Source organism: Streptomyces sp. BBFR102 (genome assembly GCF_051397025.1).
Taxonomy (GTDB): domain Bacteria; phylum Actinomycetota; class Actinomycetes; order Streptomycetales; family Streptomycetaceae; genus Streptomyces.
Genome location: NZ_CP195757.1, coordinates 5,096,136 through 5,322,064, shown reverse-complemented (window position 1 = coordinate 5,322,064; position 225,929 = coordinate 5,096,136). Strand labels below are relative to the sequence as shown.

Sequence of the window (225,929 nt, the reverse complement as noted above, 5' to 3'; positions counted from 1 at the left end):
CCCGGAGGGGGCGCGGGTGGTGCGGTGGTTCCTGGGTACGGCTGCGGGTACGGCCCCGTTCCGGCGCGGCTCGGCCGGGGCGGGGTGCGCCTAGCGGTGGTGCGGCCTTGCGGGTGGTGCCGTGGTGCGTCCGTCCGGGGGGCCGGGCGGGGTGGTGCGCGCCGGACCGGTCAGGCCGGCGAGAACAGGTGGTCGCTGATGAGCCGGGCGCCGCCGATGACTCCGGCGGCGGGCCCCAACTCGCCCAGGACGATGGGCAGGTTGCCGGTCGCCAGCGGCAGCGACTGGCGGTAGACCTGGGTGCGGATGGCGGCGAGCAGGGTGTGGCCGAGGCCGGTCACTCCGCCGCCGATCACCACGAGCCCGGGGTTGAAGAAGGAGACGAGGCCGGCGATGACCTGGCCTGTGTGGCAGCCACCGCGCCGGATCAGTTCGAGGGCGGCGGTGTCGCCGCCGGAGGCGGCCGCGGCCACGTCGGCGGCGCTGAGCCGTCCGGCGGCCTCCAGGCGGGCGGCCAGTTCGGGCGACCGGCCCTCCCGCGCCACCTGTTCGGCGTCGCGGGCCAGCGCGGAGCCACTGAAGTGGGCTTCCAGGCACCCCTGGTTGCCGCAGGCGCAGGGCAGGCCGTCCGGCTCGACCTGGATGTGGCCGATGTCGCCGGCGCTGCCGGTGGTACCCCGGTAGACGGTGGAGCCGACCACGATGCCGCAGCCGATGCCGGTGCCGATCTTGACGCAGAGGAAGTCGCGGGCGGTGCGGGCGACTCCGGCGTGCTGCTCGCCCATGGCCATGAGGTTCACGTCGTTGTCGACCATGACCGGGCAGCCCAGCTCCTGGCTGAGTGCCTCACGGACCGGGAAGCCGTCCCAGCCGGGCATGATCGGCGGGGCGACCGGGATGCCCTCGGGGAAGCGGACCGGGCCCGGCACACCGATGCCGGCTCCGTCGAACCCCTCGGCGAGGCCGGACGCCTTGAGCTTCTCGGCCATGTCGAGGACCTGCTCGAAGACGGCGACCGGCCCCTCACGGACGTCCATCGGCTGGGTGATGTGGCCGAGCACCTCCAGCTCGGCGTTGGTGACGGCCACGTCGACCGAGGTGGCGCCGATGTCGACGCCGAGGAAGCGCAGACGGGGTGCGAGGCGGATGTTGTGCGAGCGGCGTCCGCCGCGCGAGGCGGCGAGGCCGTCGGCGACGACGAGGCCGGTCTCCAGCAACCGCTCGACCTCGACGGCGAGTTTGGAGCGGGAGAGGTCGACCTCCTCGCCGAGTTGGGCGCGGGAGTGGGCGCCACCGTCGCGGAGCAGCCGCAGCAGGCGCGCCTGGTGTGCGTTGGCGGGTCTTGCGGTCATGCGTCTCACGCGCCCCTCCCTCCCCCTGGCCTGACGGTGCGGGGAACCTCTGCGAGGGGTGGCGCCGTGGGCGCCCCTCGCCGAGGTCCGCCGGGCTCACCGCTCGCGCTTTCGAGGGGAACGTAGCAGTGCCCGCCGGGCGTGGGAAGAAGTTGAGCGGGAATTACCCCCGACTTTTTCCATTCTCAGGACAAAGCCGGGGGTCGCTCCTCCCGCCGCACCCGCCCCCGGGCACCCGGCGCTCAGGCCGTCCTCCCAGGTGGCGGACGGCGGTCACGGGCAGCGGACGACCTGGCCGGCGTAGGAGAGGTTGCCGCCGAAGCCGAAGAGCAGGACGGGGTCGCCGGTGCTGATCTCGCCTCGTTCGACGAGCTTGGAGAGGGCGAGCGGGATGGAGGCGGCCGAGGTGTTGCCGGACTCCACGACATCCTTGGCGATGACGGCGTTGACGGCGCCCAGCTTGGCGGCGACCGGTTCGATGATGCGCAGGTTGGCCTGGTGGAGGACGACGGCGGCCAGCTCCTCGGGGGCGGTCCCGGCGCGCTCGCAGACCTTGCGGGCGATCGGCGGCAGCGTGGTGGTCGCCCAGCGGTAGACGCTCTGGCCCTCCTGGGCGAAGCGGGGCGGGGTGCCCTCGATGCGGACGGCGTGGCCGAGGCCGGGGACCGAGCCCCACAGGACGGGGCCGATGCCCGCACCGCCGCGCTCCGCGCGGTCGGCGGTGACCACGGCGGCCCCCGCCCCGTCGCCGACCAGGACGCAGGTGCCCCGGTCGGTCCAGTCGGCGACCTGCGACATCTTGTCGGCGCCGACGACCACGGCGCGCTCGGCCGCACCGGCGCGCACCGCGTGGTCGGCGGTGGCCAGGGCGTGGGTGAATCCGGCGCAGACCACGTTGAGGTCGAGGGTGGCCGGGGAGACCATGCCGAGCCGGGCGGCGAGGCGGGCGGCGGTGTTCGGGGAGCGGTCGATGGCGGTGGAGGTGGCGACCACGACCAGGTCGACGGCGGCCGGGTCGATCCCCGCGGAGGCCAGGGCCTTGGCGGCGGCGTGCGCCGCCAGTTCGTCCACCGGCTCGTCGGGGCCCGCGATCCGCCGGGTGCGGATGCCCACCCGGCTGCGAATCCACGCGTCGCTGGTGTCGACCATCTCCTCCAGTTCCTCGTTGGTGAGTACCCGGGCGGGCTGGTAGTGGCCGACGGCGGCGATGCGGGTGCCGATCATGGAACGGGGTCCCCCTTGTGTCCGGATGGCGAACGGACCCTCCAGTCTGGTCAGCGACTCACGGGTAGCGGGGCAGGTGATGCCACAGGATTCGGGCACGACCCTTGGAGACATCGCTCACCCGCCGCGCCCCGCGTTCCCGCGTCGGGGTCAACCGGTGAACAGCTGTGCGGCCTTGGCCCTCCGCCGTCCAGGCCGCGGCGGAGCGGCACTCCGGCCGAGAGCCAGGCGCAGGCCGTCAGGGTGCGACGCGGGCGAGGGGGCGTCAGCGGGCGGTCATGGGCGGTGGCCTCCTTACGGGGGGGCACCGGCGCGGCGGAGGCCGGGCCGGCGCCTGCCGCCGGCGCCCCGGTCAGACCTGTCGCGGCCCCGGCCCGGTTCGTGGCGGTGTCCCCGGAGGAGAATGGCACTGTGGAGAGCGGGCGCCGCCCCCGCGCCCCGGCCGGGTGCTCGCGCGCTCTCCCCCGCAGGGCCCACCGGGCCGCCGTACGCACAGAACCAGGACCGTTCCATGGGCCGAGTCACCGAACGCCGCCGCGTCCTGCGCATCCGGGACGGTGCCGTCTCCGCGCGGGCGGACACCCTGGTGGCCGAGGAGCCCCTGGAGATCCGGCTGAACGGGAAGCCGCTGGCGGTCACCATGCGCACCCCGGGGGACGACTTCGCGCTCGCCGTCGGCTTCCTGGTCAGCGAGGGGGTGCTCGCCGACGCCTCGGAACTGGCCTCCGTCGTCTACTGCGCGGGCGCCACCGCCGACGGCTCCAACACCTACAACGTGGTGGACGTGCGGCTCACCGAGGGGGTCGCCCTGCCGGACATCTCCCTGGAGCGGAACGTCTACACCTCGTCCTCCTGCGGCCTGTGCGGCAAGGCCAGCCTGGACGCGGTCCGCACCAGGACCCGCCACCCGCTGACCGGCGAGGACCGGGTCCGCCTCTCCCCCGCCCAGCTTTCCGTGCTGCCCGACCGGCTGCGCGCGGCCCAGCAGGTCTTCGACCGCACCGGCGGCCTGCACGGGGCGGCGCTGTTCACCCCGGAAGGGGAACTGGTCGACCTCCGCGAGGACGTGGGGCGGCACAACGCCGTCGACAAGGTGGTGGGGCGCGCCCTCCAGCAGGGGCGGCTGCCGCTGGGCGACTCGGTGCTGCTGGTGTCGGGGCGCGCCTCGTTCGAGCTGGTGCAGAAGGCGGTGATGGCCGGCATCCCGATGCTGGCCGCGGTCTCCGCGCCCTCCTCCCTCGCGGTCGAACTGGCCCGGGAGAGCGGGATGACGCTGGTCGGGTTCCTGCGCGGGGCGTCGATGAACGTGTACGCGGGCGAGGAGCGGATCGCGCTGCCGGCCGACGCCGGCTGACCGGCGGCCCGGACGGTCAGGCCGCGCCGGGGCCCGCCACCACCGCCGGCTCCCCGGCCGCCTCCGGGTCTCGGGCACGGCGCCTGGCGATGACCGCGCAGACCATCAGCTGCATCTGGTGGAAGAGCATCAGCGGTAGCACCGCCAGCGAGGCGTGCGAGGCGAAGAGCACCGTGGCCATCGGCAGGCCCGCCGCGAGGGACTTCTTGGAGCCGGCGAACTGGATGGCGATCCGGTCCCCCCGGCCGAAGCCCATCCGTGCCGCCCCGTACCAGGTCAGCGAGAGCAGCACGGCGAGCAGCACCGCCTCGGCGGCGAGCAGCGCGAGCAGCCGCGGCCAGGTCACCTGCTGCCAGATCCCGGCGACCACGCCCTGGCTGAAGGCGGTGTGGACGACGAGCAGGATCGAGCCCCGGTCGACGTAGCCGACGATCCGCTTGTGCCGGGCGAGGAAGCCGCCGATCCACCGCCGCAGAAACTGCCCGGCGAGGAAGGGCGCGAGGAGCTGGAGGGCGATCTTCAGCACGGAGTCGGCCGAGAACCCGCCGCCGGAGGAGCCCAGTAGCACCGCCGCGAGCAGCGGGGTCAGCACCATCCCGGCGAGCGAGGAGAACGATCCGGCGCAGATGGCGGCCGGCACGTTGCCCTTGGCGATCGAGGTGAAGGCGATCGAGGACTGGATGGTGGAGGGCACCAGGCACAGGAAGAGGAACCCGCTGTACAGCGCCGGGGTGAGCAGCCACGGAACCAGCCCCCTGGCGGCCAGCCCGAACAGGGGGAAGACGACGAAGGTACAGGCCAGCACGGTGACGTGGAGCCGCCAGTGGCGCACTCCGTCCATCGCCTCGCGGGTGGAGAGCTTCGCGCCGTAGAGGAAGAAGAGCAGCCCGACCACGACGGTGGAGGCTCCGGAGGCGGCCTCGGCGGCCACCCCGCGGGTGGGGAGCAGCGTCGCGAGGAGGACCATCCCGAGCAGCGCCAGGATGTACGGGTCGACGGGCGGTCTCAGCCGCCGGCGCGGGCGTGTCACGGTGTTTCCCGGTCGGTACGGGCGCCGTCCGAGGGGTGCGGGCGGCACGAAAGGGCCGGTCACCGGTGGGGGAGCGCGGCGCCGGAGGGGCGCCCCCAGCATGCCCCGCCGGCCTGCGATCGGGAATCCCGTACACCGTTCTGACTGTCATCACGGCCGGCGACAGCCTGCGTGAGCCGGGCTGGGTCTCACGGGCCGGTGTGGGCGGTGAAGGCCCCTTCCCGAAGCCCGTCCCGGGTGACCGTTCTGCACAGATCCGGTGCAGAACGGCCCGACTCCACTCACCGGTGGGTCAGTATGCTGTCCCGCCCTCCCCGTTGTGGCCGCGTCTCCCCGGCTGACCAGTGCGTACGCCGTGGCGGCGGGCGTGTTCCGCCTCTCCCGCCCGGGACACGACTGGGGTAGCGTCACCGCGCTTCCAGGGCTTTCAGGCAGGCTTCCCCCCAGGAGCAGCGCGTGCGCGAGTCCACCTCTCCCCCGTCGGCGTCGGCCCCACCGGTGGGCGGTCTCGCCGATGTCGTCTTCGACCACGCCGACACCGACCCGGACCGGGTCGCCCTGGCCCGCAAGGACGCCGACGGCCGGTGGCGGGACGTGACCTCGGCGCGGTTCCGGGACGAGGTGCTGGCGCTGGCCAAGGGTCTGCTGGCGGACGGCGTACGGTTCGGCGACCGGGTCGCCGTCATGTGCCGTACCCGGTACGAGTGGACGCTCTTCGACTTCGCGCTGTGGACGGTCGGCGCGCAGGTGGTGCCGGTCTATCCGACCTCCTCGGCCGAGCAGGTCGCGTGGATGCTGCACGACGCGCAGGTGTCGGCGGCGATGGTCGAGCACGAGGACCACGCGATGACGATCGGTTCGGTGGTGGACCGGCTGCCCGGGCTGCGCCGGCTGTGGCAGCTGGACGCGGACGCGGTGACGGGCCTGGTCGAGGCGGGCGCGGAGATCACCGACGAGACGGTCCACCGGCACCGGCGGGCGGTCACCCCCGACACCACCGCGACCCTCGTCTACACCTCGGGCACCACCGGCCGGCCCAAGGGCTGCGTCATCACCCACGCCAACCTGATGTTCGAGACGGACACCGCGATCAGCCGCTGGGAGCCGGTCTTCCACTCCCGCCCCGGCGACCAGGCTTCGACGCTGCTGTTCCTGCCGCTGGCGCACGTCTTCGGGCGCATGGTGCAGGTGGCGGCGGTCCGGGGCCGGGTCAAGCTCGGGCACCAGCCGGAGCTGAACGCGGCGACGCTCCTGCCGGACCTGGCCGCCTTCCGGCCGACCTTCGTGCTGGCCGTCCCGTACGTCTTCGAGAAGGTCTTCCACTCGGCGCGGCGCAAGGCCGAGCGGGACGGGCGGCAGGGGCCGTTCGACAAGGCGGTGGACGTCGCCGTGCGGTACGCGGAGGCGTGGGAGGCGCGCGCCTCCGGCACCGGGCACGGTCCGGCGGCAGGGCTGCGGATGCAGCACCAGCTCTACGACAAGCTGGTCTACTCGCGGGTGCGGGAGGCCCTCGGCGGCCGGGTGCGGCACGCAATGTCGGGCGGCTCGGGCATGAACCGGCGGCTCGGCCTCTTCTTCGCCGGCGCCGGCATCACCGTCTACGAGGGGTACGGCCTGACCGAGTCGACCGCCGCCGCCACCGCCAACCCGCCGGAACGGCCCCGGTACGGCACCGTGGGCCTGCCGCTGCCGGGGACCACCGTGCGCATCGCGGACGACGGCGAGGTGTGGCTCCACGGCGAACACGTCTTCCACGGCTACCTCAACGCGCCGCAGGCCACCCGCGCCGTGCTGCGCGAGGGCTGGCTGGCGACCGGGGACATCGGCCGGCTCGACGAGGACGGCTATCTGACGATCACCGGCCGCAAGAAGGAGATCCTGGTGACCTCCGGCGGCAAGAGCGTCACCCCCGGGCCGCTGGAGGAGCGGGTCCGCGACCATCCGCTGGTCGCCCAGTGCGTCGTGGTCGGCAACGACCGGCCGTACGTCGCCGCGCTCATCACCCTGGACGCCGAGGGGGTGGCGCACTGGCTGGCGATGCGCGGCAAGCCGGAGCTGACCCCGGCCGAGCTGGTGCGCGACCCGGATCTGGAGACGGAGGTGCGGCGGGCCGTCATCACCGCCAACACCCTCGTCTCGCAGGCCGAGTCGATCCGCGCCTTCCGCATCCTGGGTCACCGGTTCACCGAGGAGCGCGGCCTGCTCACCCCGTCACTGAAGCTGAAGCGCAAGGCGATCGAGGAGTCCTACGCCGCCGAGCTGGAGGCGCTGTACCGCGCCTGACGCGGTGTCCGCGTGACGGGAGGCGGCCGGGCGGGGGAACTCGCGGGGGCGCGAGGGGGGCGGCCGGTGGGAATGCGAGCGGGCGGGTCATAGTCGACCATGGGAGTCCCCACCGACCACGTTAGGAACGATCGCTCGTGAGCAAGGTTCCCCCGATCATCCTGAACAACGGCGTCGAGATGCCCCAGCTGGGCTTCGGCGTCTGGCAGGTACCGGACGACGAGGCGTTCAGCGCTGTCGGCGCGGCCCTGGACGCGGGCTACCGCTCCATCGACACCGCCGCCGCCTACGGGAACGAAGAGGGCACCGGCAAGGCGATCGCCCGCTCCGGCATCCCCCGTGAGGAACTCTTCGTCACCACCAAGCTGTGGAACAGCGACCACGGCTACGACGCGGCGCTGCGCGCCTTCGACTCCTCGCTGGAGAAGCTGGGCCTGGACCACGTCGACCTGTACCTGATCCACTGGCCGATGCCGGCCAAGGACACCGCCGTCGACACCTTCAAGGCGTTCGAGAAGATCTACTCCGAGGGCCGGGCCCGCGCCATCGGCGTCTCGAACTTCCTCCCGGAGCACCTGGAGCGGCTGATCGACGCGACCTCGGTCATCCCCGCGGTCAACCAGATCGAGCTCCACCCCCACCTCCAGCAGCGGGCCGCCCGGGAGTACCACGACCAGCAGGGCATCACCACCGAGGCGTGGTCCCCGCTCGGCCAGGGCAAGGGCCTGCTGGAGGTGCCCGCGATCGTCGCCGTCGCGCGGAAGCACAACGTCTCCCCCGCCCAGGTGGTGCTGCGCTGGCACGTCCAGCTCGGCAACGTCGCCATCCCGAAGTCCGTCACCCCGTCGCGGATCGTGGAGAACATCGACATCTTCGGCTTCGAGCTGGACACCGAGGACATGGCCGCGATCAGGGCCCTCAACGAGGACCGCCGGCTGGGTCCGGACCCGGCCCGGTTCAACGAGGGCTGACCGCCCGTCCCGGCACGCGTGGGTGCCCCGCACCGCCGAGGTGCGGGGCACCCACGCGTACGGGCCCGTCTCACTCCGCGCGTTCGGCCAGGTGGACGGTCTGGGCGCTGAGCAGGAAGAGGTCGGGCCGGTGGTACAGCCCGGCGCGGTCCTCGGGGTCGAGGAGGCGGTCGGCGGTGGCGCGGTCGGCGGCGTCCAGTTCGACGTGTTCCAGCCTGCGCTGCCACTGGGCGATCAGGTGGGCGCGGGTCTCGTAGGTCGCCGGTGCGGGCAGGTCGAGCAGGAAGCTGCGCGTGGCGACGTGCCGCAGCCCGGCGGCCTCCAGCAGGGCCGGCCAGTCCTCGGTCTCCCTGACGCTCCCGGGCAGCGACTCCCGCATGCCGGCGAACCACTCCTCCTGGACGGCGTCCAGCCGGGACTCGAGCCCGGGCCTGCCGAAGCCCAGTTCGCGCGGGAGGGTGCGCGGCGGCAGGCCGCCCTCCAGCAGGACGAGGTGTCCGCCGGGGACCAGCGCCCGGCCGAAGGCGGCGAGCCCGGCGCGCTGGTCGCCCACGTGGTGCAGCGAGCGCCCGGCCCAGACGAGCGAGGCGGCGGGCAGCGCGTCGAGGCCGCCGGGGAGGTCGGCCCGGTGGGTGTGGAGCCTGCCCCGCAGACCGGTGCGGTGCGCCCGGTCGGCGGCGCGCTCCAGCAGCGCCTCCTCGGCGTCGACCGCGTACACCGCGCGGTCCGGGAAGACCTCCGCGAGGAGGGCGGAGACCACTCCGGGGCCGCTGCCCGCGTCGACGACCGGGCCGGGGACCCGGTCGCTCCGCTCGGCGGCCCAGTCGGCGATCTCCCGGTACAGCGGGAGGCTGACCTCCGCCTCCTGTTCCAGGACCGGCCCCATCACGGACCAGTCGAGTTCCCCGTGCCCGTGATGCCCGTGGCCGTGCCCGCCCTCGTGCCGCTCACTCATGTACGTCGCCTTCCGCTCGCTCGGTGCTGGCGTCCAGCCTGGTACGGGCGGGGCGAGCGGGCCAGTCGTGTTGCCGTTCCGGCAAGTGGAGGCGGGGCGTACGGGTCAGGCGGCGCGGAACGCCATCAGCCGGAAGACCGGCTCGGGGCGCGGAGTGTCCGGGTCGGGGAGGGCGGCGAGGCGCGCGGCGAGGGCACTGCCCCCCTCGCGGAACATGTCGCCCGCGCGGACCCGGCGGGCCAGTTCGGCGGGAGTGCGCCCCTGGCCGTGGCCCTGGAAGAGGGCCTCGCCGCAAGGGGTGAGGCCGTGCTGTTCGGCGAGGGCGGTGACGGTGGCGTGCGCGTCGGCGACCTGGCACAGCCGATAGGGGCCGACCAGGGTGTCGATGTCGCTGCCGACGTCGTGCGCGTCGGCCTTGTCGACGGTGGTGACGAAGACCCCGCCGGGGCGCAGCACGCGGGCCGCCTCGGCCACCACGGGGGCGGCGTCGGACAGCAGGTGGAGCAGCCAGACGGCGGAGACGGAGTCGAAGGCGGCGGGGGCGAAGGGCAGGCGGCGGCAGTCGGCGCGCAGCGCGGCGCCGGGCAGCCGTCCGGCCGCCACGGTGAGCATGCCGGGGGCCAGGTCGATGCCGACCACGCGGCGGCCGGGCTGGGCGATGCGCTCACTGACCAGGCCGGTGCCGCAGGCGAGGTCGAGGTGGTCGCGGGCGGTGGCGGGCAGCAGGGCGTGGACCGCCTCGGCCGCGGCCCTGGCGCGGGGGACGCCGCCGCGGGTGGCGTCGTAGACGGCGGCTTCGCGTGTGTAGTCCAGCACGTCAGTGCGCTCCGTGGGCCGGTGCCAGTTGCTCGATCCGGGCCGCGAGGTCCAGGTCGAGCGCGGTGATCGCGCCGTCGGCGCTGTGGGTCCGTACGGCGAGCCGCACGGTGTCGTACCCGAGGGCCAGGTCGGAGTGGTGGTTCAGCTCGTCCTGGACCTGGGCGATGTGGGTGGTGAGCGCGGCGGCGGCGAAGTGGGAGCCCAGCCGGTAGGTCCGGGTGATCCCGTCGTCCTCCAGGGCCCAGCCGGGGAGTTGGGCGAGCCGGTCCTCGATCTGCTGGTGCGGCAGAGGGTCGGCGGTCATGACCTGCCTCCTTCGGTACGACTGCCGGTGCGACTGCGGTCGGGGTCACCCTGCCACACCGGCGGCGCTCCCCGGCTGATGCGCGCCTGGGGTTCGCCCGGGTGCGCGGGGGATCGCGCCCTGGCGCCCGCCGGGCGGCGGCGCGCCGAGGGCGGGACGGCTCAGCTGGGCTCGAAGGACTGGGCGAGGGGGCCGAGCACCGGCAGCCACTCGGCCACGTCGGTGCGGGCGACCAGGCCCTCGACGCGGAACGGGTCCTTCTCGGTGAGGGCGCGCGCCTCGTCCTTCGAACCGGCGCGGAACAGGAGCAGGGCACCGGCCTGCTCGTCGGCGCCGAACGGGCCGGAGACGAGGTTGACGCCCTGCTCGGAGAGGGTGCCGAGGTAGGCGCGGTGGGCCGGGCGGTGGGTGTCGCGGGCGGCGGCGGAGTCGTCGGCGTAGGTGTAGGTGACGGCGTAGATCGGCACGGTGGTCCTTCTCGGTGCGGTGCGGACAGGCGGTGCGCCGGGCCGCCGGGGCCCGGCCCTCGGATCGTACGGGGGCACGCGGCGCCCGCCGGGCGGGGGCCCGGTGACGTGCGCCGGGCCCGTACCCCGGTCCCCCACCCCGTCGAGGGGTGTCCGTGCCCCGTTGGTCCACCGCCGCCGCACCCGGGCCCCGGACTTCCGGGCCACCACCGCGAACGACAAGGTGACGTGCCTGGTCCTGGGCAGGTGGGCCGAGCTCGGGGTGCGAGTACCGCGACACCGTCGTGCCCTGGGCCCGCAGCCTCTTCCGGCTCAGCCCGGACGTGGGGCTGATGAGCGGGGTGCCCGTGCTCCACCGGACCCGCGCGGTGGTCGGCATGGTCCTGATCGCCCTGGTGCCGTACACCCGCCTGACCCACAGGTTCGCTGCGGCGGTACCGCGCGCCTGACGAGCGGCAGGTGGCGCGGCGGGGGTGGTGCCCGTGTGCGGGAGGGGGCGTCCCTCCCGCACACCGGGGCGCTGCTCAGGCCAGCTTGGCGCTGTGGGTGATCGTGGTGCCCGCCAGGGCCTGGCTGACCGGGCAGTTGGCCTTGGCGTCGGCGGCGGCCGCCTCGAAGTCCTCGGCGGAGATGCCGGGGACCTCGCCCTCGACCTTCAGGTGGATGCCGGTGATGCCGGTACCGGGCTGGAAGGTGACGTCGGCGGAGGTGGTGAGGCGGGTCGGCGGGGTGCCCGCCTTGGCCAGGCCGTTGGAGAGGGCCATGGAGAAGCAACTGGAGTGGGCGGCGGCGATGAGCTCCTCGGGGGAGGTCTTCCCGTTGGCCTCCTCGGCGCGGGACGGCCAGGAGACCTGCTGGTCGCCGATGCCGGAGGAGTCGAACGAGACGGTCCCGCTGCCCTTGAGCAGGTCGCCTTCCCAGACGGTGTGGGCCGAACGCGTGGTGGCCATCGGTGAGTTCCCTTCATCACGGCGGACCGGCGGGATGCCGGCCCCGGGCCCATCCGATCACAACGGGACCGGGCAAGGGGCGCGTACACCCGCGCGTCGCCGCTGCCGTCAGGCGGCGGTGCCCGGTGGCGGCTCGGCCGGGGCACCACCGGGGCGGTGGCCGTGCCCGGGGTCCGGACGGGGGCCGGGCGACGTCGCCTCCAGCCAGCTCCGCAGGACGGCGTGGACCTGTTCGGCGCCGGTCAGGACGGTGCCGTCGGCCGGGGACGGGTCGGCCAGGGCGAGCGGGGAGAGCAGGAAGGGGTGGCTCTGGGCACCGCCGAGGCCGCCGTGGGAGCCGATCTGTTCCTCGAAGGCGTGGACCTCACCGGTCTCCGGGAAGCAGGCTGAGTTGATCATGATGTCGGCGGTGTGCGGGAAGCCGTCGGTACGCCGGACCGCCTCGGCGGCCCCGGGGCCGAAGGGCTCCAGCGGACCGCCGGGCCGGCCGGCCTCGGCCAGCGGGACGTCCTGGCCGCCGCCGAGGACGACCGCGCCGTGCTCCTCGCTGCGCACCAGCAGGAAACCGACACCGGGGTGGGCGGCGAGGGTGGTGAGCAGCGCCGGGTGGCGGCGGTCGATCTCCTCGCGGCTCATCCGGTGCGGCACGTCGGGGAAGGAGACGAGGCCGAGGTTGCCGGAGGCGAGCACGAGGGGTTCGGAGCGGCGCGGCCGGGCCTCGTCCTCGCGGCCCTCCTCGACGGGGCGGTGGAGCGCGGCCCGCACGGCGGCGCGGGCCTCGGCGCCGCTGGGGGTGCGGCGGGCGCGGCGGGGTACGGGCAGACCGCAGCCGGCGCGGACGAGGTCGGCGAGGGTCAGGCCGTACCGGGAGCGGAAGGTCTCGCCGGGGCTCTGGCCGTGGTCGGAGAGGAGGACCAGGCGGTAGGGGCGCGGGGCGTGTTCGGCGACCTTCTCGACCAGGGCCAGGGAGCGGTCGAGGCGGGCGAGGACCTGGTCGGCGTCGCGGCCGGTGGGGCCGGAGTGGTGGGCGACCTCGTCGTAGGCCACCAGGTCGGCGTAGACGGCGGTACGGCCGGCCAGCATGTCGCCGATGACGGCGGCGACGACCACGTCCCGCTCGACGACGGTGGCGAAGGCCCGCACGAAGGGGTAGAGCCCGCCCCGGCCCACGCGCGGGGTGTCCCCGCGCAGCCGGGAGCGGGTCGACTGGGCCATTTCGCGCAGGACGTCGGCGGCGAAGGACATCGCGGTGCGCACGGCGTTGGCGGGGTCGGAGAAGTAGGCGAAGTACCCGGCGCGGGAGCGCTGCCCGCGCTCGCGGCGGGCGGAGACCGACAGGACCAGGGCCACCTGGCCGGCGCCGCCGCTGAAGAGGTTGCCGCGGCTGGCGCCGTCGTCGGTGAGGAGCCCGCCGTCGCCGGTCCGGCGCACCGCGCGCCGCTGGAGCTCGGCGGCGGAGGCGGGCCGGTTGCTGACCATGACCTGGCGCCGGTCCTTCTCGTACCAGCGGAAGGCGGGGATGTCGTACGTGGTGCCGTGCAGGATGCCGAGCTGGCTGGCGCCGGTCTGGCTGGACCAGTCGGTGCGCCAGGGGGTGAGGCGGTGGGTGGCGGGGGCGGTGCCGTGGCCGAGCCAGCGGGCGACCGTGGGCAGCAGACCGCGTGCGACGGCGGAGACGAGGACGTCGTGGCCGACGCCGTCGAGCTGGAGGAAGACGGTGCCGGGGGTGGCGGGCACCGGGAGGGCGCGGCGGCGGCGCCGGTCGGAGAGGCGGTAGAGGCGCCGCCGGTAGGCGTTGTCGTCGCGGACGGCGAGGGCGGTGCCGGTGCCGGAGGCGACCGCCGACATGACGGCGGCGACCAGGACCGCCGTCTCGGGGGCCGCGGCGCCCCGCCCGTCGGGGATGAGCCAGAGGGCGAGGGTCAGCAGCGAGCCGTTGAGGGCGAAGGCGAGCAGGCCCAGGACGAGGGCGGGGACCAGCAGCAGAGCACGGACGACCAGTGGCCAGACCAGTGCGGAGAGCACACCGAACACCCCGGCCCCGACGGCGGCGGTGATGCCGATCCGGGTGGGGCTGTCGCCGTCGGCGGACTGGAGGCGGAAGTCGGGCAGGAGGCCGGCGAGCACCAGCATGGTGACGGTGGAGACGGCCCAGACCGCTCCCATCCGCCACAGCGCCCCCGCGAACCCCCGCCACGGCCTCTCCGCCACGCCTGCCCTCACCTCGTCACCCCGGTGGGTCCCGCCCGTCGGGCCCGGTCCAGCGTTTCACACCGCCTTCGGCCGGTCCGTTCCGGTATGCGCCGGCCTGGTGCCGTCAGCAGCCGTCGTACCCGGCGGTGGGCATGGAGAGGCGGCGGTGGACGCGGGCCTTGGAGCGGGGCCCGTACTGGGGTTCGGCGAGGTCGGCGGTGACGACGCGGGCGCCGCGCCGCTCGCAGAGGGCGGTGAACTCCTCGGCGCAGCTGACGGCCTGGCCGAGGACGCGCAGGCTGGGGGTGAGGAAGAGGTCGACCCGCCCGGCGTCGAAGTCGGCCCAGAGTTCGGGGTGGTCGGGGGCGAGCCCGTGCAGCAGCAGCTCGCGGGTGATGACGTGGTCGTGGGCGGCGGCCCAGCGGGCGCACATGTCCTGCTGGCTGCGGGTGTCGACCAGGAAGGGGTCCCGGTCCAGGTGTTCCAGCGGGGTGAGGCTGGCGATGGCAGCCGCCCGCGGGTGCGGCGGCTGCTCCACGGCGTCCTCCATGGCGTCCTCCCTGACGTCCCCCGCCGGGCTGCGGCCCGGCCGGGCTGGCGTCCGCCGACCCTATCCCGGCCCTTAGGCTCGTGGAGAGCGGTCTTCCGGCCGTCCGCCGTCCGGGTGGCGCGGGACGGCGGGCCGCAGGAAGGGAGTGCGCGGACGGTGGAGATCACCTGGTGGGGTCATGCCACCTGCACGGTGGAGGACTCGGGGGTGCGGCTGCTGACCGACCCGGTCTTCGCGCGGCGGCTGGCCCATCTGCGGCGGCGGCGGGGCGCGCTCCCGCCGGCCCGGGCGGCGGTCGCCGACGCGGTCCTCGTCTCGCACCTGCACGCCGACCACCTCCATCTGCCGTCGCTGGCCCGGCTGGCGGCGGGCACGAGACTGCTGGTACCCAGGGGCGCGGTCCGGGCCGTGCCGGGGCTGCGGCGGCTGGCGCGGCTGGACCTGGTGGAGGTCGGGCCGGGGGACGCCGAGAAGGTCGGTGCCGTGACGGTCCGGGCGGTCCCCGCACTGCACGACGGGCGGCGGCTGCCGGTCGGACCGCGCCGCTCGCCGGCGCTGGGCTTCGTGGTCAGCGGGGAGGCGCGGACGTACTTCGCCGGGGACACCGGGCTCTTCGACACGATGGCCGAGGAGGCCGGACCGGTGGACGTGGCGCTGCTGCCGGTGGGCGGCTGGGGTCCGGGGCTGGGCCACCACCACCTGGACGCGGCCCGGGCCGCCGAGGCGCTGCGCCGGCTCGCCCCGGCCGCCGCCGTGCCGGTGCACTACGGGACGTACTGGCCGGTAGGGATGGACGCGGTGCGGCCGCACGAGTTCCACTCCCCCGGTGCCGAGTTCGTCCGCAAGGCGGCGGTGGCCGCGCCGGGGGTGCGGGTGCACCTGCTGGGCCACGGGGAGAGCGTGCGGCCCGGGACCGGCCGGTGAACGCCTCGCCGCTGCCGGTGCTGGTGGTGCTCGGCGCCGCCGAGGTGCCCGACGCCGCCACGCAGCAGGCCCTCGGCTATCCCTCGCTCTTCCTGCTGATCCTCCTGGGCGCGCTGGTGCCGGTGGTGCCGACGGGGGCCATCGTCAGCGGGGCCGCCGCGGTCGCCTTCCAGCAGGCGGCGCCGCTGACGCTGCTGGTGCTCTTCCTCGTCTCGGCGCTGGCGGCCTTCCTCGGCGACCTGGTCCTGTACCGGCTGGGGCAGCGGGGGGTGCGCTCGCGCGGCGGTTCGCGGTGGCTGGACGCGCTGCGCCAGCGGGCGGCGCCGGACCGGCTGGAGCAGGCCCGCGCCAGGCTGGAGGACCACGGCGTGACGGTGCTGATCCTCTCCCGACTGATCCCGGCGGGGCGCGTCCCGGTGATGCTGGCCTGCCTGCTGGCACGGATGCCGCTGGCCCGGTTCGCCCGCGCGGACGGCCCGGCGTGCCTGGCGTGGACGGCGACGTACCAGCTCATCGGCATCGTCGGCGGGTCGCTCTTCGCCGAGCCGTGGGAGGGCGTGGCGGCGGCGGTGGTGCTGACGGTGCTGATCAGCGCGGCCCCCGGGCTGTGGCGGCGGCTGCGGGGGACGGCGTCGTCCGCCCGCTGAGGCGACGGGGCGTACGGGAGGGGGCCTCGGCTGTCACAGGGTGCGGGAGCCGCCGACCGGCAGGTCCCACAGGTCCTCGCGGGGGCGGCCGGTGCGGGCCCAGGCGGCCCGGACCCTGGTGAGGGGTTCGAGGACGGGTTCGGCGGAGAGCAGGAAGGTCGCCCAGTGCATGGGGGCCATCCGGCGGGCGCCGAGGTCGGCGCAGGCGGTGACCGCCTCCTCCGGGTCGCAGTGGACGTCCCGCAGCCACCAGCGGGGGGCGTAGGCGCCGATCGGCATGAGGGTGAGGTCGATACCGGGGTGGCGGCGGCCGATCTCGGTGAACCAGTGGCCGTAGCCGGTGTCGCCGGCGAAGTGCACCTTCCGGCCCTGGGGGTCGGTGAGCACCCAGCCGCCCCACAGGGTGCGGCAGGAGTCGAGCAGGCCCCGCCGCGACCAGTGGTGGGCGGGGACGAAGTCGAAGGCCACACCGCCGATCTCGCACCCCTGCCACCAGTCCAGCTCGTGGACGCGGGTGAAGCGGCGGCGCCGGAACCAGCGCGCGAGCCCGGCCGGGACCAGGACCGGTGTGGTGCGCGGCAGGCGGCGCAGGGTCGGGGCGTCCAGGTGGTCGTAGTGGTTGTGGCTGATGACGACGGCGTCGACCGGCGGCAGGGAGGCCCAGGGGACGCCGACGGGGGTGACGCGCGGCGGGGTGCCGAGGATGCGGTACGACCAGACGGGGTCGGTGAGCACGGTCAGCCCGCCGATCCGCAGCACCCAGCTGGCGTGCCCGGCCCAGGTCAGGGCCAGGGTGCCGGGCCCCGCCGGGGGCAGCGGCGCCGGTGCGCAGGGCAGCAGCGGTACGTCGCGCCGGGCCTCGGCGCCGGGGCGCAGGGCGCCTGCCTCGCGGGCCAGCCGGGTCACGGCGCGGACCCCCGGGAGCGGCGCCGTGAGGCGGTCGCGGTAGGAGCGGCGGCGGGGGCGGCGCCCGGGGGCGGCGGGCTCGGGCGGGATGGGCACGGCGGGGGCCGGGGCGAGGGCCGCGGGCGCCGGGACGGGGTCGCGCTGCTCGGTCATCGGGGGGCCTCCTCTGCTCCGGCGGGGGATGCGGCGAGGGCGCCGAAGACCTCGGCCACCCGGTCCAGGGCCCGCCGCACGGGGGCCGCCTGGAGGGGGTCCGGTGCACCGGTGAGCAGGTCGGCGCGGACCCGTTCGTCGGCACCGAGGAGCGGGCCGGTGGAGAGCCGGACGCGGAGCTCGGCGAGGTCGTCGCCGAAGCGGTGGCCGCCGGGGGCGGGCATGCCGAGGCGGGCGGTGAGGTCGTTCTCCAGTTCCAGGGCATCGGTGACCCCGCGGGCCGCGAGGGCGGAGGCGAACGGTGCCAGGTCGGCGTAGAGGTGGCGGCCGGCCTGGGGCGGGCGGACGAGGGCGCCGGCGGCGTGCAGCACGGAGTGCAGGGCGCCGGCGAGGCGGCCGTGCAGGGCCACGGCATGGGCCAGGCGGGTGGTCAGTTCGCGGGGTTCGCCGAGCGCGTACGTGGCGGCGGCGGCGACGGGGGTGGAAAGGGCGGCGTCGACGGCGGTGAGGATGTCGAGGCAGCGGGCCCGCAACCGGGCGCCGGCGCCGGTGTCGGGGAAGCGGGCGACGGCGGCGGGCCAGCCCGGCGGGAGCCAGCCGCCGGAGAGGTCGCAGAGGACGGTGACGCCGTCGGGGAGCATCTCGGCCGGCCCGACGACGGTGGTGTCCTCGGGCCGGTAGACGGTGTCCCGCCAGGTCTCGTCGCTGACCACGTGCAGCCCCTCCTCGGCGGCGGCCTCGACGGCGCGGCTCAGCACCTCGGGCACCGCCACCGTGCCGGTCGGGTCGTCGGCGACGGCGAGGACCAGCAGCCGCGGGTCACCGCCCTCGTCCCGGACCCGGCGGACCGTCTCCAGCAGGGCGTACGGGTCGGGGACGCCGCCGCAGGCGGCCGGCGAGGGCACCGAGTAGGTCGGGCGGCCCAGCAGCCGGGCCTGCGGTGCCCACCAGGCCGGGCAGGGCCGCGGCAGCAGCACGTCGCCGCCGACGGCGGCGGTCAGGGCCAGGAGCAGGGCGGGCGCGCCGGGGGCGGCGGCGAGCAGGGCGGGGTCGGCGGCGAGGCCGCGCCGGGCCCAGTAACCCCGGGCGGCGGCCAGGAGGGCGGGGCCGCCGCCGGGGGGCTCGGCGTGCGGGCGGCCGGCGGCGCCGGCGAGGACGACGGCGAGTTCGGGCACGACCGGCAGGCCCGGCTCCGGTACGGGTGGCCCGTACCGGAGGGGGCCATGGCCCTCCAGGGCACTCTCCATCCGCCGTACCTCCGCTCGAACGCATTACCCCTCTCGCACTGTGCCGCGCCCCGGGCCCGCCCACCACCGGGGGCCTCCGATCCGGGGAACGGCGCGGCCGGGCCGGGACGGTTCGGCCCGGGTGCCCCGGGTACGCGTGGGGCCACGGCCGCCCGGGCCCGGCGCCCGCGACGGCCGTACCGCAGAACGGACCCGTACAGAAGGGCACAGCATGCAACGAGGCAGTGACCGGATGAGCGTCCACCGCGACGAGGGGATGAAGCACGAGCTGCGCGATTACCTGAGGTCGGGCCATCCGACCCGGTCCGAGGAGTGGCACGACGCGGAGCCCGGCGACCCGCTGGGGGCGCACCCGGACATCGCGGAGGTCCGCCACGAGCTGGGGCGGCGGCTGGGCCGCACGCCCTTCCCGGCGCGCGCGCCGGAGCTGGCCAGGGTGCTGGACGCCGGGCACTGTCCGGACGAGGTGGTGGCGCTGCTGGCGCCGCTGCCCGCCGAGACCACGTACCGCAACGTGCAGCAGCTGGCGACGGCCGTGGTGGAGGCCCGGGCCGACGCCTGAGGGAGGGGACGCGGACCGTCCCCCGGGCCCTTTTGCTCCTGGGGGCGGTCCGCGCGACCCTGGAAGGACACCCGGATGGCGGCGGGCAGGCCACCCCGGACCGCCGGACGGGCGGGCCGGAGAGACCGGGACGAGGATTCGAAGGGCGGGAACGCCGATGCGTGTCGCATTCCTGGTGGCCCCCGAGGGCGTGGAAGAGAGCGAACTGACCGGGCCGTGGCAGGCCGTGACCGAGGCGGGTGGAGAGGCCGTGCTGGTGTCGACCTGGCCGGGCGAGGTGCTCTCCTACCGCCATCTGGAGAAGGGGGACCGCTTCGTCGTCGACCAGGTGGTGGGCGAGGTGTCGGCGGGCATGTTCGACGCCCTGGTCCTGCCGGGCGGCGTGGCCAACCCCGACCACCTGCGCACCGACGCGGACGCCGTCGGCCTGGTGAAGGACTTCGTCGACCAGGGTCGGCCGATCGCCGCGATCTGCCACGCCCCGTGGATGCTGATCGAGGCCGGAACGGTACGGGGCCGGACCCTGACCTCGTACCCGAGCCTGGCGACGGACATCCGCAACGCCGGGGGCACCTGGGTGGACGAGGCGGTCCGGGTCGACTCCGGCGGACCGACGACCTTGATCACCAGCCGCACCCCGCGCGACCTGCCGGCCTTCAACGAGGCCCTGGTGGGCGTCTTCACGACGGCGGCGGCCGCGTCTCGCTGAATCTCTGCGGCTACGCCTCCCGGCCCAGCCGGGCCAGGAGGCGGGTCTGGGGGTCGGCGCCCGAGGGCGGGGTGAGGGGCGGGGCGAAGACGCCGCTGCCGGAGAGGTCGCCCGCGTAGGGGGCGGTCTCGCGGTCGGCGAAGGAGACCAGTTCGGGCGGGAGGTGCTCGGTGGCGCCGATGCCGCGGGCCAGGTCCCAGGCGTGGATGATCAGGTCGGTGGTCATCTGGCCGCAGTAGTGGTCCGCGCGGCTCGGCCCGTAGGAGAGCCGCACGGTCCGGTCGAGCGCGCCGGGGGCGGCGAACGCCTCGCGGGCGCCGCGCGCGGCGGCCTCCCAGGCGCCGACCGGGTCCTCGCCGAGCAGGTCGCCGTCGAGGGCGTCGCCGACCGACTCCATGGTCTCCCCGGCCAGCAGCGGGGGCGCCCAGAGCTGTTCGGAGACCAGATGGGCGACGAGGTCGCGGACGTTCCAGTCGGTGCAGGGGGTGGGGTGGTCCCACTGGTCGTCGAGGATGTCGTGGACCCTCCGGTCGAAGAGGTCCAGGGCGGCCTCGTGCCGCGCGAGGAGTTCGGAGTGACCGGGGGTACTCGTCTCGGGGTCTGCGCCCGACGGGCCGGAGGAGGACATGGGGTCCATCCTCACCCCGTTGGGGCGCGTTCGCCGGGGGCGGGCGTCCGTTCCGGTGACGGACACGGCCCGGCTCGCGCGCCGGTGCGGGTGATCGGCGCGCACGGGGGTACCCGTGCCGCATGCGTCCTGACCCTGTGAACCCCCTGCCCACCCGGTGGCGCCCCCCGGGTGCCCGCCGTGCGCGCGCCTGGCCCCCGGCTTCGTCGGCCGACCGGCTGGTCGCGCTGGACCGCACCGTCTTCGAGGCGGTCGCGGCGCGCCGCTGGCCCGGTGCCGACCGGGTGCTGCCGAAGCTGAGCCGGAGCGCCGACCACGGCCTGCTCTGGGGCGCGGTCGCGGCGGGGCTCGCGGTGACCGGTTCGCCGCGCGCCCGCCGGGCGGCGGTGCGGGGGCTGGCCTCGCTCGCCCTGGCCTCGGCCACCATCAACACCCTCGGCAAGCGGACGGTGCGGCGGCGGCGCCCGGGGCTGGAGTCGGTGCCGCTGATACGGCAGCTGAAGCGGCAGCCGATCACCTCCTCCTTCCCGTCGGGCCACGCGGCGTCGGCGGCGGCCTTCGCGACGGGGGTGGCGATGGAGTCCCGGGGCCTGGGCGCGGCGGTGGCCCCGCTGGCGGCGGCGGTCGCCGCCTCCCGCGTCCACACCGGTGCGCACTACCCCGGTGACGTGCTGGCCGGGGCGGCACTGGGCGCGGGTGCCGCCTTCGCCGTACGCGGCCTGGCGCCGACCCGGGACCAGCTCCCCTCCCCCGGGCGCCCGCTGGTGGACGTACCGGCGCTGCCCCGGGGCCACGGCCTGGTCATGGTGGTGAACCAGGGCGCCGGCACCCCCGACAAGGCGCGGGTGCTGCGGGAGCTGCTGCCGGAGGCCGAGGTGGTGGAGTGCGAGGGCGAGGGGCTGGTGGCGGAGCTGGAGAAGGCGGCGGAAGGTGCGCTGGCCCTCGGCATCTGCGGCGGCGACGGTTCGGTCAACGCGGCGGCCGGGGTGGCTCTGCGGCACGGGCTGCCGCTGGCGGTGCTGCCGGGCGGCACCCTCAACCACTTCGCGTACGACCTCGGGATGGAGGACCCGAAGGAGCTGTGCCGGGCGGTGGAGGCGGGCGACGCGGTCGCGGTGGACGTGGGCCGCTTCCGTTCCGGCGAGCGGACCGGGCACTTCCTCAACACCTTCAGTCTGGGGGTCTACCCGGAGCTGGTCCGGGAGCGGGAGCGCTGGTCGGGCCGGGTCGGCGGGCGGCTCGCGGACGTGGTGGCGGCGGTGCGGGTGCGGCGCCGGGACCATCCGCTGGAGGCGGTGGTCCAGGGTGAGCGGCGCCCGCTGTGGCTGCTGTTCGCGGGCAACTGCACCTACCGCCGGATGGGGCTGACGGGCGGGCGACGGGTGGATCTGGCCGACGGCCTGCTGGACGTCCGCGCGGTGCACGGCGGGCGCGGGCCGGGGTTCCGGCTCGTGGCCGCGGCGCTGGCGGGCCCGCTGTCCCGCTCGCCGTTCCACGCGGCGGTGCGGGTGCAGCGGCTGCGGATCGGCGGGATCAGCCCGGGAACGCCGCTCGCCTTCGACGGCGAGGTGAGCGACGCGGGTCCGAGCCTGGAGCTGGACAAGCTCCACGAGGGACTGCGGGTGTACCGGCCGCTGTCGCTCTGATCCGGCGACCCCGCGCACGGGAGGCGCCCACGCCCACCGGCTGCCGCAGCACCCCGGCGATCCGGTGGGCGCCCCGCGCGAGATGCGCCGGGTGTGCGCCGGGCGCCTGGTCGCCGTGCGCAACGCGGACTGCGCGGCGACGACCTGGCACCCGGCGCGCCCCGGACTCGACGCGTGGCTGGAGCCGTACCGGTCCGTGGCGCGGGCGAGCGGGTCGCGGGCCGGCGGCTGCGGGCGTGGGCGCGTGAGGCCGGGTTCAACGGCCTCACGGCGGCCGCCTCCGCCTGGTGCTACGCCGACGAGGCGGAGCGGGCCTGGTGGGGCGGACCGGGCGACGGCCTCCGGGTACGCGACGCGGGCGGTCGGCCTCGGGGAGGCGGACCAGGCCGGACTGGAGCGGATCGCGGCGGCCTGGCGTCGGTGGGCGGCGGCCCCCGACAGCTGGTCCGCGGTGCTCCACGGGGAGCTGCTCTGCCGCGCCCGAGCGGAGCGGGCCGCGAGTCCACACCCGGCCGGGGTGACACAGCGTCACCCTCGTGCGGGGCGGGCGCCGCGCCCCATCCGGCCTACCCACCCTGCCGACCGACACCCCTCCTTACGGACATATAGGGCATCCACCCCCATATGCGCCAATTGCCGCCACGCCGGGCGCCGTTGAGCCCGCCTCGTGAGCAGCGTCATAGCGGTCACGGTCCGTGGCAGCCACCACCGGCCGGGGCGCAGCACCCGCCACGCCCGGAAAGATCACGAATCTACGGAGGGTGACCACCTCCGGAACAAAGGATCAAGAAAGCGACTTCCAGGGCGCCGACGCTGCTTGTTCCCGGGAGCCCGGCTCGTCTACGGTCACCGTCATTCCGGATGGACCGCCTAATCCTGCCGCCGTCCGGTATCCCACATCGACCCTTCCACGGCAGGAGCGGGGGACCCAGGTAAGCCGCCGGAACCGGAGCAGCGCACCGCGCACGCCACCGGCCCCCCGGCTAGGGGTGAAGCCGCGCCACACGGCGCGGCCGGGCAGCTCCAGCCCGAACCCGACAGCTCACCTCGCAGGCGCCGGAGAGGAACCTTCATGCCCGCCAAGGGGAAGCACCGCCGTACCAGGACCATGCGCATAGCCCGCACGCTGGCCGTCGCCGGCTCGGGCAGCGCCGCCCTGGCCCTGCCGCTGATGGGCGCCGCCCACGCACAGGCCGCCGAGAAGTCGGCGCCGGAGTCCGTCGCCGTCCAGCAGGCCGTCGCCGCAGCTCAGCAGCAGGCGCCGAAGAACGCCTCCGCCGACACCAAGACCTACGAGGTCGTCGTCGGCGACTACCTGGCCAAGATCGCCGCCGCACAGCACGTCGACGGTGGCTGGGAGCAGCTCTACCAGGACAACCGCAAGGTCGTCGGCTCGAACCCGGACCTCATCCTCCCGGGCATGAAGCTCTCGGTGGACGGCACCGTCGCCGAGGCCCCGAAGTCCGCCCCGGCCAAGCCGCAGAGCGCGCCGAAGCAGGCCGCGCCCAAGGCCGACACCAGCGCCTCCACCGCGAAGAAGACCGAGACGGCGCCGCAGCCGGCCGCCCCGGCGAAGCCGCAGGCCGAGCAGGCCGAGCAGCCCGCCGCCTCCACCGGCTGGGTCCGCCCGGTCGACTCCTCCCCGTCCACCGCCTACCGCGCCTCCGGCGGCAGCTGGTCCTCCGGTTACCACACCGGTGTCGACTTCTCCGCCTCCTCGGGCACCTCCGTCAAGGCCGTCGGCGCGGGCACCGTCGTCTCCGCCGGCTGGAGCGGCTCGTACGGCAACGAGGTCGTCATCAAGCACGCCGACGGCAAGTACTCCCAGTACGCCCACATGTCGTCGCTCTCGGTCTCGTCCGGCCAGACCGTCTCGGCCGGCCAGCAGATCGGCCTCTCCGGATCGACCGGCAACTCCACCGGACCGCACCTCCACTTCGAGGTCCGCACCGGCCCGGGCTACGGCTCGGACATCGACCCGCTGGCCTACCTGCGCGGTCACGGCGTCTCCGTCTGACACCTCCCGGCACCGCCGGGTCCTCTCCTCACCGCCGGCCGGGGGCCGGACCGGGGCACACCGCCCCGGCCCGGCCCCCGGCCGCGCGCGTGCCGCCGGTCGCTACCGCCCGGCCGTCCCGAGGATCAACGACCGGAGCGGGCCGGCCCGTCGGCAGCGCGTGGCCCGCGCCGGGCACGATCTCCACCTCGGCACGGCCCACCAGCGCGCCGACGCGTGCGGCCACCTCCCGCGTGTCGCGCGGGGCGCCGCGCTCCCCGAGCAGGAAGGGCGCGGGGACCGTCAGGCGGCCAGTTCCTCGCAACTGCCTGAACTGGCCCGTCCGCAACGCGGTGAAGGTCTCCCGCCCGTACCGGTCCAGCCCTCGACCGCAAGGGGAGCGCTCCGCTCCCGGCCTTCTGCACCACGCTTCAGGCGAGGGCGGCAGATCTCCGGCTCCTCGGGCGGTGGCGGTTCAGCGGACCGTCCGGAAGAACGCCCGGATGTCATCGAGGAGCAGGTCGGGGGCCTCCATCGCGGGGAAGTGGCCGCCGCGGTCGAACTCCGACCAGTGCGTCACGTTGTGCTCTCGTTCGGCGATACGACGCACTCCGGGGTCCCCGGGGAAGACAGCGACGCCGTGGGGCACCGGGGACGCGGAGACGGCCGAGCCCCAGGACTTCGCGCTCTCCTTGTACAGCCGGGCCGAGGAGGCGGCGGTGCCGGTCAGCCAGTAGATGCTCACGTCGGTGAGCAACTGGTCCCGGTCGACAGCTTCCTCGGGAAGCTCGCGGGCGGGGTCGGTCCACTCCTTGAACTTCTCCGCGATCCACGCCAGCTGTGCGGCCGGCGAGTCGGTCAGGCCGAACGCGACGGTCTGCGGACGGGTGGCCTGGATGATCGCATAGCCGCTGCCGTCCTGGTCCTGGTACTGCCCGAGCCGCTCCAGCTCTACCGGCGACAATCCGTCGGACTCCGCCGGGTCGCCGGTCGGAAAGCCCAGTCCGCCGTTGACGTGCACCCCGGCGACGTTCCCGGGGGCGACACGGCCGAGTTCGGGCGAGATCACGGCACCGCTGTCGCCGCCCTGGGCGCCATAACGTTCGTAGCCCAGGCGCCGCATCAGCTCCGCCCAGGCTCGCGCGACCCGGTGCAGATCCCAGCCCGGCTGGGTGGTCGGCCCGGAGAACCCGAACCCCGGGATGGACGGAGCGACGACGTGGAACGCGTCGGCGGGATCGCCGCCATGGGCCCGCGGGTCGGTGAGCGGGCCCATGATCTTCATGAACTCGGCGATCGAGCCCGGCCAGCCGTGCGTGATGATCAACGGCAGTGCGTCGGGCTCGGGGGACCTCACGTGCAGGAAGTGGACGTGCTGCCCGTCGATCTCGGTGGTGAACTGGTCGAACCGGTTGAGCGCGGCCTCCTGCGCGCGCCAGTCGAAGCCGGAGCGCCAGTACTCGGCGAGTTCCCTCGCGTAGGTGACCGGGACGCCGTAGGACCAGCCGACGCCGGAGAGTTCGTCGGGCCAGCGGGTGCGCGCCAACCGCTCGCACAGGTCATCCAGATCGGCCTGCGGGATGTCGATGCGGAAGGGGCGGATGGAGGGGTCGGTGCTCGCCAGGCTGTTCATGGGAAGAACGCTACGGGCGGGTCAGGACAGATACGGTCCTAGGTGCGAGGGAGACTGCCCGTCATGCGGGAAACCTCGGCGCGCCTTCTGACACTGCTGTCCCTCCTCCAGAGCCACCGCGACTGGTCCGGCACGGAACTCGCCGAACGGCTCGGCGTGACACCACGTACGGTGCGCCGGGACGTTGACCGGCTGCGCACACTGGGCTACCCCGTGCACTCCAGTGCCGGGACAGCCGGCTACCGGCTCGGCGCCGGGACGCGACTACCGCCGCTGCTGCTCGACGACGAGGAAGCGGTGGCGGTCGCCGTGGGCCTGCGTACGGCCGCGGGCGGAACCGTTGCCGGGATCGCCGAGTCCTCCGTACGCGCACTGGCCAAGCTCGAAGGCGTCCTGCCGTCCCGTCTCCGGCACCGTGTGCACGCGCTCCAGTCGGTGACGGTGCCACTGGCGCAGGCCGGGCCGACGGTCGCGCCGGACACCCTGACGGCGATCGCGGCGGCCTGCCGGGACCACGAGACCCTGCGCTTCCACTACCGCGCCCATGACGCCACCGGAACCCGCCGCGAGGCCGAGCCGCACCGCCTGGTGTTCTCCGGGCACCGCTGGTACCTCCTCGCCTACGACACCGCGCGCGCCGACTGGCGCACCTTCCGCGTCGACCGTCTGACCCTGCGTACCCCCAACGGCCCCCGCTTCACGCCCCGTCAGGCCCCCGCTCCCGACCTCGCCGACTACGCCTCCCGCGCCTTGTCCACCGCCCCCTACCGCCACCAGGCACGCGTCACCGTCCACGCCCCGGCAGCCCGGGTACAAGAGCGCATGCCCGCCGCCGCGGCGACCATCGAGCCACGCGACGCGCAGTCCTGCACGGTGACGGCCGGCGCGCACTCCCTGGACGAACTGGCCCTGTGGCTGGGCCTGCTGGCCACGCCGTTCACCGTGCACGAGCCACCCGAACTGGTGGTACACCTACGGGAGATCGCGGCCCGACTCACAGCGGCGACACGCACCTGACGCCGCCCGCGCCGACCGCCTCGTCCCCGCCGACCCCGGACCGCGACATCGCGGCCCCCTGCCTTCGACCTCGTCGTCGCACCGACGATCACCCCCACGTCCGCGCCTTCGCGGGAAATCACCTGCGGGCGTCCCGGGGCGTCCGTCTCTCTGGGCGGCACCGGCTTCGGCCCCACCGTCCTCAAGGCAGGATGCTCTTCACCGTCCTGGCCACGTGCGCCGAGTGCGCGGCCGGACTCCTGCCGCTGCCCATCCGTCAGGGCATGGCGGCTGCCGGGACCATGGGGAGACCGAAGAGCACCAGCCGAAGCCGGACGCCCCCGACATCCCCACTCGGCCCAGGTCCACGACGCGGGTGGACAGACCATCGCCGGACTCGGCGAACTCTTGTACAGCGTCCCTGAGTCGGTACTCCGAGAGGGACCTGACGGTACGGGCGTGGCGTGCCATCATGAGGGCGTCGCGAGGGCTTGGGATCTTCCTCCGCCCGGCGCCGCGCGGCGAGGCCAACCGCGAGCGCGCGGGCCGGAGCGTCAGGAATGGGTGAAGCGTGGAAATCCTGGGGACCACACTGCGGATCTGCGTCGAGGATCTGGAGGCGGCGGTGCCGTTCTACGAGCGGCTGGCGGGCAGCCGGGCGATGCGGCACCAGCAGGGCGGGGTCTCCGTCGCCGCCGTCGGCTGCTTCCTGCTGATGAGCGGGCCCAAGGCCGACCTGGACGTGCTGCGGAAGGTCGCCGCGACCATCGCCGTGGCCGACGTGGAGCAGACCGGCCAGGTCCTCGCCGCCTCCGGCGCGGCGGTGATCGCGGGCCCGGTGGCGACCCCGGCCGGGCGCACCCTGGTCGCGATGCACCCGGACGGTTCGGTCTTCGAGTACGCGGACCGGCTCGGCGCCGCCGCCTGATGGGCGCTCAGTCGCCGGCGGCCCGCTCCTGCCCGGCGGGCCGCATCCGGAAGTCGTAGGCGGCGGGCAGGGGTTCACCGCTGAGACGGGCCCAGGTCTCGCTCAGCACCTCGTCGCCCTCACGCAGGTCTGCCACCTCGAACCCGCCGGTGAACACGGCGAGCGCGGCCTCGCGCTCCCCCTCGGCCAGCAGCAACTGTGCCTCCAGGAGCCGGAAGCGGCCCCGGGCGCGGGTCGCGGGGTGCAGCCGCCCGTACGCCTCGCGGGCCGTCCCCGGCCGGTCCGCCGCGAGCAGCGCCGGGACGGCCTCCCGGACCAGCGCCGCGATCAGCGGGGAAGGTTCGTCGGCAGGGTCCTCACCGGCTGGGGTGCCGCGCCGGGCCAGGGCGTCGGCCAGCGCCCCGGCATACCGTTCGGCGGCACGTACGGGGTGATGCGCCTCGGTGTCGGCGACGGCGAGGGCGCGCAGCACGGGCCAGTGCGCGGCGCCTTCGGCCCCGGGGCCGGTCAGGGCCCGCTCCCAGCTGCGGACGGCCTGGGCGCGGTCGCCCGCGTGCCACTGGGCGACGCCGAGGTGGTACTCGGTGAGCGGGCCGGGCGGGGCCGTCTCCAGCAGGTCCCGCCAGGCCGGGGAGACCAGGGTCGGACCGGGGTCCTGGTCGGCGCCCGGAGCCTTGGCGGGCAGGGCCCCGGTGTCCAGCAGGGCGGCCCACGGGCGCTGCTCGGGGCCGGGCGCGTCGTCGAAGGGGGTGCCGGGCAGGTCGAGCGCGGCCCGGCGGACCTCCAGCGCGCCCCAGGCGGAGCCGGTGGCGAGACGCTCGCCGGGCGGTGCGTCGGCGACGGCCCGCCACGCCTCGCGGGCGGCGGCCAGTTCCCTGCGGGGCAGTGCACGGTCCAGCGCGGCGCCCGCCTCGGTGGTCGCGACGGCCCAGTCCGGGCCATGAGCGGCGCCGGGGTCGACGTGGAGCGGCCCGTACGCCTCCAGCCAGGCGGTCTCGGCGCCGGCCGGCAGCGGGACGTGTTCGAGCTGGGTGCGGGCGAGCCCGGCCTGGATCTCCGAGTAGCCGCCGGTGCCGGGCTCGGTCAGCCACTCCTGCCAGCGGCGTCCGCCGGGGCCCGAGCCCCAGACGAAGAGCTTGCGGCCGGGCAGTTCGCCGGTGGAGGTCTGGACGAGGCCGTGTCCGTCGCCGTCCAGCGCGGCGATCCAGGGGCGGGCGGCCGGGTCGCGGGGTTCGTGGAAGTAGTCGGCCGGGTGGTGGGAGTGGGCCGGGTGGCTGCGGTCGGCGCCCTCGTGGTGCGGGAACGGGACGCGGCGCAGGCGCTGTTCGTAGCCGAAGTGCCAGGCGGTGTCGGCCGGGGTGAGGACGCGGTGCTCCTCGGGGACGGCGGTGTTGGACCACCAGTAGAGCGGGGCCGTGGTGAGGTGCGGGTTGCGGACGCGGACCCCCACGAGGAGGAAGTCGCAGTCCTCGGGGAGCCAGAGGTCCACCTGGAAGGGCAGGTCCCGCAGCCGCTCCCACTCCCACAGGCGGAGCATCTCGCCGCCGTCGGGGGCGGGGACGCGGGCGGCGTGCAGCGGGGCGCAGGAGAGGGTGGTGTGGCCGGTGGCGCCGATGTTCCACTCGATGCCGCCGGAGTACCAGGCGCCGTTGAGCGCGAAGTCGGCGGGCTGGAACACCGGGTTGCGGTAGAGGAGTTCGCGACCGGTCGGCTTGTGGAGCAGGGAGTGGACGCGCCCGCCGAGACCGGGCAGGACGGTGGCGCGCAGCCGGCTGTTCTCCAGGACGAGGGCGGGCAGGCTGGTCGGGACGCGGCGGCGCTCGTAGCCGTCCAGGACCCGGGTGGGGAGCAGTGAGGTCAGCGGGGCGTGGCCGAGTTGGCGTGCCATCTCCGGCCCGAGCCCGGAGACGGTCGCGGGGTCGACGGTGTGCGTCTCGTCGAGCGGGCGCAGCGGGGCCAGTGGGTTGACCGCCCCCAGAGGCGCGGCGGGCAGGGTCAGCAGGTCGTGCCGGATCGTGGTCGCCAAGGCGTAACTCCCCTCACCGGGGCGGACCTTCGCGCCCCTCGCGCCATGGAACCCCCTGACCGGGTGCCGGGGCCAGAGGGCGTCGGCGGCCGGGCTCCGGGTCAGGGGGCCTGTTCGCGCATCTCCTGGGTGAGTGCCCAGCGTTCGTGGTCGCGCCAGGCCCCGTCGATGAAGAGGAAGTCGGGCGAGAAACCCTCCAGGCGGAAGCCGGAGCGCCGGGCGAGGCTGATGGAGGGGGTGTTGCCGGGCTGGACGTTGATCTCCAGCCGGTGCAGGCCGAGGGTGTCCATGGTGTGGCCGACGACCAGCGCGAGGGCCTCGGCCATCAGGCCGCGCCCCTCGCACCCGGCGAAGGCGCCGTAGCCCAGGGCGCCGCAGCGGAAGGCGCCGCCGACGATGTTGTTGACGGCGACGTACCCGGCGAGGGCGCCGGTGGCGCGTTCGTGGACGAGATAGCCGGCCCGGTCGTCGGCACCGACGAGTCGGCCCGCCCAGACGGCGTAGGCACGGGCGTCGGTGGGCGGGAAGAGCCAGGGCCGGTGCAGGTCGCGGCTCTGCCGGGCGCGGGCGGTGAACTCCGCCTCGTCGGCGAGGCGGAGGGGGCGCAGCGTGGTGCGCTCGCCCACGGCCACGGGCTCGGGCGCCGGACGGCGGGGGCCGCTGTCGCCCATGGCCGCTTCCTCGGTGACGGTGTCTTCGTCCATGCGGGGTCGTTCACTCCTGCCGTACGTCTCTCGTGTCCCCGTCAGCATCGCGGAGGCGGCGCGCCCGCGCACCACGAAAGCTCCGTCAGAGGGGAGGCCCAGCCCGGGGACCACCTCGGTGTGCGCAAGGGCGGCCACGTCACGGCCGGGAAGGAGCAGCCTACTCCGCCTGGCTCCACTGCCGGCCAGGACTCAGAGGGCGGCGGCCGAGGCGGGGTCGAGCAGCAACGGTCGGCCGGCGAGCAGGCCGACGGGGGTGACGCCGCCGTACTCCATGCCGGTCCCGCCGGGCGAAACCGCGGAGCGTGAAGGACGCCTTGCGGCTGCCGGGACGCCCGCGGACGGCGCCGTTGACGTCGACCCGGTGCGGGAGAGGACCGGACAGGCGGCGGGGGTGGCGTCGGCGCCTCGCTTGCCGAGGACGATCACGCGGTTGGCGGACACCTCCAGGAGGCCGGCGCCGCAGTGGCCGCCGCAGGCGGTGGTGTCGGCGACGGCGGGGCCGGTGCCGGCGTGGACCAGCCCGGCGGCGCCGGGGCCGGACTCCTGACGGCTCGGCCACGGGGGTGGGCGGTGGCGCGAGGCGGAGCTGCGGCCGCCCGGCCGGTGAACGGCTCCGCCGTCAGGCGAGCGCCGGCACGTCCAGCGTCAACGTGCCCGCGTCGGCGTCCAGTTCGGCCGGAATGCCGAACGGCATGGTCAGCGCCCCCTCGCCGTGCCCGAACCCGAACTCCTCGGCCACCGGCACCCCGAGCGGCCCGAGCCGGTCACGCAGCACGGCCCGCACCTCCTCGTACGGGCCGCACTCCTCCCAGGAGCCGAGGGCGACAGCCCCCACCCCGTCGAGCCAGCGGGCGCGCAGCAGTTGGGTGAGGATGCGGTCGAGGCGGTACGCCTCCTCGCCGATGTCCTCGATCAGCAGCAGCCCGCCCGCGGCCGAGGGGCGGGTGTGCGCCACGCCCAGTTCCGCCGCGAGCAGGCTCACGCAGCCCCCGAGGGTGACGCCCCGGGCCCGGCCGGGGACCAGGACGCGGCCGGTGGCGGAGGTGAGGACACGGACCGACTCGGGGTCGAAGAGGGTGGCCCGCAGGTGCTCCCGGGCCGCCTCGTTCCCGAGGAACCCGGCGGTCGCGGGCATGGGGGCGTGCAGCGTGGCCACGCCGAGGCGGACCGCGAACTGCTCGTGCAGGGCGGTGATGTCGCTGTAGCCGACGAGGGGTTTGGGGCGGGCGGCACGCATCGCCTCCCAGTCCAGCAGGCCGGTCATCCGCTGGCAGCCGTAGCCGCCCCGGGCGCAGAACACGGCGTCGACTCCCGGGTCGCACCAGGCGGCCTGGAGGTCGGCGGCGCGGTCGGCGTCCTCGCCCGCGAGGTAGGGGAAGGCGGGGTGGCGGTCGAGCACGTGCGGGGCGACCACCGGCTCCAGGCCCCAGCCGCGCAACAGGCCGAGGCCGTTCGCCAGCGCCTCCTCGGGCACCGGACCGGCGGGGGCGACCACGGCGACCCGGGCGCCGGGGGCGAGCCGGGCGGGGCGGGTGAGCGGGCTCAGGGAGTACGGCAAGGGGGACGCTCCGGGGATGGTGGCGACAGGGCGGGCCGCCACCCGGCGAGGGGTGGCGGCCCGGGACGGGCGGCCGGCTCGGTGCCGGAGCCGGGCTCAGTGCCGGAAAGCCAGCTCCGGCACCTCGGCGGCGAACCCGAACACCTTCGCGTACAGCGAGAGTTCGGCCTCTATCGCGGTGATCATCGTGTCGGACCGGCGGAAGCCGTGGCCTTCGCCCTCGAAGGCGAGGTAGGCGTGCGGCACGCCGCGTCCGGCCATCCTCTCCAGGAGGCGTTCGCTCTGCTCGGGCGGGCAGATCGGGTCCTCAAGCCCCTGGAGGAGGAGGAAGGGGACGGTGATCCGGTCGGCGCGCTCGGTCGGGGAGCGCTCGGCGTACCGTTCGGGGACCTCCGCGAACGGGCCGATCAGCGTCTCCAGGTACTGGGACTCCATGTCGTGGGTCTCGCCGGTGGCCCAGCCGGTCAGGTCGAGCACCGGGTAGATGACGGTGGCACAGGCGTACACGTCGGTCCCGGCGAGCGAGGCGGCCGCCGTCCAGCCGCCCGCGCTGCCGCCCTGGACGGCGAGCCGGTCGGGGTCCGCGACGCCCTCGGCGGCCAGCGCGGCGGCGACGGCCGCGCAGTCCTCCACGTCGACCAGGCCCCACTGCCCGCGCAGGCGGTTGCGGTAGGCGCGGCCGTAGCCGGTGGAGCCGCCGTAGTTGACCTCCACGACTCCGATGCCGCGCGAGGTGAAGTACGCGGCGTCCAGGGAGAGTGCGACACCGGCCCGCCCGGTGGGCCCGCCGTGCGCACGGACGACGTACGGCGGCAGTTCGCCCTCGGGGCCGTGCCGCTCCGGGTGGCGCGGCGGGATGAGGATGGCGTGGATCTCGCGGCCGCCGGGGCCGGTGAAGACACGCTCCTCGGGGCGCGGGAGGTAGGCCGGGTCGACGACGTCGGTGTGGCGGGCGGCGACGGCCCTGGCCCGGCCGGTGACGGTGTCCAGCTCCACGATCTCGGCGGCGCTGGCAGGCCCGGCGGCGATGCCGGTGACACGGCTGCCGTGCACGTCGAGGGAGAAGGACCAGCTGGTCCACGGTCCGGCGGCGTCGCAGATCTCCCCGGCGTCCGGATCGAGGATGCCCAGGCGGGTGGTGCCCCGGCCGTGCACCACGGCGACGAGGCCGTTCTCCATCGGCGCGAACCATTGCGCCCCGATCTTCCACAGCGGCCCGCCGAACTCCTCCTCGCGCGGACAGAGCGGCTCGGTCTCGCCGGTGGCGGGGTCGACGCGGTGCAGGTTCCACCAGCCGGAGCGGTCGGTGGCGGCGATCAGGGAGCCGTCGGGCGCCCACTCGGCCTGGCAGACCGATTCCTCGGGACCGCCGATGAGGGTCCGCACACCGGTGAACGGCCCCTCGGCCGTCGCCTCGGCGATCTTCAGCTCGGTGCCGTCCCACGGCATGCGCGGGTGGTCCCAGGCGATCCAGACTGCGTGCCGCCCGTCCGGGGAGAGCCTCGGGCCGGTGACGAACCGGTGCCGGTCGGTGTCGAGTTCGCGCACGGCGTCGCGGTCCTCGGCGGCACTGCCGTCGAGTGGCACGGCAGCCGGGACGCGCCGCACGTCGGTGGGGCCCTCGCCGGTGAACTCCTCCAGCACGCACCAGACCTCACCGGTGGCCGCGTGCACCACCGGGTCGGCCCAGCGCAGCCCGCCGCCGACCTGCGAGAGCGGGGTGAGCGGGCGCGGCCCGGCGCCCGGCCGGTCCGGCTCGAAGGCGTAGAGCCGCTGGTCGTCGAAGTGGACGAAGACGATGAGAGGCCCGTCGGGTCCCGGCACGCCGGCCCAGGGGCGGCCGCCGTACTCGATGACGCGGCTGCGGACGTTCCACGGGGCCGGGAGTACGGATTCCTCGGTGCCCTCGGGGCGGCGGCGCACCAGGGTGAGGCGGCCGCCCTCGGCGGGGCGGGGCGCGGTCCACCACAGGTCGTCGCCGACGTGGGCGACGGAATCGGGCCGACCGTCATGGGCGGCGGTGAGGCGGGCGTCGATGGGCGAGGGCCAGGCACCGTACGGCTCAGGCGTGCTCATGGGGTCTTCCAACTCCTCGTTCGGCGGCGGCCCGCCCCGCTCCGTCGCGGGGCGGGCCCGGGATCAGGCGTTGCGCAGGAACCGGTCGAGCACCCGGACACCGAAGTGCAGGGCCTCGACGGGCACGCGCTCGTCCACGCCGTGGAAGAGCGCCTGGTAGTCGAAGCCGGGCGGCAGCTTCAACGGGGAGAAGCCGTAGCCGGTGATGCCGAGCCGGGAGAACTGCTTGGCGTCGGTGCCGCCGGACATGCAGTACGGCACGGCCCGAGCGCCCGGGGCGAACTCCTCGACGGCCTCGCGCATCAGGGCGAAGGTCGGCGAGTCCACGGGGGCCGTCAGCGCCGTCTCGCGGTGGTGGAACCGCCAGTCGACGTCGGGCCCGGTCAGCTCGTCCAGGGTGGCCCGGAACTCGTCCTCGCCGCCGGGCACGAACCGCCCGTCGATCATGGCGGTGGCCTCGCCGGGGATGACGTTGACCTTGTAACCGGCGTTCAGCATCGTCGGGTTGGAGCTGTTGCGGACGGTCGCCTCGACCAGCGAGGCGGCCGAGCCGAGCTTGCCGAGGAGCACGTCGACGTCGAAGCCCTCGGCGCCCGGGTCGGCGTCGATGCCGTAGAGGGCGGCGAGTTCGGTGAGGGCGGCCCGGACCGTCGGGGAGAGGCGGACGGGCCATTCGTGGCCGCCGATGCGGGCGACGGCGGCGGCGAGGCGGCTGACCGCGTTGGCCCGGTTGACCTTCGAGCCGTGCCCGGCACGGCCGCGCGCGGTCAACTCCAGCCAGCCGGTGCCCCGTTCGCCCGCCGCGATGGGGTAGATCTCGCGGCCCGAGCCGTCGTGGAAGGTGAAGGCGCCGGACTCGCTGATGCCCTCGGTACAGCCCTCGAAGAGCGCCGCGTGCCGGTCGGCGAGGAAGTCCGAGCCGTCCTCGGCGCTGGCCTCCTCGTCGGCGGTGAAGGCGATGACGATGTCGCGGCGGGGGCGTACGCCGGTACGGGCCCAGGAGCGGGCCAGCGCGAGGATCATCGCGTCCATGTTCTTCATGTCGACGGCGCCCCGCCCCCAGACGACGCCGTCCTCGACCTCGCCCGAGAAGGGGTGCTTCGTCCACTCCTCGGCCCGCGCCGGGACCACGTCGAGGTGGCCGTGGACGAGGAGGGCGTCGGCGGTGGGGTCGCTGCCGGCGATGCGGGCGACGACGTTGCCCCGGCCGGGGGTGCGCTCCAGGATCACCGGGTCGAGTCCGGCTCCGGCCAGCCGCTCGGCGGCGTACTCGGCGGCCGGGCGTTCGCGGCAGTCGCCGCCGCCCCGGTTGGTGGTGTCGATGCGGATCAGCTCGGAGGTGTAGGTGACCACCTCCTCCAGGGCGGCGGCGTCGACGCCGGTGGCGGTCACGGGGGCGGGCTGCTCAGCCATAGGTCTCCTCCACGGCGTTCTGGGCGACCGTGGTGATGGCCTTGAACGTCCGGATGGCTTCGTACATGGTCTCGCTGGTGTAGCTGGCGCGGAGGTCCCCTGTCAGGGCGACACCCGGGACGACGGTGATCGCCGCCGCCAGGTGGGCGGCGTCGAACTCCAGGTCCACGGTGTGCGGACCGGCCTGCACCGGTTCGTGGCGGACGGCGAGACGGGTGGCGTCACGGGCGGCGGCGCGGATGTCGGCGGCGGTGCGCTCGGGGGTGCGGCAGACGGCCGCGTACCGCGAGACGTGGTCCTTGACCGCGACCCGCTCGGCCTCGGGGGCGTACCCCTTGGAGTCCTCGCACGCCACATCGTCGCCGGTGACCAGGACGACGGGCACCCCGTACTCGGCGACGACGTGCGCGTTGAGCAGGCCCTCGCTGGCTCGGACACCGTCGAGCCAGACGCCGGTGAGGGAGTTGGCGAGGTAGGTGTGGGCGAGGACGCCCGCCATACCGGCCCCCGCGTGGTAGCCGAGGAAGGCGATGCCGTCCACGTCGCCGTGCTGGACGCCCTCCACCATGCTGAGGCTCTTGTGGCGGCCGGTGAGCATCTGGGCGCGCGGGTCGAGGCGTTCCAGGAAGAGGTTGCGCATCGTCCAGTGCGCCTCGTTGATCAGCACCTCGTCGGCGCCCCCGTCGAAGAAACCGAGGACGGCGGCCTGGACGTCGGAGGTGAACATCGACCGGCACCGCTCCCACTGGGCGTGCCCCGGCAGGACGTCGTGCGGCCAGGTCACCCCGGTGGCGCCCTCCATGTCCGCGCTGATCAGGATCTTCACGCCCGCTCCGTTCGGCTACGGGGCGGATCTTGTTCCGCCCGGCGGGGTCACCGTACGCCTTGGGTGAGGTCGGCGGGTAGAGGTTCCGGCCGGGGCGAGGCCGCCCCCGGCCGGTCCCGTTCGGTGGGTCAGTCCTCGTGCCCCAGCAGCAGATCGCGTTCGGTGCGACCGCCGCCCGCCACCTGGAGGACGGTGGCGACCGGCGGGTAGCCGGAGGCGATGACGGTGTACTCGCCGGAGGAGAGGTCGACGAAGCGGAAGGTGCCGTCGGCGGCGGTGGTCTGGGAGTCGACGACGTTGCCCCCGGCGTCGAGCAGGGTGACGCGGGCGTCCTCGACCGGACGCCCGCCGCCGGCCCGCACGGTGCCGCGCAGCACCGCTCCCCCGGCCAGTTCGACGTCCTGCCGGGTCTCGCGGGACGCCTGGACGCTCACCGGCAGGGCGGTCGGGCGGTAGGCGTGGGCGCTGGCGGCGAGCGTGTACTCCCCGGCGACCAGCTCGGAGATGACGTAGCCGCCCTCGCGTCCGCTGCGGGTGGAGGCGACGACCTCGCCGCGTACGTCGGTCAGGGTGACCGTGGCGTCGCGGACCGGCAGACCGTCGGCGGTGAGGACGGCACCGGCGAGGCGCCCGGCGCCGCCGAGGACCACGTCCAGCTCGACCGGGCGTTCGCCGACGGTCACCGTGACGGCCTGCGGCTGGTGTCCGCCGGCCGCCGCGATCAGCACGAAGCTGCCGCTGCCCGGGGTGGCGAGCGCGTACCGGCCGTCGCCGTCGCTGGCGCCGCGCCCGATCTGGCGGCCGGTCACGTCGATCAGGGTGAGGGCGGCGCGCGGCACGGCCGTGCCGTCGGAGTGCTGGACGCTGCCGCAGACGGCGACCCCGGCGGTGTGGCCGGTCCGGGCGGCGGGCAGCTGCGGGACCGGCGGCGCGGTCGGCTCGGGCGCGGGTGGGGCGTGCGGTTCGTCGGCGGGAGCGGGCCGGGACGCGGCGTGGGACACGAGGGGGGTCTCCTTGAGGAAGAAGGCGAGCAGCAGGCCCAGGAGGAGGACCGGCACGAGGTAGAGGAAGATCCGGGGCATGGCGTCGGCGTACGCCTGGATGTACGGGTCGCGCAGGGCGGGCGCCATCGCGTGCACCGCCTGCGGGGTGATCGCCTCGGCGTCGACGGAGCCGGTCGGCGACCCGGCGGGCAGCCGGTCGGCGAGGGCGGCGGTGAGGCGCTGGGCGAAGAGGGTGCCGAAGACTGCGGCGCCGACGCTGCCGCCGATCTGGCGGAAGTAGTTGTTGGCGCTGGTGGCGGTGCCGAGGTCGGCGGGGCGGACGCTGTTCTGCACGGCGAGCACCAGCACCGGCATGATCAGGCCGATGCCGGCGCCGAGCACGGCCATCCACATGCTGTAGTGCAGCCGGGAGGTACCGGTCTCCAGTTGGGAGAGCAGCCACATGCCGAGCGCGGCGAGGACGCCGCCCGCGATCGGGTACGGGCGGTAGCGTCCGGTCCTGCTGATGAGCTGGCCGGAGAGGATCGAGGCGCCGACGACGCCGCCCATCATGGGGAGCATCAGCAGGCCGGACTCGGTGGCGCTGGCGCCGTCGACCATCTGGAGGTAGGTCGGCAGGTAGCTGGCGGCGCCGAACAGGGCGATGCCGACCACGGCGCCGATCAGGCCGGTGATGTTGAAGATCGACTCGCGGAACAGCCGCAGTGGGATGAGGGGTTCGGCCGCGTACCGCTCGGCGACGAGGAACAGCGCCGTCGAGACGACCGCCCCGGCACCGAGCGCGAGGATGGTCCGCGAGCCCCAGGCGTACTCCGTCCCGCCCCAGCTGGTCAGCAGCACCAGGCAGGTGGAGGCGGCGGCCAGCAGCAGGATGCCGGGCACGTCGAGGCGGCCTCGGGTGGCGGGCTTGGGGAGCTTGAGGACGACGGCGACCACGGCGAGGGTGACCAGGCCGAAGGGGATGTTGAAGTAGAAGCACCAGCGCCACGACATGTGGTCGGTGAAGAAGCCGCCGAGCAGCGGCCCGGCGACCGAGGCGAGGCCGAAGGCGGCGCCGATCAGCCCCATGTAGCGGGCCCGCTCCCTCGGCGGCACGATGTCGGCGATGATCGCCTGCACGCCGATCATGAGGCCGCCCGCGCCGAGCCCCTGGAGGGCGCGGTAGGCGATGAGTTCGTCCATCGAGCGCGACCAGCCCGCGAGCCCCGAACCGATGACGAAGACGACGATGGCGAACTGGAAGACGCCCTTGCGGCCGAAGAGGTCGCCGAGCTTTCCGTAGACCGGCATCGAGACGGTGGAGGTGAGCAGGTAGGCGGTGATGGCCCAGGACATCTTGTCGAGGCCGTGCAGCTCGCCGACGATCTTCGGCAGCGCGGTGGCGACGATCATCTGCTCCAGCGCGGCGAGCAGCAGCGCGAGCATCAGCCCGACGAAGACCATCCGGACCTGGCGGGGGTTGAGCCCGGCGTCGCCGGCGGCGGGCTCGGCGGGGTCACCGCCGGGGGGAAACGCTTCGCCGGCCGCCAGGGGCACCGCGGGCGCGTCGTCGGCGGCGTACGCCCCCTCGGGCTCCGGGGCGCCGGGGGGCGCGGGGGGCCCGGCGGGTTCCTCCCCCGAGGCCGTCCTGTGCTCCAGCGTCGTCCCGCCCACGTCACTCTCCCCTCGTCGCGCCGCGCCGACTGCGCCGACGGCTGGCGCCAAGTCTGCGCGCCCGCACGCAAGTCGGGGCAAGAGGGGCGACCCGCCCCCATGGCGGGGCGGGCGGCATCCGGGCCGGTGGGAGCGTTGCGGGCGGCAAGGCGCCGCCCGCGAAAACCACTCGAAACGGTGAGGTGACAGCGCGCCGGAATCGACGCGAAGGGGGCACCGCGCGCGGGTGGCGCCCCCTCTCGGGCTACTTCTCCAGCGCGGCCGCCAGCTTGGCGAGCGTCTGGTCGTGGATGCGGGCCAGCCCCTTGGGCGCGAAGGTCCGCTCGAAGAAGCCGCCGATCCCGCCGGCGCCGTTCCAGACGGTGCGCACCCGCACCCGCGCGCCCTGCCCGGCCGGGGTCACCGTCCAGGTCGTGACCATGGAGGAGTTCCGGTCGGCCTCGACCAGTTCCCCGTCGGAGGGCTCCTTGACGTCGAGCAGGCAGTCCCGCACCCGCTTGCTGGTGGCCTGGAGCTTCCAGTGGACGAGGGTGCCGTCGCCGTCGCCGCCCTCACGCACCTCGTACTCGCTGTACTGCTCGGGAAGGACCGTACGACGGGTACCGCTGTAGTCGGCCAGCGCGTCGAAGACGTCGTCCGGCTTCGCCGCGATCGTCCGCTCCGTCGTGGCCTCGACCTGTGCCATGTCCACTTCCTCCAGCACTCGGGTTACGGGTCGGACAAAGCCAACCACCCCGGCCCCGGCCGCTCAAATCCCCGCCCGGGCCACCCTGCGGCGATCACGGGAACGGGTGTTCCATCATGGCGACGACGTCACCTCCCCCTGGCCCGAAGGCTCGCCGCTACTGGGCGATCTCGGAAGGCGCCGTGACCGTGACGGCTGCCGTCAGTAGCTCGACGGACACGCGCTCGGCGTCGAGCAGCGTGCACGTCTCCAGGGTCCGCAGGTCCTCTCGGAGGGCGCCGGCGGGGATGATCCCCGAGGAAGACGGTCGGCGCGGACATGGCGGAGAGGAGTGAACCCCGCTGCGCCGCCATGGCCTCCGCCCCACCCAGCGCGTGCCGGCGGACCGATTCCTTCAGGACCACGACGAGGCGCCGGGCACACACTCCACCCGCGCGCTTCGACAGGTTCCCCCGGCCACGCCGACCGTCGGACGAATCGCTCACCCGGGGCAGCGGTGTCCGGGACGATGCGCCGGGGGCCGCAGGGTGCGGTGCCCGACTCCGCATCCTGGAGGCCCAGTGAACAGACGTGCCCTGGCGCTGTGCGGCGCCGCCGCCTCGGTCGCCGTCCTCGCGCCGGCCGCGCCGTCGTCGGCGGTGTCCCGAGCCCCGGCCGAGGCGCCGGCCGTGCCGCAGGCGATCCGATGGAGCGACTGCGCGACCACGGCGTATCCGACGCTCCAGTGCGGCACGGTGAAGGTCCCGCTCGACCATGCCAGGCCCGACGGGCGGCGGATCACGCTGGCGCTCAGCCGCGTACCGCACACCGCGAAGTCCCCGCTGGGGCCGCTGCTGGTCAACCCGGGCGGGCCCGGCGGCAGCGGCCTGAGCCTGGCCGGGCACGTGGCGGCGGCGCTGCCGAAGGAGGTGGCGAGCCGGTACGACGTGATCGGCTTCGACCCGCGCGGCGTCGGCCGCAGCGAGCCCGCGCTCGACTGCCGGCCCGGCCACTTCGCGGCCGTACGCCCCGACACCCTGCCACTGACCCCGGCCGTCGAGCGCGCCAACCGCGACCGTGCCGCCGCCTTCGCCACCGCCTGCGGCGAGCGCCACGGCGACCTGCTGCCGCACCTGGACACCCGGAGCGCCGCCCGCGACCTGGACGTGATCCGGGCTGCGCTCGGCGCCCCGCGCATCAGCTACCTCGGTTACTCGTACGGGACCTATCTCGGCGCCGTCTACGCCAAGCTCTTCCCCGAGCGGGTGCGGCGGCTCGCGCTGGACTCGGCGGTCGGCCCGGACGGGGTCTGGTACGAGAGCAACCTCGCCCAGGACCACGCGTTCGAGGGCCGGCACCGGGCCTTCCTCGCCTGGGTCGCCCGGCACGACGCGGTCTACGGTCTGGGCGGCGACCCGGCCGGGGTCGAGCGGGCCTGGTCGCGGATGCGGGCCGCCGTCGCGGCCGAGCCGGCGGGCGGGACGGTGGGCCCGGCCGAGCTGGAGGACACCTTCCTGCCCGGCGGGTACTACGACGGGTACTGGCCCCGGCTGGCCACCGCCTTCGCGGCGTACGCCAAGGACGGGGAGAGCGGGCCGCTGGTCACGGCGTACCGGGCGCTCGCCGAGAGCGACGCCTCCGGCGACAACGGGTACAGCGTGTACACGGCGGTGCAGTGCCGGGACGCGGCCTGGCCCCGCAGGTGGAACCAGTGGCGGGCCGACACCTGGCGGGTGCACGCGAAGGCACCCTTCCTGGCCTGGAACAACGCCTGGTACAACGCGCCGTGCGCGAGCTGGCCCGTCCCGCCGCTCACCCCGCCGGACGTCACCAACACCAAGCTCCCCCCGGCCCTGATCCTCCAGGCGACCGGTGACGCGGCCACTCCGTACGAGGGCGCCGTCTCGCTCCACCGCAAGCTGCGCGGCTCCTCGCTGGTGGTCGAGGAGGGCGGTGGCAACCACGGGGTGACGCTCGGCGGCAACGCCTGCCTCGACCGACATCTGGCGCGCTACCTCGCCGACGGCACCGTGCCGCGCGGCTCGGGCTCCGGCGAGGCGGACGCGACCTGCGCCCCGCTGCCCGAGCCGAAGCCCGAGCCGAAGACGGCCGTGGCGAAGGGCTCGGTCCCGGACACGGCGGGACGTGGCCAGGGCCAGGCGCTGCACAGCCTGCTCCCCGGGCGCGGCTGAACCCCGCTCAGCGCGGCAGCCGGTCGAGCGCGCCCCGGGCGACGATCGCCAGCCCGGGGCGCGCCAGCGCCGCCCGCAGCACGGGACGGGCGCAGGGGTCGCCCAGTTCGCCGAGCCCGTCGGCGCAGGCGAGGGCGACGGCCTGGTAGCGGTCGCCGGGGGCGAGCCGGCGCTCCAGCACCGAGATGAGCGCGGGCACCGCCTCGGGGGCGCGGAGCGCGACCAGCAGGCGCACCGGATGCAGGGCGTAGGCGACGCGGAGTTCGTTGGTGGCTAGGGCGGCGGCGGCCCGGGCCGTCCGCGGGTCGCCCAGCGCCGCGAGGGCGTGGGCCGCCGCCGCGCACCGGGCCGGTTCGCGGTGGTTGAGCAGCAGCACCAGCGTCTCGAAAGCCCGCCCGTCCCCGGCCACACCCAGCCGGAAGGCCGCCAACTCCCTGGCCCACAAGGGCTCCTGGGGCGCGGTGAGGACGGCGTTCAGCTCCTCGCCACCGGCGGCCGCGAGCCATTCCACCCGGGGGTCCTCCCCGGCCTCCTTCGAGACCCGCGCCAGCAGCCTCCGCCACACTTCCTGATCCATTCCCCGACCCTAGGCCCGGACCCACGCCGGTATCAGGGGAATGTCCGAATCCGGTGGCTCCCGGCGGGTGCGGTGGCCGCGCGCGGGCCTCGTCCCGCTGAGGGATCGGAAACACCGCGCGCACCACGATCGTCATGGACCTGCACGGCCTCGGCCTGGCCGCCCGGTACGCCGACCACCTGATCGCGCCGGCGGACGGCAGGCCGCACGCCCAGAGCCCCGGCCGAGGTGCTGACCGGGGTGGGGACCCGGTCTCGGACCGCCCGCCACGCCGCGGCTCTCCACCGACGCCGCCGAGAGGCCCGTACCGGCTCCGGCGGCGGCACGCTGAACCGCGGTGCGGAGCACGGCCCGCCCATCGCGCCGGCGCACGACGGCGGGAGAGTAAGGGGCTGGCGCGCTCATTACCCACTGGTTATGCTCGGCGGAGCGCGGGCCGGACACCCGCGCGTCCGCTCCCCGCGGTGGCCTGGTGACGCAGCCACCGCCCACGGGGACCCGCCGGTCGGTCCGGCAGCAGTACGTACGACGGCGTGGCCCGGGACAGGCCCGCCGCTCCTTCCTCATCCGGGTGCGCCAGGCGCCCCGGCCGTCGTCACCCCTCATCCCAGGAGTCCTCGATGGACCGTCCTTCCCTGTCCCCTTCCGCGCCCTCCCCCGCTCCCGCCTTCGGCACCGTCGCCGTGGTCGGCCTCGGCACCATGGGCACGGGCATCGCCGAGGTGCTGGCCCGCGCCGGGCGCGAGGTCGTCGGCATCGACGTCAGCGAGGCGCAGGCGGCGCTCGCCGTGACCGCGCTGGAGAACTCCACCGCCCGCGCCGTCGCCAAGGGCCGCCTGACCGAGAGCGAGCGGACCGACGCGCTCGCCCGGTTCCGGGTCTTCACCGACCTCCAGGCGGCAGCCGACGCCGACCTGGTCGTCGAGGTCGTCCCGGAGTCGTACGAGATCAAGCAGCGGCTCTTCCGCGACCTGGACGAGGTGGTCCGCCCGGACGCGGTCCTCGCCACCGGCACCAACGCCCTGTCGGTGACCCGGCTCGCCGCCGAGTCGCGGTTCCCCGAGCGGGTGCTGGGGCTGCACTTCTTCAACCCGGCCCCGGCGATGAAGCTGGTCGAGGTGGTCTCCTCGGTACTGACCTCCCCGGAGGCGGTCGGCCGGGTCACCGGACTCGCCCTCGAACTGGGCAAGGAGCCGGTGACCGTCGGCGACCGGCCGGGTTTCGTCGCGGACGGCCTGCTCTTCGGCTACCTCAACCGGGCAGCCGCGATGTACGAGGCCAAGTACGCCACGCGGGAGGACATCGACGCGGCCATGCGGCTCGGCTGCGGCCTGCCGATGGGGCCGCTGGCGCTGCTCGACCTGATCGGCGTGGACACCGCCCGCACCGTACTGGAGGCGATGTACGCCGAGTCCCACGACCGGCTGCACGCCCCCGCGCCGATCCTGCGGCAGCTCAGCGAGGCCGGGCTGACCGGCCGCAAGTCGGGCCGCGGCTTCTACACGTACGAGAGCCCCGGTTCGGCCGCCGTGGTACAGGACGCCCTCACGCCGCTCCCCGGTCGGACGGGCCCGGCGAAGGGGCGGCCGGTCGCTTCGGTCGGCGTGGCCGGGTCGGGGACCATGGCCTCGGGCATCGCGGAGGTCTTCGCCAAGGCGGGGTACGCGGTGGTGATCGCCGCCCGCAGCCAGGAGAAGGCCGAGAGGGCCAGAGCGAGGATCGCCCAGTCGCTGGAGCGCTCGGTCGGCCGGGGCCGGCTGACCGCCGAGGCCGCCGCCGCGACGCTGGGGCTGATCACCCCGGCGGGCTCGCTGGACGCCTTCGCCGAGGTGGACCTCGCCGTGGAGGCGGTCGCCGAGGACCTGGAGGTCAAGCGGCAGCTGTTCGCCGCGCTCGACAAGGTCTGCAAGCCGGGCGCGGTGCTCGCCACCACCACCTCCTCGCTGCCGGTGGTGGCCTGCGCCACGGCCACCAGCCGCCCCGAGGACGTCGTCGGGATGCACTTCTTCAACCCGGCCCCGGCGATGAAGCTGGTCGAGGTGGTCCGCACCGTGCTGACCGCCGACGACGTGCACGCCACCGTCCGCGAGGTCTGCGCCGAGATCCGCAAGCACCCGGTGGACTGCGGCGACCGGGCCGGTTTCATCGTGAACGCGCTGCTCTTCCCGTACCTGAACAACGCGGTGAAGCTGGTGCAGGAGCACTACGCGTCGCTGGACGACATCGACGCCGCGATGAAGCTCGGCGGCGGCTACCCGATGGGCCCGTTCGAACTCCTCGACGTGGTCGGCCTCGACGTCTCGCTCGCCATCGAGCAGGTGCTGCACCGGGAGTTCCGCGACCCGGGCCTGGCCCCCGCCCCGCTCCTCGAACACCTGGTGGCCGCGGGCTGCCTCGGCCGCAAGTCGGGCCGGGGTTTCCGCGAACATGCCCGCCGCTGAGCCGGCTGGCCAGTGGGGCGGGCTGCTCGGGCCGCCCGCCCGGGGCCGGGGCGCGAGGAGCACCCCGGTCCCGGGCGGGGCGCGGGACGACGCGCCGATGGAGTACGTTCAGAGCATGCCCCAGCCCGCTGACTCCGCACGACGGACCGCCCGAACCACCAGTTCCGCCGAGACCCCGGAGAGCTCCGCCGGGAGCCGCGCGGCGGCGCAGCGCCTCAAGATGCGGCGCGAACTGTCGGCGGCGGCGATGGAACTCTTCGCCACCAAGGGGTACGAGGCGACGACGGTCGACGAGATCGCCGCCGCCGCCGGGGTCGCCCGCCGGACCTTCTTCCGCCACTTCCGCTCCAAGGAAGAGGCGATCTTCGCGGACCACGACGACACGCTGACCCGCGTGGAGGCGGTGCTCACCGCGGCTCCCGCGCACGAGCATCCGCTGGACACGGTCTGCCGGGGCATCACGGAAGTCATGAAGATGTACGCGGGCCACCCGGAGATCTCGGTGGCGCGCTACAAGCTGACCCGTGAGGTACCCACGCTCAGGGAGGCGGAGATCGCCTCGGTCTCCCGGTACGAGCGGCTGTTCACCCGGTACCTGCTGGGCCACTTCGACGAGCACGCCCACATGGACGGCAGCGACGACCCGCTGCTCGCCGAGGTGGCCGCGTCGGCGGTGGTGACCGCCCACAACCACGTGCTGCGGCGCTGGCTGCGGGCGGACGGCAAAGGCGACGTGGAGAGCCAGCTCGACCACGCCTTCGGCATCGTCCGGAACACCTTCGGCAACGGTATAGGGGCCGGCCGCAAGGGCACCGGCGAAGCCGGGCAGGCCCCGGCGGCGACCGCCACGCGGCAGGACGAGGTGCTGGTGGCGGTGGCGCGCACGGACGCCCCGCTCGACGAGGTCATGCGGACCATCCGCGAGGCGCTCCGGCAGCCGGGGCGGTGAGCGAGGGCCCCTGCGGGGGCCGCCCGGAGCGAGCCCGGTGGGCCGTGGCACAGGATGCCGCGGCCCACCGGGCTCGTTCGCGTTCCGGCCTGGCGCGGGCTGTCGGCCGCCGGGGTGAATCCCGACGGCCGAAAGGGGCTATGAACGGCGTTTCAGGGCCCACTTGATCGATCATCGCTCATATGTGACCAACAGTTTTCAAACGAGAGAAATTCTTGGCACTCGGTGCCTTGTGCGCTGTCACGCAGTGCCATACGTTGAGGGTGTCCGGGCGGCCGGCGCACACGCATCCCGCGTACGCCGGCTGTCCCCGCGGTTCCCTCACCGTGCGCCCGGACGCCTGCGTCACAGGCACCCGCGCTCACCGGCGCGGCCGCACCACCGCACGACCCGCACCATCCGCCGGACCGACGGCACACCACAGCAGTCCACGCCCCTCGCTCAGGGGTCCCTCACCCCTCAGCCCTCACTACGCCCTTCGCCGGAGGCACCACCGTGAAGGAAATCCTCGCAGCGATCCAGTCGCAGGACGCCACCTCGCAGGACTTCGCCGCACTGGCGCTCCCCGAGTCCTACCGGGGCGTCACCGTGCACAAGGACGAGACGGAGATGTTCGCCGGGCTCGACACCCGCGAGAAGGACCCGCGCAAGTCGCTCCACCTCGACGACGTACCGCTCCCCGAACTCGGCCCGGGTGAGGCCCTGGTGGCGGTGATGGCCTCCTCGGTCAACTACAACTCCGTCTGGACCTCGATCTTCGAGCCGCTCTCCACCTTCGGCTTCCTGGAGCGCTACGGCCGCCTCTCGGAGCTGACCAACCGCCACGACCTGCCGTACCACGTCATCGGCTCCGACCTCGCGGGCGTCGTCCTGCGCACCGGACCCGGCGTCAACGCCTGGAACCCCGGCGACGAGGTCGTCGCGCACTGCCTCTCGGTCGAGCTGGAGTCGAGCGACGGCCACAACGACACGATGCTCGACCCCGAGCAGCGGATCTGGGGCTTCGAGACCAACTTCGGCGGCCTCGCCGAGATCGCCCTGGTCAAGTCGAACCAGCTGATGCCCAAGCCGGACCACCTGAGCTGGGAGGAGGCGGCGGCCCCCGGGCTGGTCAACTCCACCGCCTACCGGCAGCTCGTCTCCCGCAACGGAGCCGGCATGAAGCAGGGCGACAACGTGCTGATCTGGGGCGCCAGCGGCGGCCTCGGCAGCTACGCCACCCAGTTCGCGCTGGCCGGCGGCGCCACCCCGATCTGCGTGGTCTCCTCCCCCCAGAAGGCCGAGATCTGCCGGAAGATGGGCGCCGAAGCGGTCATCGACCGCAACGCCGAAGGCTACAAGTTCTGGAAGGACGAGCAGAACCAGGACCCGCGCGAGTGGAAGCGGTTCGGCAAGCGCATCCGTGAACTCACCGGCGGCGAGGACGTCGACATCGTCTTCGAACACCCCGGCCGCGAGACCTTCGGCGCCTCGGTCTACGTCACCCGCAAGGGCGGCACCATCGTCACCTGCGCCTCCACCTCGGGCTACAACCACGAGTACGACAACCGCTACCTGTGGATGTCGCTAAAGCGGATCATCGGCTCCCACTTCGCCAACTACCGCGAGGCGTGGGAGGCCAACCGCCTCATCGCCAAGGGCAGGATCCACCCGACCCTGTCGAAGGTCTACTCCCTGGAGGAGACCGGGCAGGCCGCCTACGACGTGCACCGCAACCTCCACCAGGGCAAGGTCGGCGTCCTCGCGCTGGCCCCCGAGGAGGGTCTGGGTGTGCGGGACCACGAGATGCGTGCCCGGCACCTCGACGCCATCAACCGCTTCCGGAACATCTGAGGTTCCCCATGACAGAGCGCCAGAAGGACCGGCCGTGGCTCATGCGCACCTACGCGGGCCACTCGACGGCCGAAGCGTCGAACGCGCTGTACCGGTCCAACCTCGCCAAGGGGCAGACCGGCCTGTCGGTCGCGTTCGACCTGCCGACGCAGACCGGCTACGACCCGGACCACGTCCTCGCCCGCGGCGAGGTCGGCCGGGTCGGGGTCCCCGTCTCGCACCTCGGTGACATGCGGCGGCTGTTCCAGGACATCCCCCTGGACCGGATGAACACGTCCATGACCATCAACGCCACGGCCATGTGGCTGCTGGCGCTCTACCAGGTGGTGGCCGAGGAGCAGGGCGCCGACACCACCCGGCTCTCCGGCACCACCCAGAACGACATCGTCAAGGAGTACCTCTCGCGCGGGACGCACGTCTTCCCGCCCGGGCCGAGCCTCAGGCTCACCACGGACATGATCACGTACACCGTGGCGAACATCCCCAGGTGGAACCCGATCAACATCTGCAGCTACCACCTGCAGGAGGCGGGAGCCACCCCGGTCCAGGAGATCGCGTACGCCATGTCCACGGCCATCGCCGTGCTGGACGCCGTGCGCGACTCCGGGCAGGTCCCCGAGGAGGAGTTCGGGTCGGTGGTCGCCCGGATCTCCTTCTTCGTCAACGCCGGGGTGCGGTTCGTCGAGGAGATGTGCAAGATGCGCGCCTTCGGCCGCATCTGGGACCGCATCACCCGCGAGCGGTACGGCGTCGAGAACCCCAGGCAGCGCCGGTTCCGCTACGGCGTGCAGGTCAACTCGCTCGGCCTGACCGAGGCGCAGCCGGAGAACAACGTCCAGCGGATCGTCCTGGAGATGCTGGCCGTCACCCTCTCCAAGGACGCCCGCGCCCGCGCCGTGCAACTGCCCGCCTGGAACGAGGCGCTGGGCCTGCCCAGGCCCTGGGACCAGCAGTGGTCGCTGCGTATCCAGCAGGTGCTGGCCCACGAGTCGGACCTGCTGGAGTACGAGGACATCTTCGCGGGCTCGCACGTCGTCGAGGCCAAGGTCACCGCCCTGGTCGAGGAGTGCTTCGCCGAGATCGGCCGCATCCAGGAGATGGGCGGCGCGATGGCCGCCGTCGAGTCCGGCTACCTCAAGTCGCGGCTCGTCTCCTCGCACGCCGAGCGCCGCGCCCGGATCGAGGCCGGCGAGGAGAGGATCATCGGCGTCAACTGCTACGAGACGACCGAGCCCAGTCCCCTCACCGCCGACCTCGGCGCCGCCATCATGACCGTCGACCCTGCCAACGAGGCCCGCGTCGTCTCCGCCCTGCACGCCTGGCGGGCCGAGCGTGACGAGGCCCGCGCCCAGGGGGCCCTGGAAGGGCTGAAGCGCGCCGCGGCCGGCACCGCCAACCTCATGCCGGCCACCCTGGAGTGCGCCCGCGCCGGGGTGACCACCGGCGAGTGGTCCTGGGCCCTGCGTGACGTGTTCGGCGAGTTCCGCGCCCCCACCGGGGTGTCCGGGGCGCCGGTGGCCGTCGCCGCCGAGGAGGGCTCACCGCTGGCGGCGGTGCGTGCCAAGGCCGACCGCACCGCGGCCGACCTCGGAGTGGGCAAGCTCCGCCTGCTGGTCGGCAAGCCCGGCCTGGACGGCCACTCCAACGGCGCGGAGCAGATCGCGGTCCGCGCCCGCGACGCCGGGTTCGAGGTGGTCTACCAGGGCATCCGCCTCACGCCCGAGCAGATCGTGTCCGCCGCCGTGGCCGAGGACGTGCACTGCGTCGGCCTGTCGATCCTCTCCGGATCGCACGCCGAACTGGTGCCGGACGTCCTGGCCAGGCTCCGGGACTCGGGGGCCGCCGACATCCCGGTCATCGTCGGCGGCATCATTCCGCACAGCGACGCCGAGGACCTGAAGGCGGCCGGTGTGGCCGCCGTCTTCACACCCAAGGACTTCGGCATCACGGAGATCATCGGCCGTATCGTCGACGAGATCCGCCTAGTGAACAAGCTCGACCCTCTGGAGGTCCCCGCATGACGACCGTCAACCGGCTCCGGCCGCGCCGCTCCTGCCTCGCCGTCCCCGGCTCCAACCCGCGCTTCCTGGAGAAGGCCCAGGGGCTCGCCGCCGACCAGGTCTTCCTCGACCTGGAGGACGCCTGCGCTCCGCTGGCCAAGGAGGGCGCCCGGCACACCATCGTCGACGCGCTCAACAACGGCGACTGGACCGGCAAGACCCGCGTCGTGCGCGTCAACGACTGGACCACCCACTGGACCTACCGCGACGTGGTGACGGTCGTGGAGGGCGCGGGCGCCAACCTCGACTGCATCATGCTGCCGAAGGTCCAGGACGCCCAGCAGGTCGTCGCGCTGGACCTGCTGCTCACCCAGATCGAGAAGACGATGGGCCACGAGGTCGGCCGGATCGGCATCGAGGCGCAGATCGAGAACGCCAAGGGCCTGGTCAACGTCGACGAGATCGCGGGCTCCTCGCCGCGCCTGGAGACCATCGTCTTCGGCCCGGCCGACTTCATGGCCTCGATCAACATGAAGACCCTGGTCGTCGGCGAGCAGCCGCCCGGCTACCCGGCCGACGCGTACCACTACATCCTGATGCGCATCCTGATGGCCGCCCGCACCCACGACCTCCAGGCGATCGACGGACCCTTCCTCCAGATCCGCGACGTGGACGCGTTCCGCGAGGTAGCCGGCCGCTCCGCCGCCCTCGGCTTCGACGGCAAGTGGGTGCTGCACCCCGGCCAGGTCGACGCGGCCAACGAGATCTTCTCGCCGTCCCAGGACGACTACGACCACGCCGAGCTGATCCTCGACGCGTACGACTGGTGCACCTCGGAGGAGGGCGGCAAGAAGGGCTCGGCGATGCTCGGCGACGAGATGATCGACGAGGCCAGCCGCAAGATGGCCCTGGTGATCGCGGGCAAGGGGCGCGCCGCCGGCATGACCCGCACCTCCAAGTTCGAAGCGCCGGAGGTCTGAGCCATGCAGTTCGGGCGCACCTTCGAGGAGTTCGAGGTCGGCGCGGTCTACAAGCACTGGCCCGGAAAGACGGTCACCGAGTACGACGACCACCTCTTCTGCCTGCTGACCATGAACCACCACCCGCTCCACATGGACACCAACTACGCCGAGTCCACGACGGACTTCGGCAAGAACGTGGTGGTCGGCAACTACATCTACTCGCTGCTGCTCGGCATGTCGGTGCCGGACGTCTCCGGCAAGGCCATCGCCAACCTGGAGGTCGAGTCGCTGCGCCACGTGGCGCCGACCTTCCACGGCGACACGGTCTACGGCGAGACGACGGTGCTGGACAAGACCCCGTCCCGCTCCAAGAACGACCGCGGCATCGTGTACGTGGAGACCAGGGGCTACAAGCAGGACGCCACCCTGGTCTGCGTCTTCCGCCGCAAGGTGATGGTCCCCACCGAGACGTACATCAAGGAGCGCGGCGGCGAGCAGCCCGGCCGCCCGGAGCCGAAGGCACAGGAGAAGTAGTCATGAGCCGACTCGCCCAGACCCACGGCCTCACCGACGTCCAGCAGGAGATCCTCTCCACCGTCCGCGGCTTCGTGGACAAGGAGATCATCCCGGTCGCCACCGAACTGGAGCACCGCGACGAGTACCCCACGCAGATCGTGGAGGGACTGAAGGAGCTCGGCCTGTTCGGGCTGATGATCCCCGAGGAGTACGGTGGGCTGGGCGAGTCCCTGCTCACGTACGCGCTGTGCGTGGAGGAGATCGCCCGCGGCTGGATGTCGGTCTCCGGCATCATCAACACGCACTTCATCGTCGCGTACATGCTCAAGCAACACGGCACGCGGGAGCAGCGCGAGCACTTCCTGCCCCGGATGGCCACCGGCGAGGTGCGCGGCGCCTTCTCGATGTCGGAGCCGGCGCTCGGCTCGGACGTCTCGGCGATCTCCACCAGGGGCGTCAAGGCGGGCGACGAGTACGCGCTCACCGGCCAGAAGATGTGGCTGACCAACGGCGGTTCCTCGACGCTGGTGGCGGTGCTCTGCCGCACCGACGAGGGGCACCCCGAGGGCACCGCGCCGCACAAATCCATGACGACCTTCCTGGTGGAGAAGGAGCCCGGATTCGGCGAGGTCCGGCCGGGACTGACCATCCCCGGCAAAATCGAGAAAATGGGCTACAAGGGTGTCGACACCACCGAGATGATTTTGGACGGACTGCGCATTCCGGCCAATCGCGTACTCGGCGGCACCACCGGCCGAGGGTTTTACCAAATGATGGACGGTGTCGAGGTCGGACGCGTCAACGTGGCAGCCCGTGGCTGCGGCGTCGCGCAGCGTGCCTTCGAACTGGGTGTCTCCTACGCGCAGCAGCGGCACACCTTCGGCAAGCCGATCGCGCAGCACCAGGCCATCCAGTTCAAGCTCGCGGAGATGGCCACCAAGGTCGAGGCGGCCCATGCGATGATGGTGAACGCGGCCCGCAAAAAGGACTCCGGGGAACGAAACGACCTGGAGGCGGGGATGGCCAAGTACCTGGCGTCGGAGTACTGCAAGGAAGTCGTGGAGGACGCCTTCCGCATCCACGGCGGGTACGGCTTTTCGAAGGAGTACGAGATCGAGCGCCTGTACCGCGAGGCCCCGATGCTGTTGATCGGCGAAGGGACCGCCGAAATCCAGAAAATGATCATCGGCAGGAGGCTCCTGGAGGAGTACCGTTTCCAGGGTTGATTGTCCTCTTTGGGGGATTTCTTCGAGAAGAAGATCACACCTGACCGACGCTCTTCGGCCGTCGACTACGGTTTCTGGCTTGGCCAGTTGTGGTCGCCACCCGATACCATCCCCGGAAAGCCGCCGTCCCCCGTTGCAGCGCGGCATCATCCGCTACGAAGGTCATCCATGCCCCACAGCCAAAACACTGCACCGCGCGGCTCGGTCCGCCTTGCGCGCGGGGCATCGCCGTGGCTCCTGCCGACCGTCGCCACCGCAGCCGTCAGCCTGATCCGCTCGCGCCGTTCCAAGCGCGCGGCGGCCCTGGCGGTGCCCGCCACCGCTCTGGCGGCGGGCATGCTGTGGTTCTTCCGCGACCCGGAGCGCGAGATCGCTCCGGGCCGGGTCATCTCCCCGGCCGACGGCGTGGTGCAGAGCATCATGCCGTGGAAGGACGGGCGCACCCGTGTCGCCATCTTCATGAGCCCGCTGAACGTCCACGTCAACCGCGCGCCGCTGGCCGGCACGGTGACGTCCGTCGAGCACGTGCCCGGCGGCTTCGTTCCGGCGTTCAACAAGGAGAGCGAGAACAACGAGCGCGTCGTCTGGCACTTCGACACCGAGCTCGGCGACATCGAGATGGTGCAGATCGCCGGCGCGGTCGCACGGCGCATCGTGCCCTACGTCCCGCAGGGCACGAAGGTGGAGCAGGGTGAGCGCATCGGGCTGATCCGCTTCGGGTCCCGCGTCGACATCTACCTCCCCGAGGGTGTCGAAGTCGACGTGGAGGTCGGCCAACCCACGACTGCGGGGGTGACTCGCATTGACCGTGTCTGACTCAGATACCCAGGCGGGCTGGGTGCCCGAGGCCGACGAGGACGACGACGGCGGCGAGGAGATGCCGCTGTCGATGCGCCTGTCGATAGCGGACACCCTGACCCTGGGCAACGCCACGTGCGGGTTCATGGCGGTGTACTTCACCACCACCGGCATCCTCATCCCGCACCTGACCGGCAGCGACGAGAGCGGCATGGCGCGGCACTCCGCCGCCACCGCCGTGATCCTGATCCTCTGCGCGGCGGTCTTCGACCTCTTCGACGGGCTGGTGGCGCGCAAGCTCCGCTCCTCGCCGATGGGCGCCGAGCTGGACAACCTCTCCGACCTGATCAGCTTCGGCCTGGCACCGGCGTACTTCGTCCTGGTGTACGGCATGGTGGCGGACGACGCCCACCAGCGGGTGGCCGCGCTCGGCGCGGTCGTGGTGCTGCTGGCGGTGGTGCTGAGACTGGCCCGGTTCTCCTGCGTGACCATGAAGGACGGCATGTTCCAGGGCATGCCGAGCCCCTTCGGAGCGCTCACGGTGGTCTCCATCGTGCTTCTGGAGCTGCCCTTCGTGGCGACGCTGCTGGCGATCGTCGGTACGGCCTGGCTGATGGTGAGCCGCGTCGAGTACCCGAAGCCGCGGGGTCCGCTCGCGGTGGCCATGCTGAGCTGGATCGTGGCCGCCATGGGCCTGCTGGCCGCCTGGGCGTTCGACGCCCCCGGCGGGCAGCTGCTGCTCCAGACCGGCTGCGCGCTCCAGTTGGTGCTGGGCGCGGTCATCCCGCTCTTCGCCACGGCCCGCCGGGTGAACAACTTCCGCGGCAACCGCCGCGAGGCGCGGGCGGCCCAGCTGCCCTGAGCGGTGACGCGCGGGACGCGAGACGTACGAGAGGGGCCCCGGGACCGGGAAACGGTCCGGGGCCCCTCTCGCGTGGCGTCGGCGGCTCAGGCGAGCCAGTCCTCGGCCAGTCGTTCCGCGAGCCGCTCCAGGAGGGTCCCGGCCTCACTGAAGCAGCGGTCGGGGTCGGACTCGAGGTCCGAGAGGGCGTAGGCGCGGCGGATGCCCGCCTTCCGGAGGGTTTCGGCGTCGAGGGTCAGGCGACCGCAGACGGCCACCGTGTCGATGCCCCGGGCGTGGGCCGCGGCGGCGACGCCGGCGGGGGCCTTGCCGTGCAGGGTCTGGCTGTCCAGGGAGCCCTCGCCGGTGACGACGAGGTCGGCGTGGTCCAGCGCGTCGGCGAAGCCGAGGACGTCGAGCATCACCTCGATGCCGGGCCGGAAGCGGGCGCCGAGGCCGACCAGGGCGCCGAAGCCCATCCCCCCGGCTGCTCCGGCACCGGGGGCCTCGGCCGCCTCGGCGGCACGGTCGCCCAGGGCGTCGGTGAGGACGCGGGCGTAGTGTGCGAGGGCGGCGTCCAGGGTGCGTACGTCGTTCTCGTCGGCGCCCTTCTGCGGGCCGTAGACGGCGGCGGCGCCCGTGGGGCCGGTCAGCGGGTTGTCGACGTCGCCGGCGAGAACGAGGTCGACCTCGGCCAGGCGCGGGTCGAGGCCGCCCAGTTCGGCGCGGTCCAGTGCGGCGAGGGCGGCACCGCCGGGGCCGACCGGGGTGCCGTCGGCGGTGAGCAGGCGGGCACCGAGGGCGCTCAGCATGCCGGCGCCGCCGTCGGTGGTGGCGCTGCCGCCGACCCCGAGGACCAGGGTGCGCACGCCCGCGTCGAGGGCGGCGGCGATCAGCTCGCCGGAGCCGTGGGTGGTGGCGGTGAGGGGCGCCGGGACACCACCGGGGAGGTGCTGGAGTCCGGACGCCTCGGCCATCTCGACGACGGCCGTGGTGTCCCGCAGGGCCCAGGTGGCGGTGACCGGCTCGCCGGTGGGGCCGGTCACCTCCCGGGTGTGCCGGGTGAAACCGGCGGCGACGGCGGCGGCGACCGTGCCGTCCCCGCCGTCGGCGACCGGCAGCGCCCGCACCACGGTGCCGGGGCGGGCGCGGCGCAGCCCCGCGGCGACGTGCGCGGCGACCTCGACGGCGGTCAGTGAACCCTTGAACTTGTCCGCGGCGATCAGCACACGTGCGTGTGCCGTACGGCGAGTGTCGGCCACCCGTTGCTTCCCCTTGCTCATCGGGCCTTGCCTCGGCAAGGCGGTCGCGCCGCTCGCCGGGCCACCCTGCGGGAGCGCCCGGCGCCGGCTCAGCGGGCGCGTTCCACGCGGCGCTCGTCCCAGACCGGCTCGCTCGTCTCCCGCAGGCGGCCGTCGGAGCCGAAGACGAGGAAACGGTCGAAGGAGCGGGCGAACCAGCGGTCGTGGGTGACCGCGAGGACCGTCCCGTCGTACGCCTCCAGGCCGTCCTGGAGGGCGTCAGCGCTCTCCAGGTCGAGGTTGTCGGTGGGCTCGTCCAGAAGGAGGGCGGTGGTTCCCGCCAGCTCCAGCAGGAGGATCTGGAAGCGGGCCTGCTGGCCGCCGGAGAGGCGGTCGAAGCGCTGCTCGGCCTGGAGGGTCAGCTCGTAGCGGCGGAGCACCGAGTGGGCGGCGCCCCGGTCGTGGGCGTACTCGGTCCACAGGATGTCGAGCAGGGTGCGCCCGTGCAGCTCGGGGTGGGCGTGGGTCTGCGCGAAGTGGCCGGGGACGACGCGGGCGCCGAGCCGCCACTCGCCGGTGTGGGCGACGTCCTCGCCCGTCAGCAGGCGCAGGAAGTGGGACTTGCCGGAGCCGTTGGAGCCGAGCACGGCGACCCGCTCGCCGTAGTAGACCTCCAGGTCGAACGGCTGCATGAGGCCGGTCAGCTCCAGCCGCTCGCAGGTGAGCGCCCGGACGCCGGTGCGGCCGCCGCGCAGCCGCATCCGGATGTCCTGCTCCCGGGGCGGTTCCGGCGGCGGCCCGGCCTCCTCGAACTTGCGCAGCCTCGTCTGGGCGGCGGCGTACCGGGAGGCCATCTCGTGGGAGACGGCGGCGGCCTGGCGGAGGTTGACCACCAGCTTCTTGAGCTGGGCGTGCTTCTCGTCCCAGCGGCGGCGCAGCTCCTCGAAGCGCGCGAACCGCTGCTTGCGCGCCTCGTGGTACGTGCCGAACCCGGCGCCGTGCACCCAGACGTCGGCCCCGGCGGGACCCGGCTCGACGCTGACGATCTTCTCGGCGGAGCGGGCGAGGAGTTCACGGTCGTGGGAGATGAAGAGCACGGTCTTGCGGGTCTGGCGGATCTGCTCCTCCAGCCAGCGCTTGCCGGGCACGTCGAGGTAGTTGTCCGGCTCGTCGAGGAGCAGGACCTCGTCCTGGCCGCGCAGCAGGTACTCCAGGACCAGGCGCTTCTGCTCACCACCGGAGAGGGTGCGGACCTCGCGCCACTGGGCCCGCTCGTAGGGGACGCCGAGGGCGGCGGTGGTGCACATGTCCCAGAGGGTCTCGGCCTCGTACCCCTGGACCTCCGCCCAGTCGGCGAGGGCCTGGGCGTACGCCATCTGCGCGGCCTCGTCGTCCACGGCCATGACGGCGTGCTCGGCGCGGTCGACGGCGGCGGCGGCCTCGCGCAGCCGGGGCGGGGCGACGGAGACCAGCAGGTCGCGGACGGTTTGCTCGTCGCGGACGCTGCCGACGAACTGGGGCATCACGCCGAGGCCGCCGCTGACGGTGACGGTGCCGCCGTGCGGCTTCAGCTCTCCGGAGACGATCCGCAGCAGGGTGGTCTTGCCTGCGCCGTTCGGCCCGACCAGGGCGTAGGCGGCGCCCTCGGGCACCCGGAACGACACGTCGCCCAGCAGAGTGCGCCCGTCGGGCAGGTCGTACTCCAGATGCGCCACTTCGAGATGTCCCATGCGGGCATCCCATCAGCAGCGACGGCCCGCGGGCAAACGAGATAGGGCGCCCACGGTCCGGAGCCGACGGAGTCCGCGCTCGCCGAACAGGGGCGCGCTCACCTCGTGGCCCCCGCAACCCCCTGCGGGGAACCGCGCGGCGGGAGCTCGCGCGTGCGCTCCAGGGCGTCCGAAAGGCCATCCCGCTCGGGTGTCCGCCTGCGTCCCGGTCCGTCTCTTCTTGACACACCCCTGCCCCAAGTCCATGATTCCATTAATGGAATGACTGATTGATCGACGGTCACCGAAGCGACGACCGAGGGCGGGGAACACTGAGATGAGCACGACGACCGGCACCCCGGGTGCCGGGGAGTGGGCGGTCCAGGCGGAGGGCGTGGGCAAGCGCTACCGGCGCGGCTGGGCCCTCCAGGACTGCACCTTCCGGCTTCCGGCCGGGCGGATCTGCGGACTGGTCGGGCCCAACGGCGCCGGCAAGAGCACCCTGCTCCGGCTGATGACCCGCCAGGTCCGGCCGACCGAGGGCGAGCTGCGGCTCTTCGGGACCCCGGTGGACGACCCGGCGGTGATGCCGAGGTTCGCCTTCCTCGGGCAGGACAAGCCGCTCTTCAAGCGGTTCACGGTGGCGGAGACGCTGCGGATGGGCGGCGAACTTAACCCGGGGTGGGACATGGCGGCGGCCGAGCGCATCGTCCGCTCCGGCGGCGTACCGCTGCACGCCAGGGTGGGCGCCCTCTCCGGCGGACAGCGCACCCGGGTCGGCTTCGCCCTCGCCTTCGGCAAACGCCCCGACCTGCTGCTGCTCGACGAACCGATGGCGGACCTCGATCCGCTGGCCCGCAACGAGATGGGCGCCCTGCTGATGGCGGAGGCCGTGGAGCGCGGCACGACGGTGGTGATGTCCTCGCACGTGCTCACCGAGCTGGAGGACATGTGCGACTTCCTGCTGGTCCTCGCCGGAGGGCGGGTGCGGCTGACCGGCGGCACCGACGCCCTCGTCCCGGCGCACACCCTGGTGACCGGTCTCGCGCCCGAGGGGACACCGCCGCCGGAACTCGCCGCGCACACCGTGGTCGATGTGCGGACCCAGGGGCGTCAGTTCCAGGCGCTGATCCGCGCCTCGGGTCCGCTGCCCGACTCCTGGTCGGTGATGCGGCCCAGCCTGGAAGAAGTCCTGCTGGCCCACCTCCGCTCCCCCGACGCTCCCGCGCTGGACGCGCCGGACGCCCGCACCGAAGGGATCACCACCCCGTGACCGCCACCGTTCCCGCCGCCCCCGCGGCGACCGTCTCCCGGCCCAGACTGCTGCGCGGCCTGCCCTGGCTCGTCGCCCGCCAGCACCGGGCGACCGCGCTCGGCGTGCTGGCCGCGGTCGCCGTCGGCTGCGCGCTCATCCTGCAGCAGCGCTTCGAGCTGGTCGGCATCCTGGACCGGGCCGGCTGGCCCGGGAAGGAACCGTCGCACCCCGTCGTCGGCGGGAGCCTCCACTCGTACATGACGCTCGGCCTCAGTGCCCTCCCGATGGCGCTGGCGGTCTTCGTGGGCGCCCCGCTGATCTCTGGGGACCAGGAGCAGGGCACCGCCCAACTGGTCACCACCCAGTCCGTCACCCGGCGGCGGTGGCTGCTGGCCAAGCTGGCCTGGGGCTACTCCCTGGCGCTGCTGGCCGCTGTCCCGCTCGCACTGCTCCACACCTGGTACTGGGAGCCGCACCGGTCGGTGATGCCGCACCAGTGGGTGGAGGGGGCGGTCTTCGACAACACCGGCCCGATGCTGCCGGCGTTCGCCCTCTTCCTCACCGCCGTCGGCGTCACCGTCGGCCTGCTGGTGCGCCGGGTGTTCGTCGCGATGACCGCCACCTTCGCCTTCGCCCTCGCCTTCGAGATCGGCTGGGACCGGGTACGCACCGGTCTGGCGCCCTCCCGGATGTTCACCCACCCGCTCGACACGGAACTGCCCGGCCGCCTGTCCGAGGCGTACGAGCTGGACCGCTGGGTGGGCAGCGCCGACGGACGGCTGTACGGCTGGGGCTCCTGCGCCGAGCAGACGGAGGCCGCCTCCGAGGCGTGCCTGCGCGAGAAGGGGATCGTCGACAACGTGATCGAGTACCTCGGCTACGACCAGATGCCCGCCATGCAGTGGACCGGCGCGGGCATTCTGCTCACCGGGACGGTCCTGCTGACCGCCTTCGCGGTGTGGAGAGCCGGCAGGCGGCCGCTGTGAGCGGGGCGCGGCAGGACTCCGTGAAGTCGCCGCAGTCGGGCGGGAGGTGAGGGCGATGGTCATGTTCCGGATCGACCGGCGCAGCGGGGTCGCCACCTACCTCCAGATCGTCCACCAGGTCGAGCAGGCCCTGCGGATGGGTGTCCTGCGCGAAGGGGACCAGCTGCCGACGGCGGCCCAGGTGGCGGCGGCCACCAAGGTCAACCCGAACACCACCTTGAAGGCGTACCGCGCCCTGGAGAGTGCGGGCCTGGCCGAGGTGCGGCAGGGCGCCGGCACCTTCGTCACCCGCTCGCTGGTGCGGGCCGACGGCGCCCCGGGCTCGCCGCTGCGCGACGGGCTCGACCGTTGGCTGGGCAAGGCGAGCGCCGCCGGGCTGAGCGGACCCGAGGTCCGGGCCCTCTTCGAGCAGGCGTACGCGGCGGCCTACCCCGAGGAGGGGCGGGGCTGAGCGGGGCTCAGAACAGGGCGGAGGCATCGCGTCCCTGCGCGCGCTCGTGGGCGAGGAGGGCGCGCTTGCGGTCGATGCCGCCGCCGTAGCCGGTCAGGGAACCGCTCGCGCCGATGACGCGGTGGCAGGGGACGATGATGCCGACCGGGTTGCGGCCGTTGGCGAGGCCGACGGCGCGGGAGGCGCCGGGACGGCCGAGGGCCTCGGCCAGCCGGCCGTAGGTCCGGGTCTCGCCGTACGGGACGGTGCGCAGCAGCTCCCACACGGAGCGCTGGAACGGGGTGCCGTCCAGGCGCAGTTCGAGGTCGAAGACGGTACGGGTGCCGGCGAAGTACGCGGCGAGCTGGTCGGCGGCCTCCTGGAACGGGCGGTCCTCGCGCGGGCCGAACTCCTCCTGGGCGGGCCGGTGCCGCTGGCCGGCCATGTAGAGGCCGCTGAGGACGCCGCCGGTGGCGACCAGGGTGAGCGGGCCGCAAGGGCTGTCGACGACGGTGTGGCGGCGGGCGGCCGCCGGGGGCGCGGTGCGGGTCATGGGGGTGCTCCGGTGGGGCTGGGCGCGGTTCAGGCGGGCAGGAAGTTGACGGGGTGGTCGTCGGTGGCCCAGAGGTACTGGACGGCGTACGCCCGCCAGGGGCGCCAGTCGGCGGCGCGTGCGGTGAGGCGGCCGGGGGTGCCGGGCAGGCCGACCCGCTCGGCGGCGCGGCGCACCCCGAGGTCGGTGGCGGGGAAGGCGTCGGGGTCGCCGAGGGCGCGCATCGCGATGATCTCCACCGTCCACGGGCCGAAGCCGGGCAGGGCCCGCAGCCGGGCCCGCGCCTGGTCCCAGTCCCCCTCGGGGCCCAGGCCGACCGAGCCGTCGGCGAGGGAGGCGATCAGCGTGGTCAGGGTGGTGCGGCGGCTGCGGGGCATGGCCAGTTCCGCGGGGTCGAGCCCGGCGAGGTCGGCGGGGCGCGGGAAGAGGCGGGTGAGGCCGCCCGCCGGGTCCTCGACGGGCGTGCCGTGGGCGGCGGCGAGGCGGGCCGCGTGGGTGCGGGCGGCGGCGGTGGAGACCTGCTGGCCGAGGACGGCGCGGACGGCGAACTCGGCGGCGTCGACGGTACGCGGGACGCGCCGGCCGGGCGCCTTGGCGACGAGCGGCGCGAGGACGGGGTCGGCGGCGAGCCGCTCGTCCACGGCGACCGGGTCGGCGTCGAGGTCGAGCAGGCGGCGGCAGCGGCTGATGGCGAGGGTGAGGTCGCGCAGGTCGGTGAGGGCCAGTCGGCAGCCAATGTGGTCGGGGGCCGGGGTGAGGCTGACGATGCCCGGGCCGTGCGGCAGGTCGAGGGTGCGGCGGTAGGCGCCGTCGCGCCACTCCTCGACGCCGGGGACGGCGGTGGCGGCGAGATGCCCGAAGACGTTGTCCGGGGTGAAGGGGGTGCGCAGCGGCAGCCGGAGGGAGACGGCTCCGGCTGCCCGGTCGCCACCCGTGCCGGGATTGCCGCGGGCACGCAGCGCGGACGGGGAGAGCGCGTACACCTCGCGCACGGTGTCGTTGAAGGTGCGGACCGAGGAGAATCCCGCGGCGAAGGCGATGTCGGCCATCGGCAGGCCGGTGGTCTCGACCAGCAGCCGGGCGGTCTGGGCGCGCTGGGCGCGGGCCAGCGCGAGCGGGCCGGCGCCGAGTTCCGCGAGGAGCTGGCGCTCGATCTGGCGGGTGCTGTAGCCGAGGCGGGCGGCGAGTCCGGGGACGCCCTCGCGGTCGACGGTGCCGTCGGCGATGAGCCGCATGGCGCGGGCGACGGCGTCCGCGCGCTGGTTCCACTCCGGTGAGCCCGGGGTGGTGTCCGGGCGGCACCGCTTGCAGGCCCGGAATCCGGCCTGCTGGCAGGCGGCGGCGCTGGGGTGGAACACCATGTTGTGCGGCTTGGGCGGCACGGCGGGGCAGCTGGGGCGGCAGTAGATCCCGGTGGTCAGCACGGCGGTGAAGAACCAGCCGTCGAACCGGGCGTCCCTCGACCGCACGGCCCGCACGCAGCGCTCGGTGTCGGTGTACATGACTCCAGGATCGCTCCTGCCGGGGATGGACGCTGGCGAGAATCCGACATCAGCATGCGGGGCGCGGCGGGGGTGGCGGGAAGCGGGACCGGTCCGGAGCCGAGAAAGAATTCCGCCCTCCGAGAACAGCCCGGGGAAAGGGTTGCGCCCCTGGTGAACCGGTGTTCCGGCGCCTTGCGGGAGGCTCTGCGGAAGCCTCGGCTCCACCACCCGGACGAGCCGCCCCGCATCGGCAGCCAGGCACGATCGTTGAAGCGCTGCCCGCATCGTTTCGTTTTCGCCGAAAGACCACGCATGTCTCACTCTTCCGCCACCGCTCTCCCCAGCGCCCCGCCCGCGGAGTGCCGCCGGACCACGCTCGGTGTCTACCTCCCCTCCGGCCTGCCCGGCGTCCACCGGTACATCGAGGCGCTGGCCCCCGCGCTTCCCGGGCAGGAGGGTTTCTTCGAGATCGGCATCCCGCACACGGATGCGATCTACGACGGCCCGCTCATCCGGGCGATCTACCGCCAGGCCCTCCAGGACGGCGCCACGATGGCCGACGTCCTGCGGACCGTGGAACACGCGGCCCGGCGCGCGCCCGTGGTGGTGATGAGCTACTGGGAGCCGGTGCGGCAGTACGGGCCGGAACGGACGGCGCTGGCGCTCGCCGGGGCGGGTGCGTCCGGCATCATGATCGTGGATCTGCCCGAGGCGGACACCGCGGCCTGGCACGAGACCGCGGCACGGGCGGGGATCACCGCGCCCCGCTTCGCCGCCCCCGGCCTGCCCGACCCCGACCTGAGCCGCCTGGTCCGCCTCGCCTCCGGCTGGCTCTACGCCCCGGCCAGCACCGCCCCCACCGGCTACCGGGGCCCCCTCGACCTGGGCGCCCTGGAGACGTCCGTGCGACGGCTGCGCTCGGTGACCCCGCTCCCCGTGGTGGCGGGCGTCGGCATCTCCACCCCGGCCCTCGCCGCGGCGGTCTCCCCCATGGTCGACGGCATCGTCATCGGCAGCCCGGTCCTGCGCACCCTCGCCGCCGACCCGGGCGAGGCCCCGTTGCTGGTCGCGGAGTTCGCGCGGGCGGTCTGCGCGGAGGAGCAGCCGGCGATGCCGGTGTGACGGGGCGGTGCCCCGACGCGGCCCGGAGCCCCGGTCCGGCGGGAGCGGCACCCGTCCCCCGACGGGGCTCGGTGGAGCGCGGCGCCGACCGGCCGACGGGGCCGCCGCTTCCGGCACGGCCTCTCGCGGAGCGGGCTCCCGCTGCTCCGGCCCGGGGCGGCCTGCCGCCCCGGCTCACCGTCCCGCTCGTCCTACCCGGGACACAGGGAAGCTCCCCGGCCCGGCCTTGGGCGAAGGAGCAGGGGCGGCGGCCGTTCCCGCCCGGCGCCACGCTGCTCCGAAACCCCGCCCGGCCGTCTCCGGCAACCCCGTCCGTGCGGGGGCGCCGTCGCGATCGGGGAGGTCTGCGCCCTCCCGCCGTCCCCCGGCGGCGGCCCGCCCTCCGCTGACCGTCGAGGAGGCCGGGAGCCGGCCCGACTGGCACGGGGACGCGCTGGGAGAGTGAGACGGCGGCCTGGGCGGGGCGGGCAGGCCCTTGAGCCCCGCACTCGGCCGCTGTCCGCGCCGGGCCGGAGTGCCTACCCGAGGTCCGTTCGCCCCGTCGGCGCGGCCACGGACCGGCGTTCGAGGAAGAAGAGCCGTGCCGACTTGTGCTCCATCGCGATCTCCTCGCCGGCGGTGAAGCCGCCGAGGGAGAGCCGCCGGTGGCACCTGGTGTTGCGGGCGTCGGGCTCGCCGACCACGCGCAGATGCGCCGGATCGGCCCAGACGAAGTCGAGGATCGCCGTGAGCAGCGCGCCGCCGAACCCGGGCCGGGGTGCGCCTTCGGCGGGGGCGAAGAGCAGGTGGATGCCGACGTCGCCGGGGCGTACCGGGTAGTAGTCGCCCAGGGGGTCGTGCTGCGGCTGGTAGGTCTGGAGCAGCCCGACGGGGCGGCCGGCGTGTTCCATCAGGTAGGCGTGGTGGGTGTCCAGCCCGTCGAGGAAGGCGTACACCTCGCGTACCCGCTCCACCGTGTGCCCGACCATGCCCCAGAACCGGGCGCGTTCGTCGTCGACCCACGTGTGGACGAGGGCCGCGTCCCGTTCGGGAGCGAGCGGCCGGAAGGAGACGGGGCCCGTACCGGGCACCTCGCAGGTGTACGGCACGGGTCCGGTGGGCTCCGGGCGCGCCGCCTGCGGGGCGCCGGGGGCGGTGGCGGGGACGGCAGGATCACTCATACGTCTGTCTCCTCGGCGGGGCTGGTCGGAAGACGGCCTCCCGGCCGCCAGCTGTCTCATCCTGCACCGGCACGGGCGATCGACGGGTACGGGGTCAACACGCCACGGCCTGCCGTCATTTGGCAGTCCTTGCGAGCGGGGGCGGGCGCGCCGGGGCTCCGGGCGCTCAGCCGGCCCGCGCGGCGAGCGCTTCGCAGGCGCGGACCGTCGAAGAGAACGCACCTGCCTCCTCCTCACGCGTGCCGGCCTCCCGCACGGCTGCCACGGCGATCCGTGCCGCGTCCTCCAGCGGCCACCGGTGCGGGCCGAGCCGCTCGGTGGCTCAGCGGCGGTTGAGGTGGCGCCAGACCGCCCTGGCCGCGTTGTGGCCGGACATGCCGTGGACGCCCGGGCCGGGTGGGGTGGCCGAGGAGCAGAGGAAGACCGCCGGGTGCGGGGTGGTGTGCGGGGAGAGGGTGAGTTTCGGGCGCAGGAGGAGCTGGAGACCGGAGGCGGCGCCGCAGGCGATGTCGCCGCCGACGTAGTTGGCGTTGCGGGCGGCCAGTTCCGGCGGCCCGGCGGCGGCGCGGGCGAGGACGCGGTCGCGGAAGCCCGGGGCGTACTCCTCCAGTCGGCGTTCGACGGCGTCGGTGAGGTCGCCTCGCCAGCCGTTGGGGACGTGGCCGTAGACCCAGAAGACCTGCTTGCCCTCGGGGGCGCGGGTGAGGTCGGCGACGCTCGGCTGGACGGTGATGAGGAACGGCGGGGACGGCGGCCGGTTCTCGCGGGAGACGGCACGCAGGGCCGCGCCGATCTCGCGGGGGTCGGCGCCGAGGTGGACGGTGGTGGCGCGGCGGGCGTCCGGGGAGGTCCAGGGGACGGGGCCGTCCAGGGCGTAGTCGAGCTTGAAGACGCCGGCGCCGTAGCGGTAGCCGTCGTAGTGGCCGCCGAGTCCCGCGATGCGGGCCAGCGCGGTGGGCGAGGTGTCGAAGACGTAGGCGCGGGCCGGCGGGAGGTCGTCGAGGCGCTTGACCTCGTAGTCGGTGTGGAGGCTGCCGCCGTGGTCGGTGAGGAGCCCGGCGAGGGCGTCGGAGATCGCCTGCGAGCCGCCCTGGGCGACCGGCCAGCCCCGGGCGTGCGCGGCCAGGGCGAAGACCAGGCCGACGGCGCTGGTGGCGATCCCGTCGAGCGGCGCCATGACGTGGCCGACCAGTCCGGCGAAGAGGGTACGGGCCCGGTCGTCGCGGAAGCGGCGCAGCAGCAGGGAGGCCGGGGGCAGGCCCGCCAGGCCGAAGCGGGCCAGGGTGAGCGGGTCGCGGGGCAGGGCGGTGGACGGCAGCGCCATGAAGTCGCGGAACAGGCCCTCCCAGCGGAGCAGCAGGGGACTGATCAGCCGCCGGTACGTACCGGCGTCGCGCGCGCCGAAGGAGGCGGCGGACTCGCCGACCGAGCGGGCCAGCACGGCGGCCGGCCCGCCGTCCAGGAAGGGGTGGGCCAGGGGCAGTTCGGCGTGGAGCCAGCGCAGTCCGTACCGCTCCAGGGGCAGCGCGGCGAAGGCCGGGGAGGTGGCGCCGAGGGGATGCGCGGCGGAGCACGGGTCGTGGCGGAAGCCGGGGAGGGTCAGCTCCTCGGTGCGTGCTCCCCCGCCGATGCCGTCCCTCGCCTCGAAGACGGCGACGTCCATGCCACGCCGGGCCAGTTCGACGGCGGCGGTCAGTCCGTTGGGCCCGGAGCCCACGACGACGGCATCGAGCAGCGTGGGCATGCGCGGACTCCTGGGTCGGCCGGGCCGGGTCGTCCAGGATATGCGGGTGCGGCCCGCGCGGGGCCGCCGGTACGGTGCCGGGGGGCCGTGACGCGGTCCCGTCCGCGGCTTCCGCCTCCGGGTGCGGGCCGCCCCCGGCGAGAGGACGCGATGACGGCGACGACGAGCGGGCCGCACGGCGGCGGGGGCCCTGCGGACGGCGGGTACGCCCCCGTGGTGTGGGAGCCGGTCGCCCGGATGGCCCGGGAGTTGACCGCCGTACCGGGTGTCCGGGCGGTGGCGCTCGGCGGGAGCCGGGCCCGTGGCACGCACCGCCCCGGCTCCGACTGGGACCTGGGCGTCTACTACCGGGGCGCGCTCGGCCTCGACCGCCTCACCGCCCTGGCCTCGGCCGCGCAGGGCTCGCCGGTGGAGGTGGCGGGGCCCGGCGGCTGGGGGCCGTGGGTGAACGGCGGGGCCTGGCTGCGGGTGGACGGCGTCCCGGTCGACTGGATCCTGCGCGACCTGGACCGGGTCGAACGGGTGTGGCACGACTGCCGCGGGGGTCGGTACGAGGTGGGGGCGCAGCCCGGACACCCGCTCGGCTTCTGGTCGCCGGGGTACGCCGGCGAGGTGGCGTACGGGCGGGTTCTGGCCGACCCGGCGGGCGAGTTGGGCGCGCTGCGGCACCAGGTGCGCGAGGAACCCGGCTACCCGGAGCCGCTGCGCCGGGCGCTGGCGGGGGCTGCGTGGGAGGCGGAGTTCTCGGTGGCGGCGGCCGCCAAGTCGGCGCCCGGCGGGGACGGGCTGCACGTGGCGCTCTGCCTGGCGCGGGCGTTCGGCGTGCTCGCGCAGTCGCTCCACGCCCATCACCGCCGCTGGCTGCTGAACGAGAAGGGCGCGCTGGCGGCCACTGCGGCGCTGCCGGGAGCGCCGGAGCGGTTCGCGGACCGGGTCACCGCCTGTCTGGCCGGGCTGGACGCCCGGGCGGTCGAGGCGGCAGCCGCGTTGGTCCGCGAGGTGCGGGGCGTAGTGGACGCCTGAGGCGCCGGTCCGTGGCCTCCGCGCCCGGCTCAGCCGCCCAGCAGCTTCACCACCCGCTCGGCCGTGGCCAGGTCGCGGGCGGCCGTGAAGGGCAGGGCGTTGCCTCCCCGGTAGCGGAAGGGCACCCGGTCGCGGGTGAGGTGGGCGCCGCCGGCCTCGGTGACCAGCAGGAGCCCGGCCGCGTGGTCCCAGGCGGCCTCCCAGGAGAAGGCGGTCGCGTCACTGGTGCCGCGGGCCACCGCCAGGTACTCCAGCCCGGCCGAGCCGCAGGGGCGCGGGTCGACGCCCGGCACCCGCAGGCCGAGCAGGGCCTCCTTCTGCGCGGGCGTCGTGAAGTCCGGGTGCGAGGTGGCGACGGACAGCGCGGCGCCGTCGGCGGGCGAACCGGCGGCCAGCCGGGTGCCGTCCAGCCTCGCGCCGTCCCCGCGCACGGCGATGGCCAGCTCGCCGAGGGCGGGGGCGTAGGTCCAGGAGGCGAGGGTCTCGCCTCCGCGCACCAGGGCGACCAGCGTGCAGAAGCCCGGGTCGCCGTGGACGAACTGGCGGGTGCCGTCGACCGGGTCGACGATCCAGACGGGCGTGTCGCCCTCCAGCGCCCCGCACACCCCCGGATCGGCGTGGACGGCCTCCTCGCCCACGACGACGGAGCCGGGGAGGAGGGCGGTGAGGGCGGCGGTGAGCCGGACCTCGGCGAGCCGGTCGGCGGAGGTGACGAGGTCGTGCGGGCCGGACTTCTGGACGACGTCGTCCTCGGCGAGCTGCCGGAAGCGCGGCACGACCTCGGCGGCCGCCGCCTCCCGGACGGCCTCGGTGACGTCGTCGAGGTGGCGGTCGAGGAATCTCCTCAGTTCGGAGAACTGTTCGATCATGTCTCCCATCAGACCATGCCGCACCGGCAACGCCGGACCGGCCGGCGGCGACGGCGAGGTGAACTCCGGGTGCCCCCGGCGGCTCGGCTCAGCGCCCGACCGCGTACCCCTGCATGCCGCGCGGGTTGGCGGCGGCCGAGAGGACGCCGGTGCGCGGGTCGCGGGCGACGGCGCACAGGCGGCCCTCGGACCAGGGGCCGCCGACGGTCACCCGGTGGCCGCGCCGGCGCAGCTCCCCGACCACCTCGGCGTCCGTGCGGGACTCCACGGTGACGGCGCCGGGGTCCATCCCGCGCGGGTAGAAGGAGCCGGGGAAGGAGTCGGTGTGCCAGTTGGGGGCGTCGATGGCGCCCTGGAGGTCGAGTCCGCCACGGACCTCCGGGCGCAGGGCGACCGCGAGGAAGAAGTGGGTCTGCCACTGGTCCTGCTGGTCGCCGCCGGGCGTGCCGAAGGCCAGCACGGGCACACCGTCGCGCAGCGCGATGGACGGCGTCAGCGTGGTGCGCGGGCGCACGCCGGGGGTGAGGGTGTTGGGCAGGCCCTCGTCGAGCCAGGTCATCTGGAGCCGCGTGCCGAGCGGGAAACCGAGTTCGGGGACGACCGGGTTGGACTGGAGCCAGCCGCCGCTCGGCGTGGCCGAGACCATGTTGCCCCAGCGGTCGACGATGTCGAGGTGGCAGGTGTCGCCCCGGGTGGCCCCGTCGCGCGCCACGGTCGGCTCGCCCGCACCGGCGGCGCCGGGCGCGGCGGCGTGGGCCCCCTGCCCGGCGGCGACCGCGCGGGCGTGGGCGGCGAGCGCGGGCGTGCGCCCCTCGGGGCTGCCGGGCCTCAACTCCAGGGAGGCCCGGTCGCCGATCAGCGCGCGCCGCCCCCTGTTGTACTCCTCGGAGAGCAGCGCGCCCACCGGCACCTCGCAGGCGTCGCCGTACCACGCCTCGCGGTCGGCCATGGCGAGCTTGCAGCCCTCGATCAGCAGGTGGACGTAGTCGGCCGAGCCGTGGGCGGGCAGTTCGTCCGGGAGCAGCGCCAACTGCTGGAGCAGCGCGGGCCCCTGGCTCCAGGGGCCCGCCTTGCAGACCGTCCACCCGCGCCAGTCGTACGTCACGGGCGCCTCGTACGAGGCGGACCAGTCGGCCAGGTCCTCGGCGGTGAGGGTGCTGCTGTGGCGGGTGCCGGTGGTGTCCATGGTGGGGCGGGCCGCCTGGCGGACCAGGGCCTCGGCGACGAAGCCGGTGCGCCAGACGGCACGGGCCGCCTCGATCTGCGCGACCCGGTCGGCGCCGCCGGCCTCTTCGGCCTCGGATATGAGGCGGCGCCAGGTGGCGGCGAGAGCGGGGTTGCGGAACAGCGCGCCGGGGGCGGGGGCCTTGCCGCCGGGCAGGTAGACCTCGGCGGAGCTGGTCCACTCGGTGGTGAACAGCTCGCGGACCGTCTCGACGGTGGCGGTGACCCGCTCGACCGGGGCGTGCCCGTCCTCCGCGTAGCCGACGGCGTACTTCAGGACTTCGGCGAGGGTGCGGGTGCCGTAGTCGCGCAGGAGGAGCATCCAGGCGTCGAAGGCGCCGGGGACGGCGGCGGCGAGGGGGCCGGTGCCGGGGACGAGGTCGAGGCCGAGCGAACGGTAGTGGGCGGCGCTCGCCCCGGCGGGCGCGACCCCCTGGCCGCAGAGGACGCGGACCTCGCCGTCGTGGGGCGCGAGAAGCAGGGGGACCTCGCCGGCCGGGCCGTTCAGGTGCGGTTCCACCACGTGCAGGACGAACCCGGCGGCGACGGCCGCGTCGTAGGCGTTGCCGCCGTCCTCCAGTACGGCCATCGCGGACTGCGAGGCCAGCCAGTGCGTGGACGAGACCATGCCGAAGGTGCCTTGGAGGGTGGGACGCGTGGTGAACATGCAGCCTCTCGCCTTGCTGTCGACGCCGTTTCCCCGCAGGCTACCGACCGCCCTGAACGGCTGTTCGCACGTCTCGCCGGGGAACCCGGGCGACCCACTCCTCGGTGGCGGACTCGGTGCGGGCGAGTTCCTCGGCGAGCGCCGTCTCCCGGTCGGTGACGGCGCCTTCGGCCAGACCGTAGCGGTCGCGGAAGGAGCCGATCATGCGGCGCCACGAGTCGGCGTGATCACGGGCAAGGGGCTACTCGCCCTGCCGGGTGCGAGGGGGCACCCGGCAGGGCTCGGCGTTCACGGGACGCGCGCGGTCCATTCCTCGGTCGCGAACTTCGTCCGCACCAGTTCCTGCGCGCGGGCCATCTCGTCCGCCGCGACTTCGCCAGTGGTCAGCCCGTAGCGGTTGCGGAAGGAGGCGATCATGTTCTCGATGACCTGCTCCCGCGCGAGGCCCGTCTGGCGGCGGAGCGGGTCGACACGCTTCTTGGCGCTCTTGGTGCCCTTGTCGGACATCTTCTCCTTGCCGATACGGAGCACCTCCAGCATCTTCTCGGCGTCGATGTCGTAGGACATCGTCACGTGGTGGAGGACGGCTCCAGGGCCGCCATCGGGGCCCACCATGCGCTTCTGGGCCGCACCGGCGATCTTGCCGGCCTCGGTGGCGATGTCGTTCAGGGGCTGGTACCAGGCCCTGATGCCCATGTCGCCGAGCGCCCCGAGCACCCAGTCGTCGAGGTAGGCGTAGCTGTCCGCGAAGGACAGGCCCGAGACCAGGGACTCCGGTACGGACAAGGAGTACGTGATCGTGCTCATGGGCTCTACGAACATGGCCCCGCCACCGGAGATGCGACGCACCACCGTCATCCCGTGCTTCGCGGCCCCTTCGGGGTCCACCTCGTTCCGCAGGGACTGGAAGCTGCCGATCACCACGGCGGGCGAGGCCCACTCCCATACCCGCAGGGTCGGCGCCCGCCGCCCGGCGGCCACCTCGGCGGTGATCACCTCGTCCAGCGCCATGTGCAGGGCCGGCGCCTGCGGCCCCATGCGCACCAGCTGCCAGTCGTAGTCGCTCCACTCGGTCGCGTGGGCCAGAGCGCGCCGGACGGCGATGCCGACGCCCTCCGCTGTCAGCCCGAACATCACGGTCGACTCCGGCATCGCCGCCGTGATCCGGGCGGCCAGCCCTGCGGCGTCCGTCGATGAGGGTGAACCCTCAAGGGCCGTGTTGATCGAGAGGATCGCCTCGTCCGGCTCCAGGAAGAAGTCCCCGGCGACTCGCACGTTGCGCAGGACACCGTCCTCGACATCCAGATCCACGACGACCAGCTTGCCGCCGGGCACCTTGTACTCGCCATGCACGGCTTCGTCTCCTTCCAGTGCGCTGCACGTGTCCTGAGCCTGCTGCTCCGGCATTCGAACAGATACGTACATCTTTCGGATTGACCTTAGCTTGGCGTGTACCCTGCGGCGGCCTGGTGGGCTTTGATCGGTTCGGGGCGTCCGGCTGTTCTGCAGACGTTGCGGTGGGCGGCTCGGCGCTTGCTCTTCGAACCGGGAGGTCGTCCGGATGTACGAAGCCCTCGCCGCACGCGAGCGGGGCTGAGGCGGCGAGGCGGAGTCGGGTGTGAGCGGCGATCACTGGTGCTGCGACCGCACAGGTACGCCGGTTCGTATGCCTTACAGGTTGTTCGCATAGAAGCTGACGAGTCGCTCGACGGCAGCGTCGACGTATTCGGGTTCGTCGTACATCTCGTAGTGGCCGGCGCCGTCGATCACCATGAGGTCGACGGGGTTGGGGGCCAGCTTCCACAGCCGCATGCCGGTGTCGTAGGAGCCGGTGTTGCCGATGCGTCCGGCGAGGATGACCTGGAGTGGTTGGGTCATGAGCTGATCGGCCAGGTGGAACGCGTCGTAGCCCAGCAGGTGGGAGTCGCTGCGCAAGAGGCGCCGGTTCGTGGAGTGTTCGCTACCGCCTCGCTCGGTGCGGTAGTAGGTGATGGCCTGAGTGGTGTCGATGTCGGTCAGGCCCGCCGCCGTGGCGTCCTCGAGGGTGTCGGGCAGCCAGTTCACGCGGGTCGTCTCGCCGGAGCGGGCCTCTTCGGTGCGTGCGTCCGCGAGGGCGTCGAGTGCTGCGGCCGGACCGTCGGGCTGGAAGCTGCGGAATGAGGCGCCGATGTCGACGGGGACGACCGTGCCGACCGCGGTGATGCGGTGGTCCGTGCGGGCGGTGTGCACGGCGTAGCCTCCACCGGCGCAGATGCCGAGGACGCCGATGCGCTGCGGGTCGATGCCGGGGGTCGTGGAGAGCGCGTCGATGGCGTAGGAGATGTCCTCCCCTCGGCGGTAGGGGTCTTCGAGGTCGCGGGGCTCGCCCTCGCTCTGGCCCTGGTGGGCGGGGTCGAGGACGAGCGCCGCGATGCCGCGAGCGGCGAGGCGGGATGCGTAGTTGGCGCCGATCTGCTCCTTCACGCTGCTGCCTGGGGTGGAGAGCACCACGGCGCGCAGCGGCGCGCCGCTGTCGGCGTTGTCGGCGTTGTCGGGCAGGTGGAGGTCCGCGGCGAGGTTGAGGGGACCGCGCGGGATCGTGAGGTGCTGAAGCATGCCTGGCTTCCTCCGTGAGACTGTTGTTCCATAGGAGTCCAGTACAAGACACTATCTTGTACGATCTGAAACTAATACGAAACTGCATCACCTGGATGGAGGGCCGCATGCCGGTCGACGGGGCGCATCTGTGGACGCTGAACCAGCGGCTGCTGGGTGTTGTGATGGATGCCTGCACGGGGGAGCTGGCCGAGCTCGGGTTGGAGACGAAGGAGTTCTTCGTCCTGGCCGAGGTGGAGGCATCGCCGTACCCGGCTGAGATCGCGACGGCGCTGCTGCTGCCCAAGGCGAGCGTGACGGTCTACGTTCGCAACCTCGTCGCCAAGGGCTTCGTCCGCCGCGAGATCGACGAGGCGGACCTGCGGCGTCATCGGCTCGTACTGACCGCTGAGGGCACGCAGGCACGCGATCGAGCACTTGCAGCTCTCGCGGCGGAGTACGACCGCAGGTTGGCGAGGGTCACCCCCCAGGACCGCGTTGAGCTGCAACGCATCCTCAAAGCGATGCTCGCCTCGCCCGCGTCGGGCCGTATGCGCGAGTGATTCCAGGTCGAAGCGGCGGAGGAAACGCTGCGACCAGCGGTCCACTCCGCCGGTGTCGCGTCGGGGACCGAGCTCCGCAGCCGGACCGGTTCACCCCCGGCTGGTTCGCGTGCCGGGCGCCCGGCCTGCGCCCTCACCTGGCCGCTGATTCCTTCCGGCCACAACCACGCCATTGTTTTGAATGTGCCTCATAGCTAGCATGGCCTGCCCGTGCCCAGCGTGTGATCGGCGGGGGAAAACCATGTCCGTGCACATCCCAACAGTCGGCATTAGAAGGGGAATTCACCCTTCCGGTCAAGAGGCGGCGTCCCGAGCCGTCCTGGTCCAGTTCAGCGACCTCTTACTGACCGAGGACAGCACCATGAGGGACTACTACACGCGTTCATACGCCCGCATGCGTGGTTACTACATGCCGCAACACTTCATGGAAATCCCGTACTGGATTCCCATCGTCGCCTCCATGCTCCCCGACCAGCATTTCCGCAAAGAGCTCATGGTCGTCGACGATCTCGACGTCGCGCACCGCCGCCTCGCAAAGGCGGCCGAGGGCGATGTGTTCCTCTTCTCTGCGCTGGACGCCAATGTGGAGCAGCTGCTCCATCTGGCCTCCACCGGCGCGACGATGGTCGTCGGGGGCTACGTCGACCCGGAGGTGTTCGCGGGGCACCCCCATGTGAGCTTCCTCCACGACGTCGCGAACCTGCCCGACTTCCTGCCCGGGGCACGCCCGCGGACCACGCTCGACTACCGGCTCTTCGACGGACTCCAGTGCATCCCCCGGTTCAGCATGAGCAGCGGATGCTCGTTCCGCTGCAACTTCTGCACCGTCCCCACGCAGGTCGTTCCCGCCGACCCCGCGGGCCACGAGGCCGAGATAGCCGCCCTCGCGCCCCTGGACTTCCGGCTCGCCTTCATCGACGACAAGTCGTTCGGCGATCCGGCGGCGAACAACTGGCGGGACCTGGGCGAGGTCCGGGACATTTTCGCCGCCTCCCATCCCGGCTTCGAGGGGTTCATCATCCAGACCCCGCCGTCCCTGGCAGCCAGGCCCGGGTTCCTCGCCGACTGCCGTGACATGGGCGTGCGCTACGTCGAGTTCGGCGTCGAGACCGCGCACGACGGTCTCCTCAAATACCTCCGAAAGCCCTTTCGCACCAAGCACCTCTACAAGGCGAGCGAAACCATCCGCGAGTTGGGGCTCTACATGATCCCCAACTTCATCATGGGTATACCTGGGGACGACTACAGAAGAACAGTTCAATGGGTCAGGGAATTCGTGGACATCATGCCCGCCGTCAACATCAACTGGCTCGCCGCGCACTACGGCAATGAACGTGGGCGTCTCGACCTGCCCGTCGAGACGTTCGGAGACCGGGACCAGAACACTGTCACCAAGAGCTGGCTCGGCCAGGAGGAGATCGCCGCCGGACTGAGCGCGGTCCAGGAGATATACGCGGTCACGGAGGCGTACTGGCGCGACCGCGCGACCTACCCGGCGGAACAGGTGTCCGCACGGTGACGACAGAATCCGCCACGGCCCGGACCACCGCTCTGCAAGTGGAAGTCGGCCGCGCCCTCGGCGATCCCGGCATCCGCGTCGCTCCATGGCGGGAAGGAGTGGACTACTTCGCCGACCTCGCCCGCCATCCCGACGGCAGGATCGCCGGGGTCGTGCGCTCCCCCCGCCACGAGGTCCTGCAGACCGACTACGAGGGCGCCGTCGACTTCGCCGACGTACTCGCCAAGGAGGTGAACGTCCTCGGACTGCTGGGCAAGGCGGGTGTACCGGCTCCTTCCGTCCTTGATTGGCGGCGGCGCGGCACCCCGGACGGCATCTCCTGGATGCTGTGCGAGCACATCGAGCACCAGCCGGCGGAGGAGCTGAACGAGGACCAGCAGCAGGAGCTGGGACGCATCACCCGTGCGATCCACTCCATCCGCCCCGGCGCGACGGTGGGTCGCCCGCCGGGCCCATGGCCGCCCTACGTTCTCGGGCGCCTCACCGACCGGCTGCGTGCCGCCGAGAAGTACTGCCCCGGGCTGTCCACCGACACGGTGCTGTCCCGGTGCGCGGCCGATGTGCCCGCTGACGCGCACCGGACGGACGCCCTGCTCCACCTCGACCTGCGGGCGCCCAACATCTGCGTGCGGCAGGGGAGCATCGCGGCGGTGATCGACGTCGCGAACGCGATCACCGGTGACCCCTGGCTCGAGCTCGCACGGGTCCGCTTCTGCGGGCTCTTCACCGAGGCCTTCCGGTCCGGGTACGGGCTCGACGACGCCGACGTCGAACAGCACCGACGAGTCCTGGACTTCTACGAACTGGACATCGCGGCGCTGCTGACCGTCGTGGCGGTGGAGGAAATCGACGACCGGGAACTGCTGGCGTCGTCCCGAGAACGTCTGGAGCACCTGTGCGCGCAGATCGTTCGCTGAGTCCACCGCTCTGCGGCGCCCAGACGTCCCCGTCCTTCGGCTAAACACCGGCACAGGACCTGGCTCCCGCCAGAACGCTCACCCACGCCACCAGCCCTGCCGCGGGGCACCCGGCGGGGCTGGTGGCGTGGTTGCAAGGGTCCCGTCGAGCAGAGCGAAGTCAGGATCCGTCTCCCGCAACACCTTCAGCAGGCCTGGCGCGCGAGCGGCGAGCAGACCGATGACGGCGCCGACGTAAGCGTGCGCGGCTCCAACGGAGATGCCGAACCCGGCCGGGAGTTGGGCAAGCGTGTCGTGGCGGCGCAGGTACACCAGACCGACCAGGGCACGCTGGTTCGGCGGCAGTTTGCAGCGACGGTCACCCTCGCGGGTGACGATAAGCATGGTGACCCACTCGACCAGCGCGTGTGGCAGATCGAGTGCGGCAGGATAGGGAACCAACGAGGCACCTGCGCTGATGAGTTGAGACGTCGAACACCTCCCTCAACGGCACGGGTGCCTCGTGCGTTGCGGTCCCCTCGTCGTCACCCCATCGGTGGCCACTCTGAAAAGGCTCCTTGATGCCGCGCGCACGCGGCTGGTCGAGTGTCCGGAGGGTGAGCGGGACGCAGTGGCCGAGGCGCTTCAGCGGGAGCTGTTCATCCAGCTGGCGGCGTTCCTGCAGAAGAACCCCGACGCCGCGGCCGAGCTGCAGGCGCTGGTGGATGGCGCGGACTCGGCGGAGGAGGCACGAGGCGACCGGACCAGCGTGCACCACAACACCAACAGCCAGGTGGTCATCTCCGGTGGCGGCATCAGCACCGGCGGCAGCATCGTCTACCGGGCGCCCGGGGGTGAGAAGTGAGCGACGAACCCGCCTATGGCGGTGTTCCGTCCCAGCCCACCTCCCCTCCTCCGGTGCCCGTGCACGTGAACGTGGAGGCAACGACCGCTCTTCAATCATCGTTGCCGCGGGTTCGGTGACGATGACGGGCAAGCAGCTGTTGTCGGCCGCCGACATCTCCGACGCGGAGCTGCAGGTGGTGCGCACTGCCTGGGTCGGCGGCGTCGGCTCACAGGGTGAGCCGCTGACCGCCGCGGCCGAGGCGGCCGCTCTGCTCATCGGCGAGGGCGCCTTGGCGGTGATCGCGGGGGCGCCCGGCTTCGGGAAGCGTACGACGGGGATCAGGGCTCTGCGGGAGGCGGCAAAGGCGGTCGGTACCGTTAGCGACGGCCTGCCTTCGCTTGTGGAGATCAGTCCTGACTGGAGTGATCCCGCTGTTCCGGATGTCTCCGTACTGCCAGATGAGCCGGGGACCGGCTACCTGCTCGATGTCGCGGCGGAGATCGGTTCGTGGAAGGACCCTCGCAAGTTCGCCGTCGGGCTCGTGTCTTATGCGGAGGATCTGCGGCACAACGGCTCGTTCCTCGTGGTGGTCGCCGACAAGTCGGGATGGCCGGAGGACGAGTCCGGGGCGCTGGCTCGGGCGGTCATTCGGGCTGCGGTCGAACCCTCCACCCACCAGGTGGCGATCTCTCATCTGCGGCAGGTGCACCGGCTCCCGGACAGGATTCACTGGGTGACGCCGGGCCCCAGGGACGTCAGCAGTTCCCGGGGCAACCTGGCTGATCTGCTGACCGAGAGCAGCAGTCCGGCGGACACCGACAGGCTCGCCGGCATCCTGGCCAAGGTGGAGGCGTCGCCGAAGGGGCAGGAGGCGGCACGGGCATCGTTCCAGAAATGGCGCCCTCAGGTCGCTGACGTGTTCGACAGGACTCAGCACAAAGCCGATGACCGCGCTCTGCCGATCGCGTCCGTGTCCCTCGGGGGCGAAGAGGCTCTCACCATTCAGGGCGCCGCCCGGGATCTTCTGGGCGAGGAGCCGGAGAAGGACGTACGGACCATCCTGACCGGCCCGGATCTCACCACACGTCTCAAGGGGGTCGGCGCCCAGGTGAACGGGCGCCGTGCCACCCTCGACCACAAGCCTGGATACGCGCGGTCGGTGCTGCTGCACCTGTGGCGGCAGCGCGTGGACATCCACACACCGCTGCTGACGTGGCTCAACGAGCTCACCGCTCCCAAGGGGCCGAGCGCCACCCGGCTTGCCCCGATCAGCGACCTGCTGGTCGACCTGGCCATCGCCGAGAACGACATCCGTGTCATCGACAAGGTCCGCGCCTGGATCGACAACGGCAACAGCGCCGACGAACACCTGGAGTTGATCGCCCGGGTCCTGGCGACCGCCGCTGAGGCGGACGGACTGGGCCCGGCGGTGCGGTCCCGGCTCCTGACCTGGTCGCAGGACCCCCGGTCGCTGTCGCCAGGACCATCGCCCTGGTCTGTCAGACTTCCTTCGCCGACCACTATCCGCGCCAGACCCTGGTACGGCTGCGTCACATCCTGGCCCGCACCGATCGCGACGCGGCCGTCGAGGCGGCCGAGACCGCCCTGTCTGCGCTCGCCTCCCGCAAGTACCAGTTCGCCCGGGTGTGGGCGGCCGTCATTGGGTGGGCCAAGGAGAGCGGGCACCTGGCCGGCCACAGGGCGTTTCTCGCACTGATGGACCCGCGTACCGACCCGTTCGCCCTCCGCGTCGTGCTGACGGCGGCCGTCGATGACCCGGAGATCAAGCAGGCTCTGGTCGACGCCTGGAGCACAGCCCTGGCGAACGCCCAGGTCCATCCCGAGGCGCGTGACGTATTGATCGCCTGGGCGCACGCGCGGGTAGAGGACGAACTGGTCCCCAGGGATCTGATCACGGACCTGCTGCGCCGCGTCGTCGAGCGGCATCTGATGGCCACGCCGATCGCCGCCCTCGTCTTCGGCGAACCCGATGTCCGCTACGACGAAGCCGTGATCGAGCTGCGCAAGGAACTGCGTATGCCGTCGCCCGACGCCTTCGCTGACGGCCACCGCGGGAGCCCTGACACGTGACTCCCACCCGTGGTCACGTCGCCGCGCTCGCAAGGCGCTGCGGCGTGGCCTCCGACGCTTCGACGTACGACTGCCCAGCAAGCACCCGGGCATCGCCTTCACTGCCCGGATCACCGCTACCGTGGTGACCGAACCTCCTGGGCCTTGACCCCGATTCCTGAACACGGTTTATGCGGCTTGTGCCAGCGTAGTTGGTGTGCGGTGGAGGGCGTTCTCGAAGGCGATCGGTGATCGTTGTCCGAGGTGGGAGTGTCGGCGTCGGGTGTTGTAGCGGTGGAGCCATCGGAACGCGTCGAGTCGGGCCTCGCGCTTGGTCGGCCAGCTCTTTCGTCCTTGCAGGGTCTCGCGTTTGAAGGTCGCGTTGAAGGACTCGGCGAGTGCGTTGTCCGCGCTGGAGCCGACCGCGCTCATGCTTCGCCGGACCCCTGCTGACCTGCAGGCTTCGGCGAAAATCCTGCTCGTGTACTGAGCTCCGTGGTCGGTGTGCATGATCGATCCGGCGAGACTGCCGCGGGTTCGGATCGCCGCGGCCAGGGCGTCGGTGACGAGGTCCGCGCGCATGTGGTCGGCGATAGACCAGCCGGCCAGACGGCGTGATGCGAGGTCGACGACGGTCGCCAGGTAGCAGAACTTCCCGCCCTCGACGGGCAGGTAGGTGATGTCGCCGACGTACTTCGTGTTCGGCCTGTCCGCGGTGAAGTCGCGGCCGATCAGGTCCGGGGCCTTGGCGGCGGCCGGGTCAGAGACGGTGGTGCGGTGCCGGCGGCGCAACCGGACCTCTGCGATCCCGGACGCCCGCATGATCCTGGCGACGCGCTTGTGATTGACCGCGACACCGGACTCCTCGCGGAGCTCGGCGGTGATCCTCGGGGCTCCGTAGGTGCCGTCCGATTCCTGGTGCACCGCCCGTATCCGGGCGGCCAGACGGGCGTCGGCCCCCTGCCGGGCGGCCCGGTCCGCAGCCGTCCGGCGCCAGTAGTAGAAGCTCGAGCGGCTCACGCCGAGGATGCTGCAGAGCCGCTTCACGCCGTAACGGCGCTGGAGGTCGGCGACACACTGGAAGCGGTTCACCAGCGCTTCTCCCCGGCGAAATACTTCGCCGCTTTGCGCAGGATCTCCCGTTCCTCCTCCAGCTCACGCACCTTCTTCCGCAGGGCGGCGTTCTCCGCCTCCAGCGGCACCGACGGCAGGGCTGGTTCCTGCGTCCACCGTCCTCGGGGGCGGCTCACCCCGGCTGCCCGAACCCAGTTCCGCAGCGTCTCCGGGTTGATCCCCAGATCAGCGGCGACCGACCTGATCGTCGCTTCCGGCCGCGACTCGTACAGCGCGACCGCGTCCGCCTTGAACTGTGGCGGGTAGTTCTTCATGACCACGAGATGTCCGTTCTCAGATCCGCAGGATCCAGTGTCTCGTGTGTTCAACATCAGGGGGCAAGGCCCATCCTCCACGGCACCGTGCTGCCGATCGACCGCATCGCTGCAGACCGCCCGTACTACTCGGGAAAGAAGAAGCACCACGGGATGAACGTGCAGGTCCTCGCGGATCCAGCCGGCCGACTGATCTGGGCCTCGGACGCGCTACCCGGAGCCATGCACGATCTGACCGCGGCCCGGGCCCAGGGCATTCTCGACGCTCTCGCCGTCGACGACATCAAGTGCTGGGCGGACAAGGCGTATCAGCGCGCAGGTCCTGCTATCCGCGTCCCGTTCCGGGGCAAGAATCCACGTGGTTGGCGTCGGCGTCACAACCGCGATCACGCCAAGATCCGCAGCCTCGGCGAACGCGCCATGGCCACCCTCAAATGCTGGCGGCTCCTGCGGAAGCTCCGCTGCAGCACCACCCGGATCACCGCCATCGTCCGAGCCATCGTCACCCTCGAACTCGCCACCTGATCAAGATGGAAAAGGCTCAGTGGATCATCGCCTCCCATCGTGCGTCGGCGCACAGCACAATGAGCGGCACTATCCGGCTTCTATACGCCTCGGCTCGGCTCGTCTATAAGCGCTGGTGGCCGCCGTCGTAAGCCGGTCGCGAAGGACGGCGCGACGGGGGAACGCGAGTGGGACGGGAGGGGCGCGACGGCGCCCCGGGGCCGGAACCGGCATCGGGGCCAGGACGTCGGACAGGCCCGGAGCGGGGGTCTCCGGGCCTGTCCGTGTGTGTTCGCCTCCTACGCTTCCCGGCGCATGGTGCGCCAGGTGACGAACACACTCGCAAGGACCGCCAGCATGATGGAGCCGACGATCACTGAGGCAACGGTGGACACGTTCAGGTGCAGGCCCACATCGGTGGAGGTCGCCTGGGAGAGTCCTGACGCCATGCCGGCCAGCGGTCCAAGGGTCACCAGAACGCCGAGGGCGGCACCGATCCCGGCGACGAGTGCGGTCTCGGCGACGGTGCACGTCAGCAGCTGGCGTACCGTCCCTCCCGCCGACTTCATCACAGAGAGGTCGCGGCGCCTGCTGTGGGCGGCCATCCCCATGCTGTTGGCCACGGCAATGCCGCTGTAGCCGACAGCGATGGCGATCAGCATGCTGGTGAGACTGTTCGTGAGCTTCGCGTCCGTGTTGTAGTCGTCGATGGCATAGCGCAGCGCGTCGTGGACGGCGGTGCCGGGCAGTGCCTTGGCGGGTTGGGCTTCCTTCGGAACGAAGATGTCGTCGGTGAGGGCGGACGGGTCGTGCTCGCGCACCAGGTCGCGGGCCACCACGAAGTCGCCGCAGGCGGGATCGTCGGGCAGGACCTGCGCGATGCGCAGCTTCACGGTGGTGCCGTCGGCGAACCGCACATCGCGCTCGTCGCCGCCCTTCACTCCCAAGTAGGCGGCCAGGCGTTCGCCGAGCACGGCCTGGCCGGGCTTGGCCCAGCGCTGGTCGCGCGAGCCGAGGGCGTCGATCACGGCCAGGTCGCCGTCCTTGTCGTGGACGAACGCCCGGGTGGGCAGGGCGGCCTTGCCCACCGGGTTGGCGGCGACGACCTCGTCGGTGTTGCCGGCGGTCCCGGCCGCGGTCACGATCTGCTGGCCCTGGAGCTTCACGGCGCTGCCCGCCGGGTAGGCCACGGCCATCGTCTCCACCATGCCGCTGAGCAGGACCGCGAACCCGACGGCCGCGATCACCGGGGCGGCCAGCGAGGCCGCGCGGCGCGCGTTGACGCGCAGCTCCGCGCGAACAAGCAGAGGAGCGGCCGATCCGGAACGCTCGAACGGCGCGGTGAGCATCCGTCCGACCGGGCCGACGAAGACCGGTGCAAGGAGGGCGGCCGCCACGATGAGAACCATGGTCGCGGCGATCGCCATGTTGATGCGGCTCTCGGCACCGACGGTGGCGGTCACGATCGCGAGGAGCGCTCCGAGCCCGAGCACCGTGAGGCTGGCGATCCAGCGCACGCGGCCCATGGTGCCGCCGCCCGTGCGGCTCTCCAGCAGGGCGTCGATCGGGGCCACCTTCGCGGCCAGCCGACTTGCCGACCAGGCGCCCAGGATGCTCACGCCGACACCGATCGCGGCCGCCGTGAGCAGCGGCCACGCCGACACCCGCAGGGAGAGCTCGGGCGGGGTCACGTCGAGGCCCTTGAGGATGTCGCGCAGCACCGGCGCGGCGGCGACCCCGACCAGACAGCCGGTGACAGCGCCGAGCAGGCCCACGACGGCGGCCTCACCGAGGATCATGCGGCGTACCTGGCGGGGGCTGGCACCGATCATCCGCAGCAGGCCGATCTCACGCCGACGCAGCCCGGTGGCGAGAACCAGCATGGAGGCGACGACGAAGATGGTGGTGAACAGACCCAGCGCGGCCATGGCGGTGATGAGCTGGGTGCCGAGGAACCGCTTGTGCTCCACGTAGCCGGGCTGGAGTTCGGAGCGGTCGTCGCCGGTTGCGACGGTGCCCTTGTCACCGACCACTCCTCGCGCCTTCTGCTTCACGACGCCCAGGGATGCCTGGGGGTCGGTGAGGAGCGCGATGGAGCCGACCCCGGGTTGCTGGCGGGCCGCGAACGCGTCGCTGAAGTAGTAGCCGGGCCCGTTGACGGTGCCGACGACGAGGAACTGCTTTCGCCCCTCGGTGATGTTCACCGTGAGGGTGCTGCCCACGGCCGCGCCGACGGAGCGTGCGACGACGATCTCGCCGTCGGCCTTCGGGGCGCGGCCGTCCGCGAGCGCGTACGGCGCGAGCCTGCTGCTCGACCAGCCGTGCCCGGCCTCGCCGGAGCCCTCGTCCTCGACCGGCTTTCCGTCGAGGAACGCCTGCGCGTAGAAGGATCGGTCCACGATCGCATCGGTCACGCCGGGCACGCCGCGCAAGCCGTCGAGCAGCGGCCGGGCCTCGCTCCCACTCCACGGCACCCGGTCCTTGGGGTTGCCGTACTCGTCGACGGCCTGTTCAGGCAGGACGATGACCGAGGCGGCCTCGATCCGGGACTGGACCTTGGGCAGGGAGGAGTCGTAGACGATCAGAGTGGTCGCAATGAGCGCAACGCCGACGGTCACGGCCGCGAAGGCGGCCAGGAAGCTGCTCCAGCGTTCTTTGACATTGGCAATGACGAGCATCACGCCGCCTCCAGCCGCGTCATGTGGGCGGCGATCGAGGCCGCGTTGCGGTTGTGGGACTCCCGGGTGAGGGCGATCCGATCGGCAACGCGGCCGTCCTTCAGGAACACCACCATGTCGGCGACCGCGGCGGCGACCGGATCGTGGGTGACCATGAGGGTGGTCTGGCTCTCCTTGTCGACGAGCATGCGCATCATCCGCAGCACCTCCTGCGAGGTGACGGTGTCGAGGGCCCCGGTGGGTTCGTCCGCGAAGAGCACGTCCGGCCGGGTCACCAGGGCGCGGGCGAGCGCGACGCGCTGCTGCTGACCGCCGGACATCTCGCTCGGGCGGTGACCGGCACGGTCCGACAGACCGACGGCGGCGAGCGCGTCCGACACCTGGCGGCCGTTCACCCGGCGGCCGGCGAACCTCGACGGCAGCTCGACGTTCTGCGCCGCAGTGAGCGACTCGACGAGATTAAAGGCCTGGAACACGAAGCCGATGTGGTCACGGCGAAGCTTGGTGCGTTCCTTCTCATTCTTCTGCCCGATATCGACGCCCGCCACCATCACCCGGCCTTCGGAAGGCCGGTCCAGGCCCGCGGCGCACTGCAACAGCGTGGATTTCCCAGATCCCGAGGGCCCCATGATGGCGGTGAATGTCCCGCGTGGAAAGCCGATGGAAACGCCGTCCATTGCGACGACGGAGCGGTCGCCGGATCCGTAGACCTTGCGGACGGTGTAGAGCTGCACCGCATCGGATGCGGGGGCCTGCCTGGATGTCGTCATAGGTCGATTGCAACGCATCTACCCGGGCTGCCGCATTGGCCTGTGCTCTACTTCCCCAGGTAGTACAGGCACTACTTACGACCTGGGGATGAATAGTCCTGGTGTTGGTGGGGCCGTGACGTGAGAAGGGCCGCACGGGTTGGGTGAGTTGTGACGCTTACCTGAGCCCGTACGGCCTGCTCCCATCCTGCCCTGTCCGGGGTCTCTCGCGCACATCTCGGCGAGTTGCTCGAAGAGTTGTCGCCGCGTTGGAGGGCCCGGCGTGAGTCGGCGCTCGACCGGCAGCGGGGCTACAAACGGCGCCGGGCCGAGGGGGCCGGGCGCAAGCCGAAGCTGGAGTTCGTCGACCGGCTGCTGGTCACCCTCGTCCACCTGCGGCCCGGCCTCTGCCGCACGCCGCTCTGGCCGAGCTGTACCGGGTGGACCGCTGCGGTCTCCGCCGCGATCCGCCAGGTCAGGCCCCTGCTCGCTGCCCGCGGCTTCGCCGTGCCCGACCGCCTCGGCGTCAGGCTGCGGCCTCTGGAAGATGTGCTCGACTACGCCGATTTTGAAGGCGTGGACCTGCGGATCGATGGCACCGAGGTGCAGGTCCGACGCCCACGCGCCGGACGGCCGGGGCGCAAGGCCTTCGTATCCGGCAAGAAGAAGCAGAACACGATCAAGACCACCACCTTCAGTGAGCCTCTTTCATCCTGTGCTGGTGGGTGAAAGAGGCTGGTCAGCAGGGGTGGTGACGAGGCAGGGCCCCTCGTCGTTGGCGTGGTGATTCCACTCATCACACCGGCGACCGAAAGGGGCCCTGTTGGTTCCGTATCCTGCCATGCTCGACGTCCCGCATGAGCTCGTCGAGCATGTGGCCTGGTTGCTGTACGAGCATCGCCAGGCCCGCAACACCCGCTGGCGCAAGCTCGGCTGCTTCAAACAGGCGCTGCTCACGCTGGCGCATCTGCGGAAGAACGAGACGTTCTCGCAGCTCGGAGCCGGTTTCGGGATATCCCAGGCCACCGCCTGGCGGTACGTCGACGAGACCCTGGACGTCCTGGCCTCCTGGGCACCCGGCCTCCACGAAGCCCTCACCGGCCTCGGTGAAGGCGACCACGTCATCGTTGACGGCACCCTCATCCCCACCGACCGGATCGGCGCGGACGAGCCGTACTACTCGCAGAAGCACCGCAAGCACGGCTCGCGGACGAGCCGTACTACTCGCAGAAGCACCGCAAGCACGGCATGAACGTGCAGGTCATCGCCCGCCCCGACGGAACACCCCTGTGGTTCTCCCGCGCGACACCCGGCCAGACCCATGATCTGACCGCGGCCCAGGCCCACGGCATCATCCAGGCATGCCTCACCCGACAGATCCTCGTCCTCGCCGACCGCGCCTACCAGGGCGCCGGCGCCACCTTCCGCACCCCGTACTACCACCACCGCGAACAGCCCGAGCACTACCAGCAGTTCAACCGCGACCACGCCCGACTCAGAGCACCCGGCGAACGCTCCTTCGCCTTGCTGAAGTCCTGGCGACTGCTCCGCCGGGCCAGATGCTCCACCCGCCGCATCGGCACCATCGTCCAGGCCGTCCGCACCCTACTGACCTGCAACTATTCAGGATGAAAGAGGCTCAGTGACCAGCAGGGCCGCACGCTGTTCTCCGGTGTCGTCCGCCCGGGCCGGATGCACGACCAGACCGCCCTGCGTACCGAGGGCATCGCGGACCAGTTCCGCCGGTACCCGGGAGTGAAGGCCGAAGTCGACTCGGGATACCTGGGCCTGGCCAAGGAGTTCCCCGGCCAGGTCAGCGCCCCTCCGAAGAAGCCGGCCGAGGACGCCTGCGACGGGGACAAGCGGGCCTGGCGCGAGATGCGCCGCCGCCAGTCCTCGGCACGGATCTGCGTGGAGCACACCAACGCCGAGTACAAGCAGTGGCGGCCCCTCCAGCGGTACACCGGCCGACGCGAGACCTACGCCGAGACCCACCTCGCGATCGCCTCGCTGGTCTCCGACCGCTCCGCACGGCGCCCGACCCGCCTCAGGACGAACACCGAACTCGTCCTCGCCCGCAACACCGTCTGCTGATCACCCACCAGCCGAACCACCAGGCCAACACGCCCCGCCCCCAAGGTCGTTAATTGAACCGAAGGCTGGGCTACCGTGGTCACATGCGTCCCAGAACGGCCTGGCAGTCGATGACTCAGCACCCGCTGAGATTTCTGACGTCCGGCTGGCCGTGGCGTTCCCTGGCCTATCTGGCCAGCGGCGTCGTGGTCGGCGCGACGGCCGTGGCAGTGTTCGTCACGGGGCTCACCGCTGGGCTGGTGCTGCTGATCGTCGTGATCGGCGTGGCACCGCTCGTCGGTGTCGTGCTGTCCTCCGTCACGATCGCGACGGTGGAGCGGCGGCGGCTGCGCCTGGTGGATCTCGACGCGATGCCGAACCCCCACCGCGATCCGGAGGGGCCCGGCGTCCGGGCCTGGGTGTCGACCAGGCTGACCGAGCAGGTCACCTGGCGGGAACTGCTGTTCACGCTGATCTCCATGGCTGCGCTGTGGTGGATCGACCTGCTGGTCCTGTGCTTCGCCCTGGGCCTTCCGGCCCTCACCTTCGTCACCGCGGACGGCACCACTTGGCCGTGGGCGGTTTTCGGCGGCGTTGTACTGCTGGCCTCCCCGTACACGGTGACGGCATGGGCCGGGGCGCGCGGCGCGCTCGCTCGGACCTTCCTGGCGCCGCGCGACGAGGAGTTGGGCAAGTCGCTCCAGGAGGTGCACGCCTCGCGGGTTCGGCTCATCGACTCCTTCGACGCGGAGCGCGTGCGCATCGAGCGCGATCTCCACGACGGCGCGCAGCAGCGTCTGGTGTCGCTCGGGATGATGCTGGGGCTGATGCGCCTGGACATCCCCGGAGGGTCACCGTTGTTGGCGCAGATCACCGCCGTCGAGGAAGAGCTTTCCGCGGCACACAAGGAGTTGCGCAGTCTGACCCGAGGGCTCAATCCTCCGGTGCTCGCCGATCACGGCCTGGTTTCAGCCGTCCAGGACCACGCGGGCCGTTTCCCCATCCCAGTCACGGTCGACCTCCGGTTACCGGGCAGGCTGCCGCGGCAGCTGGAGTCGAACGTGTACTACCTGATCAACGAGGCCATGACGAACATCGCCAGACACAGCGGAGCCAAGAGCGCCAAGGTGCACGGTCGTTACCACTCCGACTTGTTGGTGTTGGAGATCACGGACGACGGCCGTGGCGGAGCGGACTCGTCCGCGGGCAGCGGCCTGACCGGACTCGCCGATCGGCTCACGGCACTGGAGGGCCGTATGCGGGTGTCCAGCCCGGTCGGCGGCCCGACCCTGCTGCATGTGGAGATCCCGTGTCACTTCGTGTGATCGTCGCCGAAGACGCAGTGCTGTTGCGCGAGGGGTTGGTGAGCCTATTGCAGCGGTTCGGCCATCAGACTCTCGCCGCCGTCGGCGACGCGGAGGCACTGGTCGCGGCGGTCAACCGCGAACGGCCGGATCTGGTGATCACGGACGTACGGATGCCGCCCGGGAACAGGGACGACGGGCTGCGTGCGGCCGTAGCCCTGCGGGGCGCACACGCGAGGCTGCCGGTACTGGTGCTCAGCCAGTACGTGGAACGTTCCTACGCGGTCCGCCTGCTCGACTCGTGCGACGGCGCCGCCGTCGGTTATCTGCTGAAGGAACGCATCGGAGCGGTGGCCGACTTCGCGGCCGCGCTCGACCGTGTCGCCGGCGGCGAGACCGTGGTGGACCCAGAGGTGATCCACCAACTCGTCAGGCTCAGCCCCGATCCGCTCGAGCGTCTCAGCGCGCGCGAAAGGGAAGTGCTCAGCCTGATGGCCGAAGGACGATCCAACCCGAGCATGGCGGCCCACCTGTTCGTGAGCGAAGCCGCCGTGAACAAACACATCGGGAACATCTTCAGCAAGTTGGACCTCCCCGTGGACACCGAGGGGCATCGGCGCGTTCTGGCCGTTCTGACCTTCCTCGGGGCGGAACACGGTTGACACCCGAGGCGCGTTCAACTTTCATCGAACAGGAAATTGAGCCTTTATTCCCGAGGGGGGAATCGGGAACTCAGAATCGATGATTACGAGGCACGCGACTCCTACACTTGATCGATATAGAGCCGCATATTTACAGGCCAACCGGGGGAATCGAATTGAGGAAGCACAGCACGAGATCAGAAATAAACTCGACGGTCCGACGGGATCGAGGACGCCGGGGCCGCGACGACTTCCAAGCCGACTAAATCAGCGGTATTGCTCTTAGAGGTTGTCTCACGTGGTGCTTTGCTGGTGCGGCATGATGTTGAGTCGTGAGGGTTGATCTGTCGCGTCGGCTGGTTCCGGATGAACTGTGGGAGCTGGCAGCTCCGTTGGTGCCGAGATTCGCCTCCCGTCCGCAGGGTGGGGGTACCGCCCCGGTGGATGAGCGGGCGGTGTTCACGGCCGTGGTGTACGTGCTGACGAGCGGGTGCGCGTGGCGGTATCTGCCGGAGTCGTTCGGCGTCTCGCCGGCCACCGCGCACCGTCGGTTCACCGCGTGGACCGAGGCTGGGCTATGGCGCAGGCTGCACCGGGCGGTACTGGACGAGCTTGGCGTCAGGGGCGAGCTGGACTGGACGTCCGCGATCGTCGATGCCGCGTCTGTGCGGGCGAAAAGGGGGGCTCGCTGACCGGGCCGAATCCGGTCGATCGCGGCAAGAAGGGCAGCAAACTGCACGTGCTGTCCGAGGCCCAGGGTCTGCCGCTGGCCGTCGCGGTGTCCGGCGCCAACCTGCACGACAGTCAGGCGTTCAAGCCGTTGATTCTCGGCATTCCCGCCGTCCGCTCCCGGCGCGGACCACGCCGGAGGAAGCCGGTGAAGGTCCGCGCGGACAAGGCGTACTACTCCGCAGAGCACCTCCGCTGGCTCCGCAGCCGGAACCTCATCGCGCGGATCGCCCGTCCCGGTATCGAGTCCGGCGAGCGGCTCGGTCGGCACCGCTGGAAGATCGAGCGGTCGATCTCCTGGCTCTTCGGCTACCGCCGTCTCACCGTCCGGTACGAACGAAAAGGCAGTCACTTCCTTGCCTTCCTCGGTCTCGCCGCAGCCCTGACCTGCTACAAGAAACTCGCGAGGCCCACCACGTGAGACATCCTCTTAGAGGTTGTCTCACGTGGTGCTTTGCTGGTGCGGCATGATGTTGAGTCGTGAGGGTTGATCTGTCGCGTCGGCTGGTTCCGGATGAACTGTGGGAGCTGGCAGCTCCGTTGGTGCCGAGATTCGCCTCCCGTCCGCAGGGTGGGGGTACCGCCCCGGTGGATGAGCGGGCGGTGTTCACGGCCGTGGTGTACGTGCTGACGAGCGGGTGCGCGTGGCGGTATCTGCCGGAGTCGTTCGGCGTCTCGCCGGCCACCGCGCACCGTCGGTTCACCGCGTGGACCGAGGCTGGGCTATGGCGCAGGCTGCACCGGGCGGTACTGGACGAGCTTGGCGTCAGGGGCGAGCTGGACTGGACGTCCGCGATCGTCGATGCCGCGTCTGTGCGGGCGAAAAGGGGGGCTCGCTGACCGGGCCGAATCCGGTCGATCGCGGCAAGAAGGGCAGCAAACTGCACGTGCTGTCCGAGGCCCAGGGTCTGCCGCTGGCCGTCGCGGTGTCCGGCGCCAACCTGCACGACAGTCAGGCGTTCAAGCCGTTGATTCTCGGCATTCCCGCCGTCCGCTCCCGGCGCGGACCACGCCGGAGGAAGCCGGTGAAGGTCCGCGCGGACAAGGCGTACTACTCCGCAGAGCACCTCCGCTGGCTCCGCAGCCGGAACCTCATCGCGCGGATCGCCCGTCCCGGTATCGAGTCCGGCGAGCGGCTCGGTCGGCACCGCTGGAAGATCGAGCGGTCGATCTCCTGGCTCTTCGGCTACCGCCGTCTCACCGTCCGGTACGAACGAAAAGGCAGTCACTTCCTTGCCTTCCTCGGTCTCGCCGCAGCCCTGACCTGCTACAAGAAACTCGCGAGGCCCACCACGTGAGACATCCTCTTATTGTTCCGAAACGGTTTGGGTTCCGGGTCGTTGGTGGAGTGTGAGCGATCTGGTGGGGGACGCGCGGCATCTGTCGCCGTCGGCGCAGGAGGCCCTTCGGCTGCGGGCGGTGGCCGCGTTGGTGGCGGGGCGGGACCGTGAGGATGTGGCGGAGCTCTTCGGGGTGTCACTGAAGGCGGTGGACGGCTGGTGGGCGAAGTGGCTGGCCGGTGGCCGTGAGGCGCTGGTCATGCGGCCGAGGGGCAAGCCGGTCGGGGTGCATCAGGTGCTTGGTGAGGCCGCGCAGGGCGCTGTCCGGCAGGCGGTCCTCGATCACCGGCCCTGTGACGTGGGCCTGAGCGGTCAGCTGTGGACGCGGCGGCTGATCGGTGACCTGATCGCGAAGCTGTACCGGGTGCGGCTGACCGAACCGGGGGTGGGCAAGTACTTGAAGCGGTGGGGGCTGTCCTTCCAGCGCCCGGACAAACGGGCCGTCGAACAGAACCCCGAGGCCGTGCGCCGCTGGCACCAGGAGACCTGGCCGAAGATCCACGCGAAGGCGAAGGCGGAGGGCGGTGAGATCCTCTTCGCCGACCAGGTCGGCATCCGATCCGACCAGGTCACCGGCCGCACCTGGGGCGAGAAAGGGAAGACGCCCGTCGTGCGGCGGAGCGGGAACCGGTTCTCCGTGAATGCGATGTCGGCGATCAGCACCAAGGGCCGGATGCACTTCATGGTCTTCACCGAGTCCTTCACCGCCAAGGTGATGTGCCGCTTCCTGGACCGGCTGGCCGGCCACTTCGACCACAAGGTCCATCTCGTGGTCGACGGGCACTCCGCGCACCGCTCGAAGATGGTCCGGGACTGGCTCGCCGCCCACCCCGAGGCTGTCGAGCTGCACTTCCTGCCCCCGTACTCGCCCGAGCTGAACCCCGACGAGCTGGTCAACGCCGACCTCAAACACAGCCTGCCCAAGCAGCACCGAGCCCGCGACCAGGCCGAACTCGCCGCGGAGACCCGCCGCTGCTTCCGCCGACGCCAGCGCCAGCCGCACATCGTCCGCGGCTACTTCGGCGGCCCGCACGTCCGCTACGTCCTGGACGAGAACCCAATGAGTTTCTGATCAATAGCCTCGAAGTTTCGTGACGGTCCGCCGATGGAGTCGGTGGACCGTCACGAAACTTCGAGGCTAAGCCGGTGATCGTGGGCTTCCAGCACAGTCGATCAGCTTGGCGCCGGGGTTCGGCGGAGTACACCGAACGCACGACCCGGACACCGCCGGGCTCGACGACGAGGAGGACGGCGCGGGCTGACGGCGTCAGGAGCCGGCCAGAGCGGCGATCAGCTTGTGGTCGGCCGCCTCGGTCAGCCGCTTCGAGGCCGTGGCGGTCCGCTCCCTGGGGGACCGCCACGGCCTGATCCACAGGTGGCGAGCACGACGATCGGTACCTCTCGATTGGCCTTCCCCGAGCTGTTGATCGAGGTGAAGCTCGCCACCCGGGTCTGACCGGATTGCACACAGGGCCTCGTTCAGCGCGGAGTGATGCCCGTGTCCGTGGAACGGAGCGCCTCATCGAGGAGGCCCGCACCAGGGCCCGCCAGCCAGCGGTCGAAGCGCAGCAAGAAGGGGAACTCCGCGCGCAACGCGTCGAGGTTCGCGTTCCCCGCCAGCCTGCCGTCGTCGACGAGTGCTGCCAACTTACCGAGGACCTCGTCCTGTGTCGGCAGCGTCGTCGGCAGGCGGCTGTAGCTGATGGGCTGGCCAGCGGCCTGGGTCAGATGCTCGGCCAGAGCTTTGCCGGTGAGAGCGTCACCGGCAATCTCCATGGTGCGGCCGACGTAACGACCGGGTGAGCCGAAGGCCGCGGCTACGATGCGGCCGATGTCGCGTACCGCGATGAACTGCATGGCCTGGTCGGGGCGCATCAGGAAGGACAGGTGTCCCCGGTCGAGGCCGATTTCGGGGGTCACCAGCAACTCCATGAACGTGGCTGGCCGAATGATGGTGCTGGCGATGTCCAGATTCCGGACATGGGCCTCGATACGGCTCTTGGTGTCGAGATGGTCGACGCCCGTTGTCGAGCCCGCGGTGACCGCCGAGCTGTAGACAAGGTGGGCGACGCCGCAGCGCGCGGCGATGTCGGCCACCGCCGTGCCGAAGCGGACCTCGCCCTCGTTGGTCACGCCGGCGCCGGCCTGGCCGGAGTTCGGCTGGACGCTGAAGACACCGTGGGCGTCGGCGAAGGCCGCGCGGAGCGACTCCGGATCCCCAAGGTCACCGCGGACGGTTTCGACGCCGGAGGCGGAGAGGGACCGGGCCCGGTAGCCGGACGGATCGCGCACGACCGCGCGCACCACCCAGCCGTCGGCCCGCAGCGCAGCGGCGACCGATCCTCCCTGCTGCCCCGTGGCGCCCAGGACGACGACGGTTTTGTCGATGCTGGTCATGCCGACCACGCTGCGCTTTCGGCGATCACGGAAGTGTTCCTGATAAACGTTGCTGATCCTTCCTGGGGTCCTGAGGAGTGAGTCGGAGATGTGCTGGTCACAGGCGTGCTCCAGAGTTCGTAAAGGGGTGGTTCGCGCCGTGTCCGCTACGCTAGAACCTGACGCCGACGTCAGGTGCAAGCGAGACGTGGAGTCGAGTCAGGAGGCCGGGATGCGGATCGGAGAGGTCGCCGCGAAGGCGGGCGTCAGCGTCAGGGCGCTGCGCTACTACGAGCAGCAGGACTTGCTGCACTCCACCCGGAATCCGGGTGGCCAGCGCCAGTATCCGGCCGGTGCCGTCGAACGGGTCAGGCTTATCCAACAGCTCTACTCCGTGGGCTTGCCCAGCAGAACCGTCCGCGAGGTGCTGCCGTTCGCCGACTCCGGTGAGACGTCACCGGAACTGCTGGTGCTGCTCGCGGCCGAACGCGACCGCCTCGACCGGCAGATGACGGAGCTGCGGGACGTGCGCAACCGGCTGCACGACTGCATCACCGAGGCGCGCAGCCATGACGGAACAGGAAGTCCATCCTGAGGCAGGGGGCGGTGGCCCGAGCGGGCAGTTGATACGTCGGCGGCACAGGGGCGTGTCCGGGAAGCGACCACTTCCCCACTGGCTCACGGGAATTGGTCTTCAGCGGCTTCGGCGTGGCGGCCAGTGGTATTCGTGAACACTCCCGATCTCCCCCGCGAACCCGAGCGGATCCCCGCCCGGCGTACCGGCCAGTGATGATCGTTCTCGCCAGGTAGGCCGGGTGGCGTCGGCCAGTGCCCGGCGGACGGCCACGGTGACCGCCTCGGCGGTGACGCCGTACATGACGGTGCCCACCGGCAGCACTGCCTCGACGCGGCCGCGAGGCCGGTGGCGTCGGTGTCGGACGGCACGCCCTCCAGCGCTTGCGACCTGCGGCAGCGGCAGCGGCAACGGCAACTCTGCCCTGCTTCGCCCCGGCCCTCAGGACCGTCCCGGCGGTGCCTCGCTGATGTCGTACTCCCAGGCGGTGGTCCCCAGCACCCCCTCCCCCACGTCGAGCCCGCCCGCCGCCACCTCCACCGTCTGCGGCGGCGTGTCCCCGTCCGGGGCGACCCGCAGGTACGCGCCGAGCCCGGCTCCGGTGTGGGCGTCGACGGCCCAGTAGCGCCAGGCGAGGGTGGAGCGGGCGGACATGCCCGGCTCCAGGACCAGGGGGCTGGGACCGGGGTCCTCGGGGCCCATGGAGATGCGGCGGGTGCCTTCGGTCACCTCGGTGTCCATCGGCTCCCGTTCGGTGTCGAGCACCTGGAGTACCGGGTAGCCCTTCAGCTTCAGGGTTTTGGTGCCGCAGTTGAACAGGACGACGTGGCCCACCCGCAGCCCCATCGCGGCGTCGGTGGCGGCCGCACGGGCCCGGAAGCCGGAGTCCGGGCAGCCCTCGGCCGCGCCCGGGTCGTCGGCGGCGGGGGACTGGGGAGCCTCGGGTCCCGGCACGTCCGCCACGGGCGGGGTCGGCGACGGATCGGGGGCGGGTGGCCGGGAGGTACGCGCCGGGTCCGCCTCGCGCTCCAGTTCGGCGGCGAGTCCGCAGCCGGTCAGCGGCAGGCCCAGCGCGAGGACGAGGAGCGGGAGGCGCACCCGGCGCGGAAGTCTCATGCCGGGATCATGCCGTACCGCCGGAGGGGGCCCGGGCGCGAGACCCCGTGCCCCCTCCGGCCCGCCGCCACCGGCGAGTTGGCCGCGCGTCAGCTCAGGGCGGGGATGACGGTCGAGCCGTAGGCGTCGATGACCTCCTCGCGGGCGTCGTGCATGGCGTAGACGGCGAACTGGTCGACGCCCAGGTCCCGCAGGGCCCGCAGCCGCTCGATGTGCGCCTCGGCCGGGCCCAGCAGGCAGAACCGGTCGACGATCTCGTCCGGGACGAAGGCGGTGTCGGGGTTGCCGGAGCGCCCGTGGTGCGCGTAGTCGTACCCCTGCCGCTGCTCGACGTAGGCGGTCAGCGCCTCGGGGACCATGTCCGAGTGGGCGCCGTAGCGGGCGACGAGGTCGGCGACGTGGTTGCCGACCATCCCGCCGAACCAGCGGCACTGTTCGCGGGCGTGGGCCAGGTCCTCACCGACGTAGGCGGGTGCGGCGACGCAGATCTTGACGGCGTCGGGGTCGCGTCCGGCGTCGGCGGCGGCGGTGCGGACGGCCTTGATCATCCACTCGGTGAGGTAGGGGTCGGCCAGTTGCAGGATGAAGCCGTCGCCGCGCTGCCCGGCCAGGGCGAGCGCCTTCGGGCCGTAGGCGGCGATCCAGACGGGCAGCTTGCCGTCCTTGACCCAGGGCAGCCGGACGGGTTCTCCGCCGACGGACGCCTCGCGGCCCTCGGCGAGGTCGCGGATGGCGTCGACGGCTTCGCCGAGCCGGGCCAGGGTGTTGGGCGGGCGCCCGGCGACGCGCATCGCGGAGTCGCCGCGGCCGATCCCGCAGACGGTGCGGTTGCCGTACATGTCGTTGAGGGTGGCGAAGGTGGAGGCGGTCACCTCCCAGGTGCGGGTGGAGGGGTTGGTGACCATCGGGCCGACGGTCAGGCGGCTGGTGTGCTCCAGGATGCGGCTGTGGATGACGAAGGGTTCCTGCCAGAGCACGGCCGAGTCGAAGGTCCAGCCGTAGCGGAAGCCGTTCCGTTCGGCGCGGCGCATCAGCCCGACGACGGTAGACGCGGGGGGATCGGTCTGTAGAACGAGTCCGAAGTCCATGTCCAGCTCTCCTCGGTGACGGTACGGGCGGTGGGCTCGATGGTCCGGGGGGGGCGGGCGGGGCCCGGCCCGTGGCGGGGCGATCCACAGTAGGGCGCGGGGTGCACCGCGCCGGGAGCCCGTGGCGCGCGTCGCCCGGGTCGGCGCGTCCGGGACGGCCGCGCGCCCCACCGCCCCGTCTCCTCGGGGGAATTGCTGATCCATACGAATGAAGGTCCCGTTTCACTCTGCGCGAATGTGAAGAAAGGCGGCAGACTCCCCCTGACGCCCGCCACGTTCGTAGCGGGTGTGGCAGTTCCGAAAGGTTTCTCATGCACTACCTCCTCAAGGCCGCCGCCGTCGGCGCAGTCGTCGCTCCCCTGGTCCTCGCCGGTGCTTCCGTGGCCGCCGCCGTCGACGGGCCGTCGTACGCCAAGCACACAGCGGTGGCCGGCCCCAAGGGTGCGGCCTCCTCCTGCGTCCTCTCCGGCTTCCACGGGAAGCACGGCAAGGACCAGCACGGCCCGAGCTACAAGAACGTCACCAAGTTCGCCGGCCCCAAGGGCGCCTGGGTCAACAAGACCGCCAGCGGCGTCAAGGGCAAGGGCAAGGGCAAGCACGGCAAGGCGTACTACTTCAACGACGTCAAGTTCGCCGGCCCCAAGGGCGCCGGCACCAGCACCACCGCCTCGCACTCCTGATCACGCCCGGACCGTCAGGTCCGGACCTGAACGCGCCACCGTTGCGGCCCCTGGGACACCGTCCCGGGGGCCGCACCGCTGCGTGCCCCCACGCGTGGCTCAGTCCAGGTACTGGCTGGTTCCCCGGGGCACGTACATCCCCTGGCCGGCCCGGCCGGTGTACCGGTTGCCCTCGATCACCGGCACGCCGCGCGAGAGCACGGTGCGCACCCGGCCGGTGATCCTCCTGCCCTCGTAGGGCGAGTAGTCGACGTTCATGTGGTGGGTACCGGCCGACAGGGTCTGCTCGGCGTGCGGGTCGTACAGGACGATGTCCGCGTCGGCGCCCGGGGCGATGGTGCCCTTCTTCGGGTACAGGCCGAACATCCTCGCCGGGGCCGCACAGGCGATCTCGATCCAGCGGCGGCGGCTGATGTGGCCGTCCACCACGGCCTGGTGGAGCAGGTCCATGCGGTTCTCGACGCCCGGCATGCCGTTGGGGATCTTCGAGAAGTCGTCGCGGCCCAGCTCCTTCTGCCCCTCGAAGCAGAACGGGCAGTGGTCGGTGGAGACGACCTGGAGGTCGTCGGTGCGCAGCCCGCGCCAGAGCGCGGCCTGGTGCTCCTTGGGGCGCAACGGGGTGGAGCAGACGTACTTGGCGCCCTCGAAGTCCGGCTCGGCGAGGTTGTCGGTGGAGAGGAAGAGGTACTGCGGACAGGTCTCGCCGAAGACCGGGAGCCCCTGGTCGCGGGCGCGCGCCAGTTCGGCGACGGCCTCCTCGGCGGAGACGTGCACGACGTACACCGGCGCGCCCGCGACCTGGGCCAGCTTGATGACGCGGTGCGTGGCCTCGGCCTCCAGCAACGCCTTGCGGACCTCGCCGTGGTGGCGCGGGTCGCGCTCGCCGCGGGCCAGGGCCTGTTCGACCAGGACGTCGATGGCCAGGCCGTTCTCGGCGTGGGTCATGACCAGGCCGCCGTTGCCGGCCGCCTGCTGCATGGCGCGCAGGATCTGGCCGTCGTCGGAGAGGAAGACGCCCGGGTAGGCGGTGAACAGCTTGAAGGAGGTGACGCCCTCGGCGACGAGGGCGTCCATCTCCTTGAGGGAGGCGGCGTTCACGTCCGACATGATCATGTGGAAGGCGTAGTCGACGGCGCACCGGCCGTCGGCCTTGGTGTGCCAGGCGTCGAGCCCCTCGCGCAAGGAGCCGCCCCTGGGCTGGATGGCGAAGTCGACGATGGTGGTGGTGCCTCCCCAGGCCGCGGCCCGGGTGCCCGTCTCGAAGGTGTCGGACGCCTGGGTGCCGCCGAACGGCATCTCCATGTGGGTGTGGGCGTCGACGCCGCCGGGGATCACGTACGTCCCGGTGGCGTCGATCTCGTGCTCGGCGCTCCAGCCGGCGGCCGCGTCGGTGCCGTGGGCGGCCAGGGCCGCCACCCGGCCGTTCTCGACGAGGACGTCGGCGTGCAGCTCGTCGGCGGCGGTGATGACGAGGCCGCCGCGGATGACCGTACGGTTCATGGGGTTCCCTCCGGTACCGGTGCAGGGGACGGGCCGGCCGGTCGCTCTGCGGCGGCCGGGGCGCGCGGGCGGCGCCGGGCGGGGCGGGTCGGTCGGGCAGGCCCCGCCCGGGGCGTCCGGTGGAGCCGGTCAGGGCGTGGTGAGGCCCTCGTAGGCGTCGGGACGGCGGTCCCGGTAGAAGGCCCACTGGTTGCGGACCTCCTCGATCAGGCCGAAGTCGAGGTCGCGGACGAGGAGTTCCTCGGTCTTGTCGTCGGCCGGGTCGCCGACGAACCGGCCGCGCGGGTCGACGAAGTAGCTGGTGCCGTAGAAGTCGTTGTCGCCGTACTCCTCCTGGCCGACCCGGTTGATGGCGGCGACGAAGTACTCGTTGGCGACGGCGGCGGCGGGCTGCTCCAGCTGCCAGAGGTAGGCCGACAGGCCACGGGAGGTGGCGGAGGGGTTGTAGACGAGCTGGGCGCCGTTGAGGCCCAGCTGGCGCCAGCCCTCGGGGAAGTGTCGGTCGTAGCAGATGTAGACGCCGATCCGGCCCACGGCGGTGTCGAAGACCGGCCAGCCGAGGTTGCCGGGTTTGAAGTAGTACTTCTCCCAGAAGCCCTTGACCTGCGGGATGTGGTGCTTGCGGTACTTTCCGAGGTAGCTGCCGTCGGCGTCGATGACGGCGGCGGTGTTGTAGTAGAACCCCTCCTGCTCGACCTCGAAGACCGGCACCACGATGACCATGCCGGTCTCACGGGCCAGTTCACGCATCCGGGAGACGGTCGGCCCGTCGGGCACGGCCTCGGCCCAGCGGTAGTGCTCGGCCTCCTGGACCTGGCAGAAGTAGGGGGCGTTGAAGACTTCCTGGAACCCGATCACCTTCGCTCCGGCGCGGGCCGCCTCGCGGGCGTACTCCTCATGCTTGGCGATCATGGATTCGGTGTCGCCCGTCCAGGTCGCCTGGACGAGTGCTGCGCGTACGACAGGGGCCATCGGTGCTCCTTCGACCGTTCGTCAGCAAGGGCTTTCTACGCCCGTAGACGGGGCGTGGAAGGACGAACGTAAGCCCCTTGCCGACGCGGGGCAAGACCATCTCCGCCTCCGTCCCGAGTCGGCCGCGCGCGGCACCCGTGCGGGCGCACCGGCCCCGGGCGGGCGGTCAGCGGGCACCCCGGCGACCTGGAAGGCGTGCGCCAGGCCCCGGTGGGTTTCCTCGGAGTCTCCCCGAGCCGCGTCCAGCAGCAGCGGGCGCTGCGCGCGACCTCGCGGCTCCCCGGCGAGCGACCGCAAGGCAGGGCCGGGCCTGGCTGTCGCGGACGTCGCCGGTGAGCGGGGGCGGGGCGCCGGCGGTCCGGGGCGCGGGCCGGGGCGCCGGCGGCGTACCGCGGCGCGCGGCCCGGCGCGTCGAGCCGGTCGGCCAGCTCGTCCAGGGACCGTGCGAAGTCGCCCTACACACCGGGGAATTGTTCCCCTGCCCTCGCTGCCTCGCCCCCGACGGACCCGAGGGCCGGCGCTCTCAGGTCGGGCGGGAAACGGCACGGCCGCTTCAGCCGGGCTGCGCGCGTTCTTCGTACGGCCGCCGCGTCAGAAGGTGACGGCGATCCCGGTGTGCGGGCGCTTGCCGAACCGGCCGATCATCCCGCCGATGTCGAGGATGTGGAACTGGAGGCGGTACTTGCGGCCGAAGCGCTTGCGCAGGCGCTTGAGGCCGTCGGCGTCCTCCACGAGGCTGGCCGTGCCCTCGGCGTGCGGGGCGCCCTCGGCGACCTTGCCGCGCACGTCGCAGACGGTGACGCGGACCCGGGGGTCGCGGCGCAGGCGCTTGATCTTCCAGGAGTCGCTGCGGGTCCAGACGTACAGGGAATCGCCCTCGCGCACCGCCCAGACGGGGGTGGCGACGCCGGTGCCGTCCTTACGGAAGGTGGTGAGGCTGACGTAGGGGGCTTTGCCCAGCTCGTCGAGGGTCGTGTCGGGAGTCATGGGGAGAGGGTAGGGCGCGCGGTGGTGCGGGCGCGCACCCCGGGTCGGCGTACGCGCCGGGTCCCTCTCCGTTTGCGAGCCAGATATCGGGTCAGTGAGCTAGGAGTACGACGTTCCGCTTGTGAGAGGCCCCGATGAACCGCAGTGCTCCCCGCTCCCCGCACCGCCGCCACTCCCGCGCGCCGGCCGCCGCCCTGCTGGCCCTGCTGGCGCTGGCCGTGGCGGGCTGCTCCGGCGGGGACGCGCCGGAGACGGGGACGACCTCCGGTGTCTCGCGGAGCGGGACACCGGCTCCGTCGCCGACCGAGCCGGGCGAGGAGACCGCCACTCCGATGGACGACGGCGCACGGGAGAACCAGGCGCTGCTCGCGGCCACCACCGTCGCGCTGGCCGACGCGGTGAAGGCGGCGCGCGAGGGGGAGCCGGACGGACGGCCGGTCGCGGTGGAGCTGGGGCGGACCGCGCGGGACGCGCCGCACTGGACCGTGACGCTGGCCGAGGAGGACGGCTCGGCCGTCGCCCGGCAGGTCGACGCAGCCTCGGGCGCCGTCTCCGACAGCCCTCGGGACGAGCGGCCCGACGACGAGCTGGAGGAGCGCGAGGAGCGGAAGGCGCTGCTGGAGGAGGCGGAGACCGACGCGGCCGGGGCGGCGAAGGCGGCCACCGACCGGCGGCCGGGCACGGCCGTCAAGGCAGAGCTGGAGGAGTCGGACGGGACGGCGGTGTGGCAGGTGGACGTGGTCGACCAGGAGTCGTTCCGTACGACGGCGGTCGACGTGGACGCGGGTGACGGGCGGGTGCTGCGCGAGGACACCGCCGACTGACGGCCGACCGCGCGGGGCGCGGCCGGCCGCCGGGCGGTCAGGGGCGGTCGGGCCGGACCACCATCGCGGAGCCCCCGCCGCGCCGCTCGGTCTCGGCGGCGGCCAGCCAGCGGCCGTCGGGCAGCCGCTGCACGGCGGTGGCGGCGCCGATCTCGGGGTTCTGCCGGAAGGTGTGGCCGAGCGCTTCCAGCCGGGCCCGCAGCGGGCTGTCCCACAGGCCGGGCTCGATCTCGGTGGCGGCCGCGTTGCGCTGGCTGGCGCGGGGCGCGGCGATGGCGTCGACCAGGGGCAGGCCCCGGTCGACGACGCCGGTGAGGGTCTGGAGGACCGTGGTGATGATGGTGGCCCCGCCGGGCGAACCGAGCGCCAGCACCGGCCTGCCGCCGTCCAGGACGATCGTGGGCGCGATGGAGGAGCGCGGCCGCTTGCCGGGGCCCGGCAGGTTGGGGTCGGGGAGGCCGGGGGTGGTCGGGGTGAAGGAGAAGTCCGTCAGCTCGTTGTTGAGCAGGAAGCCCCGGCCGGGCACGGTGATGCCGCTGCCGCCGGTCTGCTCGATCGTCAGGGTGTAGGCGACGACGTTGCCCCACCGGTCGGCGGTGGTCAGGTGGGTGGTGTTCTCCCCCTCGTACGGGGTGGGGGCGGGGGTGCCGCCGGACGGGCAGCCGGCCGGGTCGTGGGGGTCGCCGGGGGCCAGCGGGCTGGTGAGTGCGGCGTCGTCGCGGATCAGGCAGGCCCGGGAGGCGGCGAAGCGCGAGCTGAGGAGTCCGGCGGTGGGGACGTCGGAGAAGGCGGGGTCGCCGACCCAGCGGTTGCGGTCGGCGAAGGCGATCCGGCTCGCCTCGATGAACCGGTGGAGGTAGCGCTGCGGCGTGGCGCCCTTCAGGTCGGTGCCCTCCAGGATGTTGAGCGCCTCGCCGACGGTGGTGCCGCCGGAGGAGGAGGGGGCGACGGAGGCGACGTCCAGGCCGCGGTACCGGGTGCGGGTCGGGGCGTGCCGCTCGGTGCGGTAGCGGGCGAGGTCCCTCTCGGTGAGGCGGCCGGGACGGACGAGGCGGTCGGCGTCCGGGTCCACCGGCGGCTTGTTGACGGTACGGACGATGTCGCGGGCGAGCGGACCCCGGTAGAGGGCGTCGACGCCCTTGCGGCCCAGTTCCGCGTAGGTGCGGGCCAGGTCGGGGTTGCGGAAGGTGGAGCCGGTCACGGGGAGTTTCCCGCCGGGCAGGAAGAGCTTCGCGCTGGCGGGGAAGTCGGCGAACCTGGCCTGGTTGTCGGCGGTCTGGGCGCGGAAGGTCTCGTCGACGGTGAAGCCCTCGCGGGCGAGGCGCTCGGCCGGTTTCAGCAGCTCGCCCAGCGGCTTGCTGCCCCAGCGGTCGAGCAGGGTGCGCCAGGTGGCGGGGGTGCCGGGCGTGCCGACACCGAGGCCGCTGGTGACGGCCTCACCGAAGGGGACGGGCTTCCCGTCCTCCAGGAAGAGGCCGGGCCCGGCGCTGCGGGGCGCGGTCTCCCGCCCGTCCACGGTCTGCACGGTGCCCGTGCGCGCGTCGTAGAGGACGGCGTACCCGCCGCCGCCGATGCCGGCGGAGTACGGCTCGGTGACGCCCAGCGCGGCGGCGGTGGCGACGGCCGCGTCCACGGCGTTGCCACCCCGGCGCAGCACCTCGATGCCGGCGGCGGAGGCGTCCTGGTCGACGCTGGAGACGGCGCCGCCGTGGCCGGTCGCGACGGGGGACTTGCCGGGTGCCGCCCGCTCGGGTGGCCCCTGGCCGGGTGGGGCGGCGGCACCCACCGAGAGCATCGCGATCGCGAGGGCGCAGAGCGAGAGCCTGCGGGTGGGAGACGGACGCATTTCCCTACCTCCAGTCAGCAGCCGTCCGCGCAGCGTAACTTCACCTGGGGCGCCGGGCCAGGATGCCTCGAACACGGGTGCGTCACCCGAGGCCGGGGCACCACCGTGCGCGCCCACGGCTGAATCGTTCCAGGTTCCGTAGAGATCTCAGATGTTGGGTGTGACCTGGGGTTTCGTGGTGATGAGGTAGTGGTTTGCTTCGTACTCGACGGGCGGGATGTGCCCTATCTCACCGTGGAGTCGACTGTGGTTGTACCAGTCGACCCACGGCGGTGGCGAGCTCGACTGGGAGAGCGTTCGCCACGGTCGCTGAGGCTTGATCAACTCGGTTCTGTAGAGCCCGATCGTCGATTCCATCAGGGCGTTGTCCAGGGCGTCCCCGACCCAGCCGATGCTCGCCGCGATGCCGGCGGCATCCAGATGGTCGGCCAGATCGAACGACGCGTGCTGCGACCCGGCGTCCAAGTGATGCATCAACTCAACGCGAATATACGGGCGTTGGTTGCGGTCGCGGTGCCACAAGGCCTTCTCCAGCGCGTCCAGGACGAGCCGGGTCTCCTTCGTTGTGGCGGCCGACCAGCCGACGATGCGGCGCGAGAAGGTGTCCACGACGAAGGCGACGTAGGCGGCGCCGCTCCAGGTCGCCACGTGGGTGAAGTCTGCGACCCAGCAGCGGTTCGGTGCGTCGGCGACGAAGTCGCGGTCGACCAGGACCGGCGCCCTGGGCGCGGTGGGGCCGGGGATCGTGGTGACCGCCCTCTTACCGCTGACGGCGCCGGTGATGCCGAGTTCGCACATGAGGCGTTCGACGGTGCAGCGGGCCCACCGGATGGCCTTGTCGGTTCAGGTTCCGCCAGATCTTCCTGGCGCCGTAGACACGGTGGTTGGTGTCGTACACCTCCTTGATCTGGGGCTTCCGTTCGGCGTAGCGGACGGTGCGGGCCGCGGGGGCGGCCTGGCGTTTGCGGTGGGCGTAGTAGGTGGAGGGGGCGATCTTGCAGTCGTGGTCGGTGAGGACCCGGCAGATCGGCTCGACGCCGCCAAGCCGCCCTTGTGCTCGTCGATGAACGCTACGAGCGTGTGTGTGGCCGGTCCAGCTCGGCCGCGAAGAAAGACGCTGCCACCTTGAGGATGTCGTTCGCCCTCTTCAGCTCAGCGTTCTCCATCTTCAGCCGCTTCAGCTCCACCGAACTCATCCGTCGTCGCGCCCGGCCGGGCGCCGGCGTCGATCTGGTCCTGCCGCACCCACTTACGCAGCGTCTCGGTCGTGCCGATGCCGAGTTTCGACGCGGCGGCCTTCATCGCGGACCACTCGGTGTCGTACTCCGGCCGCACCTCGGCGACCATGCGGACAGCTGGTTTGCGCAGCTCAAGCGGGTAATGGGCAAGGACGTGCCATGACTCGATCCCCTCAAATGACCGAGTCCCCACCGAACCCGGAACGTTCACAAGTCCTCTTTGGCAGCGGTCCCGACAGTGCGCTGCGTTCGTCATCGGTCAGATCACGACCGACGACCTTGCAGAGGTGCTGCTCCCAGCGGGCGGGGTCAAGGCGGGTGAGTCTCAGGGGGCTCTGGTCGAACAGGCCGCCCGACAGGCCCTCCGACGAGGGGCTGCCGAGGAGCGCTTTCCCATCGGTGGTGTTGGTGGCTGCGAAACGCTGGTCCGCACCGAACTTGTACGTGTCCCTGTATGAGGGGTCGTTCGCTTTGAGGAAGACGACGGTGCTGCCGTAGGCCACGAAGAAGTCGGCGCCCGCGGGGTTCCCGACCGTGGATTCGCCGGGCTCCAGAGGCCCGAGAGGGCCCACTACTCTTCGTGGCGTTTGTCCCGGCTCGGCGGACCACAGTTCCACCACGCGGCCCGTGGTGAGCACCGCCAGATACCGACTGTCCTTGAGGAAGACCGCCATGAGGAGGTCCTCATGGAACTCGGTGCGCAGGTCCTTGCGTTCCCGGCCCGTTCGCAGGTCGATGGCGTACAGGTCCGGCGTCCCGGGTACGAGGATCCCGATTACTCCTGGGGCGCGATGACCCGCCATGAGGTACTCCGGCTCGTCCTGGGAGGCGGGCAGGGCGCCCTTCACGTCGATCGGCGGGCGTAGGCGCCGGCCGTCACGGGTGCCCCAGTACTCGATCCGTGTGCCGGACAGCGTCACGAGCCGGCCGTCGGGCTGAAAGTCGAGAGTCACCGGCTCCCGCCACGACTTGCCCTCCTCCACCGGTGGGCGCGCCACGGTGAACTCGGAGACCTTCCTCAGTGACGGCAGTTGGCGGACCGTCACTCGGTTCTCGTCCGACACGTCCGCCATGAGCGTCTGCGAGCGATTGACGGCGATCAGCTGTTCATCGGCGGGCGGAGTTTTCGATGTGCTGGACACCTCGTACAGGACGCGCTGTTCCCCTTCGGTCTCCACCACCATCAACTTTTCGCCGTCTGCCCCGGTGCGGACCAGCATCGTGCTGCCGTCCCCGAGCAGTGTCGGCGTGCCGTACGCGGTTTCGCCCTCGGCGTCGGTCATCTTCTGCCCGGTGATCCTGGTGTCCTTCCTGACTGGCACCACCGGGTCGCGGGCTGTCCCGAGGAGGGGGAACGACCCGCGTTCGCCGATTTCGACACCGGGGCCGGCGAACTTCTGAGGACGGGCGTTCCCGCTGGTTTCCCTTACCTCCCAGTCGGCGAGCTCGGTGTTCCGGGCGAACCGCTTCCCCGACGGGTCGAGGAGCGTGGCTCCGCACAACGAGCCGTGGTCCCACCGGTGGGTGCGAAGAACGCGTCCGTCCGCCACGCGTATCGCCTTGTACTGCGCGCCGGACGACGCATCGCGGTCACCGCGGCACGAGAGCGCCACGGTTCCGTCGGCCGACACCCAGTTGCCGGCCTCCGTGCTTGAGGGGACGCCGTCGAAGGACTCGGTCAGCCGGCGCATCTTCCCGGTCCGGACGTCGACGGCGATGAGAGATCCACTCGCTGCCGCCAGCACCACCGTGTGATGGTCCGGACTCCGGACCGAACCATGCTGACGTGGCGATGGAATACTTCTTCGGCAACACATGCGGGCGTCCCGTCTCCAGGTCCCATATCCGCACGGGGAGCTCCGGCTGATCGAAGATTCCGGTGGTCCATGTGTCGTCCCCCGATTCGACCAGAAAGCGAGCGTCACGGGAGAAGGACGTCACCTTGAACTGGAGTACGGATGCGTCGATCGCGTCGCCGCCGCTCGGGCCGGAGCCGTCCGGGTCCGGCACCTCAAGCGGGTGCGCCCTCCCCACCATTCGCTTCGCGGTGGATGCGACCTCGTGCCAGACGACTACGCCATCCTCCTTGCGCACATAGGAGATCCGCCGTCCGTCGAAACTCACCCTGGGAGATCCGACGTTGGGGCCAAGTCGTAGACTCTCCTGCCGCACCATGCCCTGGGCCGTCCGCACGAACAGCAGGGCACGCCCGCCATCGGTGGTCACCAGCGTCACTTTGCCGTCCGCACTCATCGCGGCGTCCTCGAACTTGCCCTCGGCTCCCGAGAGGATCCATTCCGCGCTCTGGGCCTCGGAGTACCTCCGCAGTAGGGAGTTGCGGGCCTCCTGCGTTGGCGCGATCCGGTGGGCGGCGAGGGCGGCCAGGGCGGCGTGGACGGGATTGGTGTCGACCAGGTCGTCCGACTGCACCGCCAGCGCCCGAGAGCGTGCCTCGTCGGCACGCTGGGCGCTGACCCGGGACTCCTGGACATTGAAGGTGATCAGTGTCGCGACAAGCGTGAACACGAGGGCGCCGGCCACCCAGCCGGCGCCGGTCCACCAGCGGACCGCTCGTCGTCGGCGGCGGCCTGCCGCCAGGAACTCCCTCTGCTCCCGGGACAGTTCGCGCTCGCGGTCGCCCAGTCTCTTCGTGAGGGAGTCGAGCTGAGAGCCTCCCGGCAGCAGGTCCGTGCGGTGCTGTGCCCGTACCCATCGCTCCTGGTCGTGCTGGACCTCGGCCCGCGCGTTCAGGAAGTCGGCGTTGACGCGTACCACGTCGGCCAGCTCCGGCCACTGCGTGATCAGAGCCTCGTGGACCAGTTCCGCGCTCTCGGGCCTGCCGTCCCCACCGTGCAGGACGAGCAGGCGCTTGTCCTGCGCCGCCATGGCCTGTGCCAGACGCCAGCGCTCCTCACCGGCCTCCTCCCGCGTCAGCGGGCGCCGCAGCGTGACCTCCCCGCCGGGAACCACGCGTACCAGACCCGCCAACAGGCGCCGCGCCTCCTCTTCCGAACCCGCCGGCACGCAGCTTTTCCACACCTCTCCGGCGTGGCGGATCAAAGCACCCTGGACACCTTCGATCTTCTGATACGTCGCGGCACTCAGCCGCCACCCGCGCTCCTCGTTCCACAGCTGCTCCAGAAGGAATCCCAGGAGCGGCAGAACACCCGGGTCGGTACCGGCGTCGTCCAGGATCCGTAGGTCTAGTCCCGGCTCATAGCTCACTCCGGGTGCCTTTTCGAGGGGACGCGTGATCACGGTGTGGAGCTGGTCCCGGTTCATCGGCGTCAGGGGCAGGGTCACGCCGGCCGTCAGCGCGGGCCCCAGGCCCGGATCCCCCAGAGCCGTGTTCATGACATCGGCACGCAAGGTGGCCAAGACACGCAGAACAGTGCGGCGGGTCGGGAACAGGAGACCGAGCGTCTCGGCGAGATCCGGCTCGGCGAGGTTGAGCAGGCCCTCCGCCTGGTCGAGGACGACCAGCAGCCGCTCAGCGGTCCGGCCGGTGGCCCGGTGGAAAGCGTCGGCAAGGCCCAACTCCCGCAGCCAGGTGTCCACTTGGTCCGCCTGCCCCGCCCGCACGGGGCCGGGTCCGGTCGCCGCGCGCTCGAAGAGCTCCGTGGCCAGAGCGGCCCGCGGCACCCCCGCGCGGCTGCAGTCGACGACCAGGACATCCCACCCGGCCCTGCGCAGCCGGGGCACCACCCCAGCCAGTACGAGGGAGGATTTTCCGCTGCCCGAGGGGCCGCACACCGTGACCGACGGATGGTCGCCCTCCAGGGCGGAGACCACCCGGGCGACGTCCCTCTCCCGGCCGAAGAACAGGTCCTCGTCGTTCTCCCCGAACGGCTTCAGGCCGAGAAACGGGTTGGCGGGCAGCAGCGTCTCTCTCAGAGCGGGCACCGCCTGGGCCACCGCTTCTGTGCGCATCACGAACGCCTGCTGGGCTTCCTTCACCGGCTGCGACGCGACGACCATGCCCACGGCCACGCCCAAATCGTCGTCCCAGACCGGGCTTCCGCTGAATCCCGGCCTCACGTGGACGGCTTGGCCGTCCGCACGCGAGAGCTGCACCAAAGAGCTGCCGACGGGGCCGCGGAAGCGCCCTTGCTGCCAGTTCCCGTCCGGAGCGTCGTCGGTGAAGCCGACGGCCCGGGTCTCGTGGTCCCAGACGTCCCCGGCATCGGCCATCGCCAGGGGACGTGCCCCAGGCAGCGAGCCGTCCAGACGGAGCACGGCAACGTCGCCGCCCTGGTCCTCCCGGACCGGCACCCAGTGCTCGACCTTCGCCGACCCCTCAGGACGGTCGGCGGCGAAGGGCAGGTCGAGCACGACCACGGTCCCCGTTGCGACGGCGGACTCCCGCGGCTGGTCCAGGGCGTCGGACACCACATGGGCGCAGGTCAGCACCGTGTCCTCGGCGACGAGGAAACCCGCGCCCACCACCGTGCCGTCGCTGCCTCTGACCCGCACCACCGACGACGCCATCGCAGGTTCGCGTGCGGCCCTCCCGCTCTCAGCCACGACAGCCTCAGTTCGCCGAAGCCGGCACGTCCGCCCCGCTGTTGTGCCAGGTGAGGCTGACCGAGAAGTTCGCGGCAGCGGACGATCCGGCGATGAGGACCTTCGCGTCAGCCGACAGCGACATGCCGAATTCCAGCGTCGCCTCATCCGGCTGTCGCACCATGTCACGGCAGCGCCCGACGAACGCGTCCGCCACCGGCCGGACCGCATCCAGCATCTGGTCCAGGGACTCCTCCGCCCGGGCCACCGCCCGACCACCCCGGCCGACCCGGACGACGGCCTCGTCCGTCTCCTCGACCTGCACCCGCACCATGCCTTCCCCGTCCCCCAGGGGTACTTCGACGATGTGCAAGGGACGACGCTCGTGCAGGGCCATGCGGGCTCCTCGTCTCAGCTCCGGTACACATGAGATGCGCGGCGAGCCTATTCACTGCCTGCCCTGGCGCGAGCCGTGATTGCCGTTTCTGACGAGAAGTCACCGCCTGGGCTTCGCGGGCGGGCGGGGGCGAGGGCAGCAATCCTGACCTGAAGGTGACCGGTGACCGGTGACCTCTGAATACATCAGCACCCCCGGCCGTAGGGTGCTCGTTACGTCCGGGCCAGAGCCCGCTACAGGATCGCCATAGACAGTGGTGACCGCATCGGCCACACGGGCGGCCAGGCCCTCATCGCGCAAGAACGGGAACGCGGCAGGCTCGCACTTCGCAGCGGACCCGACCTCGTCGCGCACGCACCGAGCGGCACCGAAGAGTGGACTTCTTCGACGGCGTCGCTCCAGGGTGAGGACGGCTTCGGCGATCGACGTCACGCGGCTCGGACTGCATCGGGATCTACGGAAGCTCCGCCAGCACTTCAAGCCGGCGACGCCCCTTTCGACCGGGGCTCATGCCGTGGTCAGGGCTCGGTTGACGGTCGTCTCCGCCACCGTGGGTTTCTGCAGCGGCTTTGGTCACCTGCCAAAGCTGCAGTTGCCGTCCTTCATGGCTCCTCCGCTCTGGCTATGCGGGCCCCGCCGATCCGGGGGCCTGCATACGCGCAGGCCGAGCGCCTGTCATGAAGCTGAGTTCAAGGTGGGGCCGTTGGAACATGTCCGAACCGCCGGATGGCCGCCCACCCGGCCTCGCTGCCGCCGGGGGTACGGATCAACACCGAGCCGGAGCCCGGGCCGGACCGGGGCGCGTTCCTGATCGGCGGGGAGCGGTTCCGGATGGAGCCGGGGGTGGGCGAGCACGTGCTGCTGGCACGGCTGACGGGCGGCCAGGGTGGGCGACCGGTCTTCCTGTTCTGCGGGCAGCGGCCGCCCACGCCGCAGGCGGCGACGCGCTCCCTGGCACGGCATCACGAGAAGCCGGCGCGCAGGCACGGTTCGGGAACCTTCGCGCTGCTGCTGAAGGTGGTCAACTCGGCGGCGTACGGCTCGGACGTGGTGGAGGTGGTGGCGGACGTGACGAAGGCGGCGCAGGAGCCGGCGCCGGTACCCGCCGCGCGCGGCTCGCACCGGGCCAAGTGTGCGCGGGGCGGCGACCCGCAATCGTTACCCGTGCGTAACCTACTCGCCGGTTACCATCGGTAAGCCATTCCGCTTACCGTCGGGTCACTTGTCCTGCCCGCAGCGAGGAGTGACCCATGAGACGTCCCCGTCCCGCCCTCACCACCACCGCGGCCTGTGCGCTGACGGCCGCGCTCGCCGTCGGCACGCTCGCCGCGCCCGCCCAGGCCGCACCCGCGGCCCCCGCCCAGGCCCCGACCGGCGCCGCGGCCTCGGGCATCCGCTTCGTCGACATCACCAGCCCCGACGGCACCGTCCTCAAGGCCAACGTGGTGTCTCCCTCGGGGTCCGCCGCCGGCGACCGCCACCCGGTGATCGTCCTGCCCACCAGCTGGGCCGTGCCGCAGGTCGAGTACCTGGCGCAGGCGACCCAGCTCGCCGACTCCGGCTACGTGGTGGTCAGTTACAACTCGCGCGGCTTCTGGCAGTCCGGCGGCGAGATCGAGGTGGCCGGGCCGCCGGACATCGCCGACGCCTCGGCCGTGATCGACTGGGCCCTCGCCAACACCCCCGCCGACCCGGAGCGGGTGGGCATGGCCGGGGTCTCCTACGGCGCCGGGATCAGCCTGCTCGCCGCCGCCCACGACCCGCGGATCAAGACGGTCGCGGCACTCAGCGGCTGGGCCGACCTCATCGACTCCATCTACAGCGGCCGTACCCAGCACCTCCAGGCCGCCCTGCTGCTCGGCGGCTCGGGCCTGCTCACCGGCCGCCCGAGCGCCGAACTCAAGGAGATCCTCAGCGACTTCATCGGCTCCAAGCTCGACAAGGAGCAGAAGATGATCGACTGGGGGAAGAAGCGCTCCCCCGCCACCCACCTCGACGCCCTGAACGCCAACGGCACCGCCGTGATGCTCGGCAACGCCTGGGGCGACAGCCTCTTCCCGCCCAACCAGTACGCCGACTTCTACGAGAAGCTGACCGGCCCCAAGCGGCTGGAGTTCCGCCCCGGCGACCACGCGACCTCGGAGGCGACCGGCCTGCTCGGTCTGCCCAACGACACCTGGACCTCGGCCCGGCGCTGGTTCGACCACCACCTCAAGGGCGAGGAGAACGGTGTCGACCGCGAGCAGCCGGTCCGCATCAAGTCCCGGTCCACCGGCGCCTACGAGAGCTACCCGGACTGGAAGTCCGTCGGCGCCGACAGCCGCAAGATCGACCTCGCCGGCACCCACACGGTCCGCGCCAACGTCGACTCGGGCGCCAACGGCGGGATCATCTTCCTCACCAGCGCCCTCGACCAGCTGGTCCGCACACCCCCGACGGCGTCGATTCCGCTGCTCCCCCGCCGGCACGCCGCCGTCTGGCAGTCGGAGCAGTACACCGACGGGGCGGCGGTGCGCGGCACGCCGGAGGTCCACACCACGGTGACGCCGACGAAGAGCAGCGGCACCTTCGTGGCCTATCTGTACGACGTGGGGCCGCTGGGCGTCGGCAAGCTGGTCACGCACGCCCCGTACACCTTCCACGACCGCGAGCCGGGCCGGCCGTTCGCCGTGGACATGGAGCTGTACTCCACGGCCTACGACGTTCCGGCCGGTCACCGGCTCGCTGTCGTCGTCGACACCGTCGACCCGCTGTACGTCGAGCACAACCCGTCCGGCGCGCAGCTGACCTTCTCCTCGCCTGCGGACGACCCGGGTCACGTGTCGGTCCCGGTGCGCGAGAAGTGATCTCCGGCTGCTGCCGGGCAGGCCGGGACGGCGCGCCCGCCCCTGGCCGGCCCGCTACCGGTTGCCCGGCAGCAGTCCTCCTGGCTCGGCCCGGGTGACGACTGCCGCCTTCGCCTTGGGATCACGGCGCTCCCTGCGGGACACCCACTGGGCGAACCAGGAGAGCAGCATGCACATCCCGATGTAGATCGGCGAGATCACCATCACCACGGGGATGAACGGCAAATCGTAGTCGAGGTTGGAGGCGATGAGTTTCCCGGCGTGGAGGAACTCCTCGTAGGTGATGAGGTAGCCCAGCGAGGTGTCCTTCAGCGCCACCACCAGCTGGCTGATGATGGCGGGCAGCATGGCGCGCAGCGCCTGCGGGGCGAGGACGTGCACCATGACCTGGGTCTTGCGCATGCCCAGCGCGTAGGCGGCCTCGCGCTGGCCCCTGTCCACCGAGTTGACGCCGGAACGGAAGACCTCGGCGAGGACCGAGCCGTTGTAGAGGGTCAGGCCGGTGACCAGGGCCGGCAGTGCCTGCACCTGGAGCGCCACGAAGACGAAGAAGATCATCACCAGGACCGGCATGGCCCGGAAGAACTCCACGATCACCGTCGCCACCCAGCGGACCGGCCGGTGGTCGGAGAGCCGCCCGACGGCGAGCACCCCGCCGAGGACGAGGGAGAGCACCGAGGCGTACGCGAACGCCTTGAGGGTGTTGCCCAGTCCGCGCAGCAGCAGCTCCTGGATGCCGGTGTAGGCGAAGGGGCGCCACTTGGCGGTGGTGAACTGGCCGGTGTCGAAGAGCAGATACAGCACCCAGCCGATGACCGCGGCGATCAACAGGACCGCGAGGACGCTGAAGATCCGGTGCCGCCTGCGGGCTCTGGGGCCGGGGATGTCGTAGAGGGCCGAGGGCTCCTGCTCGTACTGCGCGGTCATCGGGCGACTCCCCAGCGCTTCTCCATGAGGGTGAACAGGGCGCTGATGGTGAGGGTGATGATGAGGTAGCCGAGGGCGATCCAGACGAAGGTCCAGATGACGTTGTAGCCCAGCTCGCTGAGGGTGCGGTAGGTGCCGAGGAGTTCGGTGACGCTGAACGCCCCGGCGATGGCGGAGTTCTTGGCCAGCGCGATCAGCGTCGAGCCGACCGGCGAGATCACCGACCGGAACGCCTGTGGCAGCACCACGGCCGAGAGGGTCTGGCCGAAGGTCATCCCGAGGCTGCGGGCCGCCTCGCCCTGGCCGCGCGGCACGGTGTTGATCCCCGAGCGCAGCGCCTCGCAGATGAAGGCCGACGTGTAGCACCCCAGCGCCAGCACGGCGAAGAGCTGGAAGGGCAGGACGAGGCCGAAGCGCGGCAGGCCGAGCAGGACGGCGAAGAACAGCAGGGTGAGCGGGGTGTTGCGGAGCACCGTGACCCAGGCCGTGCCGAAGAAGCGCAGCGAGGCGACCGGGGCCACTCGGAAGGAGGCCATCAGGAAGCCGAGGGCGAGGGCCAGCAGTGAGGCGTAGACGGTGAGTTCGACGGTGCCGAGGAACCCTTCGCCGTAGACGGAGAAGTTGTCGGTCAGGACGTTCATGGGCGCTCCCCTCCTCAGCCGGCCGGGTAGCGGTCGATGGCGGGCGGCTTGGGCGCGGGGACCCCGGAGAGGCCGAGCGTCGCGTCGTACGCCGCCTTCCAGTAGCCGTTGCGCTCCCCCGCCGCCAGGGCGTCGTCGATGGCCAGGCGCAGCGCGTTGTCCGAGCGCAGCACCCCGATGCCGTACGGCTCCTCGGAGAAGGGCTTGCCGACGACCTTCAGCTCGTCGGGGGCCTTGGCCGCGTAGCCCAGCAGGATGGCGTCGTCGGTGGTGACGGCGTCGACCTGGTAGGTCAGCAGGTTGTCCACGCAGATCGAGTAGGTGTCGTAGGAGACGAGCACGGCCTTCGGGTACTCCTTCTGCATCCGCTGGTACGGCGTGGAGCCGGCCGCGGAGCAGACGCGCTTGCCGTCGAGGTCCTGGGGGCCCTTGATGTCCTCCTCGTCGGTGCGGACCAGCAGGCCCTGCCCGGCGATGTAGTAGGGGCCGGCGAAGCCGACGAGCCGTTTGCGGTTGTCGTTGATGGTGTAGGTGCCCACGTAGTAGTCGATCTGGCCGTTCTGGAGGGCCGTCTCACGGTTGGCGGAGGCGATGGTGGTGAAGCGGACGCGGTTCTCGGGGAAGCCGAGGTAGGCGCCGACCATCTTGGCGATCTCGATGTCGAAGCCGGTGTAGCCGCCGCCGGCCGGGTCCTTCTCTCCGAGGTACGGCTGGTCCTCCTTGGCGCCGACGACGAGGGCGCCCCGGGACTTGGCCCGCCGCCAGGTCGGCGACTCGGGGAGGCGGAAACCGGTGTTGACGCGGTAGTCGGGGAGCTGGTCGGCGCGCGGGCCCTTCACCGGGGGGCTGCCCTCCTTGCCGCAGGCGGTCACCAGCGCGAGGAGGACCAGCACCGCCAGGGCCAGCAGGCGGGTGGCGCGGCCGGGGCGGCGGGGCGGGTCGGTGTGCGTCATGGCGTCGCCCCTCAGTGCTTGAGGATCTTGGAGAGGAAGTCCTTGGCCCGGTCGCTCTCCGGGTTGCTGAAGAAGTCCTCGGGGGTGCGGTCCTCGACGATGCGCCCGCCGTCCATGAAGACGACCCGGTTGGCGGCCGAACGGGCGAACCCCATCTCGTGGGTGACGACCACCATGGTCATCCCCTCCCGGGCGAGCTGCTGCATCACCTCCAGCACCTCGGTGATCATCTCGGGGTCGAGCGCGGAGGTCGGCTCGTCGAAGAGGAGCGCCTTGGGGTCCATCGCCAGCGCCCGGGCGATCGCCACCCGCTGCTGCTGGCCGCCGGAGAGCTGGGCGGGGAGTTTGCCGGCGTGGTCGGCGAGGCCGACGCGTTCCAGGAGTTCGCGCGAGCGCCGGTCGGCCTCGGGCCGTTTGCGGGAGCGGACCTTCATCTGGGCCAGCGAGACGTTCTGGAGCACCGTCTTGTGGGCGAAGAGGTTGAACGCCTGGAAGACCATGCCCACCTCGGCGCGGAGCCCGGCGAGCGCCTTCCCCTCCTCCGGCAGCGGCTGCCCGTCGAGCCGGATGGTGCCGGACTGGATGGTTTCCAGCCGGTTGACGGTGCGGCAGAGGGTGGACTTCCCCGACCCCGAGGGGCCGATGACGACGACGACCTCTCCGCGGCCGACGGTGAGGTTGATGTCCTTCAGGACGTGCAGGTCGCCGTAGTACTTGTTCACGTCGTGCAACTCGATCAACGGATCGACAGCCATGCCCAGCTCTACCCACTTCCAGCGGTGTCGGTCCGCGCAAACTATCCAGCGCCTCTCAGGGCCGGACAGACGACACGCACAGGGCGGGATTAACCGTATTTGCCCATACTCGCACCGCCGGTCGGCGGATACCGGCGGAGCGCGGCCGGGGCGGCCGGGCGGTCAGCCCTCGGAGATCTCGGCGTACATCTGGGAGAGCTCGGGCGCGCCGTGCACCGCCCATTCGATGCCGGCCTCGACGACGTGCAGTTCACGGCCGGAGGGCAGCCGGACCACGACCCGCCCGCCCGGCCAGACGTGCCAGCGCGCGCCGGGCACGGTCCGCACCACGACGGTGCCGAGGTACAGCCCGGCGTCGTTGCCGAGCCAGGGCAGCACCTCGGGGTCGTCGCGCCAGCGCGGGAGCAACTGGTCGAGCGCGGCCAGTGAGGCCGGGGTGTCGTCCAGCTCCAGCCCGGCCATGTGGGCGTGCGAGCGGAGCAGTTCGCACTCTGCGAAGAGTTCGGCGGCGGCCTCGGGGTGGTCCTCGAAGACGGCGGCGGCCGAGCGTCCCTGTCCGCTCTGCCGCTCGCGCCACTTGTCCAGGAAGGGGATGTGCATGGCGCCCAGCGTGGCACCGGCGGACGCCGAGAGGCCACAGGCGCGCGGCCGGGAACCGGACATGGCCTGTTCGGAGCTTGTTCACGTCCCGTCGGCCCAGGCGCCGTTGACGCCTTCTCGGGGACGTTCCTACCGTGGCCCGGACCTTCCGCCCGCCCGGCCCGACGCACCGAACACCTCCGGCACCACGGCACCGGCGCCGCCGACCGGCACCATCGACTCGGCGGCGGGCCGCGACGCGTTCGCGCGTCCGGTCCTCCTGGACGACCGACGACCGAAGAAGGGGGCGCCTGTGCGCCGACACCTGTGGGGGCCCGCCCTCGTCCTGGCCATCAGCACCAGCGCCGCCTCGCTCACCTCGGCGGGCGCGGCCGAGGAGCGGGCGCCGCGGCCGCTGCGCGAGCTGTACGACAACAGGGCGGTCAGCGAGGACGGCCGGCCGGGCGCCGCCGACTTCGACGGGCAGGGCCGCTCGCTGCCGGCCGCCGCGCTGCGCGCCGCAGGGTGGCGGGTCGGCGCCCGTCCCACGGTGGAGGGCACCCGGCTCGACTGGCCGGCCGTGGGACCCGGCAGACCTGACAACGTGCGCGCCCACGGGCAGCGGGTGGCGGTCGGGGGGCGCGGGGACGCGCTCGCCTTCCTGGTCGCCGGGACGGGCGGGGAGGCGACCGGTGTCGGCACCGTGCACTACCGCAACGGCGGCCGGAGCCGCTACCGGCTGACCGCCCCCGACTGGCGCACCGGCCCCCTCGCCACCAAGGCCGTGGCCCTGCCCTACCTCAACAGCCGCGAGGGCCGCGTCGAGGACCGGCCCCGGCTGTACGTGGTGACGGTGCCGCTCGACTCGGGCCGCACCGTGGAGTCGGTGCGGCTGCCGCACGTCCAGGGGCTCGGGCGGTCGCTGCACGTCTTCGACCTGCGGGTCCGTCCGGCGACGCGGGGCTGGACGGGGAGTTGGTCGGCGTCGACGGCCGGGCTGCCTCAGGTCGGCCCGTGGCGCGACCAGACGCTGCGGCTGGTCGTCCACCCCACCAGGACCGGGCCGACGGTGCGGGTACGGCTCTCCAACACCTTCGCGGGGACCCCGGTGCGCCTCGGCGGCGCCACCGTGGCCGTCCGCGCGAAGGGCGCCGAACCCCGGGCCGCGCCGGTGCCGCTGACCTTCGGCGGGCAGCGCGCCACGGCCCTGCCCGCCGGGGCGGAGGCGGTCAGCGACCCGGTCGGCCTCACCGTGGAGGAGGGCGCCGATCTGCTGGTCAGCCTGCATCTGCCGGGTCCGGTGCCGTCCGTCCCGCTGCACGACAAGGCGGTGCAGAAGTCGTACCTGAGCACCCCGGGCGACCACGCCGCCGACGCCGACGGCGCTGCGTACGGCCGGACGATCGGGACCTGGCCGCTGCTGACCGGGGTCGACGTGGGGGGCGGGCCGGGTTCGGTGGTGGTGCTCGGTGACTCGATCACCGAGGGGGTCGGCACCACCACGGGCGCCAACAAGCGGTGGACCGACGCGCTCGCCCGGCGGCTGCGCGCCCAGGACCGCGTGCCGCGGTACGGCGTGCTCAACCAGGGGATCTCCGCCAACCGTGTGCTCAGCGACCGCTACCCGGGCGACGGCGTCTCCAGCGACACGGGCGGCGTGAGCGCCCTGAACCGGCTGGACCGGGACCTTCTCTCGCAGACCTCGGTGCGGACCGTGGTCCTCTTCGAGGGGATAAACGACGTCCGGTGGGGCGCGAGCGCCGAGGAAGTGGTGAACGGGCTGCGCCGACTGGCCGAACGGGCGCGCGCCCGGGGTGTACGGGCCGTGGTAGCGACCCTGGCACCGTGTGAGGGCGAGTCGCGCTGCACCGCCGCCGTCGACGCCGAGCGGACCGAGGTCAACCGGGCGCTCCGCGCCGACCGGGACTCCTTCGACGCCGTCCTCGACTTCGACCGCGTCCTGCGCGACCCCGACCGCCCGGAGCGGATGCTCCCCGCGTACGACAGCGGCGACCACCTGCACCCGGGCGAGGCGGGGCTCCAGGCGCTGGCCGACGCCGTCGACCTGACCGTGCTGGACGGGCGGCCGGGCGGCGGGCGGTGAGCGCCGGGCGGGTCAGACGGTGAGGTCGACGGCGACCGGGGCGTGGTCGGAGGCACCCTTGCCCTTGCGCTCCTCGCGGTCCACGTAGGCGTCGGAGACGGCCGCCCGGAACGGGGCGTTGCCGTAGACGAGGTCGATGCGCATGCCGCGGTTCTTGGGGAAGCCGAGCTGGCGGTAGTCCCAGTAGGTGAACGGCTGGTCGTACTTGAGGGGGCGCGGGACCACGTCGTCCAGCCCCGTGGCGCGCAGGGCGGCGAGGGCCTCGCGCTCCTCGGGGGTGACGTGGGTGGCGCCGACGAAGGCGGTGGGGTCCCAGACGTCAAAGTCGTGGGGGGCGATGTTGTAGTCGCCGAGGACGGCGAAGGGGCGCTTCCCCGCCGCGTCCTCGGCGACGGCGTCCCGCAGGGCCTTGAGCCACTGGAGCTTGTAGGCGAAGTGGGGGTGGCCGATCTCGCGGCCGTTCGGCACGTAGACCGACCAGAGGCGGACCGGGCCGCAGGTCGCGGAGATGGCCCGGGGCTCCTCCACTCCGTCGTACTCGGGGCCGCCGGGCAGGCCGCCGACGACGTCGGCGAGGCCGACGCGGGAGACGATCGCCACGCCGTTCCACCGGCCGGTGGCGCGCACCGCGCTCTCGTAGCCCAGCTCGGCGAGGGCGTCGGCGGGGAAGGCTTCCTCGGTGGTCTTGGTCTCCTGGATGCACAGCACGTCCGTGCCGCTGCTCTCCAGCCAGGCCAGCAGCCTCGGGAGGCGCGCGGTGATCGAATTGACGTTCCAGGTGGCGATGCGCATGCCTGACAACCTAACCGACCCCGCCGACAACGCCCTCAGACCTCGGTGAACGCGCCGGTGGCGAGGTGGTGGTGGTCGGTGCCGGCCAGCGCGCCGATCTGCCGTCCGTAGATCGGCAGGGCGAGGTCGGTGAGGAGGGCGTCGTGGATGTCGTAGGCGCGGGTCGGGCGGACCTCGCGGACGTAGTCGACGACCTCGGAGAGCTTGTTCCAGGGGGCCATGACGGGCAGCAGCAGGGTCTCGACGGGCCGCTCGGGGACGGTCAGCGCGTCGCCGGGGTGGAAGACCTCGCCGTCGACCAGGTAGCCGACGTTGGTGACGCGCGGGAGGTCCGGGTGGATGACGGCGTGCAGCTCGCCGTGGACCTCGACGTCGAACCCGGCGGCGGTGAAGGTGTCGCCGTGGCCGACGGTGTGGACGCGACCGGGGAAGGCCGCCGCCATGGGCTCCGCCACCGAGGCGAGGGTCCACAACTGGGCGGCCGGGTTGGCCTCCAGGGCGGCGCGCAGGTTGCCCTCGTCGAAGTGGTCCGGGTGCTCGTGGGTGACCAGCAGGGCGTCGGCGCCGAGAGCCGCGTCGGGCTCGGTGAAGTTGCCCGGGTCGATGACGAGCGTGCCCGACTCCTTCTCCAGCCTGACGCAGGAATGGCGCTTCTTGATGAACCTCATGGTTCCATCGTGCTCCTCCCTTCCGCGTCCGGCACGTTCCCCCTTGGCCTCGGGGGGCCGGGGCGTACGCGGTCGCCCGGGTGCCGGTGGCCACGGAACCGCCCGCCCCCGGGGCCGACCGGCCGCCGTCGAGAGCCGGAACCGCCTACGCACTCGCGCGCCGCCATCGCTCTCCCGGGCCGCGCGGGGGACGCCGGGCGGCCCCCGACCGCCGCCCCGTCGCTACTCCTGCGGCGTCGTCTCCTCCGCGACCACCGCGCGGGCGACCCGGAACGCCTCCTCGGCGGCCGGGACCCCGCAGTAGACGGCGGCCTGGAGCAGGACCTCGCGGAGCTCCGCCACGCTGAGGCCGTTGCGGAGCGCCGCTCGTACCTGCGCGGGCAGTTCGGCCGTGTGCCCGGAGGCGATCAGCGCGGTCAGCGCGACGCAGGAACGGGTACGGCGGTCCAGCCCGGGCCTGCTCCAGATCTCGCCCCACGCGTAGCGGGTGAGGAAGTCCTGGAACTCGCCCGAGAAGGCGTCGGCCTCGGCCAGTTCACGGTCGACGTGGGCGTCGCCCAGCACCTCGCGGCGCACCTTGACGCCGGACTCGTACGGGTCGGGCCGCACGGCGGCGTCGGGGTCGACCCAGGGGGCGATCTCGGCGACCGGACCCGTGGGCTGGGGCGGCACGACCACCGGCGCCGGAACCGGCGGCAGGATCTGCCCGGTCGCCTCCGGGGCAGGGCTCCAGGGGGCGGAGAAGTGCCGCACCAGCAGGTCGGTGACGGCGGCCGGCTGCTCCACCGGCGCCAGGTGCGAAGCACCGGGCACCACGGCGAGGCGGGCGTCCGGTATGCCGGCGACCAGCGTGCGCGCCTCGGCGGGCCCGGTGACCTGGTCCTCGGAGCCGACCAGGACGAGGGTCGGCACCCCGATCCGGCCCAGTTCCGCGCGGATGTCGAAGGAGGCGAGCGCCTCGCAGGCGGCGATGTAGCAGCCCGGGTCGGTGGTGCGCACCATCTGCACCGCCCACTCGGTGATGGCGGGCTGCGCCCCGGCGAACCCCGGCGTGAACCACCGCTCGGGCGCGGCCCGCGCCACCGGGTCCAGCCCGTGCGAGCGGACCACCACCCCGCGCTGGCGGAACTCGTCGGCGGTCCCGAACCGCGGCGAGGCGGCGATCAGCGCCAGCGAGGCGACCCGCCCGGGGTGCCGCAGTGTCAGCTCGGCGCCGACGGCACCGCCGAGCGCGCACCCGGCGAACGCGAACCGCTGCACCCCGGAGGCGTCCAGCGCGGCCAGCACCCGGTCGGCCAGATCGGCGACCGCCCCGGCCGGGTGGGCGGGAGCCCCACCGTGCCCCGGCAGGTCGAACCGGAACACCCGCCAACTGCGGGCCAGCTCGGGGACTTGCCTGTCCCACATGTGCCAGGTGGTCCCCAGCGAGGGACCCAGGACGAGGACCGGGGCGTCCTCCGGCCCGTCGAAGCGGTATTGCAGGGTGTTCGCCGGTGTCTCACTCACGCGTCAGACCTTCTCACGCCTCGCGGGACCTCACACAGCCGGGGGAAACAGGGCAGCCGCCTCGCCTCCCGCCCGGGCTCTCCCCCAGCCCTCGCGGCGGCAGCGGCTCCGCGACGGGACGGTTCGGCGGACCTTGGAGTGAGATCGGGATGGAAGAGGTCTCGCCGGTCGGGACTCTCCCGGGGTTTCCTCACGGACTCGGCGCTGGGGTGCGCGAACGGGTTCTCTTCGCCCCAGCCGTGTCGAGTCGGGCGGGCAGGGAGAGGTACGGCCCCTCCGTGACGGGCTCCTGGTGGCTCGGCGAATTCTGCACCCGCAGGCAGGCGACTCGACGGACCGCGCACGCCGGCCTTCCCGGCCGAGGACGGGCTACTCCTCGGACGGCCGCCGGCTGTGGACAGGTTCCGCGATCAGGGCTTTGCGCAGCGCCCGGTTGACGCGGGGGTCGCGGTCCGGGGCGTAGGGCGCGATCGGGGCGTAGCCGCGGCTGGAGTAGAGGGCCAGGGCGGCGGTATTGGCGACCCCGGTCTCCAGGATCAGCTCTGTCATGCCGTGCCGGCGGGCGTCGCTCTCCAAGGCCGCGAGGAGCTGGTGTCCCAGGCCGAGCCCCCGGACCGTCGGCGAGACGTACATCCGCTTGATCTCGGCGACGGTCTCCGCCACGGTGCGCCAGCCGCCGCAGGCCACGGCAGCGCCCTCCGCCCGGATGACGAAGAACGCGCCCTTCGGAGGGGTGAACTCGGCGGGTTCGCTCGCCTCGGGGTCGTCGGCCCGGCCGTAGACCGCCTTCTGCTCGCGGTGCAGGGCGCGGGTGAGTGCACGGGCGTCGGGGCTGTCGTAGGAGACCGGGAGGAGCGTTCCCCCTCGGTCTGCGCGCGTCCTGTGGGCCATGCCCTTCATGGTGCGGCAGGGCTGCCGGCCCGTCGAGGCCGCCCCGAAAGTGTGCAGCGGACGGAGCCCTCGGGGCGTGCCTCGCGCGGGAGTTGCTTGGCGAGAGGCACGGCCGCCGTCGTTCACCTCACACCGGCATCCGCTCCAGCGCCCCGCCGAAGTCCGTCCACGGCTCCAGCGTCCCGAAGGACAGCCCCCGGTCGCCGGTGAGGCGCGACGCGCAGAAGGCGTCCGCCACCGCCGCGGGGGCGTGCCGGACCAGGAGGGACGCCTGGAGGATCAGGGCGGTGCGTTCGATGACGCGGCGGGCGCGTAGTTCGGCGTCCTCGGTGAGGGTGGGCTGGTTCTGGAGTTCGCGCCAGGCGGCGTCGAGGCGGCGGTCCGTCCCGGACGCCTGCGCCCACCCCACTTCCGCCACGACTTCGGCGGCACGGACCACGAGGTGCTCGCGAGCGGCTTCGAGCCGGCTGATCTCGGCGGGGGTCTTGCGGTAGGCCACGAAAGGAGTGAACCTCCCTTCAGGCTTTCCCGCCACGGCCGTGGCCGTATCGCGCCGGGCGGCGTTTCGGCCGTCCGGTGACGGCGGCCGGGCCCGGACGGACCGGGGAGCACGGGTTCCGGCTCCGCCGCCGCAGGGCGTCCACGGGCTTCGCAGCACGGCCGAAAGACGTGTGTTCGATATCCCCTTCGCGTCGTTGGGCTTCACGACACCGCCTCAGCCAACGCCCCGGGGGGATCGATGACCTCGTCCGTCACACAGGAACAGCCGTCAGGAGAGCCGTCCGACAGGCCACGGCACGACGAAACGGAGGAAGCCGGTGCCCGGGAGGAGGAATACCTCTACCGCGACGAGTCACGCCTGCGGGCCGGCTCGCTGCTGACCACCCGGACGATGGCGCGCCGCCTGCCGGCGCTCGTACTGCGCTCGGTGCGCATGGCCTGGGGAGTGGACCGCGGCGCGACCGTCGGACTGCTGGTGTGCCAGACCGCGACGGGCGCCCTCGCGGCCCTCGGCCTGCTGGCCGTCACGGGGACGATCACCGCGCTGGTCTCCTCGGGCGCGGTCACCGAGCGGCTGTGGGAGGCGGCTCCGCAGCTCGCCGTCATCGCCGCGGCCACCGGTCTGCGGGCGCTGCTGGGCATCGCCGTCGTCTGGCTGACCGGACGGCTGCGCCCGGTGCTCGCCCGGGCGGCGGAGGTGACGATGGTCGAGGCCGCGCTCGGCGCGGAACTGGCCGCCAACAACAAGCCCGGCTACAACGACGCCTTCGACATCGCCGACCGCGGCGCGCAGGTCACCCCCGACCTGGTGGAGGAGGCCCAGGACGTGCTCGCGGCGGCCGCGACACTCACGGCCGGCGCCGCGGTCCTGGCCGTCCTGCACCCGCTGCTCCTCCCCCTGCTCCTGCTCGCGTGCCTGCCGCAGGCCGCCGCCTACATCCGCTCGGCCCGGGTGATGTACCTGGCGAAGGTGGAGACGTCCGGGCGGCGCCGGATGCTCAGCAAGCTGCGCTGGCACATGGCCTACCAGGAGTCGAGCGAGGAGATGCGGGCCTGCCTGGCCGGCCCGTTCTTGATCGGCCGCTACCGGAAGCTGGCCGCCTCGGTCAACGCCGCCGAGCGCACGGCGGCGAACACGGGGGCCCGGATGGGCCTGGCCGGTGCTCTCGGCGGCGGAGCCGCCTCGGCCGCCGTGTGGGCGGCGCTGCTGTGGCTCCTCTCCTCCGGGCGGATGAGCCTGGCGGCCGGGGGCGGCGCCGTCTTCGCCCTGCAGACGGCCACCGGCTCCGTCCGGGGCATGATCAACGGCGGGGCCCGCCTGGTACGCACCGGCTGGTACGTCCAGGACTGGCAGAACTTCCTCGACAACGCTCACGGCCAGGCCATGGCCGGCTCCCGGGGCACCCGGGTCCTCCCGGCCGCACCGGAGCGGTTCGAGGTCCGCAACGTCACGTACCGCTACGACGGTGCTCCCAAGGACAGCCTCAGCCAGGTCTCCCTCCACGTGCGGCGCGGCGAGATCGTGGCCCTGGTCGGGGAGAACGGCTCGGGCAAGTCCACCCTCTCCCGCCTGCTGTGCGGGCTGCTGCTGCCCACCGACGGCGAGGTGGCCTGGAACCACACCTCCACGACGCGGCTCGATCCTTGGGAGGCGTGGCAGCATGTCGCCCTCGTGCCGCAGAAGTTCACCTATCTTCCACTGACCATGCGCGACAACATCACCTTCGGCCAGGGCGACACCGGCGACGCGGCCCTGCTCGCCGCGTGTGAGGCATCGGGGGCCGCCGAGATGCTGCCGGGCCTGCGCTCGGGCCTGAATACCCTCCTGACCAGCGAGTGGTTCGGTGGGCAGCAGCTCTCGGGCGGCCAGTGGCAGCGGCTGGTCCTCACCCGCGCATTCCACCGGCAGGCGGCGCTGCTGGTGATGGACGAACCCACAGCGGCCCTCGACGCGCGGGCGGAGCACCGGATCTTCTCCGGCCTCCGCGAACTGGCCAAGGACCGCGCGGTCCTGCTGATCACGCACCGTCTCACCAACGTGGCCGTCGCGGACCGGATCGTCGTCCTGGACGAGGGCCGGATCGTGCAGGAGGGCACCTACAGCGAACTCACCCGGTCGCCCGGGCTCTTCCGGACCTTGTGGGAGTTGCAGCGCCGCATGAGCGGCGAGCCGGACTGAGGGCACTCTTCGTCCCGCCTCACTGCCGCGTGGCGGGCCGCTCCCGCGTCTTCGGGGCCGCGACCGCGCCGGCCACGTGGCGGTCAGGGGCGCCCGGGGACGTCAGCGCTCCGGTGCCCGAGGTGGCCGGGGGTGCGTCCGGCAGCCGTGGGGGCCGTGTCCTGCCAGACCAGCAGGCAAGAGCTCGCCGGCCCAGTGGAACCAGCGCCCGGGTTCGCCCTTGACGTGCCTGCGGACCGAATTGAAGCCCGGCTTCTTGTGCGGCCCGAGGTCGCATGCGAGCGCTCCGGCGCTGGGCGCGGCGTGCGGCCGTCGGGGCAAGTGCTGGTCGAGGGCGGCCATCAGGAAGACCGGCCCGCCGTTCAGCCGGGCGCGACACGTCCGCACAACGGTGGAAGGAGCAGCCGTCGGCGTGACGGGACGCGCGGCGGACGGCCCAGCACTTGCGTACGGGCCGGACGAAGGGACCTGTACCAGCGAGGGAATCGAGGGGCGGGCCGGCATCAGCCGTCCCCGTTCCACGACCGCCACAGCGCCGCGTACGCCCCGTCTGCCGCGACGAGTTCGTCGTGGGAGCCCAGCTCCACGATGCGGCCCGCCTCCATGACGGCGACGCGGTCGGCGTCATGGGCGGTCTGGAGGCGGTGGGCGATGGCGATGACGGTGCGGTCGGCGCGGACGGCGGCCATGGCGCGCTCCGCCTGGCGCGCCGTCGTCGGATCGAGCAGGGAGGTCGCCTCGTCCAGGATCAGCGTGTGCGGGTCGGCCAACTGCACCCGGGCGAGGGTGAGCTGCTGGGCCTGAGCCGGTTCGAGGACGATACCGCCCGGACCGAGCCGGGTGTCCAGGCCGTCGGGGAGGTCGGCCACCCAGTCCGCCTCGACGAGGGCCAGCGCCGCCCGCACGGCCGCGTCGTCGGCCTCGGGCGCGGCCATGGTCATGTTGTCGCGGAGGGTGCCCAGGAACACGTGGTGCTCCTGGGTGATGAGGACGACCCGGCTGCCCGACTCGCCCGCGGCGGCGAGGGCTGCGACGGGCACCCCGCCGACCAGGACGCTTCCGCTGTCGGGAGTGTCCACGCCCGCCAGCAGCTTGCCGAGGGTGGACTTGCCGGCACCGGACCGGCCCACCACGGCGAGCCGTTCACCGGGGCGCACCTGGAGCCGTACATCCGTGAGGACCTCCTGGCCGGGGAGGTAGGAGTACCGCACGCCGGTGGCCTCGATGAGGTCGTCGGCGGGGGGCGCCACCTCGGTGTCCCGCTCGGGGACGACCAGACCGACCCCCTTGATCCGGGCGAACGAAGCGCCGCTGCGCTGGAGTTGTTCGACCCAGACGAGGAGCTGGTCGAGCGGGTCGACCAGCTGCCACATGTACAAGCCCCCGGCCACCACCGCACCGAGCGAGACCGTCCCGTCCAGGTACCCGAACCCACCGACCAGCAGGATCAGCGCCAACGGCAGGGTGTGCGCGAACTCGGTGACCGGGAACAGCACCGTCCGCAGCGCGAGGGTCCGCTCGCCCGCGTGGTACGTGGTGTCGACGGCCTGGTCGAGGACGCGGCCACGCCGCTCCCCCAGCCCGTACGCCTCGACCGTGCGGGCGCCGAGAGCTGTGGAGTTGAGGATCTCGGAGACCTCGCCCGCAGCCGCCCCCTCGGCGAGGTAGGCCTCGCGGGAGCGGGCCAGGTACCAGCGGCTCACCGCGATGATCAGCGGCAGCCCCGCCAGGGAGCAGAGCCCGAGGAGCGGGGAGAGCAGGAAGATCGCGCCGAACAGGAACACGGCCTGGACGACCGCGATGAAGATGTCCGGCGCGGCCGAGCGCAGGGTGGCGGCGACGGTCGAGACGTCGAGGGTCGCGCGGGTGACGAGGTCGCCGGTGCCCACCTTCTCCGCCACCCTGCCGGGCAGAGCGAGGGCACGGTCGACCACCTCCTCCCGGAGCCGGGCCAGGGCGCGCTCGCCGAAGCGGTGGGAGACGCCGCGGGCCCAGCGGATCAACAGCAACTGGGCCGCCGCGCAGCCCAGTACGGCGGCGGCCAGGAGGTCGATGTCCGAGGCGGCCAGGCCGCCCGCCTCGACCCGGTCGACGATACGGCCGAGGAGCCAGGGGCCGGCCGCCCCGGCGAGCGCGGCGAGGCAGGTCAGCAGGACCGTGCCCCGGACGGCGCGGGAGTCCTCCTTGATCAGCTGCCGTACGGCGTGGCGGACCGTCGCGGCGTCGGCGACCGGCAGGCGGGGCGCGGGCTCGCGGCGGCTCATCGGGCCTCTCCTTTCAGGGGCCGGGGCCCGGCGGTGGCGGTGTCCGGGTCGGCGCCGCGGAACACCAGGGCGGCGTAGGCGGGGCGGGTGGCAAGGAGTTCGCGATGCGTGCCGGTGGCCTGGATCTTGCCGTCCTCCAGGTGGGCGACCTGGTCGGCCTGGGCGAGGACGAGCGGCGACGTGGTGACGACCAGCGTCGTCCGCTCGCGCCGGTGGGCGGCCAGGCGGGCGGCGACCGTCGCCTCGGTGTGCGCGTCGAGCGCGGAGGTCGGTTCCACCAGGAGGAGGATCTCTGGGTCCGCGAGCAGGGCCCGCGCCAGCCGCAGCCGCTGGCGCTGTCCGCCGGAGACATTGCGTGCCTGGTCGTCGAGGTCGCCGTCGAGCCCGTTGGGCAGGGCGTCGGCGATGTCGGTGGCGGCTGCCGCGTCGAGGGCCCGCCGGACGACGTCGTCCGGGCGGTCGGCGCGGCCGGAGAGGACGGTGCGCAGGGACCCCGCGAACAGGTAGGCGTCGTGGTCGGCGAGGAGGATGTGGCGCCGCAGCGCGGCGCGGTCCCAGCCGTCCAACTCGGAGCCGCCCCAGGTGGCGTCGGACGCGCCGTGGCCGGCGAGCCGTTCGGCGACGGCGCGTGTCTCCTCCGGGCGGGCGCCGACCAGGGCTGTCACCTTTCCGGGGGTGACGGTGAGGCCGGAGCCCGGGTCGTACAGCTCGGCCGGCTCCGTGGGCGGGCCGACGCGGGTGCGGTCCGCGTCAGAGGCCGGGCCCAGGGCGAGGATGTCGGTGACCCGGCGGGCGGAGACGAGGCCGCGCGGGAGGTCGTCGGCACCCTCGATGAAGGCGGCGACGGGGACCAGGAGCGCGGAGACGTAGCCGTAGACCGCCACCAGTTCGCCGACGGTGATGGTGCCGGAGGCCGCCATCCGCGCGCCGATCCAGGTCACGACGGCGAGGAAGACGACGAGGAGACAGGCGGTGAGGGCCTGGACCCAGCTGGTGAGGGCGGCGACGCGGTAGCCGAGCGGGATCAGGGCCTGGGAGCGTGCGCGGTGGCGGGCGGCGAAGACGCGTTTGCCGCCGATGCCGTTGAGCACGCTCAGTCCGGCCGCCATGTCCCCGGCGAGCGCGGTCAGCTGCCCCTGGTCCTCGCGGTAGCGGCCCTCGGCGCCGTGCAGCCTGCCGAGCAGCGGCCCGACCGTCAGGGCGAGGGCAGGGACACCGAGCAGGACGACCAGCGCGAGGAGCGGGGAGATCCTGAGGAGCAGGACGGCGGTGACGGCGTAGGCGGCGGCCGCGCCCACGCCGGGACCGGTGACGGTCAGGGTCTGGGCGATCCGGCCGATGTCGCCGGCCTGGAGGTGGGTGAGTTCTCCGGCGGAGACCTGCCGGGGCAGGGCGGAGCCGAGGCGGGTGACATGCCGGGTGACCACCTGCACCGTGCGGTAGGCCGCGTCCACCCGGACCCGCGTCATGGTGCGGTGCCGCAGGATGCCGAGGACCGCGATGGCGGCGCCCGTGGCCAGCAGGACGCCCGTCCACAACAGCAGCGCCCCGGCGTCCCGGCCGCGCAGACCGTCGTCGATCGCCCGGGACATGAGGTAGGGCGGGGCCAGGAGCAGGCACATCCAGGCCGTGCCCCAGAGGGAGCCCACCAGCACCCGCCGGCGCTGGCTGACCGTCAGCCACCACAGGTATCTGAGCGGGCCGCGGTGGTCCGGCTCGCCCGGATCGGCGTAGGGGACCCTGCGTCGGTGGCCGGACAGGTCGGGGCCGTGGGGCATCTGGGCCGTCCTCGGATGGTGGTGGACAGGTCCTGCGGGCGGGGCCGTGCGACGCGCTCGGCGTGGGGCGGTCAGGCCGCCGCGAGTCGCGCGCACTCCCGCCGGAGTCCGCGGCGTCGCACGGTGACGAGGATCGCGAACAACGACGCGAGCGGGCCGAGGAGCCGTACGACGATCGCGGGCATCGTCGGGCCGGGAGGGCCCTGGACCCACACCGTGGCCATCGCCCGGCCCGGGTCCGCCTGGTAGTGGCTCACCGCGGCCCCGCCACTCCGGCGCAGCCCGTCCGCGGGCATCCCGCCCCGTTCGACGAAGCCCGGTCCCGGCTCGCCGTCGGGGCAGCACCGCACGCGGACGTCGCCCACGTCGCCGTAGCTGGTCGTCGTGACGGAGGTGACCTCGGCCGCGGCGGGCGCGCTGTCGGCCCCGCGGGCCGACCAGCGGCGGTGGAGCCGCCGTTCGCACCCCCGCTCAGTGACCGGTTCCCGCAGGGATTTCGTGGGCCAGGTCCAATCGTCGCGCCACTTCGGCCCGTTGGTCCTCACCATGAGCTCCCGTCCCTCGTGCGCCAGAACCTCACGCCCCCGCCGCGTTCACCCGGCCAGCCTAACGAGCCGGGCCGGCCCTCACACGGCGGGACCACCATCGGCGTCCCGGTCGCGGGGGCGGGCACCCTCACGCAGTCCGGGTCGAAGACCGCCTCGCCCCGGACGGCGCGGTCGGCTCGCCGAGGAGCAGGGACGGAGTCTGCCGCGCCGGCACCATGGCGATCCAGACCCACTGGCGCCGGCCGCCGGACAACTCCTCGACGTGGCCAGCTCGTCGCCCGGGGACCAGGAGGCCGACAACGACTGGTGCGGGTGGCGGCCCCGGGCCGCCACCCGCCGTACCAGGATGTTCTCAGGTGCCGTCAGTCACTGTGGGAGGAAGCCGGGTCCCTGCGGCTCCGTGGGATCGGGCACGCACACGTACGGCCGGGTTCGCCTGGAAGCCGCCACAGCTCCGGCGGGATCGGGCGGGGACGGCCACTGATCTTCCAAAGAGCCGACGGCCCGGTGTGCCGGCCGTCGGAGCCGGGCGTGGAGATCCGGCGGGGCTCTTTCGAGCCGGCGGAGGGCACCTCGGGCCTCATCGCGTGCTCTTCGTGCTCCGGGCCGGCGAGGTCGGCCGGGCGGTCGAGCGGGACCGGCCCGGACCGCGCCGCCGGCGGCCGGGGCCGCTGCCGCGCGTCGCGTGGCAGACGGCCGCCTGCGGCGCGGCCGTGGTGAGGTGGGCGGGCAGCGGGTCCGCCCGGGGCGCGCCCCGGCTCAGGCCCCTCCCCCGGGCAACGCCCCGAACACCGCCACCGGGTCCAGTCCCGGCACCCCCGTGGGCCACCAGTCGTCGCGGCCGGGGTCGGAGATGTAGCCGTACCAGAGGCCGTCGCGGCCCAGGCGGAGCTGGCGGTCGCCGGCGGGGTGGGTGAGGCGGTTGCGTTCGGGGCGCAGGCGCGGGTGGCCTGCGGCGAGCAGGGTCGGGCGGGCCCGGTCGAAGGGGCCGGCGGGCGGGTCCCAGGGCTCTTCGAGGGCGGCGAGGCCCGCTTCGCCGCCGAGTTGCCAGGCGGCGACGGCGCGGTGCAGGCCGGTGACGTCCCGTCCGGCGGCGCGGGCGAGGCGGGCGTACAGGTCGCGGGCGGCCGAGGTAAGGCCGGAACCCGGCCGGGCGGCGGCGATCCGGACCGCGTCGGCCCAGTGGCCGAGCCCGGCGAGCGGGTCGCGGCCGGTGGCGAGCAGGGCGTGGGCGCGGGCGGCGGCCTGGGTGGCGAGCTGGTCGAGGGCGAGCGGGTCGGGGCCGCCGTGGCCCGACGGGTACGAGGGCGGGGCGGCGGGTCCGTCCAGGAGGCGCGGGGGCGGAGGCAGCGGCGGGCGGGGGCCGGCACCGAGCACGTCGCGGGCGCGGACACCGGGCAGCGCGGGCGGGCGGTACGGGTCCTCGGCGTCGGTGTCGGGGGCGCCGCCGGTACCGGGGGCGCAGGCGCGGGTGACGCTCAGCCGGGTCAGGGTGTCGATCAGGTCGTCCTCGCCCCGGCCGCGCAGGAGCAGCAGGACGAACGGGTCGTGGTCGAGGAGGCGGGCGGTGCGGTGGCAGAGCGCGGCCGCGTGCTTGCACGGGCGGACCGGGTCGGGGCAGGTGCAGTCGGGGATGAGGTCGCCGGCCCCGGGCAGCAGCGGCACCGGTCCCTCGGCGAGGGCGGGCGGCAGTTCGCGGTCGAGGAGGGCGGCGAGGTGGGCCGGGTGGTCGGCGATGTGGTCGAGGAGCCGTTCCCAGTCGTCGTCGGTGAGCGGGCGCACCCGCAGCCGGGCCCGGTAGGGACGGGGCCGGCTGCCGTGCACGTAGGCGAGGACCAGGCCCGGGGTGACGGTGACCGCGTCGACGCTGCCGCGCGTTGCCAGGTCGCTGCCGCGGGCCAGCCGCCCGGGGTCGCCGGACCGCGCGGTGAGCGCCGAGACCCAGGCGCGGCCCCACCAGGTGGTGGCAGCGCCGTCCCCGGCCGGCTGGGCGGGGAAGGTGCGGCGCAGGCCGTCGGCGGAGGCGCGGGCCCGGGCGGCGGTGGGACGGTTCACGTGGTCCTGCGCAGGGAGACGAGGTCGGTCAGTTCGCGGTCGGTGAGTTCGGTGAGGGCGCCTTCGCCGGAGCCGAGGACGGCGTCGGCGAGGGCCCGTTTGGCGGTGAGGAGTTCGGCGATGCGGTCCTCCACGGTGCCCTCGGTGATGAGCCGGTGGACCTGGACGGGCCGGGTCTGGCCGATCCGGTAGGCGCGGTCGGTGGCCTGCTCCTCGACGGCCGGGTTCCACCAGCGGTCGTAGTGGAAGACGTGGGAGGCGCGGGTGAGGTTCAGCCCGGTCCCGGCGGCCTTGAGGGAGAGGACGAGGACGGGCGTGCGGCCCTCCTGGAAGCGGTCCACCATCCGCTCGCGTTCGGCGACGGGCGTCGCGCCGTGCAGGAGTTCGGCGGGGACGGCGCGGGCGGCGAGGTGCGCGCCGATGAGCTTGGCCATGCCGACGTACTGGGTGAAGACCAGCGCCGAGCAGTCCTCGGCGAGGAGGGTGTCGAGGAGTTCGTCGAGCAGGGCGAGCTTGCCGGAGCGGCCCTCCAGCCGGGCGGGGCCCTCCTTGAGGAACTGCGCGGGGTGGTTGCAGATCTGTTTGAGGGAGGTGAGGAGTTTGAGGACCAGGCCGCGGCGGGCGATGCCCTCGGAGCGTTCGATGGCGGCCATCGACTCGCGGACGACCGCCTCGTAGAGCGAGGTCTGTTCGCGGGTGAGCGGCACCGGCCGGTCGGTCTCGGTCTTCGGCGGCAGTTCGGGGACGATGCCCGGGTCGGACTTGCGGCGGCGCAGCAGGAAGGGCCGGATGAGGCGGGCCAGCCGCTCGGTCGCCTCGGGGTCCTCGCCGGACTCGACGGGCCGGGCGTGCCGGGCGCGGAAGGCGGTCAGCGGTCCGAGCAGGCCGGGGGTGGTCCAGTCGAGGAGGGCCCAGAGTTCGGAGAGGTTGTTCTCGACGGGGGTGCCGGTCAGGGCGACGCGGGCGGCGGCCGGGAGGGTGCGCAGCGCCTGGGCGGTGGCCGAGTGCGGGTTCTTGACGTGCTGGGCCTCGTCGGCGACGACCAGGCCCCAGCGGACCGAGGCCAGCGACTCGGCGCTGGAGCGCATGGTGCCGTAGGTGGTGAGGACGAAGCCGTCCGGTACGTCGCCGAGGCTGCGGCCCTGCCCGTGGTAGCGGCGGACGGGCACGCCGGGGGCGAAGCGAGTGATCTCGCGCTCCCAGTTGCCGAGCAGCGAGGCGGGGCAGACCACCAGGGTCGGCCCGGTGCCGCTCCGCTTGAGGTGGAGGGCGATCAGGGTGACGGTCTTGCCGAGGCCCATGTCGTCGGCGAGGCAGCCGCCGAGGCCGAGCGAGGTCATCAGTTCCAGCCAGCCCAGGCCGCGCAGCTGGTAGTCGCGGAGGGTGGCGTTCAGCCCGGGCGGCGGCTCGACGCGGCCGGGCGGGGCGGTGAGCCGGTCGCGGAGGGCGGCCAGCGCGCCGACGGGGACGGCCTGGACCGGTTCGCCGTCGACCTCGGCGGTGCCGGTGAGGGCCGCGCCGAGGGCGTCGAGGGGATCGAGGAGGCCGAGGTCGCGCTTCCGGGCCCGGCGGACCACCTCCGGGTCGACCACCACCCACTGGTCGCGCAGCCGCACCACCGGCCGGTGGGCCTCGGCCAGTTCGTCCATCTCCGCCTCGCTGAGCCGCTGACCGCCGAGGGCGACCTGCCAGCGGAACTCCAGCAGCCGGTCGGCGTCGAAGAACGGCGTGCCGTCGGTGGCGGAGCCGGGCGCGCCGCGCACCTCGGCCTCGGCGGTCAGCTCCCGGGCCAGTTCCCTGGGCCAGTGCACGGGGACCCCGGCGGCGCGCAGCCGCTCGGCGGCCACCCCTAGGAGGTCGGAGACCTCCGCGTCGTCCAGGGAGAGCACGTCCGGGACGGGCTGGTCGGCGAGGCGTTCCAGCGGGGCCCAGACGCGGGCGGCACGGCGCAGCGCGAGGGCGGTGTCGATCCGGGCGCGCGGGCCGAAGCCGGGCAGCCGCTCCCCCGACCAGAGGGCGGCGGCGTCGGCGACGCGGGTGGGGTCGGTGAGGCTGTGGACCTGGAGGACGGCGGCCCCGGCGCCCCGCCGGCCCCCGTCCCCGTCGGGGTCGAAGAGGCCGTACGCGCTGAGGTCGAGGCGGAGCGAGAGGCTGACCCCGGCGTCCTGTCCGACGGCGGCCAGTGCGGCCCAGCCGCGGGCCTGGGGCAGCCGCTGGGGCGCGGTGGCGGCGAAGGGCGCGCCGAGGGCGTCGGCGGCGGCCGGGGTGCGCGGCAGGGTGTCGGCGACGGCGTCGAGGAAGCACCGCAGCAGTGCCTCCGGTGCGGCGACCATGAGCGGGGAGCGGCTCTCCAGGGCGACCGGGTGGCCCTCGGGCGGCAGGGCGGCGGCCAGACCCCGGAGCCGGAGCAGGTCGTCGGCGTCCAGCGGGCCCGCGCGCCAGGCGTCCTCGTCGGCCTCGGTGAGGCCGGGCAGCAGCCGGCCCCGGGCCACGAGGTCGAGGGCGAAGCGGGCGGCGGCCTGCCAGCAGGCGGCGGAGTCGCTGGGGGCGGGGTCGGCGAGCAGGGCGGCGAGGCCGTCCTCGACGCCGAGGGCCGCGGCCTCCACCGCAACGCGGCGCACGGTGGCGCCCCGGGCGCGGGCGACGGTGAGGGTGGTGGTGGCGCCGGTGTCGCGGGGCGGGGCGCCCCCGTTCGGGGACCACCAGGCGAGCCGGCCGTGGCGGGGCAGCACCGCGGGCAGGAAGGTGACGGCCGGCCGCTCGTTCCCGCCGCGGCGGCGCACGGCCCCGCTCACCGGTGGCCTCCGGGCCGGCTCACGGCGTGCTGGTGGCGACCAGGTAGACGAGGGCCTCGCCGGTCGGCCTGCGGGTGACGGTGATGTCGTGGGTGGGCAGCGGGTCGTCCTGGGGGTGGGTGAGGCCCGACCAGGGGCCGGAAACGCCGAAGTCCCAGCCGGTGACGGACTGGTTGCGGGCGCTGATGGTGACCTTGCCCTGTTTCAGGTCCTCGGGGGTGGCGCCGTAGGCGGCGAGGAAGGCGGCCAGCTGGTCCTCGGTGGTGCGGAACTGTACGTAGAGGCGGCTGGTCTTCCAGTTGTTGGTCTCGTAGTAGGCGACGTGCCAGGCGTTGGGCGGCAGGGGGACCTGGTAGATGCGGCGCTGCACCTGGGAGGGCCAGCCGCTGGTCAGGCCGGTCGCCGACCACTTGCGTTCCTTGTCGCGGCCGCTGTCGCGGCTCTGCCCGGCGGAGACCAGCAGGTAGCCGGCGGGGACGCCGATGAGCAGCACGATGACGATGGCGGTGATCCACCGCCTGCGCACGGTGCGGCGGCGCTGCTCGCGGGCGGGCGGCGAGGGCGCTTCGTCCGGTCCCGGCTTCGGCTCGGTGGCGCTGGGGAGGCTCATCACGCGCTCTCCTGGCTGGTGACGGCGGCCCGCTCGTCACCGGCGCGGCGTTCCTGGGTGTAGCGCTCGTAGCGCTCGTACCGCTCGACGCGGCGGCGCTTGGCGCGGCGGAAGCGGCGGGCGACCAGGCGGGCGAGGTCGGCGGCACCGACCATGCCCGCCTCGGGACCGAGCTGGGCGCGGGTGATGCGGGCCTCGGGGCGGTAGCCGCGGCCGGTGAGATGGCGGCGGAAGGCGTCGCGGGCCGGGAGGATCAGCAGGTCGTCGGCGGCGCTGACGCCGCCGCCGACCACGAAGCAGGACGGGTCGAGGGCGGCGGCGAGGTTGGCGATGCCCACACCGAGCCACTGCCCGATGTCCCCGAGCAGTTCCACGCACATCGCGTCGCCCTCGCGGGCGAGCTGGGTGATGAGGGGGCCGGTGATGTCGTGGACGTTGCCCTGGACGCGGTCGATGAGGTTGTACGCGACCGGGGAGTCGGCGGCGGCCAGCTCACGGGCCTCGCGGACCAGGGCGTTGCCGGAGCTGTACTGCTCCCAGCAGCCGCGGTTGCCGCACGGGCAGCGGTGGCCGCCGGGGACGACCTGCATGTGGCCGAACTCCCCGGCGACTCCGTACTTGCCGCGCTTGACCTGGCCCTCCTCCAGGATGGCGCCGCCGATGCCGGTACCGAGGGTGATCATGACGAGGTGGTCCTCGCCTCGGCCGGCGCCGAAGCGCCATTCGGCCCAGGCGGCGGCGTTGGCGTCGTTGTCGACCATGACGGGGACGGCGAGGCGTCCGGAGAGGCGGTCGCGCAGCGGTTCGTTGCGCCAGGACAGGTGGGGCGCGAAGAGGACCCGGTTGCGGTCGGCGTCGACCCAGCCGGCCGCGCCGATGCCGACGGCGTGCACGTCGTGCCGGTCGGAGAGGTCCAGGACCAGTTCGACGATGGTGTCCTCGACGACTTTGGGGCTCTTCGACTTGTCGGGCGTCTCGGCCCTCAGCTGTTCGAGGATGGTGCCGTCGGCGTCCACGACGCCCGCCATCACCTTCGTGCCGCCGATGTCGATGCCGACGGTCGGCACCCGGGGTGCGGTCAGGTGGGACCGCCTCTCCCGCGTGCCGACGGTACGCAGGACGGTGGCCCGTGCGGAGCCGCGGTGTGCGAGGTCGCGGTAGGTGCTCATCGCGACGATTCTGCCTTACCGGGCACACCCGGCGCACACGCGCCCGCCCCGGTGCGCGCCCCCGCGCGGGCAGGGCCCGTCGGGGTACGGGTCACCGGGAGCCGGTGCCGGTGTCCCGCGCGGTACGCCCGCCGAGGTGGTCGGGGACGGGGGCGCGCTCCAGCGCCTCGCCCAGTTCGTCCAGGTCGGAGCCGCCCGCCATCTGCCGGGTCAGCTCGTCCAGGTCGATGTCGCCCTTGAGGTGGCTGCCGGCCATGGCGCCCCGCTTGAGCAGGACGAAACGGTCGCCGACGAGGTAGGCGTGGTGCGGGTTGTGCGTGATGAGGACGACACCGAGGCCGGCGTCGCGGGCGGCGGCGACGTACCGGAGGACGACGCCGGACTGCTTGACGCCGAGAGCGGCGGTCGGCTCGTCGAGGACGAGGACCTTGGCGCCGAAGTAGACGGCGCGGGCGATGGCCACGCACTGGCGTTCGCCGCCGGAGAGGGTGCCGATCGGCTGGTCGACGTCGCGCAGGTCGATGCCCATCCGGGCCAGCTCGCCGCGGGCGGTCTCGCGCATGAGACGGACGTCCATGCGGCGGAAGGGCCCCTTGCCGGTGGTCGGCTCGGAGCCGAGGAAGAAGTTCCGCCAGACCGGCATCAGCGGGACCACGGCGAGGTCCTGGTAGACGGTGGCGATGCCCCGGTCCAGGGCCTGGCGCGGCGAGGAGAGACGGGTCTCCTCGCCCGCGACGCGCAGCGTGCCGGTGTCGTGCGGGTGGAGCCCGGCGATGATCTTGATGAGGGTGGACTTGCCCGCGCCGTTGTCGCCGAGGACGCAGGTGATCTCGCCCGCGTGGACCTCCAGCGAGACGTCCTCCAGGGCGCGGACGTTGCCGTAGTACTTACTGACGTCGGCCAACTCGACGAGCGGGCCGGAGCCCGCCGGGGCCTGGGACCGGGCCGCCTCGGGGTGCGCGTTCATGCCGTCTCCTCCGCCCGCTTGCGGACCCAGTGGTTGAGCAGGGTCGCCAGCAGCAGCATCGCCCCGAGGAAGAACTTGAACCAGTCCGGGTTCCACTCGGCGTAGACGATGCCCTTGCTGGTCATACCGAAGATCAGCGCGCCGATGGCGGAGCCGATCGCGGAGCCGTAGCCCCCGGTGATGAGGCAGCCGCCGATGACGGCCGCGATGATGTAGATCAGCTCGTTGCCGACGCCTTCGCCGGACTGCACGACGTCGAAGGAGAAGAGCAGGTGCTGGCCGGAGATCCAGGCGCCGAGGGCCACACCGAGGTACAGGCCGACCTTGGTGGCGCGCACCGGCACGCCGACCGCGCGGGCCGCGTCGGCGTCGCCGCCGACGGCGAAGATCCAGTTGCCGTACCGGGTGCGGAGCAGGACCCAGGTGGCGACGGCCACCAGGGCGATCCACCACAGCACGGTGATCTTGATGTGCACCGAGCCGACGGTGAGCGTCGAGGCGAAGACCGCCCGGGCCGAGTCGAAGCCCTCCATGTCGGCGATCGACTTGGTGGAGACGGTGCCGCTGATGAGTTTGGTCAGGCCGAGGTTCAGGCCGGTCAGCATCAGGAAGGTGCCGAGCGTGATGATGAAGCTGGGCAGCCTGGTGCGGGTCAGCAGGACGCCGTTGAAGAGGCCGATGGCGAGGGTGACCAGCAGGGAGACGCCGACGCCGACCCAGACGTTGGCGGTCATCTGGTAGCTGAACATCGAGGAGACCAGCGCCGAACTGGTCACGGCGACGCCGGTGGAGAGGTCGAACTCGCCGCCGATCATCAGCAGCGCCACCGGCACCGCCATGATCCCGATCGTGGAGGCGGCGTAGAGGACCGTGGTGAGGCTGGAGAGCTGGAGGAAGCTGTCGGCGGCGAAGACGAAGAAGAGGAAGACCGCGACGGCACCGACGACCGCGCCCAGCTCGGGGCGGCCGAGGAGCTTCTTCAGCGGGGAGCGGGTGATCAGCCGCTCGTCGGCGGCCGGCCCGCCCACCGGGCCGGAGGGGGTGGCGGGTGCGGGCGTGCTCATCGGGTGCCCCGCTTGGTGTGGTCGGCGAGGGCGTCCGCGTCCTTCTCGGTGATGATCTGCGGGCCGGTGAGGACCGGCCGGCCACCGCCGAGGACGTCCGCGTTGTAGTGGTAGAGCCAGAGCAGGTCGACCGCCTCGTACCCCTGGAGGTAGGGCTGCTGGTCGACGGAGAAGCCGAGGGTGCCGTCCTTCAGCCCCTGGGCGACCTTGGCGTTGAGGTCGAAGGTGTTGATCTCGGCCTTGCTGGAGGCGCCCTCCTTGGCCTTGACGGCGGCGTCCGCGAAGGGCGCGCCGAGGGTCACCACGGAGTCGAGGTCCTTGTCGGCCTGGAGCCGGGCCTCGATGGACGCCTGGACGTCGGGCATGTTGGTGCCGTCGACGTAGAGGTTGACCAGCTTGCCGTCGAAGCTCTCGCGCACGCCGTCGCAGCGCTGCTCGTGGCCGACGTTGCCCTGCTCGTGCAGGACGCAGAGGGCCTTCTTGCGGCCGCGCTTGTTCAGCTCCTCGCCGACGGCCTCGCCGGCGATCTCCTCGTCCTGGCCGATGTGGGTCAGCGCGCCGAACTCCTTGGACTTCTCGGAGCCGGAGTTGACGGTGACCACCGGGATGCCGGCCTTCACGGCGCGCTGGACGGCGGCCTTCATCGCGCCGGGCTTGGCGAGGGTGACGATCAGGCCGTCGACCTTCTTGTCGATGGCGGCGTCGACCAGCTGCGCCTGCTGCTGCGCCTCGTCGTGGTGCGAGTAGAGGAACTTGACGTTGTCCTTGCGCGCCGCCTGCTGGGCGCCCTTCTGGACGATGTCCCAGAAGGTGTCGCCGTCACCGGAGTGCGTGACCATGGCGAAGGTCCAGCGGGGGGTGTCCACCGCTGCCCTCCCCTGGGCCGCCTCGGCCTTGGCGGCGTCCTCGGCGCGCTTGCCGCCCGTACTGCTGCACCCCGCGAGGGATGCGCCGAGAACCCCCGCCAGCGCGATGCTTACCCAGGTCCGAAACCGTGCCACGAGGCCGTGCCCTTCTCGCTGTGACGCTTCATGCGAAGGGGCGGAGAAGCCGCCCCAACCGCCCAAGTATCCCCGACCGCACCCGTCGGCTCTCTGGCCGGGGGCCCGGGACCGGCGGAGCGGCCCGGCACCGTGGGGCGCGAGGCCCGCGTCTGCGGGGACAGGGGAGGTTGTAGTAGGACCCGCGGGGCGCGTCAATGTGTGCGACGCCACGTCGGCGGTTCGTTGTACGACCGTTCCCGTACGGGGCGTGGCGGCCGCCCGTTCAGCGGCGGGCGAGGAGCTGGAAGTCGAAGGAGTGGCGGGTGCCCGGTAGACGCGGCTGCCCGTTCGACGGCGCGTCCGGTGTGGTCGCGGCAGAGGCGGCGCATGGTCAGCAGCGGGGCGCCGGGTGCCTCGCCGAGCAGCTCGGCCTCCTCGGCGGTGGCGGCGCGGGCGCCGACCGACTGGCGGGCGCTGTGCAGGGTGCCGCCCGCCTCGCGGAGCAGCCCGTACCGCCCGCTGCCGGCCAGCCGGCCGGGTCGAGGTGGAGCAGGCCGGCCGGGAGGTGGTTCTGGGGCTCCGGGGGCGAGCGCCGTCCGCACCCGCAGCGGCGCCGGAGCCCTCAGGAGTGCTACGAGTCGTTGGCGCTGCGGCCGTAGCGGGCGAGCATCGTCGTGACCGCCTCGTCGACCGCGTGGCCGACGTCGGCTGGTGCGGGGCTCCAGTCGGCGAGCAGCATACGGGGCCACAGGACGTAGTTGGCGATCATGCCGAGGAACTGGTTGGTGGCACTCTCCGCGTCAGGTACTACCGCGGTGCCCGCGGCGTGCTGGGCCTCCAGGTAGTGCTGGACGGAGATGAAGTAGGGCAGCTTGCCCAGCTCGAACTGAGCCCGTCCCAGTTCCGGGAAGCGCGGCAGTTCGGCGATGACGATGCGGAAGAGGGCCGCCATCGCGGGCCGGCCGATCAGGTCGGCGTACTGGCGGCCGATCGCGTTCAGCCCGGCGCCCAGGTCACCGGGCTGCGTCGCGGGCGCCGCCGGGTCCGGCCCGCCCTTCCAATACTCGGTGACGATGGCCTCGAAGAGCGCAGCCTTGGTGGGGAACTGCTTGAACAGCGTGGACTTCGAGACGACCGCTTCCTGCGCGATCTTCGCCAGCGAGGTCCCGTCATAGCCCCGTTCCAGGAACAGCTTCGTGGCCGCTGCGGTGATCGCCTCGCGCTTGCGCCGAGCGAGTCGTTGATGGTGCGCGGAGAGTCCTGCGGTCATGGGACCAGTATGACCCATCACGAGGCGAGTCACTTGACTCGCCACTGTGCAGATGTTTACGTGGTCAGGGAGGCGAGTCGCACGACTCGCATTCAGTCGGCGAGTACTCCCCCGTCGGCGTCGTTCCGTCCTTCAGGGAGAAGCACTCATGGAGTCAGGCAAGATCGCATTGGTGACCGGCGGCAATCGCGGGCTTGGCCGGGCGACGGCCCGGGCGCTGGCCCGGCATGGGCGGCGCGTCATCGTGACCTACCGCGGCGACGCGCAGGAGGCCGAGGAGACCGTCAAGAACGTTCAGGAAACCGGCGCCACCGCTGCCGCGCTTCGGCTGGACATCAGCGACGTGGCCTCCTTTCCCGCCTTCGTTTCCCACCTAGCTGCGCAACTGGAGCGCTGGGAGGCGACCCGGCTGGATGTCCTGGTCAACAATGCCGGGATCGGGATGTTCGGACCGTTGGAAGCGGTCACGGTCGACGACTTCGACGCGGTGATGAACACCAACGTGCGCGGCACGTTCTTCCTCATCCAGGCGCTTGCGCCCGTGCTGGCCGACGGGGGGCGGATCATCAACGTCTCCTCCTCCCTCAGCCGCCACACCAGTGCCGGCACCTCGGTGTACTCGGCCTCCAAGGCGGCGGTCGAGGTCCTTAGTCGGACATTGGCCGTGGAGCTGGGGGCGCGCAAGATCCGCGTCAACTCCATCGCGCCGGGGCCGACCGCCACCGACTTCAACGGCGGCGCCATGCGGGACGACGCGCAGATGCGCGAGGGCCTGAGCGCGCAGACCGCACTCGGTCGTGTCGGTGAACCGCAGGAGATCGGCGACGCGATTGCCGCGCTCGCCTCCGAGGACCTGCGATGGGTCACCGCCCAGCGCCTCGAGGTGTCCGGCGGCGCCCTGTTGTAGGGACCCCCGCCGACACCGTGTGCCCCGCCCCTTACCTGGCAGAACCGGGGGATGCATCAGATGCGGTCCGCCCCGCGGGCCCGGTGGGCGGCATAGCGGGCCCGTCACCGCTCTCGACCATCCAGTTCGCGGCGGTCCGCTGCCTGGACACCGTGGCCGGTGGACATGTTGCTGACCATCTGCGTGCACTCACGGCGGCGAGCGAGCTGGTGCAGAAGGGAGCTGTCAGGGCTCGGGGGTGCTGGTGGCGGCTGGTCCAGTGCAAGACGGACCGGATCCGCAGGCGCTCGGCCGGGCCCGTGGCGAGGTAGACGTCGATGTGGCCCTGCGTGCACGCGGCGAGGCTGCCGCCCTGTGCGGACAACCATTCCAGTAGACGGACGACGGAGCGGATCTCCTGCCGAATCCCGCAGGCTTGCCCAGGGCTGGTGTGCGCGGCCTGTCGGTGCAGGCGGCGCAGCGACTGCCAGCGTGCCCACCACTCCACGATCCGCCGCTCCGCCGCGTCGGGAAGACGGCCCAGGCCCTTCGGTAGCCACTGTTCGATCTGGGCGGGGTGTTCGTCGCGGACGGCCAGGACGCCGCGTGCCCAGCTACCGGCTCAAGAACCATCTCAAGGCCACTGAGCGCAAGACCGAGGTCGCCTGATACCTCTGCACATTCAAATGTACGCAGCTCTACACTTCGACCCGTACGCCGACATCTACCTCCTGCTCGCTGGCGCGCTGTTCACCGGAATGGGCTGGACGGGGATCTGGTCCCGGCTGACTGCCTCGCTGTCCGTGCCGCTGCCGGTGCCGACGGGTCCATCGATCACGGCTGCGATGCGACGGGTCGGGCCCAGACCGTTGAAAGCACTGTTCGACCTGGTCAAAGACCCCGCAGCGGTGACCGCGACACAGGCGACACGGTTCACGGGCAGGCTGGTGGTCGCGATCGACGGCACCCAGATCGCATTGCCGGACACGCCCGCGAACCTGTTGGTCTTCCCCAAGACGAGAGCTGGACCGAACGGGCCCGCCGGTCACCGATGCTGCGTCTGGTCACGCTGATGGCCCGCGGGACCCGAACCCGGTTGACGGGACGGGTGGGGCCCTGCACGTTAAGTCCATGAGGATCGCACTCGCCGGAACCGGCCGGATCGGCTCGGCCCACGCCCGGACACTCGCGGCACATCCGATGGTGTCGTCGTTGGTGGTGGCGGACGCGGAACCGCAGCGGGCGGCGGCGCTGGCGGCCCGGACCGGGGCCGAGGCGGTGGCGGGCGTGGACGCGCTGTTCGCGGCGGAGCCGGGCGCGCTGGTGGTGACGGCGGCGACGGCGGCGCACGCCCCGCTGATCGCGCGGGCCGCGCGGGCGGGACTGCCGGTCTTCTGCGAGAAGCCGGTGGCGGTGGACCTGGCGGGAACGCTGGCGGCGCTCGCGGAGGTGGAGGCGGCGGGCACGGTCCTCCAACTCGGTTTCCAGCGGCGCTTCGACGCCGGTTACAGGGCCGCCAGGTGTGCGGTCCGCTCCGGGGAACTGGGCCGCCTGCACACCGTCCGGGCGCTCTCCTCGGACCCCGCTCCCCCGCCGCCCGCCTATGTCCCGCTCTCCGGCGGCCTGTTCCGCGACTGCCTGGTGCACGACTTCGACATGGTCCGCTGGGTGACGGGGCGGGAGGTCACCGAGGTGTACGCAACGGGGTCGGACGCCGGTCCCGCGATGTTCCGGGAGGCGGGCGACGTGGACACCGCGGCGGCCCTGCTCACGCTGGACGACGGCGCCCTGGTGACGGCGACCGCGACGCGCTGCAACGGCGCCGGGTACGACGTGCGCATGGAACTGGCTGGCGAGGCGGGCCAGTTGACGGTGGGCCTGGACGCCCGGGCGCCGCTCACCTCCGCGGAGCCGGACGGTCCGGCGGCGCCGAAGGACCCGTGGCCCGGTTTCCTGGAGCGGTTCGCCCCCGCGTACGCGGCGGAGCTGGACGCCTTCCTCGCGGTGGCCCGGGGCGAGCTGGCCAACCCGTGCGACGGCCGCGAGGCGCTGGCGGCGCTCAGGATCGCCGAGGCGTGCGAGGTGTCGCGGCGGGAGCGGCGGCCGGTGCTGTTGGCGGAGATCCCCGGCGGCTGAGGCGCGGGCCCCCGGCGCGGACGGCGCGCCGGGGGCCCGCAGCCTCACCAGCGCAGCGGCAGGTCCCGTACGCCGCGGATGAGCAGGCCGGGCGCCCAGCCGGAGGGTTCGCCGTCGGCGGCGAGGTCCGGACAGCGCTCCAGCAGGGAGGTGAGGGCGATCCTGCCCTCCAGGCGGGCGAGGGGCGCGCCGAGGCAGAAGTGCAGGCCGTGGCCGAAGGCGAGGTGGCCCTGGGCGCGGCGGCGGATGTCGAAGCGGTCGGGGTCGGGGAAGCGGGCCGGGTCGTGGCCCGCCGAGGCGAGGCTGACCATGACGGGCTCGCCCTTCTCCAGGCGGACGCCGGCGATCTCCACCGGTTCGCGGGTGTGCCGCCAGGTGGCCGTCTCGATGGGGCCCTCGTAGCGCAGGATCTCCTCGACGGCGCCGTCGATCAGGGCGGGGTCGGCGCGCAGGGCGGCGAGTTGCCCGGGGTGGCGGAGCAAGGTGTGGACGCCGCTGGCGATGAGGTTGACGGTGGTCTCGTGGCCGGCGATGAGCAGCAGGTAGGCCATGGCGCGCAGTTCGCTGGAGCTGAGCCGGTCGCCCTCGTCGTCGGCGGCGCGGATGAGGTCGCCGATCAGGTCGCCGCTCGTCCCCGAGCGCCGCTTCTCCTCGATCAGCGCGTCGAGGAAGGTGCCGAGCGCGGCGAGGTTGGCCTCGGGCGGGACGCCCCCGGCGGGGGCGACGACCTCGCCGGACATGCGGCGGAAGGCGGCGCGGTCGGCGACGGGCACGCCGAGGAGTTCGCTGATGACGGTGAGGGGCAGCGGGAAGGCGAAGGACTCGACGAGGTCGGCGCGCCCGAGCGGAACCATGGCGTCCAGGAGCTCGTCGGTGATCCGCCGCACGAGGGGGGCCAGGGCCTGCACGCGGCGGGCGGTGAACTCACGGGCGACCAGCCGCCGCAGCCGGGTGTGCTCGGGCGGATCGGAGACGAGCATGTGGCGCCCGATGAGTTCGCCTTCGGGGATCTGGATGCCGAGGTTGGCCGGGTCCTTGGACAGGCGCTGGTCGGCGAGGGCTTCGCGGGCCTCCTCGTAGCCGACGATCAGCCATGCCTCGGCGGGGCCGTCCACCCTCGCCAGGCGGACCCGGTGGACCGGGCCGCGCGCGCGGAGTTCGGCGTAGACGGGGTACGGGTCGGCGGTGAACCGTTCGCCGTAGGCGGCGAGGTCGATGACGTCGGTCATGGTTCCCCCTTCGGGCCGGCGCCGCGTCAGGTACCTCCCGATGCCGCGTCGGCTCAACCACCCTACGGAGAAAGCGGGTTGGCGGCATTCATCGAGAGGGTCCCGGCGCGTCCCGGATGGCCGGCGTCGCGGGGCCGTCCGGGGCGGGGTCCGCCGGGTGGCCGGCGTCGTGGGTGAGCAGGGCGACCTGCACACGGTTGTCGAGGCCGAGACGGGCCAGGACGCGGGAGACGTGGGCCTTGACGGTGGCGACGCTGAGGTACAGCTCGGCGGCGATCTCGGCGTTGGAGGCACCGCGGCCGATGGCGAGGGCGACCTCGCGTTCGCGCGGGGCGAGGGAGGCGAGGCGTTCGCGGGCGCGGACGCGGCGGCTGTGCGCGCCGTCCTGGGCGACCTGTCCGATGAGCTGCCGGGTGACGGCCGGGGAGAGGACCGGGTCCCCGGCGGCGACGCGGCGGACGGCGGCGACGATCTCGGCGGGCGGGGTGTCCTTGAGGACGAACCCGGCCGCGCCGACGCGCAGGGCCCGCAGGACCTGCTCGTCGGCGTGGAAGGTGGTGAGCAGGACGACCTCGGGGGCGTCGGGCAGGGCGCGGAGCCGTTCGGTGGCGGTCAGGCCGTCGACGTGCGGCATCCGGATGTCCATCAGCACCACGTCCGGCCGGAGCCGTTCGACGAGGGCGGGGACCTCCCGGCCGTCGCCGGCCTCGCCGACGACGCGGACGTCTCCGGCGCCGCCCAGCATGAGGGAGAGGCCGGCCCGCAGCAGCGGGTCGTCGTCGACGAGGAGCACGGTGGTCTCGGTCGTGTCGCTCATGGCCCCCACGGTAACCAGGCGGAGACCCGGAAGCCGCCCCTTGGCCCGGGTCCGTGGGCGAGACGGCCTCCGGCCAGCGCGGCGCGCTCGGTGAGCCCGATGAGGCCCTGCCCGGAGCCGGGGACGGGCGGGACGGGCCCGGCGGGGGCGGCACTGGCCACGTCCACGCCCAGCCCCTTCCCCGGACCGCCGGTGAGGGTGACGACGACGGGCGCGCCGGGGGCGTGTTTACGGGCGTTGGTCAGGCACTCCTGGACGATGCGGTAGACGGTGCGGCCCAGGGCGGGCGGTACGTCGGCGGCGTGGGTGACGCGTCGGTGGAGGGTGAGGGGGGTGCCGCCCTCACGGGCCTCGTCGAGGAGGTCGGCGAGGCCGTCCAGGGTGGGCTGGGGCCGGGCGGCGTCCGTGTCGTCCCCGGTGCGCAGCACGCCGATGATCGTGCGGAGGTCCTGGAGGGCGTCGTGGGCGCTGTCGCGGATCACCCCGGCGGCGCGGGCGATCTCGGCGGTGGGGGCGTCGGGGCGGAACTCCAGCGCCCCGGCGTGCACGCTGAGCAGCGTGAGGCGGTGGGCGAGGACGTCGTGCATCTCGCGGGCGATGGCCTCCCGGGCCAGCCGCTGGGCCTGCTCGGCCCGCAGTGCGGCCTCGGCCTCGGCACGCCGGGCCCGTTCGCGCAGGCTCTCCAGGAGCAGGCGCCGGGAGCGGACGTACATGCCCCAGCCGACGGTGGCGGAGAGCAGCACGGCGGCGAAGACGACGGCGGCGAACTGGTCGAGGCCGGGTTCGGGATAGAGCCAGAAGGTGAGGGGCGCGGTGGCCAGCGAGAAGACGCAGACCCAGGCGACCTGGCGGAAGGGCCGGTGGACGGCGAGGGTGAAGAGGGCGACGAGGGCGGCGCCTGCGGCGGTCTGCGCGGCGACGGCGACCGCGGCGGTGGCGACGGCGAAGCCCAGCGGGTACCGCCGCCGCACCCAGACCGCCGCACAGGCGAGCGCCCCCGCGAGCTGGTCGGCGACGGCCACGCCGACGGGGAGACCGGGACGCTGCTGGAGGACGTCGAGCCCGGTGAGGCCGATCAGCACGGCGACCGCGAAGCAGGCGAAGTCGGCCGCCCAGTCGCGCGGCCCGCGTCGGGCCGGGCGGCCCTTCGCGGGGCGGCCGGTGGGTTCAGTCCTGCTCACGGGGGCCGGGGTGGTGCGGTGGCGGTCGGCGCGGATGCCCATGGCCGGCAAATCTACGTGCCGCGCCGCCGGTACGCGGACGATCGGCACCAACCGTGGACCTGCGTCGGCGCGGTGTCGACCTAAGGAGGGGGTCGGCGCCCGCCGGGCACCTACCGGAGAGGGGTGCGACCTCGCCCCGCGGCCGTTGTGGGTGGGGGGTCCGCGGGGCGAGGATCGCGGCATGAGGAAAACCCTGGAAGTCGCCGGTTTCCTGCTGCTCCTTCAGGGCGTCATGGGACTGGTCACCGAGTTCACCGACCGCTTCGACGTGGGCCTGATCTCCCGCGCCGGCTTCCTGGACGGCTACGAGGTGTACGCGAGCATCGCGGCCCTCGTCCTGGCGCTGTCCCTGTTCGCCCTGGCGGCGAGCCGCCCCAAGTGAGCGGCGACCGCTATGGGTACGCTCCGGGCCGGCGGTGTGTGGGGCACCGCCGGCCCGTGGGCCCGGCCCTCGCGGGGAGGCGGGGGGCCGGAGTCTGACGGGTCAGCAGCCGTGGTCGACCAGGTCGAACGAGGCGTAGTGGTCCGCGGTGTAGTAGTCCTCGTCGGCGGCCGAGCCGGTGACGATGCGGCGGGCGCCGCGGTTGTCGGAGCCGGGGGTCTTGACCGTGTACTCGTGGTAGTAGCCGGTGGACTGCGAGGGCAGCAGGCCCTCGCGGTTCTGGAAGACGGTGCCGTCCTGCGGGTACGGGTAGGGCCCGCCGGCGTCGATGAGGTCGAGGGTGTCGTGGGCCTGCGCGGGCAGGGCGGAGTAGCAGATGTCGCCGACCGCCTGGGCGGTGACGGCGGCCTGGAGGCTGTGGGCGGCGGGGGCCTGCGCCGGGACGGCCTGGGCCGCGGCGGAGCCGCCGAGCAGCAGGGCGGCGGCGAGTGCGGTGGCTGTGGCGAAGCGTGGGGGGATTCGCATGCGCATAAGGATGACGCGCGTAGACCGGGTGCCGTCAAGGCCAACGACCGTTAATTTTCCCGCTGCTGACGAACGGGCCGGATACGCCGCCCGGGTCCGCCGGTGGTGCGCCCCCGGCGCGCGGAACGGCGGCCCCCCTCGGCCGGGGAGGGGCCGCCGTCGGGCCGGTGTGCCGCCGCCCGGTCAGCGCCGTTCCAGGAGCAGGCCGGAGGGTTCGGCGTACACGCCCTCGTGCAGGATGCGGCGGCCTCTCAGCCAGGTGGAGCGGACCACCCCGTGCAGGGCCTTCCCGGCGTAGGCGGTGACGCGGTTGCGGTGCTGGAGGGCGGCGGGGTCGACGGTGAAGGCGGCCTCGGGGTCGAGGACGGCGAAGTCGGCGTCCCTGCCGGGGGCGATGGCACCCTTGGCGGTGAGCCCGGCGAGGCGGGCGGGCGCCTCGGACATCCAGCGGACCACGTCGTCCAGGGTGTGGCCGCGCCGCCGCGCCTCGGTCCAGAGGGCGGGCAGGCCGAGCTGGAGCGAGGAGATGCCGCCCCAGGCGGTGGCGAAGTCGCCGGTCTTGAGGGCGGCGGTGGACGGGGAGTGGTCGGAGACGACGCAGTCGATGGTGCCGTCGGCGAGCCCGGCCCACAGCGCGTCCTGGTTGGCGGCCTCGCGGATGGGTGGGCAGCACTTGAACTCGGTGGCGCCGTCGGGGACTTCCTCGGCGGCGAGGGTGAGGAAGTGCGGGCAGGACTCGACGGTGACCCGGACTCCCCCGCGGCGGGCGGCGGCGAGGGCCGGGAGGGCGGAGGCGGCGGAGAGGTGCAGCACGTGGACGCGGGCACCGAGCCGCGCGGCCTGCCCGACGAGGTTCTCGATCGCGCGGTTCTCGGCCTCGCCCGGCCGGGAGGCGAGGAAGTCGGCGTACCGCGGGCCCGGGCGCTGCGGGGCGCCGTCGAGGGCGTGCGGGTCCTCCGCGTGCACGATGAGCAGCCCGTCGAACCGGGCGATCTCGGCGAGGGCGACGGCGAGCTGGTCCTGGTCGAGCGGCGGGAACTCGTCCACGCCGGACGGCGACAGGAAGCACTTGAAGCCGAAGACGCCCGCGTCGTGCAGCGGACGCAGCTCCCCGGTGTTGCCGGCGAGCGCGCCGCCCCAGAACCCGACGTCCACGTGGACCCGCGGCCGGGCGGTGTCCCGCTTGGCCTTGAGGTGCGCGGGGGTGGTGGTGGGCGGCAGCGAGTTGAGCGGCATGTCGACGAGAGTGGTGACGCCCCCGGCGGCGGCGGCCCGGGTGGCACTCCAGAACCCTTCCCAGTCGGTGCGCCCGGGGTCGTTGACGTGCACGTGGGTGTCGACGAGCCCCGGCAGCAGGGCCGCGTCCCCCAGCTCCTCGACGGGCACCCCGGCGGGCAGCGGCGCGTCGTACGGCAGCACGCCTGCGACCCTCCCGCCGGACACGGCGACCTGGGCGGCCCGTGTCCCGGAGGGGGTGACGACCCGTGTCGAGCGCAGTACCCGTTCCAGTCCCGGCACCCCGGCCCCTTCCCCGCGCGCCTGCCGAACCTGCGCGCACGCTGGGATCTCGACGATCTGTCGAAGGAGTTTTGCCGCCCGACGCTGCCCCGTCAAGAGCCACCCCTACGCTGGACGTTTTCATTCTGCGGAATGACTATTCCGGGCAACAGAAGGCGAACCGGCGTACCGGGCCGACCCGGAGACGGGAGCCCCCCGCCGGGTAGGCTGCTGCCTCGCCCGCCTGCTCCGAAAGGAACGCGACGTGCCGACGTCCCGCACCCCCGACGCCCCCACCGAGAGCGTGGCCGCCCGGCCCACCGGCGGCGTGCAGTCCCTGGAACGCGCCTTCGACCTGCTGGAGCGGATGGCGGACGCGGGCGGCGAGGTCGGCCTGAGCGAACTCTCGGCCAGCAGCGGCCTGCCGCTGCCGACCATCCACCGCCTGATGCGCACCCTGGTCGCCTGCGGCTCCGTACGCCAGCAGCCCAACCGCCGCTACGCGCTCGGCCCCCGCCTGATCCGCCTCGGCGAGTCCGCCTCCCGCCTGCTCGGCACTTGGGCCCGGCCGCACCTGGCCCGCCTGGTCGAGGCGACCGGCGAGACCGCCAACATGGCCCTGCTCGACGGCGACGAGGTGGTCTACGTGGCCCAGGTGCCGTCCAAGCACTCGATGCGGATGTTCACCGAGGTCGGCCGCCGGGTGCTGCCGCACTCCACCGGTGTCGGCAAGGCCCTGCTGGCCGACGCCCCGCCGGAGGAGGTGCGCGCGCTGCTGGGCCGCACCGGCATGCCGGCCGCCACCGCGAGGACACTGACCACGCCGGACGCCTTCCTCGGCGCCCTGGACGAGGTCCGACGGCTCGGCTACGCGCTCGACGACAACGAGCAGGAGGTCGGGGTCCGCTGTCTGGCCGTGCCGGTCCCCCACTCCCCCACGGCGGCCGCCATCTCGATCTCGGGCCCGGCGGGCCGCGTCACCGAGGAGGCCCTCGCCACCATCGTGCCGGTGCTCCAGCAGGTGGCGGCGGAGCTCTCCGCCGAACTGGCCGCCGCCGGCCGGCCCGGCTGACCCGGCTCAGCCGCCGGCCCCGCCGTCGAAGAGCTCCACGGCGGCCCGCAGCCGCGCCAGTTCCGCCGTGAAGGCGCTCACCGAGCCGAGCGAGGCGGCGACCAGGAGCAGGGAGCGGCGCAGCCGCCCCAGGTCCGGGGTGACCTCACGGGCCATCGCCATAAGCGCCGCCAGCTCGTCCTCCGCGACCGCCCGGTCCGGGAAATCCTTCCGATGGGCGGCCAGCCGTCTGCGCAACTGCGCCGTGGCGCCCCGCAGTTCCCCGGTCCTCAGGTCCTGGCGGCCGGCCACCACCTGCCGCTCCCGCTGTTCCACGTCCGTACTGCGCAACACGGCCCCTCCCCTGCGCACACCGCTGTACGCCGTGCCTGTGTGATGGTTCTGCTCCCTGGTGCGGTGGTCGGGCGCACCGGGGCCGTTCAGTAAACGCCAGCGGGGGCCGACGCGCCAGCGGGCGGGGCGAATTCGCCGCTGTTGGTACTGTTGCCGCCCCTTCGGCACCCCGGATTCCCCTCCGCCCCGCCCGCCCGCGCGTTCCCGTGCGGTATGCAGGACGCGTGGAGACGAGAGCGCGGACACCCGGCGGGCCCGGGGAGGAGTCCGGGGGCGAGGTGGCCGGACTGGTGCTGGCGGCCGGGGGCGGTCGGCGGCTGGGCGGCCGACCGAAGGCGCTGCTGGAGTACGGCGGCCGTCCGCTGGTGGAGCACGCGGCGGCGGCACTGCGGGCGGGCGGCGTCGCCTGCGTGCACGTGGTGCTGGGCGCGTCGGCACGGGCGGTACGGGACCGCGCGGAGCTGCCCGGTTGCGTCACGGTGGAGAACCCGGGGTGGGCGAGTGGCATGGGCTCGTCCCTGCGCGCCGGGCTCACCTCACTGGCCGGCTCCGGGGCGGGCGCCGCCCTGGTCTGCCTGGTGGACCAGCCCGGCGTCGGCGCGGCGGCGCTGGCCCGGGTGCGGGCGGCGTACCGGGGCCCCGGCACGCTGGCGGCGGCCGGCTACGCGGGACGGCGCGGCCATCCGGTGCTCCTCGGGTCGGCGCACTGGGCGGGTGTGGCGGCCGGGGCCGAGGGCGATCGGGGCGCGCGGGACTATCTGCGCGCCCACGCGGACGCCCTCACGCTGGTGGAGTGCGGGGACGTCGCCGAGGCGTACGACATCGACACCCCGGACGACCTGTGGCGGCTGGGCGGCGCGTAGCCCGTACCCGTCGCTCGGGGTCAGCCCCGGCCGGCGAGGGCCGCTCGGACCTTGTCCGGGGTGAGGGGCAGGGAGCGGAAGCGGACGCCGGTGGCGTGGTGGGCGGCGTTGCCGACGGCCGCCGCCATGCCGACGATGCCGATCTCCCCGATGCCCTTGCCGCCGACCGGGTTGAGGTGCGGGTCCGCCTCCTCGGTCCAGCCGGCGTCGATGGCGGGCGGCGCCGGCACGTCGGCGCTGACGGGGACGTGGTAGGCGGCGAGGTCGCGCTCGGCGAAGCCGCCGAAGGCCGGGTCCAGGGTGCTGTGCTCGGTGAGAGCCATGCCGATCCCCATCACCATGCCGCCGAGGAACTGGGAGCGGGCGGTGCGCGCGTTGAGGATGCGCCCGGCCGCGAAGTGTCCGTAGGCGCGCAGCACCCGGACCTCTCCGGTGTCGGTGTCGACGCGGACCTCCGCGAAGTGGGCGCCGAACGCGTGCCGGGCGTACGGCGACCCGGCCTCGACCGCCTCGGTGGTGTCGGCCTCCTCGGTGAGCCCCTCCGGCGGCGGTTCCGGGCGTCCGGCCAGGCGCCCGGCCAGCGCGGCGCACGCCTCGTGGACGGCCCAGCCCCAGGAGGCGGTCCCCGAGGAGCCGCCGGCCAGCGGCGCGCGTGGCAGGTCGCTGTCGCCGATCTCGACCCGGACCCGGTCGCCGGGGGCGCCGAGGGCGTCGGCGGCGATCTGGCCGAGCACGGTGCGGGCGCCGGTGCCGATGTCGGTGGCGTTGACCCGCACCAGGTAGTCCCCGCCGGGCAGCGCGGTGGCGGTGGCGCGGCACGGGGAGACCAGGACGGGGTAGGTGGCGGCGGCGACGCCGGTGCCGGTCAGGCAGGGCCCGTCGCGCCGCACGCCGGGGCGCGGGTCGCGGTCCTGCCAGCCGAAGCGGCGGGCCCCCTCGCGCAGGCACTCCACCAGGTGGCGGCTGCTGAACGGGCGGCCGCTGTCGGGCTCGTCGGCGGGCTCGTTGCGTACCCGCAGTTCCACCGGGTCCAGTCCGGTCCGCTCGGCGAGTTCGTCCATCGCCGACTCCAGGGCGTACATGCCGGGCGCCTCGCCGGGGGCGCGCATCCAGGAGGGGCTGGCCACGTCGAGCGGGACGACCTCGTGGACGGTACTGCTGTGCGGCGAGCCGTACATGACGCGGGCGGGGACGGCGGCCTGCTCCACGAACTCCTTGATGCGGGAGGTGTGGGTGAGCGCCGTGTGCTCGACGGAGAGGAGGATGCCGTCCGGGTCGGCGCCGAGCCGCACCCGGTGCAGGGTGGGGGCCCGGTGGCCGACGGTGGCGGGCAGGTCGCGGCGGGGCAGGGCGAGGGTGACGGGGCGCCCGGTGTGGCGGGCGGCGAGCGCGGCGAGGACCACGTGCGGGCGCGGGGTGCCCTTCGAGCCGAAGCCGCCGCCGACGTGCGCGGAGGTGACGGTGATCCGCTCCTCGGGGAGTCCGAAGACCTGGGCGAGGGCGGCGCGGACGGCGGTGCTGCCCTGGCTGGAGTCGTGCACCGTGAGGTGGCCGCCGTCCCAGGAGGCGGTGGCGGCGTGCGGCTCCATCGGGTGGTTGTGCAGCGGCGGCACGTCGTAAGCGGCGTCGACGCGGATGGGCGCGCCGGCGAAGGCACCCGGCGCGTCGCCGCGTTCGCGGACCGCCGGGTGACCGCCGTTGGCCTCCTGGGGCACGTACCGTTCCGGGTGGTCGCGGGTGAGGGTGACCTCGTGCGGCCGGGTGTCGTAGTGGACGCGTACGGCCTGGGCGCCCGCACGGGCCGCCTCCAGGGTCTCGGCCACGACGAGGGCGACGATCCAGCCCCGGTGCGGGACGTCGGCGCCCCGGAGGACGTCGAGCGTCGGGTCGTCGGCAGGGGTGCGCGGCTCGGTGTTCGCGGCGGTGAGGACGGCGAGTACGCCGGGCAGCGCGAGCGCGCCGTCGGCCTCCACCGAGCGGACGCTCCCGGCGGCGACGGTGGCGGGCACCGGCCAGGCGTGGGCACGTCCGGCCGGGGCGAACTCGGCGGCGTACCGCGCGGCACCGGTGACCTTGTCCCGGCCTTCGCGGCGCGGAACGCCCGTACCCAGTTCCGAGGTGGTGTCGGTCATCTCAGCGGACTTCCTTGGGGAGGGCCTACGGCCGGGTGAGGCCGAGCAGGACGGTGCGGGCCAGGTCGCGGGCGAGGCCGACCTTGAAGACGTTGTCGCGCAGCGGTTCGGCGGCGGCCAGCTCCGCGTCCAGCGCGGCGGTCACCCGCTCCTCGGTGAGCGCCCGCCCGGCCAGTTCCGCCTCGGCCCGCCAGGCCCGCCACGGCCGGGGCGCCACCCCGCCGAAGGCGATCCGCACCTGCTCGGCGGCGCCGTCGGCCCGCTGGGTGAGCTGGGCTGCCACGGAGACCAGCGCGAAGGCGTACGAGGCCCGGTCGCGCACCTTGCGGTAGGTGGACCGGGCGCCCTTGGGGGGCGCGGGGAGCCGTACGGCGGTGACCAGTTCGCCGGGCTCCAGCACCGTGTCCCGCTCGGGCAGTTCGCCGGGGAGCCGGTGGAACTCGGTGACCGGGACGAGGCGTTGTCCCGCCGGCCCGGTGGTCTCCACCCCGGCGTCGGCCGCCGCCAGCGCGACCGCCAGGTCGGAGGGGTGGGTGGCGACGCAGGCGGGCGAGTGGCCGAGCACGGCGTGGTCGCGGTGGACACCCGCGCGGGCCGCGCACCCGGTGCCGGGTTCCCGCTTGTTGCAGGGCATGGAGAGGTCCTGGAAGTAGACGCACCGGGTCCGCTGGAGCAGGTTGCCGCCGGTGGTGGCGGCGTTGCGCAGCTGCCCGGAGGCGCCGGCGAGCAGCGCCTCGCTGACGGCGGGGTGGCGGGCGCGGACCACGGGGTGGGCGGCGAGGTCGCTGTTGCGCACCAGCGCCCCGATCCGCAGCGCGCCGTCCGCCTCCTCCCCCACGGTGTCCATGGGCAGCCGGGTGATGTCCACCAGGGTGTCGGGCGTCTCCACCCCGTGCTTCATCAGGTCGACCAGGTTGGTCCCGCCCGCGAGGTAGCGCGAGCCGGCCCGGCCGCCGTGGGCGCGGGCGGCCTCCCCGGCGTCGGCGGCCCGGACGTAGGTGAAGGTCCGCATCAGCTCAGGTCCCGTACGGCATCGACGATGTTCGGATAGGCCCCGCAGCGGCAGAGGTTGCCGCTGAGCCGCTCGCGGATCTCGTCACCGGTGAGCGGTACCGGCTCCCTCGGCGGATGGCCGGGGTCGGTGGCGGCCGAGGGGTGCCCGCACGCCGCCTCCTCCAGCACCCCGACCGCCGAGCAGAGCTGGCCGGGTGTGCAGTACCCGCACTGGAAGGCGTCCCGTTCCAGGAAGGCGCGCTGCACCGGATGCAGCCGGTCGCCCTCCCCCAGCCCTTCCACCGTGGTGACTCGCGCCCCGTCGAGCGCCACCGCGAGCAGCAGGCAGCTGTTGACCCGCCGCCCGTCGACCAGCACGGTGCAGGCACCGCACTGTCCGTGGTCGCACCCCTTCTTGGACCCGGTCAGCCCGAGCGGCTCCCGCAGCACGTCCAGCAGCGCGGCCCGGTTGTCCAGAGTCAGCTCGTACCGCTCCCCGTTGACGTGCAGCGTGACGGACGACGTGTACCCGGCCTCCAGCGATCCCGGCCATCCGGCAGACACAAGGCCGGCCCCTTCCTCGACGACGGCGTGCCCCTCCACCCTCGTCCACCCCGCCCCGCCCCGCCCGCTGGACAGCCCGAACGTGTGGTGCTCAGCCAGAACGGCCCGGCCGTGGACAGCCCGGCCGACGCTTGATGCCGAGGACCCCCAGCAAGTCCACCCACCACCTGCCGTGTCCCTCCATGACAGCCAGACCCATTGAACTTCCACTATGAGGAAACTAGTATCCATTGACCAGCGCCGCCGCCACGAAGGACAGCCCACCGAGAGCCCCGTCTCCCCCTTGGTGCCCAGTGCCGCCGCCCACCCCGGCAGCCCCGCCGAGGGCTCCCCGAGGACCGGTCCCGCCAGGGCCCCCACGCTGAAGGAAGTGACAGTCATGTCCGCACCCGCGTACCCGTCCGCGACACCGGTCACCGTCGACGCCGAGCCCCTCCCCCGCCAGGAGGAAGTCCTCACGGACGAGGCGCTCGCCTTCCTCGGCGAACTCCACCACCGCTTCACCCCCCGCCGGAACGACCTCCTGGCCCGCCGCGCCGTGCGCCGCGCCGAGATCGCCCGCACCTCGACGCTCGACTTCCTCCCCGAGACCGCGCCGGTCCGCGAGGACGACTCCTGGCGCGTCGCCGAGGCCCCGCCGGCGCTGACCGACCGCCGGGTCGAGATCACCGGCCCCACCGACCGCAAGATGACGGTCAACGCCCTCAACTCCGGCGCCCGCGTGTGGCTCGCCGACTTCGAGGACGCCTCCGCGCCCACCTGGGAGAACGTCGTCCAGGGGCAGATCAACCTCATCGACGCCTACGAGCGCCGCATCGACTTCACCGACGAGCGCACCGGCAAGTCGTACGCCCTGAAGCCGCAGGAGGAGCTGGCCACCGTCGTCGTCCGCCCGCGCGGCTGGCACCTGGACGAGCGTCACCTGCGCGCCGCCGACGGCACCCCGCTGCCCGGCGCCCTGGCCGACTTCGGCCTGTACTTCTTCCACAACGCCCGGCGCCTGACCGGCCTGGGCAAGGGCCCGTACTTCTACCTGCCGAAGACCGAGTCGCACCTGGAAGCCCGCCTCTGGAACGAGGTCTTCGCCTTCGCCCAGGAGTACGTGGGCATCCCGCACGGCACGATCCGCGCCACGGTCCTCATCGAGACCATCACCGCCGCGTACGAGATGGAGGAGATCCTCTACGAACTGCGCGACCACGCCTCCGGGCTGAACGCGGGTCGCTGGGACTACCTCTTCTCCATCGTCAAGAACTTCCGTGACGGCGGCCGCACGTTCGTCCTGCCGGACCGCAACGCGGTGACGATGACCGCGCCGTTCATGCGCGCCTACACCGAACTGCTGGTCCGCACCTGCCACAAGCGGGGCGCGCACGCCATCGGCGGCATGGCCGCGTTCATCCCCTCGCGCCGCGACGCCGCGGTGAACAAGGTGGCGTTCGCCAAGGTCAAGGACGACAAGGACCGCGAGGCCCGGGACGGCTTCGACGGCTCCTGGGTCGCCCACCCCGACCTGGTGCCGATCGCCCTGGAGTCCTTCGACGCCGTCCTCGGCGAGAAGCCCCACCAGAAGGACCGGCTCCGCGAGGACGTCTCGGTGGCCGCCGGTGACCTCATCGCCGTCGACTCCCTCGACGCCGTGCCCACCTTCGAGGGCCTGCGCAACGCCGTCCAGGTCGGCATCCGCTACATCGAGGCGTGGCTGCGCGGCCTGGGCGCCGTCGCCATCTTCCACCTGATGGAGGACGCGGCCACCGCCGAGATCTCCCGCTCGCAGATCTGGCAGTGGATCAACGCCGGTGTCGAGGTGGAGCGCGACGGCGCCGCCGTCCTGGTCACCCGTGAGCTGGCCCGCGAGGTGGCGGCCGAGGAACTGGCCGCGATCCGCGCCGAGATCGGCGCGGAGGCGTTCACCGCCGGCCGCTGGCAGCAGGCCCACGACCTGCTGCTGACCGTCTCCCTCGACGAGGACTACGCCGACTTCCTGACGCTGCCCGCCTACGAGCAGTTGACCGGCTGACCTGCCCCGCGTCCGCCCTGTGCCCCGGCGCCGACCGCCGGGGCGCAGCCGTGTCCGCCTCAGCCCAGGTGCCGCGACCAGTCCGGCGCCGCGTCCGGCTTGCCGTGCAGATCCGGTACGTGCTGGAGCCAGGCGGGGCGGCCCGCCCGGGTGGCCGCGGCCCGCTCGGCGTCGGCCTCGGCGAGCTGCCGGGCCGAGGGGAACTCCAGCGGCAGCCACTGCTCGGAGACGGCGGCCCGCTCCGCGAGCTGCCGGGCGTACGCCTCGCGCAGCGCGTCCGGCGAGGAGAAGCCCGGCTCGTCCGCCAGCCAGGCGTCGGGGACGAGCGCGGTGACCTCGCGGAGCAGGTCGAGGGTGACCCGGGGTGCCAGTTCCGCGTCGGCCTCGGCGACCTGCGGGGCGTACCCGCCGAGGGCGTGGTGGCGGAAGTCGTACCGCCTGGCGACCGCCCCGGCGGCGCTGTCCCACCGGTGGTGGAAGACGAGGGCCGCCCCGTGGTCGATCAGCCAGAGCCGCCGGGGCGAACGCGGTGTCCCGGCCGGGGGCCAGATCATCAGGTTGGTGCTGTGCACGGTCCGGTCGACGTTGGCCGTCAGCGCGTCCAGCCACACCACCCGGCCGGCCTCCACCGGGTCCACCTCCAGGTCACCCGGCTGGAAGTCCACCGCCCCCGGCAGCAGGTCCATGCCGAGGTTGAGCCCCGCGCTGGCCCGCACCAGGTCCTGCACCTCCTGATGCGGCTCGTCCCGCGCCACCGCCGGGTCGAAGTCGACCAGCACCAGTTCCGGCACCCGGAACCCGAGCCGCCGCGCCAGCTCCCCCACCACGATCTCGGCCACCAACGCCTTGCGCCCCTGCGCAGCTCCGGTGAACTTGACCACGTACGTTCCCAGGTCGTCGGCCTCCACGACACCGGGGACGGAGCCGCCGGCGGCCAGGGGCTGCACGTAGCGCGTGGCGGTGACTGCTGTCAGCATTCCGCCAGGCTATACGGCCCCGCCACGGGAGATCCACGGTCCCGGGGAAGGGCCCCGCCGGCACGCTCCGCCCGGCTCAGCCCTCGTCGACCGCCATCTCGCCGAGCAGCGACCAGTCGCCCTGGGGCACGTTCGCGTTGACGATCCTGGGTGTCGCGGCGAGGTGGGGCGGCAGGGTCTGCCGGGCCGCCTTGAAGTGCGCCGAGCCCACGTGGGCCGCACCGGCCTCGTCGTCCCGGAAGGCTTCCACCAGAACGTATTCCGTCGGGTCCTCCAGGCTGCGGGACCAGTCGAACCACAGGCAACCGGGCTCGGCGCGTGTCGCGCGGGTGAACTCGTCCACCACCTCCGGCCAGCGGTCGGCGTGTTCGGGGAGGACACGGAACTTCGCGGTGATGAAGATCAAGGGGGCTACTTCCTTCGTCGTTCGTCGTTCGTCGTTCGGGCGCGGGCCCCTCGGCCCGCGGACGCGGCTGCCGTCCAGGACGTCCACGGCGTCCGGGAAGCGGTCGGGAGGGTGCCCGGCGGTGTGCAAGCGTACGCGGCCGGGCTCGGCGGAGGTCGTCAGGGCACACGTGGTGAGGCATGCCCCCCTTCCGCTCGGAGCGCCCGCCTCGAACCGCACAAGACCATCGTCCTCATCGCCCACGACCTCGACGAGGCGATGCGCCTCGGCGACCGCGTCACGGTCGGGCGTGACGGGCCCCTCGTGCAGAACGGCACTGCGGAAGGCGCCCTCGTCCGACCGGAGAACGACTACGTCGCCCAGTTCATCCAGGACCCCAGGCCGTCCGCCCAGCTCCCTTCGGCAGGGCGAGCACCGTCGGGGCGTGATTACATGCCGCGATGGAACAAGAGGTCGTCCCCCCGTCGGCAGAAGCCCCCGGTTGCCGGGTCCGGCAGCGTGCGGGCTCCGAAGTCGACGCCTGTGTGGAGGCGTTGGCCGAGGTCCACGAGCGCGACGGCTACCCGCAGAAGTGGCCCGAGGACCCCGGCGCCTGGCTGACGCCGCCCTCACTCCTCGCCGCCTGGGTGGCCGAGCGGGACGGAGCGGTCGTCGGCCACGTCGCCCTGACCGAGGGCGGGGCACAGGACCGGGCGCCGGAGCACTGGAGCCCTCGCAGCGGTGCGCCCGCCGGAACGGCCGCGGTGGTCAGCCGCCTGTTCGTCTCGCCCGCGGCGCGCGGCCACGGGGTGGGGGCGCTGCTGATGGAGCGTGTCGCGGACGAGGCCCGGCGGCGCGGCCTCCACCCGGTTCTGGACGTCCTGACCTCCGACGCCTCGGCCATCGCCCTCTACGAGAGCCTGGGATGGACCCGGCTGGCCACGGTCGACCAGCGCTGGGGCCCGGACCAGACGGTGACGGTGCACTGCTACGCCGCGCCGGCCGCTCCCGGACCGGCGCGGGCGGACGTCACTCGACGGAGTCGGTGAAGAGGCGGCGGACCGGCCCGGCGGTCCGCCGCGGGCCGTCAACCGTTCCGGCGCCGATCACGGCTTCGGCGAGGAAGCTCTCCCGGTCCGCCGTCACCACGCGGAAGCCCTCGGCCACGTAGCCGTCCGCCGCCCCGGAAATCCGCTGGAGCTCCTCCACGGAGGCAGAACCGGCCGAGGTGCCGACGCGGCGGCCTCGAAGGCGAGCACAGCCGGCAGCCCGGTGTCACCGGCGGCCACGCCCACCGGCGCCCCACTCGGGCGGCGCGGTCAGGAACGGCCGCACCTCCAGCCACGCGTGGATCGGCTGCCGCCCGCCCCGGGGGCGGCGGACAGCTCCCCGGCCAGCTCGACGGTGCGGTCGTCACTTCCGACGTCGATGGCCATCCACCCGGCGATGAGGTCCTTGGTCTCCGCGAAAGGCCCGTCGGCGGGCGCCCCTCACCGCCGTACCGGACCCACGCCCCTTCGGGGGCGAGCGCCTGGGCGTCGACGAATTCGCCCGTCTCCTTCAGCCGTTCGGCGAAGTCGTTCATGTACCGCAGGTGCGCCGCGACCTCCTCCGGCGTCCACCGGTCCATCGGCACGTCGTTGACGGAGACCGGCGCTCCCCGGTAGTGCTTCAGGAGCAGGTACGTGGCCACGGTGTGTCTCTCCTCGGTGTGCGGGGCGGCCCCATTCCGGCCGCCCTCTCGCCGGGGACGGAGCGGGACACGGCGTCTCGGCATCCGCCGGGAAGTCTTCTTCGGGTACGCGGACCGGCGCCGGGGCGCGGCCTACCTGCCGTGGCCCCCCGGTTCGAGGACGTCCCGCCGGCCGGGGCCGTCGGCCTCGTCCCAGCGGACGGTGAGCGGGTGGTGCAGGTCGAAGGCGGGGGACTCGCTGCGGATGCGCGGCAGGGTGACGAAGTTGTGGCGGGGAGGCGGGCAGGAGGTGGCCCACTCCAGCGACCGGCCGAACCCCCAGGGGTCGTCCTCCTGGACGCGCTCGCCGGTCTGGGCGGTCTTCCAGACGTTGTAGAGGAAGGGGAGGGTGGAGGCGCCCAGCAGGAGGGCGCCGATGGTGGAGGTGGTGTTGAGCGCGGTGAAGCCGTCGGCGGCGAGGTAGTCCGGATAGCGGCGGGGCATTCCTTCGGCGCCGAGCCAGTGCTGCACCAGGAAGGTCAGGTGGAATCCGACGAAGAGCGCCCAGAAGTGCATGGTGCCGATGCGTTCGTCGAGCATCTTGCCGGTCATCTTGGGCCACCAGAAGTAGAAGCCGGCGAACATCGCGAAGACGACCGTGCCGAAGACCACGTAATGGAAGTGGGCGACGACGAAGTAGCTGTCGGTGACGTGGAAGTCGAGCGGCGGGGAGGCGAGGACGACACCCGTCAGCCCGCCGAAGAGGAAAGTGACGAGGAATCCGACCGACCAGAGCATGGGTGTCTCGAAGGAGAGCGAGCCGTGCCACATGGTGCCGATCCAGTTGAAGAACTTGACGCCCGTGGGCACCGCGATGAGGAAGCTGAGGAAGGAGAAGAACGGCAGCAGTACGGCGCCGGTGGCGAACATGTGGTGGGCCCAGACGGTCACCGAGAGAGCGGTGATGGCGAGGGTGGCACCGACGAGCCCGATGTACCCGAAGACCGGTTTCCGGGAGAACACCGGGAGGATCTCCGTGACGATGCCGAAGAACGGGAGCGCGATGATGTAGACCTCGGGGTGGCCGAAGAACCAGAACAGGTGCTGCCAGAGGAGCGCACCGCCGTTCTCCGGGGCGAAGACCACGGCGCCGAACCGCCGGTCCGCCTCCAGCACCAGCAGGGAGGCGGCCAGGACGGGGAAGGCGAACAGGACGAGCACCGAGGTCAGCAGGGTGTTCCAGGTGAAGATCGGCATCCGGAACATCGTCATCCCGGGGGCACGCATGACGATGATGGTCGTGATGAAGTTGACCGCGCCCAGGATGGTGCCGAACCCGGAGAGGGCCAGCCCCATGATCCACAGGTCGCCGCCGATCGACGGCGAGCGCTCGGCGCTGTTCAGCGGGGAATAGGCCGTCCACCCGAAATCCGCCGCGCCGTCCGGGGTCAGCAGGCTGCCGAGCACGATGAGCCCGCCGAAGAGGAACAGCCAGTACGAGAACATGTTCAGGCGCGGGAAGGCCACATCCGGAGCGCCGATCTGCAACGGCATGATGACGTTGGAGAAGCCGATGAAGGTCGGGGTGGCGAAGAGCAGCAGCATGATCGTGCCGTGCATCGTGAACGCCTGGTTGTACTGCTCGTTGGAGACGAGCTGCATTCCCGGGCGGGCGAGTTCCAGGCGGATCAGCATCGCCATCAGGCCGGCGGCGAGGAAGAAGGCGAACGAGGTGATGAGATAGAGCTTGCCGATCTTCTTGTGATCGGTCGTCGTCAGCCAGCCGATCACCGCGTTTCCCGGCCGCCGCCGGACCGGCTCGACGGTCGGGGGTTCCGTGATGGACGAAGTCATGCGGACCTCACTGACGCCGAACCGGGCAGGGGGCGGCGGTAGGGGATCCCGCCTGTTCACCCCGCTAGATATAACCAGCCGTGCCGCCTGATTCCGCGCATCCGCGCCCGCCGGAAGTGGCGAAGTGGAACGGACCGCCGCCCACACCCTCACGCCCGTCTTCGCGCCTTCCGCTCGGAGGGCGAACTCCCCGACCAGCGTGGGCCGGAAGGCCGTCCGCCCCCCGCGAGGCGAAGAGGGCGCGGTCCATGGCCGAAGGAGACTCGCGCGGCGTGCGGTCGAGAGGGCCGGACGCCCGGGCCCCGATGAGCCCGCCGGGCTCCTCCGCCACCTGTCCGAACTCCCCGGTGGCCCCCCAGGCTCAATGCCGGTCAGCCAACTCGCCTTAGCCAGAGGGTGGTTTTCAGAGAATCGGACGCGTTCCGGCCGATCTGGCCAGGTCCGCGCCGGTGGCCGCCTTCGCCCTGGTCCCGGTCTTCGCCCCGCGCGTCGAAGCCCGGGGCGGACACGGCCTGCCGGCGGCGGGGACGCCTCGTCGGACCGCTCCCCGGCAGCGGTCCGGCCGGTCTACCCTGGCGGCGCGGTCGGCGCCAAGCGGGCCGCCACGGACCACCCCGAAGGGACATGCCTGTGATCGTCGTCGCCGGTGAGGCTCTGATCGACCTGGTGCCGCAGCAGCGGGGCGACGCCCTGTCGCCGCTGCGGCCGGTGCGCGGCGGGGGTCCGTACAACACCGCCGTGGCGCTGGCCCGGCTGGGCGGTGCGGCCTCCTTCTGCTCCCGCGTCTCCACCGACGCCTTCGGAACCTCGCTGCTGGAGCGGCTGGCCGAGGAGGGCGTCGGTACCGGCTTCGTCCAGCGCGGCCCGGAGCCGACCACGCTGACCGTCGCCACGGTCGCAGCGGACGGCTCCGCCTCGTACGCCTTCTACACCGACGGCACCGCCGACCGCCTCTTCGCCCTGCCGCCCGCCCTGCCGGAGCGGACCCGGGCCGTCTCCTTCGGCACCTGCTCGCTGGTGCTGGAACCCGGGGCGAGCGCCTACGCGGAGCTGATGCGGCGCGAGGCCGGACGCGGCGTGTTCATCTCCCTGGACCCCAACATCCGTCCCGGGCTGATCCCCGACGCGGACGCCTACCGCTCCCGCTTCCGCGCCTGGCTCCCGTACGTCTCCCTGCTCAAGCTGAGCGAGGAGGACGCCGCCTGGCTCGGACTCGACCTGCCGGAACTGGCCGCGGCGGGGCCAGCCGCCGTCGTCCTGACCCGGGGCGGCGACGGCCTGACCGTCCGTACCCGGGAAGGCGCCGAGTACGCCGTTCCCGGCGAGAAGGTCGAGGTGGTCGACACGATCGGCGCGGGCGACACGGTCAACGCCGCCCTCCTCCACGCCCTTTGCGCCCGCGACCTGCTGGTCCCGGGGGCGCTGGCGGGGCCGGGCGCGGACGACTGGGCCGAGATCCTCGCCTTCGCCGCCCGCGCGGCGGCCGTCACCTGCTCGCGGGCGGGTGCGGAGCCGCCGTACGGGCGAGAGGTGTCGGAGTTCGCCACGCCGTGAGCCCGGGGCCGGAATCGTTCGTTCCCGGCCGCCGGGCCGTCCGTGGCCACCGCCCGCCTCCTCGCGTTCCGGCACCATGAGCGCGGCGGCACCGGGCCGCCGCGGACAAGGGGGTGCCCGATGGCGGGCGGAACGAGCGGTGCGGTGGATTCCGTCGCGGTGATCGGGGGTTCGATCGCCGGGTGTGCGGCGGCGGTGGTACTGCACCGCGCGGGGGCGCGGCGCGTCGTGGTCCACGAGCGGGCCACGGCGGAGCTGGCGGACCGGGGGGTGGGGGTCGCGGTGCACACCGAGCGGTGTGCCGAACTCCTCGCCGCCGGGCTGCTGGACGAGGCCGTGCCCTGGGAGCCGATGCGGGTGCGGCACTGGTACGTGCGGGACGGGTCCAGCGCCCTCGGGCGGGTGGTGGGATCGCAGCCCCTCCCCTTCCGGGCGTACGGCTGGGGGCATCTGTGGCAGGCGCTGCGGGCGCGGGTGCCCCGGGAGGTGGAGTTCCGTACCGGGAGCGTCGTACGGGCAATCGCCGCCGGGCCGGACGGCGTGGCCGTGCGCGGCACCGGGGGCGAGGAGCGGTACGCGGCCGTGGTCGGCGCCGACGGGCACGCGTCCCTGGTCCGGGACCACCTCCACCCGGGCCTCACCCCGAGCCCCGCCGGATATCCCGCCTGGCGCGGCGCGTGCCCGGAGGAACGGCTGCGCGGGCTCGGCGACCGGGCCGACGGCGTCTGCGCGTACGTCGTCTTCGACGGCGGGCACATGGTCGTCTACCGCATCCCGGACGGCCGTGGCGGGCGGCTCGTCAACTGGGTCCTCTACGCGACGGTCCCGGGCGCCATGGCCGCCTCCCGCACCCTCGACGCGGCCCACCGGGAACGGCTCGACGAGATCACCGACGAGCTGCTGCCGCCGTTCTGGGGCGAGTTGATCCGCCGCACCGGCCCGGACTCCGTCTTCCTCCAACGGCTGTACGACGTGACGGCGCCCCGGTACTCCTCGGGCCGCCTGCTGCTGCTCGGCGACGCCGCCACGGTGGCCCGCCCGCACACCGGGGCGGGCGCGGTCAAGGCGCTCCAGGACGTGGCCGTGCTGGAGTCCTCGCTCGCCGGGGCCGGCAGCTGGGCGTCGGCCGCCGGGGCGTACGACGCGGCCCGGGCACCGGTCGGCCGGGCCATGACGGCGCTCGGGCGGCGGCTGGGGCGCGGCCTGGTCGAGGCCACCCCCGCCTGGCGCGCCCAGGACGGGGCGGCGCTGGACTCCTGGTGGGAGGAGCTGGCGGGGCAGGGCGGGTTCGGTGGTCGCGAGCTGGCGCGCTGAGCGGGCCCGCCCCTCAGGGGTGCGCGCGGAATCCGGCGGACCTGTCGAGCGGGAAGGGGGAGCCCGGCCGGGTGGGGTCCCAGCCCCGCTCCCGGGCCTCCCGGATGCCGGCGGCGACGTGCTCCGGGCGCAGGGGCCACGCCTTGGCGGCCAACCAGTTGCCGGGGTGGGCCCGGTCCGTGGTGACGACCAGGGGTGGTGCCCGGCCGCCGGCCGCCTCCGGCCGCCTCGACGGCGTAGGTCAGCGGGGTCCGGCAGAGTCCCTGCGCGTAGGTGGGCCTGCGCCGAACCCGCCAGCGGTACGCGATCCCGTCGACGACGATGCGCCGGGACCCCTTCCTGTTCAACGCCGTGGTTCCCCCTCCGCTCGCTCGTGGCGGATTCCGTCGGACGGTAGCGCAGGCGGCCGGTCCGTCGCCGGGATATTCCCAGCTGTCGACCGGGACGGTCCTCGTTGTCAGTGCGGCCCGGCACTCTGGAGGTGGGCGTGCGGAGGTGCGCGCCGACGGGAGGTGCGGATCGTGGTGAAACCGGTGACGGGGGCGCAGCAGCGGATCATCGAGGCGGCCGAGCCGGGCACGGGGCGGTTGTCGGGGACCGCCGCGCAGTTGGACGGCCTGGTGCGGCGTGGCCTCGCCTTCCGCCATCCGAGGCCGCCGCACGCCTGCTTCCTGACCCCGGCGGGGCACCGGCTGCGGGAGGGGGACGTGCCTGTCTCACCCTCCCCCGGCCAGAGTGAACGGCCCGTGGAGAACCGAGGTTTCCGGGCGCGTACCGGGGCCCAGGAGGACCCGCCGGGCGGGGCGGCGCGGCTGCGGGAGGCGCGGGCGGCCTGGTCGGGGATGCGGGAGCTGCGCCGGATGACGCGGGCCGACGGGGCGACGGACCGGCTCTGCGGCTGGGAGCGGCGCCATCTGGTGCGGGCGGCGGCGCTGGCCCTGGAGGCGGCCGGGTTCCCGCCCGCCTCCGAGGAGATCGGCGGGTACACGGTCCGCGAGACGCCGCAGCCGGACGCGGTCCAGGTCAGGCCGGTGGGTGGCACCCCGCCCGACCGGGTGGACGAGGCATGGTCACGGACGCTGACCGAGGCCGGCTGGCAGGTCAGCCACCACCAGGAAGCCCGTCCGCCGGGACCGTACCTGCTGGCCTCGCCTCGGCGGGACTGAGGGATGGCGTGGAGCCGGGGGCGGTGTTCGGCGATTGGGGGGGCGCGGCCATCCCCCTTCACCGATCTTCTTGCTCCGGAGATGGGTTGACCGAGGTAACGCGCGGGGAAGCCGGCGCTCTGCGGCCGGGGTCATCGACTTCCGCCCCGGCGCGCCGGGGGGCGCCGGGGCGGAACCGGAGGGTGCGCCCGCAACCAGCCTGGCACCGAACTGGGCTGCCTCTGCGGGGCGTTGAGGGCGGCGGCGAGGGGCGGCGACTCGCATCGGGGGCCGGCGGCCGGTTCACCCGGGCGTGGCACGGGCGGCCGACGGGGACCGACCCCTGCGGGACGCCCAGGACGACAAGCGCGACCGCGCCCACTGCGGTCCGGCGGCGCTACGGGGCAGAAGGGGCGGGCCCGGGGGCCGACCGCCGAGGCCGGGGGCTCTCGCACGGCCACACCTGTGTGATCGGCGCCGCTCGGCGCGCCCTTCTCCGAGGGGCGAGCCCGGGCCCGCGCCACCGGCGTGGAAAACTGCGGCTGTACGGGGACACGTACGGGAGCGAGGGGTGAAGCGGGTGGGCGGCGAGATGACGGCGGACGGTATCGACGCGGGACGGTCTCGGCGGCAACTGGCCCTGATCGGCGAGGCGTTGGAGGCGGCTCGGCGGACCGGGGCAGAGCTGTGGCTGCGCGGCGGCTGGGCGATGGACTTCACGCTGGGGCGTATCACCCGCGACCACAGCGATGTCGACTGGTTCACCTGGGCGGACGGGGCGGACGTCCTCGCGCGGGAGCTGGTCCGGCTCGGATACACCGAAGTACCCGGCCCGCCACCGAGATTGCAGCGCGATCTCGCCAAGGACGGGCTGGAGAGCAGTTTCACCCTGATCGACCGGGACCACCTCGGCCGGGTCGTGGTGGCCGGAGGTCCGTGGGCCGGGACGCCGTGGCCGCAGGACCTGTTGGACGGCGGCCCGGGACGGATCGGTGCGCTGAGCTGCCCGGTGGTGGCGCCGCGCGCCCAGATCGAGATCAAGCGGCTGATGCCGGAGTGGGACCCCTCGCTCCCCCGGCGGGAGAAGGACCGGGCGGACATCGCCTTGCTGGAGCGGCACTTGGCGCCGTAGCGACGGGCACGCCCGCAGTGTGGCGCAGGGCGGGCCACCGGCGGCGGGTGCGCTCGGCCGGGGCGCTGGCCGTGCCCGTGGCGTGTCGAGCCGCCGACCCGGCCCGAGGGCCCACGCCTGTGCCGCCAGCCGGAGCGGGGCGGGGAATCGGCCGCCTCCAGCGCGCGGAAGGAGCTGGTCGGTGTCCGTCGCTCCACGCCGACGTCGACCATGCCCGGTCGACAGCCCGTCGCCTCACCGGTTCGGGCGGCCGTCCGCGGGGTGACCGGCGCGGGGCAGCACTGCGCCCCTCCCCCGGCCGGGGTCCAGGGGGTCAGCCGCCTGCGGCGATCCTCGCCAGGCGCTGGGCCGCCGCTCGCGTGGAGCGGGCGACGGCGTCCTCGTCCACCGTGGTGAGGTGGCCGTCCTCCACGACGGTCCGGCCGCCGACGAGGGAGAGGGTCACGGGGGCCGGCGCGCCGAGGACCAGGGCGGTCACCGGGTCGGCGATGGAGGCGTGCGCGAGGGTGTCCATCCGCCACAGCACCAGGTCGGCGAGTTTGCCCGGCTCCAGGGAACCGGTCTGGTCTCCTCGGCCCAGGACGCGCGCCCCGCCGTGGGTGCCGAGCCGCAGCGCCTGACGTGCGGTCAGCGCGGCCTCACGGTGCGGGCCGAGGCGGTTGACCAGCAGCGCGTTGCGCAGCTCGGTGTGGAGTTCGCCGGACTCGTTGGAGGCGGTGCCGTCCACGCCGAGGCCGACCGGTACACCGGCGGCGAGCAGGTCGGGGACGCGGGCGATTCCGGCGGCGAGGCGGGCGTTGGAGGACGGGCAGTGGGCGACGCCGGTACCGGTGCGGGCGAAGGTGTCGATGTCGGCGTCGTTCATGTGGACGCAGTGCGCCATCCACACGTCCTCGCCGAGCCAGCCGGTGGAGGCGAAGTAGTCGGTGGGACCCATGCCGAACAGTTCCTTGCAGAACTGCTCCTCCTCGGCGGTCTCCGAGCCGTGCGTGTGCAGGCGGACGCCCTTGCGGCGGGCGAGTTCGGCGCTTCGGCGCATGAGTTCGGTGGAGACGGAGAAGGGCGAGCAGGGCGCGACGGCGATCTGCGTCATCGCGTCGAAGGAGGCGTCGTGGTACCGGTCGACGGTCTCCTCGGTGGCGGCGAGCGCCCCGTCCAGGCTCTCCACGGCGAAGTCCGGGGGCAGCCCGCCGTCCTTCTCGCCCCGGTCCATGGAGCCGCGCGCCAGGGTGAGCCGGACGCCTGTCTCGGCGGCGGCGCGGATGATCGCGCCGGAGAGGTCGCCGGAGCCGCGCGGGAAGACGTAGTGGTGGTCCATGGCGGTGGTCACGCCGCCGCGGGCCATCATGGCGAGCGAGCCCTGGGCCGCCGCGTAGGTCATCGGCTCGTCGATCCGCGCCCAGGTGGGGTAGAGGGCGACGAGCCAGTCGAAGAGCTTGTGGTCGGTGGCCAGGCCCCGGGTGATCCACTGGTAGAAGTGGTGATGGGTGTTGACCAGGCCGGGGGTGACCAGGTGCCCGGTGGCGTCGATGCGGCGGGTGACGCCGGGCAGCCCCTCGGGCGCCGGGCCCGCGCCGACCGCTTCGACACGGCCGCCGGCGACGACCACGTGCCCGTGGGCGTACTCCACGCCGGCGGCGTCGACGGTGGCGATGTGGGCGTTCTCGATGACCAGGCGGTCCGCGCCGTCCGCGGTGCCGGGGGTTGCCGGTGCTGCCATGGTGAGTCCTTCGGCGATCAGTGTCGGGTACGGCGGGACCCTGGGGATGCCGGGGCCGGCCCGGGCGGGTGTGCCCCGGGTGCCGAGAGGGGGCCGGTGCGGGCGGGCCCCGGTCCGCACGGCGGGGTCGGCCCACCCGGCGCTCAGGGGGTGCCGCCGCTCAGAGGTTGGTCAGGTCTTCCGCTATGCGCGGCTCGCAGCCCTCGCGCAGCACGGTGGCCTCGATCAGGCCGTAGGGCCGGTCTGCGGCGACGTAGACCTCGTTGTCGTTGCTGAGGCCGAAGGGCTCCAGGTCGACGAGGAAGTGATGCTTGTTGGGCAGGGAGAAGCGGACCTCGTCGATCTCCGCTCGGTGGTCGATGATGCGCGCGCCCATCTCGTACAGCGTCTGCTGGAGGGAGAGCGAGTACGTCTGCGCGAACGCCTCCAGCAGGTGCTTCCTGACCTGCTGGTAGGAGGTCTCCCACGGCGGCATGCGCTCCTCGCCGTCGGTCCAGTTGAACCGCCAGCGGGCGGCGACCTGGGTGGCGAGGATGCGGTCGTACGCCTCGGGGAGCGTCGTGTACCCGTCCTTGGCGTACCCCCAGAACTCCGAGTCGGTGGAGTTCATGACGACGAGGTCCTTGAGACCGGAGACGACCTCCCACCGCCCGCCGTCGTAGGTGACCTGGGTCAGGCGGGTCTCCTGGCCCCGGCGGACGAAGGAGTGCTCGGCCGCGTCGGCGCCGGAGGCGGGGATGCGCTCCCAGGCGTACTCCTCGATGCGGATGCGCGCCCGGTGGATGGGCTCCTGGCTGGTGACGAAGTGGCGGGCCAGGTGGATGCCGAACTGCTCGGCCGACTCGATGCCGTGTTCCTTGGCGAAGGCGTACACGGTGTTCTTGGTGGTGTCGGTCGGCAGGACGTTGGCGTTGGAGCCGCGGTAGTGGACCTCCTCCATGTCGCCGGAGAGGGCGACGGAGACGTTGAGGTCCTTGATGTGGTGGGTCGCGCCTTCGCGGGTGATCTTGACGACGCGGTTCTCGGCCTTGCCGTACTGGTTCCGGCCGAGCATCACCGGGCGGCCGGGCTGGGATCGGACGGTCATCTGTCTGCTAGCTCCCTCGGTAGACGGAGTAGCCGAACGGGCTGAGCAGCAGCGGTACGTGGTGGTGCTCGCCCGGTGTGACGGCGAAGGTGATCGTCACCTCGGGGAAGAAGGCACCGCCGCCCCTCACGCGGGGGGCGTTCTGCCGCGCGTCGGCTCGCTTCTCCGGTTCTGTGCCGTCGGCCGCGAAGTACGCCTCGGTGCCGAAGTCGAGCCGTACGTGGGCCGTCCTGGCCGGCAGCGCCGGCAGGTCCTTGCAACGCCCGTCCCCGTCGGTACGGGAGGCGCCGAGCTCTGCCCAGGGCGCCCCGGCACCGGTCCGCGCGCTCAGGGTGACCCGCACCCCTTCGGCGGGCCGGCCGACGCCGGTGTCCAGGACGTGGGTGGAGACCGAGGCGGTGGTGTCGGTGCTCATGCGTGCTCCTCCTCAGGCGGGCGCGTCCGCACGCGGCTCCGCCAGGAGGCGGCCGAGCCGGATGCGGTTGATCTTCACCAGTTCGCTCCGGGCGTTCTCGCGCTCGTGTTCCGGCGTGTTCTCCAGCCGGGTGGCGAGCGCGTCGCGAAGCTGCTTCCCGTCGAGGCCGGTGGCGCAGATCAGGAAGACGTGGCCGAACCGCTCCTGGTAGGCGAGGTTCAGCTCCAGCATCTCGGCCTTCAGCCCCTCGGCGGCGTCGGCCATGCCGCGCTGCTCCCGCGAGGAGGCGGGATCGCCCGGCTTGGGCCGGCCGATCGGCGGGTGTCCGTCCATGGCCTGGTCGAGGCCCTGGTCGTCGAGGCGGGCCAGGGCCTCGTCGCTCGCGGCGTAGAGCGCTTCGGGGGTGGTGTAGGGGCGGCCCTCGGCGAGGGCGACGGCCCAGTCGCGGGCGGCGCAGACCTCGGCGAGGGCGGTGGCGGCGGCTTCACGGGGCAGGGCGTTGAACTGGGCGAGGCCCACGCCGTCCTGAGGCCCGGACGCAGGCGGCGAACTCGTGGTCACAGGAGCCTCCGTTGCCTTGTGCTGGACGGGCTGCGGACAGCTAACGCCGCCCATGAGCCGGCGTCAACACTTTGTTGAAACAAGGCTGTGAACTCATTCCCTGCCCACTCGGCCGACCGGCCACGCGAAAGCCGCCGCCCGGACGGGGGCGGCGGCGGTTGCCGCGGAGTGCGCGGGAGTGCGCGCGGCGCTCTTTCAGCGGCCTTCGGAACGGTTCACGTAGTTGTAGACGGTGAAGCGGGAGACGCCCAGGGCGCCCGCGACGGTCTCCACGCCGTGGCGGACGCAGAAGGCGCCGCGCGCCTCCAGGGAGCGGACGACGGTCTGCTTGGTCCTGCGGTCGAGTTCCGCGAGCGGGCGGCCGTGCTTGCGCTCCAGGGCGGCGAGGATCTGGTCGAGCGAGTCGCTGAGCTGCGGCAGGCGCACGGCGACGACCTCACGCCCCTCCCAGGAGAGGACCACGTCGTCCTCTCCGGCCCGGGCCAACGGCAGCAGCGCGCCCCCCATCGCGTCGACCAGCGGCTTGACGGCGGCCACGAACGGCTCGTCCGCGACGGTGTCCCCCGCGACCGGCCCGTCCGCGCTCACCGGTCGTCCTCGACGACGTTGACCTGGAGGGAGACACGGGTGGCGCCGGAGGCGAGCGTCTCGCGGAGCAGGGCGCCGACGGCGCCGAGGACCTGGTCGGCGCCGCCCTCGGCGGTGTTGCCGAACGGGCCGACGTCCACCGCGTCGAGCTGGGCCGAGGAGATCACCTCGCGGGCGACCAACGCGTGCGGGGGCGCCTCGTCCAGGTCGAACGGTTCTGTCGTGAATTCCACTCGCAGTCGCATCGCGCCCCTGTCCGCCGCTCTCCCCCGGCCTGGCCTTCCCTCCCGCGCCCGGCCCCGCCCGACCCTAACGGACCCGGGCGGCGCCCGGATTCCGGCGAGGTGGACGCCTGCTTCCCCCAGTACGGGGAGCATGGGTCTCCCCCCGGGCCACGCCCCTCAGCGGTTCGACGTGGACCTCTCGATCCTCGTCACCGGACCGCCGCTCCCGGAGCGTCCCGCCGCAGCCCGGCCGGGCTGCTCCCCTCGCCCGGGCTCGTACCGCCGACTGCAGCAGACCCCGGTTTCGCCGTACACCTGCAACAGACCGGCGACGGCGTTCTGACCGCCGTACGCCTCACCGCCGAGGACCTCCCCGCCTGAGGGCGCCCGAGGCACCCCTCCCCAGCGCTCCGGCGCGGGAGGACATCAGCAGGGGGCGGCCACCGCACCGCACCCGCCCCCTCAAGCCCCGCACCATGCCGACGCGGACCCCGCTGCCGCCCGGGCCCGATTCGCGGTTCCCGCAGTGTGCCGGAGGAGCGCGACGGGCGGAACCGGCCGGGGCGGCGGCGCGGCCCCGGGCAACACGGCCGAACTCCGGTGCCAAGGCGGCCTCCTGAGGCACGATGGGCCGTCGGCCGACTCGGCGAGGGGAGCCTGCGATGCCCGACCGCGTTCCGGTGCGGTGCCCGGTCTGCCGCCGCGACCACCGGTACGCGCCGACCGCGTACCCGTGCTGGTGCGGTGCGCCCGTGGTGGCGCCCCCTGCGCTCGGGGCGCCGGTGCGACCCCTGGTGCACCGGGTCTGGGAGGACTCCTGGGTCACCGTGCGGTGCGGGGCGTGCGGGCGCCAGGACCGGTGGCCGCAGCCCGAACTGGACTGCGACTGCGGGGCGGTGCTGGCCCTGCCCGTCCTGTCCGTACCGCAGGCGGCCGGGCGCACGGAGCCGGAGGCGGCCCGGCACGGGTCGGCACCGGCCTGGGACCCGGTGGCGCTGGCGGTGCACTGGCTCAATCGACTGGGCCACCGCGAGGTGCGGCGGATGGACCGGCGAGGGAGCAGCGCGGTGGGCCTGCGGGCCGGCGGTGTGCTGGCCGAGGTGGAGACGGCGGCCGGGCCGGTCGGCTCCCGGGCGGTGGAGTGCCTGTGGCTGAGCGGGCTGGCGGCGGGGCTGCCGGCCGTGCACTTCGCGTGGAGCGGCTACACGGCCGGGGCCAGGCAGCGGGCCGAGGGGATCGGGCTGGCCCTCTTCGTCCTGGACGTGAGCGGTGCCGCCCGACCGGTCAGCCCGGCGGCGGGGGAACTGGCCCGGGGTGCGGGCGGCGGGGCGTGAGCGGGCCCCGGACGCGGGCGGTCAGGCACCGCGCGTCCGGGGCCGGTCGAGGCCGGGCCGGGCCGGGGTCAACGGCCGTAGCGCTCGCGCAGTTCGATCTTGCGGACCTTGCCGCTGACCGTCATGGGGAAGGCGTCGAGGATCTGGAGGCGGCTGGGGACCTTGTAGTGGGCGAGGCGGTCCCGGCAGTAGGCGCGCAGCTCCTCCAGGGTGAGGGGCGCGGCGTTCTGCTTGGGGATCACGCAGGCCAGCACCTCCTCCCCGTACTTCCCGTCCGGCACGCCGACCACCTGCACGTCGGCGATCTTCGGGTGGGTGTACAGGAACTCCTCGATCTCCCTGGGGTATATGTTCTCCCCGCCCCGGATGATCATGTCCTTGATGCGGCCGACGATCTCCACGTACCCGTCCTCGCGGAGGACGGCGAGGTCGCCGGTGTGCATCCAGCCCGCCGGGTCGACGGCCTCTGCGGTGCGCTCCGGTTCGTCCCAGTAGCCGAGCATCACCGAGTAGCCGCGGGTGCAGAGTTCACCGGTCCGGCCGCGCGGCACGGTGATGCCGGTGCCCGGGTCGACGACCTTGACCTCCAGGTGCGGCAGGACGCGGCCCACGGTGCCGGTGCGGTGGGCGATGCTGTCGTCGCGCCGGGTCTGGGTGGAGACCGGGGAGGTCTCGGTCATGCCGTAGCAGATGGAGACCTCGGCCATGTGCATCTCGGCGACGACCCGCTTCATCACCTCCTCGGGGCAGGGCGAGCCGGCCATGATGCCGGTGCGCAGCGAGGTCAGGTCGTAGGAGGCGAAGTCGGCGAGGTTCAGTTCTCCTATGAACATGGTCGGGACGCCGTACAGCGCGGTGCAGCGCTCCCGGGCGACGGCGGTGAGGGTGGTGACCGGGTCGAAGACGGGGCCGGGGATGACGACGCAGGCGCCGTGGGTGGTGGCCGCGATGTTGCCCATGACCATGCCGAAGCAGTGGTAGAAGGGGACGGGCAGGCAGACGCGGTCCTGCTCGGTGTAGCCGACGTTCTCGCCGACGAAGTAGCCGTTGTTGAGGATGTTGTGGTGGGAGAGGGTGGCGCCCTTGGGGAAGCCGGTGGTGCCCGAGGTGTACTGGATGTTGATGGGGTCGTCGCAGCTCAGCTCGGCCTCGCGGGCGGCGAGCGCGTCGGGCGGGCAGTCGGCGGCGGCCGCGAGCAGCGCCGTCCAGCTCTCCTCTCCGAGATAGGCGGTCTCGCGCAGGGCGGGGCACTCCTCGCGGACCTCGTTGACCAGGGCGCGGAAGTCGTTGGTGCGGTGGCCGGGGGTGGCGATGAGCAGGCCGGTGCCGGACTGGCGCAGCACGTAGGCGAGTTCGTGGGCGCGGTAGGCCGGGTTGATGTTGACCATGATCGCGCCGATCCGCGCGGTCGCGTACTGGACGAGGACCCACTCGGGGCAGTTGGTGGCCCAGATGCCGACCCGGTCGCCCTTGAGGACGCCCCGGCCGAGCAGCGCCCGCGCGAGCGTCTCGACGTCCTCGGCGAACCGGGCGTACGTCCAGCGGCGGCCGGAGGCGACGTCGACCAGGGCCTCGCGGTCGGGGTGGGCGGCCACGGTGCGGGCGAGGGAGGCGCCGATGGTGTCGGGCAGCAGCGGTGTGGCACCGGTGCCGTGGGCGTAGCTGAGGGGGGTGCGGGGGGCGGGGACGGTCATCGGTGGTCCTCCTCCCGGTACTCGGCGTCCGATCCGGCGGCGGTGGCGGTGCGCAGTTCGACGCGGCGGATCTTGCCGGAGACGGTCTTGGGCAGTTCGCCGAACTCCAGCCGCCGCAGCCGCTTGTACGGCGCGAGGACGGCCCGGGAGTGCTCGAAGAGCAGTTCGGCGGTGTCGGGGCCGGGCTCCCAGCCGGCGGCGAGGACGACGTACGCCTTGGGGACGGCGAGCCGCAGCGGGTCGGGGGCGGGGACGACGGCGGCCTCGGCGACCGCCTCGTGCTCAAGGAGGGCGCTCTCCAGTTCGAAGGGGCTGATCTTGTAGTCGGAGGCTTTGAAGACGTCGTCGCCGCGCCCGACGTACGTGAGGTATCCGTCCGCGTCCCGCGCGCCGATGTCGCCGGTGCGGTAGTGGCCGCCGGCCATCGCCTCGGCGGTGCGCTCGGGGTCGCCCCGGTAGCCGGTCATCAGGCCGACCGGGTGGTCGGCGAGGTCGAGGGCGATCTCGCCCTCGACGGCGCCGGGTTCGCCGGTGACGGGGTCGAGGAGGGTGACCGTGTAGCCGGGGCTGGGGCGGCCCATGGAGCCGGGCTTGAGGCGCTGGCCGGGGGTGTTGGCGACCTGGACGGCGGTCTCGGTCTGGCCGAACCCGTCACGGATGGTCACGCCCCAGGCGCGGCGGACCTGCTCGATGACCTCCGGGTTGAGGGGCTCACCGGCGGCCAGCGCCTCGCGGGGCGGGGCGGCGAGTCGGCTCAGGTCCGCCTGGATGAGCATGCGCCAGACGGTCGGCGGGGCGCAGAAGGTGGTGACGCCGGCCCGCTCCATCTCGCCGAGCAGCCGTTCGGCGTCGAAGCGGGTGTAGTTGTGGAGGAAGACGGTGGCCTCGGCGTTCCACGGGGCGAAGAGGTTGGACCAGGCGTGCTTGGCCCAGCCGGGCGAGGAGATGTTGAGGTGGACGTCCCCGGGGCGCAGACCGGTCCAGTACATGGTGGCGAGGTGGCCCACCGGGTACGACAGGTGGGTGTGCTCGACGAGTTTGGGGCGGGCGGTGGTGCCGGAGGTGAAGTACAGCATCAGGGGGTCGGCGGGGTCGGTCGGCCCGTCGGGGGTGAACGCGGCGGGGGCACCGGCCGCTTCGGCGTACGGCAGCCAGCCCTCGGCGGGCGGGCCGACGGCGACGCGGGTGTATCCCCCGGGTACGTCGGTGAACTTCGGCGTGTCCTCCGTACGGGCGATCACGTGCCGCACCCCGCCACGCTCCACCCGGTCCCGGAGGTCGGCGGGGCCGAGCAGCGGGGTGGCCGGGATGACGACGGCCCGCAGCTTCATCGCGGCGAGCGCGGTCTCCCAGAGTTCGGCCTGGTTGCCGAGCATCACCAGGACGCGGTCGCCGGGGGCGACGCCCTGTCCGCGCAGCCAGTTGGCGGCCCGGGAGGAGCGTTCGGCCATGGCGGCGAAGCTCACCCGGGTCTCGGTGCGGTCCTCCTCGACGATGTGCAGGGCCGTCCGGTCGTTCCCCTCGGCGATGGCGTCGAACCAGTCGAGGGCCCAGTTGAACCGCTCGGGCCTCGGCCAGCGGAAGCCGGCGTACGCCGTCTCGTAGTCGGTGCGGTGCCGTAGCAGGAAGTCCCGGGCCTCGCGGAACTGTTCGGTGGCACTGGTTGCCGCCATGTGTCCTCCTCATTGCCGGACCACTGCCTACCATCGTCTAATTCGTGATGCAGGTCTCACCACCCCCGGACGGGGGTACGGACGGACCGTGCCCGATCGCCTGGGACCGGGGCGAGCGGGGGCGAAGGGGCAGGAAGGAGCACGGATGTGACGACGGGCGGACAGGATCGCCCACGCGGGCGGGCGCGTGGCGGCGGCCTCGAAGGGGCCGAGATGCAGGAGGCGTTGACCCGGCTGCGGCGCGCCACCGGCCTGCCGATCGCCTTCGGCGGGCTCATCGAGGGACGCCATCAGGTACGGATCGCCGAGCTGAGCGGTACGGGCACCACGGCCCTGCGCGGCCTCAACGTCTCCTCCGGCAACGGCCTGGGCGGCAAGGCCGTCGCCCTGACCCGCCCGTGTGCCGTCACCGACTACCGCGCCTCGCGCCGGATCAGCCACGAGTACGACGCGGCGGTCGCCGCCGAGGGCCTGCGCTCCGTCCTCGCCGTCCCCGTCGTCGTCCACCGCCATGTCCGGGGCGTGCTCTACGGGGCGCTGCGCGCGCCCACCCCCGTCGGCGACCGGACCCTCTCGGCGGCGGTGGCGGCCGCCCGCGACATCGAACAGGCCCTGGTGGCACGCGAGGAGGCGGCGCACCTGCTCTCCCGGGCCGGAGAGCCGTCGCGGGTCTCCTCGTCCGCGGCGTGGGAGGAGGTCCGCGACATCCACAGCGAGCTGCGCACCCTGGCGGGCCGCCTGCCCGACCCGGCGCTGCGGGCCGAACTACTGGCCGCCTGCATGCGGCTGGCGCGCGCCGGGCAGCCGGGGGCCGGGGCGTCGCCGGGGGTGCCGAAGGCGCCGCCGACCATGCTGACGCCGCGTGAGGTGGACGTCCTGGTCTGCGTGGCCGGTGGGGCGACCAACGCGGCGGTGGCCGGGCGGCTCGGGGTGCGGCCGGAGACGGTCAAGGGGTACCTGCGCTCGGCGATGCGGAAGCTGAGCGCCCACACCAGGTTGGAGGCGGTGGTGGCGGCGCGGCGGCTGGGGGTGCTGCCCTGAGCAAGGCGGCTCCCATCGCTGGGCGGGGCCGCCCACCGCGTACGTTCCTCGGATGGCGCAGGACGAGGTGGGCGGGGCCTGGCCCCCGGGTGCAGCAGGTCATCGGGATCGTCCGGAGGTGCGAGGAGGTGCTGCCGGTGCGCGAGCGGCTCGGGGCGGACGGCCGGCTCCTCTGGTCCCTTCCCGGCGGTGGGGTGGAGGACGGCGGACTCGTTCACGAGGCGCTGCGCCGCGGGCTGCGGGAGGAGACGGGGCTGCTGGTGGGCGATCCGGTGCGGACCGCGTTCCTCGTGCACGTCGACTCGCCCTCACCCGGGACGATGTGGCTGTACCGGCGGGGGAGCGGGGGGAGCGGCTCGTGGCTCGCTGGTGAGTGGGCGGTGTGCCGGGCCCGGGTGTCCGCCGTCCCCGGTGCGCGGGTGAGGGCGTTCCTGCTGCCCGGCTCTTCCCGGTGACCGCCCGTCCGGACCGCTCGTGTGCGTCAGCGCCGGGGAGTGTGGGCGGTGGGGAGGGTGGCGCCGAGGACGCCGCCGGTGCCGCCGCCGAGGACCAGGCCGACCGCCAGGTCGTCGAAGACGGCCAGGCCGAGCAGGAGGCCCACGGGGACCCCGATCAGCATGCCGACGGAGAGGGCTCGGGAGACGGGGGGCGTGGGGCGGTCCGCGTCGTCGGTCACACGGTCATTCTGCCGGACGGACACGGTCCGGTTGAGCCGTGGCCGGCGGGGGGCTGGCCTCGGGGTGTGAGGGCGGGCAAGCTGGGGCTTCGCCCACCGCTCGGGGAGGACGGATGCGTATCGGGGAACGACGTCGCGGCACCGCCCTGGGCGGCGTCTCGGCGGCGCTCGTGCTCGTCGCCGGCTGCGGCGCGCCGGAGGGGGACGAGGACGGCGAACGGAAGGCTCGGGCCCACCGCGCCCGGGAGGTGGCGGAAGCCTGGGAGGGGTCGGCCGCCGCCGAGGCGTGGCGGACCGGGTACCACCCCGTCGAGGTGGCGGTCCAGCTGCCGCGTGGCGGGCTGCGCGGCGCGGCGGACGGACGGGCGTACGAGGAGCGCGACTTCGTGTTGCGCGGCGAGGTGCCGGCGAAGCGGCCGGAGAGGGGCCCGGTGGAGTGGGCCCAGGGCGCCTCGCTGGAGCGTCCGCTGGCGGGCGCGAAGGAGTCGTACGAGGCGCTGGCCGGTGGCGGCCGGGGCGAGAACGCGCCCCTCGTGGTGACGGGGGCGGCCCGGGGCGAACTGCGGCTGGCCACCAGCCGGGGCCCGGCGACCGTTCCCGCGTGGCTCTTCCGGCTGGAGGGGTACGACACGCCCCTGCGGTGGGCCGCGGTCACGCCGTCGCCACTCCCCCGGTCACCGGTGGCCCGGAGCGCCGAACTGCCCCCGTACCAGGTCGACCGGGTGGTCGCGACCTCCCGCGACCGGCGTGCCGTGACGGTGATCGCCTCGCACGGGGCGTGCGACGACGGGGCGGTGGTTCAGGCCCGGGAGTCGCGCGGCAGCGTGGTGCTGTCGGCTTCCGTGAAGGGCCGGGAAACCGAGGAGAGCTGCACCAAGCAGGCGGTCGAACAGCGGGTCACCGTGAGGCTGGAGCGTCCGGTGGGTGAGCGGGTACTGCTCGACGGCTACACCGGACAGCCGATCCGGTACGCCGGGGCACGCGGGTCGCGCCCGAGCTGACGAGGGGGGATCGCGTACTCCTGCCGGCCGCCGGGGACCGGCCTGGCCGAAACGCCGCCGCACACGGCGAAGGCCGGGCCGCCCCCGGAATCCTCCTGTCAGAGGATTTCGATGGCCTTGACCTTCGGGGGACGGTTCGGGTACGAAATCGTCTTGTTGCGGTCGATCTTGATTACATCGCCATTGGCGTCGTAGTACTTCACAACGTTGTTTCCGGTGGAGATCTTGTCGACCCACCAGTTGCCGAAGTCGGTCTTGCCGCGATTCGCGTAGCAGTCCACGCTGTCGCGCCCGTTCAGGTGCGACCAGATCTTCAGATATCCGCGGTCCGGGTCACAGGTGACGTGGTCGATGGCGGAGGCCGAACCGGCAGGTCCCACCATGGTGAACGCGGTGGCCGCGGCGAGCGCCATGGCCATCGTGCGTACGGTGTTCATCGTCCTGGAGAACATGTATTCCCTTTCGGTGGTCACGGTCCGTATGAATCGACGCCCCGCCCTGCCCACGCTTCGGGCAAGGCGGCACTGATGACGCATCGTAGGGAGGAAATCCGCTCCACCGGCCGTTCCGGGACGCGATTCACCTGAACGGGAACACCCGTCGCCGAGCGGTGACTTCGCCATTCCCGGGAATCGCGCGGAGAGAAACGATATTCCCCGCACCGGCTGCTCCCGCCGGTCCACCGGAACTCGGCGGCGGTTGCGCGGACTCCACCACGACCTCGTACTCCGTGGCCTCCGGGCGAGCAGTGCGAGGAGGCGGCGGACCTCCTCGGTCACGCCGGCGAGGTCGGCGTCCGGGCGAACGGCCGGACGGTGAGGGTCGCGCGGCCGGGTCGGCCTCGGGCCAGGCCGGCGCCAGCAGCCGGCGCAGCTCGGCCAGGGCGCGCGGCTCCTCCTCCACCAGCCTCCGGGCCCGCGCGGCGACCGCCCGGGTGCGACCCCGGCCGACCCGGCCCGGAAGGCCCGCGGTTCGCGATCGCGGGCGGGCCGGGACCAGCGGGGGCAGGGCCTGGGCGTCGGCGTCGGTGGGGGGTGCGCAGCGTGGCTCGCGTGCTGACGATGCGCACCACCTGCCGGGCCTCCGTCGCGGCCGAGGACACGTACGGATCGGACCGTCGAGCCGGGCGGCGAGGGCCAGGTGGGGCGGCATGGTGTTCTGCGCCTGGAGCCCGACGAGGTGGCGCACGGCGTCGGCCGGGGTGAGCGCGGCACGGCGCAGGAGGTGCCGGCGGGCGAGGGTGGCGCGGTTGAGGGCGCGGGGGAACCCGGTCAGAGTGGGGAGGGACGCGGACAGGGTGTGTCCGCCTCGGTTCGCGGCACGGCATGCGGCGCGCCCCGCCCTCGCGCCGCCGAGCCCACCCGCCCCTCCGCCCGGTCCCCCTCGTCGTGGTGGATCGGCGTGTGGGCCCCCCGGAGGGGGACTCCCGTGCCGCCCCGGCGGAGGGCGACGATCTCGGCGGCGATGGAGAGGGCGGTCTCCTCGGGGCTGTGGGCGCCGAGGTCGAGGCCGATCGGGGAGCGCAGGCGGGCCAGGGCGGTTTCGGGGACGCCGGCCTCGCGGAGGCGGGCCTCGCGGTCGAGGTGGGTGCGGCGCGAACCCATGGCGCCGACGTAGGCGACGGGCAGGGTCAGGGCGAGGCGCAGCAGGGGGATGTCGAACTTCGCGTCGTGGGTGAGGACGCAGAGCACGGTGCGGGCGTCGGTCTCGGTCCGCTCCAGGTAGCGGTGCGGCCAGTCGACGACGACCTCCTCGGCGTCGGGGAAACGGGCGGCGGTGGCGAAGACGGGGCGGGCGTCGCAGACGGTGACGCGGTAGCCGAGGTAGCGGCCCATACGGACCAGGGCCGAGGCGAAGTCGACGGCGCCGAAGACGATCATGCGCGGGGCGGGCAGGTTCGCCACCACCAGCAGCCCGGTGCGCGGCCCGCACCCGGGGCCGCCGCCGACGGTGGCGTGGACGGTGCGCCCGGCGTCGAGGAGGGCGCCGGCCTGGCCGGTGGCGGCCCGTTCCACGGCGGGCAGGGCGCCCAGGGCGCTCGCGGCGAGGCCGTCGGCGCGGACCAGCAGGGGCAGTCCGAGGAGGTCGGCGGGGCCCTCCGTGACCAGGGCGAGGGCCGCCGCCTCGCCGCGGGACGCGGAGGCGAGGGCGGCGGCCAGGACCGGCCGGGCGGGGTCGTCGCGACGGACCGGGGTGACCAGGATGTCGATGACACCGCCGCAGGTCAGACCGACCGCGAAGGCGTCGTCGTCGCTGTAGCCGAAGCGTTCGCGGACGGGATGGCCGTCCTCGATGGCCTGGCGGCACAGGTCGTAGACGGCGCCCTCGACGCAGCCGCCGGAGACGGAGCCGACGACGGTGCCGTCGGCGTCGACGGCGAGTGCGGCGCCGGGCCGGCGGGGCGCGCTGCCGAGGACCGCCACGACGGTGGCGACGGCGAAGTCGCGGTCCTGCTCCATCCAGCCGTGCAGTTCCTCGGCGATGTCCAGCACGGTCCTTCTCCTTTGCGCGGTGACGCGGGTTACGCGGGCTGCGGGAGCGGGCGGTCGCTCACGCCGAGCCGGTTCTCGACGGGGCTGAGGGCGGGCGGCTGAGGAAGACGGCGGCCGGCACCCCCGTGAAGGCTCCGGCCTGGCGGAACTTACCGCGCGCGGCGGCCTTGACCGCGACGCGGAAGACGGCGCCCGTACCGACTCCGGCGGTGATCGAGCAGGTGAGCGGCGCGAGGACGACGGTACGGAAGACAGGTGCGCTCACCGCCCGGTCGGCGCGCCGGGCGTTGCGCGCCGCCGTCGCGCCGATGCCGACCAGCGAGACCGCCGCTGTCGGGCCGGGCACGATCCGCGCCGACGCGGTGGCGACCGGCGGCGAGGAGCAGCCCGTTGACGGCCGAGGAGAGGCCGGTGGCGTCTTCGCCGGAGCCGGAGCCGACCCGGCGGAGGCGGCGTGCCGGTGGCGCGGGGCCCGTGAGCGGGCGGCCCCGCGGTTCCGGCGGTGCGGGCGCTCGCGGAGAGTGGTGAGGCTTCCCGGAGGCGCGCACCGCCCGGAGGCGGGTGCCGCCCCGCGCGGGCGGGGCGGCGATGGTCAGCTCCCTGTGAGGTGTTCGGGGCGGACCGGGGCCCGGTTCAGCTCCAGGCCGGTGGCCGCGCGGATCGCCGCGAGGACCGCCGGGGTGGAGGAGAGGGTCGGCGCCTCGCCGACGCCGCGCAGCCCGTAGGGGGCGTGGTCGTCGGCGAGTTCGAGGACGTCGACCGGGATGGCCGGGGTGTCGAGGATGGTCGGGATCAGGTAGTCGGTGAACGAGGGGTTGCGGACCTTGGCGGTGGCCGGGTCCACCACGATCTCCTCCATGACGGCGACGCCGAGGCCCTGGGTGGAGCCGCCCTGGATCTGGCCGACCACGGAGAGCGGGTTGAGGGCCCTCCCGACGTCCTGCGCGCAGGCCAGCTCCACCACCTTGACCAGGCCGAGTTCGGTGTCGACCTCGACGACGGCGCGATGGGCGGCGAAGGAGTACTGCACGTGGCCGTTGCCCTGCCCGGTACGCAGGTCCAGCGCCTCGGTGGGCCGGTGGCGCCACTCCAGCTCCAGGTCGACCACCTCGTCACCGAGGACCTCGGCGAGGCCGGCGAGGACCTCCCCGCCGTCGGTGACGACCTTGCCGCCCTCCAGGAGGAGTTCGGCGGTGGCCCAGGCGGGATGGTACGTGCCGAACTTGGCGCGTCCCCTCTCCAGCACCTTTTCCCGCACCGCCTCGCAGGCGTGCTTGACGGCGCCGCCGGTGACGTACGTCTGCCGGGAGGCGGAGGTCGACCCGGCCGAGCCGACCTGGGTGTCGGCGGGGTGGATGGTGACCTGGGAGACGCCGAGTTCGGTACGGGCGATCTGGGCGTGGACGGTGATGCCGCCCTGCCCGACCTCGGCCATCGCGGTGTGCACGACGGCCACGGCCTCGCCGCCGGCGACCTGGAGGCGTACCCGGGCGGTCGAGTAGTCGTCGAAGCCCTCGGAGAAGCCGACGTTCTTGATGCCGACGGCGTAGCCGACGCCGCGTACCACGCCTTCGCCGTGGGTGGTGTTGGAGAGGCCGCCGGGCAGGGCGCGGACGTCGGGGGCGCCGCCGGCCGACTCCCACTGGCGTTCGGGCGGCAGCGGGCGGGCCTTGACCCGGCGCAGCAGCTCGGCGACGGGGGCGGGCGAGTCGACCACCTGGCCGGTGGGCAGGACGGAGCCCTGCTCCATGGCGTTGAGCTGCCGCAGCTCGACCGGGTCCATGCCGAGGGCGGCGGCCAGCTTGTCCATCTGCGCCTCGTAGGCGAAGCACGCCTGGACGGCGCCGAAGCCGCGCATGGCGCCGCAGGGCGGGTTGTTGGTGTAGAGGGCGAGGGTCTCGATCTCCACGTTGTCGATGGCGTAGGGCCCCGCGCCGAGCGAGGCCGCGTTGCCGACCACGGCGGGCGAGGACGAGGCGTACGCGCCGCCGTCCAGGACGATGCGGCAGACCAGGTGGGTGAGCTTGCCGTCGCGGGTCGCGCCGTGCTCGTAGTGGAGCTTGGCGGGGTGGCGGTGGACGTGGCCGAAGAACGACTCGAAGCGGTTGTAGACCATCTTCACGGGCTTGCCGGTGCGCAGCGCCAGCAGGCAGGCGTGGATCTGCATCGACAGGTCCTCGCGCCCGCCGAAGGCGCCGCCGACGCCGGAGAGCGTCATGCGGATCTTCTCCTCGGGCAGGCCGAGGACGGGCGCGATCTGGCCCAGGTCGGCGTGGAGCCACTGGGTGGCGACGTACAGGTCGACGCCGCCGTCCTCGGCGGGCACCGCGAGACCCGACTCGGGGCCCAGGAACGCCTGGTCCTGCATGCCGAAGACGTACTCGCCGGTGACCACGACGTCGGCCCGGGCGCGGCCCGCCGCGACGTCGCCGTGGACGATGGGCTGGCGGTGGACGATGTTCGGGTGCGGGGTGTGCGCGGCGTGGTGGTCGTCGCGGTCCTCGTGGAGCAGGGGGGCGCCGGGGGCGGTGGCGGTGGCCTCGTCGGTGACGAGCGGCAGTTCCTCGTAGACCACCTTGATCTTCGCGGCGGCGCGGCGGGCCGTCTCGGGGTGGTCGGCGGCGACCAGGGCGACCGGCTCGCCGTGGTGGCGGACCCGCCGGTGGGCGAGGGCCGGGGTGTCCTGGATCTCCAGGCCGTAGTTCTTCACCTCGGCGGGGAGGTCGTCGTGGGTGAGGACCGCGTACACCCCGGCCTGGGCCAGGGCCTCACCGGTGTCGACGGAGACGATGCGGGCGTGGGCGTGCGGGGAGCGCAGGGTGTGGCCCCACAGCATGTCCTCGTGCCACATGTCGGAGGCGTAGGCGAACTCGCCGGTGACCTTGAGGGTGCCGTCGGGCCGCAGCGTCGACTCGCCGATGCCGCCCCGGGTGGCGGAGCCCTGGGTGAGGTGGCCGGGGATGCCGGTGGCGTTCATCGGCTCACCGTGCCTTCCTGGCGGGCGGCGGCGAGGCGGACCGCGTCGAGGATCTTCTCGTAGCCGGTGCAGCGGCAGAGGTTGCCGGAGAGCGCCTCACGGATGTCGGCGTCGCTGGGCGAGGGGTTGGCCTCCAGCATCTCGTCGGCGGCGACCAGCAGGCCCGGGGTGCAGAAGCCGCACTGGACGGCTCCGGCGTCGATGAACGCCTGCTGGACCGGGGAGAGTCCGGCGCCCTCACCGGTCTGCGCGCCGGTGCCCGTGCCCGGGCCGGCGCGCCCGGGCCCGGCCTCGTCGGGTCCGGTGCGGCGGGCGCCCGGGGCGTGGTCGCCGCCCTCGGCGCGGCGGGCGGCCAGTGCGGCGAGGCCCTCGACGGTGACGATGTCGCGGTCCTGGGCCTGCCCGGCGGCCACCAGGCAGGAGCAGACCGGGACGCCGTCCAGGCGGACCGTGCAGGAGCCGCACTCGCCCTGTTCGCAGGCGTTCTTGGAGCCGGGCAGGCCCATCCGCTCGCGCAGGACGTGGAGCAGCGACTCGCCCTCCCATACGTCGTCCGCCTCCCGGCGGCGGCCGTTGACGGTGAAGTTCACGCGCATGCGGTGCTCCTCTCGCGGGCGGCCCAGGTCCAGCCGAGGGTGCGGCGGGCCAGGACGCCGATGGCGTGGCGGCGGTAGGCGGCCGTGCCGCGAAGGTCGTCGATGGGGTTGCAGGCGCCGGCGGCGAGGGTGGCGAACTGCTGGACGAGGGAGTCGGGGAGCGGGCCGCCGCTCTCCCAGTGGTTGCCCTCCTCCAGGGCCGCGACGAGGAACTCCTCGGCAACCTTCGCCCGGACCGGCGTGGGGGCGGCGGAGCCGATGCCGGTCCGCACGGTGCGCGTGCCGGGGTGCAGGGCGATGCCGAAGGCGCAGACGGCGATGACCATGGCGTTGCGGGTGCCGACCTTGGAGAACTGCTGCGGCCCGTCGGCCTTGCGGACCCGGACGGCGCGGATCAGCTCGTCGGGCGCGAGGGCGTTGCGCTTGACTCCGGTGTAGAAGTCGTCGATGGGGATGAGCCGGGTGCCGCGTACGGACTCGGCCTCGACCTCCGCGCCCGCGGCGAGCAGCGCCGGGTGGGCGTCGCCGGCCGGGGAGGCGGTGCCGAGGTTGCCGCCGACACCGCCGCGGTTGCGGATCTGCGGGGAGGCGACGGTGTGCGAGGCGAGCGCGAGGCCGGGCAGGTCGCCGCGCAGGTGCTTCATGATGCGGCTGTACGGGACGCTCGCGCCGAGGCGGATGCTGTCGCCGAGGTCCTCCCAGGCGGTCAGCTCCTCGATACGTCCGAGGTCCAGCAGGTGGTCGGGGCGGCGGTGGTCGAAGTTGATCTCGACCATCACGTCCGTGCCGCCCGCGATCGGCACGGCGGCGGGGTACTCGGCCTTCGCGGCGAGCGCCTCCTGCCAGCCGGCGGGACGAAGGAAGTCCATGCGGGGCTCTCTTCCGGTGTCGTGGCGTCGATGGCGTACGGGCGGTTCCGGCGTGCCGTGCGGGGGCTCGGACGTGCGTCACAGAGCGGTGCGGGCGGGTCCCTCCCCGGTACGGCCGGTCCGCCGAATCCTGCCTCGTTCGAGCGCTGCGCACGCGAAGCGGCCAGTACACAGTTCTGCGGGGCGCCGGGGTCAGTCACTGAACGCATGAAGGAATTGGCTGGCCACGTCAGGCTTCTTGTAGATTCGTATGAACGACGGGGCCGGTAGCCTCGCCGTTTCGCCCCGGAAACCACAGACTAGGCCGCCCAGCGTGCGCCCTGCTCCGTCGGAGGTGTCCGGCGTGATATCTGCCCTACCCCTGTCCACCTGTTCCTGAACGAGAGATCGGCGGCGACGAGATGCGGCTGCGCGCCCTGCTTCGGACCGATGGCCTCGGCCTGCGGCTGCTCGGCGGCGAGGACGAGCTGGACCGCACGGTCCGCGGTGTGATGACCACCGACCTGCGCGACCCCAGCCGCTACCTCTCCGGCGGCGAACTGGTCCTCACCGGACTGGCCTGGCGGCACGATGCGGCCGACTCCGAACCCTTCGTCCGCATCCTGGCTGCGGCCGGGGTGAGTGCGCTCGCCGCGGGCGAGGCGGAGCTGGGCGCGGTCCCCGAGGACCTGATCGAGGCGTGCGCCCGGCACCGGCTGCCGCTCCTCGCGGTCAACGAGTCGGTCGCCTTCGCCACCATCACCGAGCACGTGGTCCGACGCGTCTCGGGCGAGCGAGCCGGGGACCTGGCCGCCGTGGTCGACCGGCACCGGCGGCTGATGACGGCCGGGCCCGCCGGCGGCGGCCCCGAGGTCGTCCTCGACCTGCTCGGCTCCGACCTGGACCTGCGCGCCTTCGTCCTCTCCCCCACCGGCCGCCTCGTCGCCGGCCCCCGCGACGTGGAGCCGCTCTCCCGCGAGACGGCCACCCGGCTCGCCGCCGACGGCCTCGCCGCGATCCGCGCCGGGCGCCACCGGCAGGCGCGGACCAACGTCGACGGGGAGGCGTACGCGCTCTTCCCGATCCGTTCGGCGCCCTCGGGCACGCCCCGGGGCCCGGCCGCCGCCGACTGGCTGCTCGCGGTCCGCGCGGACGCCTCCGACTGGCCCGAGGAACGGCTCGACCTGCTCGACGGCGTCACCCAGCTGATCGCCGTCGAACGCGACCGCCGCGACGCGGCCCGCACGGTGCGGCGCCGACTCGCCGGGGAGGTTCTGGAACTGGTCCAGTCGGGCGCCGCCCCCGCCGAGATCGCGGCCCGGCTGCGGGTCGCCGCCCCCGTGCTGCTGCCCGGGCTCGGCGCCGCTCCGCACTGGCAGGTGGTGGTCGCCACCGCCGAGGGCCCGGACGCGGGCGGCGGACAGGCCGCCCAGGCGCTGCTGGAGGAGATCCTGGTGGCGCCGGACGCCACCGGGCCCGAGGTGGCCGACCGGACCGCGGTGGCCCGCCTCGGCGAGGAGGCCGTGGCGCTGGTCCCGCTGCCCGCCGTGGCGGCCGACGGGGCGCCCGCCGGCGAGGAGGCGGAGGGCGAGGCCCCCGAGGGCCTGGTCGCCGAGGAACTCCTCGACGCCGTACGGCTCCCGCTCGCCGCCGGACTCGGGGACGGCGACCGGATCACGCTGGGCGTCAGCGCGGCCGTCCACTCGGCGGACGGGCTGCGGGGCGCCCTGGAGGAGGCCCGGCACGCCCGCCGGGTCGCGGCCGCCCGCCCCGGCAGCGTCTGCGCGGCCGGGCACCAGGAGCTGGCCTCGCACGTCCTGCTGCTGCCCTTCGTCCCGGACGACGTCCGCCGTGCCTTCACCGCCCGGCTGCTCGGCCCGCTGCGCGACTACGACCGCCGCCACCGCGCCGAGCTGATCCCGACCCTGGAGGCGTTCCTCGACTGCGACGGGTCCTGGACGCGGTGTGCCGCCCGGCTTCATCTGCACGTCAACACCCTGCGCTATCGCGTGGGCAGGATCGAGCAACTGACGGGCCGGGACCTGTCGCGCCTGGAGGACAAGCTCGACTTCTTCCTGGCGCTGCGGATGAGCTAGCCAGGCTGCGCCCTCAGGCCGGTGAACGGGTGGAACCGCCGATCCGGAGCGCCCAAGCCCCGCGGGGCTGCTGATCCACACGTGCGTACGCGGTGCTTCGCGGTGACGGTCCGCGCCCCGGGCGCCCGGCTCCGGCGGCCGTCCACCGCAGACGTCATGGGCTCATCGCCCGTACGGAACACCCGGCGCGGGGTCCCCACGCCCCACCACCGTTCGAGAAGGTGAGCACCGGCTCCACAACCGTTCGCACCGGGAAGCCCGTGGGTACCGGGGAAGGCGCTGCGACTGGCGCGGGCCCGGCCGGCCGGGCCGGCCGGGCCGGCGTCCGTGCTGCGGCGATCCGTCCGGCCGAGGCGGAGACTCGCCGCTCCGCGGCGCGCGCGGACGCCCGCCGGGCCCGATGGCGGGATCACGGCCCCGAACGTCGACCGGGGTGGGCCCCGGCGCACGCCGGGGCCCACGCGCCATGGCGATCTTGGACGTGCTTCAGCGCGCCCCCAAGGATTGTGAAACCTTTCACCCGACCTCTTGGCTCACCGCCTCGTTCCATGCTGAGATGCACGCCACACTCAACGGCGCGCGTGGGGGAGGGAATGTGGCGGACACCGCCATGTCCGATGCGGGTTCTTCGGAGGTCGCCGCAGGGCCGGACGGGGCGGGTCGCCCGCCCGGGACGACCCGGGAGGCGACCCGCTCGGCGGTGTGGCGGCTGCGGTCGCGCGGCTGCTGGGCCGATGCGGCGGCGCTGCTCGCCAAGGCACACGGGCCCGCCGCCGCGCTGGAGCGGACCGCGCTGCTGGTGGAGCGCTGCCTGTACACGGGGCGGGGCTGGTCCGAGGCGGAGAACGGGCTGCGGCAGGCCGAGGCGCTGGCCGGGACGGACGAGGAGCGCGGCGCCGCCGCCTGCGAGCGGGGCCACCTCGCGTACGCCTCGACCGTGCTCGGGGTCCGCGACCGCGCCGACGAGGCGCGCTCCGCGCTCGGGCGGGCCGCGGCCCTGCTGGCACCCGCCGCGCCCGGCCGGTCCCTGCTCGACTACCGGCGGGGGCTGATCTCCGAGCACATCTCCGACTCCCCGCAGGCCGCCCGCGCCGCCTACCGCCGGGCGCACGCCGGCGCCACCGCCCGCGAGGACACGCTGCTGCTCTCCTCGACCTGGCGGCACCTGGCCGGACTGGCCCTGCGCGAGGGCGAGATGGTGGAGGCCCGGCACGGCTTCGCCCAGTCGCTGCGGCTCCGCGAGGAGCTGGGCTTCCTGGTGGGCACGGCGCCCGCGCTGGCCTCGCTCGCGCAGACCGAGTCGGAGCCGGAGGCGTCCCGCCTGCTGGCGGAGGCGCGGCGGCTCTTCGGGCTGCTGGGCGGGGTGCCGACCTGGCTGGCGGACCAGCTGGCGCCGGCTCCCGAGCCCCTGTGACGCCCGGTGGCCGGGGTGGTCAGCGGGCGCCGGCGAAGTGTTCGCGGACCAGGGACTGGACGGCAGGGAGGTCGCGGGTGGCGAGGGCCTCCAGGAGTGCGAGGTGCTGGGCGGCGTCGGCCACCAGATCGGTGCGGCGGCGCGAGAGCGGTCCGGTGACCAGCGGCCACTGGGCTCGCCGGTGCAGGTCCGCGGCGACCGAGGTGAGCTGCCGGTTCCCGCCGAGGCCGAGGACGGCCCCGTGGAAGGCGCGGTCCGACTCGGCGTAACGGGCGCGGTCGCCGGTCTCAGCGGCGGCGACGGTCTCTTCGGCCAGCGGCCGCAGGGCGGTCCACCGGCCGGCCGGGACGGAGTGGGCCAGCCGCAGCATGACGGGCACCTCGATGAGGGCGCGCACCTCGGCGAGTTCGGCGAGTTCGCGGGCGTCCCGCTCGACGACGCGGAACCCTCGGTTCGGGACCACCTCGACGGCTCCCTCCACCGCGAGTTGCTGCATGGCCTCGCGGACCGGCGTGGCGGAGACCCCGAAGCGCTCGGCGAGGCCGGGCCCGGAGTAGACCTCGCCCGGGGTGAGGTCGCCCGCGATCAGGGCGGCGCGCAGGCCGTCGAGGACCTGGCCGCGGACCGAGGTGCGGCGCAGCGGCGTTCGGGGGGCCGGGGGTTCGCTGTGGAGGTGCTCGCCGTGGACCTGGCCGGCGGTGGGCTGGACGGGGACCCGGGGGCGGGCGGCCTGGCCGGGGGTGCCCGGGGTGGCGGCCCGGGGCAGGGCGTGCTCCACTCGGATTCCTCCTCCTCGCGCGGACCGCTGGGGACGTCGCCCGGGCCGCCCGGGCGGCCGGTTCACCCGGATGCCTGCGACGAGGATAGGGCAAGGTCAGGAGGGCGAAGGCTGGGGTAAGGTAAGGCTTACCTGCAAACGATCGCGATTCGGTGGTCCTCCCTCATGTCCATCACCGCTCCGGCGCCCGGCGCCCTCCGCCCCCTCCCGGCCTCCCCTCTGGCCGCCGCGTACGCCCGGCTGGCCGAGGTCTTCCCCTCACTGCGCGTCGAAGAGGTCCGCGCGGGTGAGGCGCTCCCCGGGGGCGCGGGCTGGACGAGGGCCGACCGGCTCGCCGCCGGCGGCGCGGAGCTGGACGCCTTCATCGCCTGGGACGAGGAACAGGTCCTGCGGGACTACGGCCAGGCCGCCCGCCCGGACGTGGTCGCCACCTTCGGACTCCACCGGTACGCCTGGCCGGCCTGCCTGCTCATCACCCTGCCGTGGTTCCTGCTGGGCCGGGTGCCGCGCTTCCCGGTGGACCAGGTGGCGTACGACCGGGCCGAGGGCCGGATGGCGGTGCGCGCCGGCGCCTTCGCCTGCCTGCCGGACGACCCGGCGGCGGGGCTGCCCGGGGCCCGGGTCGTACCGGACGAGGAGGCACTGCGGGCGGAGGTGCGGGCCGCGGTCGCCGAGCACCTGGAGCCGCTGCTGGCCGGGTTCGGCCCGCGGATGCGGCGGCGCGGCCGGGCACTGTGGGGCATGGCCACCGACGAGGTCGTCGAGAGTCTCTGGTACCTCGGCCACCTCCTCGGCGAGGAGCAGCGGGCCATGACCGAGCTGGAGCGGCTCCTGCCGGGCGCCACCCGGCCGTACGTGGGGACGGCCGCTTTCCGTGAGCTGACCGGTCCGAACGGCGAGGCGCTGCCGACCCGGGACCGGGCGAGCTGCTGCATGTTCTACACGCTGCGGCCCGAGGACACCTGCGTGACCTGTCCGCGCACCTGCGACGCGGACCGCGTCAGCAAGCTGACGGCCACGGCCGCCGCGACGGCCTGAAACCCGCGCCGGAACGCGGCCGGTTCGAACTGAACTCCCCCCGCCCATATGGGCATTCGAGTTCAGAGGGGCGATCGGCGGGGTAAGCCGACCCTTTGGCGTCCTCTTGTCCCGAAACCCTCTGCGCGGTGGTTCCCGTGCGCCACTATGGCGCCCGAACGCCCCACCGCTACGCAAGGGACCCCAGATGAGAATGACCGACATGTCGCTTGACTGGCTGCTTCCCGGCGCCGTTCTGCTCCTGGGTGTGCTGGTCGCGGTGGCGGTTCTCGCACGAGGGAAGCGTGCCGGGGCCAAGGCGGAGGCCGACGACTCCTGGGAACGCAGCGAGGAGCGCCGCAGGCGCAAGGAGGCCGTCTACGGCATCGCCTCCTACCTCCTGCTCTTCTGCTGCGCCGCCGTCGCCGCCGCCCTCTCCTTCCACGGCCTGGTCGGCTTCGGCAGGCAGAACCTCAACCTCTCCGGCGGCTGGGAGTACCTGGTGCCGTTCGGCCTGGACGGAGCGGCGATGTTCTGCTCCGTGCTGGCCGTCCGGGAGGCGAGCCACGGCGACGCCGCGCTCGGCTCGCGCCTGCTGGTGTGGACGTTCGCCGGTGCCGCAGCCTGGTTCAACTGGGTGCACGCGCCGCGCGGTCTGAGCCACGCGGGGGCGCCGCAGTTCTTCGCCGGGATGTCGCTGTCGGCGGCGGTCCTCTTCGACCGCGCGCTGAAGCAGACCCGGCGGGCGGCCCTGCGTGAGCAGGGCCTGGTGCCGAGGCCGCTGCCCCAGATTCGGATCGTCCGCTGGCTGCGGGCGCCCAGGGAGACGTACCACGCCTGGTCGCTGATGCTGCTGGAGGGCGTGCGGTCGCTGGACGAGGCGGTGGACGAGGTGCGCGAGGACCGCCGGGAGAAGACGCAGGACCGGATGCGCCGACGCGACCAGCAGAAGATGGACCGGGCCCGGATCAAGGCGCTCGCCCGCAGCCAGCGCACCATCTGGGGCGGGCGGCGCGGCGGCGCCCAGGTGGAACTGGCGCACGCCGGTGCGCCGGCCATCCCCCAGCAGCAGCTCACCGAGCCGCCGGTGGCCACCCCGGAGCAGCTGCCGGTCCGCAACCGGCCCTCGCTGCAGGCCGTGAACGGAGCCGAGACACCGGGCCGGACGTCGCAGCCCACGACCGTCGACCTCACCGCCGAGGACGACACCCAGGCCCTGCCCCGGCTCGATTCGCTGGAGCAGAAACTGAAGGATCTGGAGCAGCAGTTCGGCTGAGCCCGCGCCCTGTTCCGCGTTCCCGCAGGGGGCGGACGCCGGTCTGTACCGGTGGCCGCCCCCTACGTCGTCCCCGGGGCTTCCGCTACGCCGCGTCCGGCTGACCTTCGTCCTCCGAGGCGGGTGCGGCCGGCCCCAGTTCGAACCAGACCGCCTTGCCCACGCCGTGCCGACGCACCCCCCAGTCGTCGGCGAGCGCCTCGACCAGCAGCAGGCCCCGCCCGCTGGTCGCCTCGTGCGGCCGGGGGGTGCGGGGGCGGGGCGGGCGGCCGGTGAAGTCGCGGACCTCCACCCGCAGGCAGCCGCCACGGACGGTCGCGGTGAAGACCGCGTCGTGGTCGGAGTGGATCAGGGCGTTGGTGAGGAGCTCCGAGGCCAACAGCTCGGCGGTGTCGGCCCGTTCCTCGGCGAGGCGGGGCCGCAGCAGGGCGCGCAGGGCGCGGCGGACCTCCGGCACCGACCGCAGGTCGGCGTGGCGCAGCGTCCGGTGCAGGCGCCCGCCCGGGGTCCGGTCCGCGCGGGGGTGGTCGCCCCGGCCGGGCGGGGGACCGGTGTGCGGCCCGTGCCGGCCGCTCCGTGCGGCGGCGTGTCCCGCCGCGCTGCTGCTCCGTCCGCTCTCCCCGCTTCTCGCAGGGTCCCCCGCCCACATCACGATCGGTCGTCCTCCCGTGGCCTTCCCGGCGGTCCCGTCGCCGCCGGGTGCGTGCGACCGCCCGCCGGCGGCGGTCGAACACGCTCACGGTGATGCATGCCCGTCCGGCACGGCGGCACGCCTGGCGCGGCGTCCCGACACGTGCCCGGCGGGTCAGGGCCGGGGGATGTTGCGCAGGTTGGAGCGGGCCATCTGAAGCATCCTGCCCACGCCTCCGTCCAGCACCATCTTGCTGGCGGAGAGGGCGAAGCCGGTCACCATCTCGGCCTTGATCTTGGGCGGGATGGAGAGGGCGTTGGGGTCGGTCACGACATCCACGAGCGCGGGCCCGTCGTGCCTGAAGGCGTCCTTGAGCGCGCCCGCGAGCTGCTTGGGCTTCTCGACACGTACGCCGTAGGCGCCGCAGGCGCGGGCCACGGCGGCGAAGTCCGGGTTCTGGTTGGTGGTGCCGAAGGAGGGCAGGCCGCCGACGAGCATCTCCAGTTCGACCATGCCGAGCGAGGAGTTGTTGAACAGGACGACCTTCACCGGCAGGTCCAGTTGGACGAGAGTGAGGAAGTCCCCCATCAGCATGGAGAAGCCGCCGTCGCCGGACATCGCGACGACCTGCCGGTCCCGCTCGACCAGTTGCGCGCCGATGGCCTGCGGCAGCGCGTTGGCCATCGAACCGTGGCTGAACGAGCCGATGACGCGCCGTTTGCCGTTGGGCGTGATGTAGCGGGCCGCCCAGACGTTGTTCATGCCGGTGTCGACGGTGAAGACCGTGTCGTCGTCGGCGAGGTCGTCGAGGACCGAGGCGACGTACTCGGGGTGGATCGGGATGTGCTTCTCGACCTTGCGGGTGTAGGCGCTGACCACGCCCTCCAGCGCCTCGGCGTGCTTCTTCAGCATCCGGTCCAGGAAGCGGCGGCTGGATTTCGTCCGCACCAGCGGGGTCAGGCAGCGCAGCGTCTCGCGGACGTCGCCCCAGACGGCGAGGTCGAGCTTGGAGCGGCGGCCTAGGTGCTGGGGCCGTACGTCGACCTGGGCGATCTTCACGTCGTCGGGGAGGAAGGCGTTGTACGGGAAGTCCGTACCGAGCAGGATCAGCAGGTCGCACTCGTGGGTGGCCTCGTAGGCGGCGCCGTAGCCGAGCAGGCCGCTCATGCCGACGTCGAACGGGTTGTCGTACTCGATCCACTCCTTGCCGCGCAGGGCGTGGCCGACGGGTGCCTTGAGCTTCTCGGCGAACTCCATGACCTCGTCGTGGGCCCCGGCGGTGCCGCTGCCGCAGAAGAGGGTGACCTTCTCCGCCTTGTCGATCATCTCGACCAGCTTGGCGATCTCGCTCTCGCCGGGGCGCACGCTGGGCCGTTCGGTGACCAGCGCCGATTCGATGGACTTCTCGGGGGCGGGCTTGTCGGCGACGTCGCCGGGGAGGGTGACGACGCTGACGCCGCCCTGGCCGACGGCGTTCTGGATCGCGGTCTGGAGCAGGCGGGGCATCTGCTCCGGGTTGGAGATCATCTCGCAGTAGTGGCTGCACTCGCGGAAGAGGAGTTCGGGGTGGGTCTCCTGGAAGTAGCCGAGCCCGATCTCGCTGGAGGGGATGTGGGAGGCGAGGGCGAGCACCGGTGCCATCGAACGGTGCGCGTCGTAGAGGCCGTTGATCAGGTGGAGGTTGCCCGGGCCGCAGGAGCCGGCGCAGGCGGTCAGCTCACCGGTGACCTGCGCCTCGGCTCCGGCGGCGAAGGCGGCGGTCTCCTCGTGGCGTACGTGCACCCAGTCGATGCCGGGGGTGCGGCGGACGGCGTCGACGACGGGGTTGAGGCTGTCGCCGACCACGCCGTACATCCGCTTCACCCCCGCACGGACGAGGATGTCGACGAACTGCTCGGCGACGTTCTGCTTGGCCATGCCTCACGCACCCCATTTCCCGCACCTGTGCGGCTTGACGGATTCACCGGGTCCCGCATCGGGTACCCGGTGAATCCATCAAGTCACGGAGCGGGCGCTCACGCCTCCCAGACGGCGGCTGCCGTGCGGTCGCCGGCGTACCCCTCCACCCGCAGGCGGGCGTCGGCGAGGAAGCCGTCGAGGCCGGGCGGGGCGCCCGCGCCCCAGCGTGCGCGGAGGCGGGCCGCGAAGGCGGGCTCCGCGCGCAGGGGCGCGGCGAGGCCGGTGGTGCTGAGCAGCAGCACGTCACCCGGGCGGGCTACCGAGGCGCGGAAGCGGAAGGGTTCGCGGGCCGGCTCGACGGCCGGCTCCCAGGGCCCCGGCGGCACCTCGATCCCGAGCTCCCTGGTGATCCGCTCGCCCCCCGCCGCCCCGGGGCGCCGCGCGTCGCCGTGTTCCTCCTCGCGGGGGTGCGGCTCCAGGTCCTGCCAGGCGCCGTCGCGCAGCCGGTGCAGGCCGCCGTCGCCGACGCCGAAGAAGACCCGGGTGGTGCGGGCCGGGTCGGCGGGGAGCAGCAGGCAGCGCAGCGAGGCCGTGTACGCCTCCGGTTCGGCGCCCAGTTCGGCGGCGCGGGCCCGCAGTCTGCCCAGGGCGTGGTCGGTGAGCCGGTGCAGGCCGGAGGAGAGTTCGGCCCGGCGGCCGTCACGGAGGTCTCCCGCGAGACGGGGGTGGCTGCGGCCGACGGCACGGGCGATCCAGCCGCAGACCTCGGCGGCCGCCCGGTGCGTACCGGTGCCGGTCCGGGCTCCGGTGGCGACCGCCACCAGGGCGACGGCGTCCGGGCCGGTGCCGAAGCGGGCGGTCAGCAGCGCGTCCCGGCGCGGCTCGCCCCGGAGGCGGGCGGTCTCACCCCGCAGCGAGACGGCCCGCAGGGTGAGGGAGCCGTGCCGGCCGCCGTCCAGGACCGTGTCCGGAACCAGGTGGTCCAGGTGGTCGGGGTCGGCGGCGGGCAGCACGGCGGGCCCTGGGTCGCAGGCGGCCGGCCCTTCGCCCCTGTGCGCCGGCTCCGGCACGCGCCCGGCCCGTGTCGCGGCGGCGGGAGGAACCCCGCTCCCCGGCCCCTGGGGGGAGCCTCGCTCGTCCGGCGCCGGTGGTACGGGGGCGGGGGCCCCGGCACGTTCCTCGCGGGGGCGGTGCGCCGGACGTCCGGGCGCCGGCTCGACCGGGGTCGGCGAGGCGTCCCGGGGAGGGTCCGGGGGCGTGGTCCCGCCGGAGGTCCTGGGCGGGGCCTCGGCGTCCGGGCAGCCGTCCGTGAACGGGGCCGGTGCGGTCGGGGGCCTCGGAGAAGCGGGCGCCCGGGTTTCACCGCTCTCGCCGCCGGAGGCGCTCCAGGTTCCGGACGGAGGAGTCCGTGGTGCCGCCGGGCCGGGGCCCGGGCGGGTGGCGCGCGGGTCCGGAACGGCTTCGGCGGCCGGGGCCGGTCCCGGGGGCGCGGGCGCCGCGCCCGGCCGGGGAGCCCCTGCTGACGGGCCCGCGCCCGGAACGGGCGGCGCGCCCGCACCGCCCGGCGAGTCCGCGGCCTCCGCTCCTGCGGGCCCCGGACGGGTTGTTCCGGAGGCCGGGGCCGGGACAGTGTCCGGAGTGGGCGCCCGCCGGGTTCCCGGGGGCTGCCGGGCCGAGGGCTGGTGCGGGACGGTGCCGAGCGTGCCGGAGGCCGAGGCGAAACGGTCGTCCAGGCTGTCGCCGGCACCCGGGGCCGGGCCCGTGTCCTCGGTGACCTCGTCGTACAACTGCGCCCACCAGGCGTCCTCCTGGGCCGAGGTGCCGGTGCGCCTGTCCCCCTGATGACTCATGCCCCTAATAGTCCACCGCGCCAGCCGCCGGAAAACGGGGGAAGCGGGATTTTCGGCCGCCGACCGCCGGTGGGCCCGGCGCCCGCCGGGCGGCCTCACCCCCCACGGGAAGGCCGCCCGGCGAGGCCGGCACGACCCGGCCCGACGCGCATTCCAGGTACGCGCCGGGACGGCGGACGGCGGCGGATTCCCTCCCCTGTCCGGCGGCAGCGGGCACGCGGCCCGAGCGGGCACACGGGGGCTCCGACGACGGAGACCGGGAGGAATCGCCGCAGGCCCGGCGGGTTGCCGGGTCGCGGTGCGGACACAGTGGCAGACGGTCCGGGGGTACGGGGATGATGAGGGCAGGCGGGTTTGTGCCGTGGCTGGTTTCCGCCAGCCGGCGGCCGGGCCGGTGAACGACCGGGGAGGGGAGCGGCGATGCTCGCGGCGATAGGTCTGGACGAGCGGCACGAGGCGGCGTACCGCGCGCTGGTGGCGGTCGGGGTGGCGGAGGTGCCGGAACTCGCGCACCGCCTGGGCACGGACGAGGCGGGGACGGCCCGGGTGCTGCGCAGGCTGGAGCAGCACGGGCTGGCCGCCCGCTCCACGGCGGCGGCCGGCCGCTGGGTGGCCGCTCCCCCGGGCGTGGCGCTCGGCGCGCTGGTGACGCAGCGCCGGCACGAACTGGACCGGGCAGAGCTGGCCGCGGCGCTGCTGGCGCAGGAGTTCCGAGCCCGGGCGGCCGAACCCGCGGTGCAGGACCTGGTGGAGGTGGTGACCGGCGCGGAGGCGGTCTCGCAGCGCTTCCTCCAGATGCAGTACGGCGCGAGGCACGAGGTGTGCGCGCTGGTCACCGGTGCCCCGGTGGCCGTCACCGGCCAGGAGAACGCGGCGGAGGACCAGGCGGCGGACCGGGGTGTGGCCTACCGGGTGGTGCTGGAGCGAGAGGTGATCGCGGGGCCCGGGGGGCTGCGCGAGGTGGCCGAGGCGATGGGCCGCGAGGAGCGGGTGCGGGTGGCGGAGCGGGTGCCGACCAAGCTGGTGGTCGCGGACGGCTCGCTGGCGATGGTGCCGCTCACCTCGCGTGGGGCGGCGGCCCCGGCGGCGCTGGTGGTCCATGCCAGTGGGCTGCTGGAGTCCCTGTCGGGGCTGTTCGAGGCGGTCTGGCGGGACGCGCTGCCGCTGCGACTGGGCGCCGACGGCCCCTTCGAGGAGGCGCCGGACGGCCCGGACGTGACGGACCTGGAGGTCCTGTCGCTGCTGCTGGCGGGATTGACCGACGTGAGTGTGGCCAAGCAGCTGGACCTGGGGCTGAGGACGGTGCAGCGCAAGGTGAAGCGGCTGATGGAACTGGCCGGGGTGACGACCCGCCTCCAGCTGGGCTGGCACGCGTACGAGCGCGGCTGGGTGGCGCGCGACTGACCGGGCCACCCGGGTGGCGGGCGCCCGGACGCCCCGCCCGGCCTGCGTCCCGGGGCGGACCCGCGCAGCCTGGGTCAATGAGTGCCTGGGAGCTGCTGCTGGTGGGGGTGGTGATGGTGCTGGGCCTCGCGGGCGTCCTGGTGCCGGGCCTGCCGGGCACCTGGCTGGTGTGGGCGGCGACGCTGTGGTGGGCGCTCCAGGACCGGTCGTCGACGGCCTGGGGGGTACTGGTCGGCGCCTCGGTGCTGTTGCTGGTCGCGCGGCTGGTGTGCTGGCAGCTGCCCGGCCGCTCGGGGGAACCGATGGGGGCGCGGCTGGCCCAGTGGGCGGGGTGGGGCGCGCTCGCCGGGTTCGTGGTGGTGCCCGTGGTGGGGGCGCTCCCGGGGGCGCTGGTGGGGTTGTACGCGACCGAGCGGGTGCGGCTCGGCCGCCGGGGGGACGCGGCGGCCGCGGTCCGGGACGTGCTGCGGCGCGGCGGCTGGCGGGTCCTGGTCGAACTCTTCGCCTGCCTGCTGGTGGCGGGCGCCTGGGCGGGGGCGCTGGTGTGGGGGTGAGCCCGGTCAGCCGGCGGGGGTGGCGGCCGGTGCCCGCTCCAGGCCGAGCAGCCAGGTCTTGCGTTCCAGTCCCCCGGCGTACCCGGTGAGGGACCCGTCGGCGCCGACGACCCGGTGGCAGGGGCGCACGATCAGCAGCGGGTTGGCCCCGACGGCGCCGCCCACCGCGCGGACGGCTGGGCCGCCGACGCCGATACGGGCGGCGAGCTGTCCGTAGCTGACGGTGGTGCCGTACGGGATCTCGTCGAGGGCGGCCCACACGCGCCGCCGGAAGTCGGTCGCGGGCGGGGTGCCGAGGCGGAGCGTGAAGCGGTCGCGGTCCCCGGCGAAGTACGCGTCGAGTTCGCGGCGGGCCTCGGCGAAGGGGGCGTCGTCGCGGACGGCACCGGGGCCGGGGAGGCCCTTGGCGCCGGGGGCGCCGGGGACGGTGAGCGAGGTGAGGGCGCCGGCGGCGTCGCAGGTGAGGAGGAGGTGGCCGAGCGGCCCGGCGTGAGTGGTCCAGTACGCGGTCATCGTTCTTCCTGGCGGTGCGGGTGGCGCCCGGCGGGTGCGGCGGGCAGTTCCAGTGTGCCGGGCCCGGGGCCCGGGGGCTGGCGGGAAAACGACATGGCGTTCCGCCCGTGGCCCGCCGGTCCTGCCGCCACAGCGGACCGGCGGGCACCGAGGGGCCGGGACGCCCCGGACCCTCGCGTGCCGGGCCTCTCGCCGGACCGGGCGCGGGTATCGGTCAGCGGATGCGGCCGCGCTTGGCGTCGGCGGCGGCCCGGCCCTCGGCTCCCTTGATCCGCCACTCACGGCGGATCTCCCGGCGGAGGCGGGCGTCGGTCTTGGCGACGATGCGCTGGTTCTCCCGCTGAAGCTTGCGGTGACTCTCCAGGCGCCGCACCGGCAGCTCCCCGGCGTCGACGGCGGCCAGGACGGCACAGCCCGGTTCACTGTGGTGCGCGCAGTCCTGGAAGCGGCACTGCCGGGCGTACTCCTCGATCTCGGCGAAGACCCGCTCCACGCCGGAGCCCGCGTCCCACAGACCGACGCCGCGCAGTCCCGGGGTGTCGATGAGGGCGCCGCCGCCCGGCAGGGTGAGCAGGTTGCGGGTGGTGGTGGTGTGGCGGCCTTTGCCGTCCATGTCGCGGACGGCCTGGACCTCCATGGCCTCCTCGCCGATCAGGGTGTTGGCCAGCGTGGACTTGCCCGCGCCGGACTGGCCGAGGAGCACCGTGGTGCCGGAGCCGACCAGTGCGGCCAGGCGTTCCGTTCCGGTGCCGTCCGCGCTGCTGACGGCGAGGACGGTGACGCCGGGTGCGGCCCGCTCCACGTCGGCGACGAGATGGCCGAGGGTGACCGGGTCGGGTACCAGGTCGGCCTTGGTGAGGACGACCAGCGGTTCGGCGCCGGACTCCCAGGCGAGCGCGGTGAAGCGTTCGATCCGGGCCAGGTCGAGTTCGACGGCGAGCGGGACGGCGACGACGGCACGGTCGATGTTGGCGGCGAGCACCTGCCCGTCGGAGCGGTTCGAGGAGCCGGAGCGGACGAAGGCGGTCCGGCGCGGCAGGTAGTGGCGGACGTAGCGCGGGCGGCCTCCCTCGGGGTCGAGGGCGGCCCAGTCACCGGTGCAGATGACCTTCATCGGGTCGCGGGGCACGACGAACGCGGTGTCGGCGCGGACGGTGCCGTCCGGCGTGACGACGTCGCACTGGCCGCGGTCGACCCGGATGACCCGGCCGGGGACGAGGCCACGGGCGGCGTGGGGACCGAAGGCGTCCTGCCAGTCGGCGTCCCATCCGTACGGGACGAGGGCCGGAGGGAGGACGGTGGAGGCGGCGGAGCGGGTGGAGACCTCGGTGGAGGCGGCGAAAGACAAGGGGGGACCCTTCGAAGGGCGGCCCCGGGGGCGTCGTACGGGCCGGTCGTTACCGGTCGGTCGCCCGGGGGCGGCGGGTGGGAGCAGCGGCACGCTGAGTGCGGGCGAAGCCCGTCTCGGTCTCGACAGCCATCGGTCACACCTCCTGGTTCGTACGGCAGGGGACGTGGCGGCGCGTGAGTGCGCGGCCACCGTCGTGAACTGTGAGGACCGTAGCCCGGGGCGGAGTGAGGGGGCCACAGGTTTTTCCGGGCCCGGCCTGGACCGCACCCGCAGGATCTGCCCGGCCCGCGCACCGGGGCTAGCGTGGAGGGGACGGCCCGCACGCGTGCACCGGCGCGCTCGCGGGCGACACGTCCACGGGAAGGTGGTCCTCGTGCCCCAGCACCCGCCCGGTCAGCCCGGTCCCAGCGGCGGCCGTACCGGAACCGAACCCGTCCTCGCCCGCAGCGCGCTCGGCCTGCGCCTGGTGATCTCCTGTGTCGCCGTTCCGCTCTTCGCGGCGGTGACCGTGCTGCTCTCGGTCTGGGCGGCGTCCTCGTCCGAGACGGACAGTCCCAGCGGCACCTCGCTCACCGTGCTCGCCGCCATCTTCGGGGTGCTCACCCTGATCGCCGTGGTCGACCTGCTCGTCGTGGTGCGCCGGCGCTCGCGGGCCCGGGCGGCCGCGCGCGAGGCGGCACGCGACCGCCCGTCCTGAGGCCGCGCCGGTCGGCGACGGTGGCGGAATCGACGGCCTGATCGGCTCGCAGTCCATGCGGTCATCGTCGGCCGGACGGGGCGGGGGCGCATGCCGAAGGGTGAGGGGGAGCGTCCGGACGGGGCGCCTCCGTGGGCCACGGCCGGGCCGGGGATCAGCCGCGCGGGGCGCCGAAGGTGCCGTGGCCGAGCTGGCCGACCTGGATCACCGGAGCGTGGTGGGTGCCGCCGGTGACGGTGTTGTTGATGTGGACGCCGCCTCCGGACGGCTCGGCAGGGGCGGTCTCGTCGAGCAGCCGGCGCAGTTCGGCGGCGGCCTCGGGGTCAGCGCGCAGCAGGCGGCGCAGGCGCAGCTGCCACTCCTCCTGGATGTCGGCCCGGTGCTCCGCGTCGCCGTTGCGGTCGGCCTCGGCCAGCTCGGCGCGGGCGGCGGTCAGCTCGCCGGCGACCTGCTCCTCGTCGCCGCCCCGGGCGAAGAGGCGGGCGACCCGCCCGCGCGTGGCCGACCAGGCGTCGGAGACCATCAGGCCGACCAAGGAACTGGCTCCGCTGGCGGCGAGCGCGGCGAGTTCGGCGTCCAAGTTCTTCTCCCCCTGCGTCACTTCGGCCGCGCAGGGCGGCCGGTGCGGGCCGTACCGCCCGCGCGGGGTCCACGGTAGGCAGCCCCGCGCCCGGCCGGTAGTCCCCCGTACCGGTGGTGAAACCCGGCCGCGCCGCGACGGGCCGGTTTCCGTTTTGCTTTGGCGGCGGGAGGCGCGAGGCTGTGACCATGAGTACACACTTCGACGTGGTGGTGCTGGGCGCTGGCCCCGGCGGGTACGTGGCGGCGATCCGGGCCGCGCAGCTCGGGCTGCGGGCGGCGGTGATCGAGGAGAAGTACTGGGGTGGCGTCTGCCTGAACGTGGGCTGCATCCCCTCCAAGGCACTGCTGCGCAACGCGGAACTCGCCCACCTGGTGAACAACGAGGCGAAGACCTTCGGCATCCGGATCGACGGTGAGGTCACCTTCGAGTACGGGCCCGCCTTCGACCGCAGCCGCACGGTGGCCGACGGCCGGGTCAAGGGCGTCCACTACCTGATGAAGAAGAACCAGATCACGGAGCTGGACGGCCGGGGCACCTTCACCGACGACCACACGATCCGGGTCGACGGCCCCGACGGCAGCCGGACGGTCACCTTCGACCACTGCGTCATCGCCGCCGGAGCCACCACCAAGCTGCTCCCGGGCACCGAGCTGAGCGAGCGGGTGGTGACGTACGAGGAGCAGATCATGACGCGTGACCTGCCCGAGTCGGTCGTCATCGCCGGCGCGGGCGCGATCGGCGTGGAGTTCGCCTACGTCATGCACAACTACGGCGTGAAGGTGACGATCGTCGAGTTCCTGGACCGGATGGTCCCCAACGAGGACGTCGAGGTCTCCAAGGAACTGGCACGCCGCTACAAGAAGCTCGGCATCGAGGTACTGACCTCGACCCGGGTGGAGTCGATCGAGGACTCCGGGCCCAAGGTGCGGGTGACGGTCAGCAAGGACGGGCAGCGGCAGGTGCTGGAGGCCGACAAGGTCCTCCAGGCGATCGGCTTCCAGCCCCGGGTGGCGGGCTACGGCCTGGAGAACACCGGCGTGGCGCTGACCGGGCGGGGCGCCATCGACATCGACGGGCGCTGCCGCACCAACGTGCCGCACATCTTCGCCATCGGCGACGTGACCGCCAAGCTGATGCTGGCGCACACCGCCGAGGCGATGGGCGTCATCGCGGCCGAGACGATCGGCGACGCGGAGACGATGGAGCTGGACTACGCGATGATCCCGCGCGCCACCTACTGCCAGCCGCAGATCGCCAGCTTCGGCTACACCGAGGCCCAGGCCCGGGAACTCGGCTACGACGTCCAGGTGGCGAAGTTCCCCTTCATGGCCAACGGCAAGGCGCACGGCCTCGGCGACACGGGCGGCTTCGTCAAGCTCATCAGCGACGGGACGCACGGCGAGCTGATCGGCGGCCACCTGATCGGCCCCGACGTCACCGAACTGCTGCCGGAACTGACCCTGGCCCAGCAGTGGGACCTGACCGTCCACGAGGTCGCCCGCAACGTCCACGCCCACCCGACCCTCGGCGAGGCGGTGAAGGAAGCGGTGCACGGCTTGGCCGGACACATGATCAACATGTGAGGCGCGGGACGGACTCCGTCCGCTGACGGCTCCTGGGCAGCGCCGGCGGGGTCCCGGCCATTGCCCCTGCCCCGCACGGAGTGTGCCGGGCGCGTCGGTCCGGCGCGCCCGGCGGGCGGGACGAAGCGGGGCGAAATAGGATGATGCGAGGTTTTCTGCGGGCGGGTGTCTCGGTCACGACCCCGGCCGACCCGACGGACCCGGGAGCGGTCGATGAACGGGCAACGCCCCCCGCGCGAGGAGAGCGCGGACGCCCTGCTGACCCGGCTGGGGCGGCTCACCGCGGTCGCCCGGGAGCGCGTGGAGGTGCAGCAGGCCCGGGTGGAGCTGGCGGAGGCGCTCCAGCGGGAGATGCTGCCCGCGCGCCTGCCGCAGGTCCCGGGACTGCGGGCGGCCGCCCGGTACGCACCGGCCCGCGACGGGCTCGACATCGGCGGCGACTGGTACGACGGCTTCGAGCTCGGCGACGGCACCCTCGGCTTCTCCATCGGCGACGTCCAGGGCCACGACGTGGAGGCGGCCGCCTTCATGGGGCAGGTCCGGATGGCGCTGCGGGCGGTGGCCAGTACCGTCAGCGACCCCGGCGAGATCCTGAGCCGCGTCAACGACCTGCTGGTCTCCGTGGACGGCCCGCTCTTCGCCACCTGCTCCTTCCTCCGCTTCGACCCCGCCACCAACGAGCTGTACAGCGCGCGGGCCGGCCACGTCGGCGCGGTCTGGGCGGCGGCCGACGGCCAAGGCGGCGTCGCCGAGGACGTGGGCGGCCTGCCGCTCGGCATCCTCTCCGGCGAGCGCTACCCGGTCACCCGCCGCCGCTGGACGCGCCCGGGAGCGTACGTCCTGCTGACCGACGGCGTCGTGGAGGGGCCCTCGTTCTCGATCGAGGAGGGCCTCGCCCGCGTCACCCAGCTGGTGATCGCCGGGGTGGGGCTCGCCCCCGGCTCGCTCGCCGACCGCGTGATGCGCGTCGCCGGGCGCACCGGCCACCTGGACGACGCGGCGGTCCTGGTCCTCGCCTACGAGGGAACCGCACCGGGAGGCGGGCACCCGTGACCCCTCGCCCCGATCCCCCGGGCCGCCGGAGGCACCGTCCCGACGGGCGCCCGTCCGGCCCCGGCCCGGGCAGGCCACCGGGCGCCCACGAACCGGCGCCGCCGGAGGAGGCCGCCCCCTCGGAGGGCTCCGTACCGCCCGGTCCGCCCGGCGGCGCTTCCCCCGAGCGGACCGGCTCCTGGCGGGCCGGGCTGTCGCTGGAGCAGTTGCGCCGGGCCGCCGGGGCCGGTCCGCGCCGGGAAGGGCGGGCGGCGGCGGCGCCGGTGCGGGCCCTGCGCCTGGCGACGCTGATCCTCGCCGTCGCTCTCGCCTACTACGGCGCCGGCCGGCTCGGCCTGCTGCGCCAGGTGGTGATCGAGGGGGCCACCGTGACACCGCTGTGGCTGCCCTCCGGGGTGGCCCTCGCCGCTCTCTTCACCTTCGGCCCCCGCATCGCGCCGGGCATCGCCCTCGGGATGCTCGCGGTGACCTCCACCATCAGCCCGGTCACCGCGTTCTCCGTGCTGACGGCGGTGGGCAACACCCTCGCACCGCTCACCTCCTGGTACCTGCTGCGGCTGGTCGGCTTCCGCCCCTCGCTGGAGCGGTTGCGGGACGGGCTGGCCCTGGTCTTCCTCGGGGCGCTCGGCGGGATGACGGTGAGCGCGGCGGCCGGCACCGGCACCCTGCTGGCCACCGGCAAGATCTCCCCCGTCGACGTCTGGCCGGTGTGGGCCGCCTGGTGGGCGGGGGACGCGCTCGGGGTGCTGGTCGTGGTGCCGTTGCTGGTGGTGCTGGTCCGCCCCCGCCTCCCGCGCGACGCGCTGGGCCGGACCGAACTGCTGGGGCTGCTCGCGGTGACCGGCACCCTCACCTCGGTGGCCATCTACAGTCCGCTCGACCTGCTGTTCCTCGCCTTCCCGCTGCTGATCTGGGCGGCGCTGCGGTTCGAGCTGACCGGCAGCGCGCCCGCCGCCCTGATCGTCGCCGTGCTGGCGGTGACGGCGGCCGTCGACGAGGAGGGGCCGTTCGCCGGGCGGGGGGTGGGCTCGGTGATGCTCAACCTCCAGGCGTTCAACGTCTCGGTGGCCCTCACCGGCCTGCTCCTCTCCTCCCTGATGACCGAGCGCCGCCATATCCGCGAGCGCATCGAGGATGCCTGCCAGGAACTGGCCGAGGTGGTCGACACGCTCGCCCCCGGCGCCGCCGGCCGACGAGCCGGAAGGGCGGAGGAGGAACCGGGACCCGAAGGGGACGAGGGGCGCGGGAGGACGGGGGCGGGGTGGGGCGCCGGCTGACGGGCACCGCGCCGCCCCCGGCCCGGCCACCCCTGGCCCCCGTCCCGTACCGCCGCGCCGAGTGCGCATTTTCGGACACTCCATGGCGAGATGCACCAGGTCGGCCCCCACGGGAAGATCCACGCCCGCTAACTTTCTACATGCGTGTAGAGAGCGCAGGGGCGGCCCCCCGGATCACCGAATCGCATGTTCCCGAAAGGACAGCTGTGGCCTCGATCGACCTGGACAAGGTGCTGGACAAGGCGTGGGCGGAGAAGAGTCTGCCGGAGATCCTCGCGGAGCCGGTCTCCGCGCTGAAGGGCGTCTCGGACCGGGACGGTGAACTCCTCGACGAGGCGTTCGGCGTCAAGACCGTCTCCGACCTGGCGCGGCTGAAGTACGCCCGCTGGGCTCAGGCGCTCGCCGCGCTCGACACCTCCGCCCCGTAGCACCGCCGCCCGCCGCACCCCCCGCTTCGCGCGGCGGGGGCGGCGGGCGGACCCGCGACCACGCCCCCGGTCGGCGAAAGTCCAGCCCGGCCGACGTTTGAGGCCGCCCCACCGGCACCGGGGACCGGCCGCAACCCGTCCCGTCCCGGCGGGGCCCAGCCGGCCCCGCGCCCCGCCGGGACGGGGCAGCCCTACTCCCGCCCCCGCGCCCGCCGGAACCGGGCGAGTCCCTCGGCGAGCTCCACCACGGGCTCGGGGTAGTCGACGGCCGCCCGGTCGGGCCCCGCCAGTTTCCAGGGCTCGTGGACGGCGCCGCCCTCGACGCCGGCCAGTTCGGGGACCCAGCGGCGTACGTACGCCCCGTCGGGGTCGTAGCGGTGGGCCTGGCGGACGGGGTTGAGGACGCGGTGGGGGCGGGTGTCGGTGCCGGTTCCGGCGACCCACTGCCAGTTCATCTGATTGTTGGCGATGTCGCCGTCGACCAGGAGGGAGAGGAAGTGGTCGGCGCCGGTGCGCCAGTCCACGTACAGGGTCTTGGCGAGGAAGCTGGCGGCGAGCAGGCGGCCCCGGTTGTGCATCCATCCTTCGTGGGCGAGCTGGCGCATGGCGGCGTCGACGATCGGGAAGCCGGTGCGGCCCGCGCGCCAGGCGTCGGTGTCGTGCGCGGCGTCGCGGCCGGTGCGCCAGTGGTCGCCGCGGGTGCGGTAGTCGGCGTGGGCGGCGTCGGGGCGGGCCGCGAGGACCTGGTGGTGGAAGTCGCGCCAGCAGAGCTGGCGGACGAAGGCGGCCGGGCCCGGGCCCTCCTCGCCGCGTGCCCGGTGGACCAGTTCGGCGGGTGAGAGGGTGCCGAAGTGCAGGTGCGGGGAGAGCCGTGAGGTGGCGTCACCGGCGAGGTCGTCGTGCTGCTCCTCGTACGCCCCGGCGCCCCGGCGCAGCCAGGCGGTGAGCCGGTCGCGGCCCACGCTCTCCCCGCCGGCCGCCAGTGCGGCGGAGACCCCGCGCACGTCCCGCCGGGCGGGCACCGCCTCGGAGCCGATCCCGTCCGGCACCCGCACGGTGCGGGGCGCGCCGAGGGGCCGGCGCAGGTGCCGCCCTGACCACTTGCGGAAGTACGGGGTGAAGACGGCGAAGTGGTCGGAGGAGGCGGGGGTGACCGCGCCGGGCGGCAGGGCGGTGGTGACGCCCTCGTGGACGAAGAGCCGCCGCCCCTCGGCCTCCAGCGCCCCGCGCAGCCGCTCCTCGCGGCGCCGGGCGAAGGCGCTGACGCCTTCCGCGAGGTGGACCTCGCCGGCGTCGGCCTCGGCGGCGACCCGGCAGACCTGCTCGACCGGGTCGCCGGAGCGGACCACGAGCCGCCCGCCGCGTTCTCGCAGGGAGTGGTCCAGGTCGGTGAGGCAGTCGGCGAGGAAGGCCGACCGGTTGGGCGCGGCGAACCCGGCCTCGGCCACGGCGTCGTCCCGGACGAAGAGCGGTACCACGGCGTCGGTCGCGTCGAGCGCGGCCCGTAGCGCGGGCTGGTCGTGCAGCCGCAGGTCGGAGGTGAAGAGGACGAGGGAGACGGTCATGACGCTCTTTCGGGGAGGGCGGGCCGGCGTTCAGGGAGAGGGGCGGGAGGTCCCGGGGGCGTCCTCCTCGCGGGCGGCGGTGAGCGCGATGTTGCGGGCCATGCCGCCGAAGACGACGGCGTGGAAGGGCGAGACGGACCACCAGTACGCCTGGCCGGCCAGTCCGCGTGGCAGGAAGACGGCGCGCTGGCGGTAGCGGGTGCGCCCGGCCTCGTCGCGGTCGACGGTCATCTCCAGCCAGGCCAGACCGGGCAGCCGCATCTCGGCGCGCAGCCGCAGCAGGCGGCCCGGCTCGATCTCCTCGACCCGCCAGAAGTCGAGGGACTCCCCGACTCTCAGGTGCTGGGCGTCGCGCCGCCCGCGTCTGAGGCCCACCCCGCCGACCAGCCGGTCGAGGCGGCCGCGCACCGCCCAGGCAAGCGGGAAGGAGTACCAGCCGTGTTCCCCTCCGATGCCTTCGACGACCCGCCACAGGGCTTCGGGGGAGGCGTCGACGACGCGTTCGCGCCGGTCCTCGTAGAGGCTGCCGCCTGACCAGTCGGGGTCGGTGGGCAACGGGTCGCTGGGGGCACCGGGGACGGAGGCGGAGGACCAGCGGGTGGCGACCTGGGCGTCCTGGACACGGCGCAGCGCCAGCGCGAGCGCCTCGTCGACGCCGAGCGGCCGGCCCGGCGCGTCGGGGACGTACCGCGCGATGTCGTGCTCGCGGCAGACCACCTCGTGGCGGAGCGACTCGGCGAGTGGGCGGGCGATGTCCGCCGGCACGGGCGTGACCAGGCCGATCCAGAAGCTGGAGAGGTGAGGGGTGAGGACGGGGACGGGGAGGATCAGGCGGCGGGGCAGGTGGGCGACGGACGCGTACCGCTGCATCAGTTGGCGGTAGGTGAGGACGTCGGGGCCGCCGATGTCGAAGGTGCGGTTGACCTCGGGGGGCATGGCGGCGGAGCCGACCAGGTAGGCGAGGACGTCGCGCACGGCGACCGGTTGCATACGGGTGTTGACCCAGCTCGGGGTGATCATCAGCGGCAGCCGCTCGGTGAGGTAGCGGAGCATCTCGAAGGAGGCGGAGCCGGAGCCCAGCACCACGGCGGCGCGCAGCACGGTGGCCGGCACCCCGGAGTCGAGCAGGATGCGGCCGACCTCGGCGCGCGAGCGCAGGTGCGGCGAGAGCCGGCTCTCGGGGACGCCTTCGGGGGTGAGGCCGCCGAGGTAGACGATCCGGCGGACCCCGGCCTCGTGGGCCGCGCGGGCGAAGATCCGGGCCGCCTCGCGGTCGGTGCGCTCGAAGCCGGAGCCGGTGCCGAGGGCGTGGACGAGGTAGTACGCCACGTCCACGCCGCGCATCGCCTCCCGCACCGAGTCCGCGTCGGTGACGTCGCCCCGGACGACCTCGGCGCGCTCGGTCCAGGGCAGGTCACGCAGCTTGCGCGGGGTACGGGCCAGGGCGCGGACCCGGTAGCCGGCGTCCAGCAGGGCGGGGGCCAGGCGGCCGCCGACGTAGCCGGTGGCTCCGGTGACCAGGGCCAGCGCGCCGTCGCCCTCGGGGACGGCCGCGGTGGGGTGCTCGTTGCTGCTCATGGCCTCGCTCATGGCTCTCTCCGGCTTCGGTGACCCGGTGGAACGGCCGGGTCGGGACCGTCGTTGCGGGACGTCGGGGTCCGTCCCCTGACCCCCACCGTCTCGCGCCGTCCCCTCTTCCGCGCGTCCCGGGCACGCGGGTGCGCCGGGGGCGGGCGGGGTGCGGCGGGGACGCCGATAGGCTGGCGGCGTGGCCGGGACAGACGAGGTGACGGGCGGGGCGGGTGGCCCGGCGGGCGGCGGGCCGGACCTGGTGGCGCTCGCGGTGGAGCTGCGCCGCATGCACGGCGAGGTCAACCGGCTGGCGCACGCCTTCGCCGCCGGGCAGGGCCTGCACGCCACCGATGTGCAGGCGCTCGCGGCGATCCTGGACGCCCCCGAGCCGATGACGCCGGGCCGGCTGCGCGAGCGGCTGGGCCTGACCTCCGGCGCGGTCACCGCCTGCCTGGACCGGCTGGAGCGCGCCGGGCACATCCGCCGTACCCGGGACACCCGCGACCGGCGGGTGGTGCACCTGCACTACGCGGAGGGCGGCAAGGCGCTGGCCCGCGCCCACTTCCAGCCGCTCGCGACGGCCGCCGCCGCGGCCAGGGCGCGGCTGACCCGGGAGGAGGCGGACGCCGCGCTGCGCTTCCTCGCCGCGATGAACGAGGAGTTCGCGCGCATCCGGGGGCCACAGCAGCGTCCGGGCGCCTGACGCGCGGCCGGTCCGCGGGGCTTGCGGGGCGAACTCCCCGCCCACGGCGCATCCGGCGGCCGTACTCGCCCGGAAGGGTGAAGTGTGACGTGAGGCCGTGGCCGCGCGGTGCTGCCCGCACGCGGTGTGGCGTACCCCTTGTCCGGCCCGGAGACGGGTATGCGTAGCATCACCCGGGATCTCTCAATCATTGAGATAGTCAGCGATCGAGTCTTCTCCACAGCGTGGGCGCCCCCGTACCCACGCTCGTCCGCCAGCCCGTCCGAACCCGATTCCGCGCCGCCCGCGCCACGTCCCAGGAGTGCGATGTCCAGCGCCGCCCGCAAGGGCCGAACCGCCCGAATCCTCGTTCCCCTCGTCCTGCTGATCGCCTGGCTCGGCATCGGCGGCACCCTCGGCCCGTACGCGGGCAAGCTCGGCGAGGTCGCCACCAACGACCAGGCCGCCTTCCTGCCGCAGAGCGCCGAGTCCACCCAGGTGTCCGAGGAGCAGCGGGCCTTCTCCGCCGACGAGTCCGTGCCCGCCCTCGTCGTCTGGACCGCCAAGGACGGCGGGCGGCTGCCGGCCGACGCCCGCGAGGCCGCCACCGGCACCCTCGCCGCCCTCGCCGACGCCGACTTCACGGCCGGACGGCCCTCCCCCGCCCTCGCCTCCGAGGACGGCGAGGCGCTGGAGGGCGTCGTTCCGCTCCGCGCCGGGCTGGACGAACTCCAGCCCGTACTGGACGAGATCAGGCAGGCTGCGGCGAAGGTGCCGGGCACCGCGGTGGCCATCGCCGGGCCCGCCGCCAGCCAGGCTGACCTCTCCGACGCCTTCGCCGGGATCGACGGGCTGCTGCTGGGTGTCGCGCTCGTCGCCGTGCTGCTGATCCTGCTGGTGGTCTACCGCAGCGTGCTCCTCCCCCTGGTGATCATCTTCGGCGCGGTCCTCGCCCTCGGGCTCGCCTGCGCGGTGGTCTACGCACTGGCCCAGCGGGACGTGGTCCGCGTCGACGGGCAGGTGCAGGGCATCCTGTCGATCCTGGTGATCGGCGCCGCCACCGACTACGCGCTCCTGCTCACCGCCCGGTTCCGGGAGGAACTGAGCCTGCACGGCGACCGGTTCACTGCGATGCGGCTCGCCTGGCGGCAGTCGTTCGGGCCGATCACCGCCAGCGCCGCCACCGTCGCCCTCGGCCTGCTGGCCCTGCTCCTGAGCGACCTCACCAACAACCAGGCGCTCGGCCCGGTCGGCGCCATCGGCATCGTCTGCTCGGTCTTCAGCGCGCTCACCTTCCTGCCCGCCGCCCTGGTCCTGCTGGGGCGTGCCGCCTACTGGCCGGCCCGCCCCAAGGTCACCGGCACCGGCGGCAGCCACCGCCTGTGGCAGCGGGTCGCCGACCGGGTCGACCGGACGCCGCGCAGGGTCTGGGCGATCACCCTGGCCGCCCTCCTGGCGTGCGCGGCCTTCGCCCCGACGCTGACCAGCCGGGGTGTCCCGCTGGACGAGATCTTCGTCAACGACGCGCCCTCGGTCTCCGCCCAGGAGACACTGAGCCGCCACTTCCCGGGCGGCGCGGGCAACCCGGCCGTCGTCATCGCCGACGCCGGCCGGGCCGACGAGGTGGTCGCGGCGGCCGAGAAGACCGCGGGCGTCGCCTCGGTCGCGCCGGTCACCGAGTCGGGGCGGCCGGGCGGCGGCGAACCGCGGGTCGTGGACGGACGGGTGCGGATCGACGCCACGCTCCAGGACGGCGCCGACAGCGACGCCGCCAAGGAGACCGTGGCCCGGCTGCGGACCGCCGTGCACGCGGTCGACGGCGCCGACGCCCGGGTCGGCGGCTACACCGCGCAGCAGTACGACACCCAGCGCACCGCCGAGGCCGACCGGAACCTGATCATGCCGGTGGTGCTGGCGATCATCCTCGTCATCCTGATCGCGCTGCTCCGCTCGCTGGTGACGCCGCTGCTGCTGGTGCTCACCGTGGCGCTGAACTTCGCCGCCACCCTCGGCATCTCCGCGCTGGTCTTCACCCACGTCTTCGGCTTCTCCGGGACCGACGCCTCCGTCCCGCTCTACGGCTTCGTCTTCCTGGTGGCCCTCGGCGTCGACTACAACATCTTCCTGATGTCCCGGGTCCGCGAGGAGACCGCGCTGCACGGCACCCGGGAGGGCGTCCGGCGCGGCCTGACCACCACCGGCGGCGTCATCACCTCGGCCGGCGTGGTCCTGGCGGCGACCTTCGCGGCGCTCGGCGTGATCCCGCTGGCCTTCCTCGCCCAGATCGCCTTCATCGTCGCCTGCGGCGTGCTGCTCGACACCCTGGTGGTCCGCTCCCTGCTGGTGCCCGCCCTGGTCCGCGACATCGGCCCCGCCTCCTGGTGGCCGGGGGCGCTCAGCCGCCGGGCCGAGCCCGCGAAGGAGGCCGCGAGCGAGCCCCGCATGACTGCATGACCGCATGACCGCAGGCCGTACGCATACCACGGACCTCCCCCGCCCCCGGGCGCGGGAGGTCCGCTGTGCTAGCTTTCGCACGCCAGTCGTACCCACGCATCTCGATGCGAACGGGTCAGGGAATCCGGTGCGAATCCGGAACTGACGCGCAGCGGTGAGGGTGACGGGCGGCGCAGTACGCCACTGGGGCATCCCCGGGAAGGCGCGCCGTCCGGACGACCCCGAGTCCGAAGACCTGCTGGCCCCCCGCCCGTACGGGCGGGGTTCCTGTACGCCAGGCTCCGCGACCGAGCCTCGACACCGAAAGCAGCGCCCCCGTGCCCGTTGCGCCCTTCCGCCGGACCTCCCTCGCCGCCTCCTGCACCGTCCTCGGCCTGTTGCTCACCGCCTGCGGAGGAGGTGACGTCGAGTCGGCCGGTGCGAAGGGGGCCGGGGCGACGACGCTGGAGAACTGCGGCCGCGCCGTGCGTGTCGAGCAGCCGCCGCGGCGCGCCGTCTCGCTCAACCAGGACTCCACCGAGATCCTCCTCTCGCTCGGCCTCGCCGGCCGGATGGCGGGCACCGCCACCTGGACCGACCCGGTCCTGCCCCACCTGGTGAAGGAGAACGCCGAGGTCGAGCGGCTCGCCGACAACAACCCCTCCTTCGAGAGGGTCCTCGACGAAGAACCGGACTTCGTCACCGCCTCCTTCGAGTCGACCCTCGGCAAGGGCGGCGTCGCCACCCGCGAGGCGTTCGAGGACCTCGGCGTGGGCACGTACGTCTCGCCGGCCGACTGTGCCAAGTCCGACACCGGCGACGGCGACGGCTCGCGGGACAAGCCGCTCACCATGGCGGACATCCACGGCGAGATCACCGACCTGGCGAAGGTCTTCGGCGTCGAGGAGCGCGGGGAGAAGCTCGTCGCCGACCTCACCCGGCGGGCCGCGGAGGCCGCCGCCGGACTCGGCACCAGGAAGGCGCCCGAGGACGAACGCCCCACGCTGCTCTACTGGTTCGCCAACTCCGAGGCGCCGTACATGGCCGGCTGCTGCGGCGCGCCCGGCATCATCACCGAGGCCGTCGGGGCGAAGAACGTCTTCGACGACACCGAGGACGAGTGGCCGCAGATCAACTGGGAGGCGGTCGCCGACCGCGACCCCGACGTCCTGGTCATCGGCGACCTGACCCGCAAGTCGCAGACGGCGGAGAGCGCCGCGGAGAAGATCGCGTTCCTGGAGTCCGGCCCCGCCACCCGCGCCATGACGGCGGTGAAGGAGAAGCGGTACGTGCTGCTGAGCGGTGCCGCGATGAACCCCTCGATCCGCACCGTCGACGGGATCGAGGAAGTCGCCGCCAAGCTGCGTGAGTTCGGGCTCGCCAAGTGACCGCCACCGCCGCGCGGCCCGCTGCGAGGGACGGGCGGACGCGGCGACCGGGGGCGTGGACGCTCAGCCTCCTCGCCCTGGCCCTGCTGCTGGCCTCCGTCTCGGTCGCCATCACCATCGGCCCGGCCCACGTCTTGGTCCCCGACGTGTGGGCCGTGGTCCTCTCCCGCCTCGGCGGCGGCGAGAGCGGGCTGACCCCCGTCCGTGAGGGCATCGTCTGGGAACTGCGGCTGCCGCGTACCGTGCTGGCGGCCGTCTGCGGGGCAGGGCTCGCGGTCTGCGGTGTGGTCATGCAGTCGCTGCTGCGCAACCCGCTGGCCGACCCGTTCGTCCTCGGTGTCTCCTCCGGGGCCTCGACCGGCGCGGTCGCCGTGGTGGTCCTGGGCCTGGGCGGCGGCGCGCTCTCGGTCTCCACCGGTGCCTTCGTCGGCGCCCTGGTCTCCTTCGGGCTGGTGCTGCTGCTCAGCCACAGCCTGGGCGGCACCACCGACCGGGTGGTGCTCTCGGGCGTCGCGGGCATGCAGCTCTTCTCGGCGCTCACCTCGTTCGTCGTGATGTTCGCCGCCGACGCCGAACAGACCCGGGGCATCCTCTTCTGGCTGCTCGGCAGCCTCTCCGGTGCCACCTGGACCGACGTGTGGGCGTGCCTGGCGGTGCTGATGGCGGCCCTGGTGGTGTGCGGGGCACGAGCCGTCCAGCTCGACGCCTTCGCCTTCGGTACGGAGAGCGCCGCCGCGCTCGGTGTCCAGGTGGCGCGCACCCGGCTGATCCTGCTGAGCGTCACCGCGCTGCTCACCGCCGCGCTGGTCAGCGCGGCCGGGGCGATCGGTTTCGTCGGCCTGGTGCTGCCGCACGCGGCCCGCGCCCTGGCCGGCACCCTGCACGGGCGGCTGCTGCCAGTGGCGGCGCTGAGCGGCGCGGTCTTCCTGGTCTGGGTGGACACCCTGGCCAGGACCGTGCTGGCGCCGCAGGAGATTCCGGTCGGCGTGGTGACCTCGCTGATCGGCGTGCCCGCCTTCGTCCTCATCATGTACCGCACCCGGAGGCCCTCATGACCGGTCACGAGGCCTCTCCGGACGACCGGCCGGTGCTGCGGGCCGAGCGGGTCTCGCGGTCGGCGGGCGGGCGGCTCATCCTGGACGGCGTGGACCTGGAGGCGCGCGCCGGCAGCACGGTGGGGCTCATCGGGCCCAACGGCTCCGGCAAGTCGACGCTGCTGCGGCTGCTGGCCGGTCTGCTCGCGGCCTCCGGCGGCACCGTCACCGTGGACGGCTCCACCCCCGACGGACTGGGCCGCCGCGAGACGGCCCGGCGGCTCGCCGTGGTCGGGCAGCATGCGGCAACCGACACCGACCTGACCGTCCGCGACGTGGTCGGACTCGGGCGCGTACCGCACCGCAGGACGTGGGCGGCGCCGGGGCCGGCCGACCAGGAGGCGGTGCGCGCGGCGCTGGAGCGGACCGGGCTGACGCCGTTCGCCGACCGGCTCTGGCACACGCTCTCCGGCGGGGAGCGGCAGCGGGCCCAGATCGCCCGGGCGCTGGCGCAGGAGCCGCGTCATCTGCTGCTGGACGAACCCACCAACCACCTGGACGTGCGGCATCAGCTGGAGCTGATGTCGCTGGTGGCGGGGTTGCCCGTGACCTGTGTGGTGGCGTTGCACGACCTCAATCTCGCGGCGATGTTCTGCGACGAGGTCGTGGTGTTGCGCGCGGGGCGCACGGTGGCCTCGGGGGCGCCCGGGGCGGTGCTCCGCGAGGGGTTGATCGAGGAGGTGTACGGGGTGCGGGCCCGGGTCGTGGCCGACGGCGGGGGGACGTTCGTCCGCTTCCTGGCGCCGAGGGCGCGCCACTGACCGGCCTCGGGCGCCGGGCCCGGAGCGGTGCCCGGGGAATCGAAGAGGGTACGGGCGGGTAGGCGTGTCTGCCGGGTCCGGCCGGTGGGGGCGTGTCAACTCTCGGGAGGAGAGCTGCACGCCGTTCGACAGGAAGGACCCCGCCATGGACAGGATCGGACAGCGCTGGCCCGCGTATTCGGGGCTCGTTCCATGGGCGCTTCTGGCCGTGGGCGTCCTGGTGGACGTGGTCACCGTCCCCGAGGTCAGCGGCGGCCCGCTGCTGGTGCTGGCGTGCGTGGCGGCCGGCTCCATCATGACGTTCCGGGGCACCGTCCGGGTGGTGGTGGTGGCCTTCGTCCTGGAGCTGCTGACCGGGCTCAGGCAGGGCGGTCCCGGTGACCCTCGGGAGATCGTCGGCATGCTGTACATCGTGGTGGCCGGGGCGGTCGCCCTCGACCTGAACAGGCTGCTCTCCCGCTACGGCAAGCGCATCTCCGAGGTCCGCACGGTCGCCGAGAGCGTCCAGCTCGCCCTGCTGCCCGAACCGCCGCTCCGGCTGGCCGGGTACGACATCGCCGCCTCCTACCGGGCCGCGCAGAGCGAGGCGCGGATCGGCGGTGATCTGTACGCCGTCCACGACACCCCGTGGGGCCTGCGGGTCTTCATCGGGGACGTGCGCGGCAAGGGGATGGGCGCGGTCAGCACCGTCGCCCTGCTGCTCGGCGCGTTCCGAGAGGCCGCCGAGGACCTGCCCACGCTGGAGGAGCTCGGCGCCCGGCTGGACCGGCGGCTGGCCCGCGAGGCTCCGGCACTCGGCGCGGAGCTGGAGCTGGAGGGGTTCACCACGGCGGTCCTCGCCGAGTTCCCGCACGGCGGACAGGAGGTCCGGCTGCTGAACTTCGGTCACCCCGGCCCGTACCTGGTGGCGCACGGCCGCGCGCGGGCCCTCGACGCCGAGGTGCCGAACCTCCCGCTGGGCATGGCCGGGCTCGGCCAGGAGGTCTCGCCGCACCAGGAGTTCCGCTTCCCGCCGGGGTCGAGCCTGCTCTTCGTGACCGACGGCGTGACGGAGGCGCGGAACCCCGAGGGCGTCTTCTTCGACCCGGCGCGCGGCCTGGAGGGCGTGTCCTGCTCCTCGGCGAAGGCGACGGTCAACGGCCTCCTCACCCGGGTCGACGCCTGGACGGGCGGGGTCTCCACCGACGACCGCGCGGTCCTCGCGGTCGCCCACTGACCGGGTCTACGACCCCCCGCCCCGGATCGCCCCCTCGACCGCCGCGAGCCGGTCGGCGAGCAGTCCGAGGGCGGCGACGGCCCGGCCGAGCTGGTCGCCGTCGGCGCCGCCGATCGCCTGGTGGCGTACGTGGGCGGCGCGGAGCTGCTCCCAGCGCGCGGCCTGCTCCTCGGTCAGCCGGCCGCGCAGGGCGGCCAGTTTGAGGAGGCTGGCCTCGGCGCCGCCGGTGAGGGTCTGGGCCTCGGCCCGGTAGTGGTCGTCGATGAGCGCGGCCAGCTCGCTGTCGTCCATGACGGGCGAGAGGCGTTCGGCGATCCGGTTCATGTTGCGGTACGAGCCCTGGAGGCGGAACGGCGGCTCGGTGCGGGTCTCGTCGGCCTGGGCTGCGGAGGCGATGTACGCGGCGTTGACCGCGAGGACCGTCTCGCGGGCGGCCAGCAGGTGGCGCAGGACGGCGGTGGCGCGCTCGCGCTCGGCGGGCGGGCAGGGCGCGCGGAGCGCGTCGGGCCGGGCGGAGGTGTCGCCCCGGGCGAAGCGGAGGAAGAGGTCGAGGTCGGCACGGTCGCGGCCGGCCAGCGGGGCGAGGTCGGGATGGGAGGTGAGGGCGTTCTCCACGAAGCTCTGCGCGAAGGCGTCCTCCTTGCCGGTGAGGACGTCGCCGAGGTTCCAGACGTCGGCCCGGTTGGCGAGCATGTCCGGCACCCGGAAGAGGTGGCCGGACTCGGTGTACGGGTTGCCGGTCATGCAGATGGCGAACCGCTTGCCGCGCAGGTCGTAGCTGCGGGGGCGGCCGTCCTGGACGCCGTCGACGCGGCGCTGGGCGTCACAGAGCGGGATGAACTTGCCGAGGAGTTCGGGTGAGAGGTGCTGGATGTCGTCGATGTGGAGCAGGGTGTTGCCGCCCGCCGCCAGCGCGAAGTTGATCTTCTCGATCTCCTGGCGGGCGGTGGCGTCGGGGGCCTCGGCCGGGTCGAGCGAGGTGACGCGGTGGCCGATGGCCGGTCCGTCGACGCGGACCCGGAGCAGGCCGAGGCGGTCGGCGACGTACTCCATGAGGGTCGTCTTGCCGTAACCCGGCGGGGAGAGGAGGAGCAGCAGGCCGCTGTGGTCGGTGCGGCGGGCGGCTCCCGCGGCGCCGATCTGCTTGGCGAGGTTGTCGCCGATCAGCGGCAGGTAGACCTCGTCGATGAGGCGGTTGCGGACGAAGGAGGTGAGGACGCCGGTGCGGTGCCGGTCGAGGCGGAGCCGGTCGCGTTCGGCGGCGACCAGGGCGGCGCGGCGGGTCTGGTAGGCGCGGAACCCGGGGAGGGTGCGGGTGGCGAAGTGCCGGGTGCGGGCGAGGAAGGCGTCGAGGCGCAGGACGAGGGTGCGGCGGTGGATGCGGGGGTGGTCGCCGAGGAGCCCGTCGGCGGTGGCGGTGAGCGGCGCGTCCAGCTCGTACCGGTCGAGGCCGGGGCAGAGTTCGATCGCGGCGGCCTCGGCGAGGTCGCCGGGTCCGGTGGTGTCGCCGCCGGCGGCGGTGGCGGCGGTGAGCCAGGCGGTGACGAGCTGGTGGGCGGCGGGCAGCGAGCCGGGGCCGAGGGCGGCGAGGTCCTCCTCGTAGGCGGGGCCCGCGGCGCGGCGGAACGTCTCCAGCAGGGCGCGGGCCGCGCCACCGGTGGCGAACCCTTCGCCGGGGCCCGCCAGCTCCTCGAAGAGGTAGGCGGCGGCGAGGCCGGTGTCGATGCCGTCGGTGCCGGGGGCGGCGCTCGCGGCGAGGGCGTCGGCGAGTTCGGCGCGCAGCTCCTCCTCGGCGCCGGTGGGGCCGAAGGCGGCGCGGGCGCGGGCCAGGGAGCGGACGCGGCGGGTGAGGCCGGCCCGGGTGTCCGGGTCGGTGCGGTGGGCCCAGAAGAGCTGGGCGGCGGCGCGTTCGGCGGCGGGGAAGCGGAGCAGGCCCGCGCCCTGGTGGAGCGGGAGGAGGGCGCCGAGTATCCGCACGGTGTCGTGGTCGTGGACGCCGCGTTCGTACCCTTCCTCGGGCGCGGCCTCGGCGGCGGCGCGGACCAGCGCGGGCAGGTCGGCGGTAGCGAGGGTGTCGGCGCCGTGGGTGGCGAGCAGCCGGGCGGCGAGGTGTTCGGCGCGGTAGACCTCGGCGGACTCCGAGGGGAGGGTCTGCTCCCAGTAGGGGCGGGTGGCGGCGAAGCCGGGGTCGCTGACGGGGCTGCGGTAGTCGGTGCCGCTGAGGGCGAAGGCGAGGGTGTCGCCGTCGGGGACGAGGGTGAGTTCGGCGGGGCGGGTGGTGACGGCGAACCGGTGGCGTCCCAGGCGTACGGTGCGCCCGCCGTCGGCGTACAGGTCGGCGCGGTCGCGCAGGGCGCGGGCGGCCTCCTGGCCGGCGGCCTTGAGGCGTCCGGCCAGTTCCTCGGCGCGGACCGGGTCGTCGGCCTCGCGCAGCGCCTCGATGGTGCGGGTGACCTTGGCGGCCATCGGGTCGGTGGCGAGGAAGGCGCTGACCGCCTCCTGGTCGGGGAGGGCCGCCAGGCGCCGGGTGAGGGAGGCCAGGACCCGGTCGGCGGAGTCGGCGAGCCGCTGGGCGTGGCGGGCGCGGGCGTCGGCGAGGGTCTGGCCGCGGGTGGTGAACGCCTCGTGGATCTCCTCGCGGCGGGTGGCGAGGTCGTCGAGGAAGGCGTCCTGTTCGGCGAAGCGGCTCTCCAGGTCCTCGACGCGCAGCAGCAGTCCGGCGAGCTGTTCGGCGCAGCGCTCGGGGGTGTCGGCGGCGGCCAGCGCGGCGGTGGTGGCCTGGGCGAGCAGGGCGAGTTCGGCGCCGAACTCGGCGCGGCCCTCCGTCTGCGCGAGGGCGCGGCGGCGGGCGGCGAGGGTGGCGCGGGCGCGGTTGACGGCGCCGAGGACGTCGGCGGCGGCCTCCAGGACGCCGGTACGGACGGTGGCGTCGGAGATGTCGATGCCCGCGACGACCTCGCAGAGCGCGGTGAGCCGTTCGGTGTGCTCGTCCAGGGCGCGGGCGAGCGGCGCGGCCCCGGCGGCGGTGGCCAGGGCCTCGGCCTCCTCGGTGAGGCGGGCCGCGTCCTCGTGGTGGGCGGCGAAGGCGTCGGGCCGCGCGAGGTGGCCGACTGCGCGACGGGCGGCGGCGGCCGTCTCCTCACCGAGTCCGGCGGCGAGCCGGTCGGCGCGCTCGGCGTCGGCGTACCGCAGCTCCTTGGTGGCGACGATGCGGCCGTGGGCGCGGCGCAGCGCGGTGAGGGAGGCGACCCAGCCGTCAGCGGACCTCGGCGCCTCGCCCCGGACGCGACGGACCAGGGCGGCGGCCTCTTCAGCGGCCCCGTCGAGGGCCTGGGCGGCCTGCCGGGTGAGGTCGGTGACGTGCTGGAACTCGTCGATGATCTGCCCGGCGGTCTCCCGGACGCGCTCCAGCGGCTCGTGCAGCGCGCCGAGTTCCGGATCGCCGAGCCAGGGGTGCCGGTCGAGGACTGCGGCGCAGTCCTCGCGCAGCGTCCGGTAGACGGCGACGGTGGGCTCGGTGGCGCCACCCGCCGTACGGGCCAGGGAGAGGCAGGCCCCCAGCGCCCGCACCAGGTCGGGGTTGCCGACCCGGGCCAGCGGCCCGTCCCCGCCGTAGGCGTCGGCCAGGGTGTCGGCGACGTAGGGGGTGCGCCAGAGCTGGACGGGGTGGACGCGGGTGGGTTCGCCGCCGTCGTCGGCGCGGAGCACCGCGAGGGTACCGTCCTCGTGCCGGGCCCAGCCGGTGCAGCGCAGCGGGGCGGCCAGCTCCTTGCGGAGCATGTTGTACGAGAGCAGGAGCCCGGGGGCGAGGCCGTGGGCGTGGTACGCGTAGAGCACGTCCTCGCCGAGCGGGGAGCGGAGTTCGCGGTCGAACTCCAGGGCTGTGGCGGCCCGGTCCTCGAAGCTCCGGCCGGTGCCGTCGGCGAGGAACATGCCGCCGCAGTGGACGACGCCCTGGTCGTCGGGGAGGCGGCGGAAGGCGCCGTCGGGCGCGTCGAGCCGGTGCACGGCGCCGGTCGGGGTGTGGACGACCAGGTGGCGCCACTCCTCCTCCTTGTACGGGCGCACCCGCAGCAGGACGAGGGGGCCGACGCGGGCGTGCGCGAGGTCGGCGTCGGCGAGGGACTGGAGGGGTTCGGCGACGGGCTCCCGGTGGGCGGGGGCACCCTCGTCGCCGGTGGTGACGGTGAGGTGGCCGCCGACGGTGGAGACGCCGACGCCCTCGGCGACGGCGACGTAGGGGTGGCGGCCGAGCACGTGGTCGCCGCGGGTGGCCGGCGTCCACTCGACGCCCGGTCCGCCGGGGGCGGGTTCGCGGGCGTCGCGCTCGCCCCGGGCGTCGAGGAAGGCGACGGAGCCGTCGGCGGCCACGGACCAGCGCAGCACCCGCAGGTCGGCGACGCGCTCGCCGGTCCGGAAGACGGCGAGCAGCTTCTGCCCGGCCCGCCGCAGGCGCAGCAGCCGGGCCCGGCGGTAGTAGCGGTGCAGGGCGGCGAACTCGGTGCGGAACGCCGGGTCGTCGAGCAGTCCGGGCACGGCGTCCTCGGGCAGCGGCGAGCCGTCGCGGGCGTGCAGCGAGAAGACGTCGCCGACGGCGGGTCCGGCGCCCGCGGTGACGGTGTCGGGCAGGTCCCGTACGCCGAACAGCAGGACGTCGCCGAGGGCGGCGAGGTCGGCGGCGCGGGCCGGGTGGGCGGTGCGCAGGGTGAGGGTGCCGGTGGCGGCCGGGGCCGTCGACCCGAACGCCTCGGTGCGGCGGGCGTCCAGCGCTTCGGCCCGGCGGGCCAGTTCGTCCGCCTGGGCGGCGAGCCGATCCCGCAGCACGTCGTAGGCGGCGCCGTCGAGCCGGGGAGCGGCCGGGCCCGCGCCCTGGTCCTGGGGCTGCGGGGTGGTGGGCGAGGTGGTCATCTGCTGGGTGCTCCTTGGGCTGTGCCGGCGGGCGGGGCCTGCGTCCCCGGCGGGGCCGGTGGCGGTGGGCCGGGGCGGGTGCCCTGCCGGGCCGGTACGGTCCGCCGTCGCGGGCCGGGTGGGCGCGGCGGGCTCGTGGTCCGGCGGCGTACGGGGTCTGCGGGGTGCGGGCCGCCCGGGTGGTGGGCCGACCCGGGCGGCCCACCGTCCCTCCCCCCTGTCTTCTCCTTGCCGCTCGGAGGGCCGGTCCGGGCCGCAGCTGCCGCCCCCTGTGTCGGCGGCTACGGGTCCCGGACCGGCACTCCGGTCGGGTGCGGGGCTCCCCCTGAGCCCCGCCGTCCGGCGTCCGGCATGGTGCCTTCGGGCGCCCCCGGTGGTCGGCCGGGGGCGTCCGGTGGTGCCGGAGCCGTGGTCCGTGGCGGGGGGGTCAGCCGGCCGTCTCGCTCCGGCCGTCGGGAGCCTTCCCGGCCGGGGCGGGCGCCGCGTCGGCGGTGAGCAGCCCGGCCTCACGGGCCCGGTCGAGGAGCTCGCCGGCCCGGTCGGCGGACAGGCCCTCCTTGGCGAGGCGGCCCATCAGCGCCGAGGCGCTGAGGTCGCGCAGGCCGCCGCTGGTGACCGAGGACAGGACGCTGGTCAGGTCGCCGGTGAAGGAGCTGGTGCCGTCGAGCCAGTCGGCGCCGAGCCGCCGCGCGGTGACGGAGCTGCCCACGAAGGCGTCCAGGCCCTTGCCGAAGGAGACCGAGTCCATGATCCGGTCGAAGAAGACGGACTCGCCGCCGACGATGTTGATGTCGGCGCTCTCCAGGCCGGTGGCGAGCACCGTGGCCTGCGCCTGGGCGACCTCCTTCTGCGCCTGGAGCCCGGCGAGCCGGATCTCCTTCTCGGCGTCGAGCCGCAGCCGGTACTCCTCGTGCCCGCGCGACGCCTCGTCCAGGGCGGCCATGGCGGCGGCCTTCTCCGTCAGTCCGGCCGCCTCCGCCTTCAGCTTCTCCCCGACGGCGGCGGCGTCCGCGCCGGCCTGCGCCGTGGTGCCCTCGGCGCGGGCCAGGGCCTTGGCACGCTCGCCCGCGGCCTCGGCGCGCAGCCGCGCCTCGGTGGCCTGGGCCTCGGCGAGGCCGGTCTTCTCCAGCGCGTCGGCCTCCTTCTCCTGGACCTGGACGCGGGCCAGGCCCTCGGCGGCCCGCTCGGCCTGGATGCCCTCGGCGAGCTTGAGCTTGGCCTGGGCGTCGAGCCCGGCGGCCTTGACCCGGGCCTCGGCGAGGGTGAGTTCCTCGTTGGCGCGGTGCACGGCGGCCTGCTCGGCGGCCTCGGCGGCCTTGATGTCCTTGACCAGCTGCTCCTGGGCCTCGGCCTCGGCGGCGATGACGAGGGCCTGCCGGTCGCGCTCGGCCTCCTCGACGGCGCGCAGCCGCTTGATGGACTCCTCCTGCTCGGCGACGGTCCGGTCGACGGCGACGCGCTCGCGGATGACCTCGGCGATGTCGCGGCGCTCGGCCTCGACCTCCTTGTCGGCGGCGATCCGGGTCAGTTCGGTCTCCCGGTCGCGGGCGATGACCTCCAGCAGGCGGTCCTTCTCGATGCGCTCGGACTCCACCGCGATGACGCGTTCGCGGTTCTTCTGGGCGACGGCGATCTCTCGGGCCTGGTTCTCGCGCTGCACGCCGAGGTTCTCCTCGGTGTGCAGGAAGGCGGTCTGGGCGCGCAGCCGCTCCTCCTCGGCGACCCGGGCGATCTCGGCCTCCTCGCGGGCCCGGAGCGTCTCGATCTCTCGGCGCTGTGTGATCTCTGCGTCACAGCGGCGCCGCTCCAGCTCCAGGATCGCCTCGCGGGCGTCGACGTCCTGGCGGGTGATCTCCTTCTCCTCGTGCCGCTGGAACTCGTTGGTGCGCACGTGCTCGGCGGCGGTCAGCTCGGTGATCTTGCGGATGCCCTGGGCGTCGAGGATGTTCTGCGCGTCGAGCTGGGCCAGGGGCGTCTGCTCGACGTAGTCGATCGCCGCGTCCTCCAGGCTGTAGCCGTTGAGGTCGGTGCCGATGACCGCGATGATGCGGTCGCGGAACTCCTCGCGCTGGGTGTAGAGGTCGGTGAAGTCGAGCTGCTTGCCGACGGTCTTCAGGGCCTCGGAGAACTTCGCGTTGAAGAACTCCTGGAGCGCGCCGGCGTCGCTGGCGCGGGCGGTGCCGATGGCCTGGGCGACCCGGATGACGTCCTCGACCGTCTTGTTGACGCGCAGGAAGAACTGGATGCGGATGTCCGCGCGGATGTTGTCGCGGCAGATCAGCCCCTCCCGTCCGGTGCGGGAGATCTCCAGCGTCTTCACCGAGATGTCGAGGGTCTCGGCCTTGTGCAGCACGGGCAGGACGACCTGCCCGGTGAAGGTCACGTCGACCGAGCGGACCTTGGAGACGATCAGCGCCTTGCCCTGTTCGACCTTGCGGAAGAGGCGGGTCACGACGAGCAGCAGGGCGAGCAGGAGCAGCAGGACGACGACGCCTGCGGCGCCGACCCCCCAGGTGATGGCGTTCACAAGCGGCCTCACAGGGTCATGGGGACGTGCCTGGGCACGTCCGGGCGGGTACGGGCCGGCCGTGCCCGCCGGATGGGCGGTGTGCGGTGCCGGGTGCGGCCCGGCGCGGGGTGGCCGTGAGGTCCTGTGCGTGTCCGCGGTGTCCGGTACTCCCCCGGCTCGTGCCGGCTCGGGAAGTGCCGGGCGCCGTGGGCGCCGGGCAGGACCTCTGGTGCGCCCCGCAGCCCGCGGGACGCGGCTCCGCGCCGGAGCGGGAGCGGGACGCGCGCGTGCGGGCCTGGGTCAGGTCGTGCGGATGGTGCGGGTCGGTACGGGTGGTGCTGCCATGCGGGCGGTATCTGCTGGTCAGGGGCGGATGCGCGGGTCGAGTGCCGCGTCGAAGGGCGCCACCCAGAAGAACTCTCCGGCCACGTCGTAGGCGTAGAGCAGTCCGGTCCGGCCCGAGACGAGGGCCGGGTCGGGGTCGCTGGTGCGGACCTGGACGATGGCCGTGGAGCCGTCCTCGGCGACCACCTCGGCCTGTCCGAACCCGCCGTCCACCCGCCCGGTGCGGATGGTGCAGGTGGAGCCGACGAAGTCGAGCCGGGACGGCCCGGGTTCGTCGGGGAAGAGCGTGCGCAGGGGCCGCAGCAGCAGCCGGGTCAGGCCCCAGGCCGCCGCCAGGGCGGCGGCGAGGACGAGGAGGACCAGGGCGGCGTGGGCCACGCCCGCCGTGCCGGCGCGCCCGGCCAGGACCCCTCCGGTGAGGCTGGCGAGCCAGCCGGTGGTGACGTAGACGGAGACCGCCACCGTCACCGGGACCCCGCCCAGTCCGAGACTGCCGAGATCGGCGTCGGCGTCGAAGCCGTCGGCGTCGGTGACGCCGATCAGGACCAGGACCCAGAAGACCAGGACGACGGCGAGGGCGGCGGTGAAGACGACGGTGGGGAAGCGGCTGATCGTGTCGATGAACTCGTCCATGCGGCTTCCCCGTCCGTGCCCGCGGCGGTGCCCCTCGCACCCCGCTCCCCCGGGTGGACGTCGGCCGGGCCTCACGGTCCGGGCGGGACGTCCCGGCGGCACCACGAAGGTTTCCGCGGTACGGCACCGGGACTCTCTCCCCGTTTCCACCGAGAGCATCCTGACAGGCTGTCGGCTTCCCCCGCATTGCCGACCTCCGGCAATCTTGATGCATCCTTGATGCCGGATGCGGTCCCCCTCACGGGCTTCACGAGGCCGCACCCAGGCGTTAAGAAGGCGCTAACAACCCGCCAAGAAGGAGAGGGAACCCTTGACGACGGAGGAGCGGACCGATGACTGGGTGTCCGGTTACGACCGGATACTCACGGAGGTGGGAGAGACCGGGCGGCGGCTCACCCGCGAGGAGATACAGGCCCGCAGGACACTGGGCGAGCGGGCCGCCGATGCCGGGATACCGCTGCGCACCCTCGTCGGCCGCCATCTCGCCGTGACCAGGGAGCACTGGCCGGCCTCGGCCCGTACCCCGGCGGCGATAGACGGGGTGCTGGCGGCGATGGAGCAGTCCGTGGACGCCTTCGCCTCCGGGTACGAGCGGGCGCAGCGGATGGCGGTACGCCAGGAGGAGGCGGCCCGCCGGGAGTTCATCGACGACCTGTTGTACGGGCGCAGCGATCTCGGGCGGGTCGCGGAGCGGGCTGAGCGGTTCGGGCTGCTGCTGTCGCACGCGCACGCGGTGGCGGTGGCGGTGGGCCCGGAACCGTACGACGAGACGGACCCGGTGGCGCAGGTGGTGGAGCGGGCGCTGACCGGGCGGTTCGGGGAGCGGTCGATCCTGGTGACCACCAAGGACGGGCGGCTGATCTGCGTCGCCCCGGCCGACCAGGAGGAGGTGCTGCTGTACTTCGCCAAGCAGGCGCACGCGGCGACCGACGGCGGGCGGGTCGCGGTGGGCCGCTCCCACCCGGGCGCGGGCGGGGTGGTGCAGTCCTACGAGGAGGCGCTGAACGCGCTGGACCTGGCCGAACGGCTGGCTCTGGACGACCCGGTGGTGCGCTCGGCGGACCTGCTGGTCTACCCGGTGCTGACCCGGGACCGGCAGGCCATCGCCGACCTGGTGAGCAGCGTGCTGGGACCGCTGACCGAGGCACGCGGCGGCGCGGAACCACTGCTGGACACGCTGACCGCCTACTTCGACGCCGGCTGCGTGGCGGCCCAGGCGGCGCGGGAGCTGAGCCTGAGCGTCCGCGCCCTCACCTACCGCCTGGCCCGCATCCACCGGCTGACGGGCCACAACCCCGCGGAGCCGCTGCATCGTTACACCCTGCAGACAGCCGTGCTCGGGGCACGCCTGGCAGGCTGGCCGGGGACCCCGCTGTAGGGGTCCGCCCTGCCGTACAGCAGGGTGGAGCCCCCGGACACGGCCGGCCGGGGAGTTCACGACGGACGCACACGGGGGTGCGCGAGGGATGACGGCGTACGAAGATTCCACGGCGGCGGACGGCGGGGCCGGGGCCCCGCAGGAGGACGGGGTGGACAGGAGGCGGCGGCCGGGGCGGTTCGGCGCGGCGGTGTCGGTGCTGCTGGCCGCGGTGCTGCTCTTCCCCCAGCTGGTGCCCAACGCCCGGTTCCGGGCGGGGAGTCTGGTGGAGACCTTCCTCCCGTGGCTCGGCGTGCTCGCCGTGCTGCTGCTGGTGGTGGGGCTGGCCCGGCGCTCGCCGCTCGCGGTCGGGGCGGCCACGGTGCCGCTGGCCGCGTGGCTGCTGCTCTTCGCGCCGCTGGTGACGGGCGGGGCCTCGGGGGACGGGGCGCGGCTGTCGGTGGTGCAGCACAACGTCAGCGACGAGAACCCCGACCCGGTCGGCACCGCCCAGGCGCTGGCCGCGCCCGGTCCCGACCTGATCGCGGTGGAGGAGCTGACCGAGGAGGCGGCACCGTCGTACCGCAGGGCGCTGCGCGAGGCGTACCCGCACCACGTGGCGTACGGAACGGTCGCCCTCTGGTCGCGGCACCCCTTGCTCTCCGACGAGCCGGTGGACCTGCGGCCCTCCGCAGTGGGCGACGGCTGGCAGCGCGGGCTGCGCACGGTGGTGCGGACGCCCCACGGGGACGTCGCGGTGTACGTGGTCCACCTCCCCTCGCTGCGGATCACCTCCGAGGGGATGCGCACCCAGCGCCGGGACGAGAGCGCGCGGCTGCTCGGGGCACGGCTGGAGCGGGAGCGGTCCGGGCGGGTGCTCGTGGCCGGGGATCTCAACGGGACACTCGACGACCGGGGGCTCGCGCCCGTCACCGGGCGGCTGGGGAGGCCGCAGGGGCATTTCGCGTTCAGCTGGCCCGAGCGGTTTCCGGTGGCGCGGATCGATCACGTGCTGGGGCGGTCGGCCGCCGTGGTGGAGCTGCACACGCTCCCGGCGACCGGGAGTGATCATTTGCCGGTGCTGGCGCGGGTGGACCTGCGGGGAGGGTGAGCCTGCGGCCGGCTGGGCCGGGGTGGGGCGTCGCTCTCCTGCTGCCCGTGCCGGTCAAGGACGGCCTCAAGCGCCGACCGGGCTACGAGGGGGCGACCGGGCCAGGCAAGGGGCGGTGAGGGCCGGGTGCGGTACCAAGGAGGGGTGACTTCGTACGTGGGCAGTGCTGGTTCGTTCGTCGAGGCGCTCGGGGAACGGGCCCTGGTGGTGGACGGTGGGCTGTCCGAGCAGTTGGCGGCGCAGGGGAACGACCTCTCGGACGCCCTGTGGTCGGCGCGGCTGTTGGCCGACGCGCCCGGGGAGGTGGTGGCGGCGCACCGGGCGTACTACGCGGCGGGGGCC

The 225,929-nt window shown here is 73.7% G+C and carries 188 protein-coding genes, 14 pseudogenes and 2 riboswitches (1 of these 204 only partly in view); of the genes and pseudogenes, 88 read left to right on the top strand and 114 right to left on the bottom strand.

All coding sequences use genetic code 11. The annotated features are described in order from the left end of the window. Positions 1-170: 170 nt before the first annotated feature. Complete coding sequence (locus tag ACSLIC_RS23540; protein WP_436739694.1) at positions 171-1,352, bottom strand: ROK family protein; 1,182 nt, start codon at positions 1,350-1,352, stop codon at positions 171-173. A 273-nt stretch (positions 1,353-1,625) separates the two neighbouring features. Next, the gene (locus ACSLIC_RS23535) at positions 1,626-2,576 is read right to left on the bottom strand and encodes a beta-ketoacyl-ACP synthase III (RefSeq protein ID WP_436739693.1); all 951 of its coding nucleotides are present in this window, start codon (positions 2,574-2,576) and stop codon (positions 1,626-1,628) included. 511 nt (positions 2,577-3,087) lie between these two features. On the opposite strand from ACSLIC_RS23535, the gene fdhD reads away from it, so the two are divergent. After that, positions 3,088-3,930 carry a formate dehydrogenase accessory sulfurtransferase FdhD gene (gene fdhD / locus ACSLIC_RS23530; RefSeq protein WP_436739692.1) on the top strand — a complete coding sequence of 281 codons (843 nt, stop codon included), beginning with the start codon at positions 3,088-3,090 and terminating at the stop codon, positions 3,928-3,930. Positions 3,931-3,946: 16 nt separating this feature from the next. Here fdhD and ACSLIC_RS23525 read toward each other — a convergent pair whose 3' ends face one another. Next, complete coding sequence (locus ACSLIC_RS23525) at positions 3,947-4,960, bottom strand: bile acid:sodium symporter family protein (RefSeq protein WP_436739691.1); 1,014 nt, start codon at positions 4,958-4,960, stop codon at positions 3,947-3,949. Positions 4,961-5,416: 456 nt separating this feature from the next. Between ACSLIC_RS23525 and ACSLIC_RS23520 the strand changes: the two genes are divergently transcribed. Both ACSLIC_RS23520 and ACSLIC_RS23515 read left to right on the top strand, forming a co-directional pair. Next, positions 5,417-7,243 (top strand): AMP-dependent synthetase/ligase, encoded by a 1,827-nt coding sequence (locus ACSLIC_RS23520; protein WP_436739690.1) that lies wholly within the window; start codon positions 5,417-5,419, stop codon positions 7,241-7,243. 137 nt (positions 7,244-7,380) lie between these two features. Then, positions 7,381-8,214 (top strand): aldo/keto reductase, encoded by an 834-nt coding sequence (locus ACSLIC_RS23515; RefSeq protein ID WP_436739689.1) that lies wholly within the window; start codon positions 7,381-7,383, stop codon positions 8,212-8,214. A gap of 70 nt (positions 8,215-8,284) precedes the next feature. On the opposite strand, the gene ACSLIC_RS23510 is transcribed toward ACSLIC_RS23515, so the two are convergent. The 4 genes from ACSLIC_RS23510 to ACSLIC_RS23495 all read right to left on the bottom strand — a co-directional run bounded on the left by ACSLIC_RS23510 (position 8,285) and on the right by ACSLIC_RS23495 (position 10,759). Continuing rightward, on the bottom strand, positions 8,285-9,169 hold the full coding sequence (locus ACSLIC_RS23510; protein ID WP_436739688.1) for a class I SAM-dependent methyltransferase: 885 nt from the start codon (positions 9,167-9,169) through the stop codon (positions 8,285-8,287). Positions 9,170-9,274: 105 nt separating this feature from the next. Beyond that, positions 9,275-9,985, bottom strand: a complete 711-nt coding sequence (locus tag ACSLIC_RS23505; protein ID WP_436739687.1) for a class I SAM-dependent methyltransferase — start codon at positions 9,983-9,985, stop codon at positions 9,275-9,277. Position 9,986: 1 nt separating this feature from the next. After that, positions 9,987-10,292 (bottom strand): 4a-hydroxytetrahydrobiopterin dehydratase, encoded by a 306-nt coding sequence (locus ACSLIC_RS23500; RefSeq protein ID WP_436739686.1) that lies wholly within the window; start codon positions 10,290-10,292, stop codon positions 9,987-9,989. 161 nt (positions 10,293-10,453) lie between these two features. After that, positions 10,454-10,759: a YciI family protein gene (locus tag ACSLIC_RS23495; protein WP_436739685.1), complete on the bottom strand. Its 306-nt coding sequence runs from the start codon at positions 10,757-10,759 to the stop codon at positions 10,454-10,456. Between the two features lie 284 nt (positions 10,760-11,043). On the opposite strand from ACSLIC_RS23495, the gene ACSLIC_RS23490 reads away from it, so the two are divergent. Further along, on the top strand, positions 11,044-11,208 hold the full coding sequence (locus ACSLIC_RS23490; protein ID WP_436739684.1) for a respiratory nitrate reductase subunit gamma: 165 nt from the start codon (positions 11,044-11,046) through the stop codon (positions 11,206-11,208). A gap of 75 nt (positions 11,209-11,283) precedes the next feature. On the opposite strand, the gene ACSLIC_RS23485 is transcribed toward ACSLIC_RS23490, so the two are convergent. The 3 genes from ACSLIC_RS23485 to ACSLIC_RS23475 all read right to left on the bottom strand — a co-directional run bounded on the left by ACSLIC_RS23485 (position 11,284) and on the right by ACSLIC_RS23475 (position 14,452). Further along, positions 11,284-11,709 carry an OsmC family peroxiredoxin gene (locus tag ACSLIC_RS23485; RefSeq protein WP_100453595.1) on the bottom strand — a complete coding sequence of 142 codons (426 nt, stop codon included), beginning with the start codon at positions 11,707-11,709 and terminating at the stop codon, positions 11,284-11,286. A gap of 108 nt (positions 11,710-11,817) precedes the next feature. After that, positions 11,818-13,875 carry a phage holin family protein gene (locus ACSLIC_RS23480; RefSeq protein ID WP_436740458.1) on the bottom strand — a complete coding sequence of 686 codons (2,058 nt, stop codon included), beginning with the start codon at positions 13,873-13,875 and terminating at the stop codon, positions 11,818-11,820. A 151-nt stretch (positions 13,876-14,026) separates the two neighbouring features. Next, positions 14,027-14,452, bottom strand: coding sequence for a hypothetical protein (locus ACSLIC_RS23475; protein WP_436739683.1), 426 nt, complete (start codon positions 14,450-14,452; stop codon positions 14,027-14,029). 156 nt (positions 14,453-14,608) lie between these two features. Here ACSLIC_RS23475 and ACSLIC_RS23470 point away from each other — a divergent pair, with 156 nt between their 5' ends. Together ACSLIC_RS23470 and ACSLIC_RS23465 are read left to right on the top strand one after the other, a co-directional pair. Continuing rightward, a complete protein-coding gene (locus ACSLIC_RS23470; RefSeq protein ID WP_436739682.1) occupies positions 14,609-15,376 on the top strand; it encodes an MBL fold metallo-hydrolase in 768 nt (255 codons plus the stop codon). Next, entirely contained in the window at positions 15,373-16,023 is a 651-nt protein-coding gene (locus tag ACSLIC_RS23465; RefSeq protein ID WP_436739681.1) for a DedA family protein, read from the top strand. The genes ACSLIC_RS23470 and ACSLIC_RS23465 overlap by 4 nt, the downstream gene beginning before the upstream one ends. Positions 16,024-16,056: 33 nt before the next feature. On the opposite strand, the gene ACSLIC_RS23460 is transcribed toward ACSLIC_RS23465, so the two are convergent. After that, a complete protein-coding gene (locus ACSLIC_RS23460; protein WP_436739680.1) occupies positions 16,057-17,082 on the bottom strand; it encodes an MBL fold metallo-hydrolase in 1,026 nt (341 codons plus the stop codon). After that, positions 17,079-18,329: an aminotransferase class I/II-fold pyridoxal phosphate-dependent enzyme gene (locus ACSLIC_RS23455; RefSeq protein ID WP_436739679.1), complete on the bottom strand. Its 1,251-nt coding sequence runs from the start codon at positions 18,327-18,329 to the stop codon at positions 17,079-17,081. Before ACSLIC_RS23455 ends, ACSLIC_RS23460 begins: the two co-directional genes overlap by 4 nt. Positions 18,330-18,540: 211 nt before the next feature. On the opposite strand from ACSLIC_RS23455, the gene ACSLIC_RS23450 reads away from it, so the two are divergent. After that, on the top strand, positions 18,541-18,891 hold the full coding sequence (locus tag ACSLIC_RS23450) for a DUF2795 domain-containing protein (protein WP_436739678.1): 351 nt from the start codon (positions 18,541-18,543) through the stop codon (positions 18,889-18,891). A gap of 157 nt (positions 18,892-19,048) precedes the next feature. Further along, entirely contained in the window at positions 19,049-19,600 is a 552-nt protein-coding gene (locus tag ACSLIC_RS23445) for a type 1 glutamine amidotransferase domain-containing protein (RefSeq protein ID WP_436739677.1), read from the top strand. Positions 19,601-19,610: 10 nt separating this feature from the next. On the opposite strand, the gene ACSLIC_RS23440 is transcribed toward ACSLIC_RS23445, so the two are convergent. Beyond that, positions 19,611-20,228 carry a TIGR03086 family metal-binding protein gene (locus ACSLIC_RS23440; protein WP_436739676.1) on the bottom strand — a complete coding sequence of 206 codons (618 nt, stop codon included), beginning with the start codon at positions 20,226-20,228 and terminating at the stop codon, positions 19,611-19,613. 122 nt (positions 20,229-20,350) lie between these two features. Between ACSLIC_RS23440 and ACSLIC_RS23435 the strand changes: the two genes are divergently transcribed. The 3 genes and pseudogenes from ACSLIC_RS23435 to ACSLIC_RS23425 all read left to right on the top strand — a co-directional run bounded on the left by ACSLIC_RS23435 (position 20,351) and on the right by ACSLIC_RS23425 (position 23,891). After that, positions 20,351-21,874 (top strand): bifunctional phosphatase PAP2/diacylglycerol kinase family protein, encoded by a 1,524-nt coding sequence (locus tag ACSLIC_RS23435; protein WP_436739675.1) that lies wholly within the window; start codon positions 20,351-20,353, stop codon positions 21,872-21,874. A 28-nt stretch (positions 21,875-21,902) separates the two neighbouring features. Continuing rightward, positions 21,903-22,355, top strand: a pseudogene (locus tag ACSLIC_RS23430) (SAM-dependent methyltransferase); the annotation flags it as partial. Between the two features lie 409 nt (positions 22,356-22,764). Continuing rightward, positions 22,765-22,945: riboswitch (cyclic di-AMP (ydaO/yuaA leader) on the top strand. Position 22,946: 1 nt separating this feature from the next. Beyond that, on the top strand, positions 22,947-23,891 hold the full coding sequence (locus tag ACSLIC_RS23425; protein WP_436739674.1) for a peptidoglycan DD-metalloendopeptidase family protein: 945 nt from the start codon (positions 22,947-22,949) through the stop codon (positions 23,889-23,891). Between the two features lie 454 nt (positions 23,892-24,345). Here ACSLIC_RS23425 and ACSLIC_RS23420 read toward each other — a convergent pair whose 3' ends face one another. Further along, entirely contained in the window at positions 24,346-25,503 is a 1,158-nt protein-coding gene (locus ACSLIC_RS23420) for an epoxide hydrolase family protein (protein ID WP_436739673.1), read from the bottom strand. 63 nt (positions 25,504-25,566) lie between these two features. Here ACSLIC_RS23420 and ACSLIC_RS23415 point away from each other — a divergent pair, with 63 nt between their 5' ends. Continuing rightward, a complete protein-coding gene (locus ACSLIC_RS23415) occupies positions 25,567-26,520 on the top strand; it encodes a helix-turn-helix transcriptional regulator (protein ID WP_436739672.1) in 954 nt (317 codons plus the stop codon). Positions 26,521-27,070: 550 nt separating this feature from the next. Continuing rightward, positions 27,071-27,427 carry a VOC family protein gene (locus ACSLIC_RS23410; protein WP_436739671.1) on the top strand — a complete coding sequence of 119 codons (357 nt, stop codon included), beginning with the start codon at positions 27,071-27,073 and terminating at the stop codon, positions 27,425-27,427. Between the two features lie 7 nt (positions 27,428-27,434). Here the strand turns inward: ACSLIC_RS23410 and ACSLIC_RS23405 are convergent, their stop codons facing one another. The 9 genes from ACSLIC_RS23405 to ACSLIC_RS23365 form a co-directional block, all read right to left on the bottom strand. Next, complete coding sequence (locus tag ACSLIC_RS23405; protein ID WP_436739670.1) at positions 27,435-29,453, bottom strand: DUF5107 domain-containing protein; 2,019 nt, start codon at positions 29,451-29,453, stop codon at positions 27,435-27,437. Positions 29,454-29,554: 101 nt separating this feature from the next. Then, complete coding sequence (locus ACSLIC_RS23400) at positions 29,555-30,157, bottom strand: GNAT family N-acetyltransferase (RefSeq protein ID WP_436739669.1); 603 nt, start codon at positions 30,155-30,157, stop codon at positions 29,555-29,557. Between the two features lie 192 nt (positions 30,158-30,349). Next, the gene (locus ACSLIC_RS23395; protein WP_436739668.1) at positions 30,350-30,601 is read right to left on the bottom strand and encodes a hypothetical protein; all 252 of its coding nucleotides are present in this window, start codon (positions 30,599-30,601) and stop codon (positions 30,350-30,352) included. Positions 30,602-30,779: 178 nt separating this feature from the next. Beyond that, positions 30,780-31,718 carry a S66 peptidase family protein gene (locus ACSLIC_RS23390; protein ID WP_436739667.1) on the bottom strand — a complete coding sequence of 313 codons (939 nt, stop codon included), beginning with the start codon at positions 31,716-31,718 and terminating at the stop codon, positions 30,780-30,782. 96 nt (positions 31,719-31,814) lie between these two features. Beyond that, the gene (locus ACSLIC_RS23385) at positions 31,815-33,794 is read right to left on the bottom strand and encodes a prolyl oligopeptidase family serine peptidase (RefSeq protein ID WP_436739666.1); all 1,980 of its coding nucleotides are present in this window, start codon (positions 33,792-33,794) and stop codon (positions 31,815-31,817) included. A gap of 63 nt (positions 33,795-33,857) precedes the next feature. Further along, positions 33,858-35,207, bottom strand: a complete 1,350-nt coding sequence (locus ACSLIC_RS23380) for a M20/M25/M40 family metallo-hydrolase (RefSeq protein ID WP_436739665.1) — start codon at positions 35,205-35,207, stop codon at positions 33,858-33,860. After that, a complete protein-coding gene (locus ACSLIC_RS23375; protein WP_436739664.1) occupies positions 35,200-36,033 on the bottom strand; it encodes a M55 family metallopeptidase in 834 nt (277 codons plus the stop codon). The genes ACSLIC_RS23380 and ACSLIC_RS23375 overlap by 8 nt, the downstream gene beginning before the upstream one ends. A gap of 128 nt (positions 36,034-36,161) precedes the next feature. Beyond that, a complete protein-coding gene (locus ACSLIC_RS23370) occupies positions 36,162-38,690 on the bottom strand; it encodes an MFS transporter (RefSeq protein ID WP_436739663.1) in 2,529 nt (842 codons plus the stop codon). 244 nt (positions 38,691-38,934) lie between these two features. Further along, positions 38,935-39,375: an SRPBCC family protein gene (locus ACSLIC_RS23365; protein WP_436739662.1), complete on the bottom strand. Its 441-nt coding sequence runs from the start codon at positions 39,373-39,375 to the stop codon at positions 38,935-38,937. Positions 39,376-39,935: 560 nt separating this feature from the next. Between ACSLIC_RS23365 and ACSLIC_RS23360 the strand changes: the two genes are divergently transcribed. Then, positions 39,936-41,546 carry an alpha/beta hydrolase gene (locus ACSLIC_RS23360; RefSeq protein ID WP_436739661.1) on the top strand — a complete coding sequence of 537 codons (1,611 nt, stop codon included), beginning with the start codon at positions 39,936-39,938 and terminating at the stop codon, positions 41,544-41,546. A 7-nt stretch (positions 41,547-41,553) separates the two neighbouring features. On the opposite strand, the gene ACSLIC_RS23355 is transcribed toward ACSLIC_RS23360, so the two are convergent. Next, positions 41,554-42,123: an adenylosuccinate lyase gene (locus ACSLIC_RS23355; protein ID WP_436739660.1), complete on the bottom strand. Its 570-nt coding sequence runs from the start codon at positions 42,121-42,123 to the stop codon at positions 41,554-41,556. A 122-nt stretch (positions 42,124-42,245) separates the two neighbouring features. On the opposite strand from ACSLIC_RS23355, the pseudogene ACSLIC_RS23350 reads away from it, so the two are divergent. The 10 genes and pseudogenes from ACSLIC_RS23350 to pssA all read left to right on the top strand — a co-directional run. Continuing rightward, positions 42,246-42,360, top strand: a pseudogene (locus ACSLIC_RS23350) (ABC transporter ATP-binding protein); the annotation flags it as partial. Positions 42,361-42,743: 383 nt separating this feature from the next. Then, a complete protein-coding gene (locus tag ACSLIC_RS23345) occupies positions 42,744-44,564 on the top strand; it encodes a 3-hydroxyacyl-CoA dehydrogenase family protein (RefSeq protein WP_436739659.1) in 1,821 nt (606 codons plus the stop codon). 97 nt (positions 44,565-44,661) lie between these two features. Next, positions 44,662-45,513: a TetR family transcriptional regulator gene (locus ACSLIC_RS23340; RefSeq protein ID WP_436739658.1), complete on the top strand. Its 852-nt coding sequence runs from the start codon at positions 44,662-44,664 to the stop codon at positions 45,511-45,513. 495 nt (positions 45,514-46,008) lie between these two features. After that, positions 46,009-47,346, top strand: coding sequence for a crotonyl-CoA carboxylase/reductase (gene ccrA, locus ACSLIC_RS23335; RefSeq protein WP_436739657.1), 1,338 nt, complete (start codon positions 46,009-46,011; stop codon positions 47,344-47,346). Between the two features lie 8 nt (positions 47,347-47,354). After that, positions 47,355-49,367, top strand: coding sequence for a protein meaA (locus ACSLIC_RS23330; RefSeq protein ID WP_436739656.1), 2,013 nt, complete (start codon positions 47,355-47,357; stop codon positions 49,365-49,367). Then, a complete protein-coding gene (locus ACSLIC_RS23325) occupies positions 49,364-50,326 on the top strand; it encodes an HpcH/HpaI aldolase/citrate lyase family protein (protein WP_436739655.1) in 963 nt (320 codons plus the stop codon). The genes ACSLIC_RS23330 and ACSLIC_RS23325 overlap by 4 nt, the downstream gene beginning before the upstream one ends. A gap of 3 nt (positions 50,327-50,329) precedes the next feature. Continuing rightward, positions 50,330-50,842: a MaoC family dehydratase gene (locus ACSLIC_RS23320; protein WP_436739654.1), complete on the top strand. Its 513-nt coding sequence runs from the start codon at positions 50,330-50,332 to the stop codon at positions 50,840-50,842. Positions 50,843-50,844: 2 nt separating this feature from the next. Further along, positions 50,845-52,050: an acyl-CoA dehydrogenase family protein gene (locus tag ACSLIC_RS23315; RefSeq protein WP_436739653.1), complete on the top strand. Its 1,206-nt coding sequence runs from the start codon at positions 50,845-50,847 to the stop codon at positions 52,048-52,050. Positions 52,051-52,218: 168 nt separating this feature from the next. After that, positions 52,219-52,866, top strand: coding sequence for a phosphatidylserine decarboxylase (locus ACSLIC_RS23310; RefSeq protein ID WP_436740457.1), 648 nt, complete (start codon positions 52,219-52,221; stop codon positions 52,864-52,866). Continuing rightward, positions 52,853-53,710, top strand: coding sequence for a CDP-diacylglycerol--serine O-phosphatidyltransferase (gene pssA, locus ACSLIC_RS23305; protein WP_436739652.1), 858 nt, complete (start codon positions 52,853-52,855; stop codon positions 53,708-53,710). The genes ACSLIC_RS23310 and pssA overlap by 14 nt, the downstream gene beginning before the upstream one ends. Before the next feature lie 86 nt (positions 53,711-53,796). Here the strand turns inward: pssA and ACSLIC_RS23300 are convergent, their stop codons facing one another. Then, the gene (locus tag ACSLIC_RS23300) at positions 53,797-54,972 is read right to left on the bottom strand and encodes a glycerate kinase (RefSeq protein WP_436739651.1); all 1,176 of its coding nucleotides are present in this window, start codon (positions 54,970-54,972) and stop codon (positions 53,797-53,799) included. A gap of 68 nt (positions 54,973-55,040) precedes the next feature. Next, positions 55,041-56,660, bottom strand: coding sequence for an ABC-F family ATP-binding cassette domain-containing protein (locus ACSLIC_RS23295; RefSeq protein WP_436739650.1), 1,620 nt, complete (start codon positions 56,658-56,660; stop codon positions 55,041-55,043). A 316-nt stretch (positions 56,661-56,976) separates the two neighbouring features. On the opposite strand from ACSLIC_RS23295, the gene ACSLIC_RS23290 reads away from it, so the two are divergent. From ACSLIC_RS23290 to ACSLIC_RS23280, 3 genes are read left to right on the top strand one after another with little or no spacing between them, the layout of a single operon-like run. Beyond that, on the top strand, positions 56,977-57,912 hold the full coding sequence (locus ACSLIC_RS23290) for an ABC transporter ATP-binding protein (RefSeq protein ID WP_436739649.1): 936 nt from the start codon (positions 56,977-56,979) through the stop codon (positions 57,910-57,912). Further along, entirely contained in the window at positions 57,909-58,880 is a 972-nt protein-coding gene (locus ACSLIC_RS23285) for an ABC transporter permease (RefSeq protein WP_436739648.1), read from the top strand. Before ACSLIC_RS23290 ends, ACSLIC_RS23285 begins: the two co-directional genes overlap by 4 nt. A gap of 55 nt (positions 58,881-58,935) precedes the next feature. Continuing rightward, positions 58,936-59,331, top strand: a complete 396-nt coding sequence (locus tag ACSLIC_RS23280; protein ID WP_436739647.1) for a GntR family transcriptional regulator — start codon at positions 58,936-58,938, stop codon at positions 59,329-59,331. Positions 59,332-59,338: 7 nt separating this feature from the next. On the opposite strand, the gene ACSLIC_RS23275 is transcribed toward ACSLIC_RS23280, so the two are convergent. Then, the gene (locus tag ACSLIC_RS23275) at positions 59,339-59,863 is read right to left on the bottom strand and encodes a methylated-DNA--[protein]-cysteine S-methyltransferase (RefSeq protein WP_436739646.1); all 525 of its coding nucleotides are present in this window, start codon (positions 59,861-59,863) and stop codon (positions 59,339-59,341) included. 29 nt (positions 59,864-59,892) lie between these two features. Then, positions 59,893-61,365 (bottom strand): AlkA N-terminal domain-containing protein, encoded by a 1,473-nt coding sequence (locus ACSLIC_RS23270; RefSeq protein WP_436739645.1) that lies wholly within the window; start codon positions 61,363-61,365, stop codon positions 59,893-59,895. A 294-nt stretch (positions 61,366-61,659) separates the two neighbouring features. On the opposite strand from ACSLIC_RS23270, the gene ACSLIC_RS23265 reads away from it, so the two are divergent. Further along, complete coding sequence (locus tag ACSLIC_RS23265) at positions 61,660-62,469, top strand: tryptophan synthase subunit alpha (protein WP_436739644.1); 810 nt, start codon at positions 61,660-61,662, stop codon at positions 62,467-62,469. Positions 62,470-62,987: 518 nt separating this feature from the next. Here ACSLIC_RS23265 and ACSLIC_RS23260 read toward each other — a convergent pair. Next, positions 62,988-63,629 (bottom strand): GNAT family N-acetyltransferase, encoded by a 642-nt coding sequence (locus ACSLIC_RS23260; protein ID WP_436739643.1) that lies wholly within the window; start codon positions 63,627-63,629, stop codon positions 62,988-62,990. 322 nt (positions 63,630-63,951) lie between these two features. Next, entirely contained in the window at positions 63,952-65,373 is a 1,422-nt protein-coding gene (locus ACSLIC_RS23255) for a phytoene desaturase family protein (protein ID WP_436739642.1), read from the bottom strand. A gap of 237 nt (positions 65,374-65,610) precedes the next feature. Between ACSLIC_RS23255 and ACSLIC_RS23250 the strand changes: the two genes are divergently transcribed. Further along, complete coding sequence (locus ACSLIC_RS23250; protein WP_436740456.1) at positions 65,611-66,396, top strand: nucleotidyltransferase domain-containing protein; 786 nt, start codon at positions 65,611-65,613, stop codon at positions 66,394-66,396. 29 nt (positions 66,397-66,425) lie between these two features. Here the strand turns inward: ACSLIC_RS23250 and ACSLIC_RS23245 are convergent, their stop codons facing one another. The 5 genes from ACSLIC_RS23245 to ACSLIC_RS23225 all read right to left on the bottom strand — a co-directional run bounded on the left by ACSLIC_RS23245 (position 66,426) and on the right by ACSLIC_RS23225 (position 71,751). After that, a complete protein-coding gene (locus ACSLIC_RS23245) occupies positions 66,426-67,265 on the bottom strand; it encodes an inositol monophosphatase family protein (protein WP_436739641.1) in 840 nt (279 codons plus the stop codon). Positions 67,266-67,353: 88 nt separating this feature from the next. Further along, entirely contained in the window at positions 67,354-69,156 is a 1,803-nt protein-coding gene (locus ACSLIC_RS23240; RefSeq protein WP_436739640.1) for a gamma-glutamyltransferase family protein, read from the bottom strand. Between the two features lie 40 nt (positions 69,157-69,196). After that, on the bottom strand, positions 69,197-69,361 hold the full coding sequence (locus ACSLIC_RS23235; RefSeq protein ID WP_436739639.1) for a hypothetical protein: 165 nt from the start codon (positions 69,359-69,361) through the stop codon (positions 69,197-69,199). Between the two features lie 83 nt (positions 69,362-69,444). Beyond that, positions 69,445-70,509, bottom strand: coding sequence for a lipoate--protein ligase family protein (locus tag ACSLIC_RS23230; RefSeq protein ID WP_436739638.1), 1,065 nt, complete (start codon positions 70,507-70,509; stop codon positions 69,445-69,447). Positions 70,510-70,827: 318 nt separating this feature from the next. Further along, the gene (locus tag ACSLIC_RS23225) at positions 70,828-71,751 is read right to left on the bottom strand and encodes an alpha/beta hydrolase (RefSeq protein ID WP_436739637.1); all 924 of its coding nucleotides are present in this window, start codon (positions 71,749-71,751) and stop codon (positions 70,828-70,830) included. A 107-nt stretch (positions 71,752-71,858) separates the two neighbouring features. On the opposite strand from ACSLIC_RS23225, the gene ACSLIC_RS23220 reads away from it, so the two are divergent. The 3 genes from ACSLIC_RS23220 (at position 71,859) to ACSLIC_RS23210 (ending at position 74,729) form a co-directional block, all read left to right on the top strand. After that, a complete protein-coding gene (locus ACSLIC_RS23220; protein ID WP_436740455.1) occupies positions 71,859-72,293 on the top strand; it encodes a MarR family winged helix-turn-helix transcriptional regulator in 435 nt (144 codons plus the stop codon). A gap of 241 nt (positions 72,294-72,534) precedes the next feature. Beyond that, complete coding sequence (locus ACSLIC_RS23215; RefSeq protein WP_436739636.1) at positions 72,535-73,812, top strand: radical SAM protein; 1,278 nt, start codon at positions 72,535-72,537, stop codon at positions 73,810-73,812. Next, positions 73,809-74,729 carry a phosphotransferase family protein gene (locus ACSLIC_RS23210; protein ID WP_436739635.1) on the top strand — a complete coding sequence of 307 codons (921 nt, stop codon included), beginning with the start codon at positions 73,809-73,811 and terminating at the stop codon, positions 74,727-74,729. The genes ACSLIC_RS23215 and ACSLIC_RS23210 overlap by 4 nt, the downstream gene beginning before the upstream one ends. A 132-nt stretch (positions 74,730-74,861) precedes the next feature. Here the strand turns inward: ACSLIC_RS23210 and ACSLIC_RS23205 are convergent. Beyond that, a pseudogene (locus tag ACSLIC_RS23205) lies at positions 74,862-75,170 on the bottom strand (helix-turn-helix domain-containing protein); the annotation flags it as partial. Between the two features lie 94 nt (positions 75,171-75,264). Between ACSLIC_RS23205 and ACSLIC_RS23200 the strand changes: the two are divergent. The 3 genes from ACSLIC_RS23200 (at position 75,265) to ACSLIC_RS23190 (ending at position 77,646) form a co-directional block, all read left to right on the top strand. Then, on the top strand, positions 75,265-75,573 hold the full coding sequence (locus ACSLIC_RS23200; protein ID WP_436739634.1) for a hypothetical protein: 309 nt from the start codon (positions 75,265-75,267) through the stop codon (positions 75,571-75,573). 121 nt (positions 75,574-75,694) lie between these two features. Then, on the top strand, positions 75,695-77,272 hold the full coding sequence (locus ACSLIC_RS23195) for a hypothetical protein (protein ID WP_436739633.1): 1,578 nt from the start codon (positions 75,695-75,697) through the stop codon (positions 77,270-77,272). Then, entirely contained in the window at positions 77,272-77,646 is a 375-nt protein-coding gene (locus ACSLIC_RS23190) for a hypothetical protein (RefSeq protein WP_436739632.1), read from the top strand. Before ACSLIC_RS23195 ends, ACSLIC_RS23190 begins: the two co-directional genes overlap by 1 nt. 168 nt (positions 77,647-77,814) lie before the next feature. On the opposite strand, the gene ACSLIC_RS23185 is transcribed toward ACSLIC_RS23190, so the two are convergent. Further along, a protein-coding gene (locus ACSLIC_RS23185; RefSeq protein WP_436739631.1) for an IS3 family transposase occupies positions 77,815-79,019 on the bottom strand; the annotation gives its coding sequence in 2 pieces (ribosomal slippage) (positions 77,815-78,728 and positions 78,728-79,019; 1,206 coding nt in all). A gap of 66 nt (positions 79,020-79,085) precedes the next feature. Here ACSLIC_RS23185 and ACSLIC_RS23180 point away from each other — a divergent pair. Beyond that, a pseudogene (locus tag ACSLIC_RS23180) lies at positions 79,086-79,538 on the top strand (transposase family protein); the annotation flags it as partial. Positions 79,539-79,816: 278 nt separating this feature from the next. Here ACSLIC_RS23180 and ACSLIC_RS23175 read toward each other — a convergent pair. Beyond that, positions 79,817-82,195, bottom strand: coding sequence for an ABC transporter permease (locus tag ACSLIC_RS23175; protein ID WP_436740454.1), 2,379 nt, complete (start codon positions 82,193-82,195; stop codon positions 79,817-79,819). Beyond that, positions 82,195-82,965, bottom strand: coding sequence for an ABC transporter ATP-binding protein (locus tag ACSLIC_RS23170; protein WP_436739630.1), 771 nt, complete (start codon positions 82,963-82,965; stop codon positions 82,195-82,197). The genes ACSLIC_RS23175 and ACSLIC_RS23170 overlap by 1 nt, the downstream gene beginning before the upstream one ends. Positions 82,966-83,190: 225 nt before the next feature. Between ACSLIC_RS23170 and ACSLIC_RS23165 the strand changes: the two genes are divergently transcribed. The 8 genes and pseudogenes from ACSLIC_RS23165 (at position 83,191) to ACSLIC_RS23130 (ending at position 90,103) form a co-directional block, all read left to right on the top strand. Beyond that, complete coding sequence (locus ACSLIC_RS23165; protein WP_436739629.1) at positions 83,191-83,673, top strand: hypothetical protein; 483 nt, start codon at positions 83,191-83,193, stop codon at positions 83,671-83,673. A gap of 51 nt (positions 83,674-83,724) precedes the next feature. Beyond that, positions 83,725-84,576: pseudogene (locus ACSLIC_RS23160) on the top strand (transposase family protein). A 21-nt stretch (positions 84,577-84,597) separates the two neighbouring features. Beyond that, positions 84,598-85,038, top strand: a pseudogene (locus ACSLIC_RS23155) (transposase family protein); the annotation flags it as partial. Between the two features lie 83 nt (positions 85,039-85,121). Continuing rightward, the gene (locus ACSLIC_RS23150) at positions 85,122-86,342 is read left to right on the top strand and encodes a sensor histidine kinase (RefSeq protein WP_436739628.1); all 1,221 of its coding nucleotides are present in this window, start codon (positions 85,122-85,124) and stop codon (positions 86,340-86,342) included. Then, the gene (locus ACSLIC_RS23145) at positions 86,327-86,983 is read left to right on the top strand and encodes a response regulator (RefSeq protein WP_436739627.1); all 657 of its coding nucleotides are present in this window, start codon (positions 86,327-86,329) and stop codon (positions 86,981-86,983) included. The genes ACSLIC_RS23150 and ACSLIC_RS23145 overlap by 16 nt, the downstream gene beginning before the upstream one ends. 311 nt (positions 86,984-87,294) lie before the next feature. Beyond that, a protein-coding gene (locus tag ACSLIC_RS23140; RefSeq protein WP_436737426.1) for an IS5 family transposase occupies positions 87,295-88,112 on the top strand; the annotation gives its coding sequence in 2 pieces (ribosomal slippage) (positions 87,295-87,642 and positions 87,645-88,112; 816 coding nt in all). Between the two features lie 59 nt (positions 88,113-88,171). Then, a protein-coding gene (locus ACSLIC_RS23135; protein WP_436737426.1) for an IS5 family transposase occupies positions 88,172-88,989 on the top strand; the annotation gives its coding sequence in 2 pieces (ribosomal slippage) (positions 88,172-88,519 and positions 88,522-88,989; 816 coding nt in all). Between the two features lie 52 nt (positions 88,990-89,041). Further along, positions 89,042-90,103, top strand: coding sequence for an IS630 family transposase (locus ACSLIC_RS23130; RefSeq protein ID WP_436739626.1), 1,062 nt, complete (start codon positions 89,042-89,044; stop codon positions 90,101-90,103). Between the two features lie 407 nt (positions 90,104-90,510). On the opposite strand, the gene ACSLIC_RS23125 is transcribed toward ACSLIC_RS23130, so the two are convergent. Then, positions 90,511-91,428, bottom strand: coding sequence for an NmrA/HSCARG family protein (locus ACSLIC_RS23125; protein WP_436739625.1), 918 nt, complete (start codon positions 91,426-91,428; stop codon positions 90,511-90,513). 187 nt (positions 91,429-91,615) lie between these two features. Between ACSLIC_RS23125 and ACSLIC_RS23120 the strand changes: the two genes are divergently transcribed. Next, positions 91,616-92,002, top strand: a complete 387-nt coding sequence (locus ACSLIC_RS23120; protein ID WP_436739624.1) for a MerR family transcriptional regulator — start codon at positions 91,616-91,618, stop codon at positions 92,000-92,002. 420 nt (positions 92,003-92,422) lie between these two features. On the opposite strand, the gene ACSLIC_RS23115 is transcribed toward ACSLIC_RS23120, so the two are convergent. Both ACSLIC_RS23115 and ACSLIC_RS23110 read right to left on the bottom strand, forming a co-directional pair. Further along, on the bottom strand, positions 92,423-93,097 hold the full coding sequence (locus ACSLIC_RS23115; protein ID WP_436739623.1) for a DUF4232 domain-containing protein: 675 nt from the start codon (positions 93,095-93,097) through the stop codon (positions 92,423-92,425). An 89-nt stretch (positions 93,098-93,186) separates the two neighbouring features. Continuing rightward, complete coding sequence (locus ACSLIC_RS23110; RefSeq protein ID WP_436739622.1) at positions 93,187-94,185, bottom strand: TIGR03842 family LLM class F420-dependent oxidoreductase; 999 nt, start codon at positions 94,183-94,185, stop codon at positions 93,187-93,189. A 311-nt stretch (positions 94,186-94,496) separates the two neighbouring features. Here ACSLIC_RS23110 and ACSLIC_RS23105 point away from each other — a divergent pair, with 311 nt between their 5' ends. Next, positions 94,497-94,865: a hypothetical protein gene (locus ACSLIC_RS23105; RefSeq protein WP_436739621.1), complete on the top strand. Its 369-nt coding sequence runs from the start codon at positions 94,497-94,499 to the stop codon at positions 94,863-94,865. Between the two features lie 99 nt (positions 94,866-94,964). On the opposite strand, the gene hydA is transcribed toward ACSLIC_RS23105, so the two are convergent. The 3 genes from hydA to ACSLIC_RS23090 all read right to left on the bottom strand — a co-directional run bounded on the left by hydA (position 94,965) and on the right by ACSLIC_RS23090 (position 98,324). Further along, on the bottom strand, positions 94,965-96,365 hold the full coding sequence (gene hydA / locus ACSLIC_RS23100) for a dihydropyrimidinase (protein ID WP_436739620.1): 1,401 nt from the start codon (positions 96,363-96,365) through the stop codon (positions 94,965-94,967). A 129-nt stretch (positions 96,366-96,494) separates the two neighbouring features. Continuing rightward, a complete protein-coding gene (locus ACSLIC_RS23095; RefSeq protein ID WP_436739619.1) occupies positions 96,495-97,337 on the bottom strand; it encodes a nitrilase-related carbon-nitrogen hydrolase in 843 nt (280 codons plus the stop codon). 591 nt (positions 97,338-97,928) lie between these two features. After that, positions 97,929-98,324 (bottom strand): PPOX class F420-dependent oxidoreductase, encoded by a 396-nt coding sequence (locus ACSLIC_RS23090; RefSeq protein WP_436739618.1) that lies wholly within the window; start codon positions 98,322-98,324, stop codon positions 97,929-97,931. A 134-nt stretch (positions 98,325-98,458) separates the two neighbouring features. On the opposite strand from ACSLIC_RS23090, the gene ACSLIC_RS23085 reads away from it, so the two are divergent. After that, on the top strand, positions 98,459-99,148 hold the full coding sequence (locus ACSLIC_RS23085; RefSeq protein WP_436739617.1) for a PepSY domain-containing protein: 690 nt from the start codon (positions 98,459-98,461) through the stop codon (positions 99,146-99,148). A 37-nt stretch (positions 99,149-99,185) separates the two neighbouring features. Here the strand turns inward: ACSLIC_RS23085 and ggt are convergent, their stop codons facing one another. The 5 genes and pseudogenes from ggt to ACSLIC_RS23060 all read right to left on the bottom strand — a co-directional run. Then, a complete protein-coding gene (gene ggt, locus ACSLIC_RS23080; protein WP_436739616.1) occupies positions 99,186-100,994 on the bottom strand; it encodes a gamma-glutamyltransferase in 1,809 nt (602 codons plus the stop codon). Positions 100,995-101,141: 147 nt separating this feature from the next. Further along, a pseudogene (locus tag ACSLIC_RS23075) lies at positions 101,142-102,341 on the bottom strand (IS3 family transposase). A gap of 1,481 nt (positions 102,342-103,822) precedes the next feature. Continuing rightward, positions 103,823-106,720 carry an nSTAND1 domain-containing NTPase gene (locus ACSLIC_RS23070; protein ID WP_436739615.1) on the bottom strand — a complete coding sequence of 966 codons (2,898 nt, stop codon included), beginning with the start codon at positions 106,718-106,720 and terminating at the stop codon, positions 103,823-103,825. 43 nt (positions 106,721-106,763) lie between these two features. Beyond that, complete coding sequence (locus tag ACSLIC_RS23065; protein WP_436739614.1) at positions 106,764-107,132, bottom strand: CU044_2847 family protein; 369 nt, start codon at positions 107,130-107,132, stop codon at positions 106,764-106,766. Between the two features lie 387 nt (positions 107,133-107,519). Beyond that, a pseudogene (locus ACSLIC_RS23060) lies at positions 107,520-107,702 on the bottom strand (IS5/IS1182 family transposase); the annotation flags it as partial. Positions 107,703-107,849: 147 nt separating this feature from the next. On the opposite strand from ACSLIC_RS23060, the pseudogene ACSLIC_RS23055 reads away from it, so the two are divergent. Further along, positions 107,850-108,329, top strand: a pseudogene (locus tag ACSLIC_RS23055) (hypothetical protein); the annotation flags it as partial. Positions 108,330-108,382: 53 nt separating this feature from the next. Beyond that, entirely contained in the window at positions 108,383-109,978 is a 1,596-nt protein-coding gene (locus tag ACSLIC_RS23050) for a CocE/NonD family hydrolase (RefSeq protein ID WP_436739613.1), read from the top strand. Positions 109,979-110,032: 54 nt separating this feature from the next. On the opposite strand, the gene ACSLIC_RS23045 is transcribed toward ACSLIC_RS23050, so the two are convergent. From ACSLIC_RS23045 to ACSLIC_RS23025, 5 genes are all read right to left on the bottom strand, one after another. Further along, positions 110,033-110,905 (bottom strand): amino acid ABC transporter permease, encoded by an 873-nt coding sequence (locus tag ACSLIC_RS23045; protein WP_436739612.1) that lies wholly within the window; start codon positions 110,903-110,905, stop codon positions 110,033-110,035. After that, positions 110,902-111,546, bottom strand: a complete 645-nt coding sequence (locus ACSLIC_RS23040; protein WP_436739611.1) for an amino acid ABC transporter permease — start codon at positions 111,544-111,546, stop codon at positions 110,902-110,904. The genes ACSLIC_RS23045 and ACSLIC_RS23040 overlap by 4 nt, the downstream gene beginning before the upstream one ends. Before the next feature lie 14 nt (positions 111,547-111,560). Next, complete coding sequence (locus tag ACSLIC_RS23035; RefSeq protein ID WP_436739610.1) at positions 111,561-112,499, bottom strand: glutamate ABC transporter substrate-binding protein; 939 nt, start codon at positions 112,497-112,499, stop codon at positions 111,561-111,563. Between the two features lie 11 nt (positions 112,500-112,510). After that, on the bottom strand, positions 112,511-113,254 hold the full coding sequence (locus ACSLIC_RS23030; RefSeq protein WP_436739609.1) for an amino acid ABC transporter ATP-binding protein: 744 nt from the start codon (positions 113,252-113,254) through the stop codon (positions 112,511-112,513). Between the two features lie 162 nt (positions 113,255-113,416). Beyond that, positions 113,417-113,854, bottom strand: coding sequence for a DUF6278 family protein (locus ACSLIC_RS23025; RefSeq protein ID WP_436739608.1), 438 nt, complete (start codon positions 113,852-113,854; stop codon positions 113,417-113,419). Positions 113,855-114,146: 292 nt separating this feature from the next. Here ACSLIC_RS23025 and ACSLIC_RS23020 point away from each other — a divergent pair, with 292 nt between their 5' ends. Further along, on the top strand, positions 114,147-115,937 hold the full coding sequence (locus tag ACSLIC_RS23020; protein ID WP_436739607.1) for a GDSL-type esterase/lipase family protein: 1,791 nt from the start codon (positions 114,147-114,149) through the stop codon (positions 115,935-115,937). Positions 115,938-115,949: 12 nt separating this feature from the next. Here the strand turns inward: ACSLIC_RS23020 and ACSLIC_RS23015 are convergent, their stop codons facing one another. The 5 genes and pseudogenes from ACSLIC_RS23015 to ACSLIC_RS22995 form a co-directional block, all read right to left on the bottom strand. Continuing rightward, entirely contained in the window at positions 115,950-116,729 is a 780-nt protein-coding gene (locus ACSLIC_RS23015) for an exodeoxyribonuclease III (RefSeq protein ID WP_436739606.1), read from the bottom strand. Between the two features lie 35 nt (positions 116,730-116,764). Beyond that, the gene (locus ACSLIC_RS23010) at positions 116,765-117,397 is read right to left on the bottom strand and encodes an MBL fold metallo-hydrolase (protein ID WP_436739605.1); all 633 of its coding nucleotides are present in this window, start codon (positions 117,395-117,397) and stop codon (positions 116,765-116,767) included. A 222-nt stretch (positions 117,398-117,619) separates the two neighbouring features. Beyond that, positions 117,620-118,903, bottom strand: coding sequence for a bifunctional 3-oxoadipate enol-lactonase/4-carboxymuconolactone decarboxylase PcaDC (pcaDC, locus tag ACSLIC_RS23005; RefSeq protein WP_436739604.1), 1,284 nt, complete (start codon positions 118,901-118,903; stop codon positions 117,620-117,622). Between the two features lie 369 nt (positions 118,904-119,272). Continuing rightward, positions 119,273-119,794, bottom strand: coding sequence for a GNAT family N-acetyltransferase (locus ACSLIC_RS23000; RefSeq protein ID WP_436739603.1), 522 nt, complete (start codon positions 119,792-119,794; stop codon positions 119,273-119,275). Between the two features lie 127 nt (positions 119,795-119,921). After that, a pseudogene (locus ACSLIC_RS22995) lies at positions 119,922-120,188 on the bottom strand (DNA alkylation response protein); the annotation flags it as partial. A gap of 345 nt (positions 120,189-120,533) precedes the next feature. Between ACSLIC_RS22995 and ACSLIC_RS22990 the strand changes: the two are divergent. Further along, on the top strand, positions 120,534-122,474 hold the full coding sequence (locus ACSLIC_RS22990; protein ID WP_436739602.1) for an ATP-binding cassette domain-containing protein: 1,941 nt from the start codon (positions 120,534-120,536) through the stop codon (positions 122,472-122,474). 503 nt (positions 122,475-122,977) lie between these two features. On the opposite strand, the gene ACSLIC_RS22985 is transcribed toward ACSLIC_RS22990, so the two are convergent. The 12 genes and pseudogenes from ACSLIC_RS22985 to ACSLIC_RS22930 all read right to left on the bottom strand — a co-directional run bounded on the left by ACSLIC_RS22985 (position 122,978) and on the right by ACSLIC_RS22930 (position 137,977). Then, the gene (locus ACSLIC_RS22985; protein WP_436739601.1) at positions 122,978-124,738 is read right to left on the bottom strand and encodes an ABC transporter ATP-binding protein; all 1,761 of its coding nucleotides are present in this window, start codon (positions 124,736-124,738) and stop codon (positions 122,978-122,980) included. Beyond that, the gene (locus tag ACSLIC_RS22980; protein ID WP_436739600.1) at positions 124,735-126,516 is read right to left on the bottom strand and encodes an ABC transporter transmembrane domain-containing protein; all 1,782 of its coding nucleotides are present in this window, start codon (positions 126,514-126,516) and stop codon (positions 124,735-124,737) included. The genes ACSLIC_RS22985 and ACSLIC_RS22980 overlap by 4 nt, the downstream gene beginning before the upstream one ends. A gap of 71 nt (positions 126,517-126,587) precedes the next feature. Further along, positions 126,588-127,064, bottom strand: a complete 477-nt coding sequence (locus tag ACSLIC_RS22975; RefSeq protein ID WP_436739599.1) for a hypothetical protein — start codon at positions 127,062-127,064, stop codon at positions 126,588-126,590. A 759-nt stretch (positions 127,065-127,823) separates the two neighbouring features. Further along, positions 127,824-129,119 (bottom strand): hypothetical protein, encoded by a 1,296-nt coding sequence (locus tag ACSLIC_RS22970; protein ID WP_436739598.1) that lies wholly within the window; start codon positions 129,117-129,119, stop codon positions 127,824-127,826. Then, positions 129,116-131,914 carry an SNF2-related protein gene (locus ACSLIC_RS22965; protein WP_436739597.1) on the bottom strand — a complete coding sequence of 933 codons (2,799 nt, stop codon included), beginning with the start codon at positions 131,912-131,914 and terminating at the stop codon, positions 129,116-129,118. Before ACSLIC_RS22965 ends, ACSLIC_RS22970 begins: the two co-directional genes overlap by 4 nt. 19 nt (positions 131,915-131,933) lie before the next feature. Next, complete coding sequence (locus ACSLIC_RS22960; RefSeq protein ID WP_436739596.1) at positions 131,934-132,524, bottom strand: sugar kinase; 591 nt, start codon at positions 132,522-132,524, stop codon at positions 131,934-131,936. Then, positions 132,524-133,693, bottom strand: a complete 1,170-nt coding sequence (locus ACSLIC_RS22955; RefSeq protein WP_436739595.1) for an ROK family glucokinase — start codon at positions 133,691-133,693, stop codon at positions 132,524-132,526. The genes ACSLIC_RS22960 and ACSLIC_RS22955 overlap by 1 nt, the downstream gene beginning before the upstream one ends. Positions 133,694-133,784: 91 nt before the next feature. Next, positions 133,785-134,660 (bottom strand): ATP-binding cassette domain-containing protein, encoded by an 876-nt coding sequence (locus ACSLIC_RS22950; protein WP_436739594.1) that lies wholly within the window; start codon positions 134,658-134,660, stop codon positions 133,785-133,787. After that, the gene (locus tag ACSLIC_RS22945) at positions 134,657-135,724 is read right to left on the bottom strand and encodes an ABC transporter permease (RefSeq protein WP_436739593.1); all 1,068 of its coding nucleotides are present in this window, start codon (positions 135,722-135,724) and stop codon (positions 134,657-134,659) included. Before ACSLIC_RS22945 ends, ACSLIC_RS22950 begins: the two co-directional genes overlap by 4 nt. After that, complete coding sequence (locus ACSLIC_RS22940) at positions 135,721-136,725, bottom strand: sugar ABC transporter substrate-binding protein (RefSeq protein ID WP_436739592.1); 1,005 nt, start codon at positions 136,723-136,725, stop codon at positions 135,721-135,723. The genes ACSLIC_RS22945 and ACSLIC_RS22940 overlap by 4 nt, the downstream gene beginning before the upstream one ends. A gap of 265 nt (positions 136,726-136,990) precedes the next feature. Beyond that, positions 136,991-137,278 (bottom strand): annotated as a pseudogene (locus ACSLIC_RS22935) (UTRA domain-containing protein); the annotation flags it as partial. Between the two features lie 60 nt (positions 137,279-137,338). Continuing rightward, entirely contained in the window at positions 137,339-137,977 is a 639-nt protein-coding gene (locus ACSLIC_RS22930) for a TetR/AcrR family transcriptional regulator (protein ID WP_436739591.1), read from the bottom strand. 148 nt (positions 137,978-138,125) lie between these two features. On the opposite strand from ACSLIC_RS22930, the gene ACSLIC_RS22925 reads away from it, so the two are divergent. The 3 genes from ACSLIC_RS22925 (at position 138,126) to ACSLIC_RS22915 (ending at position 140,999) form a co-directional block, all read left to right on the top strand. Then, positions 138,126-138,884, top strand: coding sequence for an SDR family NAD(P)-dependent oxidoreductase (locus tag ACSLIC_RS22925; protein WP_436739590.1), 759 nt, complete (start codon positions 138,126-138,128; stop codon positions 138,882-138,884). Between the two features lie 665 nt (positions 138,885-139,549). Beyond that, complete coding sequence (locus ACSLIC_RS22920; RefSeq protein WP_436739589.1) at positions 139,550-139,936, top strand: transposase domain-containing protein; 387 nt, start codon at positions 139,550-139,552, stop codon at positions 139,934-139,936. Between the two features lie 58 nt (positions 139,937-139,994). Next, entirely contained in the window at positions 139,995-140,999 is a 1,005-nt protein-coding gene (locus tag ACSLIC_RS22915) for a Gfo/Idh/MocA family protein (protein WP_436739588.1), read from the top strand. A gap of 44 nt (positions 141,000-141,043) precedes the next feature. Here ACSLIC_RS22915 and ACSLIC_RS22910 read toward each other — a convergent pair whose 3' ends face one another. The 3 genes from ACSLIC_RS22910 to ACSLIC_RS22900 form a co-directional block, all read right to left on the bottom strand. After that, positions 141,044-142,228 (bottom strand): cytochrome P450 family protein, encoded by a 1,185-nt coding sequence (locus ACSLIC_RS22910; protein ID WP_436739587.1) that lies wholly within the window; start codon positions 142,226-142,228, stop codon positions 141,044-141,046. 88 nt (positions 142,229-142,316) lie between these two features. Continuing rightward, complete coding sequence (locus ACSLIC_RS22905; protein WP_436739586.1) at positions 142,317-143,045, bottom strand: response regulator; 729 nt, start codon at positions 143,043-143,045, stop codon at positions 142,317-142,319. Beyond that, positions 143,042-144,268, bottom strand: coding sequence for a sensor histidine kinase (locus ACSLIC_RS22900; RefSeq protein WP_436739585.1), 1,227 nt, complete (start codon positions 144,266-144,268; stop codon positions 143,042-143,044). Before ACSLIC_RS22900 ends, ACSLIC_RS22905 begins: the two co-directional genes overlap by 4 nt. Before the next feature lie 181 nt (positions 144,269-144,449). Between ACSLIC_RS22900 and ACSLIC_RS22895 the strand changes: the two genes are divergently transcribed. Then, a complete protein-coding gene (locus tag ACSLIC_RS22895) occupies positions 144,450-144,650 on the top strand; it encodes a hypothetical protein (RefSeq protein ID WP_436739584.1) in 201 nt (66 codons plus the stop codon). A 102-nt stretch (positions 144,651-144,752) separates the two neighbouring features. Here the strand turns inward: ACSLIC_RS22895 and ACSLIC_RS22890 are convergent, their stop codons facing one another. Together ACSLIC_RS22890 and allB are read right to left on the bottom strand one after the other, a co-directional pair. Then, a complete protein-coding gene (locus ACSLIC_RS22890; protein ID WP_436739583.1) occupies positions 144,753-145,181 on the bottom strand; it encodes a ribonuclease domain-containing protein in 429 nt (142 codons plus the stop codon). A 177-nt stretch (positions 145,182-145,358) separates the two neighbouring features. Next, positions 145,359-146,693 carry an allantoinase AllB gene (gene allB, locus ACSLIC_RS22885; protein WP_436739582.1) on the bottom strand — a complete coding sequence of 445 codons (1,335 nt, stop codon included), beginning with the start codon at positions 146,691-146,693 and terminating at the stop codon, positions 145,359-145,361. Between the two features lie 244 nt (positions 146,694-146,937). Here allB and ACSLIC_RS22880 point away from each other — a divergent pair, with 244 nt between their 5' ends. Further along, on the top strand, positions 146,938-147,744 hold the full coding sequence (locus ACSLIC_RS22880; protein ID WP_436739581.1) for an IclR family transcriptional regulator: 807 nt from the start codon (positions 146,938-146,940) through the stop codon (positions 147,742-147,744). A 6-nt stretch (positions 147,745-147,750) separates the two neighbouring features. On the opposite strand, the gene ACSLIC_RS22875 is transcribed toward ACSLIC_RS22880, so the two are convergent. Next, positions 147,751-148,077, bottom strand: a complete 327-nt coding sequence (locus tag ACSLIC_RS22875) for a DUF5955 family protein (RefSeq protein WP_436739580.1) — start codon at positions 148,075-148,077, stop codon at positions 147,751-147,753. 287 nt (positions 148,078-148,364) lie between these two features. Between ACSLIC_RS22875 and ACSLIC_RS22870 the strand changes: the two genes are divergently transcribed. Then, positions 148,365-148,940, top strand: coding sequence for a nucleotidyltransferase family protein (locus tag ACSLIC_RS22870; RefSeq protein WP_436740453.1), 576 nt, complete (start codon positions 148,365-148,367; stop codon positions 148,938-148,940). 20 nt (positions 148,941-148,960) lie between these two features. Here ACSLIC_RS22870 and ACSLIC_RS22865 read toward each other — a convergent pair whose 3' ends face one another. The 3 genes from ACSLIC_RS22865 to ACSLIC_RS22855 are packed head-to-tail and all read right to left on the bottom strand — an operon-like array spanning position 148,961 to position 152,629. Continuing rightward, positions 148,961-151,072: a xanthine dehydrogenase family protein molybdopterin-binding subunit gene (locus tag ACSLIC_RS22865; protein WP_436739579.1), complete on the bottom strand. Its 2,112-nt coding sequence runs from the start codon at positions 151,070-151,072 to the stop codon at positions 148,961-148,963. Between the two features lie 25 nt (positions 151,073-151,097). Beyond that, the gene (locus ACSLIC_RS22860; protein WP_436739578.1) at positions 151,098-152,084 is read right to left on the bottom strand and encodes an FAD binding domain-containing protein; all 987 of its coding nucleotides are present in this window, start codon (positions 152,082-152,084) and stop codon (positions 151,098-151,100) included. After that, on the bottom strand, positions 152,084-152,629 hold the full coding sequence (locus tag ACSLIC_RS22855; protein ID WP_436739577.1) for a 2Fe-2S iron-sulfur cluster-binding protein: 546 nt from the start codon (positions 152,627-152,629) through the stop codon (positions 152,084-152,086). Before ACSLIC_RS22855 ends, ACSLIC_RS22860 begins: the two co-directional genes overlap by 1 nt. A 379-nt stretch (positions 152,630-153,008) precedes the next feature. Between ACSLIC_RS22855 and aceB the strand changes: the two genes are divergently transcribed. Beyond that, positions 153,009-154,649: a malate synthase A gene (gene aceB, locus ACSLIC_RS22850; RefSeq protein WP_436739576.1), complete on the top strand. Its 1,641-nt coding sequence runs from the start codon at positions 153,009-153,011 to the stop codon at positions 154,647-154,649. A gap of 59 nt (positions 154,650-154,708) precedes the next feature. On the opposite strand, the gene ACSLIC_RS22845 is transcribed toward aceB, so the two are convergent. After that, on the bottom strand, positions 154,709-155,626 hold the full coding sequence (locus tag ACSLIC_RS22845; protein WP_436739575.1) for a HipA family kinase: 918 nt from the start codon (positions 155,624-155,626) through the stop codon (positions 154,709-154,711). A gap of 76 nt (positions 155,627-155,702) precedes the next feature. Then, a complete protein-coding gene (locus ACSLIC_RS22840; protein ID WP_436739574.1) occupies positions 155,703-156,032 on the bottom strand; it encodes a putative quinol monooxygenase in 330 nt (109 codons plus the stop codon). Between the two features lie 219 nt (positions 156,033-156,251). Between ACSLIC_RS22840 and ACSLIC_RS22835 the strand changes: the two are divergent. Together ACSLIC_RS22835 and ACSLIC_RS22830 are read left to right on the top strand one after the other, a co-directional pair. Next, positions 156,252-156,414: pseudogene (locus ACSLIC_RS22835) on the top strand (glycine/betaine ABC transporter ATP-binding protein); the annotation flags it as partial. 58 nt (positions 156,415-156,472) lie between these two features. Next, positions 156,473-157,060 (top strand): GNAT family N-acetyltransferase, encoded by a 588-nt coding sequence (locus ACSLIC_RS22830; RefSeq protein WP_436739573.1) that lies wholly within the window; start codon positions 156,473-156,475, stop codon positions 157,058-157,060. On the opposite strand, the gene ACSLIC_RS22825 is transcribed toward ACSLIC_RS22830, so the two are convergent. From ACSLIC_RS22825 to ctaD, 3 genes and pseudogenes are all read right to left on the bottom strand, one after another. Continuing rightward, complete coding sequence (locus tag ACSLIC_RS22825) at positions 157,041-157,220, bottom strand: hypothetical protein (protein ID WP_436739572.1); 180 nt, start codon at positions 157,218-157,220, stop codon at positions 157,041-157,043. The genes ACSLIC_RS22830 and ACSLIC_RS22825 overlap by 20 nt on opposite strands. Positions 157,221-157,286: 66 nt before the next feature. Further along, positions 157,287-157,704: pseudogene (locus ACSLIC_RS22820) on the bottom strand (YciI family protein). Positions 157,705-157,836: 132 nt separating this feature from the next. Further along, positions 157,837-159,537: an aa3-type cytochrome oxidase subunit I gene (ctaD, locus tag ACSLIC_RS22815; RefSeq protein WP_436739571.1), complete on the bottom strand. Its 1,701-nt coding sequence runs from the start codon at positions 159,535-159,537 to the stop codon at positions 157,837-157,839. 630 nt (positions 159,538-160,167) lie between these two features. Here ctaD and ACSLIC_RS22810 point away from each other — a divergent pair. Together ACSLIC_RS22810 and ACSLIC_RS22805 are read left to right on the top strand one after the other, a co-directional pair. Further along, entirely contained in the window at positions 160,168-161,091 is a 924-nt protein-coding gene (locus ACSLIC_RS22810; RefSeq protein ID WP_436740452.1) for a carbohydrate kinase family protein, read from the top strand. Between the two features lie 120 nt (positions 161,092-161,211). After that, positions 161,212-162,405, top strand: coding sequence for an FAD-dependent monooxygenase (locus tag ACSLIC_RS22805; protein WP_436739570.1), 1,194 nt, complete (start codon positions 161,212-161,214; stop codon positions 162,403-162,405). 13 nt (positions 162,406-162,418) lie between these two features. Here the strand turns inward: ACSLIC_RS22805 and ACSLIC_RS22800 are convergent. Beyond that, positions 162,419-162,752 (bottom strand): annotated as a pseudogene (locus tag ACSLIC_RS22800) (hypothetical protein). 174 nt (positions 162,753-162,926) lie between these two features. Between ACSLIC_RS22800 and ACSLIC_RS22795 the strand changes: the two are divergent. Continuing rightward, on the top strand, positions 162,927-163,571 hold the full coding sequence (locus ACSLIC_RS22795) for a hypothetical protein (RefSeq protein ID WP_436739569.1): 645 nt from the start codon (positions 162,927-162,929) through the stop codon (positions 163,569-163,571). 550 nt (positions 163,572-164,121) lie between these two features. Further along, positions 164,122-164,682, top strand: a complete 561-nt coding sequence (locus ACSLIC_RS22790; protein WP_436739568.1) for a nucleotidyltransferase domain-containing protein — start codon at positions 164,122-164,124, stop codon at positions 164,680-164,682. A 313-nt stretch (positions 164,683-164,995) separates the two neighbouring features. On the opposite strand, the gene ACSLIC_RS22785 is transcribed toward ACSLIC_RS22790, so the two are convergent. From ACSLIC_RS22785 to ACSLIC_RS22760, 6 genes are all read right to left on the bottom strand, one after another. Continuing rightward, positions 164,996-166,402: an 8-oxoguanine deaminase gene (locus tag ACSLIC_RS22785; RefSeq protein ID WP_436739567.1), complete on the bottom strand. Its 1,407-nt coding sequence runs from the start codon at positions 166,400-166,402 to the stop codon at positions 164,996-164,998. A 160-nt stretch (positions 166,403-166,562) separates the two neighbouring features. Further along, a complete protein-coding gene (pucL, locus tag ACSLIC_RS22780; RefSeq protein ID WP_436739566.1) occupies positions 166,563-167,489 on the bottom strand; it encodes a factor-independent urate hydroxylase in 927 nt (308 codons plus the stop codon). Between the two features lie 7 nt (positions 167,490-167,496). Continuing rightward, positions 167,497-167,904 (bottom strand): hydroxyisourate hydrolase, encoded by a 408-nt coding sequence (uraH, locus tag ACSLIC_RS22775; RefSeq protein WP_436739565.1) that lies wholly within the window; start codon positions 167,902-167,904, stop codon positions 167,497-167,499. A 12-nt stretch (positions 167,905-167,916) separates the two neighbouring features. Continuing rightward, a complete protein-coding gene (gene uraD / locus ACSLIC_RS22770; protein ID WP_436739564.1) occupies positions 167,917-168,465 on the bottom strand; it encodes a 2-oxo-4-hydroxy-4-carboxy-5-ureidoimidazoline decarboxylase in 549 nt (182 codons plus the stop codon). Positions 168,466-168,660: 195 nt separating this feature from the next. Continuing rightward, positions 168,661-169,053, bottom strand: a complete 393-nt coding sequence (locus tag ACSLIC_RS22765; RefSeq protein WP_436739563.1) for a helix-turn-helix domain-containing protein — start codon at positions 169,051-169,053, stop codon at positions 168,661-168,663. Continuing rightward, positions 169,050-169,298, bottom strand: coding sequence for a hypothetical protein (locus tag ACSLIC_RS22760; RefSeq protein WP_436739562.1), 249 nt, complete (start codon positions 169,296-169,298; stop codon positions 169,050-169,052). Before ACSLIC_RS22760 ends, ACSLIC_RS22765 begins: the two co-directional genes overlap by 4 nt. A gap of 641 nt (positions 169,299-169,939) precedes the next feature. Between ACSLIC_RS22760 and ACSLIC_RS22755 the strand changes: the two genes are divergently transcribed. Next, positions 169,940-170,611 (top strand): hypothetical protein, encoded by a 672-nt coding sequence (locus ACSLIC_RS22755; RefSeq protein WP_436739561.1) that lies wholly within the window; start codon positions 169,940-169,942, stop codon positions 170,609-170,611. 68 nt (positions 170,612-170,679) lie between these two features. Here the strand turns inward: ACSLIC_RS22755 and ACSLIC_RS22750 are convergent, their stop codons facing one another. Together ACSLIC_RS22750 and ACSLIC_RS22745 are read right to left on the bottom strand one after the other, a co-directional pair. Next, positions 170,680-172,305: an AMP-binding protein gene (locus ACSLIC_RS22750; protein ID WP_436739560.1), complete on the bottom strand. Its 1,626-nt coding sequence runs from the start codon at positions 172,303-172,305 to the stop codon at positions 170,680-170,682. Continuing rightward, complete coding sequence (locus ACSLIC_RS22745; protein ID WP_436739559.1) at positions 172,302-173,978, bottom strand: AMP-binding protein; 1,677 nt, start codon at positions 173,976-173,978, stop codon at positions 172,302-172,304. The genes ACSLIC_RS22750 and ACSLIC_RS22745 overlap by 4 nt, the downstream gene beginning before the upstream one ends. Positions 173,979-174,191: 213 nt before the next feature. Here ACSLIC_RS22745 and ACSLIC_RS22740 point away from each other — a divergent pair, with 213 nt between their 5' ends. Together ACSLIC_RS22740 and ACSLIC_RS22735 are read left to right on the top strand one after the other, a co-directional pair. After that, entirely contained in the window at positions 174,192-175,019 is an 828-nt protein-coding gene (locus ACSLIC_RS22740; RefSeq protein WP_436739558.1) for a response regulator transcription factor, read from the top strand. Positions 175,020-175,108: 89 nt separating this feature from the next. After that, on the top strand, positions 175,109-175,474 hold the full coding sequence (locus tag ACSLIC_RS22735; protein ID WP_436739557.1) for an NUDIX domain-containing protein: 366 nt from the start codon (positions 175,109-175,111) through the stop codon (positions 175,472-175,474). Between the two features lie 26 nt (positions 175,475-175,500). Here the strand turns inward: ACSLIC_RS22735 and ACSLIC_RS22730 are convergent, their stop codons facing one another. Beyond that, the gene (locus ACSLIC_RS22730; RefSeq protein WP_436739556.1) at positions 175,501-175,695 is read right to left on the bottom strand and encodes a hypothetical protein; all 195 of its coding nucleotides are present in this window, start codon (positions 175,693-175,695) and stop codon (positions 175,501-175,503) included. Between the two features lie 113 nt (positions 175,696-175,808). On the opposite strand from ACSLIC_RS22730, the gene ACSLIC_RS22725 reads away from it, so the two are divergent. After that, positions 175,809-176,696, top strand: a complete 888-nt coding sequence (locus ACSLIC_RS22725; protein WP_436739555.1) for a hypothetical protein — start codon at positions 175,809-175,811, stop codon at positions 176,694-176,696. 98 nt (positions 176,697-176,794) lie between these two features. Here ACSLIC_RS22725 and ACSLIC_RS22720 read toward each other — a convergent pair whose 3' ends face one another. From ACSLIC_RS22720 to ACSLIC_RS22695, 6 genes are all read right to left on the bottom strand, one after another. Further along, positions 176,795-177,109, bottom strand: coding sequence for a beta/gamma crystallin domain-containing protein (locus ACSLIC_RS22720; protein WP_436740451.1), 315 nt, complete (start codon positions 177,107-177,109; stop codon positions 176,795-176,797). 858 nt (positions 177,110-177,967) lie between these two features. Continuing rightward, complete coding sequence (locus ACSLIC_RS22715) at positions 177,968-179,188, bottom strand: XdhC family protein (RefSeq protein WP_436739554.1); 1,221 nt, start codon at positions 179,186-179,188, stop codon at positions 177,968-177,970. 58 nt (positions 179,189-179,246) lie between these two features. After that, positions 179,247-179,534 (bottom strand): hypothetical protein, encoded by a 288-nt coding sequence (locus ACSLIC_RS22710; protein WP_436739553.1) that lies wholly within the window; start codon positions 179,532-179,534, stop codon positions 179,247-179,249. 246 nt (positions 179,535-179,780) lie between these two features. After that, a complete protein-coding gene (gene pucD / locus ACSLIC_RS22705; protein ID WP_436739552.1) occupies positions 179,781-182,165 on the bottom strand; it encodes a xanthine dehydrogenase subunit D in 2,385 nt (794 codons plus the stop codon). Then, the gene (locus ACSLIC_RS22700; protein ID WP_436739551.1) at positions 182,162-182,761 is read right to left on the bottom strand and encodes a (2Fe-2S)-binding protein; all 600 of its coding nucleotides are present in this window, start codon (positions 182,759-182,761) and stop codon (positions 182,162-182,164) included. Before ACSLIC_RS22700 ends, pucD begins: the two co-directional genes overlap by 4 nt. Next, positions 182,752-183,630: an FAD binding domain-containing protein gene (locus ACSLIC_RS22695; RefSeq protein WP_436739550.1), complete on the bottom strand. Its 879-nt coding sequence runs from the start codon at positions 183,628-183,630 to the stop codon at positions 182,752-182,754. The genes ACSLIC_RS22700 and ACSLIC_RS22695 overlap by 10 nt, the downstream gene beginning before the upstream one ends. A 401-nt stretch (positions 183,631-184,031) precedes the next feature. On the opposite strand from ACSLIC_RS22695, the gene ACSLIC_RS22690 reads away from it, so the two are divergent. Both ACSLIC_RS22690 and ACSLIC_RS22685 read left to right on the top strand, forming a co-directional pair. Beyond that, positions 184,032-185,705, top strand: coding sequence for a PucR family transcriptional regulator (locus ACSLIC_RS22690; RefSeq protein WP_436739549.1), 1,674 nt, complete (start codon positions 184,032-184,034; stop codon positions 185,703-185,705). Between the two features lie 595 nt (positions 185,706-186,300). After that, complete coding sequence (locus ACSLIC_RS22685; protein ID WP_436739548.1) at positions 186,301-187,119, top strand: hypothetical protein; 819 nt, start codon at positions 186,301-186,303, stop codon at positions 187,117-187,119. Positions 187,120-187,138: 19 nt separating this feature from the next. Here the strand turns inward: ACSLIC_RS22685 and ACSLIC_RS22680 are convergent, their stop codons facing one another. Then, positions 187,139-187,897, bottom strand: a complete 759-nt coding sequence (locus tag ACSLIC_RS22680) for a GntR family transcriptional regulator (protein WP_436739547.1) — start codon at positions 187,895-187,897, stop codon at positions 187,139-187,141. Between the two features lie 165 nt (positions 187,898-188,062). Here ACSLIC_RS22680 and ACSLIC_RS22675 point away from each other — a divergent pair, with 165 nt between their 5' ends. Continuing rightward, positions 188,063-188,935 carry a (2Fe-2S)-binding protein gene (locus ACSLIC_RS22675; protein WP_436739546.1) on the top strand — a complete coding sequence of 291 codons (873 nt, stop codon included), beginning with the start codon at positions 188,063-188,065 and terminating at the stop codon, positions 188,933-188,935. Between the two features lie 187 nt (positions 188,936-189,122). Continuing rightward, positions 189,123-190,190: a DUF2637 domain-containing protein gene (locus ACSLIC_RS22670; protein ID WP_436739545.1), complete on the top strand. Its 1,068-nt coding sequence runs from the start codon at positions 189,123-189,125 to the stop codon at positions 190,188-190,190. An 85-nt stretch (positions 190,191-190,275) separates the two neighbouring features. On the opposite strand, the gene ACSLIC_RS22665 is transcribed toward ACSLIC_RS22670, so the two are convergent. From ACSLIC_RS22665 to ACSLIC_RS22655, 3 genes are all read right to left on the bottom strand, one after another. Continuing rightward, on the bottom strand, positions 190,276-190,839 hold the full coding sequence (locus tag ACSLIC_RS22665; RefSeq protein WP_436740450.1) for an ATP-binding protein: 564 nt from the start codon (positions 190,837-190,839) through the stop codon (positions 190,276-190,278). A 156-nt stretch (positions 190,840-190,995) separates the two neighbouring features. Continuing rightward, entirely contained in the window at positions 190,996-192,738 is a 1,743-nt protein-coding gene (locus ACSLIC_RS22660; RefSeq protein WP_436739544.1) for a pyruvate dehydrogenase, read from the bottom strand. 98 nt (positions 192,739-192,836) lie between these two features. Further along, a complete protein-coding gene (locus ACSLIC_RS22655; protein ID WP_436739543.1) occupies positions 192,837-193,733 on the bottom strand; it encodes a protein phosphatase 2C domain-containing protein in 897 nt (298 codons plus the stop codon). A gap of 1,257 nt (positions 193,734-194,990) precedes the next feature. Between ACSLIC_RS22655 and ACSLIC_RS22650 the strand changes: the two genes are divergently transcribed. Together ACSLIC_RS22650 and ACSLIC_RS22645 are read left to right on the top strand one after the other, a co-directional pair. Continuing rightward, the gene (locus ACSLIC_RS22650) at positions 194,991-195,974 is read left to right on the top strand and encodes a helix-turn-helix domain-containing protein (protein ID WP_436739542.1); all 984 of its coding nucleotides are present in this window, start codon (positions 194,991-194,993) and stop codon (positions 195,972-195,974) included. A 77-nt stretch (positions 195,975-196,051) separates the two neighbouring features. After that, positions 196,052-196,528 carry a DUF456 domain-containing protein gene (locus ACSLIC_RS22645; protein ID WP_436739541.1) on the top strand — a complete coding sequence of 159 codons (477 nt, stop codon included), beginning with the start codon at positions 196,052-196,054 and terminating at the stop codon, positions 196,526-196,528. A gap of 6 nt (positions 196,529-196,534) precedes the next feature. Here ACSLIC_RS22645 and ACSLIC_RS22640 read toward each other — a convergent pair whose 3' ends face one another. Together ACSLIC_RS22640 and rsgA are read right to left on the bottom strand one after the other, a co-directional pair. Further along, positions 196,535-197,041 carry a methylated-DNA--[protein]-cysteine S-methyltransferase gene (locus ACSLIC_RS22640; RefSeq protein WP_436739540.1) on the bottom strand — a complete coding sequence of 169 codons (507 nt, stop codon included), beginning with the start codon at positions 197,039-197,041 and terminating at the stop codon, positions 196,535-196,537. Between the two features lie 214 nt (positions 197,042-197,255). Continuing rightward, positions 197,256-198,389, bottom strand: a complete 1,134-nt coding sequence (gene rsgA, locus ACSLIC_RS22635) for a ribosome small subunit-dependent GTPase A (protein ID WP_436739539.1) — start codon at positions 198,387-198,389, stop codon at positions 197,256-197,258. A gap of 376 nt (positions 198,390-198,765) precedes the next feature. On the opposite strand from rsgA, the gene ACSLIC_RS22630 reads away from it, so the two are divergent. Next, the gene (locus ACSLIC_RS22630; RefSeq protein WP_436739538.1) at positions 198,766-199,089 is read left to right on the top strand and encodes a DUF6343 family protein; all 324 of its coding nucleotides are present in this window, start codon (positions 198,766-198,768) and stop codon (positions 199,087-199,089) included. 154 nt (positions 199,090-199,243) lie between these two features. On the opposite strand, the gene ACSLIC_RS22625 is transcribed toward ACSLIC_RS22630, so the two are convergent. Further along, the gene (locus ACSLIC_RS22625) at positions 199,244-199,669 is read right to left on the bottom strand and encodes a hypothetical protein (RefSeq protein ID WP_436739537.1); all 426 of its coding nucleotides are present in this window, start codon (positions 199,667-199,669) and stop codon (positions 199,244-199,246) included. 188 nt (positions 199,670-199,857) lie between these two features. Between ACSLIC_RS22625 and lpdA the strand changes: the two genes are divergently transcribed. The 4 genes from lpdA (at position 199,858) to ACSLIC_RS22605 (ending at position 204,013) form a co-directional block, all read left to right on the top strand. Next, complete coding sequence (gene lpdA / locus ACSLIC_RS22620; protein ID WP_436739536.1) at positions 199,858-201,255, top strand: dihydrolipoyl dehydrogenase; 1,398 nt, start codon at positions 199,858-199,860, stop codon at positions 201,253-201,255. 213 nt (positions 201,256-201,468) lie between these two features. Then, positions 201,469-202,308 carry a PP2C family protein-serine/threonine phosphatase gene (locus tag ACSLIC_RS22615; protein ID WP_436739535.1) on the top strand — a complete coding sequence of 280 codons (840 nt, stop codon included), beginning with the start codon at positions 201,469-201,471 and terminating at the stop codon, positions 202,306-202,308. Beyond that, positions 202,305-203,585: an MASE1 domain-containing protein gene (locus ACSLIC_RS22610; RefSeq protein ID WP_436739534.1), complete on the top strand. Its 1,281-nt coding sequence runs from the start codon at positions 202,305-202,307 to the stop codon at positions 203,583-203,585. The genes ACSLIC_RS22615 and ACSLIC_RS22610 overlap by 4 nt, the downstream gene beginning before the upstream one ends. Before the next feature lie 206 nt (positions 203,586-203,791). Continuing rightward, a complete protein-coding gene (locus ACSLIC_RS22605) occupies positions 203,792-204,013 on the top strand; it encodes a hypothetical protein (protein WP_436739533.1) in 222 nt (73 codons plus the stop codon). Between the two features lie 191 nt (positions 204,014-204,204). Here the strand turns inward: ACSLIC_RS22605 and ACSLIC_RS22600 are convergent, their stop codons facing one another. Beyond that, positions 204,205-205,578, bottom strand: a complete 1,374-nt coding sequence (locus tag ACSLIC_RS22600; protein ID WP_436739532.1) for a cryptochrome/photolyase family protein — start codon at positions 205,576-205,578, stop codon at positions 204,205-204,207. Between the two features lie 30 nt (positions 205,579-205,608). Beyond that, on the bottom strand, positions 205,609-207,156 hold the full coding sequence (locus ACSLIC_RS22595; protein WP_436739531.1) for an SDR family oxidoreductase: 1,548 nt from the start codon (positions 207,154-207,156) through the stop codon (positions 205,609-205,611). Positions 207,157-207,346: 190 nt separating this feature from the next. Between ACSLIC_RS22595 and ACSLIC_RS22590 the strand changes: the two genes are divergently transcribed. The 6 genes from ACSLIC_RS22590 (at position 207,347) to ACSLIC_RS22565 (ending at position 214,724) form a co-directional block, all read left to right on the top strand. Then, positions 207,347-207,853 (top strand): MarR family winged helix-turn-helix transcriptional regulator, encoded by a 507-nt coding sequence (locus tag ACSLIC_RS22590; RefSeq protein ID WP_436739530.1) that lies wholly within the window; start codon positions 207,347-207,349, stop codon positions 207,851-207,853. A gap of 306 nt (positions 207,854-208,159) precedes the next feature. Then, entirely contained in the window at positions 208,160-210,286 is a 2,127-nt protein-coding gene (locus ACSLIC_RS22585) for an MMPL family transporter (RefSeq protein WP_436739529.1), read from the top strand. 66 nt (positions 210,287-210,352) lie between these two features. Beyond that, a riboswitch (cobalamin riboswitch) is annotated at positions 210,353-210,543 on the top strand. A gap of 60 nt (positions 210,544-210,603) precedes the next feature. Continuing rightward, a complete protein-coding gene (locus ACSLIC_RS22580) occupies positions 210,604-211,653 on the top strand; it encodes an ABC transporter substrate-binding protein (protein WP_436739528.1) in 1,050 nt (349 codons plus the stop codon). Next, complete coding sequence (locus ACSLIC_RS22575; protein WP_436739527.1) at positions 211,650-212,708, top strand: FecCD family ABC transporter permease; 1,059 nt, start codon at positions 211,650-211,652, stop codon at positions 212,706-212,708. Before ACSLIC_RS22580 ends, ACSLIC_RS22575 begins: the two co-directional genes overlap by 4 nt. Continuing rightward, on the top strand, positions 212,705-213,508 hold the full coding sequence (locus ACSLIC_RS22570; protein ID WP_436739526.1) for an ABC transporter ATP-binding protein: 804 nt from the start codon (positions 212,705-212,707) through the stop codon (positions 213,506-213,508). Before ACSLIC_RS22575 ends, ACSLIC_RS22570 begins: the two co-directional genes overlap by 4 nt. Before the next feature lie 145 nt (positions 213,509-213,653). Then, positions 213,654-214,724 (top strand): PP2C family protein-serine/threonine phosphatase, encoded by a 1,071-nt coding sequence (locus tag ACSLIC_RS22565; RefSeq protein WP_436739525.1) that lies wholly within the window; start codon positions 213,654-213,656, stop codon positions 214,722-214,724. Positions 214,725-214,730: 6 nt separating this feature from the next. Here ACSLIC_RS22565 and ACSLIC_RS22560 read toward each other — a convergent pair whose 3' ends face one another. The 3 genes from ACSLIC_RS22560 to ACSLIC_RS22550 form a co-directional block, all read right to left on the bottom strand. Beyond that, positions 214,731-219,632, bottom strand: coding sequence for a DNA repair ATPase (locus ACSLIC_RS22560; protein ID WP_436739524.1), 4,902 nt, complete (start codon positions 219,630-219,632; stop codon positions 214,731-214,733). A 427-nt stretch (positions 219,633-220,059) separates the two neighbouring features. Next, complete coding sequence (locus ACSLIC_RS22555; protein WP_436739523.1) at positions 220,060-222,159, bottom strand: flotillin family protein; 2,100 nt, start codon at positions 222,157-222,159, stop codon at positions 220,060-220,062. A 345-nt stretch (positions 222,160-222,504) separates the two neighbouring features. Beyond that, complete coding sequence (locus tag ACSLIC_RS22550) at positions 222,505-223,119, bottom strand: hypothetical protein (protein WP_436739522.1); 615 nt, start codon at positions 223,117-223,119, stop codon at positions 222,505-222,507. Between the two features lie 310 nt (positions 223,120-223,429). On the opposite strand from ACSLIC_RS22550, the gene ACSLIC_RS22545 reads away from it, so the two are divergent. From ACSLIC_RS22545 to mmuM, 3 genes are all read left to right on the top strand, one after another. Then, on the top strand, positions 223,430-224,497 hold the full coding sequence (locus ACSLIC_RS22545) for a PucR family transcriptional regulator (RefSeq protein WP_436739521.1): 1,068 nt from the start codon (positions 223,430-223,432) through the stop codon (positions 224,495-224,497). Between the two features lie 88 nt (positions 224,498-224,585). Next, the gene (locus ACSLIC_RS22540) at positions 224,586-225,587 is read left to right on the top strand and encodes an endonuclease/exonuclease/phosphatase family protein (protein ID WP_436739520.1); all 1,002 of its coding nucleotides are present in this window, start codon (positions 224,586-224,588) and stop codon (positions 225,585-225,587) included. 201 nt (positions 225,588-225,788) lie between these two features. After that, positions 225,789-225,929, top strand: partial view of a homocysteine S-methyltransferase gene (gene mmuM, locus ACSLIC_RS22535; RefSeq protein WP_436740449.1) — the start only. The gene runs 735 nt beyond the window's last position; the window shows 141 of its 876 coding nt (coding positions 1-141); its start codon is at positions 225,789-225,791; its stop codon lies beyond the right edge, outside the window.

What these genes read in the sequence shown, in the direction of transcription:
- ACSLIC_RS23540 (WP_436739694.1), bottom strand. Translation starts at nt 1,352, where the DNA reads ATGACCGCAAGACCCGCCAACGCACACCAGGCGCGCCTGCTGCGGCTG.
- ACSLIC_RS23535 (WP_436739693.1), bottom strand. Translation starts at nt 2,576, where the DNA reads ATGATCGGCACCCGCATCGCCGCCGTCGGCCACTACCAGCCCGCCCGG.
- fdhD (WP_436739692.1), top strand. Translation starts at nt 3,088, where the DNA reads ATGGGCCGAGTCACCGAACGCCGCCGCGTCCTGCGCATCCGGGACGGT.
- ACSLIC_RS23510 (WP_436739688.1), bottom strand. Translation starts at nt 9,169, where the DNA reads ATGAGTGAGCGGCACGAGGGCGGGCACGGCCACGGGCATCACGGGCAC.
- ACSLIC_RS23500 (WP_436739686.1), bottom strand. Translation starts at nt 10,292, where the DNA reads ATGACCGCCGACCCTCTGCCGCACCAGCAGATCGAGGACCGGCTCGCC.
- ACSLIC_RS23485 (WP_100453595.1), bottom strand. Translation starts at nt 11,709, where the DNA reads ATGGCCACCACGCGTTCGGCCCACACCGTCTGGGAAGGCGACCTGCTC.
- ACSLIC_RS23480 (WP_436740458.1), bottom strand. Translation starts at nt 13,875, where the DNA reads ATGGGAGCGGTCTGGGCCGTCTCCACCGTCACCATGCTGGTGCTCGCC.
- ACSLIC_RS23475 (WP_436739683.1), bottom strand. Translation starts at nt 14,452, where the DNA reads ATGGAGGACGCCGTGGAGCAGCCGCCGCACCCGCGGGCGGCTGCCATC.
- ACSLIC_RS23460 (WP_436739680.1), bottom strand. Translation starts at nt 17,082, where the DNA reads ATGACCGAGCAGCGCGACCCCGTCCCGGCGCCCGCGGCCCTCGCCCCG.
- ACSLIC_RS23455 (WP_436739679.1), bottom strand. Translation starts at nt 18,329, where the DNA reads ATGGAGAGTGCCCTGGAGGGCCATGGCCCCCTCCGGTACGGGCCACCC.
- ACSLIC_RS23450 (WP_436739678.1), top strand. Translation starts at nt 18,541, where the DNA reads ATGCAACGAGGCAGTGACCGGATGAGCGTCCACCGCGACGAGGGGATG.
- ACSLIC_RS23445 (WP_436739677.1), top strand. Translation starts at nt 19,049, where the DNA reads ATGCGTGTCGCATTCCTGGTGGCCCCCGAGGGCGTGGAAGAGAGCGAA.
- ACSLIC_RS23440 (WP_436739676.1), bottom strand. Translation starts at nt 20,228, where the DNA reads ATGTCCTCCTCCGGCCCGTCGGGCGCAGACCCCGAGACGAGTACCCCC.
- ACSLIC_RS23435 (WP_436739675.1), top strand. Translation starts at nt 20,351, where the DNA reads ATGCGTCCTGACCCTGTGAACCCCCTGCCCACCCGGTGGCGCCCCCCG.
- ACSLIC_RS23425 (WP_436739674.1), top strand. Translation starts at nt 22,947, where the DNA reads ATGCCCGCCAAGGGGAAGCACCGCCGTACCAGGACCATGCGCATAGCC.
- ACSLIC_RS23420 (WP_436739673.1), bottom strand. Translation starts at nt 25,503, where the DNA reads ATGAACAGCCTGGCGAGCACCGACCCCTCCATCCGCCCCTTCCGCATC.
- ACSLIC_RS23415 (WP_436739672.1), top strand. Translation starts at nt 25,567, where the DNA reads ATGCGGGAAACCTCGGCGCGCCTTCTGACACTGCTGTCCCTCCTCCAG.
- ACSLIC_RS23400 (WP_436739669.1), bottom strand. Translation starts at nt 30,157, where the DNA reads ATGGACGAAGACACCGTCACCGAGGAAGCGGCCATGGGCGACAGCGGC.
- ACSLIC_RS23385 (WP_436739666.1), bottom strand. Translation starts at nt 33,794, where the DNA reads ATGAGCACGCCTGAGCCGTACGGTGCCTGGCCCTCGCCCATCGACGCC.
- ACSLIC_RS23380 (WP_436739665.1), bottom strand. Translation starts at nt 35,207, where the DNA reads ATGGCTGAGCAGCCCGCCCCCGTGACCGCCACCGGCGTCGACGCCGCC.
- ACSLIC_RS23365 (WP_436739662.1), bottom strand. Translation starts at nt 39,375, where the DNA reads ATGGCACAGGTCGAGGCCACGACGGAGCGGACGATCGCGGCGAAGCCG.
- ACSLIC_RS23355 (WP_436739660.1), bottom strand. Translation starts at nt 42,123, where the DNA reads ATGGATCAGGAAGTGTGGCGGAGGCTGCTGGCGCGGGTCTCGAAGGAG.
- ACSLIC_RS23345 (WP_436739659.1), top strand. Translation starts at nt 42,744, where the DNA reads ATGGACCGTCCTTCCCTGTCCCCTTCCGCGCCCTCCCCCGCTCCCGCC.
- ACSLIC_RS23340 (WP_436739658.1), top strand. Translation starts at nt 44,662, where the DNA reads ATGGAGTACGTTCAGAGCATGCCCCAGCCCGCTGACTCCGCACGACGG.
- ACSLIC_RS23330 (WP_436739656.1), top strand. Translation starts at nt 47,355, where the DNA reads ATGACAGAGCGCCAGAAGGACCGGCCGTGGCTCATGCGCACCTACGCG.
- ACSLIC_RS23325 (WP_436739655.1), top strand. Translation starts at nt 49,364, where the DNA reads ATGACGACCGTCAACCGGCTCCGGCCGCGCCGCTCCTGCCTCGCCGTC.
- ACSLIC_RS23320 (WP_436739654.1), top strand. Translation starts at nt 50,330, where the DNA reads ATGCAGTTCGGGCGCACCTTCGAGGAGTTCGAGGTCGGCGCGGTCTAC.
- ACSLIC_RS23315 (WP_436739653.1), top strand. Translation starts at nt 50,845, where the DNA reads ATGAGCCGACTCGCCCAGACCCACGGCCTCACCGACGTCCAGCAGGAG.
- ACSLIC_RS23310 (WP_436740457.1), top strand. Translation starts at nt 52,219, where the DNA reads ATGCCCCACAGCCAAAACACTGCACCGCGCGGCTCGGTCCGCCTTGCG.
- ACSLIC_RS23300 (WP_436739651.1), bottom strand. Translation starts at nt 54,972, where the DNA reads ATGAGCAAGGGGAAGCAACGGGTGGCCGACACTCGCCGTACGGCACAC.
- ACSLIC_RS23295 (WP_436739650.1), bottom strand. Translation starts at nt 56,660, where the DNA reads ATGGGACATCTCGAAGTGGCGCATCTGGAGTACGACCTGCCCGACGGG.
- ACSLIC_RS23290 (WP_436739649.1), top strand. Translation starts at nt 56,977, where the DNA reads ATGAGCACGACGACCGGCACCCCGGGTGCCGGGGAGTGGGCGGTCCAG.
- ACSLIC_RS23280 (WP_436739647.1), top strand. Translation starts at nt 58,936, where the DNA reads ATGGTCATGTTCCGGATCGACCGGCGCAGCGGGGTCGCCACCTACCTC.
- ACSLIC_RS23275 (WP_436739646.1), bottom strand. Translation starts at nt 59,863, where the DNA reads ATGACCCGCACCGCGCCCCCGGCGGCCGCCCGCCGCCACACCGTCGTC.
- ACSLIC_RS23270 (WP_436739645.1), bottom strand. Translation starts at nt 61,365, where the DNA reads ATGTACACCGACACCGAGCGCTGCGTGCGGGCCGTGCGGTCGAGGGAC.
- ACSLIC_RS23265 (WP_436739644.1), top strand. Translation starts at nt 61,660, where the DNA reads ATGTCTCACTCTTCCGCCACCGCTCTCCCCAGCGCCCCGCCCGCGGAG.
- ACSLIC_RS23260 (WP_436739643.1), bottom strand. Translation starts at nt 63,629, where the DNA reads ATGAGTGATCCTGCCGTCCCCGCCACCGCCCCCGGCGCCCCGCAGGCG.
- ACSLIC_RS23255 (WP_436739642.1), bottom strand. Translation starts at nt 65,373, where the DNA reads ATGCCCACGCTGCTCGATGCCGTCGTCGTGGGCTCCGGGCCCAACGGA.
- ACSLIC_RS23250 (WP_436740456.1), top strand. Translation starts at nt 65,611, where the DNA reads ATGGCCCGGGAGTTGACCGCCGTACCGGGTGTCCGGGCGGTGGCGCTC.
- ACSLIC_RS23245 (WP_436739641.1), bottom strand. Translation starts at nt 67,265, where the DNA reads ATGATCGAACAGTTCTCCGAACTGAGGAGATTCCTCGACCGCCACCTC.
- ACSLIC_RS23240 (WP_436739640.1), bottom strand. Translation starts at nt 69,156, where the DNA reads ATGTTCACCACGCGTCCCACCCTCCAAGGCACCTTCGGCATGGTCTCG.
- ACSLIC_RS23235 (WP_436739639.1), bottom strand. Translation starts at nt 69,361, where the DNA reads ATGATCGGCTCCTTCCGCGACCGCTACGGTCTGGCCGAAGGCGCCGTC.
- ACSLIC_RS23225 (WP_436739637.1), bottom strand. Translation starts at nt 71,751, where the DNA reads ATGCTTCAGCACCTCACGATCCCGCGCGGTCCCCTCAACCTCGCCGCG.
- ACSLIC_RS23220 (WP_436740455.1), top strand. Translation starts at nt 71,859, where the DNA reads ATGCCGGTCGACGGGGCGCATCTGTGGACGCTGAACCAGCGGCTGCTG.
- ACSLIC_RS23215 (WP_436739636.1), top strand. Translation starts at nt 72,535, where the DNA reads ATGTCCGTGCACATCCCAACAGTCGGCATTAGAAGGGGAATTCACCCT.
- ACSLIC_RS23195 (WP_436739633.1), top strand. Translation starts at nt 75,695, where the DNA reads ATGACGGGCAAGCAGCTGTTGTCGGCCGCCGACATCTCCGACGCGGAG.
- ACSLIC_RS23190 (WP_436739632.1), top strand. Translation starts at nt 77,272, where the DNA reads ATGGACCCGCGTACCGACCCGTTCGCCCTCCGCGTCGTGCTGACGGCG.
- ACSLIC_RS23175 (WP_436740454.1), bottom strand. Translation starts at nt 82,195, where the DNA reads ATGCTCGTCATTGCCAATGTCAAAGAACGCTGGAGCAGCTTCCTGGCC.
- ACSLIC_RS23170 (WP_436739630.1), bottom strand. Translation starts at nt 82,965, where the DNA reads ATGACGACATCCAGGCAGGCCCCCGCATCCGATGCGGTGCAGCTCTAC.
- ACSLIC_RS23150 (WP_436739628.1), top strand. Translation starts at nt 85,122, where the DNA reads ATGCGTCCCAGAACGGCCTGGCAGTCGATGACTCAGCACCCGCTGAGA.
- ACSLIC_RS23125 (WP_436739625.1), bottom strand. Translation starts at nt 91,428, where the DNA reads ATGACCAGCATCGACAAAACCGTCGTCGTCCTGGGCGCCACGGGGCAG.
- ACSLIC_RS23115 (WP_436739623.1), bottom strand. Translation starts at nt 93,097, where the DNA reads ATGAGACTTCCGCGCCGGGTGCGCCTCCCGCTCCTCGTCCTCGCGCTG.
- ACSLIC_RS23110 (WP_436739622.1), bottom strand. Translation starts at nt 94,185, where the DNA reads ATGGACTTCGGACTCGTTCTACAGACCGATCCCCCCGCGTCTACCGTC.
- ACSLIC_RS23105 (WP_436739621.1), top strand. Translation starts at nt 94,497, where the DNA reads ATGCACTACCTCCTCAAGGCCGCCGCCGTCGGCGCAGTCGTCGCTCCC.
- hydA (WP_436739620.1), bottom strand. Translation starts at nt 96,365, where the DNA reads ATGAACCGTACGGTCATCCGCGGCGGCCTCGTCATCACCGCCGCCGAC.
- ACSLIC_RS23095 (WP_436739619.1), bottom strand. Translation starts at nt 97,337, where the DNA reads ATGGCCCCTGTCGTACGCGCAGCACTCGTCCAGGCGACCTGGACGGGC.
- ACSLIC_RS23090 (WP_436739618.1), bottom strand. Translation starts at nt 98,324, where the DNA reads ATGACTCCCGACACGACCCTCGACGAGCTGGGCAAAGCCCCCTACGTC.
- ACSLIC_RS23085 (WP_436739617.1), top strand. Translation starts at nt 98,459, where the DNA reads ATGAACCGCAGTGCTCCCCGCTCCCCGCACCGCCGCCACTCCCGCGCG.
- ggt (WP_436739616.1), bottom strand. Translation starts at nt 100,994, where the DNA reads ATGCGTCCGTCTCCCACCCGCAGGCTCTCGCTCTGCGCCCTCGCGATC.
- ACSLIC_RS23070 (WP_436739615.1), bottom strand. Translation starts at nt 106,720, where the DNA reads ATGGCGTCGTCGGTGGTGCGGGTCAGAGGCAGCGACGGCACGGTGGTG.
- ACSLIC_RS23065 (WP_436739614.1), bottom strand. Translation starts at nt 107,132, where the DNA reads ATGGCCCTGCACGAGCGTCGTCCCTTGCACATCGTCGAAGTACCCCTG.
- ACSLIC_RS23050 (WP_436739613.1), top strand. Translation starts at nt 108,383, where the DNA reads ATGAGACGTCCCCGTCCCGCCCTCACCACCACCGCGGCCTGTGCGCTG.
- ACSLIC_RS23045 (WP_436739612.1), bottom strand. Translation starts at nt 110,905, where the DNA reads ATGACCGCGCAGTACGAGCAGGAGCCCTCGGCCCTCTACGACATCCCC.
- ACSLIC_RS23040 (WP_436739611.1), bottom strand. Translation starts at nt 111,546, where the DNA reads ATGAACGTCCTGACCGACAACTTCTCCGTCTACGGCGAAGGGTTCCTC.
- ACSLIC_RS23035 (WP_436739610.1), bottom strand. Translation starts at nt 112,499, where the DNA reads ATGACGCACACCGACCCGCCCCGCCGCCCCGGCCGCGCCACCCGCCTG.
- ACSLIC_RS23030 (WP_436739609.1), bottom strand. Translation starts at nt 113,254, where the DNA reads ATGGCTGTCGATCCGTTGATCGAGTTGCACGACGTGAACAAGTACTAC.
- ACSLIC_RS23025 (WP_436739608.1), bottom strand. Translation starts at nt 113,854, where the DNA reads ATGCACATCCCCTTCCTGGACAAGTGGCGCGAGCGGCAGAGCGGACAG.
- ACSLIC_RS23015 (WP_436739606.1), bottom strand. Translation starts at nt 116,729, where the DNA reads ATGCGCATCGCCACCTGGAACGTCAATTCGATCACCGCGCGCCTCCCG.
- ACSLIC_RS23010 (WP_436739605.1), bottom strand. Translation starts at nt 117,397, where the DNA reads ATGAGGTTCATCAAGAAGCGCCATTCCTGCGTCAGGCTGGAGAAGGAG.
- ACSLIC_RS23000 (WP_436739603.1), bottom strand. Translation starts at nt 119,794, where the DNA reads ATGGCCCACAGGACGCGCGCAGACCGAGGGGGAACGCTCCTCCCGGTC.
- ACSLIC_RS22990 (WP_436739602.1), top strand. Translation starts at nt 120,534, where the DNA reads ATGACCTCGTCCGTCACACAGGAACAGCCGTCAGGAGAGCCGTCCGAC.
- ACSLIC_RS22985 (WP_436739601.1), bottom strand. Translation starts at nt 124,738, where the DNA reads ATGAGCCGCCGCGAGCCCGCGCCCCGCCTGCCGGTCGCCGACGCCGCG.
- ACSLIC_RS22980 (WP_436739600.1), bottom strand. Translation starts at nt 126,516, where the DNA reads ATGCCCCACGGCCCCGACCTGTCCGGCCACCGACGCAGGGTCCCCTAC.
- ACSLIC_RS22975 (WP_436739599.1), bottom strand. Translation starts at nt 127,064, where the DNA reads ATGGTGAGGACCAACGGGCCGAAGTGGCGCGACGATTGGACCTGGCCC.
- ACSLIC_RS22960 (WP_436739596.1), bottom strand. Translation starts at nt 132,524, where the DNA reads ATGAGCCTCCCCAGCGCCACCGAGCCGAAGCCGGGACCGGACGAAGCG.
- ACSLIC_RS22955 (WP_436739595.1), bottom strand. Translation starts at nt 133,693, where the DNA reads ATGAGCACCTACCGCGACCTCGCACACCGCGGCTCCGCACGGGCCACC.
- ACSLIC_RS22950 (WP_436739594.1), bottom strand. Translation starts at nt 134,660, where the DNA reads ATGAACGCGCACCCCGAGGCGGCCCGGTCCCAGGCCCCGGCGGGCTCC.
- ACSLIC_RS22945 (WP_436739593.1), bottom strand. Translation starts at nt 135,724, where the DNA reads ATGAGCACGCCCGCACCCGCCACCCCCTCCGGCCCGGTGGGCGGGCCG.
- ACSLIC_RS22930 (WP_436739591.1), bottom strand. Translation starts at nt 137,977, where the DNA reads ATGACCGCAGGACTCTCCGCGCACCATCAACGACTCGCTCGGCGCAAG.
- ACSLIC_RS22925 (WP_436739590.1), top strand. Translation starts at nt 138,126, where the DNA reads ATGGAGTCAGGCAAGATCGCATTGGTGACCGGCGGCAATCGCGGGCTT.
- ACSLIC_RS22920 (WP_436739589.1), top strand. Translation starts at nt 139,550, where the DNA reads ATGTACGCAGCTCTACACTTCGACCCGTACGCCGACATCTACCTCCTG.
- ACSLIC_RS22915 (WP_436739588.1), top strand. Translation starts at nt 139,995, where the DNA reads ATGAGGATCGCACTCGCCGGAACCGGCCGGATCGGCTCGGCCCACGCC.
- ACSLIC_RS22910 (WP_436739587.1), bottom strand. Translation starts at nt 142,228, where the DNA reads ATGACCGACGTCATCGACCTCGCCGCCTACGGCGAACGGTTCACCGCC.
- ACSLIC_RS22905 (WP_436739586.1), bottom strand. Translation starts at nt 143,045, where the DNA reads ATGAGCGACACGACCGAGACCACCGTGCTCCTCGTCGACGACGACCCG.
- ACSLIC_RS22900 (WP_436739585.1), bottom strand. Translation starts at nt 144,268, where the DNA reads ATGGGCATCCGCGCCGACCGCCACCGCACCACCCCGGCCCCCGTGAGC.
- ACSLIC_RS22895 (WP_436739584.1), top strand. Translation starts at nt 144,450, where the DNA reads ATGAGGAAAACCCTGGAAGTCGCCGGTTTCCTGCTGCTCCTTCAGGGC.
- ACSLIC_RS22890 (WP_436739583.1), bottom strand. Translation starts at nt 145,181, where the DNA reads ATGCGCATGCGAATCCCCCCACGCTTCGCCACAGCCACCGCACTCGCC.
- ACSLIC_RS22865 (WP_436739579.1), bottom strand. Translation starts at nt 151,072, where the DNA reads ATGACCGACACCACCTCGGAACTGGGTACGGGCGTTCCGCGCCGCGAA.
- ACSLIC_RS22860 (WP_436739578.1), bottom strand. Translation starts at nt 152,084, where the DNA reads ATGCGGACCTTCACCTACGTCCGGGCCGCCGACGCCGGGGAGGCCGCC.
- aceB (WP_436739576.1), top strand. Translation starts at nt 153,009, where the DNA reads ATGTCCGCACCCGCGTACCCGTCCGCGACACCGGTCACCGTCGACGCC.
- ACSLIC_RS22845 (WP_436739575.1), bottom strand. Translation starts at nt 155,626, where the DNA reads ATGCTGACAGCAGTCACCGCCACGCGCTACGTGCAGCCCCTGGCCGCC.
- ACSLIC_RS22830 (WP_436739573.1), top strand. Translation starts at nt 156,473, where the DNA reads ATGGAACAAGAGGTCGTCCCCCCGTCGGCAGAAGCCCCCGGTTGCCGG.
- ctaD (WP_436739571.1), bottom strand. Translation starts at nt 159,537, where the DNA reads ATGACTTCGTCCATCACGGAACCCCCGACCGTCGAGCCGGTCCGGCGG.
- ACSLIC_RS22805 (WP_436739570.1), top strand. Translation starts at nt 161,212, where the DNA reads ATGGCGGGCGGAACGAGCGGTGCGGTGGATTCCGTCGCGGTGATCGGG.
- ACSLIC_RS22785 (WP_436739567.1), bottom strand. Translation starts at nt 166,402, where the DNA reads ATGGCAGCACCGGCAACCCCCGGCACCGCGGACGGCGCGGACCGCCTG.
- pucL (WP_436739566.1), bottom strand. Translation starts at nt 167,489, where the DNA reads ATGACCGTCCGATCCCAGCCCGGCCGCCCGGTGATGCTCGGCCGGAAC.
- uraH (WP_436739565.1), bottom strand. Translation starts at nt 167,904, where the DNA reads ATGAGCACCGACACCACCGCCTCGGTCTCCACCCACGTCCTGGACACC.
- ACSLIC_RS22760 (WP_436739562.1), bottom strand. Translation starts at nt 169,298, where the DNA reads ATGCGACTGCGAGTGGAATTCACGACAGAACCGTTCGACCTGGACGAG.
- ACSLIC_RS22755 (WP_436739561.1), top strand. Translation starts at nt 169,940, where the DNA reads ATGCCCGACCGCGTTCCGGTGCGGTGCCCGGTCTGCCGCCGCGACCAC.
- ACSLIC_RS22750 (WP_436739560.1), bottom strand. Translation starts at nt 172,305, where the DNA reads ATGACCGTCCCCGCCCCCCGCACCCCCCTCAGCTACGCCCACGGCACC.
- ACSLIC_RS22745 (WP_436739559.1), bottom strand. Translation starts at nt 173,978, where the DNA reads ATGGCGGCAACCAGTGCCACCGAACAGTTCCGCGAGGCCCGGGACTTC.
- ACSLIC_RS22740 (WP_436739558.1), top strand. Translation starts at nt 174,192, where the DNA reads ATGCAGGAGGCGTTGACCCGGCTGCGGCGCGCCACCGGCCTGCCGATC.
- ACSLIC_RS22725 (WP_436739555.1), top strand. Translation starts at nt 175,809, where the DNA reads ATGCGTATCGGGGAACGACGTCGCGGCACCGCCCTGGGCGGCGTCTCG.
- ACSLIC_RS22720 (WP_436740451.1), bottom strand. Translation starts at nt 177,109, where the DNA reads ATGGCGCTCGCCGCGGCCACCGCGTTCACCATGGTGGGACCTGCCGGT.
- pucD (WP_436739552.1), bottom strand. Translation starts at nt 182,165, where the DNA reads ATGAACGCCACCGGCATCCCCGGCCACCTCACCCAGGGCTCCGCCACC.
- ACSLIC_RS22700 (WP_436739551.1), bottom strand. Translation starts at nt 182,761, where the DNA reads ATGCGCGTGAACTTCACCGTCAACGGCCGCCGCCGGGAGGCGGACGAC.
- ACSLIC_RS22695 (WP_436739550.1), bottom strand. Translation starts at nt 183,630, where the DNA reads ATGGACTTCCTTCGTCCCGCCGGCTGGCAGGAGGCGCTCGCCGCGAAG.
- ACSLIC_RS22690 (WP_436739549.1), top strand. Translation starts at nt 184,032, where the DNA reads ATGCGGCTGCGCGCCCTGCTTCGGACCGATGGCCTCGGCCTGCGGCTG.
- ACSLIC_RS22675 (WP_436739546.1), top strand. Translation starts at nt 188,063, where the DNA reads ATGTCCATCACCGCTCCGGCGCCCGGCGCCCTCCGCCCCCTCCCGGCC.
- ACSLIC_RS22670 (WP_436739545.1), top strand. Translation starts at nt 189,123, where the DNA reads ATGAGAATGACCGACATGTCGCTTGACTGGCTGCTTCCCGGCGCCGTT.
- ACSLIC_RS22665 (WP_436740450.1), bottom strand. Translation starts at nt 190,839, where the DNA reads ATGTGGGCGGGGGACCCTGCGAGAAGCGGGGAGAGCGGACGGAGCAGC.
- ACSLIC_RS22660 (WP_436739544.1), bottom strand. Translation starts at nt 192,738, where the DNA reads ATGGCCAAGCAGAACGTCGCCGAGCAGTTCGTCGACATCCTCGTCCGT.
- ACSLIC_RS22650 (WP_436739542.1), top strand. Translation starts at nt 194,991, where the DNA reads ATGCTCGCGGCGATAGGTCTGGACGAGCGGCACGAGGCGGCGTACCGC.
- ACSLIC_RS22645 (WP_436739541.1), top strand. Translation starts at nt 196,052, where the DNA reads ATGAGTGCCTGGGAGCTGCTGCTGGTGGGGGTGGTGATGGTGCTGGGC.
- ACSLIC_RS22640 (WP_436739540.1), bottom strand. Translation starts at nt 197,041, where the DNA reads ATGACCGCGTACTGGACCACTCACGCCGGGCCGCTCGGCCACCTCCTC.
- lpdA (WP_436739536.1), top strand. Translation starts at nt 199,858, where the DNA reads ATGAGTACACACTTCGACGTGGTGGTGCTGGGCGCTGGCCCCGGCGGG.
- ACSLIC_RS22615 (WP_436739535.1), top strand. Translation starts at nt 201,469, where the DNA reads ATGAACGGGCAACGCCCCCCGCGCGAGGAGAGCGCGGACGCCCTGCTG.
- ACSLIC_RS22600 (WP_436739532.1), bottom strand. Translation starts at nt 205,578, where the DNA reads ATGACCGTCTCCCTCGTCCTCTTCACCTCCGACCTGCGGCTGCACGAC.
- ACSLIC_RS22595 (WP_436739531.1), bottom strand. Translation starts at nt 207,156, where the DNA reads ATGAGCAGCAACGAGCACCCCACCGCGGCCGTCCCCGAGGGCGACGGC.
- ACSLIC_RS22585 (WP_436739529.1), top strand. Translation starts at nt 208,160, where the DNA reads ATGTCCAGCGCCGCCCGCAAGGGCCGAACCGCCCGAATCCTCGTTCCC.
- ACSLIC_RS22570 (WP_436739526.1), top strand. Translation starts at nt 212,705, where the DNA reads ATGACCGGTCACGAGGCCTCTCCGGACGACCGGCCGGTGCTGCGGGCC.
- ACSLIC_RS22565 (WP_436739525.1), top strand. Translation starts at nt 213,654, where the DNA reads ATGGACAGGATCGGACAGCGCTGGCCCGCGTATTCGGGGCTCGTTCCA.
- ACSLIC_RS22560 (WP_436739524.1), bottom strand. Translation starts at nt 219,632, where the DNA reads ATGACCACCTCGCCCACCACCCCGCAGCCCCAGGACCAGGGCGCGGGC.
- ACSLIC_RS22550 (WP_436739522.1), bottom strand. Translation starts at nt 223,119, where the DNA reads ATGGACGAGTTCATCGACACGATCAGCCGCTTCCCCACCGTCGTCTTC.
- ACSLIC_RS22540 (WP_436739520.1), top strand. Translation starts at nt 224,586, where the DNA reads ATGACGGCGTACGAAGATTCCACGGCGGCGGACGGCGGGGCCGGGGCC.